197 protein-coding genes and 3 tRNA genes (2 of these 200 cut by a window edge) are annotated in these 230,686 nt (G+C 40.1%); 98 read left to right on the top strand and 102 right to left on the bottom strand.

All coding sequences use genetic code 11. The features are described from left to right. Positions 1 to 387, top strand: the 3' end of a protein-coding gene (locus HPC41_RS12180; RefSeq protein WP_172394283.1) for an OmpA family protein. Its footprint begins 996 nt before the window's first position; only the last 387 of its 1,383 coding nucleotides appear in the window; its start codon lies beyond the left edge, outside the window; the stop codon is at positions 385 to 387. A 169-nt stretch (positions 388 to 556) separates the two neighbouring features. On the opposite strand, the gene HPC41_RS12175 is transcribed toward HPC41_RS12180, so the two are convergent. Next, positions 557 to 1,609, bottom strand: coding sequence for an outer membrane beta-barrel protein (locus tag HPC41_RS12175; protein ID WP_172394282.1), 1,053 nt, complete (start codon positions 1,607 to 1,609; stop codon positions 557 to 559). Between the two features lie 257 nt (positions 1,610 to 1,866). Between HPC41_RS12175 and HPC41_RS12170 the strand changes: the two genes are divergently transcribed. Then, entirely contained in the window at positions 1,867 to 3,171 is a 1,305-nt protein-coding gene (locus tag HPC41_RS12170; protein WP_172394281.1) for an ammonium transporter, read from the top strand. A 117-nt stretch (positions 3,172 to 3,288) separates the two neighbouring features. Then, positions 3,289 to 3,594 (top strand): hypothetical protein, encoded by a 306-nt coding sequence (locus HPC41_RS12165; RefSeq protein WP_172394280.1) that lies wholly within the window; start codon positions 3,289 to 3,291, stop codon positions 3,592 to 3,594. Here the strand turns inward: HPC41_RS12165 and HPC41_RS12160 are convergent. Beyond that, a complete protein-coding gene (locus HPC41_RS12160; protein WP_216660741.1) occupies positions 3,591 to 4,127 on the bottom strand; it encodes a lipocalin family protein in 537 nt (178 codons plus the stop codon). The two genes, HPC41_RS12165 and HPC41_RS12160, sit on opposite strands and share 4 nt — an antisense overlap. A 100-nt stretch (positions 4,128 to 4,227) precedes the next feature. On the opposite strand from HPC41_RS12160, the gene HPC41_RS12155 reads away from it, so the two are divergent. The 3 genes from HPC41_RS12155 to HPC41_RS12145 all read left to right on the top strand — a co-directional run bounded on the left by HPC41_RS12155 (position 4,228) and on the right by HPC41_RS12145 (position 7,457). Then, positions 4,228 to 4,689, top strand: coding sequence for a DUF4268 domain-containing protein (locus HPC41_RS12155; RefSeq protein ID WP_172394279.1), 462 nt, complete (start codon positions 4,228 to 4,230; stop codon positions 4,687 to 4,689). A 22-nt stretch (positions 4,690 to 4,711) separates the two neighbouring features. Beyond that, the gene (locus HPC41_RS12150; RefSeq protein WP_172394278.1) at positions 4,712 to 5,506 is read left to right on the top strand and encodes a S1/P1 nuclease; all 795 of its coding nucleotides are present in this window, start codon (positions 4,712 to 4,714) and stop codon (positions 5,504 to 5,506) included. 115 nt (positions 5,507 to 5,621) lie between these two features. After that, on the top strand, positions 5,622 to 7,457 hold the full coding sequence (locus tag HPC41_RS12145; RefSeq protein WP_246250610.1) for an ABC transporter ATP-binding protein: 1,836 nt from the start codon (positions 5,622 to 5,624) through the stop codon (positions 7,455 to 7,457). A gap of 17 nt (positions 7,458 to 7,474) precedes the next feature. Here HPC41_RS12145 and HPC41_RS12140 read toward each other — a convergent pair whose 3' ends face one another. Beyond that, on the bottom strand, positions 7,475 to 8,413 hold the full coding sequence (locus HPC41_RS12140) for a DMT family transporter (protein WP_172394277.1): 939 nt from the start codon (positions 8,411 to 8,413) through the stop codon (positions 7,475 to 7,477). Positions 8,414 to 8,574: 161 nt separating this feature from the next. Between HPC41_RS12140 and fabV the strand changes: the two genes are divergently transcribed. Then, positions 8,575 to 9,777, top strand: coding sequence for an enoyl-ACP reductase FabV (gene fabV / locus HPC41_RS12135; RefSeq protein ID WP_172394276.1), 1,203 nt, complete (start codon positions 8,575 to 8,577; stop codon positions 9,775 to 9,777). Between the two features lie 152 nt (positions 9,778 to 9,929). Here the strand turns inward: fabV and HPC41_RS12130 are convergent, their stop codons facing one another. Together HPC41_RS12130 and HPC41_RS12125 are read right to left on the bottom strand one after the other, a co-directional pair. Then, positions 9,930 to 11,114 (bottom strand): MFS transporter, encoded by a 1,185-nt coding sequence (locus HPC41_RS12130; RefSeq protein WP_172394275.1) that lies wholly within the window; start codon positions 11,112 to 11,114, stop codon positions 9,930 to 9,932. Positions 11,115 to 11,166: 52 nt separating this feature from the next. Beyond that, the gene (locus tag HPC41_RS12125; RefSeq protein WP_172394274.1) at positions 11,167 to 11,418 is read right to left on the bottom strand and encodes a hypothetical protein; all 252 of its coding nucleotides are present in this window, start codon (positions 11,416 to 11,418) and stop codon (positions 11,167 to 11,169) included. Between the two features lie 200 nt (positions 11,419 to 11,618). Between HPC41_RS12125 and HPC41_RS12120 the strand changes: the two genes are divergently transcribed. Further along, positions 11,619 to 12,029: an OsmC family protein gene (locus HPC41_RS12120; protein WP_172394273.1), complete on the top strand. Its 411-nt coding sequence runs from the start codon at positions 11,619 to 11,621 to the stop codon at positions 12,027 to 12,029. A 202-nt stretch (positions 12,030 to 12,231) separates the two neighbouring features. Then, on the top strand, positions 12,232 to 12,666 hold the full coding sequence (locus tag HPC41_RS12115) for an FKBP-type peptidyl-prolyl cis-trans isomerase (protein WP_172394272.1): 435 nt from the start codon (positions 12,232 to 12,234) through the stop codon (positions 12,664 to 12,666). Between the two features lie 207 nt (positions 12,667 to 12,873). On the opposite strand, the gene HPC41_RS12110 is transcribed toward HPC41_RS12115, so the two are convergent. The 4 genes from HPC41_RS12110 to HPC41_RS12095 all read right to left on the bottom strand — a co-directional run bounded on the left by HPC41_RS12110 (position 12,874) and on the right by HPC41_RS12095 (position 19,987). Continuing rightward, positions 12,874 to 14,046, bottom strand: a complete 1,173-nt coding sequence (locus HPC41_RS12110; RefSeq protein WP_172394271.1) for a tetratricopeptide repeat protein — start codon at positions 14,044 to 14,046, stop codon at positions 12,874 to 12,876. Between the two features lie 2 nt (positions 14,047 to 14,048). Next, positions 14,049 to 15,149, bottom strand: a complete 1,101-nt coding sequence (locus tag HPC41_RS12105) for a tetratricopeptide repeat protein (protein WP_172394270.1) — start codon at positions 15,147 to 15,149, stop codon at positions 14,049 to 14,051. Between the two features lie 5 nt (positions 15,150 to 15,154). After that, a complete protein-coding gene (gene gyrA, locus HPC41_RS12100) occupies positions 15,155 to 17,725 on the bottom strand; it encodes a DNA gyrase subunit A (RefSeq protein ID WP_172394269.1) in 2,571 nt (856 codons plus the stop codon). 162 nt (positions 17,726 to 17,887) lie between these two features. Continuing rightward, a complete protein-coding gene (locus HPC41_RS12095) occupies positions 17,888 to 19,987 on the bottom strand; it encodes a heavy metal translocating P-type ATPase (protein ID WP_172394268.1) in 2,100 nt (699 codons plus the stop codon). Positions 19,988 to 20,163: 176 nt separating this feature from the next. Here HPC41_RS12095 and HPC41_RS12090 point away from each other — a divergent pair, with 176 nt between their 5' ends. Beyond that, complete coding sequence (locus tag HPC41_RS12090) at positions 20,164 to 21,012, top strand: mechanosensitive ion channel family protein (protein ID WP_172394267.1); 849 nt, start codon at positions 20,164 to 20,166, stop codon at positions 21,010 to 21,012. Here the strand turns inward: HPC41_RS12090 and coaA are convergent. The 6 genes from coaA to lysS all read right to left on the bottom strand — a co-directional run bounded on the left by coaA (position 21,009) and on the right by lysS (position 27,608). Continuing rightward, complete coding sequence (gene coaA / locus HPC41_RS12085; protein WP_172394266.1) at positions 21,009 to 21,968, bottom strand: type I pantothenate kinase; 960 nt, start codon at positions 21,966 to 21,968, stop codon at positions 21,009 to 21,011. The two genes, HPC41_RS12090 and coaA, sit on opposite strands and share 4 nt — an antisense overlap. A gap of 192 nt (positions 21,969 to 22,160) precedes the next feature. After that, a complete protein-coding gene (locus HPC41_RS12080) occupies positions 22,161 to 22,562 on the bottom strand; it encodes an OsmC family protein (protein WP_172394265.1) in 402 nt (133 codons plus the stop codon). A 24-nt stretch (positions 22,563 to 22,586) separates the two neighbouring features. Continuing rightward, positions 22,587 to 22,967 (bottom strand): methylglyoxal synthase, encoded by a 381-nt coding sequence (locus HPC41_RS12075; protein ID WP_172394264.1) that lies wholly within the window; start codon positions 22,965 to 22,967, stop codon positions 22,587 to 22,589. Positions 22,968 to 23,125: 158 nt separating this feature from the next. Continuing rightward, on the bottom strand, positions 23,126 to 24,358 hold the full coding sequence (locus HPC41_RS12070) for a nucleoside recognition domain-containing protein (RefSeq protein WP_172394263.1): 1,233 nt from the start codon (positions 24,356 to 24,358) through the stop codon (positions 23,126 to 23,128). Between the two features lie 31 nt (positions 24,359 to 24,389). Further along, positions 24,390 to 25,445: a patatin-like phospholipase family protein gene (locus HPC41_RS12065; RefSeq protein ID WP_172394262.1), complete on the bottom strand. Its 1,056-nt coding sequence runs from the start codon at positions 25,443 to 25,445 to the stop codon at positions 24,390 to 24,392. Positions 25,446 to 25,889: 444 nt separating this feature from the next. After that, entirely contained in the window at positions 25,890 to 27,608 is a 1,719-nt protein-coding gene (gene lysS, locus HPC41_RS12060; RefSeq protein ID WP_172394261.1) for a lysine--tRNA ligase, read from the bottom strand. A 226-nt stretch (positions 27,609 to 27,834) separates the two neighbouring features. Here lysS and HPC41_RS12055 point away from each other — a divergent pair, with 226 nt between their 5' ends. Continuing rightward, complete coding sequence (locus tag HPC41_RS12055) at positions 27,835 to 28,440, top strand: sigma-70 family RNA polymerase sigma factor (protein WP_172394260.1); 606 nt, start codon at positions 27,835 to 27,837, stop codon at positions 28,438 to 28,440. 14 nt (positions 28,441 to 28,454) lie between these two features. Then, on the top strand, positions 28,455 to 29,837 hold the full coding sequence (locus HPC41_RS12050) for a hypothetical protein (RefSeq protein ID WP_172394259.1): 1,383 nt from the start codon (positions 28,455 to 28,457) through the stop codon (positions 29,835 to 29,837). 137 nt (positions 29,838 to 29,974) lie between these two features. Here the strand turns inward: HPC41_RS12050 and HPC41_RS12045 are convergent, their stop codons facing one another. The 9 genes from HPC41_RS12045 to HPC41_RS12005 form a co-directional block, all read right to left on the bottom strand. Then, positions 29,975 to 30,586: an HAD family hydrolase gene (locus HPC41_RS12045; protein WP_172394258.1), complete on the bottom strand. Its 612-nt coding sequence runs from the start codon at positions 30,584 to 30,586 to the stop codon at positions 29,975 to 29,977. A gap of 139 nt (positions 30,587 to 30,725) precedes the next feature. Beyond that, a complete protein-coding gene (locus HPC41_RS12040; RefSeq protein ID WP_172394257.1) occupies positions 30,726 to 33,896 on the bottom strand; it encodes an efflux RND transporter permease subunit in 3,171 nt (1,056 codons plus the stop codon). 38 nt (positions 33,897 to 33,934) lie between these two features. Further along, on the bottom strand, positions 33,935 to 35,092 hold the full coding sequence (locus HPC41_RS12035) for an efflux RND transporter periplasmic adaptor subunit (protein WP_172394256.1): 1,158 nt from the start codon (positions 35,090 to 35,092) through the stop codon (positions 33,935 to 33,937). Between the two features lie 28 nt (positions 35,093 to 35,120). After that, the gene (locus HPC41_RS12030) at positions 35,121 to 36,446 is read right to left on the bottom strand and encodes a TolC family protein (protein WP_172394255.1); all 1,326 of its coding nucleotides are present in this window, start codon (positions 36,444 to 36,446) and stop codon (positions 35,121 to 35,123) included. 8 nt (positions 36,447 to 36,454) lie between these two features. Beyond that, positions 36,455 to 37,042: a TetR/AcrR family transcriptional regulator gene (locus HPC41_RS12025; protein WP_172394254.1), complete on the bottom strand. Its 588-nt coding sequence runs from the start codon at positions 37,040 to 37,042 to the stop codon at positions 36,455 to 36,457. Between the two features lie 221 nt (positions 37,043 to 37,263). Beyond that, positions 37,264 to 37,683: a c-type cytochrome gene (locus HPC41_RS12020; RefSeq protein WP_172394253.1), complete on the bottom strand. Its 420-nt coding sequence runs from the start codon at positions 37,681 to 37,683 to the stop codon at positions 37,264 to 37,266. A 1-nt stretch (position 37,684) separates the two neighbouring features. Continuing rightward, positions 37,685 to 38,332, bottom strand: a complete 648-nt coding sequence (locus tag HPC41_RS12015; RefSeq protein WP_172394252.1) for an SCO family protein — start codon at positions 38,330 to 38,332, stop codon at positions 37,685 to 37,687. 81 nt (positions 38,333 to 38,413) lie between these two features. Further along, on the bottom strand, positions 38,414 to 38,830 hold the full coding sequence (locus HPC41_RS12010; protein ID WP_172394251.1) for a transposase: 417 nt from the start codon (positions 38,828 to 38,830) through the stop codon (positions 38,414 to 38,416). A 40-nt stretch (positions 38,831 to 38,870) separates the two neighbouring features. Then, on the bottom strand, positions 38,871 to 39,368 hold the full coding sequence (locus HPC41_RS12005; protein WP_172394250.1) for a PaaI family thioesterase: 498 nt from the start codon (positions 39,366 to 39,368) through the stop codon (positions 38,871 to 38,873). A gap of 92 nt (positions 39,369 to 39,460) precedes the next feature. Between HPC41_RS12005 and HPC41_RS12000 the strand changes: the two genes are divergently transcribed. Further along, the gene (locus HPC41_RS12000) at positions 39,461 to 40,696 is read left to right on the top strand and encodes an MFS transporter (protein ID WP_172394249.1); all 1,236 of its coding nucleotides are present in this window, start codon (positions 39,461 to 39,463) and stop codon (positions 40,694 to 40,696) included. Between the two features lie 252 nt (positions 40,697 to 40,948). Here the strand turns inward: HPC41_RS12000 and purN are convergent, their stop codons facing one another. Further along, the gene (gene purN / locus HPC41_RS11995; protein ID WP_172394248.1) at positions 40,949 to 41,521 is read right to left on the bottom strand and encodes a phosphoribosylglycinamide formyltransferase; all 573 of its coding nucleotides are present in this window, start codon (positions 41,519 to 41,521) and stop codon (positions 40,949 to 40,951) included. A gap of 157 nt (positions 41,522 to 41,678) precedes the next feature. On the opposite strand from purN, the gene HPC41_RS11990 reads away from it, so the two are divergent. Then, a complete protein-coding gene (locus HPC41_RS11990) occupies positions 41,679 to 42,173 on the top strand; it encodes a TlpA family protein disulfide reductase (protein WP_172394247.1) in 495 nt (164 codons plus the stop codon). Between the two features lie 70 nt (positions 42,174 to 42,243). Here HPC41_RS11990 and clpB read toward each other — a convergent pair whose 3' ends face one another. Then, on the bottom strand, positions 42,244 to 44,844 hold the full coding sequence (gene clpB, locus HPC41_RS11985) for an ATP-dependent chaperone ClpB (RefSeq protein ID WP_172394246.1): 2,601 nt from the start codon (positions 44,842 to 44,844) through the stop codon (positions 42,244 to 42,246). A 269-nt stretch (positions 44,845 to 45,113) separates the two neighbouring features. On the opposite strand from clpB, the gene HPC41_RS11980 reads away from it, so the two are divergent. Continuing rightward, a tRNA-Thr gene (locus HPC41_RS11980) sits at positions 45,114 to 45,186 on the top strand. 33 nt (positions 45,187 to 45,219) lie between these two features. Continuing rightward, positions 45,220 to 45,292, top strand: a tRNA-Thr gene (locus HPC41_RS11975). Positions 45,293 to 45,331: 39 nt separating this feature from the next. On the opposite strand, the gene HPC41_RS11970 is transcribed toward HPC41_RS11975, so the two are convergent. The 3 genes from HPC41_RS11970 to HPC41_RS11960 form a co-directional block, all read right to left on the bottom strand. Beyond that, positions 45,332 to 46,744 carry an alkaline phosphatase gene (locus HPC41_RS11970; protein ID WP_172394245.1) on the bottom strand — a complete coding sequence of 471 codons (1,413 nt, stop codon included), beginning with the start codon at positions 46,742 to 46,744 and terminating at the stop codon, positions 45,332 to 45,334. A gap of 104 nt (positions 46,745 to 46,848) precedes the next feature. After that, the gene (locus HPC41_RS11965) at positions 46,849 to 47,508 is read right to left on the bottom strand and encodes an NAD(P)H-binding protein (RefSeq protein WP_172394244.1); all 660 of its coding nucleotides are present in this window, start codon (positions 47,506 to 47,508) and stop codon (positions 46,849 to 46,851) included. 100 nt (positions 47,509 to 47,608) lie between these two features. Further along, positions 47,609 to 47,851 (bottom strand): hypothetical protein, encoded by a 243-nt coding sequence (locus HPC41_RS11960; protein WP_104382080.1) that lies wholly within the window; start codon positions 47,849 to 47,851, stop codon positions 47,609 to 47,611. Between the two features lie 205 nt (positions 47,852 to 48,056). Here HPC41_RS11960 and HPC41_RS11955 point away from each other — a divergent pair, with 205 nt between their 5' ends. Continuing rightward, complete coding sequence (locus tag HPC41_RS11955; protein ID WP_046673540.1) at positions 48,057 to 48,242, top strand: hypothetical protein; 186 nt, start codon at positions 48,057 to 48,059, stop codon at positions 48,240 to 48,242. A 64-nt stretch (positions 48,243 to 48,306) separates the two neighbouring features. Here HPC41_RS11955 and HPC41_RS11950 read toward each other — a convergent pair whose 3' ends face one another. After that, a complete protein-coding gene (locus HPC41_RS11950) occupies positions 48,307 to 48,759 on the bottom strand; it encodes an Lrp/AsnC family transcriptional regulator (protein ID WP_172394243.1) in 453 nt (150 codons plus the stop codon). 124 nt (positions 48,760 to 48,883) lie between these two features. On the opposite strand from HPC41_RS11950, the gene rocD reads away from it, so the two are divergent. The 7 genes from rocD (at position 48,884) to HPC41_RS11915 (ending at position 59,873) form a co-directional block, all read left to right on the top strand. Further along, positions 48,884 to 50,149, top strand: a complete 1,266-nt coding sequence (gene rocD, locus HPC41_RS11945) for an ornithine--oxo-acid transaminase (RefSeq protein ID WP_172394242.1) — start codon at positions 48,884 to 48,886, stop codon at positions 50,147 to 50,149. After that, positions 50,146 to 51,111, top strand: a complete 966-nt coding sequence (gene rocF, locus HPC41_RS11940; RefSeq protein ID WP_172394241.1) for an arginase — start codon at positions 50,146 to 50,148, stop codon at positions 51,109 to 51,111. The genes rocD and rocF overlap by 4 nt, the downstream gene beginning before the upstream one ends. A 618-nt stretch (positions 51,112 to 51,729) precedes the next feature. Then, positions 51,730 to 53,352, top strand: coding sequence for a tetratricopeptide repeat protein (locus HPC41_RS11935; RefSeq protein WP_172394240.1), 1,623 nt, complete (start codon positions 51,730 to 51,732; stop codon positions 53,350 to 53,352). A 206-nt stretch (positions 53,353 to 53,558) separates the two neighbouring features. Continuing rightward, entirely contained in the window at positions 53,559 to 56,342 is a 2,784-nt protein-coding gene (locus tag HPC41_RS11930; RefSeq protein ID WP_172394239.1) for a TonB-dependent receptor, read from the top strand. An 89-nt stretch (positions 56,343 to 56,431) separates the two neighbouring features. Beyond that, positions 56,432 to 57,694 (top strand): right-handed parallel beta-helix repeat-containing protein, encoded by a 1,263-nt coding sequence (locus HPC41_RS11925; protein WP_172394238.1) that lies wholly within the window; start codon positions 56,432 to 56,434, stop codon positions 57,692 to 57,694. Between the two features lie 13 nt (positions 57,695 to 57,707). Next, positions 57,708 to 58,784: a phytase gene (locus tag HPC41_RS11920; RefSeq protein WP_172394237.1), complete on the top strand. Its 1,077-nt coding sequence runs from the start codon at positions 57,708 to 57,710 to the stop codon at positions 58,782 to 58,784. A gap of 423 nt (positions 58,785 to 59,207) precedes the next feature. Next, positions 59,208 to 59,873, top strand: a complete 666-nt coding sequence (locus tag HPC41_RS11915; RefSeq protein ID WP_246250607.1) for a response regulator transcription factor — start codon at positions 59,208 to 59,210, stop codon at positions 59,871 to 59,873. Between the two features lie 27 nt (positions 59,874 to 59,900). Here HPC41_RS11915 and lgt read toward each other — a convergent pair whose 3' ends face one another. Further along, positions 59,901 to 60,710 carry a prolipoprotein diacylglyceryl transferase gene (gene lgt, locus HPC41_RS11910; protein WP_172394236.1) on the bottom strand — a complete coding sequence of 270 codons (810 nt, stop codon included), beginning with the start codon at positions 60,708 to 60,710 and terminating at the stop codon, positions 59,901 to 59,903. 213 nt (positions 60,711 to 60,923) lie between these two features. Here lgt and HPC41_RS11905 point away from each other — a divergent pair, with 213 nt between their 5' ends. The 8 genes from HPC41_RS11905 (at position 60,924) to HPC41_RS11870 (ending at position 73,852) form a co-directional block, all read left to right on the top strand. Next, positions 60,924 to 63,125, top strand: a complete 2,202-nt coding sequence (locus tag HPC41_RS11905) for a peptidase domain-containing ABC transporter (RefSeq protein ID WP_172394235.1) — start codon at positions 60,924 to 60,926, stop codon at positions 63,123 to 63,125. Further along, complete coding sequence (locus HPC41_RS11900; RefSeq protein WP_172394234.1) at positions 63,115 to 64,425, top strand: HlyD family secretion protein; 1,311 nt, start codon at positions 63,115 to 63,117, stop codon at positions 64,423 to 64,425. Before HPC41_RS11905 ends, HPC41_RS11900 begins: the two co-directional genes overlap by 11 nt. Before the next feature lie 196 nt (positions 64,426 to 64,621). Further along, on the top strand, positions 64,622 to 66,550 hold the full coding sequence (locus HPC41_RS11895) for a tetratricopeptide repeat-containing sensor histidine kinase (protein ID WP_172394233.1): 1,929 nt from the start codon (positions 64,622 to 64,624) through the stop codon (positions 66,548 to 66,550). Between the two features lie 12 nt (positions 66,551 to 66,562). Further along, positions 66,563 to 67,297, top strand: a complete 735-nt coding sequence (locus HPC41_RS11890; protein WP_172394232.1) for a LytR/AlgR family response regulator transcription factor — start codon at positions 66,563 to 66,565, stop codon at positions 67,295 to 67,297. 137 nt (positions 67,298 to 67,434) lie between these two features. After that, entirely contained in the window at positions 67,435 to 68,181 is a 747-nt protein-coding gene (locus tag HPC41_RS11885) for an ImuA family protein (protein WP_172394231.1), read from the top strand. Continuing rightward, positions 68,178 to 69,680, top strand: coding sequence for a Y-family DNA polymerase (locus tag HPC41_RS11880; RefSeq protein WP_172394230.1), 1,503 nt, complete (start codon positions 68,178 to 68,180; stop codon positions 69,678 to 69,680). The genes HPC41_RS11885 and HPC41_RS11880 overlap by 4 nt, the downstream gene beginning before the upstream one ends. 2 nt (positions 69,681 to 69,682) lie before the next feature. Continuing rightward, a complete protein-coding gene (locus HPC41_RS11875; protein WP_172394229.1) occupies positions 69,683 to 72,820 on the top strand; it encodes an error-prone DNA polymerase in 3,138 nt (1,045 codons plus the stop codon). An 81-nt stretch (positions 72,821 to 72,901) separates the two neighbouring features. Beyond that, positions 72,902 to 73,852, top strand: a complete 951-nt coding sequence (locus HPC41_RS11870) for a hypothetical protein (protein WP_172394228.1) — start codon at positions 72,902 to 72,904, stop codon at positions 73,850 to 73,852. A gap of 31 nt (positions 73,853 to 73,883) precedes the next feature. Here HPC41_RS11870 and HPC41_RS11865 read toward each other — a convergent pair whose 3' ends face one another. Beyond that, positions 73,884 to 75,332, bottom strand: coding sequence for an MFS transporter (locus tag HPC41_RS11865; RefSeq protein ID WP_172394227.1), 1,449 nt, complete (start codon positions 75,330 to 75,332; stop codon positions 73,884 to 73,886). Between the two features lie 120 nt (positions 75,333 to 75,452). On the opposite strand from HPC41_RS11865, the gene HPC41_RS11860 reads away from it, so the two are divergent. Beyond that, on the top strand, positions 75,453 to 75,785 hold the full coding sequence (locus HPC41_RS11860) for a winged helix-turn-helix transcriptional regulator (protein WP_172394226.1): 333 nt from the start codon (positions 75,453 to 75,455) through the stop codon (positions 75,783 to 75,785). 112 nt (positions 75,786 to 75,897) lie between these two features. Here HPC41_RS11860 and HPC41_RS11855 read toward each other — a convergent pair whose 3' ends face one another. Continuing rightward, complete coding sequence (locus HPC41_RS11855) at positions 75,898 to 76,890, bottom strand: 2-hydroxyacid dehydrogenase (protein ID WP_172394225.1); 993 nt, start codon at positions 76,888 to 76,890, stop codon at positions 75,898 to 75,900. Between the two features lie 166 nt (positions 76,891 to 77,056). Here HPC41_RS11855 and HPC41_RS11850 point away from each other — a divergent pair, with 166 nt between their 5' ends. Continuing rightward, positions 77,057 to 78,124 carry an NAD(P)H-dependent flavin oxidoreductase gene (locus HPC41_RS11850; protein ID WP_172394224.1) on the top strand — a complete coding sequence of 356 codons (1,068 nt, stop codon included), beginning with the start codon at positions 77,057 to 77,059 and terminating at the stop codon, positions 78,122 to 78,124. Between the two features lie 155 nt (positions 78,125 to 78,279). Continuing rightward, on the top strand, positions 78,280 to 78,996 hold the full coding sequence (locus HPC41_RS11845; protein ID WP_172394223.1) for an MIP family channel protein: 717 nt from the start codon (positions 78,280 to 78,282) through the stop codon (positions 78,994 to 78,996). A 99-nt stretch (positions 78,997 to 79,095) separates the two neighbouring features. On the opposite strand, the gene HPC41_RS11840 is transcribed toward HPC41_RS11845, so the two are convergent. From HPC41_RS11840 to HPC41_RS11825, 4 genes are all read right to left on the bottom strand, one after another. Then, positions 79,096 to 80,121, bottom strand: a complete 1,026-nt coding sequence (locus HPC41_RS11840) for a threonine aldolase family protein (protein ID WP_172394222.1) — start codon at positions 80,119 to 80,121, stop codon at positions 79,096 to 79,098. Positions 80,122 to 80,406: 285 nt separating this feature from the next. After that, positions 80,407 to 82,458: a glycoside hydrolase family 16 protein gene (locus HPC41_RS11835; protein ID WP_172394221.1), complete on the bottom strand. Its 2,052-nt coding sequence runs from the start codon at positions 82,456 to 82,458 to the stop codon at positions 80,407 to 80,409. Then, on the bottom strand, positions 82,459 to 84,009 hold the full coding sequence (locus tag HPC41_RS11830) for a RagB/SusD family nutrient uptake outer membrane protein (protein WP_172394220.1): 1,551 nt from the start codon (positions 84,007 to 84,009) through the stop codon (positions 82,459 to 82,461). A gap of 25 nt (positions 84,010 to 84,034) precedes the next feature. Next, a complete protein-coding gene (locus HPC41_RS11825) occupies positions 84,035 to 87,088 on the bottom strand; it encodes a SusC/RagA family TonB-linked outer membrane protein (protein WP_172394219.1) in 3,054 nt (1,017 codons plus the stop codon). A gap of 205 nt (positions 87,089 to 87,293) precedes the next feature. Between HPC41_RS11825 and HPC41_RS11820 the strand changes: the two genes are divergently transcribed. Beyond that, positions 87,294 to 90,164 (top strand): ligand-binding sensor domain-containing protein, encoded by a 2,871-nt coding sequence (locus HPC41_RS11820; RefSeq protein WP_216660740.1) that lies wholly within the window; start codon positions 87,294 to 87,296, stop codon positions 90,162 to 90,164. Here HPC41_RS11820 and HPC41_RS25805 read toward each other — a convergent pair. Next, the gene (locus HPC41_RS25805; protein WP_420240157.1) at positions 90,161 to 90,502 is read right to left on the bottom strand and encodes a ribosomal maturation YjgA family protein; all 342 of its coding nucleotides are present in this window, start codon (positions 90,500 to 90,502) and stop codon (positions 90,161 to 90,163) included. The genes HPC41_RS11820 and HPC41_RS25805 overlap by 4 nt on opposite strands. Before the next feature lie 399 nt (positions 90,503 to 90,901). Between HPC41_RS25805 and HPC41_RS11810 the strand changes: the two genes are divergently transcribed. After that, the gene (locus tag HPC41_RS11810; RefSeq protein ID WP_172394216.1) at positions 90,902 to 92,002 is read left to right on the top strand and encodes a peptidase associated/transthyretin-like domain-containing protein; all 1,101 of its coding nucleotides are present in this window, start codon (positions 90,902 to 90,904) and stop codon (positions 92,000 to 92,002) included. Positions 92,003 to 92,063: 61 nt separating this feature from the next. Here HPC41_RS11810 and HPC41_RS11805 read toward each other — a convergent pair whose 3' ends face one another. Further along, positions 92,064 to 92,582: a hypothetical protein gene (locus HPC41_RS11805; protein WP_172394215.1), complete on the bottom strand. Its 519-nt coding sequence runs from the start codon at positions 92,580 to 92,582 to the stop codon at positions 92,064 to 92,066. Between the two features lie 391 nt (positions 92,583 to 92,973). Here HPC41_RS11805 and HPC41_RS11800 point away from each other — a divergent pair, with 391 nt between their 5' ends. Continuing rightward, positions 92,974 to 93,534: a hypothetical protein gene (locus HPC41_RS11800; protein WP_172394214.1), complete on the top strand. Its 561-nt coding sequence runs from the start codon at positions 92,974 to 92,976 to the stop codon at positions 93,532 to 93,534. A gap of 3 nt (positions 93,535 to 93,537) precedes the next feature. Here HPC41_RS11800 and HPC41_RS11795 read toward each other — a convergent pair whose 3' ends face one another. Then, complete coding sequence (locus HPC41_RS11795; RefSeq protein WP_172394213.1) at positions 93,538 to 94,872, bottom strand: GH1 family beta-glucosidase; 1,335 nt, start codon at positions 94,870 to 94,872, stop codon at positions 93,538 to 93,540. Between the two features lie 446 nt (positions 94,873 to 95,318). Here HPC41_RS11795 and HPC41_RS11790 point away from each other — a divergent pair, with 446 nt between their 5' ends. Continuing rightward, positions 95,319 to 101,171 (top strand): alpha-2-macroglobulin family protein, encoded by a 5,853-nt coding sequence (locus HPC41_RS11790; RefSeq protein WP_172394212.1) that lies wholly within the window; start codon positions 95,319 to 95,321, stop codon positions 101,169 to 101,171. Between the two features lie 126 nt (positions 101,172 to 101,297). Here HPC41_RS11790 and HPC41_RS11785 read toward each other — a convergent pair whose 3' ends face one another. Both HPC41_RS11785 and HPC41_RS11780 read right to left on the bottom strand, forming a co-directional pair. Beyond that, positions 101,298 to 102,020 (bottom strand): SIMPL domain-containing protein, encoded by a 723-nt coding sequence (locus HPC41_RS11785; RefSeq protein WP_172394211.1) that lies wholly within the window; start codon positions 102,018 to 102,020, stop codon positions 101,298 to 101,300. A gap of 154 nt (positions 102,021 to 102,174) precedes the next feature. Beyond that, on the bottom strand, positions 102,175 to 102,681 hold the full coding sequence (locus tag HPC41_RS11780; RefSeq protein WP_172394210.1) for an RNA polymerase sigma factor: 507 nt from the start codon (positions 102,679 to 102,681) through the stop codon (positions 102,175 to 102,177). Positions 102,682 to 103,051: 370 nt separating this feature from the next. On the opposite strand from HPC41_RS11780, the gene HPC41_RS11775 reads away from it, so the two are divergent. Both HPC41_RS11775 and HPC41_RS11770 read left to right on the top strand, forming a co-directional pair. After that, a complete protein-coding gene (locus tag HPC41_RS11775) occupies positions 103,052 to 103,750 on the top strand; it encodes a hypothetical protein (protein ID WP_172394209.1) in 699 nt (232 codons plus the stop codon). Between the two features lie 9 nt (positions 103,751 to 103,759). Next, positions 103,760 to 104,422, top strand: coding sequence for a response regulator transcription factor (locus tag HPC41_RS11770; RefSeq protein ID WP_172394208.1), 663 nt, complete (start codon positions 103,760 to 103,762; stop codon positions 104,420 to 104,422). A gap of 45 nt (positions 104,423 to 104,467) precedes the next feature. Here the strand turns inward: HPC41_RS11770 and HPC41_RS25860 are convergent, their stop codons facing one another. Next, complete coding sequence (locus HPC41_RS25860) at positions 104,468 to 104,797, bottom strand: four-helix bundle copper-binding protein (RefSeq protein ID WP_474753616.1); 330 nt, start codon at positions 104,795 to 104,797, stop codon at positions 104,468 to 104,470. Between the two features lie 230 nt (positions 104,798 to 105,027). Here HPC41_RS25860 and HPC41_RS11765 point away from each other — a divergent pair, with 230 nt between their 5' ends. Together HPC41_RS11765 and HPC41_RS25120 are read left to right on the top strand one after the other, a co-directional pair. Next, on the top strand, positions 105,028 to 105,201 hold the full coding sequence (locus HPC41_RS11765; protein WP_172394207.1) for a hypothetical protein: 174 nt from the start codon (positions 105,028 to 105,030) through the stop codon (positions 105,199 to 105,201). A gap of 84 nt (positions 105,202 to 105,285) precedes the next feature. Next, positions 105,286 to 107,304, top strand: a complete 2,019-nt coding sequence (locus HPC41_RS25120) for a glycoside hydrolase family 43 protein (protein ID WP_216660739.1) — start codon at positions 105,286 to 105,288, stop codon at positions 107,302 to 107,304. Positions 107,305 to 107,313: 9 nt separating this feature from the next. Here the strand turns inward: HPC41_RS25120 and HPC41_RS11755 are convergent, their stop codons facing one another. The 4 genes from HPC41_RS11755 to ku form a co-directional block, all read right to left on the bottom strand. Then, positions 107,314 to 107,577, bottom strand: coding sequence for a hypothetical protein (locus tag HPC41_RS11755; protein ID WP_172394206.1), 264 nt, complete (start codon positions 107,575 to 107,577; stop codon positions 107,314 to 107,316). A 371-nt stretch (positions 107,578 to 107,948) separates the two neighbouring features. Beyond that, positions 107,949 to 110,123, bottom strand: coding sequence for an ATP-binding protein (locus HPC41_RS11750; protein WP_172394205.1), 2,175 nt, complete (start codon positions 110,121 to 110,123; stop codon positions 107,949 to 107,951). Positions 110,124 to 110,238: 115 nt separating this feature from the next. Then, on the bottom strand, positions 110,239 to 110,850 hold the full coding sequence (locus HPC41_RS11745) for a hypothetical protein (protein WP_172394204.1): 612 nt from the start codon (positions 110,848 to 110,850) through the stop codon (positions 110,239 to 110,241). Between the two features lie 155 nt (positions 110,851 to 111,005). Continuing rightward, positions 111,006 to 111,761 carry a non-homologous end joining protein Ku gene (gene ku / locus HPC41_RS11740; protein WP_172394203.1) on the bottom strand — a complete coding sequence of 252 codons (756 nt, stop codon included), beginning with the start codon at positions 111,759 to 111,761 and terminating at the stop codon, positions 111,006 to 111,008. Positions 111,762 to 111,949: 188 nt separating this feature from the next. On the opposite strand from ku, the gene HPC41_RS11735 reads away from it, so the two are divergent. Beyond that, positions 111,950 to 113,152 carry an NAD(P)/FAD-dependent oxidoreductase gene (locus HPC41_RS11735; RefSeq protein ID WP_172394202.1) on the top strand — a complete coding sequence of 401 codons (1,203 nt, stop codon included), beginning with the start codon at positions 111,950 to 111,952 and terminating at the stop codon, positions 113,150 to 113,152. 3 nt (positions 113,153 to 113,155) lie between these two features. Here the strand turns inward: HPC41_RS11735 and HPC41_RS11730 are convergent, their stop codons facing one another. The 4 genes from HPC41_RS11730 to HPC41_RS11715 form a co-directional block, all read right to left on the bottom strand. Further along, a complete protein-coding gene (locus tag HPC41_RS11730; protein WP_172394201.1) occupies positions 113,156 to 114,121 on the bottom strand; it encodes a DNA topoisomerase IB in 966 nt (321 codons plus the stop codon). Between the two features lie 112 nt (positions 114,122 to 114,233). Beyond that, positions 114,234 to 114,695 carry a ferritin-like domain-containing protein gene (locus HPC41_RS11725; RefSeq protein ID WP_172394200.1) on the bottom strand — a complete coding sequence of 154 codons (462 nt, stop codon included), beginning with the start codon at positions 114,693 to 114,695 and terminating at the stop codon, positions 114,234 to 114,236. 276 nt (positions 114,696 to 114,971) lie between these two features. Beyond that, on the bottom strand, positions 114,972 to 115,163 hold the full coding sequence (locus tag HPC41_RS11720) for a hypothetical protein (protein WP_172394199.1): 192 nt from the start codon (positions 115,161 to 115,163) through the stop codon (positions 114,972 to 114,974). Positions 115,164 to 115,237: 74 nt separating this feature from the next. Next, on the bottom strand, positions 115,238 to 115,738 hold the full coding sequence (locus HPC41_RS11715; RefSeq protein ID WP_172394198.1) for an RNA polymerase sigma factor: 501 nt from the start codon (positions 115,736 to 115,738) through the stop codon (positions 115,238 to 115,240). A 403-nt stretch (positions 115,739 to 116,141) separates the two neighbouring features. Here HPC41_RS11715 and HPC41_RS11710 point away from each other — a divergent pair, with 403 nt between their 5' ends. Continuing rightward, complete coding sequence (locus HPC41_RS11710) at positions 116,142 to 116,372, top strand: hypothetical protein (RefSeq protein ID WP_172394197.1); 231 nt, start codon at positions 116,142 to 116,144, stop codon at positions 116,370 to 116,372. 79 nt (positions 116,373 to 116,451) lie between these two features. Here HPC41_RS11710 and HPC41_RS11705 read toward each other — a convergent pair whose 3' ends face one another. Continuing rightward, the gene (locus tag HPC41_RS11705; RefSeq protein ID WP_172394196.1) at positions 116,452 to 116,697 is read right to left on the bottom strand and encodes a DUF7218 family protein; all 246 of its coding nucleotides are present in this window, start codon (positions 116,695 to 116,697) and stop codon (positions 116,452 to 116,454) included. Positions 116,698 to 116,731: 34 nt separating this feature from the next. Continuing rightward, positions 116,732 to 117,073: a hypothetical protein gene (locus tag HPC41_RS11700; protein ID WP_172394195.1), complete on the bottom strand. Its 342-nt coding sequence runs from the start codon at positions 117,071 to 117,073 to the stop codon at positions 116,732 to 116,734. 176 nt (positions 117,074 to 117,249) lie between these two features. On the opposite strand from HPC41_RS11700, the gene HPC41_RS11695 reads away from it, so the two are divergent. The 3 genes from HPC41_RS11695 to HPC41_RS11685 all read left to right on the top strand — a co-directional run bounded on the left by HPC41_RS11695 (position 117,250) and on the right by HPC41_RS11685 (position 118,551). Continuing rightward, positions 117,250 to 117,825 (top strand): hypothetical protein, encoded by a 576-nt coding sequence (locus tag HPC41_RS11695; RefSeq protein ID WP_172394194.1) that lies wholly within the window; start codon positions 117,250 to 117,252, stop codon positions 117,823 to 117,825. A 229-nt stretch (positions 117,826 to 118,054) separates the two neighbouring features. After that, positions 118,055 to 118,321, top strand: coding sequence for a hypothetical protein (locus HPC41_RS11690; protein ID WP_172394193.1), 267 nt, complete (start codon positions 118,055 to 118,057; stop codon positions 118,319 to 118,321). A 44-nt stretch (positions 118,322 to 118,365) separates the two neighbouring features. Further along, positions 118,366 to 118,551 carry a CsbD family protein gene (locus HPC41_RS11685; protein WP_172394192.1) on the top strand — a complete coding sequence of 62 codons (186 nt, stop codon included), beginning with the start codon at positions 118,366 to 118,368 and terminating at the stop codon, positions 118,549 to 118,551. A 72-nt stretch (positions 118,552 to 118,623) separates the two neighbouring features. Here the strand turns inward: HPC41_RS11685 and HPC41_RS11680 are convergent, their stop codons facing one another. From HPC41_RS11680 to HPC41_RS11655, 6 genes are all read right to left on the bottom strand, one after another. Then, positions 118,624 to 120,438 (bottom strand): glycoside hydrolase family 15 protein, encoded by a 1,815-nt coding sequence (locus HPC41_RS11680; protein ID WP_172394191.1) that lies wholly within the window; start codon positions 120,436 to 120,438, stop codon positions 118,624 to 118,626. Continuing rightward, positions 120,438 to 122,621 (bottom strand): bifunctional alpha,alpha-trehalose-phosphate synthase (UDP-forming)/trehalose-phosphatase, encoded by a 2,184-nt coding sequence (locus HPC41_RS11675; protein ID WP_172394190.1) that lies wholly within the window; start codon positions 122,619 to 122,621, stop codon positions 120,438 to 120,440. Before HPC41_RS11675 ends, HPC41_RS11680 begins: the two co-directional genes overlap by 1 nt. A 254-nt stretch (positions 122,622 to 122,875) precedes the next feature. Continuing rightward, positions 122,876 to 123,520 carry a 5'-methylthioadenosine/S-adenosylhomocysteine nucleosidase family protein gene (locus tag HPC41_RS11670; protein WP_172394189.1) on the bottom strand — a complete coding sequence of 215 codons (645 nt, stop codon included), beginning with the start codon at positions 123,518 to 123,520 and terminating at the stop codon, positions 122,876 to 122,878. Next, positions 123,521 to 124,027: an S-ribosylhomocysteine lyase gene (locus HPC41_RS11665; protein ID WP_172394188.1), complete on the bottom strand. Its 507-nt coding sequence runs from the start codon at positions 124,025 to 124,027 to the stop codon at positions 123,521 to 123,523. A 108-nt stretch (positions 124,028 to 124,135) separates the two neighbouring features. Continuing rightward, positions 124,136 to 124,426, bottom strand: a complete 291-nt coding sequence (locus HPC41_RS11660; protein ID WP_172394187.1) for an antibiotic biosynthesis monooxygenase family protein — start codon at positions 124,424 to 124,426, stop codon at positions 124,136 to 124,138. 59 nt (positions 124,427 to 124,485) lie between these two features. Next, positions 124,486 to 125,400 carry a LysR family transcriptional regulator gene (locus tag HPC41_RS11655; protein ID WP_172394186.1) on the bottom strand — a complete coding sequence of 305 codons (915 nt, stop codon included), beginning with the start codon at positions 125,398 to 125,400 and terminating at the stop codon, positions 124,486 to 124,488. Positions 125,401 to 125,476: 76 nt separating this feature from the next. On the opposite strand from HPC41_RS11655, the gene hutH reads away from it, so the two are divergent. From hutH to hutG, 4 genes are read left to right on the top strand one after another with little or no spacing between them, the layout of a single operon-like run. Further along, positions 125,477 to 127,039 carry a histidine ammonia-lyase gene (hutH, locus tag HPC41_RS11650; protein ID WP_172394185.1) on the top strand — a complete coding sequence of 521 codons (1,563 nt, stop codon included), beginning with the start codon at positions 125,477 to 125,479 and terminating at the stop codon, positions 127,037 to 127,039. Between the two features lie 12 nt (positions 127,040 to 127,051). Beyond that, on the top strand, positions 127,052 to 128,305 hold the full coding sequence (gene hutI / locus HPC41_RS11645; protein ID WP_246250604.1) for an imidazolonepropionase: 1,254 nt from the start codon (positions 127,052 to 127,054) through the stop codon (positions 128,303 to 128,305). After that, entirely contained in the window at positions 128,302 to 130,320 is a 2,019-nt protein-coding gene (locus HPC41_RS11640) for a urocanate hydratase (protein WP_172394183.1), read from the top strand. Before hutI ends, HPC41_RS11640 begins: the two co-directional genes overlap by 4 nt. After that, positions 130,320 to 131,309 (top strand): formimidoylglutamase, encoded by a 990-nt coding sequence (gene hutG / locus HPC41_RS11635; protein ID WP_172394182.1) that lies wholly within the window; start codon positions 130,320 to 130,322, stop codon positions 131,307 to 131,309. The genes HPC41_RS11640 and hutG overlap by 1 nt, the downstream gene beginning before the upstream one ends. Positions 131,310 to 131,419: 110 nt before the next feature. Here hutG and HPC41_RS11630 read toward each other — a convergent pair whose 3' ends face one another. Continuing rightward, a complete protein-coding gene (locus HPC41_RS11630) occupies positions 131,420 to 131,701 on the bottom strand; it encodes a GNAT family N-acetyltransferase (protein WP_172394181.1) in 282 nt (93 codons plus the stop codon). 227 nt (positions 131,702 to 131,928) lie between these two features. Here HPC41_RS11630 and HPC41_RS11625 point away from each other — a divergent pair, with 227 nt between their 5' ends. After that, positions 131,929 to 133,374, top strand: coding sequence for an exonuclease domain-containing protein (locus HPC41_RS11625; protein ID WP_172394180.1), 1,446 nt, complete (start codon positions 131,929 to 131,931; stop codon positions 133,372 to 133,374). A gap of 916 nt (positions 133,375 to 134,290) precedes the next feature. Here the strand turns inward: HPC41_RS11625 and HPC41_RS11620 are convergent. After that, positions 134,291 to 134,995: an LOG family protein gene (locus HPC41_RS11620; protein ID WP_172394939.1), complete on the bottom strand. Its 705-nt coding sequence runs from the start codon at positions 134,993 to 134,995 to the stop codon at positions 134,291 to 134,293. Positions 134,996 to 135,112: 117 nt separating this feature from the next. On the opposite strand from HPC41_RS11620, the gene recR reads away from it, so the two are divergent. Continuing rightward, positions 135,113 to 135,727, top strand: a complete 615-nt coding sequence (recR, locus tag HPC41_RS11615; RefSeq protein ID WP_172394179.1) for a recombination mediator RecR — start codon at positions 135,113 to 135,115, stop codon at positions 135,725 to 135,727. Here the strand turns inward: recR and HPC41_RS11610 are convergent. Genes HPC41_RS11610 through HPC41_RS11600 form a run of 3 tightly spaced genes read right to left on the bottom strand, consistent with a single transcriptional unit; the run spans position 135,724 to position 137,946 of the window. Then, positions 135,724 to 136,899, bottom strand: a complete 1,176-nt coding sequence (locus HPC41_RS11610) for an oxygenase MpaB family protein (protein WP_172394178.1) — start codon at positions 136,897 to 136,899, stop codon at positions 135,724 to 135,726. The two genes, recR and HPC41_RS11610, sit on opposite strands and share 4 nt — an antisense overlap. A 60-nt stretch (positions 136,900 to 136,959) precedes the next feature. Beyond that, positions 136,960 to 137,322 carry a hypothetical protein gene (locus HPC41_RS11605; protein WP_172394177.1) on the bottom strand — a complete coding sequence of 121 codons (363 nt, stop codon included), beginning with the start codon at positions 137,320 to 137,322 and terminating at the stop codon, positions 136,960 to 136,962. A 3-nt stretch (positions 137,323 to 137,325) separates the two neighbouring features. Next, a complete protein-coding gene (locus HPC41_RS11600; RefSeq protein WP_172394176.1) occupies positions 137,326 to 137,946 on the bottom strand; it encodes a hypothetical protein in 621 nt (206 codons plus the stop codon). Between the two features lie 224 nt (positions 137,947 to 138,170). On the opposite strand from HPC41_RS11600, the gene HPC41_RS11595 reads away from it, so the two are divergent. Then, positions 138,171 to 138,464, top strand: coding sequence for a helix-turn-helix domain-containing protein (locus HPC41_RS11595; protein ID WP_172394175.1), 294 nt, complete (start codon positions 138,171 to 138,173; stop codon positions 138,462 to 138,464). A gap of 75 nt (positions 138,465 to 138,539) precedes the next feature. Continuing rightward, a complete protein-coding gene (locus HPC41_RS11590; protein WP_172394174.1) occupies positions 138,540 to 139,802 on the top strand; it encodes an amidohydrolase in 1,263 nt (420 codons plus the stop codon). Between the two features lie 87 nt (positions 139,803 to 139,889). Here the strand turns inward: HPC41_RS11590 and HPC41_RS11585 are convergent, their stop codons facing one another. Further along, entirely contained in the window at positions 139,890 to 140,486 is a 597-nt protein-coding gene (locus HPC41_RS11585; RefSeq protein ID WP_172394173.1) for a hypothetical protein, read from the bottom strand. A 611-nt stretch (positions 140,487 to 141,097) separates the two neighbouring features. Here HPC41_RS11585 and HPC41_RS11580 point away from each other — a divergent pair. After that, a complete protein-coding gene (locus HPC41_RS11580) occupies positions 141,098 to 142,519 on the top strand; it encodes an RtcB family protein (protein WP_172394172.1) in 1,422 nt (473 codons plus the stop codon). 159 nt (positions 142,520 to 142,678) lie between these two features. Here the strand turns inward: HPC41_RS11580 and HPC41_RS11575 are convergent, their stop codons facing one another. The 4 genes from HPC41_RS11575 to HPC41_RS11560 all read right to left on the bottom strand — a co-directional run bounded on the left by HPC41_RS11575 (position 142,679) and on the right by HPC41_RS11560 (position 146,174). Continuing rightward, positions 142,679 to 143,965: a chloride channel protein gene (locus tag HPC41_RS11575; RefSeq protein WP_246250601.1), complete on the bottom strand. Its 1,287-nt coding sequence runs from the start codon at positions 143,963 to 143,965 to the stop codon at positions 142,679 to 142,681. A 171-nt stretch (positions 143,966 to 144,136) separates the two neighbouring features. Further along, positions 144,137 to 144,595, bottom strand: a complete 459-nt coding sequence (locus tag HPC41_RS11570) for a GyrI-like domain-containing protein (RefSeq protein ID WP_172394171.1) — start codon at positions 144,593 to 144,595, stop codon at positions 144,137 to 144,139. A 117-nt stretch (positions 144,596 to 144,712) separates the two neighbouring features. Beyond that, positions 144,713 to 145,573 (bottom strand): DUF6265 family protein, encoded by an 861-nt coding sequence (locus tag HPC41_RS11565; RefSeq protein ID WP_246250598.1) that lies wholly within the window; start codon positions 145,571 to 145,573, stop codon positions 144,713 to 144,715. A 43-nt stretch (positions 145,574 to 145,616) separates the two neighbouring features. Further along, a complete protein-coding gene (locus tag HPC41_RS11560; RefSeq protein WP_172394170.1) occupies positions 145,617 to 146,174 on the bottom strand; it encodes a DUF4256 domain-containing protein in 558 nt (185 codons plus the stop codon). 133 nt (positions 146,175 to 146,307) lie between these two features. Here HPC41_RS11560 and HPC41_RS11555 point away from each other — a divergent pair, with 133 nt between their 5' ends. Then, positions 146,308 to 147,192, top strand: a complete 885-nt coding sequence (locus HPC41_RS11555) for a DUF808 domain-containing protein (RefSeq protein ID WP_172394169.1) — start codon at positions 146,308 to 146,310, stop codon at positions 147,190 to 147,192. A gap of 65 nt (positions 147,193 to 147,257) precedes the next feature. On the opposite strand, the gene HPC41_RS11550 is transcribed toward HPC41_RS11555, so the two are convergent. The 3 genes from HPC41_RS11550 to acnA all read right to left on the bottom strand — a co-directional run bounded on the left by HPC41_RS11550 (position 147,258) and on the right by acnA (position 152,406). Continuing rightward, positions 147,258 to 148,643 carry a WG repeat-containing protein gene (locus tag HPC41_RS11550; RefSeq protein WP_172394168.1) on the bottom strand — a complete coding sequence of 462 codons (1,386 nt, stop codon included), beginning with the start codon at positions 148,641 to 148,643 and terminating at the stop codon, positions 147,258 to 147,260. Between the two features lie 123 nt (positions 148,644 to 148,766). Further along, positions 148,767 to 149,333 (bottom strand): pentapeptide repeat-containing protein, encoded by a 567-nt coding sequence (locus HPC41_RS11545; protein ID WP_172394167.1) that lies wholly within the window; start codon positions 149,331 to 149,333, stop codon positions 148,767 to 148,769. A gap of 304 nt (positions 149,334 to 149,637) precedes the next feature. Then, entirely contained in the window at positions 149,638 to 152,406 is a 2,769-nt protein-coding gene (gene acnA / locus HPC41_RS11540; RefSeq protein WP_172394166.1) for an aconitate hydratase AcnA, read from the bottom strand. Positions 152,407 to 152,789: 383 nt separating this feature from the next. Between acnA and HPC41_RS11535 the strand changes: the two genes are divergently transcribed. The 4 genes from HPC41_RS11535 to HPC41_RS11520 all read left to right on the top strand — a co-directional run bounded on the left by HPC41_RS11535 (position 152,790) and on the right by HPC41_RS11520 (position 156,773). Next, the gene (locus HPC41_RS11535) at positions 152,790 to 153,326 is read left to right on the top strand and encodes a TlpA family protein disulfide reductase (protein ID WP_172394165.1); all 537 of its coding nucleotides are present in this window, start codon (positions 152,790 to 152,792) and stop codon (positions 153,324 to 153,326) included. A gap of 115 nt (positions 153,327 to 153,441) precedes the next feature. After that, a complete protein-coding gene (gene metA, locus HPC41_RS11530; protein ID WP_172394164.1) occupies positions 153,442 to 154,386 on the top strand; it encodes a homoserine O-acetyltransferase MetA in 945 nt (314 codons plus the stop codon). Between the two features lie 67 nt (positions 154,387 to 154,453). After that, positions 154,454 to 154,663: a hypothetical protein gene (locus HPC41_RS11525; protein ID WP_172394163.1), complete on the top strand. Its 210-nt coding sequence runs from the start codon at positions 154,454 to 154,456 to the stop codon at positions 154,661 to 154,663. 106 nt (positions 154,664 to 154,769) lie between these two features. After that, complete coding sequence (locus HPC41_RS11520) at positions 154,770 to 156,773, top strand: M13 family metallopeptidase (protein WP_172394162.1); 2,004 nt, start codon at positions 154,770 to 154,772, stop codon at positions 156,771 to 156,773. A gap of 65 nt (positions 156,774 to 156,838) precedes the next feature. On the opposite strand, the gene HPC41_RS11515 is transcribed toward HPC41_RS11520, so the two are convergent. The 6 genes from HPC41_RS11515 to HPC41_RS11490 all read right to left on the bottom strand — a co-directional run bounded on the left by HPC41_RS11515 (position 156,839) and on the right by HPC41_RS11490 (position 162,247). Then, on the bottom strand, positions 156,839 to 158,053 hold the full coding sequence (locus HPC41_RS11515; protein ID WP_172394161.1) for an MFS transporter: 1,215 nt from the start codon (positions 158,051 to 158,053) through the stop codon (positions 156,839 to 156,841). A 160-nt stretch (positions 158,054 to 158,213) separates the two neighbouring features. Next, positions 158,214 to 159,173, bottom strand: coding sequence for a bifunctional metallophosphatase/5'-nucleotidase (locus HPC41_RS11510; RefSeq protein ID WP_172394160.1), 960 nt, complete (start codon positions 159,171 to 159,173; stop codon positions 158,214 to 158,216). Further along, complete coding sequence (locus HPC41_RS11505) at positions 159,151 to 159,912, bottom strand: 5'-nucleotidase C-terminal domain-containing protein (protein WP_246250595.1); 762 nt, start codon at positions 159,910 to 159,912, stop codon at positions 159,151 to 159,153. The genes HPC41_RS11510 and HPC41_RS11505 overlap by 23 nt, the downstream gene beginning before the upstream one ends. 153 nt (positions 159,913 to 160,065) lie before the next feature. Next, positions 160,066 to 161,133, bottom strand: coding sequence for an EamA family transporter (locus HPC41_RS11500; protein WP_172394159.1), 1,068 nt, complete (start codon positions 161,131 to 161,133; stop codon positions 160,066 to 160,068). A gap of 18 nt (positions 161,134 to 161,151) precedes the next feature. Beyond that, on the bottom strand, positions 161,152 to 161,625 hold the full coding sequence (locus HPC41_RS11495) for an Lrp/AsnC family transcriptional regulator (protein WP_172394158.1): 474 nt from the start codon (positions 161,623 to 161,625) through the stop codon (positions 161,152 to 161,154). A gap of 181 nt (positions 161,626 to 161,806) precedes the next feature. Beyond that, positions 161,807 to 162,247, bottom strand: a complete 441-nt coding sequence (locus HPC41_RS11490) for an FUSC family protein (protein WP_281358810.1) — start codon at positions 162,245 to 162,247, stop codon at positions 161,807 to 161,809. A 273-nt stretch (positions 162,248 to 162,520) separates the two neighbouring features. On the opposite strand from HPC41_RS11490, the gene HPC41_RS11485 reads away from it, so the two are divergent. The 8 genes from HPC41_RS11485 to HPC41_RS11450 all read left to right on the top strand — a co-directional run bounded on the left by HPC41_RS11485 (position 162,521) and on the right by HPC41_RS11450 (position 174,840). Beyond that, positions 162,521 to 165,439: an FAD-binding and (Fe-S)-binding domain-containing protein gene (locus HPC41_RS11485; protein WP_288808516.1), complete on the top strand. Its 2,919-nt coding sequence runs from the start codon at positions 162,521 to 162,523 to the stop codon at positions 165,437 to 165,439. A 94-nt stretch (positions 165,440 to 165,533) separates the two neighbouring features. After that, positions 165,534 to 166,184 carry a hypothetical protein gene (locus HPC41_RS11480; RefSeq protein WP_172394156.1) on the top strand — a complete coding sequence of 217 codons (651 nt, stop codon included), beginning with the start codon at positions 165,534 to 165,536 and terminating at the stop codon, positions 166,182 to 166,184. Between the two features lie 264 nt (positions 166,185 to 166,448). Next, positions 166,449 to 167,663, top strand: coding sequence for a DUF763 domain-containing protein (locus HPC41_RS11475; RefSeq protein ID WP_172394155.1), 1,215 nt, complete (start codon positions 166,449 to 166,451; stop codon positions 167,661 to 167,663). An 84-nt stretch (positions 167,664 to 167,747) separates the two neighbouring features. After that, positions 167,748 to 168,149 (top strand): hypothetical protein, encoded by a 402-nt coding sequence (locus tag HPC41_RS11470; RefSeq protein WP_172394154.1) that lies wholly within the window; start codon positions 167,748 to 167,750, stop codon positions 168,147 to 168,149. Positions 168,150 to 168,325: 176 nt separating this feature from the next. Beyond that, positions 168,326 to 169,408, top strand: a complete 1,083-nt coding sequence (locus HPC41_RS11465; protein ID WP_172394153.1) for an efflux RND transporter periplasmic adaptor subunit — start codon at positions 168,326 to 168,328, stop codon at positions 169,406 to 169,408. A gap of 22 nt (positions 169,409 to 169,430) precedes the next feature. Continuing rightward, complete coding sequence (locus HPC41_RS11460; protein WP_172394152.1) at positions 169,431 to 172,595, top strand: efflux RND transporter permease subunit; 3,165 nt, start codon at positions 169,431 to 169,433, stop codon at positions 172,593 to 172,595. Then, positions 172,588 to 174,027, top strand: a complete 1,440-nt coding sequence (locus HPC41_RS11455; protein ID WP_172394151.1) for a TolC family protein — start codon at positions 172,588 to 172,590, stop codon at positions 174,025 to 174,027. The genes HPC41_RS11460 and HPC41_RS11455 overlap by 8 nt, the downstream gene beginning before the upstream one ends. 126 nt (positions 174,028 to 174,153) lie before the next feature. Beyond that, positions 174,154 to 174,840 carry a Bax inhibitor-1/YccA family protein gene (locus HPC41_RS11450; protein ID WP_172394150.1) on the top strand — a complete coding sequence of 229 codons (687 nt, stop codon included), beginning with the start codon at positions 174,154 to 174,156 and terminating at the stop codon, positions 174,838 to 174,840. An 88-nt stretch (positions 174,841 to 174,928) separates the two neighbouring features. Here HPC41_RS11450 and HPC41_RS11445 read toward each other — a convergent pair whose 3' ends face one another. The 5 genes from HPC41_RS11445 to HPC41_RS11425 form a co-directional block, all read right to left on the bottom strand. Next, the gene (locus HPC41_RS11445) at positions 174,929 to 175,441 is read right to left on the bottom strand and encodes an SRPBCC family protein (protein ID WP_172394149.1); all 513 of its coding nucleotides are present in this window, start codon (positions 175,439 to 175,441) and stop codon (positions 174,929 to 174,931) included. A 209-nt stretch (positions 175,442 to 175,650) separates the two neighbouring features. Continuing rightward, positions 175,651 to 176,091: a carboxymuconolactone decarboxylase family protein gene (locus HPC41_RS11440; protein ID WP_172394148.1), complete on the bottom strand. Its 441-nt coding sequence runs from the start codon at positions 176,089 to 176,091 to the stop codon at positions 175,651 to 175,653. A gap of 127 nt (positions 176,092 to 176,218) precedes the next feature. Next, on the bottom strand, positions 176,219 to 176,584 hold the full coding sequence (locus HPC41_RS11435) for a VOC family protein (RefSeq protein WP_172394147.1): 366 nt from the start codon (positions 176,582 to 176,584) through the stop codon (positions 176,219 to 176,221). Positions 176,585 to 176,703: 119 nt separating this feature from the next. Further along, entirely contained in the window at positions 176,704 to 177,735 is a 1,032-nt protein-coding gene (glsA, locus tag HPC41_RS11430) for a glutaminase A (RefSeq protein WP_172394146.1), read from the bottom strand. 47 nt (positions 177,736 to 177,782) lie between these two features. Then, complete coding sequence (locus tag HPC41_RS11425; protein ID WP_216660737.1) at positions 177,783 to 179,171, bottom strand: glycoside hydrolase family protein; 1,389 nt, start codon at positions 179,169 to 179,171, stop codon at positions 177,783 to 177,785. Positions 179,172 to 179,483: 312 nt separating this feature from the next. On the opposite strand from HPC41_RS11425, the gene HPC41_RS11420 reads away from it, so the two are divergent. The 6 genes from HPC41_RS11420 to HPC41_RS11395 all read left to right on the top strand — a co-directional run bounded on the left by HPC41_RS11420 (position 179,484) and on the right by HPC41_RS11395 (position 186,598). Next, the gene (locus HPC41_RS11420) at positions 179,484 to 180,650 is read left to right on the top strand and encodes a porin (protein ID WP_172394145.1); all 1,167 of its coding nucleotides are present in this window, start codon (positions 179,484 to 179,486) and stop codon (positions 180,648 to 180,650) included. A gap of 20 nt (positions 180,651 to 180,670) precedes the next feature. Then, complete coding sequence (locus tag HPC41_RS11415) at positions 180,671 to 182,101, top strand: anion permease (RefSeq protein WP_172394144.1); 1,431 nt, start codon at positions 180,671 to 180,673, stop codon at positions 182,099 to 182,101. A 12-nt stretch (positions 182,102 to 182,113) separates the two neighbouring features. After that, positions 182,114 to 182,770, top strand: a complete 657-nt coding sequence (locus HPC41_RS11410; RefSeq protein ID WP_172394143.1) for a succinate dehydrogenase cytochrome b subunit — start codon at positions 182,114 to 182,116, stop codon at positions 182,768 to 182,770. A gap of 10 nt (positions 182,771 to 182,780) precedes the next feature. Next, positions 182,781 to 184,697, top strand: a complete 1,917-nt coding sequence (locus HPC41_RS11405) for a fumarate reductase/succinate dehydrogenase flavoprotein subunit (protein ID WP_172394142.1) — start codon at positions 182,781 to 182,783, stop codon at positions 184,695 to 184,697. Positions 184,698 to 184,708: 11 nt separating this feature from the next. After that, on the top strand, positions 184,709 to 185,458 hold the full coding sequence (locus HPC41_RS11400) for a succinate dehydrogenase/fumarate reductase iron-sulfur subunit (protein ID WP_172394141.1): 750 nt from the start codon (positions 184,709 to 184,711) through the stop codon (positions 185,456 to 185,458). Between the two features lie 192 nt (positions 185,459 to 185,650). Continuing rightward, on the top strand, positions 185,651 to 186,598 hold the full coding sequence (locus HPC41_RS11395) for a polysaccharide deacetylase family protein (RefSeq protein WP_246250593.1): 948 nt from the start codon (positions 185,651 to 185,653) through the stop codon (positions 186,596 to 186,598). Between the two features lie 45 nt (positions 186,599 to 186,643). On the opposite strand, the gene HPC41_RS11390 is transcribed toward HPC41_RS11395, so the two are convergent. Further along, on the bottom strand, positions 186,644 to 187,183 hold the full coding sequence (locus HPC41_RS11390) for a GNAT family N-acetyltransferase (protein ID WP_172394140.1): 540 nt from the start codon (positions 187,181 to 187,183) through the stop codon (positions 186,644 to 186,646). A 495-nt stretch (positions 187,184 to 187,678) separates the two neighbouring features. Between HPC41_RS11390 and HPC41_RS11385 the strand changes: the two genes are divergently transcribed. Both HPC41_RS11385 and HPC41_RS11380 read left to right on the top strand, forming a co-directional pair. Further along, complete coding sequence (locus tag HPC41_RS11385; RefSeq protein WP_172394139.1) at positions 187,679 to 190,894, top strand: SusC/RagA family TonB-linked outer membrane protein; 3,216 nt, start codon at positions 187,679 to 187,681, stop codon at positions 190,892 to 190,894. Positions 190,895 to 190,907: 13 nt separating this feature from the next. Beyond that, on the top strand, positions 190,908 to 192,887 hold the full coding sequence (locus HPC41_RS11380; protein ID WP_246250591.1) for a RagB/SusD family nutrient uptake outer membrane protein: 1,980 nt from the start codon (positions 190,908 to 190,910) through the stop codon (positions 192,885 to 192,887). Between the two features lie 48 nt (positions 192,888 to 192,935). Here HPC41_RS11380 and HPC41_RS11375 read toward each other — a convergent pair whose 3' ends face one another. Then, entirely contained in the window at positions 192,936 to 194,156 is a 1,221-nt protein-coding gene (locus HPC41_RS11375) for an MFS transporter (RefSeq protein ID WP_172394138.1), read from the bottom strand. An 85-nt stretch (positions 194,157 to 194,241) separates the two neighbouring features. Continuing rightward, positions 194,242 to 194,901, bottom strand: a complete 660-nt coding sequence (locus tag HPC41_RS11370; RefSeq protein WP_172394137.1) for a FadR/GntR family transcriptional regulator — start codon at positions 194,899 to 194,901, stop codon at positions 194,242 to 194,244. Between the two features lie 222 nt (positions 194,902 to 195,123). Between HPC41_RS11370 and HPC41_RS11365 the strand changes: the two genes are divergently transcribed. The 3 genes from HPC41_RS11365 to HPC41_RS11355 all read left to right on the top strand — a co-directional run bounded on the left by HPC41_RS11365 (position 195,124) and on the right by HPC41_RS11355 (position 199,714). Then, on the top strand, positions 195,124 to 196,488 hold the full coding sequence (locus HPC41_RS11365; protein ID WP_172394136.1) for a Gfo/Idh/MocA family protein: 1,365 nt from the start codon (positions 195,124 to 195,126) through the stop codon (positions 196,486 to 196,488). Positions 196,489 to 196,516: 28 nt separating this feature from the next. Then, entirely contained in the window at positions 196,517 to 197,572 is a 1,056-nt protein-coding gene (locus HPC41_RS11360) for a DUF6807 domain-containing protein (protein WP_172394135.1), read from the top strand. 423 nt (positions 197,573 to 197,995) lie between these two features. After that, entirely contained in the window at positions 197,996 to 199,714 is a 1,719-nt protein-coding gene (locus HPC41_RS11355; RefSeq protein ID WP_172394134.1) for a M14 family zinc carboxypeptidase, read from the top strand. Between the two features lie 589 nt (positions 199,715 to 200,303). Here HPC41_RS11355 and HPC41_RS11350 read toward each other — a convergent pair. Beyond that, on the bottom strand, positions 200,304 to 201,491 hold the full coding sequence (locus HPC41_RS11350) for an MFS transporter (RefSeq protein ID WP_172394133.1): 1,188 nt from the start codon (positions 201,489 to 201,491) through the stop codon (positions 200,304 to 200,306). A gap of 88 nt (positions 201,492 to 201,579) precedes the next feature. Between HPC41_RS11350 and HPC41_RS11345 the strand changes: the two genes are divergently transcribed. Continuing rightward, complete coding sequence (locus HPC41_RS11345) at positions 201,580 to 202,428, top strand: AraC family transcriptional regulator (RefSeq protein WP_172394132.1); 849 nt, start codon at positions 201,580 to 201,582, stop codon at positions 202,426 to 202,428. Between the two features lie 52 nt (positions 202,429 to 202,480). Then, on the top strand, positions 202,481 to 202,834 hold the full coding sequence (locus HPC41_RS11340; RefSeq protein WP_246250589.1) for a ferredoxin: 354 nt from the start codon (positions 202,481 to 202,483) through the stop codon (positions 202,832 to 202,834). A 133-nt stretch (positions 202,835 to 202,967) separates the two neighbouring features. Here HPC41_RS11340 and HPC41_RS11335 read toward each other — a convergent pair whose 3' ends face one another. Both HPC41_RS11335 and HPC41_RS11330 read right to left on the bottom strand, forming a co-directional pair. Beyond that, on the bottom strand, positions 202,968 to 203,558 hold the full coding sequence (locus tag HPC41_RS11335) for an NAD(P)H-dependent oxidoreductase (RefSeq protein ID WP_172394131.1): 591 nt from the start codon (positions 203,556 to 203,558) through the stop codon (positions 202,968 to 202,970). A gap of 80 nt (positions 203,559 to 203,638) precedes the next feature. Next, on the bottom strand, positions 203,639 to 204,463 hold the full coding sequence (locus tag HPC41_RS11330; protein ID WP_172394130.1) for a helix-turn-helix domain-containing protein: 825 nt from the start codon (positions 204,461 to 204,463) through the stop codon (positions 203,639 to 203,641). A gap of 208 nt (positions 204,464 to 204,671) precedes the next feature. Between HPC41_RS11330 and HPC41_RS11325 the strand changes: the two genes are divergently transcribed. Continuing rightward, on the top strand, positions 204,672 to 205,697 hold the full coding sequence (locus tag HPC41_RS11325; RefSeq protein ID WP_172394129.1) for an LLM class flavin-dependent oxidoreductase: 1,026 nt from the start codon (positions 204,672 to 204,674) through the stop codon (positions 205,695 to 205,697). A gap of 240 nt (positions 205,698 to 205,937) precedes the next feature. On the opposite strand, the gene HPC41_RS11320 is transcribed toward HPC41_RS11325, so the two are convergent. Beyond that, positions 205,938 to 206,267, bottom strand: a complete 330-nt coding sequence (locus HPC41_RS11320) for a YegP family protein (RefSeq protein WP_172394128.1) — start codon at positions 206,265 to 206,267, stop codon at positions 205,938 to 205,940. 870 nt (positions 206,268 to 207,137) lie between these two features. After that, a tRNA-Ser gene (locus tag HPC41_RS11315) sits at positions 207,138 to 207,225 on the bottom strand. 143 nt (positions 207,226 to 207,368) lie between these two features. Here HPC41_RS11315 and HPC41_RS11310 point away from each other — a divergent pair. Both HPC41_RS11310 and HPC41_RS11305 read left to right on the top strand, forming a co-directional pair. Then, positions 207,369 to 207,839 carry a GreA/GreB family elongation factor gene (locus HPC41_RS11310; RefSeq protein ID WP_172394127.1) on the top strand — a complete coding sequence of 157 codons (471 nt, stop codon included), beginning with the start codon at positions 207,369 to 207,371 and terminating at the stop codon, positions 207,837 to 207,839. 74 nt (positions 207,840 to 207,913) lie between these two features. Beyond that, positions 207,914 to 208,426 (top strand): BON domain-containing protein, encoded by a 513-nt coding sequence (locus HPC41_RS11305; protein WP_172394126.1) that lies wholly within the window; start codon positions 207,914 to 207,916, stop codon positions 208,424 to 208,426. Between the two features lie 87 nt (positions 208,427 to 208,513). Here HPC41_RS11305 and HPC41_RS11300 read toward each other — a convergent pair whose 3' ends face one another. The 6 genes from HPC41_RS11300 to HPC41_RS11275 form a co-directional block, all read right to left on the bottom strand. Beyond that, on the bottom strand, positions 208,514 to 209,239 hold the full coding sequence (locus HPC41_RS11300) for a tRNA threonylcarbamoyladenosine dehydratase (RefSeq protein WP_104381936.1): 726 nt from the start codon (positions 209,237 to 209,239) through the stop codon (positions 208,514 to 208,516). Then, the gene (locus tag HPC41_RS11295; RefSeq protein ID WP_172394125.1) at positions 209,236 to 209,853 is read right to left on the bottom strand and encodes a TatD family hydrolase; all 618 of its coding nucleotides are present in this window, start codon (positions 209,851 to 209,853) and stop codon (positions 209,236 to 209,238) included. Before HPC41_RS11295 ends, HPC41_RS11300 begins: the two co-directional genes overlap by 4 nt. Before the next feature lie 108 nt (positions 209,854 to 209,961). After that, positions 209,962 to 211,251: an anthranilate synthase component I family protein gene (locus HPC41_RS11290; RefSeq protein ID WP_172394124.1), complete on the bottom strand. Its 1,290-nt coding sequence runs from the start codon at positions 211,249 to 211,251 to the stop codon at positions 209,962 to 209,964. Between the two features lie 3 nt (positions 211,252 to 211,254). Beyond that, positions 211,255 to 212,532, bottom strand: a complete 1,278-nt coding sequence (locus HPC41_RS11285) for an adenylosuccinate synthase (RefSeq protein ID WP_172394123.1) — start codon at positions 212,530 to 212,532, stop codon at positions 211,255 to 211,257. 130 nt (positions 212,533 to 212,662) lie between these two features. Next, positions 212,663 to 213,154 (bottom strand): Fur family transcriptional regulator, encoded by a 492-nt coding sequence (locus HPC41_RS11280; protein ID WP_172394122.1) that lies wholly within the window; start codon positions 213,152 to 213,154, stop codon positions 212,663 to 212,665. A gap of 77 nt (positions 213,155 to 213,231) precedes the next feature. Further along, complete coding sequence (locus tag HPC41_RS11275) at positions 213,232 to 215,451, bottom strand: RelA/SpoT family protein (protein ID WP_172394121.1); 2,220 nt, start codon at positions 215,449 to 215,451, stop codon at positions 213,232 to 213,234. A gap of 150 nt (positions 215,452 to 215,601) precedes the next feature. Here HPC41_RS11275 and HPC41_RS11270 point away from each other — a divergent pair, with 150 nt between their 5' ends. From HPC41_RS11270 to bshB1, 3 genes are all read left to right on the top strand, one after another. Then, positions 215,602 to 216,234: a DUF4294 domain-containing protein gene (locus HPC41_RS11270; RefSeq protein ID WP_172394120.1), complete on the top strand. Its 633-nt coding sequence runs from the start codon at positions 215,602 to 215,604 to the stop codon at positions 216,232 to 216,234. An 86-nt stretch (positions 216,235 to 216,320) separates the two neighbouring features. Beyond that, positions 216,321 to 216,812 (top strand): glutathione peroxidase, encoded by a 492-nt coding sequence (locus HPC41_RS11265; protein WP_172394119.1) that lies wholly within the window; start codon positions 216,321 to 216,323, stop codon positions 216,810 to 216,812. Positions 216,813 to 216,973: 161 nt separating this feature from the next. After that, positions 216,974 to 217,705 (top strand): bacillithiol biosynthesis deacetylase BshB1, encoded by a 732-nt coding sequence (bshB1, locus tag HPC41_RS11260; protein WP_172394118.1) that lies wholly within the window; start codon positions 216,974 to 216,976, stop codon positions 217,703 to 217,705. 90 nt (positions 217,706 to 217,795) lie between these two features. Here the strand turns inward: bshB1 and HPC41_RS11255 are convergent, their stop codons facing one another. The 4 genes from HPC41_RS11255 to HPC41_RS11240 are packed head-to-tail and all read right to left on the bottom strand — an operon-like array spanning position 217,796 to position 221,285. Beyond that, positions 217,796 to 218,605, bottom strand: coding sequence for a phosphate ABC transporter ATP-binding protein (locus tag HPC41_RS11255; protein ID WP_172394117.1), 810 nt, complete (start codon positions 218,603 to 218,605; stop codon positions 217,796 to 217,798). Beyond that, positions 218,563 to 219,414 (bottom strand): PstA family ABC transporter permease, encoded by an 852-nt coding sequence (locus tag HPC41_RS11250; protein ID WP_172394116.1) that lies wholly within the window; start codon positions 219,412 to 219,414, stop codon positions 218,563 to 218,565. Before HPC41_RS11250 ends, HPC41_RS11255 begins: the two co-directional genes overlap by 43 nt. Then, positions 219,407 to 220,303, bottom strand: coding sequence for a phosphate ABC transporter permease subunit PstC (pstC, locus tag HPC41_RS11245; protein WP_172394115.1), 897 nt, complete (start codon positions 220,301 to 220,303; stop codon positions 219,407 to 219,409). Before pstC ends, HPC41_RS11250 begins: the two co-directional genes overlap by 8 nt. 1 nt (position 220,304) lies before the next feature. Then, complete coding sequence (locus tag HPC41_RS11240) at positions 220,305 to 221,285, bottom strand: PstS family phosphate ABC transporter substrate-binding protein (protein WP_172394114.1); 981 nt, start codon at positions 221,283 to 221,285, stop codon at positions 220,305 to 220,307. 135 nt (positions 221,286 to 221,420) lie between these two features. Here HPC41_RS11240 and HPC41_RS11235 point away from each other — a divergent pair, with 135 nt between their 5' ends. The 9 genes from HPC41_RS11235 to HPC41_RS11195 all read left to right on the top strand — a co-directional run bounded on the left by HPC41_RS11235 (position 221,421) and on the right by HPC41_RS11195 (position 230,294). Continuing rightward, positions 221,421 to 223,526, top strand: coding sequence for a HEPN domain-containing protein (locus HPC41_RS11235; protein ID WP_172394113.1), 2,106 nt, complete (start codon positions 221,421 to 221,423; stop codon positions 223,524 to 223,526). A 12-nt stretch (positions 223,527 to 223,538) separates the two neighbouring features. Further along, positions 223,539 to 224,297 (top strand): uroporphyrinogen-III C-methyltransferase, encoded by a 759-nt coding sequence (gene cobA, locus HPC41_RS11230; RefSeq protein ID WP_172394112.1) that lies wholly within the window; start codon positions 223,539 to 223,541, stop codon positions 224,295 to 224,297. Positions 224,298 to 224,299: 2 nt separating this feature from the next. Further along, positions 224,300 to 224,878, top strand: coding sequence for a precorrin-2 dehydrogenase/sirohydrochlorin ferrochelatase family protein (locus HPC41_RS11225; RefSeq protein WP_172394111.1), 579 nt, complete (start codon positions 224,300 to 224,302; stop codon positions 224,876 to 224,878). Further along, entirely contained in the window at positions 224,868 to 225,569 is a 702-nt protein-coding gene (locus HPC41_RS11220) for a phosphoadenylyl-sulfate reductase (RefSeq protein WP_172394110.1), read from the top strand. Before HPC41_RS11225 ends, HPC41_RS11220 begins: the two co-directional genes overlap by 11 nt. 53 nt (positions 225,570 to 225,622) lie before the next feature. Continuing rightward, positions 225,623 to 226,513, top strand: coding sequence for a sulfate adenylyltransferase subunit CysD (gene cysD / locus HPC41_RS11215; protein WP_172394109.1), 891 nt, complete (start codon positions 225,623 to 225,625; stop codon positions 226,511 to 226,513). A 32-nt stretch (positions 226,514 to 226,545) separates the two neighbouring features. Beyond that, positions 226,546 to 227,790, top strand: coding sequence for a sulfate adenylyltransferase subunit 1 (locus HPC41_RS11210; RefSeq protein ID WP_172394108.1), 1,245 nt, complete (start codon positions 226,546 to 226,548; stop codon positions 227,788 to 227,790). Between the two features lie 475 nt (positions 227,791 to 228,265). Then, a complete protein-coding gene (gene gdhA / locus HPC41_RS11205) occupies positions 228,266 to 229,597 on the top strand; it encodes an NADP-specific glutamate dehydrogenase (protein WP_172394107.1) in 1,332 nt (443 codons plus the stop codon). Between the two features lie 103 nt (positions 229,598 to 229,700). Further along, on the top strand, positions 229,701 to 229,946 hold the full coding sequence (locus tag HPC41_RS11200) for a hypothetical protein (RefSeq protein ID WP_172394106.1): 246 nt from the start codon (positions 229,701 to 229,703) through the stop codon (positions 229,944 to 229,946). A gap of 9 nt (positions 229,947 to 229,955) precedes the next feature. Beyond that, positions 229,956 to 230,294, top strand: a complete 339-nt coding sequence (locus HPC41_RS11195) for a hypothetical protein (RefSeq protein WP_172394105.1) — start codon at positions 229,956 to 229,958, stop codon at positions 230,292 to 230,294. Positions 230,295 to 230,324: 30 nt separating this feature from the next. Here HPC41_RS11195 and HPC41_RS11190 read toward each other — a convergent pair whose 3' ends face one another. Beyond that, on the bottom strand, positions 230,325 to 230,686 hold the 3' portion of the coding sequence (locus HPC41_RS11190) for an MgtC/SapB family protein (RefSeq protein ID WP_172394104.1). It continues 295 nt past the right edge of the window; the window shows 362 of its 657 coding nt (coding positions 296-657); the start codon falls outside the window, past its right edge — the gene reads right to left on this strand; it ends in the stop codon at positions 230,325 to 230,327.

Here is a 230,686-nt window from a genome sequence, read left to right as displayed (position 1 = left end):
TTTTTAAGATCTGATTACAAGTCTTTAGGAGAAGATTCATTGAAAAATAAATGGTTTGATTTTGATAACCTGAATTTTGAAACCGGTACTGCAAAGGTCTTACCTGAAAGCCAGGTCCAACTTAGTAATTTGGCAGAAATACTCAAAGCCTTTCCAACGGCTAATGTGAAAATTGGAGGTTATACGGATAAAACTGGAAATGAAGAATTCAATAAAAAATTATCATTGGATCGCGCAAATGCTGTGAAGGAGTATCTGGATAATGCAGGACTGTCTAAGCAGGTCATCGGAGCTGAAGGATATGGTTCGCAATTTGCCAAGTACGCGGCCGATGCGCCAGAAACTGATCGGATTTTAGATCGACATGTTGCCGTTAGCGTTAGGTAATGTGCGGCGGAAATGTGAAGTTTGAAATGTTTGATAATATAAAAGCGGATCCAAAAGAATCCGCTTTTTCTATTTTTAGTAGTTTTTTTAGGGGATTACGTAATGATTTCGCGATGAGTGGAAATAATCATCCATATTTTGGCGTTTTAAAATGTTATGGCAAAGTTTGTTAGAAGCTATAAACACAGGCTAGTAGAAACTGACCGGCTGATTTTGTCGGAGAAAGGTCATTCTTGACGAATTTCTCAGAATTGCTTTTGTCAATTCTTACTTCGGGTATAAATTTGAAGCCGTGGTAGTTGTACTCAGCTGTCAACGTGGTAGCTAGCATATTGGAACTAGGAATTCCATTGGTTTCTTCTTTGTGAGTTTGGAAGAACTCTTCACGTAATCCTATTCCGAAATTTTCTGAGAGATGAACTCTTGGATAGAGAGCTACTCCAGTGTATCCGCCTTCGGCTTTTCGTTTATAATGCGTGGCGTTTACACCAAGATAGAATTTTGGTGTGAAATCGTAATTTCCTACAAAATCCACAAGCGTGCCTGAACTATAGTTTTCCTTACCCCCAACAGAAGATCCTGTAAGAAAATTTAAGTAAAAACTGCCTTTGTCGTTGGGTCGGTAAGCTAATTGCGAGCCAACGTGTGAGACACCATTTAGATCTTGGTACACATTCCAGTCATTAAATATACCTACCATCAATGCAAATTTATCAGAAAAGCTATAAGTTGCTTTTAGTCCCGCATCTTGAAAGGGGCCGGCACCGAATAAGTAGGAGGTAGAGTAATGGAAATTATAAGTAGGTGAGATGACTTCAAACCCGACAAATGTTCCCATGAAGCCAGCAGTAAGGTTAAGTTTGTCGGTAAGATCGTAGCCAACATATAAATTTTGGATGTGGAAGCTATTCTTGTCATCACCAGGTTGACCGTCTCCATTAATAATAGACCGATATTGACCGCGGGGGCCAAAGGAAAGTTCCCCTACAAAAGAAGCTTTCTTAAACTGCTTTTTTAAAGCCAGATCAACCATTCCTATAGACACAGAATTATTATCCTCGGTAAAGTAAGTGTTGATGTTCGGTTTATTTTGGAAGTCATATTTCCAATAGGTGTCTACCGATCCTGATATTTCAACAGGTTTTTCTTTTGTTTCCTCTTGTGACTTTGATTTTTGAATGAAAATTATTGAAAAAATGATGATTGTTAAGATTTTTTTCATGTTGATAAGGTTTTAAGTTTGATCTGTTTTAATTTTTGTTGATTTTTCTTTGTTTTTTTATAGGTTTTTGTGGTTTTGTATTTGTTTTCTGTGAAATTATGTAAAAAATATCATAAAAAATAATATTTGATAGTAATTTTTCAATAAAAAGAGTTTATATTTGTCAAAACAATAAGTAAGAAAGGGTTTTTGTTTTGTTTTTGTATTTTATTTAAAATTTATTGACGTATTAATAAACACTAATCAGTTTAAAAAAAATGAAAAAAATTATTCCACTCTTTGTTCTAGTACTTTTGGGCGTATTAGGACTTGTATTTCCCTCAATAGATTTATCTGCGTTGAATAAAGCAGAATTTGACACAGGGGATACAGCCTGGTTATTGACTTCTTCTGCGTTGGTGTTGATTATGACACCTGGTCTGGCTTTTTTTTATGGGGGAATGGTCAGTAAAAAAAATGTGATCTCGACGATGATGCAAAGTTTTATCTGTATGTGTTTGATGACGATCCTATGGGTCATTGTTGGATTTAGCCTGGCCTTTGGTGAAGATATCGGCGGAATTATAGGTGATCCTCGAACATTCTTTATGATGAAAGGTACATTGGGGAATATTGCCTGGGGCGCCCTACCAACCATTCCATTGGTTTTATTTGCGATGTTTCAATTGAAATTTGCGATTATTACGCCTGCACTTATTACTGGTGCATTTGCTGAGCGTATACGATTTAACTCCTATATGTTGTTTATTATCTTGTTTGGTATCTTTATTTATATGCCCTTGGCGCATGCTACCTGGCATCCAGAAGGAATTTTGGCAAAATTTGGTGTACTTGATTTTGCCGGCGGCACTGTTGTGCACATGTCAGCAGGCTGGGCGGCATTGGCTGCTGCGATTTATTTAAAAGGCCGTAAATCACAGACGCACAATCCAGCACGTATAAGTTATGTGATCTTAGGAACTGCTTTGTTGTGGTTCGGTTGGTTCGGATTTAATGCAGGTTCGGCCGGAGGTGCCAACTCGTTAGCAGCCTACGCCTTTGCGACCACAACTACAGCATCGGCAATGGCGGCAATGGCTTGGATATTTGTGGATATCATCCGCGGTAAAAAACCATCAGCAATGGGGGCATGTATCGGTGCAGTTGTGGGACTGGTAGCAATTACGCCAGCAGCAGGATTTGTTAGCATTCCACATGCCATGGTTATTGGACTAGTCGCTGCATTGATTAGTAATCTAGTTGTCTATTTAAGGAGCAAAACCAGCATCGATGATACATTGGACGTGTTTCCTTGTCATGGTGTAGGTGGTATGGTAGGAATGGTGCTAACTGGTGTATTTGCACATCATAATGTAAATCCATTGGTTGTTGACAATGGCTTGTTTTTTGGAGAAACTAAGTTATTCTTTGTGCATACGGTAGCTTTATTTGCCGTATCTTTCTTTGCTTTCGTAGGCTCTTTGGTACTGTTAAAAGTAACGGATCTAATTTCTCCTTTACGTGTAGAAGAAACAGATGAGGAGCTTGGTCTGGATGTTTCTCAACATGCTGAAGCACTTTAATTGCTAAGATCAAAATCGTTTAATCATCCCAAACAATGCTTTCACGCGGCATTGTTTGGGATTTTTTTTGCACCTTTGCCCAACAGAGCGAATATGCTGCACTATTTTAGTTTCCTTATGAAAGATACAACAAAAGAAATATTGCGTTCGGATTTTGAGAAAATGATGCGCCATGCATTACAAAAAAACGGTGATTTTGGTTTCCATATATTTGGTGACTACGCTGCATCTGTTCTCAATTTCTATGTTGGAAGCGCTATCTTGGCGTTAGTTGAAAAGCGTGAAGCCGCGCTATTTCTTGCGAGTCTGTATAATGCAGGAATAAAAAATGCGATCAATCAGCAAGATCTTCAAGAGATCGCTGATGTTTTAGCCCAGGATCCAACGCTCAATTACCAGGTACTCGCGCCAATTTTTGATTAATGCTTTGTCCAAACCAGCTTGCCGGTTTCATAGCCACATTGTAACGCATAGGTGAGAAACTCATTTCTGATCTTGTCCGGAATCTCGGTATTTCTGCCCAGAATCCACATGTAATCAAGGTTGTCTCCAAACACAAGGGCGTAGCTGTAATCGGGAGTTATTTTTACAATATGATAACCACTGTAAAATGGGCCAAAGAATGATACTTTCAATGCACCTTCGTGTGAGCTGTTGACAAACTTAGCTTTTCCGATGGACTGTTTCCAGCGTTCTTTTTCCTCCGAGTAACCTTGATTGTTGACCCGGATTGTTCCATCCTTATTCTTGGTATACTCTGCCGAAACTTGACTGAGCCCTCTTTCCCAGCGAAAGTCAAGCCGTGCAATTTCAAACCATTTCCCGAGGTATTTATCTAAATCAAAAGGTTCTACTACATCCGGACGGGAGATAACGGGCTTTAACGCATTGTATGCCACCGTTCCCAACGCCACAGCGGTCAGTAGTAAGAGCGATTTTTTCTTGTCTATATTCATCTTTTGGATTTGTTTGTTGATAAAACAACAATTTTAATACCAATATGGTTTAGGCATACCGCGCTATTTTCTTAATTTTGTTGACTTAAAAATTGTATTTGTGTATTCAAGAGAAGAAGTAAAGCAATTGAAACAGCTGTTCTGGACCAAATTTGGGCAATTCATGTCCCTGCACTCCGCTGCAGACGGCGAAAAAGTCAATTGGATTAACTATAAGACCGGCGTCAGGCATTTGTATTTTAAGATGGATGCGGATCAAAATACTGCGAAAATTGCGATTATCTGGTCACATGCGGATGCCGGAATCCGCACATTAATGGCGGAGCAGTTCCTGCAGTATAAAGGGCTGCTTCATGCTATCCTTGGGGAAGATTGGGAATGGGATATGGATAGTTATGACGCATATGGCAAGCCCTACTGCCAGATCTATAAAACCTTAACCGGCCATAGCATTTTTAAGGAAACGGAATGGGGAGAACTGATCGCTTTCTTTAAACCACGCATGATCGCGATAGATGAGTTCTGGTCTTCGGCAAAATACGCATTCGAGATCTTTAAATAATTACAATAAAATAAATATAACAATGAAAAAAGTGATTAAGGGTCTGTTGACTGTAGCTTTGTGTTTTCAGCTTTCATCGGTATTTGCCTGGGGGACCATTGGGCACCGCGTCGTCGCCGAAATAGCGGAGCGTCATTTGAGCAAAAAAGCAAAAAAGAATATCGGAAAAATCATTGGACAGCAAAAGCTGGCATACTGGGCAAATTGGGGGGACTTTATCAAGTCGGATCCGAATCCTGAATTTAAGAAATTAGGCAATGCGCATTTCATAAACTTAAATTCAAATTTACCCTGGGCAACGTTTCAGCAAGGACTTGAAAATTCGGCTGATGAGAATTTATACAAAATGGCAATACGTATCGAACAGTCTTTTGCTGATAAAAATATTTCGCTGGACGAGCAGAAACAAAATCTCTATTTCTTGATCCATATCCTGGGAGATGCTCATCAGCCCATGCATGTCAGCCGTGCAGAAGATCAGGGCGGTAACAAGATCGAGGTAAGCTGGTTTGGGAAAAAATCCAATATTCACCGTGTCTGGGACAGTGATCTCGTGGATAATGAGAAGTATAGTTATACCGAATATGCAACGGTATTGGATGTCAACGGAAAAAAGGAGAATGAACAATTGGCCGCGGGTGAACTGTCTAATTGGCTGTACGAATCCAATCAGCTTGCTGAGAAGATTTATGCCGATGTTGCCAATAATGCAAATTTGTCTTATTCGTATGTTTATCAAAATAAAGATACGATGGAACAGTGTCTGTTAAAAGGTGGTTTGCGTCTGGCTAAGGTATTGAACCGCATTTTTGGGTAATCCAAAGTTAATGTGCTATGAATAAAAGTCGTATCATGCTTATGATGCGATTTTTTTGTGTCAGTATTTCGGTCTCGGAAGGTAGGGTTACATTTTTTCTGTTTATTTTTAAACAATGCATAGTGCTTATTTGTTACTTGCACATCGTAAATCTTTCTTTATGACCATTCCACAGCTGTTTAAAAAAATTATTCCCTTTGCACGTCCTTACCGTAAATTGATTGTTTATACCTTGCTTTTGACCGTTGTCGGATCATTTGCTGCACAGATCAATGCTTTTATTTTGCGGTATACGGTAGATACCATCAACGCCTTGATGGTGGCTAAAGAACCCTTGTCAAAGGGGATGTACATTGTCGGGATCATCAGCGCGGTACTATTGCTCAAGGAAATTGTCTATGCATTGGTGCAGTTTGGACAGAAATTTTACGGGGAAAAGCTCCGTATTTATATTGCACGTGATTTTTCGCAATCCATTGTCAGTCGTATTTTGACCTATAAGCTCGCTTTTTATACATCAGCAGATAATGAAAGTGGCAAGCTGGCGACACGTATCGACTCAGGGATCAGCTCACTGACACGTTTAGTACAAAACTTCTTTATTGATATTCTCCCCTTATTTGCCAACGCCATCATTGCTCTGGTCTGTATGTTCTACGCCAATGTATACGTTGGCTTGGTAGGGCTTGCTGTCATTCCTTTATATCTTTATATCGGTCAGACACAGGCTTCTAAACTAACGGGTTTTAGGCGGCAGATGCGCAAATACCGCGAATCGAAAAATAATCGGATTATCGCTTTGATCGATTCAATTCTTGTCATCAAATCTTTTGTGCGGGAGCCCGAAGAGGCGAAGCGACACGAAAAGATTCAATATGAAATGACCGAAAACCAGATGCAGACCCGAAAAACAAGTTTCTTCTATGATAGTATCAAAAATTTTGTGGAGCAGATTGCTGTCGTTGGCATTATCGTGCTGACGGCCTATTTGGTACTATCCGGACAAATTACGATTGGAGCGATTATGTTTCATATCATGCTATTTAACAATGTTTCGGCACCCATCCGCCAGCTGCACCGTATTTACGATGAAGTAAATGATGCCCTGATCTATTCAGAATCCTTTTTTGAGATTTTGGAATCCGATGATCAGATCGAATCAAAAGGGACTTATCGGCCGGCACAAATTCGCGGACATTTGGCGCTGAACCATGTCTTCTTTGAATATCCTAACGGGACGCAGGCTTTAAAAGATGTCAATTTTGAAATTAAACCCAATGAAATTACAGCATTAGTTGGATTAAGTGGCGCAGGGAAAAGTACAATTATCAATTTGCTGGACAAATTCTACGAGCCTACACGAGGACGGATCTTGCTGGACGGCGTTGATCTAGCGGATTATGATACGGCGTTTCTACGGCAACATATCGGAATGGTGCTGCAGCGTAACCATATTTTTAAAGGAACAATATTTGAAAATATTGAGTATGGCAAGATGGGAAGCTCACGGGAGGAAATTATGGAAGCGGCGAAGAAAGCATATATCCATCAGCAGATTATGGAACTTCCAAAAGGATATGAATCGGATGCGCAATTACTTTCAGGTGGACAACAGCAGCGCATTGCGATCGCAAGGCTGTTCCTAAAAAATCCGCCTATTATTTTTCTGGATGAACCCACGGCAAATCTGGATGCCATTGCTACGGAGCAGATTAAAAATAGCTTGGACGCGATCAAGAAAGATCGAACGGTGATTATTGTATCGCATAGCATCTCCCAGATTATCGATTCAAATGCCATTGTGGTTATGGAGAAGGGGCATGTCGTGGAGCAGGGGCAGCATGAAGATCTCTATATGCAGAAGGGTGCCTATTACGAGATCTTTTCTGCTATGGCCAACAGCCTTAATTTAAGTAAAATCAGTAAGACCTTAAATGGAGATGAAAATTGATGTAATCTTTTTTGATGCTAATGCGAACGGCTATGCAATAGCATTCCAATGACAACCAGACCAATTCCTGCACAGGAGTAACTATTTGGAAGCGCGGCCTGTAATAAAATGATTTCACCCAACAAGGTAAAGATCACCTCCATGGCCTGTGTAGCTTCTATTGCGGCGAGTGCTTTAGGGTCGGTGCGGACGATATCTGTCGCTGTAAAGAATAGGAGTGTGGCAATCACACCCGAAAAGATGGCTACCATCAGAGTTTGCAGCAGCTGACTCTCCGTAGGCCCTCCTTTATCCAGATAACCGAAGATGCTGAGCATTAGCCAAAAAGGCATGCTGCATAAAGTCATGCCCAGGGTGCGTTGGAAGGCATCCAGTTTGGTTCCTGCAATTTGCATCATTTTACGGTTTCCCAGCGGGTAAGCGATTGCTCCGATCAATACTGGGATAGTACCCAAAAGCATGGATTTTACGGAGGTTGCCCGTGCCTCGGAAATCTGCATTAGCACAATGCCGAGGAAAATAATAACCGAAAACAGCAGCGAAGCTTTGGATATCCCTTTTCGATGCCCTTTTTTCTCCATTAATAGCCCAATAAACATTCCTGCGATAATGGTAAATTCAAAGGTGCTGGCCACCAGCCAGGAAGGACCGAAGCTTGCGCCAAATGTCAGCGTAGCATAAAACAGACCAAAACCTATCGTGCTCCATAGCAGCCACTGCAAGGGGGAGGATTTGATAGCATAAAAGAGTGGTCCTAAATTGCCCCTTATTAATACAATGACAAACAAGATGGGAAGCATCCACAGAAAGCGCAAGGATGCTGTCCACTGCCAGCTTCCTCCCGAAACGGACATGATACGGTTTAGGACAAAGGTACTTGCGAAAAATAACGCGGCCAATATTCCTAAAAAAAGTGCCGTCTTTTTATTGTTTTTTATTGTAAATTGGGTTGGCATAAATAAAATGAATGCGGTGTATATTTCCTGCTGTGAAAGTACGCAAATGCCCGTTTAATTGGAAATGAAACAAAAAGTAATTAATTTTTATGGCGATTTTCTCATTTAAAATTCCTTATTTTGCCTAATCAATAAAACAAGTAGTAAGAAAATTAATCAAGATGATTATACAACCAAGAACTAGAGGTTTTATTTGTTTAACCTCGCATCCACAAGGGGCTGCGCAAAACATTAAAAATCAAATTGAATACGTGAAATCAAAGGGTGAGATCGCGAATGGTCCAAAGAAAGTACTTGTAATCGGTGCTTCTACAGGATTTGGTATTGCATCTCGGATTTCTGCAGCATTTGGTTCTGGAGCTGCTACAATCGGTGTATTTTTTGAAAAACCTGCGGCAGAAGGTAAACCAGGGACCGCTGGTTGGTACAATTCCGCAGCTTTTGAAAAAGAAGCTCATGAAGCCGGATTATACGCCAAAAGCATCAATGGTGACGCATTTTCAGATGATATAAAAAAACAGACCATTGACCTGATCAAAAAAGATTTAGGACAGGTGGATTTAGTGGTGTACAGTCTAGCTTCTCCACGCCGCACGCATCCCAAAACAGGTGTTGCGCACGCATCTGTTCTGAAACCTATACAAGAGCCTTTTACCAATAAAACGGTAGACTTCCATACAGGCGTTGTTTCGGATATTACGATCCAGCCCATAGAAAATGATGAAGACATCGTGAATACGGTTGCAGTAATGGGAGGGGAAGACTGGAAATTCTGGATCGAAGATCTGAAAGCTGCCGGCGTTTTGGCTGATGGAGCGAAGACAGTAGCTTACTCTTATATTGGACCTGAGCTGACTTATCCGATCTACCGTAACGGAACGATTGGACGTGCGAAAGACGATTTAGAAGGTACTGTACCTGCCATCAATGCGATCTTAAGTGATCTTCATGGTGTCGCATATGTCTCTGTTAACAAAGCTTTGGTTACGCAATCCAGTTCAGCAATTCCTGTAGTACCTTTGTATATCTCTCTATTGTATAAGGTGATGAAAGAGAAAGGAATCCACGAAGGTACGATCGAGCAAATGCAGCGCTTGTTTGCAGAACGTCTTTATACAGCGGATGGCAAGGTGTTGCTTGATGATAAAGGCAGAATTCGCGTTGATGATCTTGAAATGCGTGAAGATGTTCAGGCAGAAGTAGCGGCATTATGGGAGAAAGCAACTACAGAAAATTTAGCTGAAATCTCCGATATTGAAGGTTATCGTAATGAGTTTTTCAATCTATTTGGTTTTAATTTTGATGGCATAGATTACAACGCTGACACGAATGAAGTCGTTGCGGTGCCAAGCATTGAAAACTAACCTAAAATATACGTTATAAAAAAGGCGATCCACAATTGGATGGCCTTTTTTTAATTCGATTTTGCATATACCCATTCTATCATTTCAGTTATCCAATGGGCACAGGTGGGGATTTTATTTTTTTACAGCTTTTCACTGCCGGCCTTGCCGGGTTAGGCAAGCTTTGTCCGTTGATTATAGCATAAATTTCCCACTACTGCCAAACCGATGGACACCATAATGGCGCTGAAGGGGTAGATACCACTCATACCGACATTATTGGCTACAAAACCGATCAGCGGCCCTGTAATTCCCAAGGAGATATCGATAAATAATCCGTAAGCGGCTAATGCCGACCCCTGCTGGCTCTGGTCGACCCTTTTTATTGCTTCCACACCAAGAGCAGGGAAAACAAGTGAAAAGCCCAGGCCTGTCAGTGCGGCTCCGACAAGTGTCCATAGGGGATGGACAGCCAAAGCAATGACCAGGAGACCCAATGTTTCGACAAAAAGACTGACTAAGGCAACTTTTAAACCGCCATATTGATCAATCACCTTATTGAATACAAGTCTCGTCAGAATAAAGAAAATACCAAAGGCTGTCAAACATGCCGCCCCATTCTGCCAATTGAAATGCTCATAATACAGCGTCATAAAGGTTGAGATACTTCCAAAACCAAGACCACCTAAGGCTAGACATATTCCAAATGGAGCGACAGTCAGAAGCACCCGCTTGAAGCTTATGGAAGCTGTCTTCTTGCGGTCCACTTGATAAGGTTTTTTTGACTTACTATAAAAATACCCCAGGATTCCTATAACAATGGCGAGTAGTGCTAACGATTCGTAATTGATATGATCCACCATAAATACACCCAGCGGAGCGCCGATGGCAAGCGCACCATAGCTGGCGATGCCGTTAAATGATATCGCCTTGGCAGCATGCCCATCACCAAGCTCCATTAAAGCCCAGTTGATGGGGCTAGCACCCACCAAACCCTCGCCAATACCGGTAAATAGCCGTGTAATAAGCAATAAACCCAGGCTAATAAAAGGCTGTGATTTGAATAAAAAGACCAGCAACAGTAAAATGCCCGAAAGTGCAAAAAAGAGCATGCTACGCAGGACAGATACTTTGGGGCCTTTGGTATCCACGATCTTTCCGGCATAACCCCGGAGTAAAAAGGTCGCAATATATTGTACACTGATGACCAGTCCGGCGATAATTGTATTAAATCCTAGAATTTGATGGATAAAAATAGGTAAGGTCGCAAGTGATAAGCCAATTGTGAAATAACCAAGGAAAGTTAAAGAAACATAGCCTAAAATCTTTTTACTGACCTCGGGAAGAGAAACTGTCATTTTAAAAATTTTAGGCAAAAGTACTTGTTTACACTTGTTTTTGGAAATAAAACTAATAAACAACTGTCTCTTTAATCTCACAATTTTTATTCAGCCATTCCTGATCAAACTGTTTGGGAGACAGTTTTTTGCCCTGATAAATATAATAGGTTCTTTCGGATTCTCCTTTTACCGGAGGACCGGGAATTTTATTGACAATTTTTTCTTCGGGACAGTCCTGAATGAGCGCTTGCTGGCTATTCTGACGGGCTTTGCAGGAGACGAATGTTGCTGTTAAGATGAGGAGATATGTTAATTTATTCATGAGTTTAGTTTTATTGTATTGAATAACGACACTTGTGGCCGAAGTGCGACACGATTTTACGGAATAATACACAACTTTTTAAACGATCGTTTGTTCTATAAGAGGCTTTCGTCAGGTGGATGAAGAAGAGAATTTATCACGAAGCTTGGAAAGGTCAGGGCAAATTATTCAATAATAATTATATACAATAAAAGAAAATCATGAGAAGAAAAGCAACAGCCTTATGGAACGGGAATCTAAAAGAAGGTAAAGGAAATTTGACAACAGACAGCACAGTATTGGACCATACCCAATATTCATTTTCAACACGATTTGAGGATGGCGTGGGTACCAATCCGGAGGAGTTATTAGCTGCTGCCCATGCTGGCTGTTTTACAATGCAACTGAGCGCATTCTTAACCGAAGCCGGTTTCCCCCCCGATGAGCTCAAAACTGTGTCGACCATAGTATTTGAAAATGGTGCAATTGTCCGTTCTGAACTAGAACTGACCGCTAAAATCCCCGCCATTGATGAACCTGAATTTCAGTCACTTGCTAAAAAGGCAAAGGAGAATTGTCCTGTTAGCAAGGCATTTAATTTTGAGAAAACATTGCAGGCTACTTTGCTATAAGGTCATTTTTTAGAAGAGTAATATCAGTATAGAAATGCAGTTAATTTGTCGAAATATTACAAATTAGCTGCATTTTTTCGTTAAACTAATAAAAAGCTGTTACTTTGGTTCTGACTGGTTTATTATAGTGCGACAATCGACCAAACGTCCCAAGTGTAATAAGTCCAGCTGTTAGGATTAGGGAAAGTTAAACGAAATTATTTTGGTACAGAAAAAGAAGAACAAGCTAAATGCCACTGCACTATTAGAAAAGAACAGGGGGGAAGGAATCGTGTTTTTACAGGAGAATGCAACGAAAGCGGAGGTAACTGTCTGCCAGTCGGGGTTACAGTATAAAATATTGACAGAAGGGGCGGGCAAAACTCCGACAAAGACTTCCAAAGTCATCTGTCATTACAAAGGTGAACTATTGGACGGAACAGTATTTGACAGTTCTTACAAACGCAAACGTCCAGAAACATTCCATATCAACGAACTTATTCAAGGCTGGCAAGAGGCGATGTGCATGATGTCTGTGGGATCGATCTGGCAAGTTTATCTTCCACCACATTTAGCTTATGGAAAGGAAGAATTGCTGCCTCGAAAAGGGGGGGAATGCACCTTGGTGTTTCAGATTGAACTGATCGCGATTCTATGATGGTTCTTGAAATCGATCGCTTGCTAAACAAAGGAAGGGAGTAACCGGTATTTAAGAAAGTAAATTTTTCCCTTAGGAATAAATGCATAATTTTTTTTATGTGAAACCTGATTCCCTTATGAAAAGGTGGCTCCCTCAAAACAAATAAAAAGTCCCCGATTTTGCCGGGGACTTTTTATATCTATTTTAGAAAAACTTATAGTATAATTATTCTAATTCTTTGATTTTATTATTTATTTCAGTGGTTTTAGCTTCGTCCTGCATGAAAACATAATAGTTTTTTAGATTAGTAAGCGCATCTGCATTTTTTGGTTGTAAAGCAACTGCTTTTTCTAAATAAGGTAATACCGGTTTTAGTTCAGCTTTAATCTTATCTACTTCAGTATTGTATTGCGCCTGAGTCAATTTTCTATTATTATTAACAGCATTTAGTTTTTCACGTGTTTTATTCATCAACGTGATTGCTAAGTTTGTATTGGCTTCAAAAAAGTTAGGATCGATTTCCAATGCTTTTTTATAAGCAGCAATTGCCGCTTCGTCATTTTTTGCAGATGACTGTGCGATACCTAAATAATAGTTCAGACTTTTGTTTGATGGATCTTTCGCCAATTGTGCAGTAATGGCATCGATAGTCTCTTTTTCGTGACCTGTAATCAAGTTCAATTCGATGTTTTGGGTCATTGCTGCATTGTCGTCCGGATAAGCTTCAGCAGCTTTTTTGGCGTACTCAAGAGCGGAAGTTGTGTCCTGCAGCGATAAATACAATTTAGGTAGATCGACCATAATTGTTTTATGTGAAGAAAAGTCTTTTCTAGGGATTAACTCTTTGTAACGTTCAATTGCATTTTTATAATCCTTATTGGACAATGCGGCGACGCCACTGTAGTAAGTTACCAACGTATCTCCAGGAAGGTAAGTCAATGCTTTCGTGAACGAATTATAAGAATCGGCATATTTTTGTGCCTGGTATTCTTCTGCACCAATATTGAAGTTGTATTGTCCAAGAATTTGCTCTGCAACAGTGATGTTCGCTTTGTTAGCTCCATCGGTATCCAATTGTTTTGCTTTGGCAATACCATCTTCTGCTAATTTTGCTAATTCGCTGGATTTATCTATAGTAGATAGGTTTGCGTTGACCAAAGCATATACTGTCCAAGCTTCTGCATTATCTTTTGTTTTTTCGTTGATAACAGCAGCGTCGATAGCTTCTTTCGCCGATTTTAGATTAGGTAGGCCTAATTGTGCGGTACCCGCTTCTTTTAATTCCTGAAATTTTGCAAGACCAGTTTTTGCTTTTTTTACGTTACCCGTTTGGGCGAAAGAAACTGATGTCGAAACAGTACCTATTGCCGCTAATAATAATAGAGATTTTAAATTCATATCTATTTAACTGTTAATTGATTCAATAATAAATTTACCCTGTCTAATTGTGATGCATCCTCAATAAGCGTATAATATTTTGCCAATGCTTTTAAGGCATTAACATCATAAGGTCTGATCTCGTTTGCTTTTAATAGATATTCGACCGTCAAATCTTGAATATCTTGATTTGTCGGATCTTTTAATAGCGTTTCGAGATTAATCAAACCTAAGGCCAAATTAGATTCATAGTTGTTTGGATCTAACCTTAATACATTGTTATAATATTCTTTTGCTTTTTTCAGATCATTTGCATTTTCGTAAGAATAACCGGCAATGTAATTTAATTCAACATTCTCAGGCTCTAAACGGATTGCATCAGCGATAACGTTCAATATAGCATCATACGAGCTATTAGCCGAATACACATCGATCAATCTAAAAAGTATTTGCTTATTCTCCGGGAATACAGCATGACCTTTTTCTAAAACGTTTAAGACATCCTGTTTAGTACCACCTAAACTATAAATTTGCGCTAATTCTAAAAAATAGTTTGGTTTGGGACTTTCCCCTTTAATGAGTTCATCATAGTATTTGATTGAATTCATATAGTCTTTGTTTTTCCCGGCGAGTACAGCAAGATTATATTTCAGATCACTATTTTTAAAACCAAGTGAATCTATACGAAGGTAAGCTTTATACGCTTTATCAAACTTTTCTTCTTTTAAAGCAACACCACCTTGATAGGAGATCGCGCCAGCAAGATTTTGACGGATATAATCCATTTCGGCAGGAAAATTCCGGCGTGCTTTTTTTGCATCTAATAATCTTAATGACTTAATGGATATATCTATAGGGTCTAGTTTATACTGTTGTTTTCTAGTTGAATCCGCAACTGCCAGCGAACTGTATACCAAGGCCCTCAAAAGATTGTTGTTGACAGACGCCGAATCTTTTTTGGATTGGAATGCTGCATCGGCAAACTTACGGGCATTTTCAAGATTTTTAAAATCGCCAGTTTTGGTATATAAAGCAAAACTGTTGCTGCCCTCTTTCAAATTTGATTGGGCAACAACAGTTAAACTACTTGCAGATATGAACAATGATATCAGTAAGTTTTTCATTCAGTTTATTCTTCGTTTGAATCTATATTTTCCTCAGAAGTTAATCCTTCGTTATCTCCTTCTGTTGAATTTTCGGTCTCCTCAGACTCTTCCTCAGATTCTTCTTCACGATCAACTTTTGTGATGGAAGCAATCTCGTCATTGTCTTTCAGATTAATGAGTCTTACCCCTTGTGTTGCACGACCCATGACACGTAATCCTTCGACAGCAATCCGGATGACAATACCTGATTTATTGATGATCATAAGGTCTTCTGCATCTGTAACACCTTTAATCGCTACCAACTCACCTGTTTTGTCAGTTACATTGATTGTTTTGACACCCTTACCTCCACGGTTTGTGACACGGTAATCTTCGATATCAGTACGTTTTCCATAACCTTTTTCTGAAACTACCAATACAGTTGTCTCTGAATCATTGACACTAATCATGCCAATCACCTCATCACTTTCGGAAGACAGGGTGATACCTCTAACTCCCGTCGCTGTCCGGCCCATTGGACGTACTGTAGATTCGTTAAAGCGAATTGCTCTACCAGAACGCAGTGCCATCACAATTTCGCTGCTTCCTGTAGTCAAACAAGCTTCGATCAATTGATCACCTTCGTTGATGTTGATTGCATTGATACCATTTGCTCTTGGGCGGGAATAGGCTTCCAAAGAAGTTTTCTTGATGGTACCTTTTTTAGTACACATGATAATGAAGTTGTTTTCCAGGTATTCCTGGTCTTTCAGGTTCTTCACTAAGATAAAGGCCTTGATTTTCTCTTCCTTCGGTACGTTGATGATGTTTTGAAGTGCACGACCACGTGAAGTACGGCTTCCTTCAGGGATCTCGAACGCACGTAGCCAGAAACAGCGACCTGCTTCGGTAAATAGAAGCATATAGTTGTGCGCCGAGGCTGTAATGATATGTTCCGTGAAATCCTCTTCGCGCGTGTTTGTTCCGATTGATCCACGGCCACCACGACCTTGACGTTTATATTCGGTTAATGGCGTACGTTTTACATAGCTGTTATGGGAGATTGTGATCACGATTTCTTCGTCATCAATAAAGTCTTCCATACGCATGTCTTCGGCAGAATGAACGATCTGCGACCTACGTTCGTCACCATATTTTTCTTTGATCTCAATCAACTCATCTTTGATGATCTTCATGCGGAGCTCTTCGTCTGCTAATATCGATTTCAAATAGTCAATTGTTTTCATCAATTCAGCATATTCTTCTTTGATCTTATCACGTTCCAGTCCAGTCAAACGACGCAAGGTCATGTCCAGAATAGCACGGGCTTGAAGATCGGATAGACCGAATTGCTCCATCAATCCAACACGTGCATCTTCGGGTGTATCGGAGTTACGGATTAATTTGATGACTTCATCCAAATGATCCAGGGCGATCAAGTATCCTTCCAAGATATGCGCCCGTTTCTCAGCTTCCGCCAATTCGTAACGTGTACGTCTGACGATAACATCGTGCCTATGTTCAACAAACTCACGAATCATATCTTTTAGATTCATCAGTACAGGTCTTCCTTTAACTAAGGCGATATTATTGACTGAAAAAGAGGTTTGTAGCGCTGTATATTTGAATAAATTGTTTAGAACAACATTGGCATTTGCATCACGTTTAATGTCATAAACGACACGCATACCGGTACGGTCAGACTCATCGCGGATAGCCGAAATACCTTCCAGTTTCTTTTCGTTGACCAATTCAGCCGTACGTTCGATCATATTGGCCTTATTCACTTGATAAGGGATTTCGGTCACTATAATTTGCTCTTTTCCGGATTTGGTCGTTTCGATTTCTGCCTTTGCGCGCATAACGATACGGCCACGGCCCGTATTGCAAGCGTCCTGAACACCCGCGTAACCATAGATTAATGCTCCTGTAGGGAAATCAGGCCCCTTGATATGTTGCATTAATTCGGGTACTTCAATATCACGGTTGTCGATGAAGGCAATGGTGCCGTCAATCACCTCAGAAAGGTTGTGCGGGGCCATATTCGTTGCCATACCTACAGCGATACCTGAAGCTCCATTAACCAAGAGGTTAGGGATACGCGTAGGTAATACAGTAGGTTCCTGTAGGGAATCATCAAAGTTATTCTGAAAATCAACAGTATCTTTATTGATATCGGATAGCATTTCTTCGGCAATCTTTTTTAATCTCGCCTCCGTATAACGCATCGCCGCAGGAGGATCACCGTCAATCGAACCGTAGTTACCCTGACCATCTACCAACGGATAGCGCAAACTCCAATCTTGAGCCATACGAACCATGGTATCGTAAACGGATGAATCACCATGTGGGTGATATTTACCTAATACGTCACCAACGATACGGGCAGACTTTTTATAAGGCTTACCACTGGTAACCCCTAAGTCCAACATACCATAAAGAACACGTCTGTGTACGGGCTTCATACCATCACGTGCATCAGGGAGTGCCCGCGATACAATGACAGACATGGAGTAGTCAATGTAAGCAGACTTCATCTGATCCTCGATATTGATTGGGATAATCCGGTCGTTTGCCGGAACAAGATTGTTGTCGTTTTCTGTTTCTTCAGCCATATGAATTTGGTTTCAATAAAACTAGTAAGCAAGCCTTTTAATTGGCTTGCTACGCATGCGAAGTTACAAAAATTTAACCTCAAAAGCGAATGAATTCAACCCTAATATACACAAAAAAGACAATCTTTTATGGATTGTCTTGGTACTTATGCCGTATTGTTTTTATTTCAATTTTTTAAAGCGCAGACGGATGGAGTTACCGATGACAATGAGGTCGGAGAAGGCCATACTTAAAGCTGCGAGCATGGGGCCTAAGAACCCCGCAGCGGCTAATGGGATCGCGATAATATTATAAGCAAATGCCCAAAAGAGATTTTGCTTGATAGTCAATAGGGTATGATGACCTATTTGTAGGAGCTTCTCGATGGATTTCAAATCGTTGTTCAATAAAATGACTTTTGCAGATTGGATAGCGATGTGCGTGGCGTCACCAAGTGAAATGCCAACGTCGGCTGCAGTAAGGGCAGGAGCATCATTGATACCATCACCAATCATCGCTGTAAGTGCTGTCTTTTTTAGGTCGGATAGAACCGTTAATTTTTCGCTGGGTGATTTCTCCCAGTAAACATCGGCTATGCCAAGTTTTTGCGCTGTCCGTTCACATTTGCTTTGTCTGTCACCACTCAATAGAATGGGTCTGATACCCTTGTCCTTTAAATGTTGTATAAGTTCTTTTGCGTGGGGTTTGATCTGATCTTCAAGAACGATACCTGCGATGACCACGTCATTGATGGTCAACGTCAGATCGTACCTATTGGAATAATCTTTCTTGCCAATTTTCGCATTACAAATCGAGTAGCTGTTTCCATTGGTATCCGTGGCAAATATTCCTTGTCCTTTTATTTCGTTGACTTCTTTGAAAATAATGCGGTATGACTTTATTTCCTTGAGCTGTTTGCGGATAGATTGTGCGATTGGATGACTGGAATAACTTTCTAGTTGAGCAATGATGGATTCAACCTGGGATTGCTCAATGCCAAAGGTCTGAATGGCTTTGATATTAAAATCCCCTGTTGTCAAGGTTCCTGTCTTGTCAAAGACCATCTGCTTGATTTCAGACAATTCTTCAATCGTGCTCCCGCCTTTAATGAGTATACCTTGTTTGGCTGCTCGACCAAGGCCGACCATCACTGCTGTCGGTGTAGCCAGACCCATCGCACAGGGGCAGGAGACGACCAGCGTCGCAATAGCGTTCATCAACGCATGTTGTAAAGGTAATTGGGCTATAAAATAAGCAATAAAGAAGGTGAAAAACGAGACCGTGACAACAATAGGTACAAAATAGGCTGCTACTTTATCTCCAAATTTTTGAATAGGTGGTTTTTTGCTCTGCGCGTCTTTAATTAATTGAATAATCTGATATAAAACACTTTTAGAACCCACTTTGGTGGCGGAGATTCTGATGTTACCGGCTGTTAGCAGTGTACCGCCAATTACGGCATCATATTTTGTTTTTTCGATTGGGAGACTCTCGCCTGTAATCATGGATTCATCAATCCACGCATATCCATCTAGGATATCCCCATCTGCTGGAATCAGGCCTCCAGTATTCACTTTCAGGATATCTCCAGATTTAATCTCCCTGGCGGAAATTTCAATTTCGCTATTATTCTCAATTTTAATTGCCTTAATGTCTTGATATTTAACCAGATCTTTGATGACAGATGTAGTCTTTGTAACAGCGCGTTTTTCAAGAACGTTACCCATAAAGACCAACGTAATAATCGTTGCACAAGTTTCGTAAAATTGATAATCGTGTCCCAAGTGATAATATGTGCCAATAGCGCTATAGACAAAGGCCGCAGTGGAGCCGACAAAGATCAGTACATCCATGTTGGGCATTTTATTCCAGAGCGAATGCAGGGCGCTATTGCCAAAGTATAGGCAACCAATAAGGTAGACCGGAGTACAAAAAGCCAGCTGTATATAGGGGTCATGCAGCAAGGGAATGTTGATAAACATGTGGCTCCATAGTGGAATAGTGAAGAATAGGCAAATGATAAAATTGAATTCGACTGATTTCCAAAAACTCACTTTGCCATCCTTATCCTTGATGACTTTATAGCCCAATGATTCTATGCCTTTGACAAGTTGCGGGACCTGATCCTGGGGAATATTGGAGAACTTTACTTCATCTGAAGTGAAATCAACGTAAATCTCCTTAGCGCCCATGTCTTCCAGGTATTTATGAATTGAAATAGCACAATTCGTACAGTGCATTCCGGTTACGTTGAGTTCAGTTTGCACGTTGGATTCCTTCATTTAATAGTCTGTAATGCTTTAGGCAAAGATAGGTATTTCCTGATAATGCTTTTTAGGTAAAGTAAAATTGTTTAGCCCTATAACAGGTTTAGCGCTTCTGTATACGAAAAAAATCTTTGGTCACCGTGGAGAAAACGATAAATTTGTTTTTATTTGCAAATCATCAACATTTAAAAATGACGAAAGCTATTTCTATTTCCTTTATCGTACGGATTATTCTACTTATTGCGCTGACCGCTTCATTTGTACAATTTGAGGCCTTTTATAAGCAACGGGAGGTCATTCGGAATATTGCATACGGACTGAATACTTTTTTGACAGCCAGTGTGCTGATTTCGATCGGTCATTTTATTCTCGTTAAACTTTACAATAGCAGAAATGAACATCAGGTTGTGCGTGGTAATTTTGTGTTGGGCATTACACGTGTAGCAACTGTGGGAAATGTATTTTTCATTATTGTTAGTGTAATGATTGCTGTCGGGATCAACCCGAAGGACTTTATAACCAGCATGACTATTGTAGCGATGGCTATCGCGGTTATCTTTAGGGAATATATTACCAATATGATATCGGGATTGATTATTATGTTCTCGGATCAGTTTTCCGTTGGCGATCGTATAAAAATAGGAGAGTATCAGGGTAAAATTGTCGATATTACTTTGGCTAACCTCGTTGTCAGAGATGAAGATGATGATGCCGTGATGATTCCCAATAATTTGGTGTTTACAGCGACGTTAGTCAACAAGACTTCGCAGAAATCCAATAAAATTGTCGTAAAATTTGAATTGCCGGTAGATCGCGCTGTTGCCGTGGAGGTGCTCGATAGCTATTTTAAGCCATTGTTCCAAAATAACTCCAATTTAGATCATAGTCAGGGTTTTACAGTGAAAATAGCGGACCTGGCCAAAGACTATGTGAAATATAAAGTTGAAGTCAGTACGATATCTTCAAGTAATCGGATTCACCAGCAAGTACAGAGCAAGATCCTGAATCAGGTCCTTCAATTTAAAGGGATGGTCAATTAGATCTTTCTGACTTTCACATTCTTGACAAAGTGGTGGCTGCCTTTTTCTAAGATAAGATCCGCCCGATAGCGAGTCGGTAAGATATTCTTGATCAAGTTAGGCTTATTGATCTCATTCCAGATATTGACGGCCATGATATTACTTTCTTCGGGTGACATATCTGCATATTTATGGAAAAAGGAAGCCGGATTCTGAAAGGCAGTCGCCCGTAAGGATTCAAACCTATTGGTATACCACTCGATGAGGTTTTTCTCACTGGCATGTACGTAGATCGAATAATCGAAAAAATCGGAAACGAAGACACTATGTCCTTTACGGGGGCGTTGTGAGTTGACCTGTAATACGTTAATACCTTCGACGATTAAGATATCCGGCTGTTCAATGATCTGTTGTTGGTCATCTGGCAATACGTCGTAAACGAGGTGACTATAGACCGGAACAGTTATTTTAGGCGCTCCGGACTTAACCGCAGAAAGAAAATGGATTAATCGTTTGGCATCATAGCTTTCCGGAAATCCTTTACGGTTTAGGATACCTCTCTCGATCAATTGTTGATTGGGGTAAAGAAAACCATCCGTGGTCACCAAATCCACTTTGGGTTTGGAGGGCAACATACTCAGCACCCGTTGCAATACCCTTGCTGTTGTACTTTTTCCAACAGCTACAGATCCGGCGATCCCGATAATATAAGGTAATTTGCTTTCTTCTTTACCGAAAAAACGGTTTGTTCGCTGATGCAGGCCTTGGAAACGATCGATGTGAATTTCCAGCAGATGACTTAGTGGAACATAAACTTCTTCGATCTCCTGGTTTGTCAATGGCTCGTTGAGCGCATGCAGGTTTTCGAGATCTTCGGAGCTGAAGTTATGCAATATCTTTCCATTTAGATTTTTCCAGTCTTCCCGTTTAATTGATCTAAAAGGAGAGTCTATTGCTATTTGTGGATCCAATTGCATCTATTTGCTGTTTTATTGAACGTATATGTATTATTGATTCCTTCTTATTTTGCTGTTACAGTGCACTTTTTACCTATTCAGCGACAAATAAGAACCTTCATTACCCTTTTACTGCAATTGTCAGGTATTGTTGTACGAAGATTTTTTGTGCGGACAAATATAATTAGTGTTGTCCGTTATCCCAAGAAACAACTACAAATGATTTGAAGTTATTACAATAGGATTAGTTAAGATTTTATGTACCGGGCATTTTTCGGCAATCTTAAATAGTCTTTTCTTTTGCTCTTCGTCCAGATCCCCCTTAAAACTAATATGACATTGTATATAAGTAGTCTGTTGCTTTTCACTGGTTTGTATCTCGTGTGAAAGCCGTATAATAACCTCTTCTAAACGCCAATTTTTTCGTTCAGCATACATTTTAACCGTGATTGCCTTGCATGTACCTAAAGAAGAGAGCAAAAGCGGTGTAGGGTTTATCCCCTCATCCTGACCGCCTAAGTCTTTTGGCTCATCAGCAATAATTTGGTGTTTACCATATTGTACAGTCGTGATATAGGGAGTTTCACCTATAGTAACAATAACTTCATTTTCCATTATCTTAAATAATATAGCTTTACGTTAGTCGATTAAATCTTCCAATAAGCCTTCAATAATCAAACTTCCGGTAGCAGGGTTTGTTGCTAATGGAACATTGTAGAGATCGCATACACGCATCAACATTTGAATATCTGGCTCGTGGGCATGCTTGCCAAGTGGATCACGAAAGAAGATGATACCATCCACTTTACCCTCTGCGGCTAATGCGGCGATCTGTGCATCACCTCCCATAGGGCCACTTAGTTTTAATTCTACAGGCAGTCCAGTTTGTCGTACATAAGAACCAGTCGTCCCTGTTGCGATGATATTTGCATGTTCCAACAAATCTTGGTGGTCTTTCACAAAAGCAACCATTTCTGGCTTCTTGCCATCATGTGCGATCAGTGCGATTGTTTTTTTCATCCTTGTTTCATTATTTAATCATTTGTATTTGTTCTAACAGCCGCTTTAATAGATGATGCATCTGTAGGCAGTTATAAATTTACTATTCAGGGCAGGTCAGTTTAAATAGTTTGTTTTAATTGCCCATTATTTCAAAACTTAAGGTAATTTGTAGGATACTATTTGAAGAAAATATAGGAAATAATAATAGCTGCTATTACACCCGCCAACTCAGCTAATAAGGCACAAGGCAAGGCATGTCTGGTCCGTTTTATGCCGACTGCACCAAAATAGACTGCCAATACGTAAAATGTTGTTTCAGTAGATCCCTGGATAACACAGGCAACACGCGCCGCAAAGTCCATGGGCCCTTTGGCATTCATTAAGTCAACCATTAGTCCGCGGGCACCTGACCCGCTGAGCGGTTTCATAAATGCGACCGGCAGGGCATCAACAAAAGAAGTATCTAAACCACATAAGGCAATACCGTTAGATATACCCGCAACCATATAGTCCATTGTACCTGAGGCCCTAAAAACAGCGATACCAACCAACATAGCTACCAAATAAGGGATAATTTTAACAGAAACTTCGAATCCTTCTTTAGCCCCCTCTATAAACGAGTCATATACATTGACTTTGCGGAAAAGCGCCAGACCTATAAAAGAAGTGAAGAGGCTAAACAGGATCACATTGCCGAATACTTTGCTGAAAATCTCTATTTCGGCTTGCTGTAGTCCCGAAAAATAATATAATAATCCCCCGATAAATAAACCCATGGCACCTAAATAACCTAAAACAACACGGTTGAATAGGTTTATTTTCTGATAAATGGCAACAAGGATCAAGGCCACTAAGGTCGAAAAGAAGGTTGCGATCAAAATCGGAAGGAAAACATCCGAAGGATCCGGCGCACCCGCTTCTTTGCGGTAAGCCATAATGGAAATCGGTAATAGGGTCAAGCTGGAGGCATTGAGTACAATAAACATAATCTGTGCATTGGTTGCCGTTTCCTTATTGGGATTCAGTTCCTGGAGTTCCTTCATCGCTTTAAGACCCAAAGGTGTTGCCGCATTATCCAGACCAAGCGCATTAGCGGAGAAATTCATCAGGATAGATCCGAGCGCAGGGTGGTTTTTAGGGATTTCGGGAAATAATTTATGGAAAAAAGGGCCTACAATTTTTGCGAAGATATTGATCATACCACCTTTTTCACCAATTTTCATGATTCCCAGGGCGAAACTCATCATCCCGATTAGCCCCAAGGAAATTTCAGCTCCGTTTTTAGCGCTGTCAAAAATGGAATTGACAATTTGTTGAAAGATTTCGGTATCTCCGAAAAAGATAAGTTTTACCAGGGCTACGGCAAATGTGATTAAAAAAAATGCAACCCATACGTAGTTTAATGCCATAATAGATTTAAATATGCGTAAAAGTAACCTTTTAGAATTTATCCATCAACTGGCTCCATGGATTTTTCTTCTTATTCTGATTCTTTTCTTTGATGAGGTGTTCGATGATATAATCCAGTGTATCCTCATGTTCACTGATGAGCTTATCGGATAAGGAGATGAGCTTTTGGATATTGTTTGGCGAGGCTGCATCCAAAGAGGCGTTTATACTAGAAAGGTTAGCAGGTTCCAGCCGAACGTAATTCTGTTGTTTTCCGTTGCTTCTGAATAGTTGCTTGATAAAGAATTCGGTACTTTCAGAAGAGGCACTTGTCATGATATCGACTAAGGCTGGTCCAATCTGAATAGCGAGCTTTTTCTTAAAGTGTTCGTAATTATAGGCTGTCTTTGATACCCCAGTACCCAAGGATACCATAAACATGTCGTTGATCTGTGTGCTGTTAAAGGCTTTTAATACTTCAAGCAAACCACAAATGGAGGGATTTTGAGCGAATACCCCACCGTCTATAAGTGGATACCTAGTATTGGATATCGAGTATATTTCGGCGACAGGAAAGAAGGTTGGAGCTGCTGAAGTCGCTTTGCAGACATCCTTTAAATAAAAATCCCGCGCTTCGCCATGTGTGATTGCCTTTTGTTGCCTAAAAAAATGATTTTTACGTAGCTCAATGTTATAGGCCGTGATAATGCAGGGCTTGATGAGATGACTTAATCTTGCGTTTTGAAAATATTTGTCTAATACATTCGATAAGGGAGCAGATGAGTACAATTCACTAACTAAACCGAATCCACCCAAGAAGCGACGCCATTTGGAGGTATTGAAGATCTCCGTTCCATGATTTACGAATAAATTTAGGGCATCACGTGCGGAAAACTTCGGACGGGTAGGGTCACCCTCCGCTGGATATAATAAGATACTTGTCAGAATTCCACCACTGCTTGTGCCGGCAATAAAGTCAAAATAAGAGGCAATTCGTGCATTGGGATCCATTGTGTGTTTTTGTAGTTTCTCTTCTAGAGCCACCAGTACCATCGCAGGAATGATTCCTCGAATACCGCCACCATCCAGCGCAAGAATATTCTTCATATGCAAAGATTAATTAATTCACGATATGTAAATATAAAAAATGTTTACAATTGGCAGCGTTCTTTTACTGACAAGATCGCTGTCATAATACGCTTTAATATCATTGCTTCTATTTAATGTATGATCGCTAGTGGCCTACTTAACACTATTTTCATACCAAATCCTGAATTAATAAGGATCTAGCAGAACCTTATCGAGGTATTAATAGGGGTATAGCAGGGATATTACCCCTGTTATACCCCTGTTAACCCCCTGTAATATCCCTGTTATTATGCTGTTAATATAAGAGTTGATATGAAGTTGGTACAAACTTAAAGGCTACATAAAGCATCCGTACGATTTGTGGATTTGACGGGCAGCTGCAAACATTTTACAAATCCATTTTAAACAAAAAAGCTGCCTCAATTTTACTAAGACAGCTTTTTTGTTTAAAATGGATAAAACTTAATTGAACCAGGCAAATACTTCGTCTTTACTTGGCATTGCTATTTCTAGTTTTAATTTTTTACGCATGCCACCGAGATCATTAAAAACCTTATTAGGGTTAGCTTCTTTTAGGGCTTCGATTGTTGTAAAACCCATTTTTTGTAATGCGGGTACCCATGCTGCAGGAATGCCTTGTTCTTCATAGTCTTTCACATCAGCAACTTTTGCTACCTTTTCAGGACGCATTTGCGGGAAGAATAATACTTCTTGGATAGAAGCATTATTTGTAAGAAACATAATCAGGCGGTCCATACCTATACCAAGTCCTGAAGTAGGAGGCATGCCGTACTCTAAGGCGCGTAAGAAATCTTGATCGATAAACATCGCTTCATCGTCACCTTTTTCTGAAAGACGTAATTGATCTTCAAAGCGTTCGCGTTGATCGATCGGGTCATTCAGTTCCGAATAGGCGTTAGCAATTTCTTTTCCGCACACCATTAATTCAAAACGTTCTGTTAAGTCTGGATTGTCTCTATGTTTCTTAGTCAATGGGGACATTTCTTTCGGATAGTCCGTGATGAATGTTGGCTGGATATAATTTCCTTCACATTTGGCACCAAAGATTTCGTCGATCAGCTTGCCTTTACCCATTGTTTCGTTGACCTCGATACCCATAGCCTTTGCAGCTACACGGATTTCTTCTTCGGTTTTGCCGGTGATATCGAATCCAGTGAATTCCTTGATGGAATCGGTCATGGAGATACGTTTGAATGGCGCCCTAAAATCTATTTTGTGTTCACCAAAAGTAGCCTCAGTAGTACCATTTACTGCTAACGCGCAATGTTCCAACAGGCGTTCTGTAAAATCCATCATCCAATTGTAGTCCTTATAGGCAACATAAATTTCCATTACGGTGAACTCTGGGTTGTGGGTACGGTCCATCCCCTCGTTGCGGAAGTTTTTGGAGAATTCGTATACACCATCAAAACCACCTACAATCAGTCTTTTTAAATAAAGTTCGTTGGCAATACGAAGGTATAATGGGATATCCAACGCATTGTGGTGCGTGATAAATGGACGTGCTGCGGCGCCTCCGGGGATAGATTGTAAAACGGGTGTTTCTACTTCCATATAACCGGCGTCGTTAAAGAATTGACGCATGGCATTAAAAAGTTTTGTACGTTTGACAAATCGCTCTTTGATGGTTGGATTGACAATCAAGTCAACGTAACGCATTCTGTAACGCTGCTCCGGATCTGTAAAGGCATCGAATGTTTTGCCTTCAGCAGATTTAACCACTGGAAGGGGACGCAAGGACTTGGATAATACGGTAAGTTCCTCCACGTGTACTGCAATAGCTTCAGTTTGTGTCGTGAAAACATATCCTTTGACACCTACAATATCGCCAATATCCAATAGTTTTTTGAAAACAACATTGTAGAGATCTTTATTCTCATCAGGGCATACGTCATCACGCTTGATATAAGCTTGAATACGACCGGTAGAATCTTGAATTTCAAAAAATGAAGCACTTCCCATCACGCGACGGCTCATGATGCGTCCGGCAATGGTAATGTTCTTATAATTCAATTTATCTCTATCGTAGTTTTCTAAAATATCGGCAGCATGTGCATTGACGACAAATTCATTTGCTGGAAAAGGCTCGATTCCCATATCCAACAACGATTGCATCGCCTGTCTTCTAAGTTGTTCCTGTTCGGATAATACAGTACTCATTCGGTCTGAATAATATTTAAAATGTGAAAATCATGCAAAAATAGCCATTTTTTTCAATTCTTTTTATTGATTTTTTTTCGAAAGTATTGTAGCGAAATGGAAACAGGGATCGTTAGGAGGATAAAAATAGTTAAATAGTGATATTAAGCGGGGACATTCGACTATTTGATTTTAAGTTTTATAATTTTATTTTCGTTATTTGAAGCTTAATATTTAAATAGTTTAAGTGGGAATTATTCAGTCATATTTTTATAATAAGAAGCTATCATCTTTACATGATGCCTTGGAGCGTTGTTTGCGAAATCGCGAGGACGGTAAGGCTTTCGTCTATAAAAAATATTATGGCTATCTCATGGCGATTATCATCCGTTATGTCAAGCAGGATGTCGATGCAGAGGAGCTTGTGAATGAGAGCTTTGTTCGCATTTTTCGGAAATTGGAGTCCTTCAATAAGGATATTGACGATGAGAACCTCGAGAAATCGTTTCGGGCGTGGATCGGTCGAATCGCTGCAAATATCTCGATTGACTTTTTGCGGAGTAAGAAGCAGCTGTATTCCGTTGAAGATATGGCGGAAGGGGATATGTATACGCCATCGGTACAATTGGATAGCCGGCTGGAGGTAAACGAAATTTTGAGCCTATTGGAGCAGCTCCCCGAAATTCAGAAAACTATTTTTAATCTCTATGAAATAGAAGGGTATTCGCATGATGAAATTGCCCAAATGCTAAATATACCGGATAGTACTTCGCGTACGTACTTGACAAGGGCAAAGCAAAAACTGAGAAAATTATACTTGGACTATACTGGTGTAGTGCAAGAAATAAGATAAATAGTGTTGTTACAATGGAAGGCAATAAGAAAAAAGAATTGATAGAAGAAATCATTGGGCAATTAAAAGACCATGAACTACCTTATCGGGAAGGTTCCTGGGAAAAATTTGCATCAAAGTATGAGGTAACAACAGCACCTTCTTCCGCTTGGAAATATTGGAGTGCGGCTGCCGCTGTACTTTTATGTTTTGGTGTGGGCTATTGGGGTTTGAAAAATAATTCTACCATAGTTCCGTCTTCACCTGTTTTAACGCAGCATAAAGAAAATGACGAAGTTCCCGTCGATCATAATGATTTAAAAGAATCTCTTCAACGTTCGTTGTCTGAAGTAATTGGAGAACAGAGCCTGAATACACAGGAGCTCCTGCGGGATAGGCCGTTTACTTATTCGAAAGTGGAGAGGCTCCCTGCAGATGACAGTCAAAAAGAACGGGTTGACTTATTTGGCGGAAAAGCAGTTAGGGGAAATAATATTCGTATATCAAATAATCTTACCACTTTAGGGGCAGTGCAGACCATGCAATCGCGAAATAGTACACTATCAGCACAGATCGATCTGGAGGATCCTACAGTTACTGCTTCGTCCGCTATTATGGCAGGAACGAAGTCTGGTGCGTCATCCAATTCAAATGTGGCATCAACGAAGTCAAATACCCCATCTTATACACAAACGCAGCGTGAAGCCGCACGTCTTTCTGCCCTCTATGCGGAGCAACAAGGAAACCGGAAGAACAGTATCGTTTTAAAAGACGGGGATAATCTTGACAGCAAATGGGAGTTGGGAGCATTTGTTTCACCGGCTTCTACCTCGGAGAGTATTACGCTTGGGGGAGGAGTTGCCTTAGCTTATAATGTTTCGAGTAAGATTAGTATTCGATCGGGAGCTGCTATCCAGCATTATGGTGCTGTCTCAGGAAACACGCCTATCACACCGGCCATGGGATCCAACTCTTTTGTCGCCAATTCACCAAATTACCTTTCGCAACCTAACAGCTTGAGTAATCCTTTTGTAATGCGTACTGCTGATGCAAAAGAAGCTAAAAGTAACGAGCGGGTTTCCGGTAAAATCTTAACTGTGGATATTCCTGTGGATGTTCGTTATGCGATCAGTAAAAATTTCTATACCTCAGTAGGGGTTTCCTATGTCGGTGTATTGGATCAGGAACGTGCTACGATTTATGAAACCAACAATACAGAATATAAGCAAAAATCCACAGACAAGAATGTGGACGATAAGAAGGTAAACGGTTTTGTTAATTTTTCAGTCGGACGAAAACAGAAAGTTGGCAAACTTTCCATCTCTGTAGAACCTTATTATAAATTGCCAGTCGGAGGCTTGCGGTCCTCTGATCTAAATTATAGCAATGGAGGGGTCAAAATTATCACAAGCTTCTAGTAAAACAAAGCGTTATAAAAAATAAATACAAACCCTTCGGAATGGAATGGTTCGCAAAGAAACCGAGGGAATCAAGAATAAAGGAGGCCCCCGAATTTACTATTCGAGGGCTTTTTTGTATCGTTACTTAGATTTGCCTATAGCTCATCGATGCGTATCCAGCCCATTCCAGCGGCTTTAGCACCTTCAACACCTGGAATCCCATCTTCGTAGACTAAACATTTTTCGGGAGCGATGTTCAACTGTGAAGCTGCAAGGAGGAACGGTTGTGGGGACGGTTTACCCTCTGGAGTATCTCCAGCACACACTAACGTTTCAAGATCTTCCCATACACCGATAGTATTCAGCGTCATGGACAAGGTTGTCCTTGTTCCGCCAGAGACGGCTGCAATATGTTTTTTACCTTTTTGGTACTTCAAATGTTCAACAACATAATCGACCGGTTTTGTTTTAAAAACATATTCATCTCTAAATATCGTAGACTTAAGTGTGGAGAATTCCTCGTGGTCAAAGTCGACACCATAGCGTTTGCTGATTTCCGCAGCAACGGCTACCGTAGGCCAGCCGGCAGTTTCATCAATGAGATTGACATCAAGCTCAACGCCATACTGTTTGGCGGCAGCTTTATAGGCCTGTTTATGGGCATCCATGTTGTCTGCCAATGTGCCATCGACATCAAATAATAAGGCGTCATAGGATTCGGCAAGAAGATTTAGTAGTTCAAATTTGCGTTGTGATTCAGGTGACATATGCTTTTAGATCGTATGTGGTAAAATTAAAAATTATAATTGGAAGCACAAAAAGCAAGCGGCCTTTCTTTCGTCGGAAAGAAAGGCCGCTTATGCGTACTACTGTAATTAGTGCCGCATACTGCAAACCGTTGTTTGCTTAGTGTGCACTTAAGTTTTTCGCTTTTTCTTCATCGAAATTAGCTTCTAATTCAGCTAATTTTTTCTTACCATATGCCATACGTGTAATCACGACGAATAACACTGGAACGATAAAGATAGCAAGAAGTGTTGCTGCAGTCATACCACCAAATACTGTCCAACCGATGGTTTGGCGAGAAATTGCACCAGCTCCATGCGATAACATCAATGGAATAATACCTAAGATAAAGGCGAAAGATGTCATGATGATCGGACGTAAACGTAATTTTACGGCATCCAATGTCGCCTCATAGAGATTCATCCCGATATCAACCCGTTCTTTCGCAAATTCTACGATTAGGATCGCATTCTTGGCCGCAAGACCGATAATGGTTACCAAACCGATCTGCGCATAAATATTATTATCTAAAGATGGTATTAACGTTAGGGTCAAAATCGCTCCAAATACCCCTAAAGGAACCGATAGAAGGATAGAGAATGGTACTGACCAACTTTCGTACAGGGCCGCCAACAGCAAGAATACAAACAGAATACATAAAGCGAAGATCTGAATGGTTTTTGATCCTGACTGCATTTCCTGTAGTGAAAGTCCGGAGAATTGATAATCAAATCCTTCTGGTAAAGTCTGTGCGGCTACTTCCTGCAGCGCTTTCAATGCATCACCTGAGGAATAACCGGGTGCCGAGCTACCATTTATTTCGATACTTCTAAAGATGTTGTAGTGGTTGATGATAGAAGGCATCGTCGTCAATTCATATTTCACCAAGGTACCCACTGGTACAGGGTTTCCAGAAATATTATTGACATATAATTTGTTGATGTCTTCAATATTCATACGATATGGTATATCAGCTTGAGTAACGACACGGTAACTACGACCGTACTTTGTAAAGTCGTTTACATAACTACTTCCCAGATAGGCAGATATTGTCGAATAAATACTTGAAATTGGTACACCCATACGTTTAGCCTGTTCACGATTTACTTCCAATTTATAGTTTGGAGAATTCGTGTTAAACATCGTATAAGCCATTCCAATTTCAGGACGTTGATTGGCTGCCATTAAGAATTTGCCCACTGTAGCTTCGAAGTCTTTGATATTGACAGTTTGCAAATCCTGAACTTGCATAGAAAAACCGCCTGAAGTACCCAGACCTGGAATTGCAGGAGGTGTTACCGCAAGTACTCTTGCTTTTGTATACCCCATGTATTTACCCATGATCATACCTGCAATGTCGTTTGCTGTACGCGTACGCGTTTCCCAAGGTTTTAGCGACACGAACACTGTTGCACCGTTGGATTTGAACGCACGGTTCAGGATATTGATACCAGAGATCGCGGTAACATACTTGATTTCAGGAAAAGTCTTATGTAGATCGGCTTCAATCTCTTTAAGGACTTCATTTGTACGTGCAGAGGAAGAACCCTCTGGCAGCGTAATACCTGCGAAAAATGCGCCACCATCCTCGGAAGGGATGAATCCTGTTGGCTTGGTTGTAAACATCCAGCCTGTTCCGATAAAAATACATAACAGGAGAATCAATACAAGTGGTGCCTTTTTAATAGCCTGTTTTACACCTCTGGAATATCTGATGGTTACTTTTTCAAACCATACGTTAAATTTGTAGAAGAACTTGTTCAATCCTTTTGCTCCCTCGTGTACAGCGGTGGGTTTCAATAAAATGGAACATAAAGCAGGTGTTAAAGAAAGGGCAATAAATGCTGACAACATAACAGAGACAGCGATCGTGATGGCAAATTGTTGGTACAACTTACCAACCATCCCAGGGATAAAACCTACAGGAACGAATACTGCGGCCAAAATTAATGCAATTGCAATAACCGGAGCCGTGATATCGCCCATGGCGCGACGTGTCGCTTCTTTTGCATCCAGCTTATAATGGTCGATATAGTGTTGTACGGCTTCGACCACAACGATGGCGTCATCCACCACAATACCAATGGCGAGTACAAAAGCAAGCATGGTTAAGTTGTTGACCGAAAAACCAAACATCAGGAAGAAGATGAAGGTACCGATGATGGAAACCGGAATTGCCAGTACGGGGATTAATGTTGCTCTCCAGCTTTGAAGGAAGAAAAATACCACTACCGTTACTAAAATCAATGCTTCAACCAAGGTATGAATTACCGAAGATATCGACGCATTTACCACAGATACTGTTTCGTAACTGATGGTATAATCGACGTCGGTTGGGAAGGACTGTTTCAATTTTTCCAAAGCAGTGACAATACCTTCTGCAGACTCAACGGCATTTCCTCCTGGGGTCTGGTTAATCATCATCGCAGATGAGGTCATGCCATTGACGGTAGATGATGTACCATAATTGAATTGACCTAATTCAACACGTGCAACATCCTTTAAAAGTACGATAGATCCATCTTTGTTGGTCTTAACAACGATATTTTCAAAGTCCTCTGGGTTTGAGAGGTCACTATCCGTAATAACTGGATATTCAAACACCGTTGACGACTCTTGTGGGCGCCCTCCAACACTACCCCCTGGTATACGGGAGTTTTGTTCGGCAATCGCTGTAGATACATCAGCAGGTGTCATACTTAGGTTAGCTAATTTGTTGGCATCTAACCATACCCGCATGGAGAATGGCTGTCCAAATGCTGTTACATCACCGACACCTTTGACACGCAATAATGCATCTTTAACGTATAAGTTGTTGTAATTGGCCAAGAAATTTTCGTCCCTGGTTCCTTTTGGTGAGGTCAGGGCAACCAACATCAGGATATCGTTATTGGCTTTACGGGTTGTAATCCCTAAACGACGTACAGCTTCTGGTAGGGCTGGTTCAGCAATTCCCACACGGTTTTGCACGTCCAGGGTTGCTATATCAATGTCAGTACCTACTTCAAATGTAACAGTAATTGTTGCTTGACCATTTGAAGTACTATTGGATGACATATAAATCATGCCAGGTGTACCGTTGATCTGACTCTCAATGAGTGTAGTCACAGTTTGTTCAACCGTCTGTGCATCTGCACCAGTATAATTGGCTGTAACCGTTACTGTTGGAGGTGCAATAGAAGGATACTGGCTAATTGGCAGCGTGGATACCGCAATAATTCCGATGATTGAAATCAATATCGAAATAACGATTGCGGTAACTGGCCTCTTAATAAATACTTCTGAAATCATTCTATATCTTTTAGATTCTCTTTAAAAAATTAATGCTGTTATTTTCCTTGAGGTGCGCCTTTTGCTGCTTGTTGGGCAGCAGTGGCAGCGTCGACAACTTTAACACCATTTTGGACGTTCATGGCACCATCAACAATGATTTTTTCACCATCTTTGACACCTTCTTTGATAACAATTTTATCTCCGGCTTTTATCCCTAATTTTACCTGACGGATTTCAGCTTTGCTGCTATCATTAACAGCATATAGATTGAATACACCCAGCTGTTCAAAGATCGCTTTGTAAGGCACTACCACTTCTTCCGTTGCCGAAGTTGAAGAAACATTCATGGTGATATTCATACCAGCTCTAAGTGCATTGGAATTGTTTGGAAATGTTGCTCTCACTTTAATCGTCCCTGTTGCCGGGTCTACTGCACGGTCGATTGTTGTAATCGTTCCTTTCCCTTCATAAGTACTTCCATCTGGCAAAAGCAAAGAAAGGTCTGAAGAGGAATGACTGCTCTGTAATTTGGTAAATTTAGCGATGTCCTTTTCGTTTACCTGAAATTCAACAGCAATTGGGCTTGTTGAAGATAAAGTATTCAATAGGGTAGTTCCTGGATTGACCAAAGCACCTAAACGTACTTGCGATATACCTACAGTTCCGGCAAATGGTGCGCGTATCGTAGAGCGTGATAAGTTAGTATTGGCCGTAACCAATGCTGCACGAGCAGATTCTACCTGTGCTTGTGAAGAAGCTACTGCAGACACTGCATTATCAAAAACTTGTTTAGCGATGGCATCCTTATCTGCCAACGTTTGGTACCGCGCCAAATCTCTTTTTTGGCGGTCAAGGTCAGTTTGTGCGATCCGTAAGCTCGCTTTAGCTTGTTGCACAGCCGCACTATAACGCGTGCCGTCAATTTCATATAATGCTTGTCCTTTAGATACCACAGCACCGTCTGAAACATATATTTTAGTGATATAACCGCTTACTTCTGCAAATAAGTCTGCTTCGTTCAACGGTTTGACTGTTGCGGGGTAACTTATTGTTCCCGTAACAATCTCATGCGATGCTGTGCCAAAGGTTACAGGAACAACTTTTTCAGCCTGAGCCTGTGCTGCGCCTTGCTTTTTTGCATCTTTATTTCCACAAGAGGTCCATACTAAAGCCGTCCCAAGGAAGAAAGCGAATAATAATTGTCTTTTATTCATGATTTGTATTAGTTTCCGTTTGAATTGATTAATTAGTTTGGATCGCCCCAACCGCTTTTTGAACATCCAATTTACTTGCCAATAAAGCATAGAGCGCATTCAAATAATTGAATTGCGTAATTTTAAGGTCGTTCTCTGCCGTCATTAAATCCAGGTATGTTTTAATTCCCTCATCATACTGTAGTTTGATGGTCTCATAAACCTCTTTTGACAATTCCACATTTTCCTGTGCTGTTTTCCAGTCACTTAGATTGGCGTTATACGTTGCCTTTGCCAAGGAATATTCGGTATTGACCGTATTCTCCAAATTCTTGATATCCCAATCAATACGTTCTTCCTGCAACTTTGATTTATTAATTTGGTGCTTACGTTTGAAGCCTTGGAAAATTGGTAATGATAAGTTCAAACCTGCAACCGAACTTGGAATATTATCGTTGTACAATTTACCAAAGCTGTTGTTTCTATAGTTAAAAGCATAATTATAGAAAATGCTTACATTAGGTAAGTAAGTCCATTTGTAATATTGCGTATTTAGTTCCTGAATCTTTTTGGAAGTCTGTAATTGTTGGAATTCAATTCGATTCGTAATATTCATTCCAGCAGTGGTATCTAACAGCACTTGACCTTCCATATTCATGTTGTTGAATGAAAGCGTCAAGTTCTGAGTTTTATCTAATGCAAGTAATTGCTTCATGTACTCATACTTATACTTCCGCAATTCGACTGTTCGTTTTTCGTCAGCATTGGAATTTGCTAACGCAATTTGCGCTCTTTTGTAGTCTGTCTTATCAACTAAACCTACATCATATTGTGATTTTGCATCTTTTAATTGTTTCTGTAGCCGAGCGATATTTTCACGGACAATTTTAATTTGTTCTTCTGAAGTTAAGATATCGTAATACGCTTTACTGACTTCAACGACAGCATTTATTTTCTGGCTTTCGGTGTTTTGTTTATTGCTCAGACGAACTAATTCAGCGCCTTTTTTCGCTTGCATCAACGCTGGATTTAAGATTTGCTGATCAGCTTGCAATGTCAATGCGCTACTATTTTTAGTCCCCATTGGAATATTAGCACCGTTGAAAAACATGGTTGGTAATTTCACATTGTGATTGAAATTGCCCGTCAAACCAAGTTGAGGATACCAACCAGAGAGCGAAATATCGATATCTTTTTCACCTATGGACTCATCGAGTTCTGCTTGTTTGATCGAAATCTGATTTCGCAAAGCATAATCTATCAGCTGCTGAAGCGTCGCATTTGGCGGCAAGTTTTCAGATTGCTGTTGTGCAAATCCTGTATTACTCAAAAGCGACAGAGTCGCTAAGGAATAAACGATTTTATTAAACTTCATATATCTAATTAATTATTTTTATTTCTATTAACGGCACCATCCCAAATGATCTCCATCAGCTCTTCCATATTCTTTTCGGTAAATTTAAGATCTTTGAATTTGATGCTATGAACCGTTGCCAGGGCAACGCCGATATAACTTGCCACCAAAAGGTGAACATCGACCTGCTTTAAAATCTTTTGATCAATGCCCTCCTGTAAAAAGTCTAGGACCTTATTCTGTCCGCCGATAGGCTCCTGTATCTCAGCTTTATTCTTTTCATGATATGGTGAAGAAAAAAACTGGTCAAAAAAACTGAAGACTGTTTCGTTTTCTAAATAAAACTTGACAAAGTTGCGCCACACATGAAAAAAAGACGCTTTGTAGTCAAAGTCCTCTTTGATGCCGTCAAAAATGTAATCGTTCAGTAGCGAGCGACAATGTTTGAAGAGTGCAAAAATCAAATCATCCTTAGAAGGGAAATAGTGATAGATTGTCCCTATTGCTACGTCAGATTCCTGGGCAATTTTGCTCATCGGCGTCCCGTGGAAACCGTTTGTGTGTATCAGTTTAAGTGTGGCAGCAAAGACAGCTGCAATTTTTTCATTAAAATTCATCAATCGAACGTTCATTCGGTTGCAAAATTAGTGATTAATTTGGAAGCAAACTGTCAAATTATTGTTATAAATCAATAAATGCTAAAACAATTTGGACCAATAATACAATAAGGAAAAAAGATTTAAATTGTTTTGGTTTTGGGTAATTATTTTTTAGCAACTGAACGTAAGGAAGCTGGGGCGAGCATGCCAATAAAAAAGGGACTTTTAAAGTCCCTTTTTTATTGGCAGTTTTTCAACTGTTTTTCTACATCAGCTAACGAAAATATCTCTTTCCTCTTATTAATCTTTGTATTGATATAGGTCAGAACGTAGGCGATATCAATAGCCGAAAGATTTGAGGCCGGCATGGTATTATTGAATTTCTTTCCTGCGACTTCCAGTTCTCCTGTGGACCCATATTTGATCATGCAGGCCAGCTTTTGGTGATTTTTATCCAAAAAGTTGGTATCCGTAAGCGGGGGATATAGATTTCCTAATCCTTCGCCCTTTTCGCCATGACAATTCTGGCAATGTGCGATATATACTTTTTGCCCATTTACGCTATATTGTGCCGTCTTGATATCAATTTCATTTTGACAGCCGATCAGAGCCAGCAACAAGCAGCCAATCGTAAAACAGGCCTTGAGGATCGTACGCATATTAATTTTTAGCTTCGTTCAGTAGCTTCGGCAGGTCATTCATTAGCTTTTTAACCTGCTCATCATTCGTCCCATCATAAGCGCCACGGATGCGTTTATCCTGATCAATCAAGACAAGATAGCCTTGGTGGTCGTAGCCTCCGGGGGCATTTTTATCCTCCGCTGTATAGACAAGGTATTGGTTAGCTATGCCATATATGTCGGCTTTTGTACCAGACACAAATTGCCAGTGATCATTGCTCACGCCCAGTTTGTTTGCGTAATCTTTCAACACATAGGGTTGGTCATATTTGAAATCTATGCTGTGGGACAAAAAACGGACGGCATCGTTGTCTTTATATTGCGTGTAGATTTTCAATAGATTACGGTTCATTGTTGGGCAGATGCTCGGACAATGGGTGAAAAAGAAGTTGGCAATATAAACTTTGCCCTCAAAATCTTTGTCTGTGATCATCACACTATCCTGATTTAAAAATTTAAACGCGGGAATAGTATGATAGACAGTATCTACGACTTGTTTTCCATCAATGTTTTTTTCGACGGCCTCTCGTTCGCCATAAATCGGCAAACTCGATTGACTTGTGTTTTTACAAGAAAATAAACCAAGCAATATGCCTGTTGCACAACAAAGTTTAATTATAGATTTCATCTGTTTTTATTCTTTCGTTATTAATTCCCCCGCGGGGGTATTTAAACCTGCTACAAGCTACAGATTTCCAAAACTGTTTTTTTAGAAATTTTTTAATTTCTCTTGGCTCTCTTTAGAAACTGTGTCAAATATTTTCTTCATATCTGATACCTTTTGCAGTTCAACTTCGAAATATTTAACATCGGTGCTATCTGGGGTATATGCTTTCATCCAGTCCATCATATGGTCCGTTGCACTTTCCAAATTTGCTTTTAATATACCAAGTTCTTTTCTTGTAGCTGTGGTATCTAGGTCTGTCTTGGCTGCTTTAATTGTTTTTAGGTTATTGAGAATAGAGTCGATTTTGACTGCATCGCGGTCAAAATGGGCGATCTGAGGCATGATTTCATCATGAATTTTAATTGTTGAATCCTGTAAAGCCTTTACATTGTTTGTGCCGGTGGTTCCACATGCCGCTATTGCCAAGGATGCGATAGCCATGAAAGCGATTTTGTTCATGTTTCTATTTTTTTGGTAATTGGACAAAGATATCAATTTCTTATTGCTCGAGCTTTTGATTTCTATTCGGGAATGTAAAATTCAAGTCACGAATGTATGTTTCACAATGCACTACAGCGCATAGTTCATCATTTTTATCCTTGATTTCCAAACTCAGGTTTTTTACGATTTTACCTTTTGTGCGTATAGTCTGCGTACATTCTGCCAGCAGTTCATCCGAAAGCTGCACCGAATAGCCTACGCTGGTCTTGCCCGGTTTTTTGAAATCTATTTTTGATGATTTGAGCCAGGCAATGGTTTTTTTAAAGCCAGTTTTTTGAAGGTACTGATCAATCAGGATCGGAAATATAGGATCCGCCGCGGCAAAGATGGTTCCGCCAAACAAGGTTCTATTGGTATTGATATTGAATGGGGTCTTATAAATTTTTACCTCGGCTCCTTTGAAGCCGGGACTGATCTTTTTTACCCAGATTCCCTGGAATAAAAAAGGCGGGTAAAAGCGCAAGAGCCATGTTAATGCACGCGGACTGTATCTCATATTGCAAAAATAAAACAATGTAGCGGATTATTTTCTGAAATCTTGGTTTTCTTCGTTCACTATGGTATTTTTACAGCATCAAAAAACCTAAAATGTCAACATTAAAAGATAAACAGGCTGACAGCAAGAACGTGTGGTTATTGGTTACAATAGCTTCGTTGGGATATTTTGTCGATATCTACGATCTCATTATTTTCTCCATTGTCCGCATTCAATCCTTTACGGATATCGGTGTGCCGGTAACGGAAATGCGGGTAAAAGGCGAATTTGTACTTAATATGCAAATGGGCGGTTTGCTCTTGGGCGGAGTTATCTGGGGGATTATCGGGGATAAATTCGGGCGTTTAAAGGTCTTGTTCGGTTCTATTCTCCTGTATTCATTAGCGAATATTGCCAATGGTTTTGTACACGATGTTATGCAATATGGCATTATCCGGTTTATAGCGGGCATTGGCCTGGCTGGCGAACTGGGTGCGGGGATCACCTTGGTTTCAGAAAGTATGCATAAGTCAAAACGTGGTTATGGAACAATGCTGGTGGCCAGTGTCGGGGTATTGGGTGCTATTCTTGCCTATTTTGTTTCCGAGGAATTCAATTGGCGCACGGCCTATTTTGTCGGTGGTGGAATGGGCTTATTATTATTGCTCTTGCGTGTTGGTTCTTTTGAATCCGGATTATTCAAGGAACAAGATAAAAAGAATGTTCCCAAAGGCGACTTTAGGATGCTTTTTACGGATAAAGCACGGTTGAAACGCTATCTCAATTGCCTCTGTATCGGCCTGCCAATTTGGTTTGTGGTCGGGGTATTGGTCACGCAGGCACCAGAGATTGGAAAGGCATTAGGAGCATCTCAAACATTGAGTGCAGGTAAAGGGGTAATGTTTACGTATATAGGTATTTCTATAGGGGATGTTTTGGCAGGAATATTTGCGCAGATTTTAAAATCACGTAAAAAAGTGGTTTTTATCTGTCAATTGTTAATTATCGCCAGTTCATTATGGTATCTTTTGAGTACTGGAATTACAGCCAATAAGTTTTTGATTTTAGCATTTATTATGGGACTTGGGGTAGGGTACTGGGCTACCTTTGTGACGATCTCTGCGGAGCAATTTGGTACAAACTTGCGGGCCACTGTAGCAACGACAGCTCCTAATTTCGTTCGGGGAGCTCTGATTCCATCAACGATGTTGTATGGCCTTTTAGTAGATTTTTTCGGTATTGTGCCTGCAGCAATTACGATGGTATTACTGCTTTCTGGTATTGCTATATATTCCCTCATGCAACTTGAAGAGAGCTTTGATAAAGACCTCAACTATCTCGAGGAATAAAGTGCCGGGCTGAACAGGCTATTTTTTTCGGCCGGGACATTTTTTGCAACGTTTTCCTTCTTTGTATTTTTTGCAGCATTTTTTGAAACAGACGCAGGAAAAATCAGAAAAAGGATTCATTGCGGCACTTCTAAATTGAAATGGGCTTGCTTTGCCCTCGCTCTCACACAGCTCCACAAAGGATTCAATAACTTCGTTCATGGTACAAAGTTACTATTTGTTTAAAATAGTTCTAAATAAAAAATAATGTTTTTACATTTTTTTGATTAGGTTCTCAATCACTTTTGGAAAATGTTGATGCTCTAATTGCTGACCTTTAAACTTAATGACATCCAGGGTGTCATTGGGATCAACCTTAAACTTGGCTTGATAAATAATTTCGCCTTCATCAAAATGCTCATTAGCAAAATGAATCGTGATGCCATGCTCTTCTTCCTTATTGGCTAAGACAGCTTTATGTACATGGTCTCCGTACATGCCTTTACCGCCATATTTAGGTAAGAGAGCAGGGTGGATATTGATGATCTGATTTGGATAAGCTCTTAAAAGATTGTTTGGCACGAGCCAAAGGAAGCCGGCCAAAACGATCAAATCAATATTTAAATTTTTGAGAATATTAACAATATTATCTGTGTTGTAAAATTCATTGCGATCGAATATATGTGCTGGAATTTCAAAGTTATCAGCGCGTTGAATAACGTAGGCATCAGGATTGTTGGACAGGATCAAAGCAACCTCAGCTTCGTCTGAGTATTTGAAATGTTCCATTATTTTTTGAGCATTGGATCCTGAACCTGAAGCAAAGATGGCAATTCGTTTTTTCACGATTAATGAGTGTTAATAGATTTGATCGATTTAAAAATTAGTCCAAACTTACACATTTTTTGTAAAAAAACTAAAATTTTGACGAATAGAAGCCTATTTTTAAGTATTATTGATTGAAATTAATCGAATATTCATAGTCGGTTTAAAATTCTTTAACATGAAATTACTCTGCTCTCTTTTTTTTGCGTGCACGTTTTTTGTTTTTAATCCCTTGTTTGCTCAGGCGCCAAAAACAATGCCGGCATTTACATTTGATGAGGTCTATCGGCAAGGCAAGTTCAGTTCGGATCAATTGCCTAAAACAGGCTATATCGTGCTGGATTTTTATGATCCAGGCTGTGGGCATTGCCAAAAGATGGGGGCAGGTATCGCACAGAATTTACAGAAGCTCAAAAATGTTAGTTTTTATTTTATCTCGATGAACGATAAGGTCTATGTGGATGGATTTATTAATATGCATGCCAAAGCACTGAAAGGGGTGGCCAATGTGAAGTTTTTGTTTGATGGCGGGACACAGTTTATTGAAAAATTTGGCCCCAGTAATTATCCATCCCTTTATATTTATGATGCAAAAACCAAAACCTTGCTGCAACATCTTGATGGAGAAGATGAGGTAAAGGAATTACTTAAAGCCGTAGGAGTTTCGAATTAAACAAGACCTTACCCATAAAACAAAAGCCCCGCTTGATTCGCAGGGCTTTTGTTTTATGGGCAATCGGGCATTATTGTTCCTGTTTATTGATAAAGACGAATTGTCCATCGAAGACATCCAGCTGTATAATCGAATCGCGGCTTATTTTGCCGGATAAGATTTCTTTGGAAAGTTCATTCAGAATACGTTTCTGAATGACACGTTTCAATGGTCTGGCTCCATAGATCGGATCATAGCCGAGCTGTGCCAGCCAGTCCAATGCATCGTCTGAGGCTGTAATATAAATATTTTGTTCAGCCAATTGTTTTTGGACATGCGCAAATTGGAGTCTGACAATATCAGCGATTTCATCTCTGCTCAATGGTGTAAACATAATCACCTCGTCGATTCGGTTCAAGAATTCTGGTCGGATCGACTGTTTAAGTAATTCAAAGACCTCAGTGCGTGTTTTTGCAATGATCTCCTCTTTGTTGTCATCATCCAAATGACTAAAATTCTCTTGGATAATATGTGAACCCGTATTGGAGGTCATGATTATGATTGTATTCTTAAAATTAACCGTACGACCTTTGTTGTCCGTAAGGTGGCCATCATCTAATACCTGTAGCAAGATGTTAAATACATCTGGATGTGCTTTTTCTATTTCGTCGAGTAATACAACCGAATAAGGGTGTCTACGTACAGCTTCTGTGAGCTGACCGCCTTCATCGTAACCGACATATCCCGGGGGCGCACCGATCAAACGGGAGACAGCATGTCTCTCCTGATATTCCGACATGTCGATACGCACCATGGATTGCTCATCATCGAAGAGGAATTCGGCCAGCGCTTTTGCGAGCTCCGTTTTCCCGACCCCTGTTGTGCCGAGAAAAATGAATGAACCTATAGGGCGCTTCGCATCGTTCAGTCCAGCTCTAGAGCGACGGATCGCATCTGAAATGGCTTCAATGGCCTCGTTTTGACCCGCTACCCGTTTGTGAAGCTCTTCTTCCAGATTCAGGAGTTTTTCACGTTCAGACTGAATCATTTTGCTGACGGGGATACCTGTCCATTTGGCAACAACATCGGCGATATCTTCTGAGGTCACCTCTTCTTTGAGCATCCGCTTGCTTTCCTGTTTTTCGGCCAGCTCAGCTTTGAGTTTCTCCACTTTTTCCTGCGCTTCTTTGATTCGTCCATAACGTAGTTCAGCTACCTTGCCGTAATCACCGGAACGTTCAGCCTGTTCGGCCTCAAGTTTGTAGTTCTCAATGTTTTCAATTTCTTGGTTTACATTGTCGACCAAACTTTTCTCTTCCTGCCAAGAAGCACGCAGTGTATCGCGTTCGGCAGATAGGTTGGCAATGCTTTCCGACAATTCCTGCACCTTCTTATCGTCATTTTCACGTTTTAATGCCTCCCGTTCGATCTCCAGCTGCATGATACGACGTTCCAATTCATCGACGGCCTCCGGCACGGAATCCATCTCCAGGCGCAATTTAGATGCTGCTTCGTCGATTAGGTCGATTGCTTTGTCCGGTAAAAAGCGGTCTGAAATATAACGTTGTGACAGTTCCACTGCGGCGATGATCGACTCATCGAGGATCCGCACTTTATGGTGTGTTTCATAACGTTCTTTTAATCCCCGAAGAATGGAAATGGCGTCCTGAGTGTCCGGCTCTTCCACCATGACTTTTTGGAATCTACGTTCCAAAGCTTTATCTTTTTCAAAGTATTTTTGATATTCATTGAGTGTAGTGGCCCCAATAGCACGCAGTTCACCTCTGGCCAAGGCCGGTTTCAAAATGTTTGCAGCATCCATTGCGCCCTCACCGCCACCGGCACCGACCAAGGTATGGATTTCATCTATGAATAGGATGATCTCGCCATTAGAATCAGTTACTTCTTTGACAACAGCCTTTAAACGTTCCTCAAATTCACCTTTGTATTTGGCTCCGGCGACTAGGGCACCCATATCCAAAGAAAAAACAATTTTGGATTTGAGGTTTTCCGGTGCATCGCCTTTAATGATTCGATAGGCAATTCCTTCAGCAATAGCTGTTTTACCAACCCCAGGTTCACCAACAAGTATGGGGTTGTTTTTGGTACGTCGCGAAAGGATCTGCATGACCCGTCTGATTTCCTCATCCCGGCCGATGACCGGGTCGAGTTTGCCGGATTCAGCATACTCGTTTAGATTACGGGCGTATTTGCCTAATGCGTTATAAGTGGCTTCTGCATTTTGGTCGGTCACCCGGCTATTGCCACGCAATTCTTTAATGGCTGTCTTTAGGTCTTTTTCGGTAACCCCTTGCGATTTCAATAGGGAGGATGTCTGGTCCGAAGTGGCCAGTATGCCCAATAGCAAATGCTCAACGGATACAAACTCGTCGTTGAATTCTTTGAGATAGCCCTGCGCTTTTTGTAGTGCGTTGTTGGCACCACTGCTGAGATAGATATTGCTTCCGCTTATCTTTGGGAAACGCTCGATTTGCTTGTCAAGCTCAGTGCCAAGGTAAGTAATGTTGACGTTCAATTTCTTTAATAAATGGCTGACAACATTTTCATCTACAGTAAGTAATGCTTTTAGTATATGTGCCGTTTCAATTGCCTGTTGCTGATTTCCAGCAGCAATCTCCGAAGCTTTTTGTATAGCTTCCTGGGCTTTGATTGTGTAATTGTTAAAGTTCATGCTCTACTAATTAAAGTTCTGTTGATATGCATCAGATATAACAATTGAAATGCCATTCAGGTTTTACGGGATATTTCGGAAAAAATGGCATTAATATTTATTGAATCGTGACAAATTTTCAGGGTACAAAAATAATGATGTTGATTTATAATTATTTGGGCTGTCATGGGCAAAAATTATTTCAGTAGACTTGTATTTTTGATTTAGGCTTTCGATATTTGCAGCATCTTAAAACGGAAAGCCGTTTTAACGATTGAAAAGAAGTTAACGCCTCTTTAGCTCAGCTGGTAGAGCAACTGACTTGTAATCAGTAGGTCATTGGTTCGATCCCGATAAGAGGCTCTTCGAGTGTTACTCATCAAACTTCTTTAAAAAGCCTCTTTAGCTCAGCTGGTAGAGCAACTGACTTGTAATCAGTAGGTCATTGGTTCGATCCCGATAAGAGGCTCAAAAAATCCCCAGGAATTATCCTGGGGATTTTTTGTTTTTAATCCAGACTTAGCTTGGCAGCTATTGCTATTTTTTTCGGTATATCGGTATTGTCCATTTTCTGATTGAACTGTTCAGCGCCCACGCCTATGGCGTAGACAGGGGCATAGGCAGCCGAATGGTTGTTGGAAGCCCAGGCTACTGAGCCCATGCGGTTCAATATGGCGATACTTAAAGCAGCGATTTTGTCATCACTTGCATACAGACTTTTTGCGGTTTCATTTTGATGATCGACAAAGCTTCGCTGAAAGGCCTCTTTTAGCATTTTGTCGTCATCTGTATTCACTTTTATTTGATTATACAACCCTGTGTGTATCGAAAGTAAGTTTTTCAGATCATCCCAGGAAGCATTTGCTTTACTTTTGCGCAGATTACCGATCTCATTTGACAGTTTGGCATGCGATAATTTTTGGTTGGTCAGCAATTTAGTTTTTAATGTCGAGCTACCGTTGCCGATACCCAATCCACCTGTTTCGTGGTCTGCTGTCACGACAATAAGCGTTTCATTGGGATGTTGCTTATAGAATTCAAAGACCAGTTCCGCAGCGGAATTAAAGTCCAGGACTTCCTGGATGGTGGTAGCAGCATCATTTGCATGGCATGCCCAGTCTATTTTTCCACCTTCGACCATTAAAAAGAAACCATTTTTGTTATTCAGTTCCAGCGATTGGATAGCTGCTGCAGTAATATCGGCTAGCTTTAGGTCTGCGGGCTTTTGATCTATGGCATATTTTAAAGCATCAGTTGCCGTTCCCTCGGTGTTCATGAGGATAATTTTATCAGATTTGCGCGGGTATTGCGTATAGGCATCTTTTCCCTTCAAAACCTGGTATCCTGCTTTTTTGAATAGTGGAAAAAGGGAAGGTACCGTCCTTTTGTCAAAGCTAGTCTCAGGTTTTAAGAAATTGGATCCGCCGAAGAAGTCAAAATTGGAGCTGATAATTTCTTTTCCGATTTCGTAGTACATACCCCGGTCGGGTTGATGGGCATAAAACGAAGCTGGCGTGGCATGGTCAATGCTCACACTTGTGATGATGCCGACTTTCTTTCCTTTTTCTTTGGCTGCATAAGCAATACTTTTGTACGCAACTGTTCCGGTGCTGTCCATGCCAATAACACCATTCTTTGTCTTTTTGCCAACGGCAAGTGCGGTACCGCCAGCTCCGGAATCGGTAACGCCGTTGGATTGTGAATGTGTCGAAGCAAAACCAACATGGGGAAACTGCGTAAACACAAGCGGTATGGGGTTATTTTTTTGCTGGCTTTCGGCACGGTGTATTTCAGTCAGGTTGACTTGATTGAGGCCCATTCCATCACCGATCAGGTAAAAGATATATTTTGCCTCTTGGCTAAAAGCTGGAAATACCTGGATAAAAGCAAAGAGAAAGAGGAATAAAAAGTGTTTTTTCATTAGTGTGATAAATAATAATAAATGTCCGCAAATTAACAAGCTAGCATTAGCTAATTGTTAATTCATTATTATGAATGTTCTTTATACACCCACTGGTATTGCGGTTACCGCTGATCTGCTTTTTCTGCTAATTGTTTGATGTCTTTTACAGAGATGATGTTGATGGATCCTTTACAGCTACGAATGGCCTGGAACATAGCCAGGGCTACAATTGCAACAGGAAGTGCTTCGTAAGCCTTGAAAAGGCCAATGCGGTTAAAGGCTTTTAATGCACTTATGCCAATCTTTTCACCTACACGGTCTGTGTTTGGACGGATTAAACCGCCGGGTTGTACAATAATAAGCTTGCGGAAATCAAGTGCCTTAATATGTTGTTCTAAGCTTCCTTTCATTCGATTATAGAAAATTTTCGAACCAGCGTCAGCATTGACTGCCGACAGCAATACAAAACAAGGGATTTCATTTTTCTTGGCCAAAGCTGCAAATTGTAGATTGAGATCATGGTCCACTCTCCACTGGGCGTCTTTGCTGCCCGCATCTTTGGCTGTGGTGCCAAGGCAGGAGATCGCGACATCGCCCCGAATATACTGTTCAAATTCCTGTAGCTTGTTGAAATCCACAATAACCTGCTGTAATTTGGGCTGTTCGTCAAATGTCTTGCGACGCAGGAGGACGACAACTTCGGTAAATTCCGTTGACTTCAATAAATCTTGCACAAGTATTCTTCCGGTTGCGCCAGATCCGCCAATTAAGACTGCTCTCATGTTGTTTATTTTTTTCGTTCCATACCAAATGATGCGCAGGTAATCCTGTTCATTATCGTGATATTGTTACTGTTACTAAGCCTAGATTTATACCGGAAACTTAATCTTTATAGTTTGGTTTCCCGGGAGTGAAGCGTACTATGGATTGATCCAGTCGCAAGGTATCGGCCACAGTGATCAGATCTTCCTCAACAATAAAGTTTTGATCAATGGATGTTTTTATTGTTGTAAAATCTTCTTGATCGGCGTCTTGAAAATAGAGGAGGGATTGGATGGTTGATACCGCTACGAGTTCGAGCAATTCGTCTTCACCTTCATAGCCAACATAGAAAAAATCTGCCATAATTATGCAATTTGGTTTCATACGAATATACCTTATTTAATCTTAAATCAGTTATTTTAGCCAGAAAAACTTAATAAAGAAGTCTATGTTTTAATCAAATGCTGGATTTTAATTTTCTTGTTGAGCAGCTTTATTTCCCTGATAAAAATGCCTTATATTTGAGGTGATCATTTAATGTAAATATTAACAATAAGATTATATAAATATGGATAAAGAGCAGATACAAAATTGGTTGGACAATGGATACGATATACTGCATCATGGTAGGCCGGTTAAAGTTGAGGGTGATTTGTGGGATTATATAGATGGATTGGGAAGTTATGAAAACGTGTATGTATTGCGGGAATTAATTTATTGGACAGAAGAAGAGCTGGCAAATATCGGCAAGTAACAATAAGGTCCTGAATCCATTGTTGTTGCTGTAGATTCAAGACCAGTTGCACGAGCAGTTGTTGCTAAAGGATAATATTGCGTTTAAAAGCGCAACCCAATTCGATGAGCGAATCTGTTTTAGCGATGCCAGGAATATTGTCAATTTTTTCATAAAGCAACTGGCGCATATGCTCATGGTTTTTGGCAATAATCTTAATGTACAAGGTATAATTTCCAGTGATGTAATAACATTCCGTTACTTCAGGTATTTTTTTCAATTCCGCAATAATACGGCCTGAGTCATGATCTTTTTCAAGGCTCAAACCCGTAAAAGCTGCCCAGTCATAACCTAATCTTTTTTCATCCAATACAGGTTTTATACCGGTCAGTATGCCTTGTTCCATTAAGCGATTGATCCGTTGATGGATCATGGTGTTGGATACACCCAATGCAGTAGCAATTGCGGAATAGGCCATTCGGCCATCTGCATCCAAGTATTTTAAAATCTGAAGGTCAAATTCATCAATGCCGTTCATTGTTATGTAGGTATGAAAGTTAATTTTAATATTTTAACGCTAATTTAGTGTTAAATTACTTTGTTTTATCTTAAAAATAGTAAAAATTGTATATTTGTTATTATTTGAAAATAAAATCCAAATTATGAGTATAGTATCTAAACAAGGAAATAGCGCAGTATTCGTGGCCAAGGAAGAAAAATATGGAGCACATAACTATCATCCTTTACCAGTTGTGTTGGAACGGGCAGCTGGTGTTATGGTCTGGGATGTTGACGGTAAGTCTTATTTTGATTTTCTATCCGCCTATTCAGCAGTCAATCAAGGACATTGTCATCCGCGGATTATTGCTGCATTGACGGACCAAGCCCAAAAGTTAACCTTGACCTCACGCGCTTTCTATAACAATAAATTAGGCGATTTTGAAGAAATGATCTGCAAACTATTCGGATTCGATAAAGCGCTGGTCATGAACTCTGGTGTAGAGGCTGTTGAGACGGCGATGAAACTCTGTCGTAAGTGGGCGTACCAAGTGAAGGGTATAGCACAGAATCAAGCTAAAATAGTTTTTGCCAAAGATAATTTTCATGGACGTACCATTTCGGTGATATCTGCTTCAAACGATACGACTGCGACCAATGATTTCGGTCCATTTGTGGAAGGGATTGCCTTGGTGCCCTACAATGATATCGAAGCACTGGAAGTACTGTTCAAACAGGATAAAAATATTGCCGGATTTATTGTGGAGCCTATTCAGGGCGAAGCGGGTATTGTGGTTCCAGATGCGGATTATCTAAAATGTGTGCGCCAGTTGTGTAGCACTTATAATGTGCTCTTTATTGCGGATGAAATTCAGACGGGTATCGCGCGAACCGGAAGTATGCTGGCATCTTATGCCATTGACGATGTAAACAGTGCAAGTAAGCCAGATGTATTGATATTGGGTAAGGCCCTATCCGGAGGTGTATTGCCGGTGTCTGCGGTGTTGGCAGATGATGCGATTATGTTATGTATCAAACCCGGTGAGCATGGCTCTACCTATGGTGGTAATCCTTTGGCTTGCGCAGTCGCTATGGAGGCATTGCAGGTCGTGCTGGATGAAGATCTGGTCAAGAATGCACGCCAAATGGGCGATCTATTTCTGCAAGGATTACGGAAGATTGCCACTAAATTGGATATCATTACCGAGGTTAGGGGTAAAGGACTATTGACAGCCATTGTGATCAATGCCAGTGAAGAAAGTGACCTGGCATGGAATATTTGTCTGGAGTTTAAGGAGAATGGTTTGCTGGCAAAACCTACCCATGGCAACAAAATTCGTTTGGCTCCGCCTTTAGTTATTACCGAAAGCCAGATCAACAGCTGTCTGGAAATAATCGAGCGATCGTTGACTAATGTGACTGCACGATGAAGAAAATGATTGAATTGATCAAAAACAGATCAGATATTGGTGCGGGTACCAGGGGTTCTGATTTAGGAATTGATGCTATTGAAATTGCGGCAATCAACAAAGGGAGTCAGTACTTTATCAATTATCCCTTTGTGGATGTGCCTACCCGAAATAGTTCCATTTATCAAAATGATAATCATCCTTTTGGTAAACATATTCAGCAGATTTACGAGCAATGTAAGCAAGTGGCTTCCACTGTGGAGGACAGTCTGTCGGCTGGTAATTTCCCGCTGGTATTTTCGGGCGACCATTCTTCGGCAATGGGCACAATCAGTGGGATTAAGTCGGCTTACCCAGATAAAAAATTGGGGGTGATTTGGGTTGATGCCCACGCGGATATTCATTCGCCCTATACAACGCCTTCCGGCAATATGCATGGGATGCCTTTGGCAGCCATGTTGAATGAAGATAATCTGTCTTGTAAGATTAATGAAATTGATCAATCAACAGAGGAATTCTGGAATAAGCTGAAACGTATTGCTGGTCCGGCCGAGAAGATTCAGCCTACGAATTTAATCTATTTTGGCGTTCGGGATACCGAAGAGCCTGAGGATATGCTGATTGAGCGTTTGGGTGTGAAAAATTACCGTGTCGAAGAAATTCGTCAACGGAGCATCGAAGACTGTGTTGCCGAGGCATTGGCCAATTTGAAGGACTGCGATATGATTTATATCTCTTTTGATGTGGATAGCATGGATAGTGAATTGATTTCGGACGGTACGGGGACACCGGTCCCCAAAGGCTTTATGCCGAAGGAAATCGTTCTGATATTGGAAGAAATCATCCGTTCGGGAAAAGTAACCTGTTTCGAGATTGTCGAAGTAAATCCGTTGCTGGACAATAAAGGAAATAAGATGGCCGAGGTCGCTTTTGATATTTTAGAACGGATAACACCTTTGATTGAGCTTAAATCTGGGTATTGATCTGTAGCACGACTTTGTTGCGATCGATCGCTTAAGCTAGCCGTTACGTCAGCTGTATGTTAACTGCAACTAAGTAAAAGATTCTGTATTGCGCCAGCTTTAATATTTAACAAATCAATAGCTGCTAAGGGGTGTTCGATGCTAAGATCGGACACCCCTTATTTTTTCTGTTTTCACGGTGGCCTCCTGATTGGAGCCAGGGCAAAGTTCCATCTCAACCAGTTCGTCCCTACTTTTATTAGACCCTTTTTCGTTTATGGTAGAGTCTTCGTTGCTAGCAAGGTATGTCCAACATGAACCATTGAAGGCTGTTTCTTTGGTATTATACCAAAGAATAAGCAAAGAAACAGCAAACCAAGTCCCTAGAAGGTCCGAAGGAGGTACGAAGAAATGGCCTAAAAACGGTAAAGAATAGGCAAAGAAACAACAAAGAATAGGTAAAGAAACAACAAAGAATAGGTAAAGAATAAGCAGAAGAATACCAAAGAAAAAGTATGCTTTGTCTTATCCTGAGGTCGCGATGTAGCTTGTTCTTTGCACCATATTAAGTTTAATCGGATTTAATATTTTCTTAACATGTTTCCACTTAAATTTGCTGGGCAATTATTTACTGCAAAAATGAGAATTTTTAATAAAATCATATTTTCGGTCGTCCTTCTGGGGCAACTGTTTTTGTCACAGTTGGCGACGGCGCAAGTGGATTCATTTAAGGAAATCCGAATATTGAGTCAAAATTATCCAGATTCAGCAATTACCTTAGTGAAAAAACAATATGCAAAAGCCGTTAATGACCGTGATTTAATGCTTCAGGGAAATTGTTTACAGGCGATCGGCTGGTTGTGTGTCAATCAGGGGCATTACGCTCAGGCACAGGATTATTATTTCCAGGCGGACCGTATCTACACGCAGATCAATGCAAAGCAATCACTGGCATCCAACTGGACAGATATTGGCGAACTCAATATTTTCAATAAACAACATCATGTCGCGAAAGAATATTTTAACAAAGCCTTGCACACATTCAAAGGTGAAAATGACCGAAATGGTGAAGCTTCAGTCTTAGGGAATATCGGGCATCTTTTTGAAAAAGAGGGACATTACGATTCGGCCTTTGTTTATCAAAAGCAGGCTTTGGCGATCTATCGTGAACAGACGAACCGCAACGGTGAAGCCAAGATTCATGAAAACCTGGGCAGTATCTATGAGGATCTGGGCAAATATGACAGCGCTTATGCACATTTTGAAAAGGCGAGAAATTTGTATGAGCAAACGCAGGACAATTATGGAAAGATTGTGATCATCAATAACATGGGGGATATCTTTCGAAAAACAAATAAATATCCTGAAAGTATTCAATTGACCCAACTTGCTTTTCGCTTAGCTGAAAACCTTGGCGATGTCTATCAGATGGCATCAACGACAAAAGACCTCAGTAAAACATACGCTTTAAGCGGACAGATGGATAGTGCTTATTTCTACGCAGAACGGAGCCGAAAACTGGTACTGGAACTATACAGTGTGGATGGCGCCCGCCATACGGCTTTTTTTCAGGCACTGTATGATATGAACCAAAAGGCGGAGGAAATAGAGAAATTGCAGACCAACAAACGGATGAATTCCATCTTGCTATTGGGTACGATACTCGTATTGATTCTATTAAGCATACTTTCCTACGTACTCTATAGCCGGCAAAAAATAAAGATCAAAACCCAGATTGCCGAATCACGGAAGCAGGAAGCCGAGCGCGAATTGGCTGAAATAGCGCTCAAAAACCAATTGTTGGAAGACAAACAACTCAAACAGGAGCTGACCCTGAAGGAAAAAGAACTGACATCACATACGCTTAACCTCATCCGTAGCAACCAATTTCTGGAGGGACTGCGGGACGAGTTGAAGGCTCTAGTCAAAGATGATCGAAGGGATCAGAAGAAACCTATGCAACGCATGGTTCAACAAATCAGTGAGCACATTACACAGGGCATTCATTGGAAAGAATTTATGGGCACATTTGAGCGCGTACATCATAGTTTCTTTGAAAAATTGATCAAGCTGTTTCCCGATCTGACGGCCGCCGATATGCGTCTGATCGCATTGCTGAAAATCAATCTCAACAATACCGATATCGCAATCCTTCTGGGGATCTCCCAGGATAGCCTTCGGGTGGCCAGACACCGCTTAAGGAAAAAACTAAAATTGGAACAGAGCGAGGATCTCGCTGGGTATCTGTTCCGTATTTCATAATTTCTTAACATAAGGGTAATTGAACTTTAATGGCGTTTATTTTTTTAGTAAGTATCTTTATTTCAGCTGTTTGCTATCTGTTGTTTCCCTCTCGTCTAGCCTAGGTTTTGGCGTGTTTCTTTCTTGTAACGCCAAAGATTTTGTGAATCTGTTGTAGGCTTTCATATTTGTGGCAACAATCAAAGATTCATAATAATCTATTAAAAATGAAAAATGTTTTAACGGTATTGCTTGCCTCCAGCATTTCGATCAGCGCCGCTTATGCGACCAAGATCAAGGGGAAAGTCCTGGATGGACAAACAGGGGAAGCTATTGTCGGTGCTACCGTGTTCCTCGAACAAAGTGGTCTGTCAACCAAGACGCAGCTAGATGGTTCATTTGAATTCAAAGGATTATCAGCAGGCATGGATAAAGTACATATCCGACATATGGCCTATGCGGAACTCGTCAGGGAGATTGAGATAAAAAAAGAAAATACCCCTCATTTTACGTTTCAGCTTACTTCGAGCGAGCAGACCTTAATGGAGGTAACGATCAAGGGACAGCGCAACGGTGGTGATGACGATCCAAGCGCCCGCCGACTGGAAAAGAATGCTTCACAGGTCATGAATGTGGTATCGGCCAGGGCAATTGAGATCTCTCCGGATATTACGGTGGCAAATGTTGTGCAACGTGTTTCGGGCGTCTCAATCGAACGCAATTCAAATGGCGAGGGACAGTATGCAATTTTAAGGGGAATGGACAAACGCTATAATACGACTTTGGTCAATGGCGTGAAAGTACCCAGTCCGGACAATAAATACCGCTACGTACCTCTGGATCTATTCCCTTCCGATATGTTGGAACGATTGGAAGTCTACAAATCGCTGACACCAAATATGGAGGCAGATGCCATCGGTGGTGTCGTGAATATGGTGATGAAATCCGCACCGCGTAAACTATTCTTTCAGGCCAATCTGGCCACAGGTTACAGCCAGCGGTATTTTAACCGCGATTTTGGCAGCTTCTCCAGCGGAGCTGTTTCGTCAAAGTCGCCCTATGAACTGCATGGAAAAAATTACAATGCCACCGACGCTGATTTTGATAAAGGTACATTAGACTATACGTATAAGAAACCGATGCCGGATCTTGTTGGTAATGTGACGTTTGGGAATCGTTACCTAAATGATAAGTTGGGGGTGATATTAGGGCTCAGCTACCAAAATCTTTACCGTGGCAGTCATTCCATTTTTTACAAATCTTCGGTCAATAATACTAATCCGAATGCGATCATCACCGAAAAGAGTGACCGGCAATATGATGAGCAGCAGCAGCGTCTGGGTGTACACAACAAGATAGACTACCGATTCAATGCCAATCATCGGCTGAGTTTTTACCAGATGTACGTGAACTTGAATAATCTGCAATTGCGCGATGCGGTCAATACAATTTATAATGGACAGTATGATCCAAGTATCGGCAAGTCTGAACTGACTTATGTGACCCGGACCAGAAAGACCGAGCAGCAGATCTACAATGGTAATCTACAGGGAGATCATCATTTTTTGGATAACCGCCTGAATTTCCGCTGGTCCGGCGTGCTGTCATCTGCTCGTAATGAACTGCCGCAGAATACGACAATTAGTTTGGATGGTATCGAAGAGAATTTTCAACGCAGACGGACTTCGTTGGTCAATAGGTCTCCGGTGACCTATCGCTGGGAGCGGAATACGGACGATGACCGTGCCGGATATTGGGATCTTGCGTATAAGGTGCCGTTGGCGAAGAACAAACTGGAACTGTCGACCGGTGGCTTATATCGCGACAAACAACGGAGCAGTTTCTATAACAATTACAATCTGTCTCCAATCGCCAGTGAAGCGAAGTACCAATATGGGGTGGATTATCAGGACTATACCGATTTGAATCTCACAGTTAGCAATCCGACGGGTGCCGTACGGAACCCGCTGACCTACGATGCGAGCGAGAAAACCACCGCTGCCTACGGGATGTTCAACTACGAGAATGATATAATTCAAATGATCGGTGGTATACGGATGGAGCGCACTAATCAGGGTTATAAATTGTTGTTTCCAGATGGTGAAGAAAGACCGGAGGGCTCCCGGACCTATACCGAATGGTTGCCCAGTTTGACCATGAAATATCACCTGGATAGTAAGCAGCAGCTTCATGGGGCATATTATCGTGCATTAAATCGCCCGGGGTTCTATGAAGTGGTGCCATCGCGGGTATTAAATGAAGAATTCTGGGAACGCGGAAATGCGGATTTGAAACATGCACTAGCGGATAATTTTGACCTACGTTATGAGCTATTTCCGGAGCCTTCATCGCAATTTCTTGCCGGATTATTCTATAAGAGGATTAAAAATCCGATCGAATATACCTTTCAGCCCGATGAAATTCGCGGACAGGATGTGTACTATATGCCGGGTAATTTTGGAACGGCAAATAATTTTGGTGTAGAGCTGGATTTTATCAAATATATCCAAAAATTCGGTGTTAAAGCCAATTATACGTATACCCATTCACGGATCACCACACCGAAAAAATCACGGGTGATCAATGAGGTCACACAGGATCTGGATCCCATTCTGATGGATCAGACACGGCCTCTTCATGGACAGGCAGCACATATTGCCAATCTGTCTTTGCTTTATAAGGATGCAAACAAGGGTTGGGAGGGACAGTTGGCTGGATCTTATACAGGTTCGCGGATCAATTCGGTATCGGAATTTTTAAATGCCGATTTATGGCAGAAAGGATTTATCCAGCTGGATGCTTCCATAGAGAAGAAGTTCAAAGCGGGCTGGGCGGTTTTTGCCAAAGCGAATAACCTGTTGAACACGCCCATGGAACTTTATATAAAGGGGACAAATCCAGAAAATGATAAGATCGCTGAGAAAATAGTGAAAGGTGGCAACACGCTTATCCGTAAGGATCTATATGGTCAGAACTACATTCTTGGTTTACGTTATTCTTTTAAGAAATAAGCGTCAGCGCGGACTGTTTACGAGAAATAATCCCATTGAATTTAAACAAAGAACGCTCATCAGAACGATGACGGAAAAAATATTTACAGATGAAAAATAACTTTATTATACTGCTCATTTCCCTTGCGATGGTAGGGTTGACGGCTTGTGAGAAAGCAAATAGCGATGTGGACACTTCCGATGCCAATGGTAGTGCGATAGGTGAGGTAGCGGGCATATGGAGCAAAGGTACGGTGCAGCGTATCACGGGGGATATCATTATTCCCGAAGGAAAGTCGCTGACCATTGAGGAGGGTGTAACGGTGCTGATGGACCCGGACAATAAGCCTGAGATAGTTGTCTTGGGCAACCTGTATGTGCTGGGTACAGCCGAGAGCCCAGTGAAATTTACGGTGGAGGATTCTTATAAAACCAAAGAAAACGAATTTGGAAAACTTTGGGGCGGTATTTTGGCAGCGCCAAGCTGTAAGGAACTGGTTTTGGATAATGCGTATTTAGAATATGGTGGCGCGGTTACGTCGGATGCATCGACTTCGGTGAAAATGAGGCTATACAAACAGAAAGCGGGGGAAGCGCTGCCTGCTTTGTGGTTTTCCAATGTGGAAGGAAAATTGATTGTTCAAAATAGTACGATCAGTCATTTTTATGAAGACTGTACTTATATTGAAGGGGGCAAAATTATCTTCGCCAACAACCGATTCTTTTCGAATGGGGTAACCGGGGGCGAGGCGATGAACTTTAAATCGGGCTCTCTGGCGGATGTGGCTTTCAATTTGGTCTACAGTGTCAATACCAATGCGCTGAAACTGTCCAACTCTGGCGATAGGACGCCACAAGCACATATCTTCGTTTATAACAACACCATGCTTAATACGGGTTGGCGTAGGCCGACAGCTAAAGGAGGATCCATCTGGCTGGAAGCTTCCGTAAAAGCAGAGATCCATAACAATATTTTTGCCAATACGCGGTTTGGCGTTAAACGTGATGCCAAAAATCCGGAAGATAACCGTTCGGTTTCGAGCAACAATTGGTATTATGGCTATGATCAATTGACAGTGGATCAATTTCAGGTCGGAAAGAATGATATCGTAGACGGTACCAATGATGTCAGAGGTAAAATCGCTGGCGAGAACAATCCTAAATTTACAGCCTACCCCTTAGAGACTTCGGTCAATAATTATGTGTTTGATGCAGCCTGGGATTTCCATCTACAAGGCAATTCGCCGGCATTAAAGGCCGGTACATCTGCTTTTAAGCCACATTTTGTGGATGGCTTACTGCTGTCCAATGGTTTATCATATACCTCGCCAAAGCCCGCAACTTATGTCGGTGCTTTTGGTACCAAATTTTAATTAACGCAATAGCATGACAACTTTAAAAACAACACTATTTTTTTGTCTGGCAGCCTCAACATTCCTGCCGGTCGCCTGTAATAACCCTCAGTCCGGTACTTCCGCAACGGAAACGGTCAAACCGGCCATTGTTACTGATGCAGTACGATATGATTCCGATGATCCTGCGATCTGGATCAATAAGACCGATCCCCGCGAGAGTCTGGTCATTGCTACGGACAAGGATGCGGATGGCGCCTTATTTGTGTACGATTTACAGGGCAAAATTGTCAAGGATAAAGTAGTTTCTAACCTTAAGCGTCCCAATAATGTGGATATCGCTTATGGATTGCTTTTGGGCGGCAAATCTGTAGATATCGCTGTTACGACCGAACGTATGACGCATAAATTGCGTATATTCTCACTGCCGGATATGAAACCAATCGACGGGGGAGGATTGGATATGTTTGTAGGCGAGACCGAACCGGAATTCAGGGATCTGATGGGTATTGCGCTTTACACATCGCCGAAAGGTGAAATCTATGCAATTGTGGGACGCAAAAATGGTCCTAAAGAGGGCTATTTAGCTCAGTATTTATTGGAAGATAACGGTGCTGGCGCCGTGAAAGCGACCTTAGTCCGTAAGTTTGGCTCATTTAGTGGAAAGAAAGAAATTGAAGCCATCGCTGTGGATAATGAACTTGGCTATATCTACTATTCAGACGAGCAGGTGGGGGTGAAGCAATATTATGCGGATCCGGCGAAGGGAAATCAGCAGTTGGCGCTTTTTGCGACCGAAGGTTTTAAAGAAGATCATGAAGGTATTTCTATTTATAAGCTGACGGATAGCACCGGCTATATATTGGTCTCTGATCAAGGGGCCAACCGCTTTCAGATTTTTAGCCGTGAGGGAACAAAGGCGAACCCATTTGAACATAGCCATTTGAAGACAGTACCTGTTATGGCCACGCAAAGTGATGGTTCGGAGGTCGTGTCTTCCCGTCTGAATGATACCTTTCAACATGGCTTATTTGTGGCCATGAGCGATGATAAAACTTTTCATTATTACCGTTGGGAGGATATAGCTGGACAACAACTGAAAAGTAAATAACCCTCAGAGAAGACTGGCGGTTTATGAAGTAACAACGGTATAATTGATGTACCGCTGTTACTTTTTTATGAATAATACACCACGACTGTAATTTTCTTAACGAGCAGCACTCGAATGCACCTGATTAAAGGTTGCGTTGAAACAGCTGTTCGCTTAATATTGCTTTCATTTATGCTTTCCTTGAGTTTTAATCTGAATGTAGTTCTCTTTTGTCATGAGTTCCGTTAGAATATCGTGTAAAATCCTTTAAATGGATAGAATTTTGTATCTTTATTCGGTTTGTACCCGTTTGGAAAGAAGGCAAGAGGGTAATTGGAGGTACAAGTTGTTTCCTGATCTTTCCAAGGTAAAAATGCAACTGAACTCCAAAGTTGCATACAATTCGGATAAATAATAAAGATAAATTTTTATTAAATACTGTAAATGATGAGTAAGGTTAAGATACTGTTGGTTGAGGATCACATGGTCGTACGTAATGGTATTAAATTATTATTGGAGTCTCAGGAAGGTTTTGATGTCGTCGGAGAGGCTTCGAATGGCAATGAAGCCCTGCAACTGTTAGACAATCAATTGCTGCCCGATATTATCTTAACGGATATCAATATGGATCATATGGACGGGATGGAGCTATTGCGCCTGATCAAGTCGACGTATCCCTCCATTAAGGTTGTCATTCTTTCGATGTTGAACCAGATCCATTATGTTATTGAGGGATTTACGCTTGGTCTTTCCGGATATCTGCTCAAAAATGTAGATTATAACGAACTTCTTTTTGGCCTTAATCATGTGGCTAATGGGGGTAAATATGTAAGTGAAGAGATTAGCATGGCGTTGCTTGACCAAGTCATATCGGGAGAAAATTATCTAGGTTTATCAAACCGTTCGCTACCAGACTTTGATATCAGTGAGCGTGAGCTTGAGGTATTGAAATTAATCGCTGACGGCTTCACGAATGTAGAAATTGCAGACAAGATCTTTTTGAGCAAGCGTACAATCGAAGGACACCGACAAAGTTTGATCGAAAAAATGAAGGTGAAAAATACAGCTGAGCTGGTCAAAGTTGCATTCCAGTCCGGTATTTTAAAATAATGCTGTCAATTTCTGCACGGCTAGTTTTTATTTTGCAATAGGTAATCTGTTTTTTTTCTTGCTATTGATGACCAGGAGGGCCGACCCCAGTAGAATAAAGGGGATACTTAACAGCTGGCCCATATTTATGAACAGGGAGTTTTCAAAATCTTCCTGATTGATTTTTAGGAATTCGTCCAAAAAGCGGAAGGAAAATAAAAGGATTAACAGCATTGCAAAACAGTTGCCGATGTTATTTTTAAGAATCGCTTTTGTCCAGAGGTGATTCATTAACAGAAACAGCAGCACACAAAACATTGCTTCATACAGTTGTGCGGGATGGCGAGGTATTTGGTCAATAGAAGTGAAGACAAAAGCCCAGGGGAGATCTGTGGGTGTGCCTATCATTTCCGAGTTCATCAGGTTTCCCAGGCGGATACAGGCGCCAGCGATGGGGACAACCAGTGCAATTCGATCGGCTACCCAAAGAAAGGGAAGCTTCTGTTTCCTTGCGAATAGAAAAATAGCAACTAGGATACCAATTCCCCCGCCATGACTAGCCAGGCCTCCTTCCCATATCGCAAAGATCTTTAAGGGATTGCTGAGATAATACGATGGGTCATAAAACAAAATATGGCCCAGGCGCGCCCCTATAATTGTACCCGCTACAATATAAATACTTAGCTGATCCAGAAATTCGGCTGGACGACCCTCATTTTTTAACCTGGACCATAGTATTTTGTAGCATAAAACTATTCCCAGCAACCAGAATAATCCATACCAACGGATGGGATGATTGATGATCGGTATATTGAAGATATCACTGCTGACATCCCAGGTGATGAAAGTTAATAGCATACTGTTTGTCATCAGGGCTAATGTGTTGAGTTTTTGTAATTAGTATATGGTGGCAGCCATTTGTTACAGAAATCGTTAAAATAAATCCAGTCGCAGCATTATTCATTCAGAAAACAGATCGTTCAAGACGAATATTGATAGGATAGATGCGATTATTAATTCGTCTATTTTATCTTTTTGCGATCCAGTATGTTTGTTTGTAAATAAGACAGCATGACAAAATTCCCTTTTTATAAACAACCGGATTCAAAAGATTGTGGCCCTACCTGTTTAAGGATAATCAGCAAGTATTATGGTAAAATATTACCACTACCGATGCTCCGGGATCTCTGCGGTACCACAAGAGAAGGTTCCAGTTTGCTGGGGTTGAGCCGGGCAGCTGAAACAATTGGGTTTAAGACCCTTGCTGTAAAAATAGATTTTGAAACGCTCGTGAATGAAGTGCCGTTGCCCTGTGTGGTATTTTGGATGGAACAACATTATGTGGTGCTTTATAAAATTGAGAAAAAGCACAATGATTATAAGCTCTATGCTTCGGATCCTGCTTTCGGGTTAATCACTTATTCAAAATCGGAATTCTTAACGTACTGGATCGGGGAGAAAGCCGAGGAACGTACTGAAGAAGGTATTGTATTGGTACTAGAGACGACAGCCCGCTTTGTGGATCATGAAGAAAAGGAAGAAAAGGGACATTCGATTTCAAAATTTTTAAAACATTATCTCCGTAAATATAGCGCCTTCATGGTACAATTGGCTTTCGGTTTGATTGCGGGGAGCCTGCTGGCGCTGGTTTTTCCATTTCTTACCCAAAGTATCGTGGATGTTGGAATTCAAAATCAGGATATTAACTTTATCTACCTGGTTTTATTTGCTCAGATTATGCTTTATTTAGGCCAAATGGGTATTGAAGCGATCCGAGGCTGGATATTACTTCATTTATCATCGAGGATCAATATATCAATTGTATCTGACTTTTTTATCAAGTTAATGCGCTTGCCCATGAGTTTCTTTGACTCCCGCGTCACAGCTGATATCATGCAACGTATTTCGGATCATAATCGTATCGAACAGCTGTTGACAAACAATTCATTACAGACCTTATTTTCTCTGATCAATTTTATAATTTTTGGTGTTGTCTTATTAATCTATAATTATAAGCTATTCCTACTATTTTCCATTGGTGCGACCCTATACTTATGTTGGATTTCTTTTTTCCTGAAAAAAAGAAGGGAAATAGACTATAAGCAGTTTTCACAGCTGGCGGAGGAGCAGGGGCAAGTTCTGGAATTGATCAACGGCATGCAAGAGATCAAAATGAACAATGCTGAAACCAACAAACGCTGGCAATGGGAAGGTGTGCAGATCAAAGTGTTCCGCCTTAAGGTCAAAGCACTAAAATTGGAACAGATACAGACCATTGGTGGGAATGTGATCAACCAGTTAAAGGATATCTTAATTAGTTTTGCGGCCGCAAAATTAGTAGTGGATGGCCAGTTGACCTTGGGTATGATGCTTTCAGTACAGTATATTATTGGGCAATTAAACAGCCCCTTGATTCAGCTGATGAATTTTATGCGTCAGTTTCAAGACGCCAAGATGGCCGTGGAACGGCTCAATGAAGTCCATGATAAAGAGGATGAAGAAAATGTAGATTGCCATTATCAAAAAGATATTCCCGAGGAAAATATCTCTATTGAAAATCTCACATTTAGCTACAAAGGAACAGACAAAGCTATTTTTGAACAACTAAACCTGATTATTCCTTATAAAAAGACTACCGCTATAGTAGGTGCCAGTGGCAGTGGGAAAAGCACCTTGATGAAATTGTTGCTAAAATCCTATTCACCCGATTTTGGCAGTATTAAAATTGGTAAAGTGGATATGCAACATATATCACCCCGCATCTGGCGGGACAATTGTGGTGTAGTTATGCAAGACGGTTATATTTTTAATGATAGCATCGCAGCCAATATCGCTTTAGGATCAGATGAAATTAATAAAGAGCGTCTGCGCGATGCGGTTCAAATCGCAAATATCAAAGACTTTATTGAGGCTTTGCCCACCAGTTACAATACAAAGATTGGCTATGAAGGTTTGGGCATGAGTGGTGGACAGCGTCAGCGTATGCTTATAGCACGCGCAATTTATAAAGCTCCGCAATACCTTTTTTTTGATGAAGCAACAAGTTCATTAGATGCCAATACCGAACGGATTATCACTGACCATCTGGATCAGTTTTTAAAGGGGCGTACCGCGGTCGTTATTGCTCACCGCCTGTCCACGGTCAAAAATGCCGATAACATTGTTGTGTTGGATAAAGGAAAGGTGGTCGAACAGGGGAATCATGAAGAATTAGTTGCCTTAAAAGGCGAATATTATAGACTTGTTAAAAATCAATTGGAACTTGGAAACTAAGAAATACATACTGGACGATATTCGGTTGCGTTCCGAACAGGTCAATGAGATCCTGGAAAATCCACCGCATTGGTTGATCCGCTGGGGGAGCTTACTGATTTTAGTTATTATTGCCTTCTTTTTTTTGCTGGCCAGTATCATTAAATATCCTGACTTTATTGAATCACCCATAATTATTACATCCGAGAACCCACCAGAAAGAATGGAAGTGACCATGGATTCCCGGATCGAAAAGATCCTATTTCAGGATCATCAGCAAGTACGAAAAGGAGATCTTGTTTTGATCTTGGAATCAACGGCCAATTATAAGGATGTGCTTGCACTTGAACGTTTGGCGGATTCATTTTCTACTTCTGGGCTATTGAATGGTTTTCCGTTGAAAGAAACGGCGCTATTCCGGTTAGGAGAAATACAGGAAGATTTCAATGCCTTTGCAAAAGCTGTACAGGATGAATCGCTTTTTAACACTTTAGAACCTTACGCCGCGGAAGGATTGATGGCTGATAAGAATATCAGGGATTATGAATCCCGTATCGTGAATCTTAAACAGCAATTTGAACTTGAAAAAGCAAAGGTTCAATTGACAGAAAAGAACTATAGTAGATGTGAGCTGCTGCAGCAACGCGGGGTAATTTCGCCACAGGAATTGGAAAATGAAAAGCTTAAACTGCTAGAGGCTCAGCGAAGTCTGAAAAACACGCAAATCACCATAGCACAGCTGGATGAATCCATTGTTAACTTCCGAAAAACTAAGGCCGGGGTCAATATCAATACAGTCAAAGATAAGGCAACATTTTCAACAGCTGCTGTTCAACTTTTTGAAAAATTACGAAAGTCTATCCGACAATGGAAACGGACATATTTATTGTATTCTTCTACAGATGGTACCTTGAGTTTTCTGAAATTTCTGAGCGAGAAACAGTTTGTCAAGAACGGTACAAATCTGTTCAGTATTTTGCCGGACAGCAGACGGGTGATCATTGGTCAAATGCTGATCGGCCCACAGAATCAGGGGAAATTAAAACCCGGACAAAAAGTGCTGATCAAATTGGATAATTTCAAATATCAGGAATACGGTATTATCAAGGGACTTGTCAAATCAATTTCCCTTACACCGGATAAAGACAATAAATACTATGTAGAGGCTAGGCTGCCCCATGGATTAAAAAGTTCTTACAATAAAAATATTCCATTTGATAAAGAGCTAAGTGGCAATGCATCTATTGTAACGGAAGAATTGACAATTGCCCAACGTATCTTTAACCAGCTAAGAGCCATACTTAAATATCAGGAAAGTTAAATATTTTTGAATTTAGGTATAGTGTTTTGTTGGAATATTCCGATATTCGATTACTTGTTGAAGAAGCTATCATGCGCACGATATTTTAAACATTAAAGCGAAGTTTTCATGAATATGCTGTCTATGATCTAAAACCAGTCGCGGGGCCTATGCGTGCCTTTTGGAAAGAACAAAAGTAAAATTAATAAAGATGTTGATGAAGAACTATAGAACTGGAGCATTTTACTGTCTTATGGCAATTTTACTGCTCGTCCAACTCTTTTCTTGTCATCAAAATAAAATCCATGATTCAGATAAGCCTACAGTAACAACCTCCGATTCACTTGAACTGCGTTATGAAAATGTCCTATTGACGTATCTTTCGACACAGGATTTCAAAAGCGCTGCTGTGGTAAAAAACAAAAGAAATGAATTACTTAAAGATAAGTATTTTAAACATTCTCCTTATAGTTCAATTCTGCTGGCCTACGAATATCTGTTGGATGATAATATTGATTCCATCGAGATTGCCTTAAAAAATCTGGTAGGACAAAAATTATCACCAGACTTAGTTGTTTTAAAAGACTACTTGAGAATCCGTGCCAATTTCAGCTTTCATGATGTGACGAGCGGAACAATGGTGGCACAGATTATTGATGCAAAGGAGTATGCTTTGGCACATGAAAGTGTGTTTACTTTTTTGTTCTATAATCTATTGGCCAATGCAGAATATCGACAAGGTAAATACCGACAGGCATTAAAGGACGTTGAATCTTGGTATCATCACCATCCCAATAAGACTAACCCACACGTCGCTCAGGCTTACCAGGAAATGAAATTTATGCAATATACAGCATTGCATGATTTTGAGAAACTAAAAGGAACGTTGGACAGTTGTAAATATTATGCAAATGCAACGAAAGACCCGGACATCATTATGCGCATGTACGACTTACAGTCGCAATATTATTTTAGTATCAATAACAACCTAAAAGCAGTAGAAGCATCCAGAAAGTATTTCAATTATTTACAAGCCTCAAATACACTCAATCCGTATGTATATGCAAATTTAGGTAAGAATTTTCTGAACAATAATCAGGTGGATTCAGCCATATTTTATTTTAATGCGGGGCTTGAATTTATCAAAAAACATAAGGTGAAGCATAATAAATTGTTTTATTATAAAAATCTACAATTAGCTTATGCATTAAAAGGAGATTATGAACGGGCGTATTTTGCATTGGATTCAACATTTCAGGAGTATAAACAGAGTACACAACGGATCGAAGCCGAGAAAATCAATGAGATCAATACAAAATACCAAACGGAAAAAAAAGATCAAGCGATTACGTTGCTGCGAACAACCAATGCCTTTAACCATAAGATCTTGTTACAGCAACGCTGGATATTTGTTATTTTATTGGCTCTGATATTCAGCATTGCATTTTTTATCTATTTCAGAAACAAACAGAAATTATTGCAAAATATCAACCAACGTATTCTTGCTGAAAATAGACAGCTTATTTTAGAGCAAAAAACCAGACAGAACCAGCTTAATCCGCATTTTATATACAATGCCATTGCTAATCTACAGGGATTGATCAGCAGCGAGCAAAAAGCAAAGGCCAATCAGTATCTGCTTTTACTATCACGTCAGATCCGCGATATCCTTGAATTAAACAGGGAAGAATATATTTCGTTGGATCAAGAAATTAAATCGTTGAACAATTACATACTTTTACAGCAGATGCGTTATCAAGATGTATTTAATTATGGGATCGATACAGGTGACCTGGACTTGGATGATGTTATGATTCCACCCATGATCATTCAACCATTTGTGGAAAATGCCATTGAACATGCATTTAAAAATTTACCCTATATGGGGCAATTGGAGATCTCTTTTCGCGCAGGTGAAAATCAATTGCATGTCAGCATCTGTGATAATGGCTGGGGGATGCAGATAAATAAAGAACAAGCTGCCCATAAAACGTCTTTATCGCAACTCATTACAAAAGAACGTCTGGAGCTGTTGTTTGCTGACGTTGAACCAAAAGCTAGAATTGAAATAACACCAAATTATACCGAGGATCAACGTGGTTATAAAGTCGAAATTTATATTCCACTTGTATTATATTTTAATTAAATAATTCATATTATGAAAGTTTATATTCTTGAAGATGAGTATAATATATACTTGTATATAAAGTCACTTTTGGATAGCATTCCTTATGTTCAAATCGTTGGCTATAGTCCTTCCATTGCACAGGCTGAGCGGGAATTACTGACGTCTAATCCCGATTTGATTTTAGCAGATATTCAATTAAAAGATGGCTCAAGCTTATCCTTTCTATCCGAGCTAAAATTGGATATCAACACGATTTTTATTACAGCGTTCAATCAATATGCCATTGAAGCGCTTAATATCGGTGCTATTGCTTATTTATTAAAACCTTTAGTACCCGAGCAATTTATAGAAGCGATTGAAAAATGTTATAGGAAGAATACGGAATATAAATTCAATAGCATGCAGTTGAATATGGCCGATAGTTATTTGAAGGCGCCGAATAAGCCCAAAAGAATCGCTTTGCGTACCTTTGAATATACCCAGATTGTGAATATCGAGGATATTTTATATTGCCATGGCGACAAAGGGTATACGACATTTTATATGAAGGACAACAAACCTATGATGGTATCTAAAGTGCTGAAACATTTTGAAACCATGTTGCCTGAAACAGACTTTATTCGCTGTCATCAATCTTATCTGATCAACGCAAACTATATTAAAAAATATTTTAAGGATGGCCAGTTGGAAATGGCAGATGGCAAAATGATTCCTGTAGCGACTAGAAAGAAGGATGTTATCCAGCAATTTCTGAATGATTTCTAATAAAAAAAACATTGTTTTTAAATAGAAAGTAAGCTTTATTTTTCTCATAGTGATTAAAAACTAAAAATTATAGTAACTTCGCTTTAATACTAAAATTATTAGTATTAAATTTGCTTAAACTTAAGACGGAGGAGGCTATGCTAATAACAGAAAAACAAAGTTTAATTGGCCAATTAAAAAAAGACTTGTTGCTATGGCAGGGAGTAGGGCAAAAATCAACTGATACGCTTCCAATGGGGCTTGGGCCATTGGAAGAGGCTTTCCCAAATGGGATTTTCCCTAGGGGGGCGATTCATGAATTTGTTAGTTTTGATCGGATAGGAGGAGCCGTTTCTTGTGGTTTTATAGCTGGCTTATTAGGCAAGCTGATGCGAAATGGTGGCATCTGCATTTGGATAAGTTGTTTTCACACCCTGTTTCCCACAGCCGTTAAATCCTTTGGTGTTGAGCCTGAAAATATCATATTTGTCCGTATGGTACGAGAAAAGGATGTATTATGGGCAATGGAAGAGGCTTTGAAATGTGGCGGAGTGGCAGCTGTATTGGCAGAGACGCACCAGTTGGACTTCGTGCAGTCTCGGCGTTTGCAGTTGGCTGTTGAAAAAAGTGGGGTGACGGGATTTATCCTGCAGCACAATCCGAAATTATTGGGGGCAACAGCTTGTGCTGCACGATGGAAAATTAGCTCAATGCCCAGTCAACTGGAAGATGGGTTGCCGGGAATTGGCTATCCAAGCTGGGATGTCGAGCTCCTTAAAGTACGGAATGGGAATCCGGGCCGATGGCAGATGACATGGGCTGCGGGTGATTTTGAACCTGTTGCTAAAGTCAGATCGGTTGCCGAAGAATGGCGTAAATCTTATGCTAATCAGGGAATGGCATGAAAAAAAGATTTGCATCCTTATGGTTCCGCCATCTAAAAACAGATTGGATGGCCGTGGGGCACCCTCTGCTTAAGGAAGTTCCCTTTGTGCTGGCAATTTCTAGCCGTGGAAAGTTGGTCGTAAATGCCAGTAATGTTTGGGCTGAAAAGGAAGGTGTATACCCTGGTTTAGCCATTGCTGATGCAAAAGCATTTTTACCCTCCTTAAAAGTGATCAATGAACGTCCCGGATTAACCGAAAAGTTGCTTCATAATATTGCACATTGGTGTATCCGGTATACACCGTTTGTCGCGATAGATCTGCCCGAAGGAATTATTTTGGATATCAGTGGCTGTGCACATTTGTGGGGTGGAGAAGCATTTTATTTACAGCATATCGTCTCGCGGTTTAAAGATCATGGTTATGACGTGCGCATGAGTATTGCGGACACGATCGGTGCGGCTTGGGCAATGGCCCATTTTGGAAAGGAAAATCCTATTGTTGAGCCACAAATGCAGTTTGATGCTTTATGGGCTTTACCCGCAGAGGCACTTCGGCTGGAAGTAGCTGTGCTGCAAAGGCTACAAAGTCTTGGATTAAAAACAATCGGAAGCTTTGCAACCATGCCGCGAACTGCGCTACGCAGACGTTTTGGTACAGATTTATTACGCCGTCTGGATCAGGCTACTGGGCTTGAGGATGAATTTATTGCGCCCATAAAACCTATTGTTCCTTACGAAGAACGTTTGCCCTGTCTAGAGCCTATTCGGACAGCCAATGGAATTGAACTTGCCCTGCAACAGCTTATATATACTATCTGCAAACGCCTGGCAGGGGAAGGTAAAGGCGTACGGGAAGCGATATTACAATGCCATCGTGTGGATGGAAAAATAGAGCAGATCAGTATCGGGACCAATCGCGCGACAGCACATGAGCATCACCTATTTCAGTTATTTGCCCTGAAAATCGCACAGATAGAACCCGCTTTGGGTATAGAATTGTTTGTCTTGGAGATTCCGAAAGTTGAAGCGGCAGACCCTGCTCAGGAGAATTTATGGGGCAATCGTATTGGACTGGATAATCCCATGGTGACCGAATTATTGGATCGTTTGAAAAGTAGGGATCCTGGTTGCGAAATTTCTCGCTATTTGCCTGCCGCGCATTATTGGCCTGAACGGTCCATGAGAATAGCCAGTTCAGTGCAGGAAGCATCCGCTGTTGATTGGCAGGTGGACAGACCTCGTCCCACCCGCTTGCTTAGTATCCCCGAACCTATTATAGTCACCGCACCTATTCCAGATTATCCGCCATTGTTATTTCGGTACAAAGGGCAAGTATATACGGTAAAGAAAGCGGATGGCCCGGAGCGAATTGAGCGGGAGTGGTGGATCGATACAGGCGAGCATCGGGATTATTATGCTGTAGAGGATGAGAAGGGCCGACGATTTTGGCTCTATCGTTCGGGGCATTACGATGATAGGTCGCCGAATCAATGGTTTTTACATGGTTTTTTTGCGTAATAATGGGATATTGTGAATTACAGGTGACGAGCAATTTTAGCTTTCTGGAAGGAGCATCCCACCCGGAGGAATTGATGGAACGTGCGGCAGCATTGGGGTATCGGAAAATTGCAGTGACAGACCGGAATAGTTTTGCAGGTATTGTTCGCGCGCATACTGCCGCCAAAAAACAGGGCATTACCCTTATTCCAGCTTGCCGTTTGGACCTTCAGGATGGACCAAGTTTATTGGCTTATCCAACTGATAAAGAAGCTTATGGGCGGCTGTCTTCTCTGTTGACTGTAGGTAATCTGCGTGCCGAGAAGGGAAAATGCACGCTCTATAGATCCGATGTTTATCAGTATAAGGAAGGAATCAAATTTATCATTTGTCCCCCCAATAGATTAACGGTTAAATTTGAACTTGAAGCGGAGTTTACTGCATTTGTAGCGGAATATAAACAGCGCTTGGATACGGCACTGTATTTAGGGGTCAAACGGCTCTATCGTGGTGACGATGCAAAGCTTTTGTTTCGCCTACAACAATTAGGAGAAAGCTTAAGCCTTCCTCTTGTTGCTTTGGGTGATGTATATTATCATATACCTGAACGACGTGATTTACAGGATGTTTTAACCTGTATTCGAGAGAAATGTACGATCCAGACGGCCGGATTTAAATTGTATCCAAACGCAGAACGTTACCTGAAACCTATAGCGGAGATGGAACGTCTGTTTAGGCCATATCCAGAGGCCATCGCAAAAACAATGGAAATAGCAGCAGCATGCAACTTCTCCCTGGATGATTTAAAATATGTCTATCCGGATGAACTGTCGTCCGATGGACGTACTGCGCAGGAAGAATTAGTTTATTTGACATGGAAGGGTGCAAAAGATAGATTTGGTGACCAGATTCCTGATACCATCCGTGATACCATCCAGATGGAACTTGATTTTATTGGACGGAAAAACTATGCATCTTATTTTTTGACCGTTTACGATTACGTACGTTTTGCCAAGGAAAGGGGCATTTTATGCCAAGGTCGTGGTTCGGCCGCCAATTCTACCATCTGTTATTGTCTTGGCATTACTTCGGTCAATCCCATCGAATTCAGGCTGCTCTTTGCTCGGTTTATGTCCGATGCCCGGGATGAACCACCCGATATAGATGTTGATTTTGAACATGAACGCCGAGAAGAGGTGATCCAGTACATTTACGAGAAATATGGCCGCAATCGTGCAGCTATTGTGGCTACAGTAACACAGGTCCGTGCTAAGGGAGCTGTACGGGATGTGGGGAAAGCAATGGGGCTATCCATGGATACCGTTAGCCGTTTGGCTGGTGTTGTGAGCAGCCATTGGGATGAGGATATTGACCTGGGACGTTTAATGGAACAGGGTTTTAAGCCGGACGATCCGCACTTACGCAAAGTGCTCGAACTGACGCACCAGTATATCGGGTTTCCAAGGCAACTGGGGCAACATACTGGAGGTTTTGTCATTACACAGGGTAATCTCCATGAACTCTGTCCATTGGTGAATGCCCGCATGGATAACCGGACCAACCTGGAGTGGAACAAAGATGATCTGGAAGCGCTGGGATTCCTGAAAGTGGATGTATTGGCATTAGGGATGCTGACCTGTATCCGGAAGGCTTTTGATCTTGCCCAAAGACATTATGGACTGGATCTGACTTTGGCAGGAATTGGTGCTCAACATGACCCGGAAGTGTATGATATGATCTGTCATGCCGATACGCTGGGGGTATTTCAGATTGAGAGCCGGGCACAGATGTCCATGCTGCCGCGGCTAAAGCCAGAGACGTTTTATGATCTGGTTATCGAGGTGGCCATCGTACGTCCGGGACCGATACAGGGGAATATGGTGCATCCTTACCTGCGCCGGCGTAACAAAGAAGAGGACGTGGACTATCCTAAAGAAGAAATTAAGGCGATTCTGGAAAAAACCTTGGGTGTCCCACTTTTTCAGGAACAGGCCATGGAGATTGCAATTGTTGCGGCCGGATTCACCCCCGCTGAAGCAGACGAACTGCGCCGTAGCATGGCGACTTTTAAGGCAAAAGGGCAGGTGTCGGTCTTCAGGCAGAAGATGATCGACGGTATGATGAAGAAAGGTTATACAGAAGAGTTTGCCGTGCGGGTCTTTCGGCAGCTGGAAGGATTCGGAAGCTATGGCTTTCCGGAAAGTCATGCGGCCTCTTTTGCGCTGCTGGTATATGTATCTTCTTGGATTAAATACCATTATCCTGATATTTTTGCAGCTTCTCTGCTCAATAGTCAACCCATGGGATTCTATCAGCCTGCCCAGATCGTTATTGATGCCGAACGGCATGGTGTGAAAGTGCTCCCCATTGATATCAACCACTCCTTTTGGGATAATACCCTGGAGGGTGAGGTGGGCAAACAGCATGCATTACGTTTAGGACTACGCCAGATTAAAGGGTTTTCGGAAGAAGAGGCTTTGTTATTGACCAAAGGGCGTATAAATGAGTATTCGACGGTCACAGCGGTGATGGAAGCCGGATTATCCCTGCCAGGATTGGAGCGTTTAGCCGAGGCGGATGCTTTTCGTTCGCTGGGCATTGACCGTAGACGGGCACTATGGGAAATTACAGCTTTAGGAGATCGCCCCATTGGAATATTTGAGGGGAAAGCATCATCAAATGCTGAAGGGCAGATTGAGCTGCCTTTGTTAAGTTCCAGCCAACATGTGGTGGCGGATTATGCAAGGACAGGGCTGTCTATCAAAGCACATCCAGTGAGTTTCCTGCGTGACAAATTGGACCTTCTCCACGTTGTTCCAACCGAAAAACTAGGCTTGGTAAAAAATAATATGCCTGTTAAAGTATGTGGATTGGTTACGGTACGACAGCGTCCGGGGACTTCCAAAGGCGTGTTATTTGTTACCATTGAGGATGATACTGGTTTTGCAAATGTGGTCATCTGGAGTAAGGTATTTGAGAAATACCGAAAAGAGATCCTTGGGGCGAAATTGTTTATGGTTGCTGGAAAAGTACAGGTCGAAGGAGAAGTAATCCATATCATTGCCGAACGTTGTTTTGATATGTCAGGTTTATTAAAAAATCTGGCAGAAGAGGATGAGCAGGTAACGCATGTATTTTATAAAGGACGAAATTTTCATTGACCTTTCATTTATTAATCTCATTTTTGGAAACCGTACAGCAGGTACAATAACTGGAACCAACTGAAAAGAACATAAAATTAGATGGACAACAACATTCTCGTTAATAAAATTGAAATCGAAAAAAAAATCATCATCGATTTGATCAAACAGAATAATCGCGACGGAGCCATTGTCCTGATCGCCAACCGTGCAAATGTAAAATTTAAAACGGCCCGAGATATTGTTCAAATGTTTGACGAAGACGATATAGATCTTTTCGATGGTAAAGACCTGTTTTTAGTTGATTACGAAGAAGTGTCTCACAGTGATTCTTCAGTTTATCAAGAGCCAGCTCCATCTTCTTTTTTGGAAGTAGAAAAAGACAGAAGCAAACGTGGGAGAAGTAAAAAGGGTTTACTAATAGGCTTATCTCTACTTGCTTTAGGTTTTATTTTTCTACGTTATGTTATTGGCTTTAATCATATCGGACATCATCTGTCGGAACTGGCTCAAGTGTTTGATAAAAATGATGGGGGAGCAGCGGCTTTGGATGCTGATACCGCAGACCGAAAAGTCTCTTTGGAACCCGGTGTCACCCGGGTAGCTGATGCAGAGGACTTCCGGCCTGTAGACACCAATCTACTTTCTCCAGAATTCAAAGCCTCAGAAATGGCGAAGATTAAAAACGCTCAATTTGATAAATTAATACCCGCAAAGAAATCTCCTACAGATGAAGAGGCGCAATTGGCTTTAATTTACCTTACAAATAAGCGGTTGACAGAAGTGATCATTCAGCAAAAGTTGAATATCAAAATTGGCCAATGTTATGAAATCCCCCTTAGGGAGGGAAACCAACGCTGTGTCAGCTGCATGATATTACTCTATAATCGGGAAAAGAAACATTGGCAGGAAGCTCCTGATGGGGAGAATTTCCTGGACAATGCCTATGATTTTTATCTTCCTGAGGGAGATGATACATGGCGCGCCAAGTCTTTAAGTATGCACATCCCTTATGACTATGCCTTGTTCAAAAAGCACGAACGAAAAGATTAAGTTTGTTTACTCCAATATTTCATTGGCATTATTATACTTCACAGTCATACTTTTGCTGAGCGGTAATACAGTTACCCTTCTTCTTCCCACTTGCCGGTAAGCAGACAATACAACAGGCCACCAATAGCAATAATAAGATGGATACTGAAGTAGCAGATCCGTAAGCTGCAGTAATGTTGTTCAGCCGGAAAAATGGATTCCCATTTTTGTGTAGGAACAGGCCAACAACAAAAGCAATACCAAGACAGATGGACAGTTGCTGTACGGTAAGGTAGATCGCGGATCCCACGCCGATCAATTCCTTGCTGACATCTTTTAAGGCTAACGTCATCAGAGATGGTAGAACACTACCACAGCCAAGCCCATAAAAGAAAAAGAGCAGATGAAGTTGATCGCTTGCGACACTTATTTTATTGAGGACAAGTAAATGAAGAAATAGGCCCATAACCATTATTCCCAATCCGGTGAGTACAACGGCTTTGCCATGACGTTGAATAAACCTGCTGACTATCAGGCTGGCAACAACGTACCCTATCCCCTGAAAGACGAAAGCGATGCCTGTCATTGTTGCTGTATAACTTTTGTCATGCTGTAGATAATTGGAGTTAATAATGAAATAAGCATCCTGGACCATGTAATAGGCCAATGCCGCAATCAGTCCCAGATTGAAAACCCTGTCGCGGAAAAGGACGAAGTTAAAAAGCGACTGCTGTCCCGCTTTATATAGTTTCTTCTGCTTTTTTAGAAATAACAGCGTAAAGGTAAGCGCAGTTACCAGCAATAATATAGACCAGATCGGCCAATGCAACTCAGGACCCATGACCAAGGGAGATATTAGGCCCAGCAAGAGTATAAATAAACTCAGCATTGGTATAAATGAAATCGTGGATGTAGGATTTGGCTGGTCCCGGGGGACATAGCAGTAAGCGGCAATACAGGCGAGGATACCTATTGGAATATTAATTAAGAAAATAAGGCGCCAGCTTTCATGGATCCAGGACTGATCAGGAAGTAAACCCCCGAGCAGTTGTCCGATCACGGAGGCAATACCTGCGATGCTACCATATACTCCCAGGGCCATAGCTCGCTTAGAGGCGTCTTCAAAGAGCACTGTGATTAGGGCTATACCCTGTGGTACCATCATGCCTGAACTAATCCCCTGCAGTAATCTGCCCAGTAACAGAAGGTAGATATTAGTTGACAGCCCACATAAAACAGACGCAAAAGTAAAACCGGCCATACCTATGATGTATAATTTCTTTTTACCAAAATAGTCTCCGGCACTGCCCGCATTGATCAGCAGGCTGGCGTAGCCAATAATATATAAGATAATGATCCACTGGATTGCACTATTGCTCAGATCCAGGGCCTGTTGTATGGTCGGTAGGGAAACATTGATAATGAATAAATCGATGACAAACAAAAAGATGCCAATGGATAGAATACAAATGTGAAGCAAATCTTTAATTCGGAAGCGCATATAGCCAAAGTTTTTGATAATTTTATGGTCAAAAGTAGTTTGGATATTTTTTATAGTCAAGTAGTTATAAATGATGTACTTAGTATGGTTTTATGAACTAATGGTCAGTATGAGGTGATTATGGATGAAAAAAAAAGTGAATTTTTTGGAAGTTGCTGTGATGTCAATGGTATTTTTAAGATCATTGGCGGAAAATGGAAGGTTTTACTTATCAAAGCCATCGCAAAAGAATGTCCTAAACGGTTCGGGGAATTGCGAAGGGAGATGGATGATATCGCACAGACCACATTAACCGTCCAATTGCGCGAACTGGAGCGTGATGGTATCCTTTGCCGACAGATTTACGCAGAATCGCCACCGCGAGTCGAGTATAAGCTGAGCGAAGTGGGCAAGACCCTATTACCGATTATTGAGCAGCTGGATGACTGGTGGCTGCACTATAAAAAGAGATAACTTAGACAGGGGATATAAGAATCAAAGGCGAATGGGGTATTAAGCCATAATACCGCCAGCAATGCCGCAGATAGGGTTCAGCGGAACGTTAATAATCTTTTCGGATACAGTGCTATAATATTACTTCATTGTCTGTCGTTCCGGTGGACAGGATGTCAGCAATACTCTTTAATGTCCGTTGAGAAATTTGGGTGAGTGCTTCCGTTGTGAAAAATGCCTGATGTGCTGTTACCAAGACATTTGGAAAACTCATCAATAACTGAATGGTATCATCTTCGATAATAGCAGTGGAGAGATCTTTGAAAAACAGTTTCTCTTCCTGCTCATAAACATCAATACCTAATAATGCTATCTTACGCGTTTTCAATGCACTAATGGCATCGCTCGTGTGAATAAGATTGCCACGGCTTGTATTGATAATAGTTACCCCGTCCTTCATTTTCGCCAGTGATTCCTTATTGATGAGGTAATGATTGTCTGGCGTAAGTGGACAATGCAATGAGATAATATCGGAGTCCTTAAATAACTGATCAAGACTTGTGTATTGAACACCAGCTATAATCAGATCCTGATCGGGATACAAATCATAAGCGATGACCTTTGCACCGAATCCCAATGCAATCCGGATAAATGCTTTACCAATTTTACCTGTTCCAATAACTCCAATTTTCTTTTGATGGATATTGAAACCTAATAAACCGTTTAAGGCAAAATTTTGCTCACGGACACGATTATAGGCTTTGTGGGTTTTTCGGTTGAGCGTTAGTAGCATGGCCATCGTATGTTCGGCAACAGCTTCAGGAGAATAAGCTGGGACACGGCAGACCTGGATACCAAATTCTTTTGCTGCCTCCAAATCGACATTATTGAAACCTGCACATCGTAAAGCAATCAACTTTATACCTTTGTGAGCAAGGATTTCGATCACCTGCCGGTTCAATTTGTCATTGACAAAAACGCAAACAACATCTTCGTCTTCAATTGCATTGACAATATGAGGGCCAAGATGGGTTTCATAAAAATTGAATTGGAAACCGTAAATTTCGTTTTCCCGTTCGAAAAAGACTTTATCGTAAGGCTTGGTTGAAAAGAAAGCTATTTTCATAAAATTGTATATCCTATGTAAATATACAGTATTAATTTTTTACCTGATTTAAATTTAGGTGAATAAAGGGAGTAATTCTTGAAGAATCCATGATAAAAGCGGTAAATTAGTTTGAAAGTACAATAAAATTATTCGATTTAACTTTTGAACATAAAATCATTTCATCATGACTTGGTCAACTCAAATTACACAGTTATTAGACATAAAATATCCGATTATACAGGCACCGATGTTTGGGGTTACTACACCGCAGATGGTTGCTGGAGCATCGGAAACCGGCGCGCTGGGTACATTGGCATTGGGAGATTTATCATACGAAAAATGTATGGATGCTATTGAGGCTACCAGAAGATTAACAACGCAGCCTTTTGCAGTCAATATCTTTGTGAATAGCATACCTGAGGTATCCGAAAATCTAAGATCTCAGTATAGTAAGGTTAGTTCATTTATAGCGACACTGGCTCATCAGCACGGGTTGGAGGTCGTATTACCGAGGTTAGAGGAAATTCATTTGACGGATTATAAGGATCAAATCGCAGCCATTATTGCCAGCAAATGCAAAATCGTCAGTTTTACTTTTGGTAATTTAGACAGCCAGAGCATAGCTTTGTTAAAAGAAAATGGGACTGTCTTAATTGGTACCTGCACATCCCTTGCGGAAGCGCTGTTGTTGGAGGCATCAGGTATTGATATTATTTGTGTACAGGGGCTGGAAGCTGGAGGGCACCGTGGAAGTTTCCAAGCTACTGTCATCCCTCAGATCGGTGGACTTTCCTTATTGTCGCAAGTATATGATCATGTTAACAAACCATTGATTTATGCCGGTGGGATATATAATGCCCGAACGTTGCTTGCCGCACAGCAATTGGGGGCGGCAGGTTTTCAGGTTGGCAGTTTATTACTTAAATCCAGGGAAAGTGCGTTACTTGATTTTGAGAAACAACATTTAAGTCAGGTGAAAGAATCAGATATTGTATTGACCCGGAGTTTTTCTGGAAGGTTTACTAGGGCAATAACAAACACTTTCATTAAAACTGTGGATGGAACGGACTATATTTTACCTTATCCCTATCAAAATAAATTAACCAATGCCTTAAGAAGGGCGGCAAAGGCAAAAGGAAACACAGATTTCGTCGGTATTTGGGTTGGGCAATCCATTCATTCCTATCGGGATGGTTCGACCGGAGATATCCTTCAGGAGCTAATTCGGGAAGTTGAAGAGGCGACAGGCTAAATAATGCGATAAACCAATATGCTATGTAACTAAAAATACAAAGCTGCCGCAGTTTCCTAGGGATGTAGATATTGTTCTACAATAATTTATTCCTTATTCTTTTTTTATATAGAAAATGATTAAATTAGAGTTAACTAAGTTATAAACAGATTCATATGGAAATTAAAACATCTTCAAAATTTGTAGCCGAACTAATTGGAACATTTGGTTTGGTACTATTTGGTTGTGGCGCAGCCGCTATTGCTGGAGCCAATACCCTGGGAGGACTTTCGGGGTTAGGCCTCTTGGGTATTGCAGTGGCATTTGGTCTATCGGTCGTGGTCTTTGCTTATGCCATTGGCGGAATTTCAGGCTGTCACATTAATCCGGCTGTGACAGTGGGGGTATTGTTGGCTGGAAGAATGTCTGCTAAGGACGCAATTGTGTATATCATTGCACAATTTATCGGTGCACTTTTGGGTGCATTTGTATTACAGCAAATTCTAAGTGGTCAATTAGCGGGTTTTACAGCTGGAGAATGGGCTTACGGATCCAATGGATGGGGAAAAGGTTATCAAAACGAATATGGTACAGCTTCGGCTTTTCTTATTGAGGCTGTTTTAACTTTCCTCTTTCTTTTTGTCATTTTGGCTACAACATCAAAAGTTGGAAACGGAACAATGGCGGGTTTAGCAATTGGATTTACATTGCTATTAATACATCTTGTAGCCATACCGGTGACAGGTACTTCGGTTAACCCTGCTCGTTCATTCGGTCCTGCGATTCTTGCAGGAGGTAACGCGTTATCGCAATTGTGGTTATTTATAGTTGCACCATTAGTGGGTGCTGCGGTTGCTGCAGGCGTGTGGAGAGCTTTGGAACCTAAAGATTAAACGTTATAACAACAAATTACAGCGCGTAAGGAACCTATCCTTACGCGCTGTTTTGTGTGTACTAATTCGTATCCCAATACGAATTTTAGTCCTGTGTTTTTATGCCTCCTGTAAATCCTTGATAAAGGCCGTGACTTTTTCCTCATCGGTCGCCCAGGAGGTGATGAGTCGAATGGCAGCGTAATCTGCATCGATATTTTTCCAAATATAAAATTGATAATTGAGACTCAAGCGTTCAATAACTTTTTTGGGTAGAATTGGGAACAGTTGATTTGTGGTGGATTCGGTTAGGAAGGTATAGCCTTTGCCTCGGACTGCTGCTGCGATACGCATGGCCATTACGTTTGCTTTTCGTGCCAGATCGAAATACAGATCATCTTTAAAGAGTTCTAAAAACTGAATGGAAAGAATTCGCCCTTTGGCCAACATGGCACCTTTTTGCTTGATCGCATAATCAAAATCCGTAGCCAATTCGGGTTTATTAAAGATAATGGCTTCACCTAAAAGCGCACCATTTTTAGTGCCGCCAATATAGAATACATCGGTATACTGACTGATTGTTGCAAGCGTTAAGTCGTTATTTTCCGCTGTAAGTGCATGCCCCAATCGTGCCCCGTCCATATAAAGTAACAACTGGTGGGATTGACAAAACTTATACAGAGCTTTGATTTCTTCATTGGTATAAAATGTGCCAATTTCTGTTGAATTAGAAATATAGACGATGCGTGGCTTGACCACATGGGGAGCAAGTGCATATGCAGCTAAAACTTCAGCGACATCCTCGGGCCTTAATTTCCCATCTATTGTTTCAGTCGTAATCACTTTGTGCCCCGTGGCCTCGATGGCACCCGTTTCATTTGCCGCAATATGTCCTGTTTTTGCACTTATCACAGCCTCATGCACACGCAGTAAGAATGATATAATCAGTAAATTCGTTTGGGTACCTCCTGACACAAAATGGATGGCTGCAGCTGGATTATTCAATCTTTCTCTTAAAATTGCTTTTGCCTCATGTGCGTATTGGTCTTCGCCATATCCAAGTTGTTGTACCAGATTAGTTTCAATAAGTTTATCCAAAATACGGGGGTGTGCTCCCTCCGAATAGTCGTTTTTAAAGTTGTACATAATAAGTGTTTTAGTTCAGGTATCTTCTAATTCACCAACGGCTACGGTAGTCTTCCTGATCCTTATATTAGAAACCAGAGAACAGAAAAGGCCATGGCTGTTTGTGGATTCAAAAGTATAAATAGGTTCTTACTTTTTGGTGTTTTTAACAAAAAAAATAATGGACAGATTAATTACCTTTACCTGTCAGCGATTCAGGCAGAGCGCTAGTCACAAACACCAAACTGCCCGTCAAGGTGATTTGACAAGCAGTTTGGTTTTATACGAGAACGACGGAATGAAATCTTACTTTAATAAATCATAGACACGAACGTAGTCAATTTCAAATGTTATCGGGAATATCGTATCGTCGATACCTTCTTTGCCTCCCCAATTGCCACCAACAGCCAAATTGATTAACCAATGGAATTTTTGGTCAAAGGGCCATTCGTTAAAACCCTTGTTTTCATTTTCAACGTTGAAAATCTCCCACTCATCAACAAAACCTTTGATGTAGCTTGGTGTCCAGTCTATACGATAGGTGTGAAAGTCATCAGAAACACCAGACACCTTTTTTTTGCTGGTTTTTTGTGTATTTATACCATGGTTATACGATTTGGTATGGGTAGAAATATGAACGATATCCTGATCGTATCCGACATGTTCAAGGATATCTATTTCCCCAGAATTAGGCCAGTCTCCATATTTTCGATCGGTAGGAAGCATCCAGATCGCAGGCCAGGAACCGCGACCTAGTGGCAGTTTTGCCCGGGCCTCAAATCTACCGTAAGTGAAATCCCCTTTATTCTTGCTGGTCAGCCGTGCGGAGGTATAGGATTTACCGCCTTTATTTTCTTTTTTCGCTGTAATCTTCAGGACGCCATCCTGTACTAGGGAATTTGATCGTGAAGCTTCCATATAATATTGTAATTCATTGTTTCCCCAGCCGTCATAGAGAGAACCGATATCGTAGGACCATTTGCTTTTATCCGGTAAACCCGAGTAATTAAATTCATCGGACCATACCGGTACCGGCGAAAAGTGATAGGCTCTGCCGCCGGTCTTATTTAGAGTTGATTTCACATAAAAGGGGATATTTGCCGTCGCAACGTTGTTATTTCCATCGCTTGCATATACAAATAGCCGATAGGCACCTTCTTTGGAAGGAGCAGTTAATGTACCCTTGTCGTCTGTTCTATTTTTGATAAATCCGGCTAGTGCCTGTGGCCGTTCTTCACGGTCACCACCTTCTTTAAGGTCGGTGCTCTCATGGAGAAGTTCCCAGCGTATCCTTAATTTATCCCCATCGGGATCCCGTACAAAGACTTCCATGGGATAGGTTTCACCCGATTCAAGATAGATAAAATCTTTTGCCTGCCTGTTGTCCAATAAAAAAGAGTCCAGCTGCGGAGCCCGATTGTCTGGCCATTTTCCTGACCAGAGGTAATGCATCACATCGACAACCTCATTTTCTTCGCCAGCTTCGGTAAACAACCCATACCAGGTCGGTGTCCGTTCTTGCTTCTGTCCCCACAGAAAGACATAAGAACCTAGACAGTTTTTGTCCTGACCGATAGCGGCTTCGTATCGACTTTTGTAAACGGCTGCTTTCTCGTGGCTGGTCTCTTCAATCGATGCGCCCCAAGGTGTTTGGAGGCTTTCCCAGTGACCAGTAGGGCCCCATTCTGTCACGATATAGGGTTTGTTCCAGCCTGTTTTTTGCAATTGTTCAGGAACGGAGGCAAGTCCGCCGTACACTTGTACGGCAATGAGGTCCAATGCTGGACATTTGGTTTTGATATAATCAATTTCCTTTTGATTTATACCGGCGAGCATCGTGGTGACTAAGTGATTGGGATCTAATTCATGGATCATCTCAGCAATAGCATTGACGGCATCCCAGACCTTGGGATTACTGTAATGCAAGTTGAGTTCATTGCCGATTCCCCAGGCCAATAGGGCCGGATGATCTTTGTATTTCAGGATCACTGTGCGCAGGTATTCTTTTTGTTTTGCAACAGCCGCTGGGTCGTTGTAATCGAAGCCATGCCGTTCTGTTTTCACGTCTAGACCCAGAGTTACCGTAAGTCCCAGCTGTTGTGCTTTATTTAGGATTTCATCTGCTTGGTAAGGGCTCCATGTGCGTATGGAGTTACCTCCATACGCTTTTAATTGTTCCATATTGCTTGTTCCGCCCGCCCCTTTGATGAAGTAGGGCCGCCCGTTGCGCATGATTGTAAAGCCACCGCCGACCTTAGTAATTGTTGTTTTAACGGGTTTCCCTTGCTGTCCCCATCCGATGGGAAGGAAGAGAAGGTTGAGCAATAGAAAAGCGAGTAGTCTTCCTGCTGTCATCATTTATCGAAAGTTAGGATTTGCATCTATTTGAGTTTGTGGTATAGGGAGGAACTCACTTACACCGGGAGTGAATTTTGCACCGAATACTTCTTTTGCCCGTCCTGTACGGACCAGGTCATTGAACCGCTCGCCCCACCATTCACAGGCAAATTCGGCGCGGCGTTCGTCCAAAATCTGGTTTAAAGTGACATTTGTAATTGCTGTTAGTTTGGCACGTTCACGTATCAGACGAAAAGGCTCATCACCATTTTGTCCCTTTCTGACTTTGGCCTCTGCATTTAATAAAAGTACATCCGCGTAACGTAATATACGCACATTATTGTTCGCTCCATATTCCATTCGACCTGCCGTCATCTGTGATTTTGGAAGATAGGCTTTGCCGTTGAAATATTTGACGCCGAATGGATTCCCATAGACAACATCGCCGCTTGGTGTTGTTGCCGTAGTTGCTGGGTTGCCGTTGATGCCACAATATAAGATTGTCGTTTTTAGCCGTTCGGTTTCGCCTCTATTGGTTAAGAAATCAACAATATTCTGTGAAGGTGGGACCCAGCCGGCACCAGAAATAGGACTCCCTTTTTGATCACCTGAAGGACCTTGCCACTTGAAAAACGTTCCCCAATCAACACCGGGACGAACAATATCCCCGGTTCCTAATCCAAAATCGGAATATTGCAGTTCAAAGATAGATTCATTGGATAGTTTTCCCGGAATTTTAAAAAGCTCATAATAGTTGGGGTATAAGGAAAATTTGCCACTCGCAATAATTTTGTTTGTGGCATCAAGGACATCGTTCCAATAGGTACTTCCGTTATCATTTCCCGCCAAATCTGCTGCGGCTTTCGCTTTTAAAAGAAGCGCGGAATATCGTGTTACCGCACCAACGTGCTTGGACTGATTAGGACGTGCGTCTTCAAGATCCTCCAAACAGGCATTCATTTCATCAAGGATAAATTGGCGAACCTCTGCGGCTGTACTTTTATTGATTGTGGCCAGGCGACCGATATTATCGCTGTCAATTAAAATAGGTACATTTCCAAACAGACGTGATGCCATGAGATGGGCATATGCCCTTAGAAATCTGACTTCGGCTTTGTATTGTTTATTGAGTTTTATGTCAGCTGTATTTGATGCGGGGATTTTTGCAGCGAAGTTATCCAGTTCGATCAATGCATTGTTTGCTGCAATAACAAGGCTGTAATAACTGATCCAAGATTGATTTAATCCCCAATACGATTGAATCGTGACATCATTTTGAAAATTTTTGATACCCATTAATTCGGGGTTGTCATTTGGATTTGGTGCAGCCTGTTGGTAGTCGTCATCGCGCATACAACGAATGGAAAGGTCAATCCAGTGCACCAGATTATCATCTGAAGCCGAACGATATACACCGGAGACAGGGCCATACATCAAAGCGGTATTGCTGTAATCGATCTCCTCAGAACGCTGTTGGTTTTCTAAGGGTTTGTCCAAAAATTTACTACAGCTCGATAGGCCAAAAGAAATGCCTAAACAGCTTGCAATCAGGATATATTTAAAAGTTTTCATGCAGTTTAAATTAAAGGGTTAATAGTTAGAACGATACTTTGACACCTAAACTATACGTAGAGGCGATCGGATACACATTGGCATCGAATCCCATTCCGGATATTTCTGGCGTAAATCCATTGTATTTGGTGAAAATGAAAGGCCGGTCAGCTGTGGCGAATATACGCACCGGTATTTTGTTCAGATCAAAATTATAGCCCAATTGTATATTCTGTATCCGTAGGTAAGCTCCGCTTTCAACAAAAAAAGAACTTGCTTGAAGATTCCATGGTGCAACGGAACCTTTTGCGGAGGGATGTGTATTACTGCTTCCTTCTTCGGTCCAGAGATTTTCGATGAATGCGGCATCTGCGTTCATCTGATTGTATTTCCGACGCATTGCACGATTAAGGTTATGGATCTTGTTGCCGGCTACTCCTTGAATTGCAACACTTAAATCAAATTTTTTGTAATCAAATGCTAGGTTAAATCCATAGGCAACAGTGGGAAGGTAATTACCGAGGTTTACGCGGTCTTTTTCGTCAAGTTCACCATTGTTGTTCTGATCCTTGTACTGAAGATATCCTGGTAAAATCGGTGTATTTGGATTTTGTTGATTGTATTTTTTTGCGATAGGATCCGAATCAATCTGATTCTGGTTTTGGTAGACCCCTGCGACTTCATAGCCATAATAGAAGTTGATTGGCTGATTAAGTTCTATCCGTGCCGGGAATTCTGCTGACCATTCCGGATAACCATTCATGATATTTTCCAGTCCGCCAAGATTCTTTACCCGATTTTTTAGCGTGGTCAGGTTTCCGCCTATTGCATACCCAAAGTCACCGACCTTGTCTTTCCATTGCAAACCAATTTCCCAGCCACTGTTTGTCACACTGCCCCAGTTTCCATAGACACGATCCCAGGAAAAGGGGATAGGCCGGCTAAAAGCAAGATCATTTGTCGTGCGGTGGTAATAATCTACTGACCCTGTCAAACGGTTGTTCAATAGAGCAAAGTCTAGACCGCCATCCCATTCTTCAACAACTTCCCAGCGAACTTGGGTGAAAAAACGTCCGACGCGGTATCCTGGTACTCGGATACCATTTGTTAATCCCTCGCTGCCAAATATACCCGAGTAGTTGTTGCCAGAGTAGATCGTCGCATAACCTGCATTGGGTTGGATACCATCGTTCCCCAATTTACCCCAACTTCCACGGATCTTTAACTGATTGAAGAGCTTTTGGTTTTCCATGAACTTTTCCCGTGTCAATACCCAGCCCAGACCTACCGATGGGAAATAGCCCCATTTCGTTTGGTATTTAGAACTTCCGTCCGCGCGGAATGTCGCAGTCAGTAAATACTTGCTGTCATAGTCATAAGTACCTCTGGTGAAGTACGATATTCCTGCATTTCGAGATCCTTTCTCTCCATAACCTGTGGCTGAACCTGTGCCTTGTGCATCGACACCTACATACCAGAACTCCTCAGATGCCGGTACATCATTGGCCTGAACCCAAGTTTCACGCCAGCGTTCCTCACGTGAAGACTGGCCTAATAGCAGGGACCAATGATGCTTACCTGCCTGATCTTTATACGTTAAGAGGTTATCTAGAATATAATTGGTATTGCGTGCTTGTGCTGAACGTAAAAAGGAGCGATCGTTGCGCTGATCATTATCAATGTAATAGACCGGATTATAGTTTATATTGTGTGTGGACTGATACCGTTGGCTGAGCTGCGAACGAAAAGTGATCTTGTCCTTCCACAATGTTGCTTCCAGATAGACGGTGGGCAGGATCTGGAAACCCTTTGTTTGGTTTGTATTGTAAAAGGCCGTTGCAATGGGATTGTTGTACCAAAAGCCAGATTGCATGCCGATCGCTGTACTCGAGCCAAATTTCTCTGGTTTGGCAAGTTCCAAGGAAGGATCATAGACCGGATAGAGTGGAGAGGCGAAATAAGCTTGTCTAAAGGCGGCATTATTCGGCGAGTAGGTTTTAAAGTTATTGAAATGCGCACTAAAACCCGCCTTTAACCAGTCTGTTACTTTGGCATCCGCCTGCATGCGGATATTGTATTTTTGGTTCTTATTGCTTGCATCCATAATTCCATCCTGTTTGACGTAATTAAGTCCCATGGAATAGGTGATTTTATCGGATCCGCCCATGATGTCGAGGTTATGGTTGGTGATCAGGGCTTTGGAGCGCAGGAGTTCGTTGAACCAGTCGGTGTCCATGGCTGGGTTGCTTTCGGTTCCACCATACTTTTCTACGGAACTTTTTACAAATGCCTCATTGCCAATTGCAGTTGCGTAAGCAGCATATTGTCGTGCATTGGCCATCTTCAAAACATTTGTTGCTGTCTGAAAACCGGCGAAACCATTATAGGTAATTTTTGATTTCATGTTTAAGCTTCCTTTTTTTGTGGTGACTAAAATAACACCATTTGCGGCACGTACTCCATAAATTGCAGCACCCGAAGCGTCCTTTAAAACAGAGATGTCAGCAATATCATTTGAATTCAGGAAGTCAATATTATCCATGAACATTCCGTCCACAACATATAGGGGGCTTTCGTTATTAAAGGACCCCACCCCACGGACACGAACGGATGGTGATGAGCCTGGTGCCCCCGAACTTACGATTTGCACACCTGCAACAGTACCTTGTAGCGCTTCCATTGGATTGGAAACGGTACGTTTGACCATTTCTTCCATATTTACTGTGCCAATTGGGGCGGTTAGGTCGCCTTTGCGTTGGGTACCATAACCCACGACAACGACTTCATCGAGATTGAAATCTCCTTTTTGTTTGAGTTGAATAGTTAAGGTAGTTCCGTTTAAGGGTACTGTTTTCGTTTCATATCCCAGTGATGAGATGATCACATAATTTAAGTTGGAGGGAATGGTGAGTGTAAAGTCCCCATTTTCGTTGCTACTTGTGCCTATTTTAGAGTTTCCCTGTACAATAATGCTGGCGATGAGAGGATTACCCTGCTCGTTTATAATCCGCCCACTGATTGTTCTGCTCTGTGCACTTACCATATTCGTTAGGCAAGAGAACAGCACAGTACTGGCAATAATACTGATATTATTTTTCATGTGTAATGAATTGAAATTTAGGAATTGTTTATAATTATCAAGAATCAAAATTAGCCTTACAGATATGATTGACGAATTTTAAAGGTACTACAACACTACTTCATATTGGCTTTTTCGGCTATAATTCAATATATTTGAGGTACGTCAAGTTTACGTCAGCCAATTGAAGGGAATTATTATGAAGTGTTTTGCCATCCTTTTTTTTATGCTATTTTCTGCTTTTTCGAATGCGCTTGCACAGGATTTGCTTGGCTTGCCTTTGGTCTACAATTATAGTAAATCCATATACCAAGGCGGGAGCCGCACCTGGGATATCAAACAGGATAGTCATGGCATCATGTACTTTGGTAACAGCGAAGGGCTGCTGACCTTTGACGGACGATATTGGAAAACATTTTCCCTGCCCAATCACACCAATATCCGTTCGATCTGGATTGATGCCGACGATCGAATTTATGTTGGCGGGCAAGGTGATTTCGGATATTTTGAGCGCTCACCGCAATCGGGTTTAGTCTATCGGTCATTGCAGGATTTGGTTCCCGAAAAATACAGGAACTTTGCAGATATCTGGAATACCGTTGGCGTAGGCCAATCGGTTTTTTTTCGCGGGACCAACGTGATATTTGAACTAAAGGGACAAAAGATTCAAGCACATCCTGCCGCTGTAGAATGGTATTATATGGGACAATCTGCGGGGACGCTCTATGCACAGGATAAGAAGAATGGGTTGTTGGAGTTTCGCGACAATAAATGGACTCCTTATCTAAAAGACCTGCCCTTTAAGAATGTGAAAATAGCTTCATTGATGCCTTTTGGCAAAGATCGTATGTTGGTGTCAACCTTAAATAATGAAACCTATGCCTTGCAGAATAGGAAATTGATGCGATTGAATGTACAACATAGCGACGGCAGTTATACACCATCCCTGGCGAAAATTGATGATTCAACCTTTGTTGTTGGCAATGCAAAAGAAGGTTGCCACATACGTGACCTCGCGGGGAAGACCATACAACAGATTGGTGTCAGAGAAGGTTTGCAAAATAAGAATGTCACCGCAGTCTTCGTGGACCGGCAAAAGAATATATGGATCGGTACGGATAATGTGATTTCTGTGATAAGCTATGGAAGCGCTATTCGGTATCTCAGACCAAATATGGAAAATGATGTAACTGGATATTCCGTCCTAATCTTTAATAATGTACTTTATCTTTCGTCTTCCAACGGCGTATATTATGCAGATATAAAAAGCAAGTTAGCAGATCAAAGCCGATCGCCATCCGTCTTTTCCCTTCTTCAGGGCAGCGATGGTGGAGAAGCCTGGCGCCTTGAACAGCTCAATGGTCAGTTATTGCTTGGCCACAATAAAGGCTTATTTCAGATCTTAGGGCATTCTATCAAACCACTAAGCCAGGGCATCGGGACTTGGAAGTTGCTTCCCCTCAATATGGTATATCCGATCAAAGAAAGTTTAATTGGAACTTATCAAGGGCTAGAGTTATTGGATTTTCAGCAAGGGACTTTCTCGACCAAAGGCCCACTGGATGGACTGTCAGATTCCTTTCGCTTCCTTGAGCAGGATGAAAATGGCACGATATGGGCTTCGCATCCGTATCGTGGGATCTATCGTATCACGCTTTCGAAGGATACAAGATCCTACCGGGCAGAACTCTACACACAAAAAAATGGTTTGCCGGCAGATTACCAGAATTATGTATTTAAAATAAAAAATCAAGTCGTGTTTGCGACAGAAAAAGGACTCTACCAGTATGATTATACAAAAAAGATGTTTATGCCCTCGAAGCAGTTCGCTGCATTTAAAGATTTAACGATACGCTATTTAAAAGATGATCAAGATGGAAATGTCTGGTTTTGCACAAAGAAAACGGTTGGTGTGGGACGTTTTGATTCTGGGCGTGAAACATATCATTTGATTAATTTTCCGGAAATAGCGGGGATGAATACGACTGGCTTCGAGCATATTTATAGTTTTGATCGAAATAATATCTATGTGGGTGCAGAAAAAGGAGCGATACACATCAATTATGATAAATACCTAAAGCAAAGCATTAAACCTATCGCTATGTTATCTCAAATTGTCGCTACAGGGAAAGAAGACAGCCTGATTTTTGCAGGTTTTTTTTCGAATACTTTGAGAGTAAAGCAGTCCGGAAAGTCCCTCAAAGATAGCCTGCTACAGCTACCTGCTGTTTTCAACTCTTTCCGATTTAGCTTTTCTTCACCAAGCTACGGTATGCATCAACACCTTGAATTTAGCTATAAATTGTCGGGTTATGATGAGCATTGGTCTTCCTGGACCCCGCAGTCCGAAAAGTCCTACACGAATTTGTCGGATGGACAGTATACGTTTTTAGTGAAAGTACGGAACAATCTAAACCAAGAATCCGATGTGGCCGAATATAGTTTTATCGTGTTACCGCCCTGGTATAAAACACTATGGGCTAAAATCGCCTATTTCCTATTGGCAATGCTGGGGGTGTTGGGATTGGTTCGTGTGCGGAAAATAGAGCGGCGCAAACAGCAGCTGAAACATGAGCAGCAATTGGCGCAATTGCGTTATATCCATCAGTTGGAAATTGAGAAAAATGAGAAAGAAATTGTGAAGCTGAACAATGAAAAACTGGCTCATGAAGTCATGGCCAAGACAAAAGAATTGGCAAGCACAAGTATGCAGCTACTTGAAAATTCAGGGGCATTAATTAAAGTAAGAGATGAGCTGGCCAAGCTCGATACCGGGGAAGATGAAACTTCAAATCTAAAACGGATCAACACATTATTGAAAGACATTGAAAAGAACAGCGCCAATTGGAATCAGTTTGCCAGTCATTTTGACGAGCTCAATGATGGCTTTTTAAACAAGTTAAAGGAAAGACACCCAGGGTTATCCCGTAATGACTTAAAAGTATGTGCGTATTTGAAACTTCATTTTACCTCTAAACAGATTGCGCAATTACAGAATATTACCGTTAGGGGTGTTGAAATCCATCGGTATAGATTACGGAAGAAATTGCAGGTTGAAACGGAGCTATCGTTAAATGAGTATTTGAATACAATTTAATTTTTCTTGTATGAATGAATAGATCGATCTAATAGAAAAGCAAAAAAAGCACCGGCAATATATGCGATCAGATCAGACCAGAGAAAACCCTGACCAAATAATAACCGCAGGAGTTGATGACTGCGGACACTGATCAATAATGGATGTTGTACCAGCTGTAAAAACTCGATTGCGAAACACAATACAAGGGTACTCACAAAACAAAAGTTGAACGATCGGTGAAAAAAAATAAACCTGCATAACCAGTAGACCATAAAGGCATACAGACTATCGCCAACAAAAAGGGGGATAAACGCTACTTTTCGCGATAACAATCCTAAGACTATTGTTATGCACATTAAAATCAGGTAGTGAGCTCTTTTGAGTTTCATCGACACAATTTATACTTTTAGCCTGTTGTTTGTAACTTCATCTTTGTGAATAAACTTCGTTAACACTCTGTTTACTGCGATCATGTGCTCTAGCTAGTTATTGCACCATCAATAATTGAGCAAATAGTCTAAAAATACGTTTTCCCCGAATTCCCTGGTTGAAATACCTTTGTGCATATTAATACTAGATTAACGGCTAAATATAAAAAGAAATTTATTGTACGGAATAAAAAAACGTATTTCAAAAATGCGGTGAGATCGGACCGCGTGGATTTGATCGAAAGGATCAGTACAAGATTACATTTTAACGATTTTTGGCATTTTATTGTAATGACTATTTTATATTTTAGGGTAATCATTTGACATATGCCAAAAATATTATTTCTGTTAAGTTTTTTTTTTAGTTGCAATGTACTATTTGCTCAAATTCGGATCATTGATAGTCTGAGTGGTGACCCCGTACCCTTAGTGAATATTTATGCAGAAGATGGTACATTATTGGGTGTCGCAAATACGGCGGGGGAGTTTGTCTTGGATTCGCTCACGCAAAATGTAAATTCAATGCTCATATTGCAGCATATATCCTATACTAATTACCAGGCATCAATTGCATCGTTTCACAACGAGAAGTTAGTTAAATTGGTCCCACGAAGTATAAAAATAGAGGAAATCGCTATCGAAGACAAAAGCAGATATGATTATCTGGTTTTGAAAGGCTATTTTAGAAATACGACTTTTTTCAACAAACGGACACGTTATTTTTACGATGGTATTATTGCGTATTATATTCCATTGAAAGATAAAAAAGGAAAAGTCTATCATCGGGTTTTAGATTATCGAATTTTGGAAGACTCCATCGCGACCAAGAATTTTAAAGAAGTAATGGGCAATTTTTGGAGCTGGAATCCACATGTTATGCAGATGAAAGCACAGTCTGTTGCTAATGATCTTCCGCCAAAATTTGTGCTGGTTCAGGACAAAGAACGGAAATTAATCAGAATGGGTAATCTGAATACAGGATATATACAAAAGACAACACGTGGCGATGTCCAGGTTTATTTTGATATCATTCCACCCAATAGCCAAAAAGAAGTTAGTTTTTTTAAACTCAAAGGGCAGCAATACACGGGCGTGACGATGGAGAATTATACAGAAACCAATCTTGATCAGCCCGAGCCAAGTAAATTGGTCAGTAAGGTGATGATGAACGTAGGGGCTATTAAAAGAGGGCGTAAATCTGACTTTGTTCCTTTTGACTTTTTGAGTGAATTTTATACACAGGAACGGAAATTCATCACCAAAGAGGAATTCAAAGCGGTAAAGAAAGAGCTGACTTCAGGCGTTTGGCTGGAATTGAAAAGCAGGTATACCAATAAATTTTGGCTGGACAACCCTAAATTTGGCATCCCACAGTTGAATCCGTTTATTGAGAAAAAGTTTGGTAAGGAGCTGGCGGAGCTAAAATGAAATCTATTCAAAACCTTCGTGTGATTTCGAATCAAGTCGGGAATGGCAACCTGTTTCAGATTCAAAGCTTCCTTGTGTAAGACATGGTCTCAATTGGATTGCCGAAAATCTTCTTGTGTCCTTTTTGCTGTAAAAAGATTTCATGCTGCGCGATTTCGGCAGCGATACTATAAATGACCTGCGTATCGTGTTGCGGGTGGATCGTTGCAAGCAGCTGTGCCTGCTGGTCATAAATCTGAAGCTGGTTTACCAAAGAATGATTTATTTTCATTTCATAAATATTCTTTAAAAGGACATTCAGATCTTTTTTTTTCTGCTGTGTAATAACCAGCTGTTGGTGGTCAATACGTACTTTTATTTTTGGGTTGATTACCTGCAAGAGCGCAACAAATGGTCCTATCACAATGATGGCAACCAAAAATCCAAGTCCTTTGGCGGACCCGAAGTTATTGACCGCATCGGCAATACCATTAAATCCGCCATAGATGATGCTGAAAATGATAAAGACAATGATCAGATAGGCAAATCCGAAGATTAAGCCTTTCTTAATGTTGTGGGATTTAAACAGGAAAGTCTTCATAAGTCGAATTTAGACAAGCAATCTTTATTATTCAATATTTATTAATTGGATAAAGATATTTATATTTATCCAATTAATAATATATATAGCGACAAGAAAGCACGCTTTTTTGTTAAGGCACCGAAACTTGAAAAATAGTATCCAAATTGAACGGAAAAATTTAGGTAAAAAGGGAAATTATGCCTCGGCGATTATGTTCGGCCTTATTTGCCTATTGGGGATCTTTTCAATTTTTTTGGATTGGAAATCGAGTATACCTCCGTTGATTTGTATGGTGCTAACCTATTTTGTAAATCGTAAGATATTGATATTTAGCCACTTAAAGTGGTTTTTCATTGGTTTGATTTTTTTAGCATTGCTTTTATCATGGTTATTACAGCTGTCCTTCTGGATGTTCGTCTTACAGTTTCTTGCATTAACCTGTATCTTGGGTGTGATAAGTGCTGTAAACACTATCCGGGATGATCGTCGCGATATTATTTTTTCACTGAATGCGGATAACTTTTCCTGTCTTTGTCCAGGGACTAATGATTACAAAGGCTATGCACTCAACCCCATGGGGTATAAAAAATATTTTAAAACAGGGGATATTGAGATCATTCAGCAAGACAAGAGCGGGTTGTTGATCGTTGTAAAAGGAGAAATTTTGCGGCCACGGGAATTAACGGCATCCGAAATAGCGCAAATTTTAGCCTATTTCAAGACCAATGACATCGAATTAGAAGAAGCTATTGCTTCCCCGGATATTTACCATGAAGAACGGGCGCTAGTATGGGTTAAGATTTTGGTTTTTGGCATGCCATGTTCGTTATGTGGCCTTTCAATTTACTTCCTGGGCGATAATGGACGAAATACAATCGTCAGCGCAATCAGTATTCTGCTGGCCATCTTATTGGTACCTTTGCTATTGAAACTTATTAATATATGGAATGTTAGCCAAAAAAATAAGTAATGTTTATTTTAAGAAATTAGCATACCAATGCCCTGATGATTTTATGATACGTTGTTGGTTTTGAAAATCGACATAGACCAATCCGAATCGTGGACGATATCCTTCGGCCCATTCAAAATTGTCTAAAAAGGTCCAGACAAAGTAGCCCCGTACATTTACACCTTCTCTCTTTGCCTGATAGACATGTTGTATGGCTTGTTGTAGATAATTCATTCTTTTGGGATCATGTACCTTTCCGTGCTCAACTTTATCTTGGAATGCGGCACCATTTTCGGTGACAATGAGCGGCGGTATATTGGGGTAGCTGCTGAATTTCTTCAGCATATGATAAATGGAGCTAGGATATACTTCCCAGTTCATTTCGGTCATTTCAACTTTACGCTCCTTGGCCGTCACGATCTTAGCCTGCAGATAGGGGACAAACATTGCATAACGGATCATCTCACGGGTATAATTTTGAATACCTATAAAGTCCATGTCAAATTGTAATTCTTTCTCATCGCCCTCTTTCATGTATTTTTCAATTCGATTGAGTATTTTGATTTCCTTTGTGGGATAGCCCATGCCCAGCAGTGGCTCGATGAACAGTCTATTGAGTAGCACATCGGCTTTTTTGGCAGCAATAATGTCTTTTTCTCTAGAAGTGAATGGCTCGATGTGGGAGCAGGAAAAGGTAGTTCCCACCTGGCTGTCCGGTTGTAATGATTTTATGATCCTAGCACCATGAGCCTGTGCTAATGCGGCATGATGGGCAGCAGCAAGAAAGTTGCCCAAGCCTTTTCTTTCCGGAGCGTGCACACCAAAGAAATAACCTGCTGCCGTAAATACGGTGGGCTCATTGAGTACCATCCAGTTTTTGACGCGATCTCCATAACGTGCAACACAGGTGCCAACAAATTCGCCGAACCATTCCTTGACATCACGGTTTACCCAACCTCCTTTTTTTTCAAGGGCATGTGGGAGATCCCAGTGATATAAAGTAACCCAAGGCTTGATACCCAATTCCAATGAAAGATCGATCAGTCGATCATAGAAATCCATGCCTGATGGGTTGGACCGCCCGATGCCATCCGGTAAGATACGGCTCCAGGATAAGGAAAATCGATAATTTGGAATATGCATTTCCTGCATTAAAGGAAGGTCCTGTATGTAGCGATTGTAGAAATCACAGGCTTGATCGCCATGTTGATTCTGAAATATACGGTTTTTCTTTTTTACAAAGATATCCCAGATGGATGGACCTTTGCCCTGATGATCATGTGCCCCTTCGATTTGATAGGCAGCGGTAGACACGCCCCATATAAAATCTTTGCCAAAGGCATCTTTGGTTAACTGCATTTATTGAAATATAGTTGCCAGTAATATCGACTGACCTGAATATGAATTAATTTTTATGGAATCTTAGTGGTGAATAGAATGAACTGAACCGACCTAAAAAGATTCGAAATATAATCCTTTGGAAAAAATAGTTGATCGTTTTCATAACTGATACATTAAAGTGTTGACTCCATTAATTATCCTATTATAAAGGAACGAAACTGATATTAACTGGATATGAATTATTTATTAAATATATAAAAAAATGTTGATTAAACTATTTAGTGATACCTAGCAATCAAACTGTACAGTACCAACCTAAAAAAATAAAAGAAATAAAATATGCCTCAGCATGTGTGTCCTCGGGGGTGAAGTGTTTTTTTTAAAACAGTTATGGAATATGCTAATTTATCGCATCCTTTCGAAAAAAAAAAAGGATATTTAGTAAATATTTAGCGTCATATTTTATGAAAAAATACATTTGGTTATTGTTGATATGTATCCCGGTCTTGGGATTTTCGCAGCAGCTTGGTTCAGACAAGCAGTTGGCAAAGTGGAAGGAAGTCGAAAGGCTTATTTCCATAAAAAACTATGAGCAGACCCTACCTTTATTAGCCGATATCAAAGCTGAAGCCCGACGCTCCAAAGACCCTGCTGAATGGATGCGGGCATTTTTGGCGGAAGGTAAAGTGTTGGAAGTAAACCAATCTGAGGATTCTTCCTTTCTGCGTATTCAGAATCATTTTGAAAACAATATCCGGACAGCTGAAAAGGTAGAAAAATCGATTCTTCAAAATTTTTATGCAAGCTATCTATTTTCCAATATCAACCAGTATGCAAGTAAAAGCCAGCACAAATTTGTGGCAAAAGATGCAAAGGGTAAAATACAGATGATTGATTCTATTTTTCGCCTGTCAATTTCGGAAGCAAACGGGTTAAGTGCCGACCCCATAACACGTTGGAAAGGTCTGTTTGTCGAAACCCGGAACCTCAGTCTAAATCCCACACTGTACCATTTTCTAAGCTACCAGTACCTGGATTTTTTGAATACATTAAAGGATGTCAACATAGCTAATAAGGATAAACTTAAAGAGAGATTGCTAACTATCAGTACCGAAAATAATTATCTGGATGCGCGTAGCTATATTATGTCCAATGATTGGAAATGGAATCATATCGAAGAAAGAGTGGACGAGTACCTGAAAAATATAGCAAGCAATAAAAGTGACTATAACGCTTTTTTATTGTATCAGATAGCGACGGCTTTCAATGATATCGGGAAGAAGCCTACCGCAGTTACCTATCTTGAAAAAGCCCTAAAAGAATACCCAAAATCGCCATGGATTTCGAATGCAGGTAATTTAATGAAGGAAATCAAGAAGGCTTCCATTACCTTAAATTACAAGAAAACGGCACCGACTGACGAATACGTGCCGGTCCGGATCTACCACACAAATGTAGACAGCCTTTATATCCGGGTGTATAATACGAGCCTGATGCCGACGCATTTAAAGGACTATACGATAAAATATGATTCCGTAAGTTATCGGACGACCATAGATGCGGCGCTGGTCTATGAGGAACAAGTGCCCTTGAAAGTGTTTGGTGATTATACGACACACAATACAATTTATAAAATTAACCCCCTTAAAGCGGGTACTTATACCATTTTGGTCGGGAATAATAAGTTTTTTCAAGATAATGGGCAGGAGCAGGATGTCGCTGTATCTCAGCTTATCATTTCAGATGTATTTGTACCGGGAAATATAGCTGTAAAATCTACCGATGAGTTTATATACTCGGGCTTGTTATTGCACAGAAAAACCGGAGCACCCTATGCCAATCAAAGCGCAACGTTGTACCAACTTGTAGACAATGCTCTTCCTAAATTGATCGCGCAATTGAAGACCAATGCTGTTGGCGAATTCAGCTTTAAGTCGACCTACTCACCCAAAAATGGAGGTTACCTACGCAATCATGCATTGTTGTTATCCGGGGAAAAAACATTAATTCCTTTGGATAACGAAAATCAAGTCTATTACCAAAACAACCTAAGCCAATCAGCCGAAAGCAATAATAAGCGGAATATGCGTGCACTCAGCTTATTAGATAGAGCAATCTACCGACCGGGGCAAATCGTTTATTTTAAGACAATTCTTTACGATGATCATGTACAGCAGGGCAAGGTCTTAGAAAAGCAAAATGTTAAAATCTATCTGATGGATGCCAATCGTCAGAAGATCGATTCGATCAACTTGACAACGAATCTGTTTGGGTCTGCCAACGCGAGTTTCCAGCTACCGTCAAAGGCATTGAATGGAAACTACAATCTCTTGGTATTTTACAACTCAAAACAGCTTGATCAACACTATTTCCGGGTCGAAGAATATAAGCGACCGACATTTGAAGTAATTTTTGAGCCGAATAAATTGACTTATACAGCAAAAGATACTGCGGTATTTGTTGGCAAAGCAGAGAGTTTGGCTGGCGTATCACTAGTCGGTGCCACCGTCAAGTATAAAGTATCATTCTATCATCCGAAGGAAGGGAAGAATATTGTTTATAGCGATTCGACAACAACAGTTGATGAAAAAGGAAATTTTACCATTCGGGTACCCTTAATGGATCGCCAGCTCGCCGGACTTAAAGACTATGTATTGACATACCAGGCTGAGGTCGTTAATCAGACGGGGGAGATGCAAGCGGCTTCCGCTAGTTATGTTTATTCGTCCCGTCCATGGCAGCTGCAAATTCAGGTTCCTACTCTTATGGAAGAAAAGAAATGGCGCGATATTACGATCTTAAAACAAAATCAAAATGGTTTTCCGATGAAATTCGACGGAAAGGTCACGATTTATAAGTTGGAAGATGCCAACATTCCTTTGACAGCGGAATACCAGGAAAGTTTTGGAAGGGTAGAATATCACCTGCTTTCAAAAGAGCTTTATAGTAAGTATTTCCCCCTATATTTTGATCCGGTCTCGCTCCAAAAAGAAGAGAAAAAGACCAAGATAGCCAGTTATGATCTTAATAACGCCGATACGAGTAAGATCATACTTGACTCATTAAAATTCAACTGGGGAAGATACGAGATCGAAGCCATTAGTATACGGGATGGGGATACCGTACGGGCGGTCGGCTATACGAATTTATACCGGTCGAAAGATAAGAAATTAAAAGAGCAAGAGTTTTTCACTTACCGGTTGGATAAAGACAGATATAAGATCGGTGATCGGGTCACCATCATGCTGCAGACTGATGTGAAAAATGCAAGGAAACTGTTGTTAATGCGCGAGAGAAATTCGCAAAAATTAGATACAAAAATCCTGAATTGGAAAAATGGTCGTATTGACTATCAATTTGTATTGGATGAAAAAGATGTCATCGGTCAATTACAGCTGAATGCACTTTTTGTTGTCAATAATCAATTGACACTATCACCAATTATAATTCCTGTTTTTCAACGGAATAAGGAGTTAACGATTCAAACCAAGACATTTCGGGATAAAATAATGCCCGGTCAAAAAGAAAAATGGAGCTTTATGGTAAAACAGGCGGATAAAACAATAGCGACAGAAATGTTGGCAACAATGTATGACGCATCCTTGGACGCATTTGCCAGTAATGCATTCGGTTCTTTTCAGCTGCGTTATCCTTATTATCCAAGGACCAATTATTACTACATCAACAATGCTTTTAGACAGCAGATCAGTTCGAGAGACATGTTTATCTCTTATTACTACGGGCCTAATGCCGATAATCAACGGGATCAGATTTATGACTATGGTTTGTTATCAAACCGCGGGGGCTATTGGGGAAGCGTTCTGGAGCGGGACGACTCCTTATATGAAGTAATAGATAACCAAGCGTACATGTCAACCGTGAGTATGTACGAGGAGTTGCGGGATCCCGGACTGCGGGCTGAAGTTGGCGCAATACGCATCCGTGGTGCTGCCCGTGCAACGAAGCAGTCACGACCTTTAGCCGCCTCAGCGGTGCTGTATGAACCGGCAGCCGTAGGGAATACAGTAAATGAGAAGCTTGCCGAATTTATTGAAATGGATGGCAGTGGTGTTGATGCCACTGCAGACAATCAATTCAAGCAGATTAAGGCCCGGACCAATCTTCAGGAAACCGCTTTCTTCTATCCCAATTTATATACCGATGAAGCGGGTAATATCAGCTTCGAATTTGACAGTCCCGAAGCATTGACAAAATGGAAATTGTTACTTTTTGCGCATACTCAGGAACTAGCATCCGCTAGAGGTACCTATTTTACGCAAACGCAAAAACAGCTGATGGTGCGCCCGAATATTCCACGCTATTTTAGAACCAATGACCAGATAACGATCAAGGCACAAATTCAAAATTTGACTAAGGAGCGCATTCAGGGAAATACCAAAATAGAGCTTATTGATCCACGAAATAATCAGGTCGTTTCGGCAGCTTTCCGGGTTGATTCCGTGCTAAAAAACTTTAGTGTGGAAGCATCCAATAATACAACCGTGGAATGGGCTTTGAAAATACCGGCTGAATATCCAACAATACAGATTCGCATCCTTGCGGCTGGCAATGAGTTTTCTGACGGTGAAATTATTGAAATTCCGGTGTTACCAAATAAAATTCTGGTGGCTGATTCGGAGAAAATTATTCTAAAAGCAGGAGAATCCAAAACATATACATTAAAAGGAAATACTAAAGATAACCTCATGGGAAGAGTACAAGTGCAAAGCAATCCTATACTGGAAATACTCTCTGCACTGGACTATTTGAAAAGCTATCCCTACGAATGTAATGAACAATTGAGCAGCAAGTGGTTTGGTCTCAAGATGGCGCAATACATAAAGCTACATTATCCTGCAGTGACAGCGTATTTCAAAAAATTGGATGCCGGATCAAAAAAAGGGCGATTAGAAGAGAATAGCAGTTTAGATGAATTCAAAATGGAAGAAATGCCCTGGCTACGCGATATACAGGGAGATAAGGAACGGTTGAAAGCAATTGCAGCGTTTTTTAACGCTGATATACAATCGGAAATCATTACCGTTGAACAGAAGATAAAAAATAGTCAATCCAAAGATGGTTCGTTTGCCTGGTTTGACGGGGGGCAAGCAAATACTGAAATTAGCATCCGTATGCTGGAAATTATCGGGAAAGTACTCTATTTGGACAAAACCTTAATCAACAGTGATATGCGTGATCTTGCTTTAAAGCTTACACAATACCTTGATCGCGATCCGATCATATTTTCATCCAAAGCCAGTGCCGATATTGGAATAGACTATTTATTTGCGCGACGGTATTGGATAGAGTTCAATCCTTTCCCGCAAGATTCACTCCGATCTGTGCAGCGCAAATTGCTTAATTCCCCCTTAAGCAGTGCCGGTCAAAATGCGGGACTGGCGGCTAAAGCATGGATTGTTAACCAGCTTTTTGGACAAGGTAAACAAAGTATGGAAATCAAAAATAGACTTGATCAAGAGGCTATTGTCGATGCACAAAAAGGAATGTACTGGAAAAGTAATTTGAATCAATACAATAAAATTAGCTTACAATCTTATCTCGTCGAAGCTTACAAACTAAATAACCCGGCGAAGCTGAATCAAGTCACCCAATGGATCTATTATAACAAACAGGTCAATCATTGGTATAGTACCTGGATGACAGTTGATGCCGTATATGCGCTATTATTAGCGGACAATCCGAAGGATTTTGCTACCGGAAACACTGTGCGTGTTTTGATCAATAGGGCAGAGGTTGACCTGAGTAACAATGTTTTGGGAGAAGTCAGTAAGCAATTTGATCAAGTAGAACTGCAAACCGATAAGACTATTCAAATACAAAACAACAATGATAGAGTTATTTCTGGAAGTATTGTCCATCAGTATTTTGCAGATCTTAATCAGGTGAAATCCGGTACAAATGCGCTTTCAGTTCAGAAAGTATATCTGGTAGAGCGAAAAGGCGAGTGGGTAGAATCTAAGGAGGCTAAATTGGGCGAACGGATCAAAGTTAGAATTACAGTAATCAATGATGATCCCATTCAATATGTTCATCTGAAAGATAGTCGCCCAGCTGGTGTTGAGCCTGTGTATAGGCCTTCTGGATACCAATGGCGTAAGGGGTATTACTTTAGTTTGAAAGATGCTTCGACAAATTACTTTATGGATCGCCTGTTAAAGGGGAAATCAATTTATGAGTATGAGGTTAAAGCCAACAATCCGGGCATATTTAATTCGGGAATCACCACGATAGGATGTATGTACGATCCCGCCATTAATGCACGCAGTGCAAATGCCATATTGACCATTATTCCTTAATTGCAATTGAACTAAAAGCTCTACTTCCGAATTATTCGGAAGTAGAGCTTTTTACGCAATCGTTGCTCACTGATTTTAAAAGACATGCCCTGTGTTCGATCGTATTTTGCGGCGGGTATGGATATGCTATTTTATTTCAAATTCGGTATATATCGTCCTTTTAAATTCAAGTACCTCCGGAGCTATCTTAAAACCCTCGCCACCATAAGCTTTATTAAATGTTTCCAAAGCCATCCCTGTTCTATACCCAGTAGATTCATTCGACCCACTACCATCATTTGATAAAAATAGCAGTTTTCCAATCTTTACATCAGCTCGTGAAGCCAACTTTTGGGCTGATTTTAGTGCATCGTCATACGCGATGAGGTCGGCTTCCCGAAGAATACTATCGGCTTTTGAATGGTCAAATGAGATTGAACCAATTCCACTGATTTTAGTTTCGAGTAATTTACCCGTCAATTCCGTGAATTTGGATAGATCGTGTAAAACAAAATCGATGGTCTGTTGCGCCTGATAACCGACAAATTTATTCGTATTTCCGATAAATTGATAATCTTTGTTTGCTGAGACACTACTTGTCTTTATGTCCTCCTTTTTATTGCCATATTTTCCGAGAATGGCAATAACACTATCGACAGTATTTTGTGTTTCCCGTACAGCATCTACCATCCGAGGTTTGGTGAATGCCGTATTTATTGTGAGAGTGACCTGGTCAGGCATAATTCTGATTTTTCCTTCACCGCTGACCCGTATCCGGTTTTCATTGTCATCAGAAACAGATTGGCAGGATATCATCAATAAAAAACCACTAGTAACAACCAGTGATAATAATTTTAATTTGTGTCTCATATCGTAACGTTAATAAACTAGATTTTATTAGAAATAACCTAATATACTAAATATACGGGATAGCACACTTAGCCTTTACGAATTAAACGTCAAAAAAGATAAACCAAAAGCAGGCACTTGATGCGCGCCTGCTTTGTACAAAGGGTTGCTGTTGTTAATAAATACTTTTAGAATATGTTTTCAGTTGCTTTTGCAAAGACTTGCGCGCCATATGGATGCGTGTTTTTACAGTTCCTTCGGGAATCTGCAAGTGCTCCGCAATTTCATAGTATTTAAAACCTTCCAAAAATAGTGCAAAAGCGTTGTAATATTCTTTTGGTAAATTATTTAGGGCTTGCTGAATATCCGATGCTACAAAATTATTCTCGCCACGATTAGTTGTGATTTCATTTGCATAACCGGTGCTTATATATTCATTGCGATAGTTTTCCAACCGTTTATTCCGAGTATATTGATTAATATATGTATTCTTCATTATAATATATAACCAGGACATGAGCTTTGGATGTTTTAAAAACTTTTCTATGGAAGATAGAGATCTAACCATAGTTTCCTGCACTAAATCTTCTCTCTCATCTGGATCGCTCGTAAATTGCGCAGCCAAATATTTTAATGTAGGTCTTTTTTCCTTAAACAGTTGATCGATTGTTGTATTTCCCATATTACCAATTTTTAAGTGTTTATTAGTTCCTAGGCTACTACAATTAGGGTGCTAGAAAAAATAGATAAAATACAGCTTTTTTAAATTTAAATTCTGTTTACGTAATTTTGTTTCATTTTTAACTATTTATTTTTCAGTTATTTAGGTGTTTTAATTAATGCTAACAAGCGCGTTGTTAAAAAAAATATTAAGGTGTTTTTTACTTTAACAACAAGTGTTTTCCTTACTCAAATCCATTCTTTATCCCGAAGTACTACGTATTTATACGTAGTACTATAAACAGTACAGCTCCGTTTTACGTGGTTGTCAATTATTAAAAACTGTTCAAGCGTGATAATGGTTATTAGTCATAGTATAAAAGCACCATACCATGGGGAACGATGACAAAAACTTATATATAGATCAAGCACAGGAAAATGACGGAGGACAACCTCTTAAACAAATTTGGGGTGGAAGTCAGGAAGACTTTTACAAATCCATAATCCGGAATCAGCAGGAAGACATAGCACGTATTGGTCGATATTTTAGAGACGATCTTGCACAGGAATTGTATGGGATGCGTATTTCATTACAGAATTTTACCAATAGATATGGCAATTCTGAAGAATTACGTTGCTTAAGTGATTCATTGACTTCTTTGATCATAGAATTACGCAATAAAGCGATAGTCCTTTATAATCCGATATTAAATGATTTGGGAATTTTTCATGCCATTGATGACGTTGTGGTTTCGTATAAACAGAAACTGGGTTTCAATATCGACATTATACTTGACCCGGATTTAAAAGAGCTTCATCATCATATTCAAGTGCACCTGTTTAAATTACTTATCGCACTATTTGAATACTTAAACGATGAGATAACCATTCAGGCAGTTTCCATATCCGTGCAGCTCATTGATTTCGCTATCTTTATCAAAGTACTACCTTATCTTAAAGCCGATAATGTATTGCAAAAAACGAATTGCAAAGATGACCCCATGCGATTAAGAAAAGTGGTAGAGCTTTATAGCGCTACAATTATTAACGATACTCTGGAGACGGGTATGGTGCTTAAATTAACTATTTAAAAAGATGATATGACAAAAATCCTGTTGGTAGAGGACCATATGGTGGTACGAAATGGTATTAAATTGCTTTTGGAATCCCATGATAATTTTGAAGTTGTTGGGGAAGCTTCCAATGGGAGAGAAGCGCTCGATTATCTGGAATCAAATCCGGATTCGAAGCCCGATATTGTATTGACAGATATTAATATGGCGGAAATGGATGGAATAGCACTTTTACAGGTTTTATATCAACGTGACAAGAATATAAAAGTGGTTATACTCTCGATGCTGAATCAAATTAATTATGTTATTGAGTCCTTTGAATATGGTCTTAAAGGATATTTATTAAAAAATGTTGGTTATAACGAATTACTTTTTGCACTTAATCATATTGCCAATGGAGGCAGATATATAAGCGAGGAAATCTCTATGTTACTTCTAGATCAGATACGTTCTGGTCAACGATACGCGCAGCATATGATAGGAACGCGAACTGATTTTGAGATTTCTGAACGTGAACTTGAAGTATTGGAGCTAATAGCTGAGGGATATACTAATATCGAAATTGCAGATAAGATTTTTTTGAGCAAACGTACGGTGGAGGGACACCGTCAAAATCTAATAGATAAAGCTGGCGTAAAAAATACCGCACATTTAGTCAAGTTTGCCTTTGAGAATGGAATATTAAATTAGTATTCCATCTTTTTCTTTTCCACTAGATACGCTATCGCGACCTTTTTAAACAAATATTGCATTGCAGGCAATAGCGCAATGTTCACAAGCCTTCGCGCAGGACTGGCAATGTTTGTATTTATATTTGAAACATTCCTCAGCACAGTTAGAACAAATTTCTGCACAAATCTTAACAAGTTCTTTTGCATAAAAACTATCTATTGCGAGCAATTGAGCTGTGGTAGAGCCTAATATTGCACATTCTATATTTAAAGCAATACATTTAGCCATCATCCCAATATCATTCTCGTTGGTACAAGCTAGGGCACATGACTGACAGGCTGTAACACAGGTCCAACAGGCGCTGATGCAGTTTTGGAATTTCTGTTTATCCATTATTGTTTACTCCTTTCTAAATACTTATTTCGCTCAATTGGCTGACTTTGCTATAGCATTGCAGTCCGTTGAAAACATAATTCTCTTTTTTTCATCGTGTTTAATGTAAAATTATTCGCTATTTTCATTAGTAGAACAGATGTAAAAAATAAATAGTTTATTTAATATGAATTCAACAAAAGGTCGGTGATAAAGGTTCTATAGACAAGATGGTTTCATTAAAATTAAAGATGATGAATATGCAAAGCAGGAATAAATCGACCAAGAATGTGAAAGGAAATACGGTCTTGAACAAAAATAATCTCGATAGCAGAGAATCAACAGAAAATGAAATTAAAGGTGAAGATATCACACATAATAAAAAAACAACAAAGAGTGAAAATAAGAAAAAAGATACAAATTGATCTTTCATTGATACAATATCACATGTACTATTGAAATTATTTCTTCAATTTTAGTGTATACTTAAATTGTATTCAGTAAAAAAGATGAAATTTTATACATTCCTTTTTATTTTTTACGGCATCCTGCCGCTGGGCTACGCCATGCATAGGGCTAGTATTGTCACCCCTTTAAACGATTCCAATGAATGGCTGTCGGTATCCGAAAATGGAATTTTTCAAGCTGATCCAACAATATTCTACCACGATGGTTATTACTATTTGTATGGTACTAATGGTGATAGTGACCAGCAATTGGGTTTTAAAGTGTACAAGTCTCGGGATCTGAAGCACTGGCAGGGACCGATAGGTGCTAAAGCAGGATTTGCATTGGTCAAAGAAGATGTATTTGGAAGCAAGGGTTTTTGGGCTCCGCAAGTATGGTTTGAGCAGGGGAAATTTTACATGGCATATACTGCCGATGAAAAAATTGCGATCGCAGTCAGTGATTCCCCTATCGGTCCTTTTAAACAGGATATTCCTAGCACACTTATAGCAGGAGGAAAGGAGATTGATCCTTATGTATTTAGGGATAAGGATGGTAAAAAGTATTTGTTTCACGTCAGGCTCAAGGAAGGGAATCGTATCTTTGTCGCTGAATTAAAAAGGGACTACTCTGGGATTAAGGAAGAGACATTAAGAGAATGTCTGCATGCTGGACTTCCTTGGGAGAATACTGCTGGTTCAGGATGGCCGGTTAGCGAAGGCCCCACTGTTTTGCGTCATGGGAGTCATTATTATATGTTTTATTCTGCCAATGATTTTAGGAATAAGGATTATGCTGTAGGTGTAGCGGTTTCCGACAATGTGTATGGCCCCTGGGAGAAAATGGGAACAAGCCCGTTATTGAGCCAAAATAACAGCGGTTTTGCCGGAACTGGACATGGCGATTTATTCCAGAAAGGAAAACAGTGGTATTATGTCTGCCATACACATTTTTCCGATCAGCAAGTAGCTCCGCGACGTACGGCTATAGTACCCGTAGATTTTTCCTCCGCTAGGGATACAGGTATTGTAATTCCCAAATTTGATAGTGCTAAATTCAGATTAATAGATACTTTGGATCAATCAGCAGGTTCCATTGGTGTTGCTTTTGGGGATCCTTTCATCCTCTACGATAAAGCCAGTGATCAATATTACCTGTACGGAACGGGAGGTACAGAAAATGGATTTATAGCATATAGCTCTAAAGATCTCGTACATTGGAAAGAATCAGGAAAGGTGTATGATGGAAAGCAGCCTAAAGCATGGGGCACGAAAGACTTTTGGGCGCCGGAAGTATATGCAGTCAATGATAAATATTATATGTATTACAGCGCACACTGGAAGGAAAATCCCAATAATGAATTGGAGAACTATCGCATAGGTATTGCTGTCGCCGATAATCCATTGGGCCCCTTTATAGACCTAACGGGCAAGCCGCTGTTTGACCCTGGTTATCCCATTATTGATGCCAATGTTTTTCGGGATACCAACAACAAAAATTATTTGTTTTATTCCCGTTGTTGTTATGAACATCCAATTGCTTCTGAAATTGCTTATTGGGCCAAATCCAAATGGGGGTATAAAGATGTTGAAGAAAGTTGGGTCTACGGTGTCGAATTGGACAGCAGTATGCAACAAATCATTGGGCAACCAGTATTACTAATACGGCCACCTGAATCTATGAATGATGCACAGTCTGAATGGGAAAGCCGTTCGGTATTTTCGGGCGAAATCAATAGAAGATGGACGGAGGGGTCGTTTTTATTAAAAGCAAAAGGACAATATTATATGATGTATTCCACTAATTATTTTGGAGGGGCAAACTATGCCGTTGGCTATGCGACTTCTGCATCCCCTTTGGGAAATTACAGCAAATCTAGCACCAATCCGATCATACAAAAAAACACCGATAGTGGTGGAGTCATTTCGGGTACGGGACACAACAGCATATTTAAGGACCGCAATGGAAAACTGCGTTGCGTTTATCACGGTCGGACAACGAAAACCGGAGATCAGAGAATGGTATTTATTCGTGATATCCGGTTTGATAAAAATCGTCAACTACAAATTCAGACAGATTGACATTAATGGTCAATCTGTTTTCTTGGGAATAGCTGGATTCTTTACATCCTCATCCCAGTCGGATTTTTCTTTATGTTCCGGCCACTTATTACTGGATCTTTTATGTTTATGAGGCTCCTTAATATCTGTTTCTGAACGCTTAACAGGATCGGTATTATTTGAGGCCGGGATACTACTCTCATTAAACAGACACTTACGATACCATCTATTACTAAAATAATAGGCAATAATTAAACCTTGTTTTACTATTGAATGTTGAAATATCTTTTCCATTGTTGTAATTTTTGAATAACATAGGTGTACACTTAGTACTTTATTTAAGAACAATCAAAAAGTAAATTCGTTTAAACTAATCCGATTCAAACTACTTCTGGATGAGGAGTGTTATATATATTGAACCAATCGATAAATTGTTATGAATATATTAACTGTCTTAATTATCGTATTAAGTTTCTTGATATTGCAAGCATCGAAGGAGATGGAAGCGTTAAATACTGGAAATTCGAATGAATGGTATACAGAACCGGGGATCTGGCTTTTTATTTTTATCTTTATTTTTGTTATAACGCTTGTTATTTATAGAAAATTAACGAAGAAAAATTTGCCCTAGATTTTCCTGTTTATGTATTAAATGTTTGTTTGGCTCAATCAGGGAGCATATGATCTGGGAAAGATCCCACTATAGGGAAATATAGGTGTACGGTTGTTCCAACACCAGGTTTTGATTCAATTTCTATACTGCCTCCAAGACGTTCCATGACACGTTTGACAAGTGACAATCCAATCCCCGTTCCCGGAATTTCACCTACATTGTCAGCCCGGGTAAACATTTCATAGATATGTGGTAGGTGATTCCCAGGGATTCCTATGCCGTTGTCTTTTATGCAGTAATAAGTCATGCCTTCTTGATTAGTACTTTCAATCTGGATAATGGGCTTTTCGGATTGAGCAGAATATTTAATGGCGTTGACAATAAGGTTAGTGAAGATTTGATAAACAGCACTCTTTTCACCCCAGATTGGTAGCAATTGCCCAAAATAAGACTGGCAGTTAGGTGTACCATACAACGTTTTACTTTCCTGAAAGATCCGCTGTAATGTGTATGCCATGGGAAGGGGTTCCTTGTCCAGAATACTTGCACGATGTTGGCTTAATTGAACCATATTATTGATGATATCTTCGATATTGGAAACACTTCTACTAAAATTTTGATACCATTTATTGGTTTTTGAAAGGTCTATATCATTGGAGTGCTGTTGCAAAAATTGAATGCCCATTTTCAAAATTGATAAGGGGTTTTTCAAATCATGGGATAAGGTGTAAGTAAACATTTCCAATTCATTGTTCAGGCTCAATAGCTCTTCGTTGAGTAATTGTCTTTCTTTGAGTTTTTTAAATATAGATTCTTTGATAATGTGATTCAGACGCAAGACAAAATTGACTTCAGCATCATTCCAGGGTTTGGCTACGTCATAACGAACGTCCTCCCAGAATCTTAAGTCATCAGCTGTCCGAAGTTCGTTTTGATTCTGTCCGATTTGCATCACACGACTTTGGCTTGCTTTTCTAAACCATACAAGGTAATAGTCATTTTCTAAGCCAACTTTGAGATACATTAATCCTGCAAAATTTAATTTTTCATTGAAATGTTGTTGGTGATTTAATCTAAAGTTGTAATCCTTAAATAATTCTTTATCAGTATGTAGCTGTAGAAATTGAATGATTTCATAAAACAGGGATTTATTTGGTGTATGCCCGTGATTGAATACATCGCCTTGGTTAAAGATAGATAAGCCATCTGCATTGACCAATTGGGTAAGAGTTTCTATGTGCTGCACGAGCGCACAATTCACCATTTTATTTTCAGAAAGACTTTTTTTAAGTTCTTCTTCGGCAGTATTCAGGAGTTCTGTTCTTTCGAGTAAGTTCTGTTTAATTTGGCTTTCGTATTTATTGGTTGCCGCCTGAATGGCAAAAGTACAAAGTTTCCGTTGTTGTAAATCCACTTCTTTCTCATGTTCATGTTGAGCGACAACGAGGCCCCAAAACTGGTCATCTATACAAATACGAAAAAACAATGTGCTCCGAACATTGGTCTTTTCCATAAAAAGGTGATGAAGGTGGGGAAGAGGGCGTAATAAACTCGAAAGTGTATCGATGCTATCTTTTACATAAACAAAACACTGGTCATCTTTCTTGATATTTGGAATATAACGATACGAATAGCTACTATAATATTCCAGTGCCTCTTTGGGCATGAAATCTCTTGAAAATTCTTTTCCTCTAAAATAAGGTTTACCGTTGGAGGTGTGTTCAGCAATTACCTCGCTATATCCGGTTTCCTGGATTTGGAGAACAAAAACGCGATCGTACTTTAATAATCTATTGATTGCTAAACAGACCCGATCCCAATTATTAGGTTGGATCGTATCGAGCAAAAAGTTGAATTCGTTTATTTTTTTTGCGGAGATATATTTTTTATGCTGTAGCTCCCATTCGATATAAAAATAACCCTGATATAATCTAAATTTGAAATAGACACGTTCTTGGAACACTTTTATGGGCAAGATATGACGTGATTGCCCATTTTCGCGTAACTCATTCAAGACATTTGCTATCTTTTGAATAACATCACCAAAGGCTTTAGCAAAGCTTTCGAAAAAGTTGCTGCGTAATAGTGCAGCAGTAGATAGATTGGCTTTAGCTGCTGCAAATTCGCTTAGAGCTACAATGGTATATTGTTCATCCAAAACTACAAGACTACCAAAATGCTGAAGTTTGATCGTATTTTGATTGTTAGATTGAAAATCAGTGTTCATAGTAACCCAAAAACTCCTTATGATTTATTCATAAATATACGAAAAATATTAACATAATCGGTTTGTCTGTTGGGGCTACTAACTCTTACAATTCATTACACTGTTCGATCGTTATTTATTTATCGCGTATTCGGTCTGCAAGGCCTTTGACGAGCAATTTCCATTGCGGATAAGAGGCGCCAATTTTTGCAGCCAATCCAATGATTAGGTTCCTAATATTATCTGCTAAACTATGATTTTCTACATTGATAATTTCATTCCGTCCAGCATACTGAATTAAGATACTATTGCGTCTTTGTTCCACTAAAAAGGTTGAGGAAGAGACCCCCTCAAAAAAATGAGCGGTATCTTTGTTTTCGGGATGTTGTGGATCTGGGCAAGGTTTTAGGGTCAATGCATAGAGTTTATAATCAGGCGTTACATCGTGAATAACATTAACGACATTTACCCAATCGTACCCTTCGCTACTGGGGAGTCCGGGACCGGGAATATCGAGCCTAATGTAGTCATGTATCGCTAAAGGTCGATCAATGGAAACACCGCTGTGATCAGTAAGTTGGAATGTAGTGGCTGGAATCTCTGCAAGTTCATACCAATGATTGACTCGAGAAAGATCGTAGCAAACAGTGTCAAAGGCGGAGTCGGCCAGCGCAGTACTCTCGAAATCAACAGTTTCGAAGCAATCAAGTTGCTTTCCTTCTTTTTGTTCAGGAATAATATTTTTCATGCCTTTTTGAGAAAGAACATTATTCAATCTAGTTTAGTTTGGGAGAAGATGAGCCGACGAACGGCAGACAACGTGAGAAAGCAAAGTAGACCGTTAATGGTATCATTCCGAATTCCTGGTATATCAAATTCGACGCGACTGACAGCGTTTATCTATTAACCCAGACTTGCTCTGAGTTTGGCAAGCAAATCATCCGCTTTTGTGTTTTCTACTTTTATCTTTCTTATGGTTGGGCGCTTACCTTTGTCTTTTTGTTTGATGATTTTTAATAGATCCTCACTATATTCATTTTTATAACTGCTAAGGTCAAATTCCCGACTATGCTGTTTAATTAGTTGCGTAGCCATATCCATTTCTGCCTTTTGAATTTTAACCTCTGTAGGCAACTTCAATTCATCGAGATCTCTAATTTCTTGTTGATAACGAATTTTGTTTAACACCAAAACATTTTGATAAGGTTTTATGATTGCAAGGTGTTCTACATTGCGCATGACAAAAGCCCCAAGTCCAGCTGTTTTTGTTTTATCAAGCGCTTTAAGCAACAGCTGGTAAGCTTTTTCACCGCCTTTTTGGGGTTCCAGATAATAGGGGGTGTCAAAATAAATGCTGTCAATATCAGCCAATTTAACAAAGGCATGTAGATTGACTAGTTTTGACTTTTCTGGACTGGCATCTTCAAAATCAGCATCTTCCAAAACCACATAATGATCTTTCATAAAATATCCCTTGACGATGTTGTCCCATTTCACTTCTTTACCTGTTTGCTCATTAACGCGTTTAAATTTAATATTGGCTAAATCTTTACGATCCAGCATATCAAGATCAAGGGTACTGCTTTCTGTGGCACTATATAATTTTATCGGGATGTTAACCAAACCAAATCCGATTGCTCCTGTCCAAATGGCTCGCATAGCGTTCTATTTTTTTAAACTGTATTTATTAGACAGATGTTACCTCATTGTCTATATGAGGTAACCACTTTTAAGGTAAAATAGTTTGGGGTAGCTGAAAATTGTATTGTATTTTTCGAAGAAACTGGATGGTAATCCAAACCTTTCTCTCGTGAATTGGTTATATGGACATGAGCTTGTCATATAGTATGGATCTAAAATCAAACGAACCTTTTTGGTTAATAAAGAATGGACTTTTGACAACTTACCCCTCTTTGCGCCAGGACAAATCTTGCGATATTTTAATTGTCGGTGGCGGAATATCTGGTGCATTGATTGCCCATGAATGTATATCAATGGGCAAAAGATGCATACTTATCGATAAACGAGAGATCGTTAATGGAAGCTCCGCGGCGACAACTTCAATGTTACAATATGAAATAGATATACCGCTTTATCGCTTAAAGGAATTAATTGGCGAAGAAGGTGCAATAGCTAGCTATAAAGCTTGTTGTAATGCTATAGACAAGATCGGGTTACTGTCAAAAAAAATCGGTTCTAAAGCCGGTTTTCGCAAAAAAAAATCATTATATTATGCTTCTCGCAAAAAAGACGTTTCTTGGCTGAAAAAAGAATTTTGTACACGAGATGCTGCCGGTTTTAAAGTCAAATGGCTGTCTGAGGATGAAATTAAAAAAAAATATAATATAGAGGGGGCTTATGGAGGTATCTGCTCTGAGCAGGGCGCAAGTATTGATGCTTTTTGCTTTGCTCATGAGCTATTGGCTTATAATGTCAAAAAGGGTTTGGAGGTGTTTGATAAAACAGCACTTACTGCTGTGAAAAGTAGTGAGCGGAGCCATAAAATAACAGTATCTAGTGGTGCCATGATCCATGCAAAGAAAATTATATATTGTATTGGTTATGAGTCTGTGGAGCTGATTCCGGAGAAGTTTGTAGACTTGTTAAGTACGTTCGCTATTGTCTCTGAACCAAATATTTCTCTTTATCAACAGTATAAAGACCTATTGATCTGGAATACTTCTGATCCTTATCTTTATATGCGAACAACTGATGATTGTCGATTTTTGATCGGAGGGAAGGATGAAGAATTTCACGATCCGCAAAAGCGCGATGCCATGATTGCTATAAAATCGGATAAATTAGAAAAGTCTTTCCTTAAGATCTTCGATAGACCTTTTGTTACGGACTTCAACTGGGCTGGAACCTTTGGAGTGACGAAGGACGGCCTGCCTTATATTGGTAAACATAAACAGTTTAAAAATACCTTTTTTGTTTGTGGCTTTGGCGGAAATGGTATTACATTTTCGGTAACTGCTATGGAAATGGTGGCCTATTGGCTAAAAAATAAAACACACCCCTTATCCAAATGGTTTAATTTCGGACGATAGTGCCTAGCTATATTTTAATAAAAAACGGAATAATTTATATTCTAACTTGTTAAGTGTCAAACTTTCCTTGATAAACGGAAATTTTCCTTCCAAATATATCTTCTGTATCACAGGATGGATATAATAATTTTGTGAAACAGTTTTGGTATTGCCCAATTGTTTGGCAACTACTTTTATAACTTCATTTAACTGTCTTTTTCGTGTGTTTAAATCGTCTCCTTGTTTTGCTTGAGCTAATAGGTGAAATGCTTCCCTGCTTGCTCCCCAAATTCGGATATCCTTACAACTGATTTTGCCTGGACAATGATTGCGTAGATAATTGTTGAATGTACGTCCACAAAATACACCATTACATATAGTTTTGTTAAGATGGAAAATACTTTTTCCCTTCATCTGTAGCAGTTCTAGTAGTAATTTTGCCTGTTGTTTATCTTGCCAAGTTTTTTCCTGAAAGACTCCCTTTTTTCCCTTATAGGCGAATGTAATCGTATTATTTGTTATGCTGACATGCCGTTTTTCAAGAGTACTGAGTCCATAAGATTTGTTTTCCAGCGTATAGCGTTTGTTTCCGATTCTTATAAGAGTGCTGTCCATTATTTTAAAGGCGACTGCACATAATTTTTCCATGTCCCAATCTCGATGTTTCAAATGACGGGATGCTATTTCCCGAAGATCTTGAAGATATTGTCCCATGTAAAGAATATGCCTAAATTTCTCATTTTGTCTTCGGACGACAAATTTTGAATGATAGATATATTGTTTGCGCCCTTTCTGGTCAAATCCATACGCTTGTAAATCACTTTGTGCATTTTTTGCAATCCAAACATCTTTCCAATTTGGCGGAATGACCAACTCATTTATTCTATTTAATATCTTTGGCTCTGTAACCTCTTTGTCCGAGCTATCAAAATATTTAAAATTTTGCTTAATCTTCCGTCTTGTGTATCCTCTTCTATTCTTAATCTTCATATAAGTAATTTATGTTGCATAACATACCCGCGGTTTATTTTGTTGTGTGATTGAAATTCTCTTTTTTACTTATAAATAAGAGTTTTAGCCCAAGTAGAGGGGGAGCTTGGATTTATTTAATATTATCTCGTAATGTTTTGATGTATTCGTGCGCTTCGAGCTGTATGGAGAGCTGTTTTTCAATCAGTAGGAGAAGGTCGTGTGTGATTTCCCAATCTTGATTATCTACGACGTCTTTATAAGTCTTTGTAAAAGCGTCTTCACCTTGTTCACAACTTGCAAGCAGACTTTTCTCATCGTTTCCTGAAACGGCGGATTTAAAATCCATCCATAATCGAAAGAGTTTACCACTAATCATTGTACCATCGCTTGCTGGCCTAGTTTGTGGTTGCAAGTAGGGTTTAAGCTCTTGAATAAATTGCTCGGATTGATGCATGTATTCAAAAAAAATATTATTTAATGTATTAATATGAAGGCGTTTTGCGATTTCAAGCGCTTTTTTATATCCAGCAATACGGTCATTGTTGATTTGTATTAAATCATTAATCAGTGTGCTATCATTTATTGTGTCCATTTATTTAGTTTTTAAGTTCTTCGATTTTAATCGTAGAACTTGTTCGAAAGCTGTTCTGTTTAGTCAAATCGCAGGATACGTATTTCTACTCTTTCTACAAATGACGCAAGTGACTCGTTCTACAAGTGACTCATCCTATTTCAAACCGAACAGTACACGTGATTATAAAGTTTGGGTGCGTATATCAGCATAACCGTTGTTCTTTCATAACACGCCCACACAAAACGAGACCCCTTTTTCAAATAAAGTGGTCTCGTTTTGTTTAAAAAGCGCATGTTATTTTGTTTTACTTAAGTAAGACGGTTTCTTTTCCTCTTCAACATTGCTTTTAGTCTGTTTTTTGTTTATTGCGTTGTCCGTGTTTGACTGAACAATTGTTTTGTTATTCCCTTTTTGAATGGGACCACCACAAATAATCAGCAACACTGGCAAATAGTGGTGATTAAGTGTTATACTTTTAGTATTCATATATCTGTTTTTTTAGTGTGTTATTAAATTATTGCGAAAACTGTCTTGGGTAAACATTCGAAAGAAGATTTGGTTTATAGAATTCGATATACTTTTAATTGCTTTTGTAACTTCTTGCGCGTCATATGTATTCTCGTTTTTACCGTTCCTTCAGGCATTCCAAAATAGGAGGCAATTTCATGGTACTTGTAACCTTCCAGGAATAACCGAAAGATTTGATAATTTTCCTCTGAAAGGCTACACATCGCCTTTTCAATATCGTCTGATACGAATTTATTTTCGCTCTTATTTGCTTCTATTGTATTGTAGGATTCTAGATCGATATAAGTTTCATGAATGTCGCTGGTCCGTTTGGCTTTGCGGTATTGATTAATATAGACATTCTTCATAATCACATACAACCAAGACATTAATTTAGGATGCTTAATAAAATCATCGATCGACTTCAAAGCACGAATAAGTGTCTCTTGAATCAAATCCTCCTTTTCGTCGGGATCGGTGGTAAATTTTCCTGCGAAATGTTTCAATAAGCTTCTTTTTTCTTCAACTAGTACGTTTAAATTGGAATTGTTCATGATATATCTCGTTTCGTTTATTAAATTGATTGATTTCTGAATAAGTAAGTACAATTAGAGTGCTAAATTTTGCTGGAATTGGCCTAATAACCGCTGTTCAAACAGCTAAATGTGGAAAATACGTGCTGCCGATATTTTATACATTGTAGCTGAAATACGACATGCAGTGATGGTTGATCAAAAAAAACAAATTTAGTGGCATCGATATACCTTCTATATTTGTTGTTTCGATCGGGTATTTATTCCCTAAAGAAATGTTTAAATTACGGTATTGATGATTTCTTATACACTATAATGACTGTATAGCTTTGAAGGCAACCTAAAACAGATTTTCACTTTTATTGAACTAAAGTTTCTTGAAATAAGTTCCTTAGTAGAGATTGGAACATAAAATAAGTTAAATATGAAAGAGATAAAAAAAATGATAGCTATAATCAGTATTGGGTTACTGTGCAGCACAACATTATTTTCGTGTAAAAATTCTTCGAATAGTAAAGAAGGAAGCGGACAATCAGATAATATAGCTCCGAGTGATGCGGATGAGACAAGGTATAATTTAAGTGAGCAACAAAAGATGAGTATGCAAAAAGATACAACCTTAGCCGACACAACGCAACAGGATTCAACACCTTAAAACTATTGTATTGACTGTATACTAACTTCAACCAGAAATATTTACTTAAAACTCCCTATAATAAAGGGAGTTTTGAGTATTAGGACCGAATCGCTTTGATTAGTCTCTCTTTAGTCATTTTATGGCGACCTTTTATTCCAATTTTTTTTGCTTCTGCAAGTAATTCAGTTTTACTTCTTTCATCCAAATCTGAGCTTTTTCCGCCTTTTTTTCCTGAGTTGGGTGTATTCGCTATACGCGCTGATTTTTCTTTACTGTAGCCTTCGTGACGCAAAGCTTCATATTTTGCATCATCTTTGATTTGTTTGCCATGATTTTTAGTCATATGGTTTTTTTTTAGTATATTTTTTACGAATGATTTATAAGCCTTTCTCCTCCACATCCTCCTCCTGATCTGAAGCAGGGTTATAAATGTCCTCTTCTTCATGATCCGGACGCTCTGGATTTTTATCGTTGCCTGGATCCTCATTGGGGATATTATCTCTATCCCGTTGTTCTTCCTCAGTTGGATCGGGGCCTTCTGCACTTTCAGGATAATATTTATCTGGTGTCACTTCTTCTAAGTCAGGAACTCTTGGAGCTCTCCGTATAGGTGCACCGTCATCTGTGCCCGGATTAGTTGGATCTATTTCGTTTAAAAGAATAAGCGCATCCTCGAATGTCATTGGAATCCCGCTACGAAGTTGAATTGTTGTTCTCATGATTCTTTTTAGAGAAGAACAATTGAAAAATTATAATGGTTGTCTTTTTATGAATATGTCAGAGATGATATTGATTCGAATAAGCATATTACTGCATTAATGCAATCGAATAATAAATCAAACGATTGAATGAATCATGTTGTTATTGAATTAACATAATTTATTTAAAAGGAACTATGAGAAAATTTACACTATGTTTATTAGTAGGCGGAATTAGTCTACAAGCAAATGCACAGAAGATTGAAACTACGCCGCAAATGACGTCTGATGTTGGGATAGAACCAATTCGTCAAGGAAATTGGTTAGTAGGTGGGTCAATCGGCAGTCTCGGATATAGTTTTGAGGGAAAATCATTTAATGCTGCATTGCAGCCCCGGGCGGGTTACTTTGTCTCCGACGGATTAGCAATAGGTGCTCAAGCTAATCTTGGGTTGCGTACAGAAAAGGATGCGGACAACGAGTGGACGTATGGGATAGCACCCTTTGTGCGTTACTATTTTCCCAATGCTGGATCATCAACAGGTCGGTTTTTTGGACAAGGTGATATCGGTATTTCCGGTAGCTCCGTTGGAAAAAACGCCGCCTTGGCGCTAGGAGCGAATATTGGCTATGCTCATTTTATTACGAAAACAGTGGCTTTAGAAGCAACTTTTGGTTATAACTATAGTAAGGCGAGTATCAACACTGGCAGCGGCGCCAGTGGTCTGGGGATTGGAGTTGGCTTCCAGATCTATCTGCCTGGAAGGAAATAAGATCTACAACAGCTAACGTTTACAAAGAAGTTTTCAGCCAAAGTGGTGAAAATTTCTTTGTTTATTAAAGGTACTTTATCTGAGGGAATAGTTATATCAAGCTGATTTTGCTTCGCAACGTATAAATACCTGCCCTAAAGATTAAACACTTGTTTTACTGTTAGGGCTTAGATTTTGTAAACATTTATTCTTTAGCAACTGTTCTAAAGTTGAAAAGGACTATAAGACAATGAGAACAAAAGATATAGGGTTGATTCTTAAAGATCGGATGGGTAGATGGTCTTCTTACACTATTCCATTGCTGAAGGAGTGTCATTTAAAAGATAAAATTGTCAGGAGTAATGAACTCGAAGGTATATTCGTCATTGGGAACATTGCTACAGGCCTGTATATTTTTTCCCTCTATAAAAACCGCTTTATTGATTTAATGGGTAAGAATATTGGGATGGAAGAAATTTGTGATCATTTTGATGAATATAAAGAAACTTTAATATAATAATATAATACATCAATTCATTTTTAACTAAAGGAAGGAATATTATGGCTAATTTAACATGGAAAGGACGTTGGAACGAATTAAAAGGTAAAGTCAAGCAACAATATGCTGATTTAACCGATGATGATTTGTTATATGCCGAGGGGAAGGAAGACGAGTTGTTGGGTAAATTGCAACAAAAAACTGGAAAGACGAAGGAAGAAGTGGAAGATTGGTTAGATAAAATGTAGAAGTTAAATTAAATTTTAAACTTACATATGAGAAGGAATGCTGTCAATATTTTATTGACAGCATTTTTTATTTTATAGGGAGAATATTGGTTTATCTAGTTTTATAGCGAGTCGATAAACGGCATTCATTAATCCTACATGGCTATAGGCCTGAGGAAAATTACCCCATTGGCTTCCGTTATCTTCAGTGACATCTTCACTAAATAAACCTAGATGGTTACTATAGGTAAGTAACCTTTCCAATATTTCTTTTGCCTCTTCAACTCTTCCTACACAGGCCAAGGCTTCTACATACCAGAATGCACAGACTAAAAAAGTTGCTTTTGGTTTTCCGAAATCATCTTGATGTTTGTAGCGATAAAAAAGCCCATTTTCACCTTTCAATTCTTTTTCCAACACCTCCAAATGTTGCCGAGCGCGGTCTGATTTGGGGTCCAAATAATCCATCACGATCAATTGTAAGGTGCTAGCATCTAAATTTTGGCTTTCCAATGCATTTTGATATACTTTTCTTTCGTTGTCATAACAGGCTTCAATATACGCAGCTGCCTTTTCAAGTAAAACAGTTGCTCGTTGTTCCATATCTTGATAACCGTTTTGACGGGCAATAAGTAAAGCAGCTTTGCAACCGACCCATTGAAAGAGATTGGAATAACAATGATGATTGGCAAAATTTCGGAACTCCCAAATACCAGCATCTTTCTCATCTATTGTTGCTTCAATTTTTTCGAGTATAAAATTTACCCAACCCAATACATTTTTGTTCTCGTGAATTTTGAAACGCTGGTCTGTGAACAATGGGAGCAAGGCAATCATCGCCTGACCATATACGTCATTTTGGATGTGTTCAAAAGCTTGATTTCCAATACGGACAGGGCCGCTATCCTGATAGCCTTTTAAATCGGGAAGAATGTGTTCGGTGAGCTCAGAATTTCCGAGTATCCCGTATAGCGGCTGTAGTCTTCCAGGATTGTGGTGTGTGATGCCAGCAATATAATTAGCAAAGCTCTCCATTTCTTCGAATTGACCAATATGTGCCAATGCTGTCAATACATAATAGCTGTCGCGTACCCAGCAATAGCGGTAATCCCAATTTCGTCCGGAACCAGGAAATTCGGGAAGGCTCGTTGTCGATGCGGCAATAATAGCCCCGGTATCTTCATATTGATGTAATTTGAGCACCAACGCTGAACGAATCACTTCTTTTTGATAAATATTTGGGATACTACACCTTTTTATCCAACGTTGCCAGTAGCTTAGTGTTTTTTGTAAAAAATCTTCACAGGTGCTAGCGATGGCAGATTCGAATGCGGCTTCATAAGTCAGTATAAGATATTTGTTATCGCTAATAATTGTCCAGCTATCATCTTGAAAAAAATGCGAGATTGGCACATCGGTAGTCAATCGGATACGTTCACCAATTTCAGCACTGCTATACAGAATATGGTTACTTCCGCGCGTAGCCTTTAAGGTGCTACGACCATAATTTCCAGTTGGCTGACATTGGATATTAACGCTCGGTGCTCCTCGGAGCGGTTCTATTTTCCGGATCAACATCAGCGGTTTAAAATACCGGCCAAATTGTTCAAACCGTGGAGCAAAATCTGTAATACGGTAAGCAAAAGATTCAGTGTGAATTTCGGTACAAAGTATATTGGAATTTTTAATATAATATTGCTTGGTCTCAACAATCTCTTCTTCCGGTTTTACGACGAAACATCCACCCTGAGTTTTATCGATTAGGCCGCCAAATACAAAACTATCTTCAAAGGATGGCCAACATAGCCAAGAAATGTTGGTATCAATGCCTACATGGGCAATGTAAGAACAGTTACCGATTATACCGGCTTCATAAATATGTCTGTTTGCTATTGTATTTTCCTTCATTATTTTAGAATAAGTTGATTTAAAAATTGAAGAACATCTTCCTGCTGATCCAAATAGTATTTTGCAGCTGATTTATTACTCCCCACTTTGATACTGATTGTGGAAGGTGGCAGATATTTAAAGAGATCTTCATCCGTAATGTCATCTCCAATGGCTAATAGAAAATCGGCTTTAATATGGCCCGCAATTTCTAACGCAGATTTTCCTTTGTTGACTTCGGTGTTTTTAACTTCAATAACGGCATTGCCGTCAAGAAGTTGCAGTCCATAGTCATTTAACATTGGATTTAAGATTTCCTTCAATTCGGCTGCTTTGAGCTCTCCCAGTCCGAGCTCCACTTTACGATAGTGCCAAGCCAGGGAGTAGGGTTTGGCTTCTATGTAGGCGCCGGGAGTTTGATCAGCAAGTTTTTCCATTATTTTTTTTACTTCGGGCATCCAATGTAAGGCCAAACCTTTTTTATAAGCCCAATTGAAGTTTGGGAAATTGGACCAGATCCCATGCTCGGCAACCAAATAGTAGGAACGTCCGTCAAACCAAGTGGAGAGGCTTTCCTGCGCCCGACCGCTAATGATGACCAAAGTGTTAAGCGGATCTGCGATAATGCTATCCAGGAGATTATACAATAAAACTGTTGGGCTAGCCTTTTGTGCATGATTTTGAAATTTGACAAGTGTGCCGTCATAATCTAAAAAAAATAGCCTATTGTGGCTTTTTCGATAACGTTCGGCGATACTGTTAAACACCTTATCAGAAATTCTTCTCGCCCATTCGTCACGTTGTATTGCCTTAGTCTCGGCCAAACGATTTATAAACAAACGAACCCAGTGCTGCACGTTAAACTTCTGTATAATTTGACGATTTGCTTCGGTACGTTCGTTAATCTCTTCAGGTGCCATTTTAAGTGCATGGTAAATACTGTCTGCAGTCTCAGCTCTATTATATGGGTTGACAATGAGTGCGTCAACAAGTTCCTTTGAGGCACCTGCAAATTCGCTTAGGATCAATACACCATCGGTGTGAGTCTTGCTGGCGATGTATTCCTTACTGACGAGATTCATACCATCGCGGGTCGAAGTAATCATACAGATATCGGACGCGACGTATAGACCTATTAACTCTTCAAATGGTAGAGATTTATAAAAGTAGAGAACAGGCGTCCAACTTAGATTGCCATAGATCGAATTGATCTCGCTTACTTTTCTGTTAATTTCATCTTTTAGTTTCTTATACTGAGATACTTTATCTCTAGAGGGCACAATAAGCATATATAACACTACTTTTGAATGCCATTCCGGATATTTTTCCAAGAAAGTGAGATAGGCCCTAAGTCTTTCCAAAATTCCCTTGCTGTAATCCAGTCGATCTACTGATATAATTATTTTTTGATCTGGGAAATGACTACGAAATTGAGTAGCGATGGTAGTTACTTCCGGGAGCGAACTGGTATGAACAAACTTGTCATAGTCAATCCCCATTGGAAATGATTCGATAAATATATGTCTATCTTTGTATTTAAGTTGATTATGACCACAGGGTACATTTAGTATTTTCTTACATGCGTTAAGAAAGTTTTGACTATCAGCGAATGTATGAAAGCCAATAAGATCAGCCCCAAGCAGACCTTCAATGAGTTCCTTTCGTTGTGGAATATTCATAAAAAGTTCCTCTGAAGGGAATGGGATATGGTGAAAATAACCGATATTGAGTTCATTGCTTTCTTGCCGTAACATTTGTGGGAGCAACATGAGCTGGTAATCCTGCACCCAGATGAAATCTGTGGATTGCTGTACCGCCAATGCGGCCTCACAAAATTTTTTATTAACTGTCACGTAGGTAGACCAGTATTCCCGGTCAAAATGGATGTAACTGGGCTGGTAATGACAGATTGGCCAGAGAACTTCATTGGAATAACCCTCATAGAAATTGCGGATTTCTTCTTTCGACAGGAAGACTGGTAGCAGATTCATCGGCTTGAGTAACTCCGTAATTTTCTCTCTTTCATTATCATCCTTAGGAACTATTCCTGGCCATCCTACCCAAAGAATCTCTGTGGAATCAAAGGCTGAGTTTAAGCCGGTGGCTAAACCACCTGCACTTGGTTTGATGATAAGTTTATCTTTTTTTCGTTCTATTTGTATCGGCAGCCTATTTGAAATTATTATTTTTTTTTTGTTCTTCATATAAATATTAGATCGATTTAATTGCAGTGTAGAAGAATTATACTGAATATAACGATGGGTGCATAATCTATCTAATTAAACAACTCTCAGCTGGAAATAGTTTAGATTAATTTAAATGATAGTGATTCTTGATGTTTATTGACCTGAATAAAAAGTCTAGGGGTGGGGCTCCTGCTATTTCGATACTTTAGTAGTAGGGAATTAAAAAAAGACCTAGAGTTTTTGCTTTAGGTCTTTTTATTCTGTATTCAATCTTAAGAAATACTTGATATGCTTATTGTTTCTTTGTGGAGTCGGTTATTCACAAATTCATCTAATATTTTTCCCAATCTGCCGGAAATTTCACCAAGGATGCTCTCCCAATCTTTTACAGTGCCATCGCAGTTGTCAGAAACAATTTTGACACTATGAAAAGACAGATTTTTGAGAAAGCAAAAATTTGCAAGTGCGTAACCCTCCATATCAAAAGCTAAAGGATTCAGGTGCTTGATATCTTGATAGAATGCTGTATTTACATTGATAAAACGATCTGATGTCAATAGGGCGTCTTCATAATTAAACTCCGTTTGGGAAACAGATTCGATTGAACCTTGCCCCTTTAGGAAAAGCGTGTTCTCCAAAAAGAATCCATCGGTATAAGCGTCACCTTGCGCATAGTAATTGGGGTACAATACATGACCGATTGGGTATCGTGTACATCCAACCGTGCCTACATTGAGTAGCACTGGGGCGATGCCCAACGCCCTGATCTCCTCATATAGTGTTGCTATGGATAAAAGTGCGTTCACTTTCCCAACACCTATTTCATAGATGATGGTCGATTTATTGTCGGTAGTAAAAGATAATTCATTTTTATTTGCTACCAGGATGATTGTTTCAATCTCTTTGTTAAGGATCATTTAGTTTTCTTCAATATAAGGGTATTCGAAAGCGAGTTCTCCAGCATTGATCAAATGTAAGAAATTGACACAGGCTTGTTTTGAGGAATCGAAATCCATAAACGTGTAGTTTCCGCAACTGATCGGATTTTGAAAAGGTACCTCATAACCTTCGGTCAAAATCGTTTCGAGCACTTCTTTCATCAATTCGGCAACAGCTTGAGGGCTTCTGTCTGTGCCTGCTAAGACTACATAAAATCCCGTGCAACAGCCCATTGGCCCAACATAGATCACTTCGTCACCCAAGATTGTCCTAATTTCCGTAGCAAAACAGTGCTCCAACGTGTGCATCACTTCCGGAGATAACATGCGCTCTGGAGAATTCGGTCTGATCATGCGGATATCGTATGTCGTGTAGCTTTCAATGGCGCTTTTATTGGTATTGGAAGCCTTCGCATATATCCCTTGTTTCAATTTGGTGTGGTCTACCGTGAAACTATTTACTTTTGCTTTTTCTTTTGTATACATCTTATTCTGTGTATTACCGTAAAGCCTTAGGCTTTACAGGGGTTAAAAGTTGAATTTAAAATTTCTACAAAGGTAGTAGATATTATTGGAAAAGGTGGATAAAAAAAGCTATTTTAACACTTCATAATGTTCTACGGTAGGGAACGGATCATAATAGTGATGTAATAGTTTTTCCCATTCTTTAAATAAGCTAGACTCTCTGAAGCCAACAGTGTGGTCTTCTAATGTTTCCCATTCGACCAATAGAATATATTGGTTATCCTTTTCAATGCATTTGCGGAGCGAATGTGTGATATACCCTTTACTTGCGCTTATATACTGGCAGGCAGTTTTATAATCACGTTCGAAATTAGACTGTTGTCCCTCGATAATTTGTAATACGGCTACTTCTAAAATCATAATTTTTTTTTAAATATATAGTCGAGTAAATATATCAAATATTTCTATGATAAAAAAGGCTAGTCTTCGGTAATAAGGGCTTTCAGGCTTTGGGAAGTGATAATATCCAAAACGAATGGTATCCCAGGGTTACGATTTTCGGTATTCCAAACCAAGGAAAGGGTCGTTCGTTGGGGCAAGCCGTCCAGTTCTAGAAAACAGACATCAACCTGATAACCATTCTTTAAAGAGGCGGGAACAATGGCGACACCCAGTCCCTGAGCCACCATATTAAATATTGTTAACGCGTTTACGGTACGTAACGTAACTTTCGGCGTAAACTGATGATCTCGGAAAATACTCATGACCAGATCGTAATAAGAATGGCTGTAATTTTTAGAAAATAAGATAAATGATTCATTCTTTAATTCGTACAGATTTGGTTTTTTCTGCTTTAATAATGGATGGTTTTTTGGCAATACCAGGCTGAAATGTTCCGTATAAATAGGAAGGCTATGTAGTCCTATGGGCGTATCGGAAAGACGGACGAAGCCAAAATCAAGTTCCTTCTTTTGAATCAGGTCCAATTGCGTTTCATTGGCAAGTTCATGCAGCGACAGCTCAATATCTGGTTGTTTTTGTTTGAGGTCGATCAGTAATTGTGGTAATATTGTCTGTACTGCCGAGCCGATAAACCCCAGTTTTAGTGTACTGATCCTGCCATTAGCCAAGCTCTGGAGCTGAGTTTCAATCTGATCTAAATGCCTAAACAATTCTTTCACTTCATCAAAGAGATAATTGCCTGCCTCGGTCAGTGATACATGTCGTTTGTTCCGTTCCAATAGCGTTACACGGTAGTTCTCCTCCAGCTGCTTGATCTGCCGGCTCAGCCCTGGCTGGGCGATAAATAGCCTTTCAGCAGCTTTTCTGAAATGCAGCTCTTCGGCTAACACTTTGAAGTAAAGAAGATGTCTAAGTTCTATCTGATAATTCATGGTTATCAATTGATGATAAAAATGGTATTTCTAATTATTAAATATAGCGGCTAAATTTGATAAAAGCTTTATAACGATGGAAAAATTCTTATACGGCAGTGGACATTTGACTTGCTCCATTGCGTTAGCAATAGCAAAAGGGGATATTAAGGGGGAAATCTCGGCACAAGTAAAAGCAAATATCGATAGGAGCGCGGCCTATGTGAGGCAGATTGTCGAACGCGGGCAGGTTGTGTATGGTATCAATACCGGTTTTGGCCCGCTCTGCACGACTTTAATTGACGCGGATCAAACACAGTTATTGCAAGAAAATATTCTGAAGAGTCATGCTGTGGGAATGGGTGAACCTATCGCTAATGATCTGGCTAAAGTGATGCTTATATTAAAAGTGCAGGCATTGGCGAAGGGCTTTTCGGGGGTTCAGTACAGTACCATAGAACGTATTATCTGGCATATTGAACAGGATGTCGTTCCTGTTGTTCCCAAGCAGGGTTCAGTTGGCGCCTCGGGTGATCTGGCACCTTTGTCCCATCTTTTTTTGCCATTGATTGGTCTGGGGAAAGTCAGCGTCAATGGTGAGATTTATGCAACGGAGACAATTTTGGCGAAGCATGGCCTCAAGCCGGTTCATTTGGGAGCTAAAGAAGGGCTGGCATTGATTAATGGAACACAATTTATGGCCGCTCATGGTGTAAAAGCTGTCAGTGAATTTAACCGGGTGCTTCAAAATGCGGATATTATCGCAGCATTGATGATTGAGGGGCTTAACGGCTCCATTAAACCTTTTTTTTCAGAACTACATGAACTGCGGCCACATGCAGGTAACCGGTATGTTGCTTCAAATATCCATTCTTTACTTTATGGGTCTGCTATTTTAGAAAGTCATAAAGATTGTTCGCGCGTTCAGGATCCATATTCTTTACGTTGTATCCCACAGGTGCATGGCGCTTCACGTAATGCCTGGCTTCATCTTAAGGAGACGATCGAATTAGAAATCAATTCGGTAACGGACAACCCCGTTATTATAAACGATGAATTGACGATAAGTGGCGGTAGTTTCCATGGGCAGTCCATAGCCTTACCTTTGGATTATGCCACGCTGGCAGTTTCTGAAATAGGCAATATATCAGACCGTCGGGTTTATTTATCCTTAGAGGGGCAAACCAATGGGGTTCCTAAATTGTTAATGAAATCGACAGGACTCAATTCGGGTTTTATGATTCTTCAGTACAGTACGGCCGCTATTGCAAGTGAAAATAAGGGCCTGTGTTTCCCCGCTAGTGCAGACAGTATACCGACGTCGCTGGGGCAGGAAGATCATGTGAGCATGGGCTCTATCTCCGGTAGAAAGCTGCTTCAAGTCATAGATAACGTGGATAAAATCCTGAGCATTGAACTATTGTGTGCAGCACAGGCGAAGGATTATCATCATCCGCTGCAGTCCACTCCGGCATTAGAGGCGGTTCATGAACGCGTACGACAATTTATTCCACATATTGAATCCGATCAGCCTATGGAAACTTTGCTGAGTAATGCATTGGTGTTGGTCAAATCGGGCGAGCTGATTAGCTTACGTCGTCGAAGCAATCCGCAGGAAGCCATAACGATGGAACTGGTAGAACGTTTTGATACATTTTAACCTCACATGAAAATGGAAAAGGATTTAAAACTGATAGGCCCGTTCAGTCAATTGTTGACAATGGACAATATTCCGTTGAAGGGTGCCGTAAGGGATGCGAAACTGCAGGTTATCGAACAGGCGGGAATTTTGATCGAAGGTGAGTTTGTTCAAGAGGTTGGTGACTTTGATTTTCTATACCAAAAATGGCAAGATAAAGCAGTTCTTGTTCGTCTTGAAGGTGATCAGGTTGCTCTACCCGGTTTTGTCGACTGTCATACCCATATCTGTTATGCGGGGCAGCGGGCAAATGATTTCGCACTTCGAAATGCCGGTTCTTCGTATCTTGAAATTGCGGAAGCTGGTGGTGGAATTTGGAGCACTGTCACCGATACAAGGGCTTGCACGGAGGAGGATTTGATGCAGCTTACTGTCGATCGTGCGGCATTTTTATTGGCGCAAGGGGTTACAACAATCGAAGTTAAAAGTGGTTATGGCCTTGAGGTTAAAGAAGAACTTAAGATTCTACGTGCGATAAAAAAAGCAAATGAACTTACTGCGGCGGACTTGGTTCCAACCTGTCTGGCAGCCCATATGCTGCCAAGGGACTATAAAGGATCTGCAAAGGATTACCTTGATTTGATGGAAACAGCGCTCTTCCCGGAGTTGAAAGCACAGCAATTGTCCAATCGAGTGGATGCTTTTATTGAAAAGACAGCATTCGATGCGGGAACGATCAGGCCATATTTGCAACGGGCCAAAGAAATGGGCTTTGATTTGACGGTTCACGCGGATCAGTTCAGTACTTCAGGAAGTCAGATCGCCGTGGAATTAGGGGCACGATCGGCCGATCACATGGAGGCGTCCACAGCAGTTGAAATCGAGCTTTTAGCGCAGTCTGATACTGTTGCTGTAGCATTGCCTGCCGCATCAATTGGCATTGGTTGTGCTTTCACTCCGGCACGAAAACTGCTGGATGCTGGCGCGTGCCTGGCCATTGCGAGCGACTGGAACCCGGGCTCTGCACCAATGGGCCAATTGCTGACCAGCGCCTGCATATTGGCTACGATGGAGAAACTAAGCAATGCGGAGGTTTTAGCAGCATTGACTTTTCGCGCCGCACAGGCCTTGAATCTGCGAGATCGTGGTAAGTTACGTAAGGGAATGCGTGCGGATTTTGTTTTATTCCAGACTGATAATTATCAAGATATCACTTATTACCAAGGAAGGATGCAGCCTTCAGCTGTATGGAAAAATGGCAAAGAAGTATTTTCAAAGGAACGATGATAGAGAATATATTTAGTCGTGTAGTTGCAGAGGGTATTCCCTCCCAGCTACCACCCAAAATAGAACGTGACGCTACAGTAAGCCATGCTCCACGACGCAAGGACATTCTTTCGAAAAAGGAAGAAAAATTGGCCTTGAGGAATGCCCTTCGTTACTTTCCGAAATCATGGCATGCTGAACTGGCGCCAGAGTTTTTGGCGGAATTAAAGGAGTACGGCAGGATCTATATGTATCGTTTTAGACCCGACTATGCGATGCATGCGCGGCCAATAGATGCGTATCCTGCAAAAAGTAAACAGGCGGCGGCCATTATGCTGATGATCCAGAACAATTTGGACCCTGCTGTTGCTCAACATCCCCATGAACTGATTACCTATGGCGGCAATGGCGCTGTTTTTCAGAACTGGGCACAATATCGGCTTACAATGCATTATCTGTCCCAAATGACCGATGAGCAGACCCTCCACATGTACAGTGGGCATCCTATGGGACTGTTCCCATCGTCAGAACATGCTCCGCGTGTCGTTGTCAGTAATGGGATGATGATACCCAATTACTCCAAACCGGATGACTGGGAACGTTATAATGCGCTGGGTGTCACGCAGTATGGGCAGATGACAGCTGGTTCGTACATGTATATTGGTCCACAGGGAATCGTTCACGGGACCACTATTACTGTAATGAATGCCTTTCGTCGGCAGCTAACTTCCGGCGAATCAATTCAAGGAAAGGTATTTTTAACCTCAGGCTTGGGTGGAATGAGTGGCGCGCAACCTAAAGCAGGTAATATTGCCGGTTGTATAACTGTATGTGCGGAGGTTAATCCTGCAGCTGCTAAAAAACGATACGAGCAAGGTTGGGTAGATGTGTTGATTGAAGATATTGCCGATTTGGTGGAACAGGTTCGGACAGCAATGCTTCAAAAGCAGGCTGTATCTTTTGCCTATATAGGTAATATCGTTGAGGTATGGGAAGTATTTGACCGCGAGAATATTTATGTAACAGTTGGATCGGATCAGACTTCGCTCCATAATCCTTGGTCCGGCGGATATTATCCGATGGGATTATCCTTTGCCGAATCCAATGCGTTGATGGCCGCTGATCCGGATACATTTAAATATTATGTGCAAGCAACCTTAGTTCGTCATGTAGATGCGATTAATAAACATGTGGCTAAAGGGACATATTTCTTTGACTACGGAAATGCATTCTTGTTGGAAAGTAGTCGCGCCGGAGCGGCAATACTGAACAGAGAGGGGGACGGATTTCGCTATCCTTCTTATGTTCAGGATATTTTGGGACCAATGTGTTTTGATTATGGTTTTGGACCATTCCGTTGGGTCTGTACCTCCGGAGAGGCCAATGATCTGGAAAAGACAGATCAGCTTGCGATGGATGTATTGACATCCCTTCAGGTCATTGCTCCAAAGGAGATCCAGCAACAAATGTTGGATAATATCCAATGGATCAAGGAGGCGGGTAAGAATAAATTGGTTGTCGGGTCACAGGCACGTATTCTGTATGCGGATTCCAACGGACGCATCGCAATTGCCAAAGCATTTAACGAAGCTGTCCGAAAAGGACACCTAGCGGGCCCAGTCGTTTTGGGGCGTGACCATCACGACGTCAGTGGGACGGATTCTCCTTATCGGGAGACAAGCAATATCTACGACGGTAGCCAGTTTACAGCTGATATGGCTATCCATAATGTAATAGGTGATAGTTTTCGAGGTGCAACTTGGGTGTCTATCCATAATGGCGGCGGTGTTGGATGGGGTGAAGTCATTAACGGTGGGTTTGGGATGCTGCTTGATGGTTCGGCTGTTGCTGAAGTTAAATTGGAGAAAATGTTGTATTTTGATGTAAATAATGGCATTGCAAGGCGTGCATGGGCTCGTAATAAGGAGGCTAATCAAGCCTTGGATAATGCAATGGCGAGCAACAGCACGCTGTTGGTCACCCGCGCGCAACTGGTAGACGATGATATTATCGATGAATTGTTTAATGAAGACTGATGAATCCTTTACTTAATTACAAAGACTTATATGCCCGTGGAGACAAGACCGTATGGAAGGGGCGGGTTGATGGCGAAGAAAGAGACTGGATGCGTTGGCATCAGTTGATGGACTGTATAGACTTGTCCGCTGACTCCAATTTTAGTCAATCGTTGGTTTTTTTGGGTTTTTGTAGTGATGAAGGTGTTGGTAGGAACCAGGGACGGGTAGGTTCGAAGGATGGACCAGGCGCAATAAGGAATGTACTTGCAAATTTACCGGCTCATTTCTCATCTGAACTTAAACTTAAGGATGCTGGTGATATTCTGTTATTAGATAACGATTTGGAGTCTTCGCAATTTGCTCTTGGAAATGCGGTGTCGTCCATTCTTAAAGGTGGGGGATTTCCCATTGTTTTGGGCGGAGGGCATGAGGTCACCTATGGTCATTATCTTGGGGTCAAAGGCTTTTTGAGCGATAGGAAATATCAGATCGGGATTATTAACATCGATGCACATCTGGATATGCGCGAGATTTCTACAGGACAGGGAAATTCAGGTACTGGATTTTTTCAGATCGAAAAAGACCTCAGCAACTTAGGGCAATCATTTCACTATTTGGCCATTGGTATACAGGAAATAAGCAATACGAAAGGTCTTATTGCTTATGCAAAATCCAAGCATACGCAGATTATTGAACGGAAGGATTTAGTCGCGGACAGGCTTGCTGCGCTTCGGAGACAGATACGCGACTTTGCCAATCAGGTGAACTATGTATACCTGACCATTGATCTGGATGCATTTGCAGCGCCTTATGCGCCGGGTGTAAGTGCACTAGCCTTCAATGGTATAGTTCCTGATGAATTATTTTTCGATTTGTACAGTACTATCATTGAACTGCCCAATTTGAGGTCGATGGACATTGCTGAGTTAAACCCTTATTTTGATATTGATTCCCGCACTGCTAAATTCGCAGCAGATCTTATTTTTAAGTTTTTAGAAAGGTTTTAATCTATTGTATCCACGGATAGGTCTTAGTGAAATGGAGCTTGTCTAAATAATAAAAGCAGGTTATCTCTTTCAATGATAGATTAACCTGCTTTTTATGTTTTCTCTTTGGGCTAAAAAAGCACATCGGCTAATTCCGCCTCTTTGTTAAAAACAGATTTTGCATAAGGACATAGGGGAAGAATTTTGAGATGTTCTTTTCGGGCAAAAGCAACTGCAGCCATTAACATTTGCCTACCTAAACCTTTACCTGTATAGTTTTCACTAACTTCAGTATGGTCAATGATAAACTTTGTCGGGCCAGCCCAGGTATATGTCATTTGTGCGACTGACTTTTCTTGATCCATTACTTCAAAACTGCCATGTTTTTCGTTGGTTTTATGTATTACTTCCATTGATGATAATTTGATGTGTTATATAAAAGTAGATACAAAATAGACAAAATCTAGCCAATAGCTTTCCTGTACTGTTGATCCTGTCGAATATTGTTAAAAATTGACTGAACAAGGGACTACTAAGTTAACCACGGACTCTTTGACTCCAAATTACTTCCTTTTTTGGATAAAAATATAAAAAGTACAAATATACTAAAAATGTTAGTATATTTGTGTTAGGAATGATTATGAATCGAAGCAAAAAACAAGAGTTTGCCATTGTGGATATTGAGACCACGGGTGGGAATGCGAAATCCAGTCGCATCACCGAAATTGCAATTGTTATACATGATGGCAATCGGGTGCTGCATCGTTGGGAGACTTTAGTAAATCCAGGTATGGAAATTCCAAATTCTATTTTTGCGCTGACTGGTATTGATAATGACATGGTAAAAGATGCGCCAATGTTTGAGGATGTTGCCTCAGACATTCACGCTTTATTGAAAGATCGGGTTTTTGTTGCACACAATGTCAATTTTGATTATTCCTTTATTCGTTTTCAACTTCAAGAAGTCGGAATAGAATGGTCTTCAATTAAATTGTGTACAGTGCGTTATGCCCGTAAGATTAAGCCCGGGCTATTATCTTATAGTTTGGGCCGTTTGTGTGATTATCTGGATATACCCATTGAAAATCGGCATCGTGCAGGCGGTGACGCGGATGCGACAGCCATCCTTTTTGCGTACCTTCGTGCACTGGATACAACTCAGGTCTTTCAGGAAATGATCAAACATAAAGCTATTGAACAGCGCTTTCCACCGCATTTAAATCTTAAAGAATTTGAGCAGCTCCCGGACACTCCTGGAGTGTACTATTTTCACGATAGAAATGGAAAAGTAATCTATGTTGGAAAAGCAGTCAATATCAAGAAAAGGGTATCGTCGCATTTTACAGGCAATAATATTCAAGCACAACGGCAAAACTTTTTAAAAGAGGTCTATCATGTTAGTTACGAATGCTGTGGAACCGAGCTGATGTCCTTGCTGTTGGAATGCGCCGAAATTAAACGGCTTTGGCCTAAATACAATCGGGCGCTCAAACGTTACGAACCAAAATTTGGTTTATTTTGTTATGAGGATCAAAATGGTTATTTCCACTTGGCAATAGGGAAAATGAATCATATTCAAGATTGTATTCAGTTATTTCAACGGGAATATGATGCTATTCAGTTGTTGCAATCCTTTATGAGAGAAGGTGAAATTAATGCCCAGTTTTGTCATTTTGGCACTGCCAGTTTGGCAATTAAATCTACAGGTTGGGGTGAGTTGCCTGATCGTGAACTGCATAATACTAGGGTCGAACGTTGTATTGATGAGTGGTCAAAACAAAGATCCTCTTATGTATTTATAGATAAGGGTAGAAGTGTGGAAGAAAAGAGTTGTATTGTCATTGAAAATGGTCGATTTTATGGCATGGGATATATTGATCAATATAGTCAATATACAAGTTTTGACGATATCAGAACACAGGTTAAAGCATATCCAAGCAATTATTATATGTTAGAACTCGTGAGACAGATGGCTGAAAAACATCCAAATAAGGTGCATTTTATGAATGATTTCAAAGGGCTCATTGCTGCAGAGCAGCCTGAAAGCTACTATGACAAAATTACTTCTGACAGACTCTTTTATTAACGTAAAGAGAAGTTATATTTACGAGACTGGCTTCTAGCGATCGGCTCCGTCATATTAATCTCAGTTATTTGTTAAAAAAATGTGAAATAAGAGCTGACGCTTTTTTTTGGTCTAATAGTTGAAATATTCCGCTTGTAGAATAATAAAAAGACTTTTCATAATTTAGGTTAATAATTGGTTAGTTAAGACCTGGGGCTCCCAACCTCAGGTCTTCTTTTTGGATGGAGTTCTGATCTATTATAGCTTTGGTAGAAAGATAGCTCTTAGTTAAGACTGAGCCGATAAGATCTATAAAAAAGTATTTTTACTGAATAGTAGTAATTATTTGTATGTTAGATCGTTATGATTTGTCCCCCTTTTGTCCCCCCTGGTTTTTTTCTCTATAGGGTTAATTTACCTTATTTTAGATCATGCATACTGTAATAGCGGAATTAGTCAACAAAGATGGGGCGTTTTCTAAAAGTAGCTACGGTATATCTTATCCATATCTTTATATATTAAAAGGGCTTAGGCCCTTTTTTTAGAGCGTATTTACAACGATAGATGAGAAAATGTTTACTATTCGTTTTGAAAACCTTCGCTTTAAATCTTCGTCCAAAGGACTCTCAAAAATCTTTCCTTGTTGTACTATCTATTTATCAAAATGCTATTACTAATTCCATATATATCCCCTTTTAAAATTAAAATTAGACATATAGAATTATCGGATTTACTTTGAGCCTTCTTCCGGTTAGAGTCTGGCCAAGATCCGGCTATGCTCTGAATTTGCCGCGAAGTAGCAGATAAAGTGTGTGGGTATAGTTGCAAGAATCTGGATTAATGTCTGATTTGAACAAACAGGGACTTTTACTTTACAAAAAAAGGAGCGCCCAATTTCGGGGACACTCCTTTTTGCATGGATGTCGTATGCTAATTATTAGAAGTTTGGTTTCAACAAATATTTATCATAGAAACGGAAAATATGGTCTGCTGCCTCTTCAGCGGTATCGACGATACGGTAAAGCTTCAGATCTTCTTCACTGATATACTTATTGGACAGCATTGTGTTTTGTATCCAATCCATTAAGCCCTTCCAATACTCTGTCCCGACTAATACAATAGGGAAGCGGGCAATTTTGCCTGTTTGGATTAAGGTAATTGCTTCAAAGAGCTCGTCCATTGTTCCGAATCCGCCAGGCATAACGATATAACCTTGTGAATATTTCATGAACATTACCTTTCGCACAAAAAAGTATTTGAACTCAAGCAATTTATCCCGATCTATATATTTGTTGTGGAATTGTTCAAATGGCAATTCAATATTCAAGCCTACGGATTTTCCGCCGGATTCGTAGGCACCTTTATTTGCTGCTTCCATAACTCCAGGGCCACCTCCAGATATGATACCATAGCCACGTTCAGTTAAGAGTGCGGCGATATCCACAGCCATTTGGTAATATTTGTGTTCCCGTGGAGTACGTGCCGAACCAAATATGGATACACAAGGGCCAATTTTAGCCAATTTTTCAAATCCATCCACAAATTCTGACATAACTTTAAAAATCTGCCATGAATCTTTAACCTTAATTTCCTGCCATGTTTTGTTCTCAAAAGCGCGGATAATTTTATCTTCTTTTGTAATGTCCATATATAACGTTATACATTTAATTTCTAAAACCCATTTTTTTTCAAAAAGGAATACAATATAGCTATTTTTTTAATACTAGCTACTTTTTGCGATTATTCTTACATTTGCATTATGAATTTTTCTTCTAAACTTCTTGAGAACGCGGTTGCGGAATTTGGTAAATTACCGGGTGTGGGACAAAAGACAGCGCTAAGGCTTGTCTTGCATTTATTGAAGCAATCAGATCCTGAAGTGGCCCGTTTTACGGCCTCTATTGACCGATTGAAGGAAGATATTCAGTATTGCCAGGAGTGCTTTAATATTTCGGACCATACGACCTGTGAAATATGCAGTTCTTTCAAGCGCGACAAAAGCTTAATTTGTGTCGTGGAGGATACACGTGATGTCATGGCCATTGAAAATACAAATTCTTATCAGGGTGTTTATCATGTGCTGGGCGGATTGATTTCGCCCATGGATGGTATCGGTCCGGCGGATCTTAAAATTGAAGCTTTACTCAATCGTATTCAACGTGGTGGTGTAGAGGAAGTTATTCTTGCGTTGTCAGCAACAATGGAGGGGGATACAACGATCTTTTATCTGTACCGGAAGTTGCGTGAATTTGATATTAAGATTACGACAATCGCACGTGGTATTGCATTTGGAGGTGAGCTGGAATATGTCGATGAGCTAACATTAGGCAGATCAATTGCCACGAGAGTACCCTACGAACGAAATGTAGGTTAGTTGTACGTCAAATAGATCTGTTTGACTCCCTCATGAACTTTTCGGCCTTTTCGTATCTGTTGCTGCCTTATTTTATCGTTTAGGATTTGGCTGTTTGCCTTTTTGTTTTTGAGGATGTTGAAGTAGGCAATTTTGCCGATAGTCGTTTTTTCCAGCCCCAATAGCGCACAGGAATATGCTCCTAAAAGATAGTTGTTATAATACAGATGAACTTCGCGCATGAGTTTTCTGCCAAACTTGTTTCTTGGATATGCTGCGTTTATCGGTTCTTCCATTAGAGCCTGAGCGAGTGCGACGCTATCCTTATCGCCTTCTTTTTGGGTCATTGTCCAATAGTACAGCGATTTTATGGCCTCCTCCTCCGAATTCGGAAGGAGAGCCAGTGGTATGCCTAATAAAGTCCCCACATATCTCCAAAGATGAAATACGCCGTCAATTTCAGTTTTTAACAAATTGAATTTCATTTGTTTGAGACCAATTAAATAAACTAATGAAAAACCTATGTTTGTTGCCAGCATATCCCAGGTGTTTAAAGGAATGCCCCATTTATCAGAATTCCAATCACCATGTTTCAATATATTCGATCGGGCAAATGAATGGATGCATCTAGTCAATAGAATGGCCTCCATACCGGCACCGCCTTTTTTCAATGCATCATTAGCTGTAATATCAACCCAAAATGTGACGGTTTCCGTTAAACGTTTTACTGCACCTTTTTTCAGCGCTCCCGTAAAAATTAGCGGTTTATTGATCGCACTGGATTCGTAGCCGCCCATGAGACAGTAATCCCGTAATACAATAAGTCCGGTTAGTCCAGAACGTTGACTAAGTTCGATTCCCTGTTGTATTTTTTGCCAATCGAGCCACTCTGGCTCCAAGATTAGTGTATCCATAAATTCCGAAATCAACCCACAGTAAGGAGCTTCAACCCCTCTACCACGTAGATAATCCCGGATCAATTGTTGTCCCTTTGCGAAACCAATTTTCAGATGTAAATGCTTCACCAACTGATCACAGGCCTGATCATACTGGTATAGCAGCGGTAGAAATTGCGCTGCATGAGTCAAGTCTGGAGCGGTCGGCAATTTAGCCAGTAAGCTAGCACCAATACCCTTTGTCCAATAAAAGTGAAAAGAGGTTGTGTTAATTTTATAGCGCTCAGGGATTTTCATTTTGATAGAATAAGCATGAATGAATTCAGCTGAGTTTATAAAGATGGTGAGATGAGTTTCTTATTGGATTATCCATAAAATATAAGATCCTGTTATGTTGATTGTTTTCCCTTCTTTTGTGAATCTGAAATCGATGTAATCCGTCTGACAGGAAGCAATGTCACTACAACAGAATTGTCGGGAAATTTTGAAATGAACACGAAATGAGCCTTTCGAGACAGTTGGATCAAATATAATGTTACTGACGCTAAAATCGATCAAGGTTGGAGCCCCATCTTTATCTTCAAGCTGACTAACGACATGATCGTCGATCAGATGCCATTGTTCAGGGCTTAATAGTTTCGAAAACTGAACGGGATCATCAGTCACTGAGTCGAAATTGCTGTCTACTGCGACTGTTAATTGTATTGCGATTTCTGCCATGTTTTAGTATACATTAAGCTCCCTCCAATTAGGGATGTACAAGTTATAAATAGCTTCGGATTCTTTCTTGTTTTTTTTGGAAAATTTACAAAATGCTGCTAAAACAATTAGATTCAACTGTTCTTTATCAAGATCAATCAATCGGGAAGAAAAACTGATCTCATCGCCTTCGATTTTATAATCCGCACTTAACCGTTTGCTTAGGCGGATAGCCGTGATCCTATAGTTATCCAGTTGCTCTTCCCAATAGGATACTATTTTGATCAATTCATTGTATAAAAGATCCATACTCCATTCTTTGAGTAGCTTTAATGAGTCTACATTCTTTCGTTGATAAATGCAGATGCTACTTGATTTAAGTTCAATGGTAGCAGGGGATACCGTCGAAAAAATCTTAACAAGGTAAGGAGTTCTGAACAGGTAATAAGGAGTTTCAAGATAAGAATAGGACTGATCTTCTTCCTGATTTACTGGTGGATTGAGCTTGATATATTGTTTTAAAGAGGCAATATTGTAATAGGGCGGAGCATAGATACGATAGGGAGATCTTGTTCCTTGGATCTGGATATAATCTCTGTTCCAGCTGACGATTTCATAAAAATTATGATCAATTTCGATCTGCATATAAAAGAAAATTTTAAAAAATGTTTGAAAATCAATATGTTGAATTTTGTGTTAAGCTGTCTTTCTTAGCTTGGTATAACCTTGATTTTCTGTAAGCCGAAATCAAAATAACTATATTTTTGCATTAAACACATTAATTAGGAGAAAATTCATTCAAGCCGATGATGAAATGTGCCTTTTTTGTTTTCCAGGAGTATTAGGATAACCCGATCATTGCGAAATTTGTGCAATTGATTTATAGTGGGTATAAGACTGAACGATCTGTGGCTTTTTATGCGGATAAATTGAATATTTCTACCAATTATATGAATGTGCTGACCAACAGAATTTTTCAGATATCGGCTCCGTCTTTGATTCAGGAGCGGATATTGCTGGAGGCCAAGAGATTGCTGAAAATATCGAATAAATCCGTTAAGGATATTGTTTTTGACCAGGGTTTTTATGATAATGTTAGTTTTAGTAAGTTTTTTAGAAGCCATACGGATATGACGCCTAGTCAGTTTAAGTCACAGCCATAATATTTACAAATGATGTGATAATATCTACAAAGCAGAAAGTTGCAAATAGTCTAGCTTTGAAAAAATGATAATGTCATGAACGAACTATTTCAGCGCAGCGAGCAATATACTCTGGAAAATGTACGGTTGGAAACAGGTTTTCTTTATAGAGAGGGACAAATTATTGGAACGGATACAGCGTTTTTTTCCATAACGATAGCCGATGGAAAAATAAAGGAAATTAGGCCGGATCAAACCGGCGATGGAACAGGTCCATTCAATGCCAAGGGAAAGCTGGCTTTACCAAGTTTTAAGGATATGCATATCCACCTGGATAAAACACTATATGGTCTTCCTTGGAAGGCTGTATTTCCTAAAAACAGGACGGTGAAAGATATGATCGCTCGTGAGCAGCAAATCATAACTGAACTGCTCAAAACGTCAGTGGAAAGAGCGGAGAAATTAATTATGCTGTTGCAGGGTTATGGAACTCATTTTGCGAGGACACATTTTAATGTCGACCCAACCTCTGGAACTAAATCATTGGAACATCTGCTAAGGGCACTGGAACATGTGAAAGCGTCTTTTGGTGCAGAATTAGTTGCCTTCCCCCAACATGGATTGCATTACACCGATTCAACTGGACTGATGCGTGAAGTTGCCGCTTGGGACAAGGTTGATTTTATAGGCGGTTTAGATCCTTATAGTATAGACGGAAGTATCGAAAAACCGATGGACTTTACTGTTCAGTTAGCCTTGGATAACAAAAAAGGTATTGATATTCACTTGCATGAGGGTGGAGAGTCAGGTGCTAAAACCATTCATTATTTAATAGACAAAGCGCTTGAGAATCCAGAGTTACAGGGGCGTACATTTATCAGTCATGCCTTTGCATTAGGCTATATGTTACCGAAGGATCTGCAATACACCGCCGAACGCTTGGCTGCAGCCAAAATTGGCATTGCCAGTTCGGTTCCTTTTCGGAATATGCTCATGCCATTACCGCAATTGCGCAAGGCAGGAGTGGAGGTGCTTACAGGAAATGATAATGTACAGGATCATTGGGGCACTTTCGGCAGTGGAAATATGCTGCAAAAAGCGAATCTTGCTTCACAGTTATATGGCTTTGAAACGGAATTTGACCTATCCCGTTGTCTGCGTTATGCTACAAATGGGAAATTACCCTTAGATGATAAAGGCAATAGAACATGGCCCAATGTAGGTGATGAGGCTAGTTTCGTACTGGTGGCTGCGAGCTGCTCCGCTGAAGCAGTATCAAGAATCTCCAGGGTAGACGGACTATTGCATAAGGGCAATATCGTAAAATGGCATAATTCGCCACCCATTCAACCCGCTTAAACAACCCCATTTTATAGTACTGTAGCCACTTTATATCGTCAAAAATAGAAAGTGGCTTTTTAAGTCAAATCAACTGTTTTAATGCTATTATTGTACAAAAGTTGTCTTGCAATAATCAATTTTATAGTTATTCTTTTCGACAACCAGCTGTACTTCGTTTTGCGTCTTAATATCATCACCATAATCTATAAATACGCTGTATTTATTTGTGCCTAACTTTTCGATAAGGAGGGTATTGATTCTTAAGGCATCATCATTGCCTCGGCCAAATAACCACATTTCTTGTGTATAAAGGGGATAAATCTTTTCCCATTTGGTTTTGTATCGTGCTTCTGTTATGGGTAATTCAGCATCTGTCAGGTTAGAAGGACCATAGATTTCATTGGCATCGTGTAGGAATTCCATAAAACGTGCCGTACAGATGGTCTCTTCCTTATCTAAATAATAGCAATACTTCCCGGGTTTTCCGCCTTCGCAGTGAAAAATGGTTTCCAGCAACTCTTTGGCCGGATCTGAAGCTGCTTTTGACGCGACCTGATCATTGTTTTTTGTGCTGTCCGATAGCAGTACCGTGGTTTCGTTTTTACGCATTTCCCTCGTCGGATTATTTGTCTTGTCCGAACTCATACAGCCTGTGTTGACGAGCGATATAGCCAATATAACCGAAAATATTTTTACACTCATTTAGGATGAATTTATATTGTTTATGCCGATGTAAAATTAGTATATATATCAGAAGTTGTTATCATGGATTTCAGTGATATTTATCGTTATTGAAAACCGTCATGCTCAAATTACGCTTTGGTTTCTTCTTGTCTACGCATTCTAATTGCGCATTACAACTTGTTTTTCTCTTATGTAGTCTTGTTTTAAAATTTTTATAACTCATTATCATTCGATTGTGGTTTTGTTTATTGTTTTTTCGTAGTTTAATAATACTGCGCAGATCTCTTGCGCTTTAGTAATGCGATCTTTGTCATGTCAGCGATGAAGGTTCGAATCCTTCCCCCGAAAGGGGTAGCTCAAGGGTAGAGCATGGCATTTGTTTGTATCGTGTGGGTTCGAGGCCCACTTCCATTTTCGGACGGAATAGCATAAGGGTATTGCACAGAATTTAGGTTCTGGATTCAAAAGTTAACCTTCTTTAAAAGGTCAGTTAAAGCGATTGTTTGTCAAATAACGAGCATGGAAAGTAAATAAAATTAGGAAAAAGAGGTGCAGGTGGCAATTGTAAAGAGGTTATTGCCACCTGCTTGGAATCCGATTGATTCCCCTCAATAACAAAAAAATAAAAAATGGAAAATAAAAGAATCAACGGTAATGACCTGATTGCATTGGGATATAAAGAAAATCATACGTTGGGTGCTGCGTTGAAGATCAACAGCAAGCGACATGGTTTGACAAAGACAGAAATGTTGGACAAATTTAAGACTGTGCTGGAAAATCCATCTGCATATGTGGAAGATACGGTGTTCGGTACATTGGCCCATGCCATATTAGGTCAGGACGTTATTGATGCCTCCCTGATTGCTCTAAATGAGAATCCTTTGAAGTACACTATCTATGGAGAGTCTGAAATTGAAGCGGGAGCCAAAGAACAGATGAAAGTGGCGATGAAGCTTCCTGTTACCATTGCTGGTGCATTAATGCCGGACGCCCATCAAGGTTATGGCCTACCGATCGGCGGTGTATTGGCCACCAATAATGCGGTGATTCCGTATGGTGTAGGGGTTGATATTGGTTGTCGAATGGCTTTGTCCATATTTGATTTGCCGGCATCCCTTTTGGGCACTCATACCGATACATTAAAGCAAATTATCCTGAAACATACGCGATTTGGCGCCGGTAATGGGTATCTGAAGCACGAACGCGTGGAGCATGCAGTGTTGGAAAACACCTTGTTTTCGGAGAATAACCTGCTTGCATCGTTAAAAGATAAAGCATGGACGCAGTTAGGTTCTTCAGGAGGGGGTAACCACTTTGTGGAATTTGGAATGGTGGAATTTAATCAAAAGGATGAAGTATTGGATATTGAGAAAGGAGTCTACCTGGGTTTACTGACACATTCTGGATCCCGAGGATTGGGAGCCACCGTGGCTGCGCACTATACCAAATTGGCCAAGTCTTTATGTAAGCTGCCTTATCAAGCCCAGCATCTAGCTTATCTGGACTTAAATACAGCGGAAGGCCAGGAGTATTGGTTGGCGATGAATCTGGCCGGTGATTATGCTTCTGCCTGTCACGAAGTTATCCATGAAAAGATAAAAACTGCATTGGGTGCTGAACTGCTGGCGAAAATTGAAAACCACCATAATTTTGCTTGGAAAGAACGCTGGAATGACCAAGAGGTTGTGGTACATCGAAAAGGCGCTACTCCCGCGGCAAAGGGTGTCATGGGAATTATTCCCGGTTCCATGGCGACTCCGGGGTTTTTGGTTCGCGGAAAGGGTGAGATGGCGGCGATCCAATCTGCTTCCCATGGCGCGGGGCGTTTGATGAGCCGTACGCAGGCGATCAAAACGCTTTCGTCCGTTGACCTGAAAAATATGCTGACTGATCAGGGGATTACCTTATTGGGAGCGGGAATGGATGAAGCGCCGATGGCATACAAAGACATCCATACTGTCATGGCATCCCAAGAGGAATTGGTCAATATTGTAGCGAAGTTCTCGCCTAAGATTGTTCGAATGGCGGATGATGGTAGCCGTGAAGACTGACATGGATTTACTAAAAAGCAGTTTCATTAATGAATGGAACTGCTTTTTATGGTTTGTGTACATTGTGCGACCCCGTGCATTTACCAATACATTTTGGTCTGTTAAATTGAGCTTATGAATCGCCCTGTTTTGATGCTCCGTAGAGAAGCAATTAAGCTATTAACTATGGGCAACCTCTTTATACGTATATACATTATAAGGGTAGATCTTTTTGGCAAGCAGTTTAGCGACAAGGCTGGCTATCAACAATGGAGCAAACAGTATATAGCCTGAAGGAACGATACTTGCAACAATAAAAATCGCTGTAAACGGAGCATGGATAGCCGCCGAAAGCATGGCTGCTGCGCCGAATAAGGCGAAGTTGATGACAATAAGATGTGTACCGAGATAATGATTGCAAAATTGAGCAAACAATACTCCAAGGAGTGCTCCTGTAACGATACTTGGAGCGAAAACGCCACCATCGCCGCCTGCCCCCAAGGTTAGCGCTGCTGCCAATGGTTTTAACAGCACTAATAAAAGCAATGGAAGAAAGTATAGCAAATTCATCGATCCATGTAAACTGTTTTCCAGGATTTCCCCAAGACCATGATAACTGTCACCATAGAGCACAGGTAAGAAAAAAATTAGAGCACCCACGGAGATGGCTCCCAAATTGACTCGAATAAAGTTATTCTTTATTCCAGCAAATAACGACTTGGCATAGATCACAATTTTAGTGAAATAAAGCGCCAACAAACCGGCTGTTAACGATAGAATGATAATAAAAGGGACTGCTTGCCATTGCCATTGCTTTGCTGTGTAGTTAAACAATGGGGCTGCATCTGTATAATGAACGAACAATGAAGCGACAAGCATCGAACTGATACCGCTTATCGCCAATGTTTTGTTATATTTTCTAGCGATAACTTCAAAGGCGAATAATAGGCCGCCCAATGCGCTGCCAAACAATAAGGTTACTCCAGCGATAACGCCCGCGCAGATCAATTCTGTCTTGTAAGCCCAAGCAGGGTGAAGGTGTTTATAAGCTTGATTGCCGACAGTAGCTGTTGCTACCACAGTGGAGACTTCAATTCCTGTTGAACCCCCAAAAATAACAGTCAAAAAACCATTAATATAATGGGATGGTATTTTAAAAAAAGGTAAATGATCTTTCCGTGTCTCGAGTGTCGTGTAAATCTCTTTGATCCCTTTGTTTTTTCTGTTGCGAAAAGCATATTTCCGGAGGAAGTATATCGCGGTGATACCAAGGCTTGGTAATATGATAAATAATTTCGGATCCCATTCCAAAACGCTTTCGGCTATTTTTTCCTGGATATATCCCGTGATGTGTTTGAGACTATAAGCCAACAGACAGCAGATGAAGCTGACAAAAACTGAACTTGCAATTAATTTAAGGTAGCTATATCGAACAATTTTCTTTCGATGTGTCATGGTGCCCGGCATATTATTTTGTTTTAAATCGGCACAAAGGTAAAAGATATTTTGGCTAAAATAAAAGCAAGTCTAATCCGACATACCTATTGTTACATTAACTGGCGGAGCCGGTATATGTTGCCAGGGGTATAGCAGACTTAGCTGTTATTCCCCTGACAGATATTATTAGCGTATCTATGCTTATTGGAGAGCGATGAAAATATCAACTTTAGCCTGCTCGGGGTTTTGCGCTTTTTCTCCGTAAACTTCAAAATCTGCTGAAAATGCGCGCGGGAGATCCGATTCCCAGATGTTCAGCCAAGTGTCGTAAACGATCCCCGCTGCCAGATTTCCCTCGGCTTCAATATGATGATAGACATTTTCTTCGATACGTATACCGTCCATGTCTTCCGGTACATCATCGAGATGGGCGACTTTACAGCCTAATAACGTGGTGTACGGTTGCGTATGATCCTCTTCATACTCAGTATAAACACAATAAAGCTCATTGGAAACTTTATTTGGAATACGGTTCATAATATCATTTTCGAAAAATCGTCTCCAAAGAGCTGGAATATCTTTGGCCGCCTGACTTTTCTGATTGCTTGTGCGTATTGCAATTCCAATGATATTAAAAGAAGGGATAGATCTATTTTTCATATGTTTTATATTTTCTCCAAAAATAGAATCGCCAACTGACAACTGTCTGTCATGAGGAATGACTGAAATAGAAAAATACGATTCCTGCCACAGTAAACATTTATTCGCTGTATAACATCAATGTGCTTTTTTCCATATTTTTTCCGAAAAAGGGAGGTACTCAGCCAGTGCTGCCGATCCATACCAAGTATAGTACATTGGTTCCAGAAGTCCATTTTTGATCGTGGGATCTGTTTGTAGAAGCTCCTTTGCCTGTTCAATTGTAGCGATATTATTCAGAATAAATAGCCCCCGAAGACTGCTGTCATTTTTGCCAAATGGACCTGCCACGATCAACTGGCCGTTCTTTACCAAACGGCCGATATTTTCCATATGCCCTTTAAAACTTTCGTTAATAAGTTGTTTATCCTTAGTATTATTCTGGCCGGTTTTTAATAAAACGAAGATATAGCTTTTCATGCCATAGTCGTCTGCGCCAAGTTTGTTTGCTAAGCTCCCGTCATAATTTGGGTTTTCGCCAGGTAACTCATTTATTACTTTATGGACATCAAAAGTGTGTCCTTCTCCGGATTTTCCTTCAACTGAAATGTGCAGACGATCGCCTTCAAGTCTGGTATAGCGTATGTGCTTGGGGAAATCGTGGGCAACATTACTAAACGAATATGTGCTGTCCTTATAGCTTAATTCGAAATCTATTTCTTTTCCGTTGTTTTGACCGATCACTAGTGCCGAATAGATGACTTTATTGCCCAGTTTTCTAATTTTCAAGTACTCACTGATTATTTTCTGACCATTTTTTATCGCATAGGACATGCCCTTTAATTCGCTGTCACTGACCCGGTTCCAGTGTTCGTAACTGTCTTTATTCACTACTTTCCAAGTGCCTTGGAGAAAGGTGGGGAAGGGGCTTTGTGCGGATACTGACCTGGACAAAAAGATACAGAAAAGACTAAGGCATACGATTATTGATTTTTTCATTTCTAGCGTAAATTATGTTAAACAGGTTGTACATTAGTGTTATTTAAAGGTGTAGTACAGCTCTAAATCCACGTGCGGCATAATAGGAGATCGCGCCATTGTGGTAGGTGAAAACATGATTATAGCGACGGTCACAAAATAAGGCACCTCCAAGCTGACGGATGTTAGCAGGTGTCTGTATCCAACTTGATGTTTTCAGATCAAATTCACCCAAAGTTTGCAGCTGTCGATATTGTGCTTCCGTCAGTAGTTCGACACCCATTTGTTTGGCCATCTCTACTGCGCTGTCTGCAGGTTTATTTTCTTTTCGGGAATCGAGCGCGGCTTGATCAAAGCATAAAGCCCTTCTTCCTTTTGGGCTTTCAGCAGCGCAATCGACAAACAAATAAGCCCCGCTGGCTGGATCAAGACCGATCACATCGGGTTCGCCTGCACTCTGCTCCATTCGCTGTAAACTCCAGGCCTTGGCCGGGTTTTCTTCGATTTTTTGCTGTATCGGCTCCCAAACGAGCTCTCGGTGCCTTTTCATATTAGTCTCAAATCTGGCCTTAAGCACTTTTAATAATGCTGTTTGCTCCGTCGCTGAAAGTGATTTTATCATATTTGGTATAATTTGTATCTAAAAATACACAATTAAAATAGATCTGTTTATAGAAGATTAAGGCAATCCCGTTAAATTACTTAGTTGCGAATTGAATTAAATTTATATTTTTACGTTCAAATTTTAAATAAATATGGCTTCAGGAATATTTGCAATCTTAGACGATATTGCAGCTTTAATGGATGATGTTGCGGTTGCTAGCAAGATAGCGACAAAAAAAACAGCGGGAATCTTGGGGGATGATCTGGCCGTGAATGCGGAAAAGGCGACCGGCTTTTTGGCATCTAGAGAATTACCTGTCCTCTGGGCGATTACCAAAGGTTCACTCATTAATAAACTGATTATCGTACCCATAGCTTTGTTGTTGAATGTCTTTTTTCCGATCGCTATCAAATACATTTTGATTTTGGGCGGATTCTATCTGGCCTTTGAAGGGGTTGAAAAGATTATTGAATACTTATTTCATCGGAAGCATCATGAAGGCGAAACAAAGACCGAAGAAGTTATCGAGGAGAATGATATGGAAGCTGAAAAATCCAAAATCAAGGCGGCGATCACAACAGATTTTATCCTTTCTGTGGAGATTGTTATCATCGCCTTGGGAACAGTTTTGGATAAAAGTCTGACTTTGCAGATTATTACCGTTTGTGTCGTTGCACTTCTTGCTACCGTGGGTGTGTATGGTATCGTTGCATTAATTGTTCGAATGGATGATGCGGGATATAAGTTGATCAAAAGCGCGAATGAAAAAGGACCATTGGCCAGCTTAGGCAAATTACTGGTGCTAGCCCTTCCCTTTATTATCAAATTGTTGGCGGTTGTGGGCACCATCGCCTTAATTTTGGTTTCGGGAGGTATTTTTACCCATTATATCGATTTCCTTCATCATGCCCTGCCTGATTTTCCGGGGATAGTCAAAGAACTTTTGTTTGGACTTGGGGGCGGCATTATTGCAGTGCTACTTTTCACGGTTGGTAAGAAAATTTTTGGCAAAAAGAAGATTGCAAGCACGACATAATTACCAAAAAAATAAGGGCTAGGATTCATATACTAGCCCTTATTTTTCGCAAAAATGTTTGCGAATTAGATTTCTTCCGCGACGGCTTCCACTGCAGCATCCAATTCGACCTGTTCGCCTTTTGTATTGATTAAGATCACATCATCTGATCCTTCTTTTGTGACCGAAGCCAAACCATCGCTAAAAGATGTTGCCCCACTATAGATAAATGGAATGGCAATTTTTCCCAGACCGTTTAAATAGCCGTATTTGCCATCTTTGCTCGAAAGGAAAAGATTCGGCTCTTCGGTTATTGATATAAAATCATAGGCTAGAGTTATGCTTTTGTTTGTTTTTATATCGACCAGAAAGTATTTATCATTTTCGACAGAAATGAAGTGTGTACCATTATTCTCGGAGATGAAACTATAGCTTGCTGGTACAACGATCTTTCCGGCCTGATTTAAGATGCCATATTTTTCATCTTCCTGAAAAACAGCATAACCACCATTGATAAATGAAATCATATCATAATTGGCAGGAATAAGTACCTTACCTGTTTTGTCCAATATGCCATATTTTTCATTTGTTCCAAAAAGAAATTGCTCCGAATGATCGTCATAGCTTAAATAATCGTATTGAAAAGGGATCATCGTTTTACCCGTGAGATTGATCGCACCATATTTTTCGTTTTTATACTGGACAACACTTATTTCACCGACAAACGGTGTAATGTAGTGATATTGGGCTGGAACGACAATTTGTTGTGCATCATCCTGCAGTCCCATAAGACCGGAAATGCTATCTTCAAATAAGTATAGATTTTCCGCCATTTGATTATTTTCTTCGCCTTCCTGTTCTTCGTCGTAGATAGATTCTACCTGATCATAGTCCTCAGGAACAATAAAATCATTATCATTTAATTGACTGTCCGCAACGTTTTGCGCTACAATATCCACCCCAAGAGGTGTAGTTACCTGCAGAACACCGCCCGGAATCTTTTTGAAAATATCAAAGCCTTCCCAATAGATAACAGGAAGCTTTTCGCTATACCAGATGGATAGGGTAGTATTACCTTCGATATCTTCCATATTGGGAAGCTCGATCTGTGCCAGCTTGCAAAGGTAACCGGCAATATTCTTAGTTTGACCGGGAACCGATTTGATAGAAAAGGATGTTGCCTCCTCATCATGTACTGTATATTTTGATAGCGATGGATAGAGGATTGTTGATTTATCTTCATTCTTTTTGGCAAGAAAAATAGATTCCTGTCCATCAGCTGTGGATACCACTTTTATCTTGTCATTATTGACATAGGCTTCATATAAAGAGACCGGAGCTTCCTGCGCTGTATTGCTGTCGATGTTCGTAAATACAATGGCGTAATTGATTTTAAATGCTTTATTGATCTGTGCGAAAGATACCGTGCTGGCAGTCATCAGAACTGCGAATGATAAGAATGTTTTTTTCATCTATCTATTATAATTTGATAGGCAAATATGCTGATTTATCAGAGGTGCTTTTATCCCTGAAATCCGTTATTTAGCAGATTATAGTTTAAAACCTTCTTCAGTCTGCGATATCGTACATTCATATCAGTCGATCAGCAATTGATATTTGGCTAACAGGCCCGGTAGTTGCTCTGGTTCGAATTTACTCTTTTTCATCCGATTGGCTTCGGGATCCATTTGGATATGAACCGAAGTCCGAAAGTCACAGCCTTCCAGATTGCATTGTTCAAACCGTGCGTTCAGGAAGTTACAATCTTTGAAGATGGCCTGTTGGAGGTTGGCTTTTTCAAAATCAACATGTTGCAGTGAACACTTTTCAAATTTGAATTTCTTCATATTACGTTCAAAAAAAGAAGCATAATCCAGTGCAGTATTCTTCATTTCGATATGAAAGGAGAATGAACTACATTCGTTGAACTGGATACCTAACATCTTGCAGTCCTGAAAAATGATATGATCCAATTGTGTTCCTTTTAATTTTATATTGGATAAATTACAGGATTTAAATTCACAATTTGTAAATATCAGATCAACCATTGCGGCGTTTTGGAAATCGCAATACTCAAATGTACATTTATAAAATTCTGTAATTTGCTGTAATTCTTTGTTGAAGCTTACATTCGAAATAGTCTGCTCTACCAGTTCATCCATGATTTGTCTGTCTACGTAAATATCGGGATTGATTGCAGACGAAAATACATTTTTATCATTGATAATGGAAGGATAGCTGATTTAATCCCTTACTTTGCCCTACAACCAAAAATGGCTGACTTCAGGGAGAAAAATCTCTTTTTATCGTATGTAACTTTGGCAAGTCTCCAAAAGTCCTTGTGTATTGGCCGGAAATATTGTCTAAATAGAACTCTGGTAGGTTTTTATATAGGTTGTGAAAGGGGCGCGATATATCGTGCCCCCTTTTATTTGCAAATTTGGTGTTGATTAATAAGGCATTAAATTAATTGTTTTTTAAATATTGCCTTAATACATACTGTAAAATACCGTCATTTTTAAAGTATTCGATTTCGATAGCCGAATCCAGTCTTGCTCTGACCTGAAACATGATTGTTTTCCCATTTTCGTGGATAGCTTTTACATCTAAAAGTTTATGCGGTGTTAGCTCATTCGCCAAGACAGTGATGGAATAGGTTTCAGTGCCGTCAAGTCCCAGCTTTTCGGCATTCTCTCCATTGATAAAGACAAGCGGTGCGACTCCCATACCCACGAGATTGCTTCGATGTATACGTTCAAAGCTTTCGGCAATCACCGCCCGTACACCAAGGAGAAAAGTGCCTTTGGCTGCCCAATCCCGGGAAGATCCTGAACCGTATTCTTTTCCAGCCAAAACGATCAGCGACGTATTGGTTTTTCGATATTCCATTGCTGTATCATAGACTGTTTTTACTTCATTTGTTGGGAAATACCGGCTGAAACCGCCTTCCTGATCGGTAATTTTGTTTTTAATGCGCACGTTGGCAAAGGTTCCACGCATCATCACTTCATGATTACCACGTCTAGAACCATAAGAGTTGAAATCTTCTCTATTTACCTGATGGGCTTTTAGGTATTTTCCGGCTGCGGTATCTTCCTTAAAAGAACCTGCCGGCGATATATGGTCGGTTGTAACAGAGTCCCCTAAATACAGCAATACTCGGGCATTTTGGATGTCCTCGATGGGTTGTGGAACTGCCTGTAAGTTTTCAAAAAATGGGGATTCTTTGATATAGGTTGAGTTATTGTCCCATTGATAATTCTGGTCAAGGTTGACTTCCAGATCTTGCCAGTCTGTAGATCCGTCGAAAATAACGTCATATACTTCCTGAAAATCAGATTGTTTGACGCATTCGTTAACTGTTTTGGTGATTTCTTCGCGACTTGGCCAAATATCTTTTAAAAAAACCGGCTGGCCATTTGGATCATAGTCCAACGGTTCTTCCATAAGATTGATATCCACTCGACCTACCAGAGCATAGGCAACAACCAGCATTGGGGACATCAAAAAGTTCATTTTTACCTGCGGATGGACACGTGCTTCAAAGTTTCTATTTCCTGACAGTACCGAGGCAACAATCAATTCTCCTTTCTCGACTGCTTCGGCAATTTGGGGCGGGAGTGGTCCAGAGTTTCCAATACAGGAAGTGCAACCATAACCTACGGTGTGAAATCTTAGTGCATCAAGGTCAGCATTCAGACCTGATCTTTCCAGGTATTGTGTTACTACTTTTGAACCCGGAGCTAGTGAGGTCTTCACCCAGGATTTTGTGCGCAAACCGCGTTCGATCGCATTTCTGGCCAATAGACCCGCACCGATCATCACAGTCGGATTAGAGGTGTTGGTACAACTGGTTATCGCAGCAATAGCAATACTGCCGTCGCTGAGGATATATTCCTTGTGATTGTGTTTGATGCGTACCGCATGTATAGACGCTGAAATAACTTCATGAGGAGAAGCATGTTCAACCGGAACTTTCCCAAAAGTAAATTCGGTACCCGACCCTCCGTCTGCCAGCCAAGCTGATTCTGAACGCTGTGGTATTGGGATATATTGCCTATGGTGTTCACTATCTAAAAGCTGTGAAAACTTATTGTTTAGATCCTTGACCAAAATTTTGTCTTGTGGGCGCTTGGGGCCTGAGACCGTTGGTTCTAGTGTGTTTAGGTCAAATTCCACTACCGAAGAGTAAGAGATCTGTTCCTTTCCCGTGCGCCAGAGCAAATTGCGCTTACAGTATTGTTCAACAATTTTAATTTCCTGTTCAGTTCGATTGGTACTGTGCATATATTCCAGTGTACGGTCATCTATTGGGAAATAGGTGACTGTACAGCCAAATTCGGGTGACATATTGGATATGGTGGCGCGGTCTGTCACTGATAGTGTATCCAATCCTTCTCCAAAGACCTCGACAAATTTTCCGACAACACCTTTATCGCGTAAGATTTTTGTAATCGAAAGAACCATATCAGTTGCGGTGCAGATATCGGGAATTTTGCCTGTAAGTTTGAGCCCGATTACTTCCGGACAGGTGAAGAAGATGGGTTGTCCCAGCATGGCGGCTTCAGCTTCAATGCCACCAACGCCCCAGCCTAAAACGCCGATACCATTCACCATCGGCGTATGCGAATCGGTACCCACCAAGGTGTCCGGAAAAAGCCAATTATCACGGGCGATAACTCCCTTGGCAAGATATTCTAAGTTTACCTGATGGCAGATTCCCATTCCCGGCGGTACGACAGTGAAATTTTTTAAACCTTTTTGCGCCCATTTTAAAAGCTCATAACGCTCCCGGTTGCGCTCGTATTCCAATGCGACATTTTTGTCGTAGGAATATTCTGTTCCGAAATAATCCACCTGCACAGAATGGTCAATCACCAGATCAACCGGAATTGCCGGATTGATTTTCTGTCCATCCTTACCATGTCGAATAAATTCAGCCCTTAAGGAAGCCATGTCCACAACAGCAGGAACTCCAGTAAAATCCTGCATCAGAATGCGTGCTGGCTTAAATGGAATATCTTTATCAACGGGTTGGGGCGACCAGCCGATCAATGTGCTGACGTGTTCATCCGTTATACTAAATCCATCATGATTACGTAATACATTTTCCAGAAGAATTCGGATACTGAAGGGGAGGTGCTCAATATTGCCATCTGGTAGATCCCTTAGGGAGCTATACTGATACGTTCTTCCGTCGATTTCGATTTCCTGAATTGATTTTTCCTTGCTCATATTGATTTACTTATTATATACTATATAATAAGTAAATCGTAAATTTGTTTGTAATAACTTTTAGACCAATCATTTCTTTCAGTTGTTGAACTTTGCAAAAGCAACCGTTCGGATCAGGAATAAATTGCATCTACGTTTTATTTCGATTAAGTTTCTGTTTATTAGCTTGTTATGTTTGATGGTTTCAAGGTTTAATTCTTTTAATCAGTTGGTTTTAAACTGGTTGATATCCGTAGAACGATAAAATTGGTGGGAGATCAACTGGAGAGGGTGTTGGATTAATGTGTTGGAGAACGTTGATTTTAGTTTGTTTTGTACGGAAAGGTACAATCATTTGCTAGATTAGACGTTTAAGTTAATGTTCTTTTATTGGAGAAAACAAGATGGAAATAAAAAATACATTCAGATTGATTGCCGCTAGCTTACTGCTTTCTATACTATTTGTCCATAAATCATTCAGTTATGCAGATCCCGGAGAACAGAAGGAAAAGATAGTCGTGTTAAACAAGAATGACGAGGTTAGCTTTAAAGACAGCAAAGGAAATGTTGTTTCGTTAAATCAGCTCAAAGGTAAGGTTGTCCTGATCAATCTTTGGGCGACATGGTGTTCACCCTGTCTGGCGGAAATGCCTTCTCTGGACAAGCTGTATAAGGATTTTCAGGGAAATAGCCAGATTGTTTTTCTGTCCGTGGACGTTGATGGGAAACTGAAATCTTCAGCGAAGTTTCTAAAAAAGCGTAAGTATAGTCTTCCGGTCTATCGACTGAATTCAGCATTGCCAAAAGAATGGAGTACGACAAGTATACCGACCACCATTATCCTGGATAAAGCGGGCAAATTGGTCAATAAGCATGTTGGTGGAATGAACTTCGAATCAGTGAAGTTTAAAAAGGCCTTAAAACAATTAAGTGAAGAATAAACTGGAAGGTAATTGAATCTGCTCATTCGTTGCAAACTTAAATTTGCGGATTCATTTAATATTCTGCCATTTTCTTGCTAATTTTGCATGCTAATTGTATAAGGAGAAATTATATATGCCAGTCAAACTTCCTAATAACCTTCCTGCGATAGAACTTTTAAAAAAGGAGAATATCTTTGTCATGAGTGATTTGAGGGCGAACGAACAGGATATTAGACCATTACGTGTATTGGTTCTTAATCTGATGCCGCTTAAAATTACTACAGAGACCGATTTTATTCGCTTACTTTCCAATAATCCTTTACAGGTTGAGATGGAGTTTCTTCGATTGGAAACCCATGTGTCTAAAAACACCCCTGAGGAACACCTAGAGATGTTTTATAAAAGCCTCAGTGAAGTGAAGGAAAACTTTTACGACGGTATGATCATCACGGGAGCGCCTGTGGAGATGGTTCGATTTGAGGAGGTTACCTATTGGAATGAAATTCAAACAATCTTTGACTGGGCAAGAACACACGTAACGTCGAGCTTATATATCTGTTGGGCTTCACAGGCTGCGTTATACCATTTCTATGAGGTTGAGAAAAAACCTTTGGAAGAAAAGCTTTTTGGCGTATTCAAACATACGGCGCTCGACAAAAGACATCCATTATTCCGTGGATTTGACGATGAATTTTTTATTCCGCATAGCCGGCATACCACTATTGAGAAAGAAGATTTGCTTGCTAAAAACGGTGTAGAAATTCTTTCTGAATCTCCAGAAGCTGGCATTGCAATTGCATCTTCCCGTGGCGGACGTGAGTTTTATCTGACCGGTCATTCCGAGTACGCACCTTTTACATTGGATGAAGAATATAAAAGAGATTTAGAAAAAGGCCTGACCATACGTATGCCAGCGAACTATTATCGTGATGACAATCCTGACAATCAACCTTTGGTACGATGGACGAGTCATGCGAACCTATTATTCAATAATTGGCTTAACTATTTTGTCTACCAAGAGACCCCTTTTGATTTAAAAGACGTCGTTCACCTGGGAGAAATCAGGCAGAAGGACTGAACACAAATTTTATCCTAAGCAAACAAAAAAGGTCGACGGAGCATTCTATCTATATAAAGTAGGTCGTATGAAAAGAATGTCTGTACTATTTTGTCTGCTCTCTTTCTTTGTTGCGTTATATGCGGACGTGCCAATTGAGGAAAATCAAAAGCTCAGAGAGGCAAACGGCACCTTATGGTATGCCAATCCATGGATCTGGCTGGGCGGTGTGGCGCTGTTTCTGATTATCTTCTTTCTTCTTCTCCGTAAATCAACGGGAAGCAAGACGCAGACATAATGTAATAGATATTATTTTAGTTGTCCGCAAAACTATGTTCTGTGTTACGAACAATAGCAAAACTTTTCTTAAGTTTGTGTGGATAGATAACAAACTAAAATATCATATGAAGAGAAATATACTGTTAGCAGCTTTACTGGCATGCGGTTCTTTGGCCGGTTATGCCCAAAATAATGCGATCAATGTAGACTACATGGATAAAACCGTTCGTCCGCAGGATGATTTCTACAATTTTGTAAATGGTCAGTGGATGAAGACCGTTAAGATACCATCCGATAAAGCGCGCTGGGGATCTTTTGATGAATTACGTGAGAATACAGATGTTGCCACGCTGAAAGTTTTGCAGGAATCATTGTCGGGGCAGTTTGCAAAAGGCACAGATAACCAGAAGATCGGGGATCTGTACAGGTCTTTTGTAGACATGAAGACACGCGATAAACTTGGTTTGGAACCTGTTCAGCCATATCTGACTAAAATCAATGCAATAAGGAATTTTGATGACCTTTATAAATATCTGGTAGAAGTTGCACCCATAGGAGGTAATCCATTTTTTGGCGGATATGTCTATGCTCACCTCAAAAATTCTACTGTCAATACCGTTTATTTGGGTGGTGGAAGTCTAGGTTTAGGCCGTTCCTATTACCAGGTAAAGGATCAAAAAAATGAGGAAACATTAAAAGATTATTCAAATTATATTTCGGCACTTTATGCCAAGTCAGGTCAACGCACGAGAGATTTTAAAGGACCTAAAATTGTCGCTTTTGAAAAAGAGCTGGCCGCTAATCTAAAAACTGTTGAGCAGTCACGTGATGCTAATGGCCGTTACAATCCTATAGCGGTTGCCGATCTGAAAAAGATGGTAAAAAATGTCGATATTGCTAAATATCTAAGCGATGTTGGATTTAAAGCGGATACTGTTATTGTTCCAGAGCTAAAATATTATGAAAATTTAGATAAAATCTTCAATCCAGAAAACCTTCCTGTTATTAAGGATATTTTGACATTTCATGTGTTAAATACAGCAGCGTCTTATACAACACAGGAATTAAATGATTTATCTTTTGATTTTTGGGGCCGTAAGCTGAAAGGGCAGAAAGAGCAACGTGCATTGGATAAACGGGGAGTCGAGTTTGTGAATTCCATTGCAGGAGAACTCTTAGGAAAGCTCTATGTAAAGGAGAATTTTCCACCGCAAGCGAAAGCTGATGCGGAAGAGTTAGTCAGTTATCTTGTAAAAGCATTTGGGCAACATATCAATGGTTTAACATGGATGTCCGCAGACACAAAAGTTAAGGCGCTTGAAAAGCTGTCGAAGTTTAAAGTGAAGATCGGTTATCCGGATAAATGGAAAGATTATAGCAAACTTGATGTTAGTACTTCGCTTTACGACAATGTCTTATCATCCAGCAAGTGGTCTTTTTATGAAAACTTAGCAAAGCAAGGCAAACCGGTCGACAAATCCGAATGGGGAATGACGCCGCAGACTGTCAATGCCTATTACAGCCCTTTGTTTAATGAAATCGTATTTCCATCGGCTATCCTTCAACCTCCATTCTATGATTACAAAGCGGATGCAGCTGTAAATTTTGGCGGTATTGGTGCCGTTATAGGACATGAGCTATCGCATGGTTTCGACGACCAAGGAGCCAAGTACGACGGAAATGGAAACTTGAATAACTGGTGGACCGATGGTGACAAGGCTAAATTTGAAGCTGCAGCAGACGCCCTGGTGAAACAATTTGAAGCTTATGAACCAGTTCCTGGAGTTTTTGTGAATGGCCGTTTTACTTTAGGCGAAAATATTGGTGATTTGGGTGGTTCTTCTGTTGCCTTTGATGCTTTGCAGCTTTATTTAAAAGATAAAGGAAATCCTGGTTTGATCGATGGATATACCCAAAACCAACGTTTTTTCCTTTCTTGGGCAACTATTTGGAGAACGAAAACAACGGATGAGTTTGTAGTAAATCAGGTGAAAACAGATCCACATTCTCCCGCGCAGTATCGTGCTTTCGCGCCGATTATCAATTTAGATGCGTTCCATGATGCCTGGGAAACGAAAAATGGCGATAATATGTTTGTTCCTATGGACAAACGTATTAAAATCTGGTAGAAAATATATTGATTTTTATTGAATACAGAAGGGGACATTTCATTTTGAAATGTCCCCTTTGCTATTTATCGCATCCACTTCAGCACAAGGTAAAAACCAAGTCCCGTGAAGGATAATGTTAGTGCTGTTGCCCACCAAAGTGTGGTGAAACCGAAGGAGTCAACAATGGAAGTCCCAAGCAGTGGCGAAAAAATATTTGCTGCGGAGAATGCCAGGGAATTGAAACCCATATATGCACCTTGTGTTTTTGGGGTAGAGCGGTTAACGGATACAGTAGCCATAAATGGCAATGTCAGCATCTCACCGAGGCCAAAAATAAAGAAGGTGAAATATAACCAGCCAAGTCCGCCCATATAATTCAGCATGGCATATGAACTGGCACACAGAAATGTACCAAATACCAAGGTGCTGATCAGTGAAAACCTCTTTTCGGCGACATGAACAACAAACATCTCCAGTAAAACAATCACAAAACCACTCCAGCCCAATAGGAATCCGATCTGATGGTCATCCAAGTGATGTACTTCGCGATAGAATATTGGCAAGGTTGTAATTAACTGGAAAAAGCAAAATGAAAAAATACAGCAGAAGATATTAAATAACACAAAGGGAACATCTGTGTAGGGGTTGCGGCTTAGGTTTGCCATCTCGCTGTGCAGCAATACGTCTTTTTTTGCTTTAACATCCGTTCTTTTTTGTCTTTTGTTAAAAAAGATGAAGAAAATTACTGCTGCACATAGCACGGCAAAGGAGTTTCCATAGAAAATCCAGTTAAACGAAATTGTGGCGAGAAAACCGGCAACGGCAGGGCCAATTGAAAAGCCCAGGTTGATAGCGAGTCTGTTTAGTGAAAAGGCACGGGTTATATTTTCAGGCTTCGCATAGCTGGCCACTGAAACGGAATTCGCTGGTCTAAATGCGTCAAAAATTAGACTTAGCGTAAAGATCATGATGGACAGCGATTGAACTTCTTTAAAATAGGGGATTAATAGAAATAAGGGGGAAGCCAATACCAGGCTCCCGAATTGCACCTTAAAACTGCCGATCCGATCTGTTAGCCATCCGCCGATATAGGAGCCGCATACAGAGCCTATACCGTAGCTCATCAGGACAATTCCGACTTGCTTAATATCGAAATGAAGTACCTGTGTCATATAAAGTCCCAGGAAGGGGATGACCATACTACCCATTCTATTGATCAACATAACAATGGCCAAAAGCCAGGCTGCCTGCGAAAGGCCTTTAAAAGAATCTAGGTATATGGATATAATTTTTTTCATGCAAATAATTTGCTTTTTAGACGGTGTTGATTTTTATAAGCTTTTTGTTGTCATTCCGATAAAAGGGGCAGCCCGTGCTTATAAAAGCTATAACTCATTTTGATAAAAAAATGCCAAATTGATATTGGTCAATTTGGCATCTATTATAAATTGATAACGTTTATGCCAACAGTGACTCTTCGATTGACGGGTTAACCTGATAGGTACTTGATATCAGCTGTTTTTTACCTGAACCGGGTTCCATAATGAAATCAATTCGACCGAGGTTAATACCTGCAAAGCCTACTTGGTTAATCACTGTCTGCGCTCCTTTTAAATTTGTGACCAAGGTCGGCTCGTTTAAAAAAGTATGTGTGTGACCACCGATGATCAAATCAATATCTGATGTTTTGGATGCAAGTGCCAGATCTGAAACCTTATCATTCTCATATTGATATCCAAGGTGTGAAAGACAGATAATAAGATCGCACTTATGTTTTTCCTTTAGGATTTTAACAATTTTATTCGCGATTTCGATTGGATCCAGATAGCTCATACCCTTATAATTATTGGGATCTACCAGACCTTCGATATCAACACCAAGTCCAAATACACCTATTTTAATACCGCCTTTATGGAAAATGGTATAATCTTGTGTCCTTCCTTCGAGCACTGTGCCTTTAAAATCGTAGTTGGCGGTCAGAAAAGGGAATTTGGCGTGATCCAGATATTTTACGAGCCCGTCCAGACCATTGTCAAACTCGTGATTACCAAAAGTCCCGGCATCATATCCCAATTTCGTCATGAGGTCCAATTCCAATTTACCTCCAAAAAGGTTAAAATATGGTGTTCCCTGGAACATATCGCCGGCATCCAGCAACAGAAGGTTCTTTTCTTCCTTGCGGATTTTATTGATCAATGTGCTGCGGCGAGCCACGCCTCCCAGTCCCTGGTACTTACCACCGTCCATTGGAAAGGGTTCAATGCGGCTATGCACGTCGTTCGTATGTAAAATGGTCAATTTGATCTTTTTACTTTCTGCCGCCGCCTGAAAAGGTAATGAACCCAAAGCAAGTGCAGCGGAAAATCCACCGGCTTGCTTGATAAAGGTTCTCCGATTAATTGATTTTAATTCTTCCATCTAATTCCGCATTTACTTGTTTACCTGCTTTTGTTAATTCACTGACATATTCTATCAAACCTTCGCGCATCCGTTGGGGGTAGTTGGTTCTGGAGACCGATTGCGTTAATAACACGAGGTTATCACCGCCATTGGCCAGATAATCATAGGTGACGAGTTTGTATAATTTATTGTCATCTATTGCCTGTCCTTTGATTTTAATATCCTGTATCTTATTGTCTGTTATCGTTAAGCTCATACCTGCAATAGGCTGGCCATGGGTGGTTGCGATATAAACAGCAAGCTGACGTATTTGACTGCCTTTTAGTTCAAGAATCGTTAATGTATTTTCAAATGGCATTACTTCAAAGATATGGCCTACAGTGATATTTCCAGCTTTGAGATCGTTACGGATTCCCCCTTTGGTCGCAAAGGCCAGGTCTGCAGGATTATGGGCATAATGTTCACTCATCCATAATAAGGCTTCACAAAAGAAGTTTCCCATTAATGTTTCAGGAGTTTTCTCTTTTATGAGGGCCTTGTCGGCGTGTCCGATAACGCGGTTCATTTCAGCTTCCATCTTTTGCTTGAACGGCTCATAAATGGAAACGACAGTAGGGTCTGCTTGTACATCTTTATTAATGTGATATTGCTGAAAATCCTTCTGTGTAGGGTGGAGTTGCTTTGAGCAACCAGTGACCATCAAAAGCGAAGCGACTCCAAGACTACCAATAAAGGCAATTTGCTTTGATATATTCATTATAGTTAGTTTAACCAAATATTGGGGCAAAGTTAGCCAATAAAATACAAAGAAATCTTATCCTTATACGCTAATTTTGCCAAAAACATAAAACAATAAAAGCTTAACATAAATCTACGTTAAGCTTTATCATATAATTAGAAAAATAACAACCTAGTGAACCAATTCTGCCTCAGGAAGATCATCTATGGGAGTTTGACGGTCATTATTTTTCGTCAATGTATCCAATGTGTTTCCTTGAAGGACCTTTTTGTTTTTATTTTTAGCTGATAGTTTGGTGCGGTAAGCTTTCCAATTCATCAGTAAAACAGAAAACAAAATAACTGCCAAACCTACAATCTGCAAGGGCGTCACGGCATGTGAAGTGAAAAAATGACTTAATATTAACGCAATGATCGGATTTACATAGGCATAAGTACTTACTTCCATCGCTGGGCGTACCTGTAAAAGCCAAATGTAGGAGCTAAATGCGAGGATAGAACCAAATGTGATCAAATAGCCTAAATTGAACCAGTCGACAGGAGCAACGCTGCGTAACTCAAATGATGCGTACTCGCCCGTTAAAAGTGCCGTAATATTAAAAAGAAGACCAGCGGTGACCATCTGCCAAGCCGTTTTGACCATAACATGTAAGTCTTCTTTTTCTTGTGCTTCTGATTTTTTGAAATATTTAGATGCTAAAGAACCTACTGTCCAGGCAATTGAGCCCAATACCAAAATACATAAAGCAATGATCTTCAAATTTCCATTTACATTGTCGTTGGATGCCATAATCTGTTCGGCAAATAGCATAACGACTCCAACGAATCCAAGCATAACACCGGCTACCGTTGTAATGCTGCTAAAATTCTCCTTCCATTTGGGTTTGTCGAGCAAAATAAACCAAATTGCTGCTGCGGCGGCGATTATCGCAGCTACTCCACCGGATACATATTGTTCCGCCCAGATGACACCGGCCATATCGACGAACAAGAGGAGAAATCCGACAAAGGCAGCTTCTAATATGGAACGTTTATTAAATAATTTATAACCTTTTATTGCACAATAGCTCATCAGGATTGCACTTGCGGTAACAAACCGAAACGATCCTAATATAAATGGTGGAAAACTATGCAACGCTTTTTCTATAAAAAAGAAGGTTGACCCCCATACCACGTAAATAATAAAATAAGCAACTACAACCATCAGTGGGCTTGCAGCTTTTTTGTGTCCTTGCAACATAATTAATCCTCCTTTCTATTATTCAGGTATAACAACCTGTTGATCTTCTTTTACCGTCTGAAGAACGATTGTGGTACGTGTGGAAATTATTCCTTCTACCTTACTTAAAGTATTACGCATTAAGTCCACTAATCCTGTCGAATCAGATGTTCTCACCTTGATAAGATAACCATCATCTCCGGCAATGTCGTGTACTTCCTGCACTTCGGGGATTTCAGCGAGAGCAAGACCTACACGCTGTTCGCCGATAATGTCATTTGCTTTGATGAAAATAAATGATAAAAGTTTTTGATCAACAGCAGCTGGGTTGATTTTGGCGCTATATTTTAAGATTACATCTTTTTGTTCAAGCTTTTTAACCCGTTCCAGTATTGCTGAAGGAGCCATACCTAACTCTCTGGCAATATCAGCATTGTTGATACGACCGTTATCCTGCATCAAACGAAGGATTTTGTAATCCACCTGATCTAAATTATATTCTACTTTTGTCATTTCGACTGCAAAGGTAAATAAAAAAGTATAATATTCAAAATGTATATATTAATTATGAATATTATTCTGTTCACTGCGCTTTATTCGTAATATTATTCGATTAAGCAGGGTGATTGTGCCTGGGTTTAGCTCTAATTTATTGGGTATTAACAAGTTGTGAAAGTGTTTTGGCCTATGATAATCAACAGTTATACCGATCTCTTAATTCAAGTATAATATTTCGAGTAGATAAGATGACGCCCAATCCAATCAAACACCCAACGCAAACACAGCCAAAACGGTCCAGGGCCGCAAAATAGGAACGACTTTCTTGCTCATGTAAATAAACTATAATTAGTGCGACCATAGAAGTGCGCGCCACAGCCATAATATTCAGTACCTTGCAAATGCAGAGCGAAGCAAGCATACCTATAATCATCGCATAAAGCTGCGGGATCGGGACGAAGTATAAACTAAGTCCGATAGCTGATCCAATAAAGTTTGATTTTGCGCGATCAATAGCAATTTTTTTTGACTCATTTTCTTGAGGTGATATGACCAAAATAATTGAAATAAGAGTCCAGGACACAGAATATTCCGGAAAGGATACAAATAGCATATAGCCGAGTAAAAATCCCAACATTACCCGAATCGTATATATAATAAAATCTGAATGTAATGTGTATCGAAGGATGAGATTACGCATATAACAAAGATGAAGTTAATTCATTAAATCGTGTTGCTATTGCAAAAATACAAGCAAATGATGAAGGCACGAAATAAAATTCGGGTTTGATTCATTTTGTATTTGCGTTTTTGTGCGTGTTGTTGAAAAGAATTGTATATTTCTTGCAATTATTGCTTTTTCCGAAGGGAAATTTAATTAAATTTGTTTTCTATATTTAAAGCAAACTCAGTGAAAGATCAGAATCAATTAGCCTTATTGGCAGCTCAACTGAAAGGTGAGTTGTACTATACAGAGGAAGCATTACATCAAACCATGTTGCTTGCCTATTCGACGGATGCCTCGGTGTACCAGGAGAAGCCGTTGGCCGTGGCTATTCCATCTGATATAGATGATATAAAGAACCTGATTGATTTTGCCCGTGCAAACCAAACAACATTAGTTCCGCGTGCCGCTGGTACATCGTTGGCGGGACAAGTTGTTGGAAATGGTATTATCATGGATATATCCTGTCATTTTAACCGTATCCTCGAATTGAATGTGCAGGAGAAATGGGTTCGTGTGGAACCAGGTGTCATTCGTGATGATTTAAACAGCTACCTTAAACCTTTTGGCTTGATGTTTGGTCCCGAAACTTCTACCGCTAGCCGGGCCATGATCGGGGGGATGATCGGCAATAATTCTTCTGGTCTTCATTCGATTGTTTGGGGTGATACGCGGAACAACGTCATTGCGGCAAATGTACTTCTAGATGATAAATCCGAAGTAAGCTTTACTTCGCTTGACGAGGAAAGTTATTTTAAAAAACTTTTACAGACAGATCGTGAGGGGGATATTTATCGCCAAATGAATGACTTGCTAACAGATCCTCAAAATCTGGCAGATATTGATGCGGGTTATCCTAAGCGTTCGATTACCAGACGAAACACAGGTTATGCGCTGGACATTCTGAGTGATCGACATCAACCTTTTAATATGTGTAATCTTTTGGCGGGTTCGGAGGGTACTTTGGCGATTGTCACTGACGCAAAGCTACGCTTGATGGATTTACCACCGAAAGAATTGGGCTTATTATGCGTTCATTTTTCCGATATGGTCGAATGTATGCGTGGTAATGTGATCGCATTGAACCATAAGCCGGAGGCTTCGGAGCTGGTGGATAAATATATTATGGATTTTACGGTTGGTCACCCTACTTATCAATATAATCGTTTTTTTATAGAAGGAGATCCACAGGCATTATTAATCGTCGAGTTTAGAGGTGATACTTTAGCCGCGACCGAAGCTAAAGCCATGGCTTTAAAGGCTGAATTGATCGAAAGAGGCTTAGGCTATGCTTATCCATTTATAACTGGAACCGAACAAACGAATTTAGTCTGGGATGTTAGAAAAGCGGGACTTGGCCTTATCCGTAATCTCCCGGGTGATAGTCAGCCTGTAAACTTAATCGAAGACTGTGCGGTTTCTCCGGAAGACCTGCCGGAATATGTCAGCGATATTCAGAAGCTATTGATCGAAGAAGGCGTACATGCCTCTTATTACGCGCATGCTGGAGCCGGTGAACTGCATATTGAACCTTTTGTCAATCTGAAAACAGAAGAAGGTAAACGCACTTTCCGCTCCATACTGGAAAAAACAAGTGACCTGGTTTTAAAGTATAATGGATCATTAAGCGGAGAACACGGTGATGGGCGTTTAAGAGGCGAGTTTATTGGTAAGGTACTTGGCGAAAAGGTCTATAAGCTTTTGGAAGAAGTAAAACTAATCTTTGATCCACTGGGGGTTTTTAATGCCAATAAAATTGTTAACACACCGCCAATGGATGCTCATTTGCGCTATGACAATGACAAGAATAGAACGTCGATAAATACATATTTCGATTTTTCGGAAGATGAATCTATCTTGCGTTTAGCGGAAAAATGCTCAGGTTCAGGTGATTGTCGAAAAACAGAAATTACTGGCGGTACCATGTGCCCTTCTTTTATGGCGACTCGAGATGAGAAGGATACAACACGTGCGAGAGCAAATATGCTACGGCAGTTTTTGACCAATTCCACAAAGAAAAATCGCTTTGATCATGAGGAAATCAAGGAAGTCATGGATTTATGTTTGAGCTGCAAAGGTTGTAAAACGGAATGCCCTTCAAGTGTGGATGTCGCCAAAATGAAAGCAGAATTTTTACAACATTATTACGATGAACACGGCGCTGGTTTTAGGACTAAGTTGATTGCCAACTTTACCGACTCTCAAAAACTGGGTTCGCTAGTCGCTCCACTTTACAATTTTGTTGTGAAGAACGATTTCCTGTCCGGTTTGATTAAGAAAACGGTCGGTTTTGCGCCGAAGCGTTCGCTTCCCACGGTTAATGGAACAACATTGAGCCAATGGGTCAAGAAACAAAAGATAGCACCACAAAAGCGCCGGGTCTACCTATTCTCTGATGAGTTTACGGAATATAATGATGCTGAGATCGGTATTACAGCTTATAAACTCCTAACGGCGTTGGGCTATGAGGTGATTATTCCAAAACACGTGCAAAGTGGCCGGACTTTTCTTTCCAAAGGATTTGTCAAAGAAGCCAAGAAAATTGCCAACCAAAACATCAATTCTCTAAAAGATCTAATCACGGACGATACGCCGTTGTTAGGTATTGAGCCATCTGGGATCATTACTTTTAGGGATGAATACTTAAGTCTGGTCGATGAAAATCTCCGTGCTGATGCCCATCGGATTGCTAAAAATGCGCTTATGATTGACGAGTTTCTATTAGCGGAAATTGAGGCTGGCCGTATTCTTCAGGAACAGTTTACTTCCGTTGACAGAAAAATCAAGCTGCATGGACATTGCTACCAAAAGGCTTTTCATTTGGTGGGGGTGACCCAGCAGGTATTGTCCTTTCCGTCAAATTACTCTGTTGAAGTTATTCCCTCAGGTTGCTGTGGCATGGCGGGCTCCTTTGGGTATGAGACCGAGCACTATGATGTTTCAATGAAAGTGGCTGAACTAGTTTTATTGCCAGCTGTACGCGAAACGAATACAGCAACTTTAATCGCTGCAGCAGGTACTTCGTGCCGGCATCAGATCAAGGATGGTGCTGGAAGAAAATCCTTTCATCCTGTTGAAATTTTATACGAAGCTTTATTGAAATAAAATAAAAACTTTGCCAATGGTTGTTTGTTATCAGTAATAATAGTAATATTATAAGAACAATATTTGAATGATTACTGATAATAAACAAATCACCATGTACAAAATTCAATCTATAGCCATCCTTGCCACAGCTACGCTGATGTTGGCTGCTTGTGGAAATTCTAATCAGAAGAAAACTGATGGAAGTGATACTGCAACGGCAAATACAATCGAACGAGTGCGCATCGAAAAATTGACAAATGGCACTCCCGGGCCCGAAAAGAAGAACTTTTTTTTGCGTATTACCGATGAAGTAAAAACAGATTCGAGCCGTATTTATACAACGAAATCGCTTTACAATCAGGATACTGTCGGGGCGAAATTTGAAATTATTGATTTTATACCAGCAGGTATTATTGATGGTCAGCCAAGTGACGATGTAGGATTTACTAAAGGGAAAATTAAAATCACTAGTCTAGGAACGCAATCCAATAATCTAGTCAAAGCTTTGGGGGAATTGTTTCAAATGCCAACCAGCGATGGCTTTACAAAAGACGTAGTACTGCCCAATGTCTTCTCATCCAATAAAATGAATGTTGATTTATCAAAGAAAACTGCATATAGTTTTAAACTCTTTTTAGAGAATAAAAAAGCAGCACCAGCGGAGTTGTTTTTTAATTTAGATACGTATAAGCATGGTATTGAATTTTCCGAAAAAGATCCATCCTTCCGCGCGGGATTGCTATCGGCATTAACTGGAAAGTAAATCGCCAACGAAAGATTTTGAGTAACTGCCCTGTGTGGGAACTCATTCAATATTGAAATACAAAAAGGCTGGATTAATTCGCTAATTATCCAGCCTTTTTTTATTCATCCTGTGCGTTGTGAGCTTCTTTAGGTATATTTCCAATTTTATAAATAAAAGCGTATAACACAGGTCTCTCGTATCAGGTCGTCTATTTAAAATTTCGAAAATCTTGTTTGGTCAATAAAAAGAATTACATTTGTGCTAATAAATTTAGTTTTATTTATGAAGTATTCGGGAATAGCGGATTTGCCATTGCACTATGGAAAGGTGCCGGCTTGGCTTTATGAGCGGATGAGTTTATTGGGCAAATCCATTGTTGAGGTGATCCTGATGGACTATGGGCAAGATGAGGTGCTCAGGCGCTTGGCAGATCCATTTTGGTTTCAAAGCTTTGGCGCCGTGCTCGGTATGGACTGGCATTCATCGGGTATTACAACATCTGTTATGGGAGCGCTAAAACGCGCTATTAACCCCTGTGCGGATGCATTCGGTCTCTATATATGCGGTGGTAAGGGTAAATTTTCTAAAGGTACACCTCAGGAACTACTTTACATCGCGGACAAAACTGGTTTGGATGGTAATAGGTTGGTTCGAACAAGCAAGTTGGTAGCAAAAGTAGATAATACGGCGATACAAGATGGTTATCAGTTATATCTTCATAATTTTATTGTGGCTAAAAACGGTCATTGGGCTGTCGTACAACAGGGCATGCACGATTACGATGGAACTGCTCGTCGCTATCATTGGCATTCGGACAAAGTCCGTTCTTTCATTGAAGAACCCCATGCTGGCATCAACGGTTGTCCTCAGGGAATTATTTTAAATTTGACGGCTTCTGGTGCGGCTCCGAACAGAGCTGGTATCATGACTATCGTAAACGAGGATTCTTCTCAAGCATTATTGGACTTTAAAAGGTTAGTGATGCCTTCCCATCATGATGTCCGATCTACAGACGTTGATCTGAAAAGGCTAGGGGCGATGTTGTATGTCGCACGGGAAAATCAACCGCAGAATTTTGAGGAGCTTCTACTGTTAAAAGGAATGGGACCCCGTACATTACAATCGTTGGCACTTGTCAGCGAGGTGATCCATGGTGCTCCTGCACGATTTAAAGATCCCGCACGCTTTTCTTTTGCACATGGCGGAAAGGACGGACATCCTTTTCCCGTTCCTCTGGATATCTATGATCAAAGTATTCAGATCCTACGAAAAGGCATTGAAAAATCAAAGCTGGGCAATAGCGATAAGTTGAAATCCGTAAATAAACTTCATCAGATTATCTTGGATGCTGAGCATAATTTTACGCCACAGTTTGATATTCAGCAAGTAATAGAGGATGAACGTAGGAATTCCTGGAGATATAATGGACGAACGGTATTCGGCCAAGCCAAAGCACCAAAAGATGATAAAACAGGAAAACAGCTTTCATTATTTTGATTACTATCGGCAGAATGTAATCATTTTGTTAAATTGTGTTAAAGCTTATTAAAATTATTTCTACGCCAGTATATTTGCCCACAAATGAAAGCGGTTATTACAATTCTATGTTTTATAGTCTTCCTATTAATTAGGAGCGGTAATAGCCATGCTGTGCTCAATGAATCAGATCGTCCTGTAGTCAGTTTCATGTACCAGCATAATGAAGCTAATCTAAAGGAAAAAATTGCTTCGCTCACCTCTCACATCGACCCACTCATTGCAGGAAATGTTCACGATGAAAACCCCGTCTTTGAAGAATTTAACAGCGAGAATTTTCAATTAACCAAGGATCTCCATGCAGCTGCAGATTTTGTAGCTTTATTGTTCTGTGCGGTCGTACTTTTCATTTTGGTATTCCGATTTGCAAAGAAGATTCCCTTTTGCAATTTTAGCGCTTATTTACACCCACAAAGATATATTCTTCAACAAAACTGGAGAATTTAGTAGCCAATTCCCCAAAATAGCTTAGCCTTATTCTTTTTAATTTCCGTATCAACAGGGTTTTCATTTATCTATCAATGATTCACCGTTTTTGTATTCTATAACAAGTTAAGGATTAAGTTATTTCAATTCGAATAGCAAACAAACAATCAAACTTATTTTTAATTAGACGTTTACAAATGAAAAGAGTACTTATGCTCGTTAATTTGGCTATGGTATTATGCCAAATTGGGTGTACTTCCAAAAAGGAAGAGAAAGAAGAGAAAGAAAAATTCAATGTGACCTCTCCGGTACAAATGGATACAACCATCCATAAAGATTTTGTATCCCAGATTAAGTCTTTCCGTAATATCGAATTACGTGCGCAGGAGAAAGGATATCTGGAGCAAATTTTTGTGGACGAAGGACAATTTGTACACAAAGGGCAATTGCTGTTTCGTATTATGCCAAAAATGTATGAAGCAGAGTTTAGAAAGTCAATGGCCGAGGTTAATGTAGCTGAGATCGAAGTACAGAACACAAAGAGTTTAGCGGATAAAAATGTAGTGTCACCGAATGAGCTTGCCATGGCGAAAGCTAAATTGGAACAGGCCAAAGCAGCTTCCGCTATTGCCAAACTGCACCTTTCCTTTACAGAAATAAGAGCGCCATTTGATGGTACAATAGACCGAATTCCCTTAAAATTGGGAAGTCTGGTAGACGAAGGGGAATTATTGACGAGTCTTTCTGACAATAGCCAGATGCTCGTATATTTTAATGTTTCAGAGCCTGAGTATCTTAATTATCAGACCAATATCAATAAACGGGGAGATACCCATGTAGGATTATTGTTAGCCAATAATGAATTATTTCCAGAACGTGGTGTGGTGGAGACCATAGAGAGTGAATTTGACAGTGAAACAGGTAATATTGCGTTTAGAGCCAGGTTTCCAAATCCCAATCGATTACTAAAGCATGGTGAGAGCGGTAAAGTTGTCATGAATTTTCCATTAAAGCAGGCATTAATTATTCCACAAAAAGCAACCTATGAATTGCAGGATCGTAAATATGTTTATGTGGTGGATAAAAATGGAAAATTAAAAGCCCGTTACATTACGATAGGTAATTCCCTTCCAGATCTGTATGTGGTTGCCAATGGACTTCAAAAAGACGATAGATTCCTATTGGATGGCATACAAAAAGTGAAAGAGGATGAAAAAATTAGCTATAGTTTTGTGCAGCCAAAAGAAGCCATTTCTAATTTGAAGTTAAAAACAGAATAAATCCCCATACTCTTAAATAATTATGTTTAGTCGTTTTATAAATAGACCTGTACTTTCAATTGTCATATCACTGATCATTGTGTTTCTTGGGGTTCTTTCGATGGTACAACTTCCAGTAACTCAGTTTCCATCCATATCACCACCTAAAGTAAATATTACAGCAGAATACCCGGGTGCAAATGGTGAATTGATGATAAAATCAGTGATCATTCCACTTGAACGCGCCATAAATGGCGTCCCCGGAATGAAATATATGGCTTCAGACGCCGGTAACGACGGGGAAGCTAGTATCCAGGTGGTGTTTAATCTGGGTACGGATCCAAACCAAGCTTCATTGAATGTACAGAACCGTGTGGCTTCGGTCGTCAACAAGCTTCCGCCTATTGTCGTACGGGAGGGAGTTAAGATTACAAGGGAAGAATCTAATATGTTGATGTATATCAACCTTTACAGTAAGGACAAAGACCTTGATGGAAATTTTATGTACAACTACGCGGATATGAACATTGTTTCGGAGCTGCGGCGTGTCGATGGCGTTGGTGTGGCAAATATTCTTGGAACACGGGAATTGGCCATGCGGATCTGGTTGAAACCAGATCGCATGACGGCGTATAAAATTTCAGCGGAAGAGGTAATGAAAGCCCTTTCAGAACAAAGTTTGGAGGCATCTCCGGGTAAGGCCGGAGAATCATCCGGTATTACTTCACAGTCCTTTGAATATGTGCTGAAATATCCCGGACGTTTTACCACGACAGAAGGCTATGGCAATATCGTACTGCGTACAAATGCCAACGGTGAAATGTTACGTCTGAGGGACGTTGCGGACATCAAATTCGGTTCGGCAATGTATGATATCTATTCGACCTTAAATGGGAAACCGTCTGCTGCAATCGTACTGAAACAATCCTATGGTAGTAATGCTTCTCAAGTTATCCAGGATGTTAAAGATAAAATGAAAGAACTGAAAAGCTCATTTCCCAAAGGACTGGATTATGAGATCAGTTATGACGTCTCTAAATTTTTGGACGCCTCCATGGAAAAGGTTATCCATACCTTAGTTGAAGCCTTTATTTTGGTAGCGATCGTTGTCTTCCTATTTTTGGGGGATTGGCGCTCGACATTGATTCCGACCATTGCGGTGCCGGTTTCCTTAGTAGGATCGTTTCTTTTTATGCAATTTTTTGGTATCACGATCAACCTGATTACCTTGTTTGCTCTTGTATTGGCTATTGGTGTTGTGGTTGATGATGCCATTGTCGTCATCGAGGCGGTGCACGCTAAGATGGAAGAGCTGCATATCTCTGCGTATAAGGCGACAAAGAAAGCGATGCATGAAATCAGCGGAGCCATCATCGCGATAACGTTTCTGATGGCATCGGTATTTATACCTGTAGCCTTTATGTCCGGACCTGTCGGGATATTTTACCGCCAGTTTTCCATTACGATGGCGACGTCAATTATTTTATCGGGGCTGGTGGCATTGACATTGACGCCTGCATTGTGTGCGATCATGCTAAAGAATAACCACGGAAAGCCGCGCAAAAAATCTATTGTTGACAAGTTTTTGGATGCCTTCAATCGCTTGTTTGACAAAATGTCAAACAAATATGTTTTCCTACTAAAAGGTATTGTTGACAAACGTCTTCTTACGTTTGTGGTGTTGATCGGATTCTGTATCGGCGCTTATTTTTTGAATAATTCTGTACCGGCAGGTTTTATTCCAAATGAAGATCAGGGGATGATTTACGCCATTATCCAAACCCCGCCGGGATCAACTTTAGAACGGACAAATTTGGCTGCTCAAACCCTGCAGAAGGAAGCGGAGGATATCGATGGGGTACAATCTGTCTCTTCGTTGGCGGGTTATGAAATATTGACCGAAGGAACAGGGGCCAATACAGGAACGTGTCTGATCAATTTAAAAAGTTGGGAGGAGCGTAAAGAATCGTCGCAGGAAATTATTGAACAGCTGGAAAACGCCGCGAAAAATATTCCCGGTGCTTCCATCGAATTTTTCCAGCCGCCTGCGGTGCCAGGCTATGGTGCTGCTGGGGGATTTGAATTGCGGCTTTTGGATAAAGCGGGCTCAGGTGACTACAAGAAAATGGAAACTGTGAGTAAGGATTTTGTTCGTGAATTGAATAAACGGTCTGAGCTATCCTCTGTTTTCACGTTTTATAGCGCGAGTTTTCCTCAGTATATGCTGCATATCGACAATGATATGGCCCAGTTAAAAGGCGTCACGATTGATAATGCCCTGAATACACTCTCTACATTGGTCGGGAGTAACTATGAGACCAATTTTATTAAGTATGACCGGCAATATAAGGTCATGGTACAAGCATTACCACAGTATAGAGCTCTTCCGGAGGATATCCTGAAACTATACGTGAAAAATGACAGGGATGAGATGGTACCTTTCTCAGCGTTTATGCATATGGAAAAGGTCTACGGACTATCAGAGATCACTCGGCATAATATGTACATGGCTTCCGAAATTTCCGGTTCCGCCGCCCCTGGGTACAGTAGTGGTGAGGCCATTCAGGTGATTAATGAAGTTGCGGCCAAAACCTTGCCGCATGGCTATGGTATAGATTGGGCGGGTATCTCCAAAGACCAAGTCGGGCGTGGTAACCAGGCCATCTATATATTTCTGATCTGTCTAGGCTTTGTTTACCTTATTTTATCGGCACAGTATGAGAGTTTTATCATGCCGTTTGCAGTGTTACTTTCTTTGCCAATTGGTATTTTCGGTGCATTTTTCTTGTTGAAAGTCCTGGGGTTGGAAAATAATATTTACGCTCAGGTAGCCTTGGTTATGCTAATTGGATTACTGGGTAAGAATGCGGTTTTAATCGTTGAGTTTGCCACACAACGACATGCACAAGGGTTAAGTATTATCGAAGCGGCACTGGACGGTGCTAAAGTGCGGTTTAGACCTATCTTAATGACATCTTTTGCATTTATTGCGGGTTTGATTCCATTAGTAATGGCCTCCGGACCAGGAGCGATCGGTAACCGGACTATTGGTACAGCAGCAGCAGGAGGTATGTTATTTGGAACTGTATTTGGTATCCTTGTCATACCGGGGCTGTACTTTATTTTTGGAACAATTGCTTCCAAACGCAAGCTCATTAAACACGAAGATGAGAATCCATTAACTGAAGAAATCGATAACAATGGCTAATCAAATAAATAAACACTGGATAATAGGACTTCTGTTGTCAACGGCAGTGACCGGCTGCAAAGTTCCTAAAACAACGCTGGTTCAAGAAAATAAGCAGGTGCCACAGGAATTTGCCGAAGCTGTAACACAAGATACAACGAGTTCGGCGAGTGTGAAGTGGCGTGATTTTTTTAGCGACCCCAATTTAGTTGCGTTAATAGACACCGCATTAAAAAATAACCAAGAGTTAAATGTGACCTTACAGGAATTGGCAATAGCCAAAAACGACATCTTATTGCGAAAAGGCGCGTTGAAACCAAGTGTAGGTTTACGCGCTGGTGCTGGTATGGAAAAAGTCGGCCGCTATACCAGCCAAGGAGCAGGTGACGCCAGCACAGAAATAGCGCCAGGTAAGGAGATGCCTGATCCACTTGGTGATTTAACGATAGGGGCTTATGCAAGCTGGGAAATTGACGTCTGGAAGAAACTTAAAGATTCCGAACAGGCGGCGTTAAACCGTTATCTCGCTACAGTCGAAGGCAAAAACTTTGTCCTGAGCAGTCTTATTGCAGAGGTTGCTCGCTCTTATTATGAACTATTAGCCTTAGATAATCAACTGGCGATTATCAAACAAAATATCGAATTACAGGACAATGCGCTAGAAGTAATCAAATTACAGAAGCAAGCGGCACGTGTGACGGAACTTGCTGTTCAGAAATTTCAGGCCGAGGTGTTGAAAACGAAGGGCATGGAATTCGAAACGCGACAACAGATTAAAGAAACGGAAAACCGTATCAATTTTCTTTTAGGACGTTTCCCACAGGAGATAAAACGCGATAAAAGCAATTTTGTGGATATGATACCTGCGAAAGTACAAACAGGTATCCCTAGTCAATTATTGAGTAATAGGCCTGATATTCGTGAGGCGGAATATGAACTGGCGGCTGCTAAATTGGATGTACAGATTGCAAGAAAAGAATTTTATCCGTCTTTAGAGATATCTGCGGCTCTTGGTCTGCAAGCTTTTAAGCCGTCTTATCTATTTAAAATGCCAGAATCTATGCTGTATAATATAATAGGTGAGCTGGCAGCGCCTCTGTTGAACAAAAATGGACTAAAAGCAGAGTTCAATACGGCAAACGCCAAACAAATACAGGCCGTCTATAATTACGAGAAGACGATTCTAAATGCCTATCTCGAAGTATCCACACAGCTCTCTAATATCGAAAATCTTGGAAAGAGCTATGATTTTAAAACCAAAGAAGTTGAGGTGCTTAATAATTCAGTGATCGTATCAGGTGATTTATTCAAGTCGGCACGTGCCGATTACATGGAAGTGTTAATGACACAACGCGATGTACTGGATTCGAAACTTGAATTAATAGAAACTAAGAAGCAACAGCTAAATGCTGTTGTCAATATCTACAAAGAACTGGGAGGAGGCTGGAAATAAGTTGTTTGTTTGAATGGACCCCGCTAGGCGGGGTTCTTTTTTACCCTCACCACTGAAATTATTTCTTGCGAAAATAGAATTAATGCTTATTTTTAATTTGTATTAATATATCTTATTATCTGTTTTATGGAATCACAAGAATATTTACTTATTAATGATGAGGCTGAAAGGGGAGTTTTCTTTAAGAAAACATATCTTCATGTTGCCCTTTCGATTTTGGCATTTATTGTTTTAGAAAGTCTGTTGATAAAATTAGTGCCTTATGATTTTATCGTCTGGATGGTCAGTGGAAAATTTATCTGGTTATTTCTTCTTGGTTGCTTCTGGTTAGGAGCGTCACTTTCTTCGAGATGGACCTTAGCCCAAAGCCGTCAGACGCAGTATATGGGACTGGCATTCTACATCGTGTTGGAGGCTATTATTTTCTTACCAATGATTTACATCGCTGCGGCGATGACAGATGGGGCAAGTATGTTGTATCAGGCAAGCATTATGACTGTTGCCCTGTTTACAGCGCTGACAGCCGTTGCCTTTATGTCAAATAAGGATTTTTCTTTTCTGAAAAATATCCTGGTTATTGGCGGTTTCTTGGCATTGGGCGCAATTGTCGCTGGAGCAATATTTGGATTTCAATTGGGACTTTGGTTTTCGGTAATCATGGTTTTGATCGCTTCGGCTAGCATTTTGTACCAAACACAGAAGCTAAAATACGAATACGGCAATGAGCAATATGTAGGAGCGGCTTTACAGCTATTTTCTTCTATTATGCTATTGTTTTGGTATATTTTACGTATCCTAATGAGCCGTCGTTAATTCGGTTTGTTTTCGAGAAAAATAAAAAGTATTTAGAGCAGATTCAACTGTGCTTTAAATACTTTTTTTTGTGCCAATGTTTTCTAAGCTATTTTAAGATATTTTTCAGGTTTTTTAGCCCCTGATCAAAATCTTTATTCATATTCATAAATAGGTTCATTAAATTCCATGGATAAGGTGATTTGCCTGTAATACCCCATGTTACGGCCGTTTGATCTAGGGATATTTCCTTCAGGATAAAATACCCTTTGGATGGTTCACCGAATCCAAAATCCAGCGATGTTTCGATGGTCTCGCCTTCAACAATTCGCGTAATGGTCTGCGAACCTTTTCCAACTTTTTCACCGTCCCAGCTGTACTTAAATCCAACCTGGCCATCGGTACCCACTTCGGATTTTTTCATCTGAGGGTCGGAAAGTTGCCAAACGCCGAAGTGATCCTGATTACGCATGAATTTTACGTAATTGAAAACTTCCTGCTTTGGCTTGTCAATCGTAATCTCACTTTGAGCCGCAAACTTCTTGGGAACAAAAAGTGCCACAATCAATGGAATAGCTATGAGAATAGCCAATACAATTAAAAATTTTTTAACGACTTTCATTTTTCTACGTTTAATTGGTTAGTAAACTGTTTTCAGCTTAAAGATAGTCGATAAATATGAATTTGGAAAGAGGAAGTAAAGGGGCTGACCAACTTGGATCAGTCCCTTTGTTTGAGATGGTACCTTCTCGTTATACGATATGCCTGGACAATTTGCGAGCTGCCTATATTTATACAGGACGACGTATGTTTACACACAGGTAGTATTCGCTATTTCAATAATTCCAAATGTGTGCTTATACCGATTCTGTTCCAGGCATTGATCGTAATAATAGCGATGATGATCTGTGCAATTTGTTTTTCATCAAAGAGATTCTTTGCTTTCTGATAGGTTTGCTCCGTTAAGCCCTTTTGGTGAATTAATGTAATTTCCTCTGTCATCTCCAATAAGACCTGTTCTTCGGCATTAAACAAATCGGTTTCGCGCCAAGCGTTCAGTAAAAATATCCTTTGTGGAGTTTCACCATACTTTAACGCGTCCTTTGTATGCATATCCAGGCAAAAAGCACATCCATTAATTTGGGATGCCCTTATCTTAATGAGTTCTTTTTGGATAGGAGTTAAAAAAGTCTCAGCAAGATAGGTTTCTAAACCCATCATTGCTTTGTACGCTGTTGCGTCTACTTTTGCAATATTTAATCGTGCTGTCATTGTTTTCTATTTTGATACTACAAAGTTGGAGGAAAGATTGAATAATAAACTTAAACTGGTTTAAGAAAGCTAATCAAAGCAACATTTAGTACCCTGGTCTATGGGAATTATTCACGGACGAATCCTCTTATTCAGATATCATCAGGTAATAGTTGTCCGGATCCCGAAGAATAAATTGATTTTTTAGGGAGTTTTCATTGTAATGAATTTCTTTTTCGAAAGTTGCATCGAGTTTAGTGGCATTTTCAAATACTTCTTGGAGATTGCCTACCCGAAAGAATAAGATAAGACCATTTCCGGCATTTTTGGGTTGGAGTAGTGTAGGGTGTGCGTGTTCACCCCATTTGTGAAGGCATAAAATGACATGGTTATCGACTGTTAGTATCTCAAAAGTCTCTCCACCATGCGCGCTGTCGCAGCCCAGTAGTTTCTGATAAAATGATGAACTTGCTGGAACACTTTCTACAGCGATTATTGTTTCTGTTCTGACCATTGGTTTAATTTTTGGTAGTTAATAATTCCTTAGCCTTCATATAGCTATGTCGGCCAAGGAATAAACAAGTGAAATTGGAATTCGGTTTTATAAAGGGTTAATTAACAGGAGTTAATCTGCTAATTAAAAATACTGAGTTGTCTGGCTTTTACCAGATCAAAGATCATGCGGTAACCCGCAAGTGAATTGCCATGCTGGTCTAAAGCAGGACTGAAAGCAGCTATCCCCATTTTACCGGGGACACTGACCGTGATTCCCCCACCGACACCGGATTTACTAGGCAAGCCAACCGTACGTGCATATTCACCACTGAATTCGTACATACCGGCGATTAACATCTGCGACTGAATCAGCTGCGACAGGCCGGGGTCTAGATATTCTTTGTTACCGTCATAACGGACGCAATGATGGGCAAAAAAATAACCTATTTTAGCTAGATCTTCGACCGTGATTTCGATCGAACATTGTTTAAAATAGTTATTGAGTTTTTCTTCTCCTTCGCCATCAATTAAGCCATTGTTTCGCATGATATAGAACATGCCTCGATTTCGATGCCCCGTTTCCCTTTCTGAGTTATACACCGCATGGTTATACTCAATATGTTCATTGTTTGTGATGAAACGGATCATCTTAAGGATTTTAACAAATGGTTCTTCACCTTTTCCTTTAATAAGTGCTGTGGTCAGTATGGCACCCGCATTCATCATTGGATTAAGCGGTTTTCCCATCGTCTCCAGATTGCCAAAATGATTGAAAGGCTTATCTGTGCCAAAATACCCCATTTTCTCAAAAATAGTTGCTTCTCCATTTTCCTTGACCGCAATCATCAGTGCAATGATCTTCGATATACTCTGGATGGTAAATTTCTGCTGGATATCCCCGGCGCTGACGACAGTACCATTACTATTGACAACAGAAAGTGCAATGGATTGCGCGTTAGCTTTGCCCAGTTCGGGTATGTAATCTGCTACTTTTCCTTGTTTATAACATTGACGGTTCTTTTCAAGAATGGTATTTAAAGTTGCTTGATCTATGGCTGTGGTATCCCTTATTGTCGATTTGGTCGCATCCTGCTGCGCATGGCATACATTTATTGCTTCCATACAGCTAAGTATAAACAATGCCATTATCAAGCCAAAAGTTTTATTCATGTGTTCAATTTTTTATAAAATCCCAAAGATAGCAAAGTATATCTATTCTAGCTATTTGCAGGTGCAGGATCAACATTCCAGCCTGAAAGAATGTCGCCATAGAAGAAGAAAGTAACATAGAAATTCTTTTGGCTGACTGTATCCTTTACGAGATATTTTTTGGTCACATCATAACTGTCAATTTGCTTATATTTTGACAATGCTACAGGACTGGCAGCCGGATTTTCAGCCTTTACCATGTCTTGAATTTTTTGGGTGATCAATTTCATGATACCGACTTTTTTGAAAGGATCGTTTTCAACTTTATGACCCGAAATTCGAGATAAAATTCCATTGTTTTTTTCTTTTTTTAATTTTGCAGCGGCTGTATAGGCTCTGAAACGTTCCTTAATTTTTGGATCCTGAAGACTATGTATGGTGAAGATAGAAATACCCTGGGCACCATTGTTCAATGCTTCATCCATATCAACAAACATTTCATCATTGTTTTTAGCCATTAAACCACAATAAAGGGTGGTATGGCTTGCTTTATCTCTCACATTTTCCAAAGTACAGTCTTTTATAAAGCTCGGGTCTTCTGTGTAAAAGCTGCTATAGACCATTGGAAATACAAGATCTAAGTTCCATTTACCCCAGTCTTGACGAACCATTCTCGAAGCCATTTTAGGCGTGGGAAAAGGAGACGCAGCCATTGTCTTTCCGTGAGCGTGTACAACATCTGCAATCATATTGGCTATTTCAGTGATCTGGTCACAACGAAACTGTCTCCATTTTAAATCTTTTGAAGGATCTTTTTGTGCTCTAGGGTCATAACCGTATTGTTTTTTGAATTTTGCTATTGCAATTGGATGGTATCCATAATCCCATGCAGGGTATTCACGGTCTTGGACGATATTATACTTTGGCCACAATGTAGTCGGTAATACAACATCAACATAACGATTATAGTCTATCGAGATTCCGGCGAGCCCATCAACTTCGCAATAGGACTGGATCTTTTGTTTAAGGTAATCTTTCACTTCTGGCACGACAGGTGATAGGAATTTGTAATACCCAACATATGCTGTGGTATCAGCCAAACTTTTTCCATTTCTATTGACACTAAACCAGTCTGGATGTTCCCTGAGAACTTTATCCCGATCATGTTCCAGGTTCATGGTCCACAACCAAGCAACTACCTGTATGCCATATTTTTTTGCTATAGGAATCGCAATACGATATTCATCAGGACTTGCCGCATTTAACATAACCCCATCTATACCCAAATAATTCATCTCACGGCAGATGGAGTCAAAATTTGTAGCCGGATTGTAGTCAAGCCATGTCCAGAACATAGCCGTTTTCTCTCGCTTCGCAGCGTTGGAAACGGGGATGTAAAGTCCATAGATAATTAGTACTAGGCAGAGACAGCATTTTCTGATTAATTGTTCTTTCATACGATTGATTGGTTCTAAAATTTATCTGTAATGTATCCTACAGGATGTAACAGTTTATGAAGATCTTAAAGGTTATAATAATTGCAGTTTAGCGTTAGCATTCATTTTACATCCAGCCGTGAAAATACATAAAAACAAGGAATTTACTCAACTTCATGTGTATTTGGTTAATATTTTCCTTCAGTTATAAATTTTATAAAAAAAATTAAAACCATTCATCCGTCTATATGTTAGTAGGGAAAGAATAAATGATAACATTATTGACATTGAAAAGTGCGCTGGGCTACTAGCGGATAGATAATAATTTTAGATATGAGGAAACTTTCCGTTCTAATTTCTGTTTTATACATATTGCTATGCCCAACTGTCAAGGGGCAGGAGCCTGGTCCAGTTGAGTTAGATAAAAGAGATTCGGTACAGCAGACCAAGGGAGATGTAACCTACCCTAAATTACAGATAAAAGGACTTTTTCAAGCAAGGTACCTCATCAGTGCAACGAAAGACGTGGATGTCAACGGGCTCCATCACAGTGATGGCTCAGGAACAGACAATAACTTTATGGTGAAGTATATGCGGGTGCAGATGCGTGCGCAGATCAGTAAACGGACCGAAGTGGCTGTGCTTGCCAACCTGGCTGATTTTAAAAGTGACCCAAAAACAAAGGTGCTTGAGAATGCTTATTTAAAATATACTTTTAGCCCTAAATTGGCCATTACAGTTGGTCAGTTCCGACCTTGGTTTGGCATTGAGGAAACTTACCCAATAGATATTATTAAATCGTTGGACTGGTCAAATCAATACCTTGAATTTGGTAAGTTGGGCTGGGCGAGTTTCCAGATAGGAATGGCCGCAACAGGGGAAGTTAACTTAGGAGATATGCCATTCAGTTATTCCTTTTCGGTGGTTAATGGAAATGGTAAAAACCAAGTCGTGGATAATGACAACGGAAAACAATATTCAACGCGCTTAGTATTTGGGCTTTCAAAGAAATATGGAGTCAATCTAGGATTAAACGGTGGGATAGGTGAGGTCGTGAAAAAACAAGTACATGCACTGGGAGTAGATCTGAGCGGAAATGTGGATTTTGGAAAGCGATGGAACCTAGATATGCAACTGGAAGCGAAACAGGCTATAAATCATAACTTATATTATGCGCTGGATGAGGAGGCGCGGACTTCAAAGCTAAGTGATTATCTCGTTCGAGGTATCTATTTCCTTCCGAATTTAAGGTATGAAGTTAACTATTACAATCTCAGTGCATTTGAGCTTTCTTGTCGTTACGAGTATATCGATCCAAATTATAAGTTAAATGCAAATGCAAGGCAAACGTTTACGCCCATGTTTGGTCTGGAGTTTTTAAAGAATTATGGTGCCCGTATACAGCTCGGTCTTCAACTCGACCGTTATAAGAAACAAACTCAGGATACCAATGAATACAATAAGAATTTATTTATCGTTCAAGTACAAAGTAGATTTTAATCTTTTAAACGCCATTTAATATGAAAGAAATTAGCATCAAAAATGTTGCCATCACCTTTATTGTTGCGCTCATTTTGTGGTTTATTCCTGTACCTCAAGGTGTCAGCCCCGAAGCGTGGCATTTGTTTGCCATATTTGCCGCTACCATTCTCGGTATCATTCTTAAGGCCGCACCAATGGGAACCATGTGTATGATGGCGATCGCGTTCACCGCACTGACACAGGTGCTCGCTCCAGGAGATGCTGGTAAATCGATTACTAAAGCACTGACTGGTTTTGGAGACAAAGTTATCTGGTTGATTGGAATCTCCTTTTTCATTGCAAGAGGTTTTATCAAAACAGGCTTAGGTAATCGCATCGCATTTCTTTTTATACGTGTATTTGGAAAGAGTTCATTAGGGCTAGCGTATGGCTTAGGTTTAGCGGATGTATGTTTAGCACCTGCAATTCCGAGTAATACCGCCAGAGGCGGTGGTATTATTTATCCGATTATGAAGTCAATGGCCATCAGTTTTGATTCTGTTCCCGACAGGCCTGAGACACATCGAAAATTGGGTTCCTATCTGACATTGAATAGCTACTACATGAATTTGATTGCATCCTCCATGTTTTTAACTGGAACGGCGAGTAACCCAATGTGTCAAAAGTTTGCCGCCAATCTTGGAATTGATATTACTTGGATGTCCTGGGCTGTTGCTGGATTTATTCCCGGAATTGTAGCCTTTTTTGTTGTTCCACTCGTACTGTATAAACTTTATCCACCGGAACTAAAAAAGACAGGCGATGCACCTAAAATGGCCGCAGAAAAATTAAAGGAGATGGGACCAATATCCAGAAACGAATGGTTGATGTTATTGGCCTTTTTTATTCTTCTGGCACTTTGGATTTTCGGGGGATCACTATCCATTGATGCGACCACAACCGCGTTTATCGGCCTGACCTTACTTTTGCTGACTTCGGTGTTGACCTGGGAGGATGTAAAGGCAGAGAAGGGGGCCTGGGACACAATTGTCTGGTTTGCCGTTTTAGTGATGATGGCCAGCTCGCTGAATGAACTTGGATTTATCGGCTGGTTTAGTGATTTGATCAAGGTACAGATTGGAGGGCTGAGTTGGCAAATTGCTTTCCCGGTAATTATTCTGGTGTACTTCTTTAGCCATTACATCTTTGCGAGTGCTACAGCCCACGTTGCTGCAATGTATGCAGCATTATTAGGAGTTGGGGTATCATTAGGTATTCCGCCTATGTTATTGGCCATGATGCTTGGGTTCCTCGGGTCCATATACGGCGTATTAACACATTATGGTCATGGGCCGGCACCTGTATTTTTTGGTAGCGGTTATGTTGATCTCAAATCCTGGTGGTTGCGTGGTTTGGAAATCGGGATCGTCCTACTTGTTATCTATATGGGTTTAGGAGGATTATGGATGAAAGTCATTGGTTATTATTAAAGAAAAAAGCTTATGCTATCGACCTTATCAAAGAAGATGCTCATGTGTTTAACAGGGTTATTTCTCGCTTTCTTTTTGCTGATCCATTTTCTGGGAAACTTACAGTTATTTTTACCTGAGGAGCAGGCACATTCGCAATTTAATGCTTATTCCCATTTCTTATCAGGAAATATCCTGATTAAGATAGTCTCTTATGTACTTTATCTGAGCATTATACTGCACGCCATAGATGGCTTAATTATCACGATAAAGAATAAGAAAGCAGGCGGAGACTATCAATCGGATCATCGTGGACGCGCAAGTAAGTGGTATTCGCGAAATATGGGAATTTTGGGTACGCTTATCTTAATTTTTTTAGTGATCCATTTACAGAACTTCTGGTATGTCTATAAGTTTGGCGCACCGCCGCTAGATGTCAAAGGAAACAAGGACCTCTATGTATTGGTTATTGCCGTATTCCAACAGTGGTGGTATGTGTTAATCTATGTTTTGTCAATGTTGGCTTTATGTTATCATCTTATCCATGGAATTCATAGTGCAGTGCGGACCCTAGGTCTGTATCATCCAAAATTTGTTCGTTGGTTTAAAGCAATTGGTGTTACCTATTCCATTATTATCAGTATTGGTTTTGCATTGATGCCAATTTATATATTTTTTACTGTTAACTAAAGGCGAAGACATGATTTTAAACGCAAAAATACCAACGGGACCTTTGGAGCAAAAATGGGAACGTTATAAAAAAACGGCCAAGCTTGTGAACCCAGCCAATCGGAAAAAGTTGGATGTCATTGTTGTGGGAACGGGATTAGCGGGAAGTTCGATCGCTGCATCGCTTGGCGAAATGGGCCACCGGGTCAAGTCCTTCTGCTTTCAGGACAGTCCCCGAAGAGCCCATTCTGTGGCAGCTCAAGGAGGAGTCAATGCAGCAAAAAATTATAAGAATGATGGTGATAGTGTATATCGCATGTTTGTGGATACCTTAAAGGGTGGGGATTTTCGTGCTCGTGAAGCTAATGTTTATCGGATGGCTGAATGCTCCTTGAATCTCATAGATCAAGCAGTCGCGCAGGGTGTTCCCTTTGGACGTGAATATGGAGGGTATCTAAACAACCGCTCTTTTGGTGGGGTTCAAGTGAGTCGGACATTCTACGCTAGGGGCCAGACAGGACAGCAACTGCTATTGGGAGCCTATCAAGCATTGATGCGTCAGGTTGGCAAAAAGGCTGTTCAGTTGTTTTCCCGTCATGAAATGCTGGATGTTGTTGTCATTGATGGAAAAGCACGTGGTATTATTGTTCGTAATTTGGATACCGGAGTGATCGAACGACATGCTGCCCATGCGGTTATACTCGCCACAGGGGGATATGGTAAAATCTATTATTTATCTACACTGGCGATGGGCTGTAATGGATCTGCGATTTGGAGGGCACATAAAAAAGGAGCATTGATGGCATCTCCGAGCTGGATCCAGGTTCACCCAACATCATTGCCGCAATCGGGCGATTATCAATCCAAGCTGACTTTGATGTCAGAATCTTTGCGTAACGATGGACGCATTTGGGTTCCTTTAAAACAAGAGGAACAAAGAGCGCCCAATGCTATTCCTGAAGAAGATCGGGATTACTATTTGGAACGGCGATATCCAGCATTTGGCAATCTTGCTCCGCGAGATATATCATCGAGGGCCGCCAAGGAACGAATTGATGCCGGGTTTGGTATAGGGCCTTTAAAAAATGCGGTTTACCTTGACTTTGCTAAAGCAATCAAAGAGCAAGGGAAGCAAAAGATTGAGGAGAAATACGGTAATCTCTTCGATATGTACCATAAGATTACGGGCTATGATGCATATTCCGAACCGATGATGATTTCGCCTTCGGCCCATTTTTCAATGGGAGGGCTTTGGGTAGATTATGAACTAATGACAACTTTGCCGGGTCTCTTTGCGCTTGGTGAAGCTAATTTTGCCGACCATGGTGCTAATCGCTTAGGGGCAAATTCGCTACTTCAGGCTTCTGTGGATGGCTATTTTATAGCGCCTTATACCATTGCCAATTATTTATCGAATGAAATTCACACTGGAAAAATTTCTACGGATCACCCAGAATTTGAAAAGGCAGAATCAGCAGTTAGAAAACAGATTGGCGAATTATTGCAAATCAAGGGCAAAAAGACCGTCGATCATTTTCACAAAACATTAGGCAAGTTGCTTTATGATTATTGCGGTCTAGCAAGGAATGAACAAGGACTTAACTATGCCATAAGCGAAATCAAAAAACTTAAACAGGAATTTTATAATAATGTGATGGTTAGCGGGCAACCAAATTCATTAAATACGGAATTGGAGAAAGCTGGACGTGTTGCAGATTATTTTGAAATAGGTGAATTGATGTGTTATGACGCATTGACGCGTAAAGAATCCTGTGGCGCCCATTTTAGAGAGGAATACCAAACAGCAGACGGAGAAGCCTTGAGAAATGATGCTGAATTTCAATTTATTTCTGCCTGGGCATGGAAAGAAAATGGGGAGCAACCAGAATTAATCAAAGAACAATTGACTTTTGAAGAAATACAACCTACAGTAAGAAGCTACAAATAAAATGAATAATTATGGATCTACATCTTAAAATTTGGAGACAAAAAGATAGTCAATCAACAGGAAAACTAGTTGCCTATGATCTGCAAGGGCTTAACCCGCACATGTCTTTTCTTGAAATGTTAGATACCTTGAACGAAAAGCTTATTGTCAATGGGGAAGAACCTGTCGAGTTTGATCATGATTGTAGGGAAGGTATTTGCGGCCAATGTGGCGTAATGATTAATGGTATAGCACATGGCCCGCTGAAACATACGACAACCTGTCAATTGCACCTGCGTTCCTTTAGCGATAATGATACTATAGTGATTGAACCCTTTCGATCATCCGCATTTCCAGTGAAAAAAGATCTTAAAGTAGATCGGGCTGCTTTTGACCGAATTATCTCTTTGGGAGGTTTCGTATCTATCAATACTGGTCAGGCCCCCGACGCGTCCGCTATTCCAATTTCGCATCGGTTAGCTGAAGAAGCCTTTGATTCTGCTGCATGTATTGGTTGTGGTGCGTGTGTCGCAACGTGCAAAAATGGGAGCGCAGCGTTATTTATTTCGGCCAAAATTACGCATATGGCTCTGTTACCACAGGGAAAGGAAGAAAGAAACCAACGTGTACTCAACATGGTCAAGCAAATGGATAAAGAATCTTTTGGGCATTGTTCCAATACAGAAGCCTGCGAGGTTGAATGTCCACAAGGAATATCCGTACTTAACATTGCTCGGATGAATTTTGAATATAATCGTGCTTTAATCTTTAAAAAGAAATAAGGTATTAATTTTTTTAAATTTTCGAATCATTTCTATGTGATGGTAGCGTCATTAACTCCGCTTGACATCTAACTAGTCATATATGTAGCTGATTATCCCGGAAAATAGGGATTTATGAAAAATTATACTTTTAGCGTTGGTTTTTATAGTATTTTTGAATGTTAAAAAATCGCTTAAGTTATTAGGATAGATATGAAGTGTAGAAGGTTGTTGCTTGCATTGTTCACGGGTTGTGTGATCTTAAGTTGCATGTCATGTAAAGATTTCTCAAATAAGGTATTGGGTAGTGATAAAGAGGGCCGCAGGGATACATTAAATGAAAAGTTGATTCAAAAGCAAAAAGTACCTGTTCTTTTAAATAAATGGGATTCTCTTCAAAGAAATCAAATTCATTTTACAATTGATAGCTTGCACCCTGTCCCTGTCAAGCAACAAAAACGTAACCTAAAGGATTCTTTGCGAAGAGCCTTTGATACGCATCCCAAGCATATCTATCTGACATTTGATGATGGGCCTTTGATCGGAAGTGCCGCAATTGATTCCTTGGCAAGGGAGAAAAATATAAAAGTTAGTGTGTTTTTAATTGGTAAACATGCCAATATGAGTAAAGGTAGAAAGCGGGATCTTCAAAAATATGAAAATAATCCCTTGATTGCCTGTTATAACCACAGCTATACTCATGCAAATAACCAATATTCGCGATTCTATAATAATGCCGAAAAGGCTTTTGCGGATTTTGAGAAAAATGAAAAGGATCTTAATCTTAAGCATAAAATTGTTAGGCTTCCGGGAAGAAATATCTGGATGTATGATGATATTCGGAAAATAGATTTGAAAAATGGCTCTACTACAGCTGATATGCTTCATAAAAATGGTTACCGTATTTTTGGTTGGGATGTAGAATGGCGTTTGAATAGTGTTACGGGCAATCCTACGCAAAGTCAGGCTGCGACATTATCCCATATTCATAACTTTATGAACAACAAAAGTTCGATGGTTCCCAATAATGTGGTCTTTTTAATGCATGATGATATGTTCCAGACAAAAAAGGGACAACAGGAGTTATCTACATTGATAGATGCACTAAAAAGAGATGGGTATCAATTTGAATTTATGCAAGATTATCCCATTAAATATTAATAAAAAATGGGCAGCTGTATCCAAATAGCAGAAGTCTACAATTTTTTAAATTATTCCGAATTCTTCTGGATAGACTACTGTTCCTTGCAGACCAGCTAATGCTTTTTCGCGGAGTTCAATCAACATACAGTTTTCATCTGGGACGTCAAATGGCATGTTAATACCATATTCAGCCATTGTAACATAGCCAAACCTTGGATAGTAACTGGCATGGCCCAATAAAATTATTGATCCAAAGTCAAGTTGAGCAGCAATTTTATGCGCTTCTTCAATTAATCTACCACCAACTCCCTTTCCTTGAAACTCAGGTAATACAGCTATTGGTGCCAAAGCAAGTGAAGGATAGTCCTCTTTTTTTTCTTCGTTGTGAATTTTGATTTTTGTAAGTAAGATGTAGCCAATTGGCTTATTGTTAACTTCTGCTATTAAGGAAAGCTTAGGAATAAATTCGGGTGACTGACGTAATTTTTCAACAAGAAATTGTTCCTGATGAGTACTGTGTTCCTCATATTTAAATGCTTGCTCAATCAGGTCAAAAACTGCCTGATAATCATTTACGCTTTCCTGTCTGATGTAAATATTCATTATATGTTTTTTTGGGAAACTATATTTTATATTATTCTTGCTATTAAAATTAAGAAATAAAGCTATTTGTCACAAAAGTGCTGTATCCGTATAATTATATACCATTGGAATTAATATGTACGATCTAATCTTTCTAAACTATAACAGTTGTATCTTAAGGAAAGGATGTATGTATTAAAACGATATTTATTAAGATCTTAAAATGTGACTATTTACAACATATATTATATTAATGTGGATACAGTAGTATAGCGTGTATGTACACAAAATAGTGACACTGATTGTTGGGTTAATTGTAACTTTCTTGTAATAAATGTTTTATGTATATATGTGCAAATAGTGTGAAAATAACACTTGTATTATTTGTTTATTTTTGTAATTTCATATAATCAAAAATTCAATTATAAACCGCCTTTGATAAGATCCTAAACCTAGGATCTTGCAGAAGCAAATAATAACTAATAAACATACAATTTAAACCATTAAACAGTTTTTATGATTAATTGCCATTATTTCTCAAATCAATGGAAGAGAGCATTTTGGACTGGATCGCTGTGCTCTTTGGTAGCGCTGAGTCCTCAGTCTGTAGATGCCGCGACCTTCGCGAATTACGGAAATCTCTTTCAACAAGAATTAAGTGTTACTGGTGTCGTACGAGATGAGGCGGGAATGCCGATTTCGGGCGTTACTGTATCGGTCAATGGGACGAATTTAGTCACCAAAACAGACAATGAAGGCCGTTACAAATTGGATAAGGTTCCTGCTAACGGGACAGTCAATTTTAGGATGGTTGGTAAACAGACAGTGGATGAAGCAGTCAAAGGGCGAAAAGCTATAGATGTGACGATCTTAAACTCTCAATCCAGTCTTGACGAAGTCGTTGTTGTAGGTTACGGGAAACAGCGGAAAGAAACAGTAACGGGCGCGGTAGCTACAGTTAAAGGAAGTGATCTTGCGCAGTCCCCAGCATTGAATGTCTCCAATGCGATGACTGGAAGAATCCCCGGTGTAATCGCTACCAATGGTAGTGCGGAGCCTGGATATGACGGATCGACAATCAAGATCCGGGGTACAAATACGTTGGGAAATAGCAGCCCACTCGTCGTTATTGATGGTGTTCCAGCTCGTGAAGGCGGAATTGAGCGACTTAATCCTCGGGATATTGAGAACATCTCTGTCTTAAAAGATGCTTCGGCCGCAATCTACGGTGCAAGAGCTGCAAATGGCGTTATTCTTGTAACAACACGCCGTGGAAAGACAGGCAAGCCACAGTTTTCTTATACCTTTAATCAAGGATATTCCCAACCAACAGTAATTCCCAAATTGACCGATGCGACACAGTTTGCTGAAATTCGCAACGAACTTGAAATTTACAATCTTCCGGTGGATGAATGGTCATCAGCATTAACAGACCTAAACGGGAAGGGATCTTATACCAAGAAGGATGGTACTGTCTTGGGAGCACCTTTTAAACCTGAGGATATCCAAAAGTTTAAAGATGGTTCTGATCCTTGGGGGCACCCCAATACTGACTGGTACAAGTCCACATTGAAAGATTGGTCACCTCAACAACGTCATAATCTTCAAATTAATGGGGGTACTGAAGACGTAAAATACCTTTTGTCATTAGGGTACCAAAATCAAGATGCTTATTACAAAAATTCTGCAACCGGTTACAAGCAGTATGATCTAAGAATTAATCTGGATGCGAATATAAGTCAGTATATTAAAACACAATTTGGTGTATTGGGTAGGCAGGAAAACCGCAATTTCCCAACCAAAAGTGCAGGTACGATCTTTCGGATGCTGATGCGTGGAAATCCGACGCAACCCGCCATTTGGCCTAATGGAAAACCTGGACCAGATATCGAGAATGGCGAAAATCCGGTGGTTATTACGACAAATTCTACTGGATATGACCGGGATAAACGTTATTATTTCCAAACAAATGGACAAGTAGATATTACGAATCCATGGATTGAAGGCCTGAAATTAACATTAAATGCTTCTGTAGACAAATATGTGAAAAACCAAAAAACTTGGGTGACACCTTGGACGTTGTATTCTTGGCCGGGAGGTTACGAAGCTGATGGCAAAACACCCCTGTTGCAAGCTGGTCGGCGTGGCCCAGCAGACCCAAATCTCAATCAAAGCAACGAGGATCAACTCAACATTTTGTTAGGGGGTATTTTAAGTTTTGACCGAAAATTTGGCGATCATCAAGTAAATGCCATCGCTGGTGTAAACCGAGAAACCATTGACAACGACAAGTTTAGTGCCTATCGACGTTATTTTCTGTCGAACAGTATCGATTACCTTTTCGCGGGGGGAGAGCAAGAAAAAAATAATGATGGAGCAGCTTGGAAGCGGGCAAGGTTGAATTATTTTGGTCGTTTTGGCTATAATTACAAAAGTAAATATATTGCAGAGTTTCTCTGGCGTTATGACGGCTCTTATATGTTCCCAGAGAGTGAACGTTTTGGCTTTTTCCCGGGGGCAATGGCCGGTTGGGTTGTATCTGAAGAGAACTTCTGGAAAGAAAATATTCCCGTAATCAACTATTTCAAAATCCGTGCGTCCTATGGTCAAATGGGTAATGATAATATTTATTGGGAAGATAAATTACAAGAATACCAATACTTTTCAACCTATTCATTTGGAACCTATATTGTGGACGACAAGTTGGCCAAAACACTGTTTGAAAGTAGGGTGCCAAACGAAATGGTCACCTGGGAGGTCGCCAATAACTATAACTTAGGTTTCGACTTTCAATTTCTACAGGGTAAGTTGAATTTTGAGTTTGATATCTTCAAAAATCGTAGAAACTCTATTCTATGGCGGAAAAATGCTTCTGTTCCACAAAGTACTGGTATGACACTACCAGCTGAGAACATTGGTAAAGTAGATAATAAAGGCTGGGAATTTAATCTGGGGTATAAAGGTAAGGCGGGCGAGCTTGGGTACACTGTAAGCGTTAATGGTGGCTATGCGAAGAATAAAATTATTTTCTGGGATGAGGCACCTGGAGCTCCAGCATGGCAACAAAGCACTGGCAAACCAATCAAAACAGATATCTACTACATCTATGATGGTGTATTTCGAGATATGGAGGATATCGCCGCGAATAAACTTGATTACAGTGCTATTACAAAGACTTTACGTCCAGGTGATATGAAATATCAAGACTATGATGGTGATGGGAAAATTACGCCAGATGATAAAGTAAGAAGAGATAAAAATAGTGATCCAACATTTCAGGGTGGATTCAATTTTAGCTTGAACTATAAGGATTTTGATTTGTCCGTTTTATTCCAAGGCGCCACAGGTGGAGAGATTCGTGTTGGTACCGACGAATCGGGCTCTATTGGTAATTTTTTAGAAGAATTCTACGATAAACGATGGAGTATAACCAATCCAAGCAGTGAATACCCCCGACTAACGGATCGCAGTAACCAATATTACTCGTACAATAATACCTATTGGATGCGAAGCACCGATTATCTACGGCTAAAAAATGTGGAATTAGGTTACAATCTTCCGTCGACAATCTGCGATAAAATTGGCATCGGCTCATTGCGGGTGTATGCAAATGGCATGAATTTAATAACCTGGAGCAAGATCAAGATGTATGACCCGGAAGCAGTAAATGCATTGGGACAATATTATCCGCAGGCGAGATTAATTAATGCGGGCGTATTGTTATCCTTTTAATTGCTAAAGAATTATGAAAATAAACAAAGGACTACAGGGGAGTACCGGTGAGTATACAGGTTCTCAAAATAATGAAAAGCCTATGAAAACTTATTCTCAGAAATATAAATCAGATAAGAAAATGAAAAAAATTGCAAATATATCCCTGCTTTTGCTTGTATTATCGGCTGGTTTCCAGTCCTGTAATGATGATTTTGTTAATACAAAACCACTCAGTGAGGTTCCCAATGAATTGGTATGGTCCGACGCAGGACTGTCTGAAGCTTTCGTAGTCGAAATATACAATGGCTTTGGTGTCGGTGGTTTTTACGAACAAGAAATGGCTTCCATGACAGACGAGGCATTATTCACGCATCCAAATCGCGGCATTAATACCGTAACTGAAGCACGTTCCAATCCGGCAGACCAAGGTTACATCATGGATACCTATGAATATGGACGTATGTATGTGCGTATTCGAGCAACCAATATTGCGATCGCTAATTTGAAGGAGGCCAAGTTTGATCAAGTAAAAGCGAATAAATTGTTAGGTGAGGCTTATTTTTTGCGTGGATATTATTATCAACAGCTTTTGCGTTTTTATGGTGCTGTACCGATAGATAATAAGATCTATACCTTGACTGATAAAGATTATATGGTACCAAGAAATAGCTATGCCGAGTGTGTTGATGCCATCGTCAATGATCTTGACAGCGCAAGCCTGCTTTTAAAAGATTCAAAGGCTGCTAAAGGACGCGCGAGTGAAACAGCTGCATTGGCATTAAAATCGCGCGTGCTATTATATGCCGCGAGTGATCTCCACGACGCCAATAAGGCAGGTGCCAAATCTCCGCTTCTGAAAGCTTACGCAAAACCAGAATACATAATGTATACCAGTGGTAGTCAAACTGAGCGATGGACTAAGGCAAAGGAAGCAGCAAAAGCTGTTTTGAACCGCGCTGAATTTGCCTATAAACTTGATTTGACAGCTGCGGTGTCTGCAGAAGAAGGAACTGCAAATTATATGGCTTTGTCCCTAGGTGGTGGAAGTAAAATGGCAGACGCTGGAGCAGCGAGGGATATGATCTTAGGTCGTTATTTTGTTGACGAAAAAGACGAACGCGGTGGCTGGGTAGGACGTGACAACGGACCCAATGGATACCATAATTGGGCGGGTAATACCCCAATACAATTGTTGGTAGATGATTACGAGACGAATGACGGGCAAAAGTTTGATTGGTCAAACGCTGCCATGGCTTCGGCCCCCTATCAAAATCGTGACCCGAGACTGAAAGCCACAATTTTATATGATGGCGCAGATTGGAAACCAAGAACAGCAGATGTGACCAAAAGAGATCCTAGCAATCAGATCCAGACTGGTCAATATGAAATTATCAATGCTGGAGGCCAAAAGAACACGCATTTTGGATTGGATACCAGAAAAAGTGCTGTTGAAGATTGGAATGGTTCAAGGACGGGGTATTATATGCGTAAATTTGTAGATCCTGATCCTGCACAAGAAGATCAAAATACGAGACAGCGTATTCCTTGGCCGATGTTACGCTATACCGAAGCTGTATTAAACTATGTGGAAGCCTGTATTGAACTGGGTGAGGAAGCAGAAGCAAAAACTTGGTTAAACAAAATTCGGTTTCGAGTTGGAATGCCAGCAATCACCGAGACAGGTATGGCACTTAAAAACCGCTATAGAAATGAACGTAGAATAGAATTGGCTTATGAAGAACATCGTTTTTTTGATGCAAGACGTTGGATGATCGCCGCCGAAACGATAGGACGGAAAGCAAATATAATTAATATCACAGGGACATTGAAAGATGGCAAAAAAGTAACCATATATAAATACGACCCTACTAACTACAGCTACAAATACGTTGTAAGTAACATTGATCCCGGAATCGAGAATAGAAATTGGGATGACAAGATGTATTTTACGTCCTTACATCGTGACGAGATAAATCGGAATACCAAACTCATCCAGAATCCTGGATACTAAGACGCTAAACCAAACATCTCTCCGAAAATTTTCGGAGAGATGTTTTTATTATGCCTTTTTATGACGTTCAATGTTGGGTAATAATCCGGTCACAATACCGATTAAGGGTAGATAAGCACAGATATTGAACACATGTTCAATGGAGGTCTTATCGGCCAGCCATCCCAAAATCGCAGAACCGATCCCACCCATTCCAAAGGCAAGACCAAAAAATAAACCTGCAATTAAACCTACTTTTCCTGGAATCAATTCCGTGGCGTAAACTAATATTGCTGAGAAAGCAGAGGATATGATCAATCCGATCAGAATGGACAATACCACAGTCAATATTAAGCCCGCATGTGGCAAAAGCAATGTAAAAGGCGCTGCGCCAAGTATGGAAATCCAAATAATAAGCTTGCGTCCGTAGCGATCACCTAATGGGCCACCAAGTATTGTTCCCACTGCTACTGATGCCAGGAAAACAAAGAGATAAATTTGTGATTCTTGTACGCTAATGCCAAACTTATCGATTAGGTAAAACGTAAAGTAGCTGGTCATGGATGCCATATAGAAATATTTTGAAAATATGAGAATCAACAAAATAACTAAGGCAAAGATAATTTTAGATTTTGAAAAGTTTGATTTTGACTGTGTGGTGCTAAGTGTTGCGACGGTGGATTTCGGCTTAAGGTGCAATTGATACCAATTTCCAACATAGGTAAGGATTAAGATAGCTAAAATTGCCAACACACCAAAAACACCGATATATTGTTGACCAAATGGGATAACGATCAGCGCGGCAAGGAGTGGACCTATCGCGCCACCTGCATTTCCCCCCACCTGAAAAATTGATTGCGCCAATCCTTTTTTGCCGCCAGAGGCCAAATGGGCAACACGGGAAGCCTCGGGGTGAAAAATTGAGGACCCCATCCCGATCAGGCTCACTGAAAGTAGGATATAAATAAAACTAGAGGCGAAAGCAATACAAAGTAAACCAGCTAGCGAAAACAACATGCCAATTGCCAGAGACCTCGGCGTGGGATTTTTGTCGGTATAAAGTCCAACAAAAGGCTGCAGGATAGAGGCCGTCAGCTGAAATACTAAGGTAATAATACCGATTTGGGTAAAACTAAGGGCATAATTAGATTTTAATAAGGGATAAACAGCTGGAATAACCGACTGAATGAGATCATTCAACAAATGAGAAATGCTAATTGCAAATAAAATAGGGTAGACTGTCTGGGAACTGTTCCAAGAACCATCAGCTTTTAAAGATTCTGTTTTCATAAATTAATACATCAGGTCATCTGATGTTTTTAATGTGATTTATATGTTTGATTGTCGGGATTATACACTACAAGAAGTTAGAAAATTATTTATGTTGGATAATTTGAGTTGCTAGTGCAACAGCCTGTTGGATATTTTTATTTTTAATTGCTTCCATCAGATCCTCATGTCGTTTTTGTGAGATCAGAAAAGGACTGGTGTCCTTATAAATTTCCGTGAAAAATTTATTAACGTGAACCGATAAGGTATTGTATAATGCTTTTAAGATACTATTTCCACAAGATTCGGCAATAGCGCTATGAAAAGCGATGTCTGCTTCTACACAAAGAGTAAAATTCCCACTGTTGGCATATTTGGCTCTATTTTTAAGGGCAATAGCCATATCTCTCAGACCTTTTGTCGTTCGATTCACTGCAGCCTTTTCAATAATTTTCAGTTCCAAAACCTGTCTGACCTCAAAAATATCGTTGAAATTACCCTTTTCAATTTCCGCGTCAAGCGCGTGATGTCCAGTCACTCTTTTAACAAATGTTCCTAAACCTTGTTGAACATGCAGATAACCAGATTGACTTAAATATTTAATGGCCTCGCGAATTGTTGATCTTCCTACAGCAAACTGCTTCATGAGTTCCGGCTCAGCAGGGAGTTTCGAATCTATAGGGAAATTACCCAATTTGATTTTTTCTTCAATTGCGGAAGCAACCTCCTCAGCTAAAGATCTCCGTACGATGTGTTCAGTTTTCATATAGTCATATCATCTGATGATTGCAAAGGTATGATAATTTTAAGCTGGAACGCAAATAAATTTTTAAATTAATATCCAGTGCATGATGAAAGCTCTTTTTGACTTAATTATTGCCGGGGAGCGTTGGTAGTGAAGTGCAGTGTTTGATGAATCTATAAGATGTATTCAAAATAAAACAAAATGCCAGAAATTTTCTTTTAGTAGATAACTAAACTAAAAAAAATGAGTAATTCACGTAGAGATTTTATAAAAAAAGCAGGGCTGCTTGGGGCTAGTATGTATACAGGAACACACGCATTTAGCGTTTCAAGTTATCGACGGATTATTGGAGCCAATGATCGAATCAATATCGGGGTGGTTGGATTTTCAGATCGGCATAAAGGGGCACATGCGCCCTCATTTCTTGCGGCTTATAAAGATTTGAATTTCGATATTATCGCTGTAAGCGATATTTGGAAGTTGCGTCGCGAAGAAGGTGTGGAATTCTGGAAACAAAAATTGGGACATTCAATTAAGCCATGCTTGAATAATGAGTCCCTGTATGATATCAAAGATATCGATGCAGTCTTTGTTTCAACATCAGATTTTCAGCATGCATTACACGCGATAGAGGCTGTAAATGCAGGTAAGGATGCGTACGTGGAGAAACCACTCGCCGAAACAATGGAAGACGCGCGTGCGGTATTAAAAGCGGTTAAAGATAGCAAGAAGATTGTGCAGATTGGTTCGCAACGTCGGAGCGGCGTGAATTACTTTGCAGCAAATGATTTTATCAAAAGTGGGAAATTCGGAAATATCGTCATGGTGGAACTTACGTGGAACGTAAACCAGCCAGGGCGATGGCGCAGACCTGATCTAGTTGCCAAACTAAAAGAAGAAGACACCGACTGGAAACGCTTTTTGCTCAATCGTCCTGATGTACCTTTCAATGCCAGACATTATCTTGAGTACCGTTTATTCTGGCCCTATTCATCTGGTATTCCTGGACAATGGTTATGCCACCAGATTGATACAGTGCATTGGTTTACAGGTCTTCCGAACCCACGAAGTGTTGTCGTGAATGGAGGGAACTATCTTTGGAAAGACGGTAGGGAAAATGCGGATACGTTTACTGCCGTATTTGACTATGGTCCGTTAGAAGATTTGACTCAAGGATTTCAGGTATTGTTTAAATCCAGACAGACAAATTCCGGCGTAATGAAAGGTGAGGAGGTAAAGGAAATTTATTATAGCAATGGCGGAACACTCAACTTAGATAGCAATAAAATATCTGCCACAGGTGGCCTGACCGAGGAGTATGCCAGTGCAATGGGTATGAAAGCGAATCTATTGCCTGATATTAGTTTGAATAATATTCGGGTAAGTACTGCAGCTAATACTGGAGGGGATGTTGTCACCTTGGCGCATATACGTAATTGGATGGAATGCGTGCGCAGTCGTAAAGAACCCAATGCGCCAATTGAAGTCGGTTACAACCATTCGATTGCTGTTATTATGGCAAATGCAGCCTATAGGACAGGAGAAAAAGTCACTTTCGACAATAAACAACAAGAAGTGATAGCAGGCGGTAGGGCATTCAAATATTAACCAAGTTAAACTTAGATCAATCCAACAAATGAAAAAAATATTCCTATTTTCACTTCTTCTGATTGTCATGATGCCAATGGTGTCCGCTCAGAAAAAACAATTTATAGCCGTTCGAGAAGATAAAGCACGTAAAGAAGTTATTATCACGGCGAATGATCGACCTTTTACAGCTTTTATCTACCCAGATAATTTGGAAAAACCTACATTGTACCCAATTTTTTCGGCGAAGGGGGATATTATTACCAGAGGCTTTCCGTTAGACCCACGGCCGAATGAACCGACAGATCATCCACATCATATTGGCTTGTGGATGAACTATGAAAGTGTGAATGGTCTTGATTTTTGGAACAATTCGTCTGCTATACCTGAAGCCAAGAAACCGAACTATGGATGGATCACAACGACATCCATCTCCGAAACCCAAAGTGGTGCGGCGGGTATACTAAAATACACGGCAGACTGGCGCGACATGAAAAGACATGTCTTATTGAAAGAACATACGGCTTTCACTTTTACGGCAACTGCGAACCTTCGAATTATCGACCGGACGACAACGCTTACTGCTATGGACTCTGTTTCTTTTATAGATGTTAAAGATGGCTTACTTGGCCTTCGTGTTGCGCACGAGCTGGAATTACCTTCCAAAGAAGAACGAAAGTTTACTGATATACACGGTTCCGTAACTAAAGTTAAAAGTAATCTTGCAAGCAATGTTACGGGCCACTATCTGACGAGTGAAAATAAGGTGGATGATGCTGCTTGGGGTACCCGTGGAAAATGGTGTATGCTTTATGGACAAAAAGGAAATGATACCATTAGCGTTGTCATTATGGACAATCCAGATAATGTCGGCTATCCAACCTATTGGCACGCGCGGGGATATGGTTTATTTGCTGCAAATCCGCTTGGGCAAAAAGTTTTTAGCAAGGGAAATGAAGTATTGAATTTAAGACTTGAAAAAGGCAATTCAGTTACATTTCGCTATCGTATCGTCATCGCATCAGACAAGGAAAGATTGTCAAATAATGCCATAGAAAAGTTATGGGAAGAATTTGCTTTTGCCGATAAGAAGGTCAAAAAGTAGTCGCGATTTGTCCTTAACCAATGCAGTATACGTGGCTTGGCAACTATGGGTTGATAATTGGAACTAAAAGTAGTGGAACAACAACTAGAAGTAGTTGTTATTTTATCCTTCTACCTTAACAAACAGGTATTATAAAACACTCCAAACAATTCGTTTCGATGGGGCAATGATGGACAAGCTAACATTTGCTTCGCTCAAGGGTTTAGGCCTAGATCTTTCTCTTGCTAAAACCCTATAAGTGGACAGTTCTTGGCAAAATGAGCACTGTTTTCATCTACCCTCGAAAGCTCCAATACAATTTTCGAGGGTAGTAATATGGATTTCCCCATTCGGGAGTGCGTCATATATAGTTTTGGTACTGGCATGTTTGAAAGAAACTGACTTTAGTAAGTTTTTTTTAACTTAGGACATTAAATTGATTTTATGAAAAAACTTCCAATTTTATTTTTTTTATTGATTTCAAGTGTGGGCTATTCTCAAAACCTTTCACCGTACGAGAAAGGCAATGGTAATCAGTCGACTACGTTTGAGGAAATGCGCAAATTCTATCAGGGATTGGCGAATCAATTTCCCGCAATCAGTTATGAAACAAAGGGAGAAGATGATAACCGGGCCCCGATCGATGTTGTTATATTCAATCCATCGCAACAAACCTTGGAAGAGGCAAGAGAAAATAAATCGGTACTGTTTATTAACAATGGTATTCACCCCGGGGAGCCCGACGGAATTGATGCAACTATGATGCTTATGAGAGATCTGGCAACGGGCAGGATAAAAACACCTAAGCATGTTATTATAGCTGCGATAGCGAGCTATAACGTCAGCGGAATGCTAAATCGCAACGGGTTTTCCAGAGCGAATCAAAATGGCCCCGAAGAGTATGGCTTTCGTGGAAACGCAAGAAATTATGATCTCAATAGGGATTTTATCAAAACAGATACTAAAAATTCGCGAAGTTTTCAGCGGGTTTTTCAATGGATAAAGCCAGATGTTTTTATTGACAACCATGTCAGCAATGGCGCAGACTATCAATATACGTTTACTTATATTTCAACGAATAAAGAGCGATTGGGAAGGGCATTGGGTGATTATTTTAGTGGTCATATGCAAAAAAAAATTCTCATAGATTTAGAGAATGGGGGATTTATTTCTGTTCCTTATGTCAATATTCACCATGATATTCCCGATGGTGGCTTTCCAGTTTTTATGGATTCACCGAGGTATGCAACTGGCTATACCAGTCTTTTCAATGTCATCGGTACTGTCGTCGAAACACATATGCTGAAGCCGTATCGCGAACGGGTAAAAGCAACGTATGATTATATGCTATATACACTCAATTTTATGGACAAGAACCATCAGGTTATTCGACAAAAAAGAACAGATAATCTGAGTCAGTACGGTATAGGGAACAATTATCCTATAGCCTGGAAACTTGATTCTACGAAATATGAAAATATTAATTTTAAAGGTTTTGAAGCGAAATATAAGCCCAGCGATGTTTCCTCAGAAAATAGATTGTGGTATGACCGAAATTCAAAATTTTCAAAGCAAGTCAAATTGTACAACACTTATTTTCCAACAAAGGAAGTTGTAATTCCGAAGTATTATGTAATCCCCCAATCCGAATGGAAAGTTATTGACTTATTGAAGCTCAATCAGATTAAAATGAATCCCATACTACGAGATACTATCATAACTGTGGAACAGTATAGGATCAAAGATTTTAAAACAACTTCAGTACCTTACGAAGGGCATTATCTCCATTATGATACCGATGTGTTCAGGGAAATGAAGGAAGTGAGGTTCAGGGCAGGAGACTTTTTGGTTCCGCTGGATCAGGATGGCATAAAATATCTTATGGAGACACTGGAACCCGAAGCAATGGACTCCTATTTCAACTGGAATTTCTTTGATGCGATCCTTGGACAAAAAGAATATTACTCTGCCTATGTTTTTGAAGATACGGCAGCCAAACTTTTAAAAGAAAATAAGGATTTAAAATCTGCGTTTGATAAAGAAAAAGCAAGTAGTCCAAAATTTGCAGCTGACGGAAAAGCCCAATTGGATTGGGTATATAAGCATTCGAACTATTATGAAAAATCACATCTACTGTATCCGATTTTTAGAATAGTGCCTTAACGCGGTATATCTTGTTTCCTAACATCAAAACCCGAACCGACAAGAACTACCGACGTTTTGATCTGTCGGCGGAATATTCCAGTATTGTCGTAATAGAAATTCCTTTTCTAAGTGCGTTACTTGTCGGAACCCATTTTTTACATAAAACCCAATTGCCCAGGTGGTGTCAGCCCAGGTTCCGATCAAGATTGGTTTAGCGGTAAGACTTGACTCCGCGATTTGCTCCCGCGGTCAGGGATTTCGAGCCAAATGATTCGTTATACGGAACATTATGCGTTAGAAAATCAATATAAATCAATACGTTTTGATGCTTTCTCGTTGAATAATCAGACTAATACCGTGTGTCTTAAAAAGGGATATAAATTTGTCGGAATGGTCTCTTTCCGAAAAGGATTATTTAATTGTTATGAAAAGGAGATTTATCCTGTATAGGATCTAAAATCACTTTTTGCCGGTCGTACAGAATAACTTTGAAGTGATACATCAAGAAGCTAGTGAATAAGGTCAAAAACGCCAATACACCCAAATAAAAGTATCCCTTTTTAACAAAAGAGATACTTTTATTTAAGCTATTTTGCGAGCTGATTTCTTAAGCTTGTTTACAGACCGATGGAGCAAGCTTTGTCGCTATACTTTCCTCATCCTCTGTTTGCGTTTTTGGGAAGGTGACAAAACTCATCGCAAATGTTACCGCTAATAGCAAGACACTTACCCATAAAACATAATGTACACCATAGTAGGCGCTTATTATTCCTCCGAGAAAAGCACCCAAGGAAATTCCGATATTGAAGGATGAAGTAAGTAAGCTATTCACAAATTCAAGGGCGTGATGGGGAATCGACTGAGTTGTCCGAATATTTGAAACCAGAAATCCACCCGTATGAATCATTCCCCAGATGGAGACTATAATGACCATTGGTGCAAATATTCCGCCTAAGTAGTAAGCGAGCACCTGTACTGCGATTAAAGAAGCCAAAAAGAATCTTGCTGTTAATAGCACGTTTCTGTTTAAGGCCAGGCCCATCAGCCAATTTCCTAACGTTCCCATGCCACCGAAGAGCAGTAACATAACGCTGATCTGTGCACCATCCATCTTAGTAATTTGTTCAAGATAGGCGGTAAGATAGGTATAACTGGAAAACATCGCCGCTAGTGTACAAATGGTTGAAATCAGGTTGAGCCACAAAAGAGGACTTTTCATTACGGCGATCTGATTTTGAGTGGATTTTGTATTGTCCGCAGGAATAGAAGGTATAAAAACCAACAGACCTATAAAAGCAATTAGACTGATGGCGCTGCTTAGGAAAAATGAAGCCTGCCAATTATTAAATAGATCTACCGCATAGGTTGTTAACGGGATTCCAAGGACAGTTGCTAAGCTAAGACCCAACATGACCGTGGAAACCCCCTTTGCTCCGCTATTTTTAAAAGCAATAGCGATAGAGATATTCCAAAATAGCGGATGTAATATTGCTGGCAGGATGCGGGCCACCATCAGCATAGTGAAATTTGAAGAAAATGCGGAAATTAAGTTTGAGAGGACAAATATGCTCATAACCAGACATAAAAGAAGTTTTCGATTTATTTTGGTTGTGAAGGAAGTGATAAAAGGTGACGAAACCGCCACCGTTATCGCAAATGCGCTGAGTAGCCATCCGGCAGTATCTAATGATATGCCGAACTCTCGGCTAATTGTCGGAAGGATTCCAACTATTCCAAATTCAGTTGTAATTATGCCAAATGCACCGAGTGCGAGGACGTAGATTGATTTTTTCATTGCTATCTAAAGTTTTGATGTAGCAAATTTGAACAGAAATATTGTGAAAAATCAGTACTTTTTAATGATAAATAGGTATTTTTGCGTTATGGGAAGAGAGAACATAGATCAATTGGTCAAAGTGGAATACCATCAGGTGGTAAACTGTCCTTTAAAAGATAACCAGTTTTCCTTTTTTCAAATCATATATGTCATCTGTGGAGAAGGATTTCTTAAGATTAACAACAATACCGCTTCATACAGCAAAGGTAGTCTCATACTCCTTACACCAAATGATCAGCATAATTTGGAAGTAATCGAACATACGGAACTTTTGCTCGTTAAGTTCAGCGAACGGTATGTAAAAGACTACAAGTGGAATAGCATAAATTCGATGGAATGTCTATTATATGGAGCTTCCTACTTATCCGGGTGCATTTTACAGAATAAACCCGATGTTATTCTGGTTGATTCGATTGTTTCCTCGCTTCTTCATGGCATCAATCATCCGGACCTCTTTCAAGAGGAGCTGACCCTACATTATGTGAATGCATTGATTGTCATTGCGGCGAGGAACATTTCAAAGATGAGAGTAGCACATGTGGCATCCAATACAGATAAGCGGGTGTTAGACATTATTAATTATATTCAGGGAAATATCCATGATCCGGCATTGTTAAAAGTATCTTCAATCGCTCATAAATTTGGCTTCTCTGAAAGTTATCTTGGTAGCTACTTTAAAAAGCAATGTGGTGAAACAATCCAGCATTATATATTGAATTATAAAATGAGATTGATCGAGCATAGGCTTCTTTTTAGTGATATGCGGGTCAATGAAATTGTGTCCGAATTTGGTTTTTCAGATGAGAGCCATCTAAATAAATTCTTTAAAAAGACACACGTAATGAGCCTGACAGAATTCAGAAAGGCGAAAGGACGTATAGCAATGCAAGCTTAGGAATCAGGAAAATAAAATTTATCATGGAGAATATTGAAATATCCGAATGGTTTTGGACCATAATAAAAATGCAGAACATAGTAGGGAAAGGCTCAAAGAGATCCTTTTTTCTGTTACTAAGGAAGAAATTATCCGATTTCAGGAGGAGTTTGTGGAAGCTTCTGTCGAATTTCAATCCGAACCATACATTGATTTTATGGAAGAATCTGAAGATGGAATAGCCGATATCGCAAATTGGATTGTGAGCAATGGTAAAGATTTTTGCTTCAAATTAATGGAGACCCCAGAAGAAATACCCCATAGTGTTGCGGATTTAACAGATCAAATCCTTTATGGGGTTGCAGATGAAGTGTGTCTAGAAAATTTGAGGAGTCAACAGGTGTCTATTGAAATGAAAAGTTTTTGAATCACGATGGGAAAATCCGTCGAATTAATGCATTGAAATCCAGGTTATTGATTTGGAATTTCGGGAAATCCGGGAAACGAAACTTTTTCCCGGAATTTTGGTTGCTTGCTAAGCAGCACAGTAGTTTTTTATTTTATACAGTTAGTTCATTTTCTAAATAGACCTGTCTGAGCTGTGATCCCCATGATTCGACAGTATGACTGTCTGCACGGTCAGCCTGATCAAAGAAGAAGTGTCGCTTGATTTCAAGACCACAATAACTATATATACCGTTATCAGAGGTCAATTGTAAGGCTTTGTCCATTCCGGTTTTTTGGTATTCCATAGTTGATTTACCGTGAGAATTGATGATGTATGCCGATTTTCCGGTCAGCAGGCCTTTTTGAACACCGGCATCATATCTGTAGGCAAATCCATAACTGAATACACGGTCTATATATCCTTTCATAATAGCAGGCATACCTGTCCACCAGATGGGGTATATAAAAGTAATGGCATCGGCCCAGATAATATAGTCCTGCTCTCTTTTTACGTCCTGATCAATGATCCCCCCACGTTGGCCATTGATATCATCGCGAGACAATACCGGGTTAAAATTTAATTGATAGAGATCTCTTACGATGACTTCCTGTCCATTTCGTAGCAAGGTATCTTTTACGATCTGCTGAAAGTGATTATTTAAACTGCCGTCAATTGGGTGTGCATAAATGATGAGATGTTTCATTTTTTTTATTTTTAATTGATTGAATGGAACAAATCTATCGGGAATGCAATCGGGAAAATTGTAAGAAAACGAAAAAAGGTTTATCCATCAGATGCCCTGCAGACATCACGCCGAAATTTTAAAAATTTTTTAGGTGAAGTATTGGTAAAATGTTTGAAGTCATGAATCAATTGACTTTGATCATAATAGCCGCATTCCTCGATTATTTCAAACCAGTTTACCTTTCCTGTTGAAGAAGGTAGCTGTTGGATGAATCCAATCGCCTTGATAAAACGCCCATATCGACTCAATTCTTTGGCGCTGAATCCAAAATGTCTTTTATGGATGAGCTGAATATTTCTTTCACTGTGTCCGGTTTGCTCGGCAACAGATTTAACAGGATTTAGTAGTCCGGATTGAAAATTGAAAAGTAAAGCAGAAACATCATCCTGCGATCTCAAGTAAGGCTTACAAAAATTTAAGATAAACTTTACTTTCTCTGCCACATCATCGATTTCGTTTAGCTGCTGCCATAAATAGTGAAAGCAGTTGTCCAATAAGAGCTCGTCAGGATCTATGGTCTGATCCCCGGAAAGTTGTGGTCTACCAAAAAAACGATAAAAAGCATCAGCTTTGAAATTGGCGATCAATAGCTGCGTCCCGGGGAGTAAAGTGTAAGAAAAGGCTTGTTTAACTGGGCCGAGTACAATGCAGTTACCAATACTGATTTTTGCCTTTTCTTTGGAGATAAATAAGGCCGGTGTCCCGAAATTAAACACCATCATTGTCTGAAAGGATGGTAGCAATGTTTTTGTGATATTGTTTTTTGATGTATTCGCTGCAAAGTAAAAATGGGAAAACACCGTTTCAAATTCCTCCGGAACGGCTATCCTAAAGCTTTGATATGTTTCTTGGTCCGTGCTCATCAGTTTTCTAAGGCTAATTTAATAAAAAATATACGCTAAAATTAGACATCCGATAATCATTTAGATAAATTGCCTTAATTTAAAACACTTGACGTAAGGTAACGGTTAATAAATAACATTTTGTCGACGTAGATCATCGTATTGAATAATAAAAAAACAGAAATTTGAACATCTCTTAGATAAAGGGTTACAGATAAAATAAGTAAACATGGAAATAGGTATAGATAGTTTTATTGCTACAGGTGCATATGAAGGTGCGTTAAGTCCTGCTAAAAATGTGGAGGCCATAGAAGCGTTGCTGACAAAAATAGAATTCGCGGATCAGATGGGACTACATGTTTTTGGATTAGGGGAGCACCATCGCAAGGAATTTTTGGATGAATCACCTGCGGTGATACTAGCCGCCGCGGCAGCGAGAACAAAAAACATCCGACTGACGAGTGCAGTCACTGTATTAAGTGCAGCGGACCCTGTCCGAGTATTTCAAGAATATGCAACATTGGACCTTATTTCTAAAGGAAGAGCAGAGATAGTGGCTGGTAGAGGCTCCTTTATTGATGCATTTCCTTTGTTTGGATTCGATACGCAGGATTATGATGTATTATTTGATGAGAAAATTAGACTGCTCCTTGAAATTCGGAACAACGAAAAAGTGAGCTGGAAGGGCAATTTTCGGCCTGAATTAAAACAACAGGCAATATATCCGCGGCCATTACAGGAGCAGCTACCTGTATGGATCGGAGTAGGCGGCACACCACAGTCTTTCGTGCGGGCCGGACTATTGGGGTTTCCATTGATGGTAGCTGTTATTGGAGGCGAAACACATCGGTTCCGTCCATTGATTGATTTATATTATGAGGCTGGAGAGAGAGCAGGGCATCCTCGGGAGAATCTTAAGGTAGGGTTACACTCCCTTGGTTTTGTTTCAGACACTGGAACCAGAGCAAAAGACATATATTTTCCGGGTTACCAGGAAATGATGGGTAAAATAGGTAAGGAGAGAGGTTGGTCGACACCAACTCGTGATATGTTTGAAGCACAGGCAGGTAAGACAGGAGCTTATGTGATTGGCAGCCCTGAAGAAGTTGCTGAAAAGATACTGCGCCATAGCGAAGCCCTGGGAGGTATATCAAGATTTACTTTTCAGATGGATAATCCCGGGCTGAGTAAAGAAGATATATTCAGGTCCATTGAACTCATTGGAACACGAGTGATACCATTAATAAATCAATGAGACAGATTATCTTCTTACTGAACGTGCCCGAATGCGGCTTAGTGTTTCTTTGGTAATACAGAAATAGAAATAGGGCAATCATGTGTTGAGGAATTCGATAAAAACGGCTTGATAAAAAAACGTTATTCCAGTATCAATTATTTAGAAATAGAAGAATGATATCAATATGTATAACCAAAAAGCCCGGGCGTAAATCGGGCTTTTTATTATTATTTGCTTACGCAAAACAAGTTTTACAACTTAATCAAGATCTTCGATGGTAGCATCGGGTGCATTTGATTTTACGGATTCAATTCCGTTTTCCATTCCACTTGCACTTTCGTACATTTCACTTGTTCCGATAACTTGACCATTGGTCGCTTTTAGACTGAAGTAATGTTTACCATTTGTCGAAGTCTTTCTGTCAAATTTATCATTGTCCTGAGCATTTCTTTTTACCGATTCAACGCCGTTTAAGCAATTTGCCTTGGTTTTATAGCCCTCACTACTCAGAATTACCTGTCCATTTCCTGCTTTTAAATTAAACTGAAACTCACCATCTTTTCTTGTTTTCACTACAAATTTTCCCATTTTTTCTATTATAAATTTTATGTGATAAATGCGATTCTTTATTATACTATTAAAAATAACGTATAAAATTATTTTTATTGTGAAACAATGATTAAATAATCGGCTTAAAGTTATTAACATATCGAAATGGTAGACAAATGTTTACATCATCTGATCAATTCACTTAATTACTTATTAGCGAGGATAAACTCTTCTTCAGTTACAGGCTTAAGCCAGGTAACCTGAGTATTTTCTTTAAAATTTGTCATGGCAACATGCACTATCTGACTGTCAACTGGATACCTCTCTGTCCATATTCGTCAATGTGCGATTATAGACAGCCCTTAAGAAAAAATTAATAATCTATACATTTAACGTTTGTGTATTTTTTTAAAATAATTGTGTTATAATTTGACGCAGGCCATCTGATCTATTACATAGGGTCGGAAATCGGTATTAACGGCACACAGATTCTTCCGATATCCGGGCACGCGGCCCTCGCCAGTTGAATACGGTTCGTTCACATTTTACATACTGCTACGCTACTGGTTGTTGTAGCTCTTTGGTAGCTTTTTAGTAGCTCTCCAGTACCTTTTTGGTAGGGTATTAGTGCCTTTTCAGTACACTCCCGGTACACTAACCGTACTTAAATGCTACTTCACGATAGACTGATAGTGCCATATTATGCCATTCCGAGCCTAATGCTGTCCATTTAAGCCATGTTGGCCATATGCGGTCATTTTAGACAGGGATCAGTTTGGGGTTCGACATCTTTGTGTTGTCATTAAAAACTCAATATCATGTCAAAACAAGAAAGTTTAATCAAGCTTGCGGGTATAACACTTAAAACAGAAAAACCGTTTTTAACAGCGTTAAAAACGGTTTGTTTTGCGGAAAGGGAGGGATTCGAACCCTCGATACAGTCATCCCGTATACAGTCTTTCCAGGACTGCTCATTCGACCACTCTGACACCTTTCCGTGTTTCAGTGCACAAATGTAGTAATTTTTTGCTTTATTGCAATACCATACACTTTTTTTAAGAACGATTTTTCCTATGCTATTGATCATAAGCGCATTGTTTTTATATTTTTTTGAATAAAACATATTTCTTATTTTTCAGAATGACAAATACTTATTTAGACATAAAAAAGAATATTTTGGAAGTTGCCCTCGGGCGAACAAATGATCGGATCGCGATGATCGAATCGGCATTGGAAACAGCAAGGGATTCGAGTAATGATGATACGAAAAGTAGTGCTGGAGATAAGTACGAAACCTCTCGGGAGATGATCCAGCAAGATATCAACCGCTATCAGGGCCAACTTCTTGAAGCAAATAAAGATTTAATGCAGCTTACCAATATTTTCTCGGCGATAGGAGTGGAGACCGACTTTGTTAAATTGGGGAGCCTTGTAAAAACAAATTTGGGACTTTATTTTATTGCAACGAGTATTGGCGCTTTAAAAATAAATGATAAGAATGTTTTTGTCGTTTCAGCAGGATCGCCCATTGGTCAGTTGCTTCTAGGTAAGAAATGCGGGGATAGCTTCCTATTTAACAGATTAAATCAAACCATATCTGAGCTCTATTAATTGTTTAAATCGAAGAAAGTTAAACAATATGCCAAAATAACTGTTTTCATTATGAACGAAAATAAAACCAGACGATGAAACTAAACAAGTTACTTTTGATACTTTCATTCAGTGTTTTACCTTTTGTTCACTCTTGCCGGTCACCAGAATCCGATAATAAGCTAAAGTCTAAAATCGAAAGTGCTTTAGCAGATAACCAGGGCATAGCAGTGGATGTAGAAGAGGGTAATGTCACACTGAACGGACAGCTAGGATCGGATTCATTAAAACAAGTTGTTGAGGAGAAAACGAAAATGGCTGGGGGTGAGCAGATCAAATCCATTCATAACAATATTGTAGTCAATCTTCCCGAGCCCGAAGGCGCGCGTGAAAAATATCATGAACTAGTCGGAGGGGCGGTCGACTCTACCCTAACTAGAGATGTCAATCGAGTCCTGGAGGATTTTCCAACAATTACAGCTCAAGTGAAGGAAGGAATCATTACTGCAACAGGCAATATTGAGAAGACGAAAATGGATTCCCTAAAGAAGAGATTGGAACATATTAAACCTAAAGGTATTGATATGAAAGGAGTGACCAGTCGATAGTTTTCTTATTTCCACTGAAATATAAAAGCTACACATCAACAGATGGGTAGCTTTTACTGTTTATGCATATGTTTATTTACACCTAATTTAAACATTTTCCATTAAATCCCGAATAGCAACCGAGGCAATTGCTCCTCCGAACGCTGCGGGTAGATAGGACATTGTTCCATAAGCTGATTTCTTGAAATTACTTCCATCGGTATATAGTAAGGAGCTTTTATCCGGAAGCTCAGTTGAAAAAGCAACTTTAACGCCATCTCGTATCCCATGTTTACGTAATTTTTTACGAATATGTTGGGCCAGCTTGCAGTTATACGATTTACTAATATCAGCGATCTCAATTTTTGTCGGGTCAACTTTACCACCTGCACCCATTGAACTTACAAATGGCATTTTTGCATCCAATGCCAGTCTGATGAAAAATAACTTCGGTGTAATACTATCGATGGCTTCCACACAATAGTCGGGGGCCATTTCCAATAAAGCCGGTATTTTTTCAGGGATAATAAAGTCCTGGATCACGGTCAATTCCAATTCTGGATTAATAGCTAAAAGACGCTGTCTCATGATTTCAGCTTTTGCTTCACCATGGTTCGTTGCTAGAGCCGGCAGCTGCCTATTTCTGTTGGAGGGGTCTACGGTATCACCATCTATTATGGTCATTTTACCAACCCCCGCACGGCAGATAAATTCAGCCGCAAAGGAACCCACACCGCCTAGGCCCAGAACCATCACGTGTGAATTCGCTAATTTTTCCAAAGCTGTCCTACCGACCAGTGCCTCGGTGCGTGACAACCAACTTAAATCTTTCATTTTTTTAATACAATCTTATAATTATGATATAATGCCTGCTTTAGCATCTCTACTGGAATAGATCGGACTTGGGCGACATATTGATATAGGGTAGCAACTTCTGTTGCTGTATAGGTATCTGTTTCCAAAAATAAATGTGTAAGGGGAATATTTCTTACGACTTCGTCCTGGCTGCCATTCAAGCAATGGATACCAATCGAAAGGTAATACCCCTTGGCTATGAGCTGTTTGGCCAAAGCCCAATTCTTGCGATAGCCATGGAAGATAACCGGTAAATGAAACTTAGCTTTTACCAAAGAGGCCAAAACTTCTTGAAAAGCACGAACGCAGTGAATAATCAATGGTTTCTGAAAGGCAATAGCCAATAATACCTGCTGATCGAAAACTTGTTGCTGCACCACGAAAGAGACAGCGCTATTTTTGTCTAGACCGCATTCGCCTAATGCCACAACATTCCCTTTTTGAATCATTTCCTGCATCAATTCCAAGGTTTTTTCCGTATTGTTGTCGATATACCAGGGATGCAAACCGATAGAACAGTCTCCCTCAATGATAGTTTCATTATGGTTCAATGCGATATTTATAACAGACCGGTTGAAACCGTTCTGTATCATATCAAGCCGATGTGTATGTATGTCGATATAGGGAACCAGCATTGTTAAAGGACAAAGGTCGAAAAAATAGTTGAAGCAAAAAATATTCTCTACAAATTTAGTATAGTTTTATTGCTCCAACTTACTGTTGAGTGCCTGCAAGATTGCCGAAGCCTTTAAAAGACATTCCTGATATTCTTGCTCCGCTAGTGCTTGGTTGGTAAGGGCTCCACCGGTATGAAAGGATAGGTATTTTTCGCGTTGATTGTACAGGACTGAACGGATTACGACATTAAAATCAAATTCATCACGAATAGTATCAAAATAGCCTACCGAACCTGCATAAATCCCTCTTTTGGAGCTTTCAATCTGATCACAAATACGCATGGCAGCAATCTTGGGCGCACCTGTCATGGAGCCGGCAGGAAATGTATATCTAAAGACATCCATATTGGAAACGTTGGGGTCCTGTATGCAGCTGATGGTTGATATCATCTGATGTACTTGTTTAAAAGACTGGATTTCAAATAGACGTGTGGCTTCAACTGTCCCAGGAAGCGCGCTCCGCGTTAAATCATTACGAACAAGATCTACGATCATTACATTTTCGGCGATCTCCTTCTGCGACTTGAGCATACGATTGATGATATCCCGATCTTCGCGTTCCGTGACACCCCTTTTAGCTGTGCCCTTAATTGGCTGAGATATTAACCTACCTTTTCTTTTTGCCAAAAAACGCTCTGGAGAGGCGCTCATGATAAAATGATGTCTAACTTTAAAAAAATTGCTGAATGGGGTAGGTGAAACAGCATTCAGTTTTAGATAGACTTCAATCGGAGAAATATCTGCATTTTCTGCGAAGAACTCCTGACAGAGATTTACCTCGTATATGTCACCACGTTGGATATGCTGTTGCACTTTATCAAAGGCATCAAAGTATTCTTCTTTTGTCCACTGTGAGCGTAACTTTAGATCTAGGTCGGCATCTTCCTGTTCGAGTGTTGTATTACAGATGGACTGATAGACCGCAGCAGGGTCATCGCCTTCGATGATTACTTGCTTTCCCACCACTTTGATTGTAATCGCGGGAACAAAAAAATAAGCAGCTGGAAATCCAAGTTTGTCAATTGCACTGGTTTGTAGTTCTTCAATCTCATTCTTGAGATCGTAAGACAGAAACCCTGGAATAAACTCGCATTGATATTCGATTAGGAATTGTTGTAATTGATCCAACACATCCTCATCTGCACAAAATGAATGCAGAGCCTTTACTGCTAATACACTCTCAAATTTTCCCCATTGGTCAGGTAACCCATTGGTATTAAAGAAAGAAATTTCATCAAATTGCCCTGACCAATGCAGGGCTTTTTGATGAAATTTATCTTTAGAATCGAGAAGATCAAAACTTTCGACCCGCATATTTTACTTTGATAAAGCCAATGTTTGCTTACGATCTGGGCCTACTGACAAAATTGTGATAGGGACTTCGAGAGCCTTCTCTAAATAAGAAATATAGTTATTTAATGCTTCAGGAATCTCTCCTTCAGATGTGATGCCCGTCAAATCTTGTTTCCATCCTTGAATTTCTTCCAAAATTGGCTCTGCCTGATGTGTAATAATCTCATATGGCATATAGTCAATCACTTCACCATTATATTTATAATGTGTGCAAGCATAGATCTTATCGAAAGTATCCAATACATCGGCCTTCATCATGATGAGATCTGTAACGCCATTCAGCATAATTGCATATTTCAACGCAGGGATATCAATCCAGCCTGTACGACGCGCACGTCCTGTTGTAGCTCCGAACTCATGTCCCAATTGACGTAGTTTTTCTCCTGTTTCATCATGAAGTTCAGTCGGGAAGGGACCTCCACCTACACGGGTTGCATAGGCTTTAAAAATTCCATATACCTTACCAATTTTGTTCGGTGCAATACCTAGACCTGTACAAGCTCCAGCGGTGGTCGTGTTGGATGAAGTCACAAATGGGTAAGAACCGAAATCAACATCCAAAAGGGTACCTTGGGCACCTTCAGCCAATACACGTTTGCCTTCTTTCAGATACTGATTGACCAAGTGTTCTGAATCAACATGAGGAATGGTTTTAATAAATTCAACGGCAGCCAAGAATGCTTGTTCTTTTTCGCTAAAATCAGGAATATCACCATAATGTGAAAGAATATTCAAGTGTTTTTCTTTCAGTTTTTGGTAACGTTCTTGAAAGTCTGGAAGCGTTGTATCACCTACACGTAAGCCATTTCTACCAGTTTTGTCCATATAGGTCGGACCGATACCTTTCAATGTAGATCCAATTTTGCCTGCGCCCATTTTTGATTCTGAAGCAGCGTCCAATAATTGGTGTGTTGGCAAAATAAGGTGTGCTTTGCGTGCTAATACCAAATTGCCTTTACCCACCGGATCAAAACCAGCTGTCTTAAGGTTGTCTAATTCTCTTTTTAGGATAATCGGATCGATAACGACACCATTACCAATAAGATTTAGTGTACCTTCATTGAAGATACCAGATGGAATTGTGTTGAGCACGAATTTTTTGTTATCAAATTCCAACGTGTGTCCGGCGTTAGGGCCGCCTTGGAAACGAGCGATTAAATCGTATTTTGGACAAAATACGTCTACGATTTTACCCTTACCCTCGTCGCCCCATTGTAAGCCCAAAAGCACATCAACTTGCATAGCTTTTAAAGTATAGTAATTAAAATGTTATTAATAAAAATAGACTCATTAAAAAAATAAAAATGTTCAGGAATTTTTCTCCTGAACATTCCTGAACAAATGTACTATTATATTTAACAAAAATATAAGATTAATTTGAAATAGCCTCCTGGGCCACGATTTCTTCTTTTTTATTTTTTTCTTGGCAATCTTGACAAACACCATATAAATTTAAAGAGTGGTGTTTAATATCAAATTTCAACAAATCTCCCATAAGGCTTTGGATCTGATTGATACGGGGGTCACAAAATTCGACAACCTTATTACACTCGATGCAAATCACGTGGTCGTGTTGTTTGAAGCCATAAGATTTTTCGAACTGAGCCATATTACGGCCAAACTGGTGTTTTGTTACCAAGTCACAAGATACCAATAATTCGAGGGTATTATAAACTGTTGCACGGCTGACACGATATTTTTTGTTCTTCATATGGATATACAAAGATTCTACATCAAAATGATCAGTACGTGAATAAATCTCTTCCAAGATAGCATAACGCTCTGGAGTTTTTCTTAGATTTTTATTTTCTAAGTAGGCCTCAAAGATTTTTTTTACAGTTGCAAAATTTTCAGCTTGATTCATAGTAAAAGTATTCTTGTACAAATTTACCAATTTAGATTGACATTTGATAGTATTTCTAGATTGTGAGATTCATTTGATTAATTTTCAGATTCATAACGGTTTACTCCTGTTATTCCTCTTACTTGTTTAAGGTTTTTCATCAAGCTCTCCAATTGCTGCGTGTCATTGACATACACCATAATATTCCCGTCGAAAATACCGTCGTTACTCGATATGGATAAGGAACGTATATTGACGGCAAATTCTTGAGAAATGACAGTAGTGAGTTTATTGACTAATCCGACATCGTCGATCCCTACGATATGCAAGCCTGTCAGGAATGCAGAGTCTTTAGTCGACGCCCAACGAGCCTTTAAGATACGGTACCCATAATTTGCCATTAATTTGGATGCATTTGGACAACTGGTACGGTGAATCTTGATACCATCATTGACTGTCAGAAAACCAAAGATATCGTCTCCCGGAATTGGATTGCAACAAGGGGCTAACGTATAATCAACTTTTTGCATATCATCACCTATAAGAATGGTGTCGAATTCTTTTTTATTGATTTTCTCTACTAAACCACCAATATGACTGTTAAACTGATTCCCCGAAGAAGATCCTACATTGATTTCGACTGCTTTTTCGTGGGCTACATATTCACGCAATTGTTTGATATCAACAATACCCTTCGCTACGTTGTAAAACAGGTCCTGAGAACTTGGATACTTTAGATAATTAGCAATTTTATTAATATTATCTGTATTGTACGTTACCTTCAAAGACTTCAATTTGCGTTCCAAGATCTCTTTACCATCTTCGGCAACTCTTCGTTTTTCTTCTTTAAGGGAGGATCTAATTTTTGATTTTGCTTTTGCCGTAACTACAAAATTCAGCCAGTCTTCTTTCGGAGATTGCTTGCTTGATGTGATAATTTCTACTTGATCACCATTTTGCAAAACATGGCTGAGTGGAACAAGTTTATGGTTTACTTTCGCACCTATACAACTTGCACCAATATCAGAATGGATCTCAAAAGCAAAATCTAAAGCGGTGGCATTATTCGGCAATTGAATTAAGGTACCTTTGGGTGTGAAGATAAAAATTTCATCCGAGAACAGGTTCATCTTGAAATCATCCACAAAATCCATGGCATTCTGATCAGGGCTGCTGAGTACATCACGTACCTTTTTGATCCATTGATCCAAGCCTGAATCGGAATTGGACTCTTTGTATTTCCAGTGTGCCGCAAACCCTTTTTCCGCAATCTCGTTCATCCGCCTGGTCCGAATCTGTACTTCCACCCATTGCCCCTTGGGGCCCATTACCGTGGTATGCAGGGATTCGTAGCCATTTCCTTTGGGTGAAGAGATCCAATCGCGCAAACGGTCCGGGTTAGGACGATATAAATCCGTTACGATGGAATATACTTTCCAACATTCGGTTTTTTCCTTCTCATCCACCGCGTCAATAACGATACGAATCGCAAATAGGTCATATACTTCTTCAAATGGAATTGACTTTTTGCGCATCTTGTTCCAGATCGAATGAATCGATTTGGGTCTTCCAAATACGGCGGCTTTAACTCCTTGTTCTTCTAAAATTTCTGTAATAGGACCGATAAAATCACCTATGAATTTCTCCCGTTCGGCTTTCTTTTCGTTCAGTTTTCGCGCAATAAATTTATAGGTATCTGGATCAGTAAATTTCATGGACAAGTCTTCCAATTCGGATTTGATCGCATACAAACCCAAACGATGCGCCAAGGGAGCATAAAGATAACTGGTCTCCGAGGCAATCTTCAACTGTTTATCTCTTGCCATAAATTCCATCGTCCGCATATTGTGCAGCCTATCCGCCAATTTGATAAGGATAACGCGTACATCATCAGCGAGCGTGAGCAACATTTTACGAAAGTTCTCGGCCTGCATTGAACTATTTGGGTCAAATATTCCGGAAATTTTTGTCAATCCGTCAATAATACGACGAACTTTTTTTCCAAACATTTCCTCAATTTCGTCCAAGGTTACATTGGTGTCCTCAACAACATCATGGAGCAAAGCGCATACAATGGAGGTCGTCCCTAAACCAATTTCCTCGGCGGCAATCTGCGCTACCGCAATCGGATGATAAATATAGGGTTCTCCTGATTTGCGGCGCATCTCCTTGTGGCTATCCAGGGCCAAATCAAAAGCTTTACGAATCTCTTGTTTGTCCCCGCGCTGCAAAGTAGGCTTACAGGCACGCAATAATGCACGGTAACGTTTTCTTATCTCTTTGTTTTCTGCTTCAATATCAATCACATAATCTTTCATAAACGTTGCAGGTAAATGATGTTTTTTTGAGTATTTTTGTTTAATTTAGTTAATGTATTTTGAATACAATTATCAAGCTAACTTATTTTGTAATAAATTTACCAAAATATAATAGCATTGACAAATCAAAAGAGTTATATAGTCGTTCAGATGAAGACAACAGTATGCGTTTTGTTTTTTCTTCTTGGGACTTTGTCAGGCGTGGCACAGGCTCAGTCTCTGGCTCTTCCTTTATATGGTGAAGGAGCCCAGGAGACAGTGACGGATTATATGACAACAACGCTGCCCTCAGGTGAGATATTGCCTTGGTTTCCTATTCCTGAGGTTGTTATTGTTAGAAAACGAGTTTGGTCAAGTGAGGAAGCTCGGCGGGAATATCTACGTTTTAGAAGAAATGTACTGAAAGTGCTTCCTTATGCGATATATGCTCAAAAAAGATACGACCAACTGGATCGGGATCTGGCTATGACATCCGATAAAAAAGAACATGAAGCTCTGGTGGAAAGATGTGAAAACGATGTGAAACAAATGTTTAATAGGGAAATTAAAAATATGACCATTTCCCAGGGTAAAATCCTAATAAAGCTGATCGATCGCTATACCGGACATACGAGCTATGAAATGGTGAAGGAAATGAAAGGCGGGATCTCCGCATTTTTTTATCAGGGAGTTGCCAAAATTTTTGGGCATAATTTGAAATCAGCATACGATCCAAAAGAGGACTTCGAAATCGAAAATATCATCCGTGAATTTGAACGGTCGAGACCCAAACCGGTGATGTAGGCCCCCATATATACCCGTATATAATAAGTCACGAAGATACTTTGATTAGGATCGAGGCCGTTATGTAATACCTAAATTAAGACAATATGAAAACGATATATGACTTTGATGCTTTGCAATTCAATGGAACCATGAAATCTCTTGGAGATTTTGAAGGGAAGGTTTTGTTGGTCGTCAATACAGCGAGTCAGTGTCTGTTCACAAGACAGTTTAAATCGCTCGAAAAACTCTATCAAAAGTATAAAGAAAGGGGATTTGAGGTACTGGCATTTCCGTCCAATAACTTTCGGAATCAAGAACCCCTGACTGGCAGTACATTGGAGACATTCTGTAGAATAAACCAGCAGGTCAGTTTTCCGGTTTTTAAACGTAGCCATGTCATTGGCACCTACACGACGGCATTGTATAGTTTCCTGTCAAATAAGGCAGAAAACGGGCATATAAATAGCAAGCCCTCCTGGAACTTTCATAAATACTTGATCAACAGGCAGGGGGAAGTCGTGGATTTCTATTATCCTACGACTTCGCCATTGTCAGGTAAAATTTGTAGTAATATCGAACGACTTTTGGAGGAGTAACCTACAAACTTCCTACCTTTGGCCTGGGTTTCATACCAGTAACACCTGTATGTGCCGGCTGTCTTCAACACAAGCCCGCAATACGGAGTGCTGAATTGTATCACACTGATTTTTGCCGATTTTGCTGGTATTGGAAGCCATAAACAAAAAAAGATATAAATATGCTAAAACTAGATTTACTTGTCATTGCCGTGCATCCCGATGACGCAGAATTGGGTGCAGGCGGAGTAATGGCAAAATATGTTGCCGAAGGAAAAAAAGTAGGAATTGTAGACCTAACTCAAGGTGAACTGGGGACACGAGGTACTGCGGAGACCAGAGCACAAGAGGCAAAAGATGCAGCAGCTATTCTCGGACTGGCAGCGCGTGAAAATCTCGGTTTGAGAGACGGTTTTTTTGAAAATGCTATCGAAGAAAAAATGGCTATTATAAGTGCCATACGGAAATACCAGCCTGAAATCGTTATCACCAACGCGATTACTGACCGTCATCCGGATCATGGCAGAGCAGGGCAGCTTGTGAATGAAGCCTGTTTCCTTTCGGGGTTAAGAAAGGTGGAGACCAGAGATCAAAATAATCAAATCCAAGAAGCCTTTCGTCCACGTCTAGTATTGCAATTTGTGCAGGATTATTACATCAAACCCGATGTAGTCATCGATATTACGGACTACTATGCCATAAAGGAGAAATCAATCTTGGCCTATAAAACGCAATTCTATACAGGCGAAAATATCAATCCTGACGAGCCACAAACGTATATCTCCAACCCGGATTTTATGGAATCTACCGCTGCCAGAGCACGTGAATTTGGTCGGTACATCCAGACAAAGTATGCTGAAGGATTTACATCTAAAAAGATATTAGGCGTTGATGATCTATTCGATCTAAGATAGCGAAGTTGCAATAAAGGATAAAGAAGTGAAAAGCCGAGGATTTTATGATACATAGAATCTTCGGCTTTTTTATAAACGGCAGACAATCTATCAGGATATAAAACCTTTTACATATTGTTTTGTGATTTCATGCTGTGGATTTAACAGCACTTGCTCAGTGGGACCAAATTCAAGGATTTCTCCACCATAAACAAAAATGATATAATCAGACACTCTTCGGGCTTGTCGTAAAATGTGTGTCACCAGAACAATGGTATAATCCTGCTTTAGTTCGATGAGTAGTTCTTCAATTTTTGCTGTGGATAGCGGGTCCAATGCAGAAGTTGATTCATCGCCAAGTATAATTTCGGGTTCTACAGCAAGGCCCCTCGCTAAGCAGAGCCGTTGTTGCTGTCCAATCGAAAGGCCGCTTGCGGAATGCCCCAAACGGTCCTTGACCTCATCCCATAGGGCTACATTTCGCAATTGTGTCTCGACAATCTTATCCAGTTCTTTTTTATTTTTAGTGCCATGTATGCGCGGGCCATAAGCTACGTTGTCGTAGATGGACATCGGTAATGGATAAGGTTTTTGGGATAAAAGTCCCATTTTTTTACGGATATGTGTTACTTCGGTATTTTTGCCATAAATATCCTCACCGTTTACAAGCACAGATCCCGTTATTTCAACACCTTTTGTGTCGTCGACCAAGCGATTCAGAGTTTTCAGCAGTGTGGTCTTGCCGCAGCCTGAAGGTCCGATAATGGAGGTTACGCTATTATTCGGTAAGGCAAGATTTATATTCTTTAAAATATGTCTCCCATCAATATATACATTGAGATCCTTGATCTGAATGTGAGGATCAGTCAAAGGACTGTTTAACGACGATTCTTTTGTTTCGATTGAAGGATATGCGTGCATACTACGATAATTAAAATGATGATAGTTAAAACCAGGGCCGAAGCATATGCTCGTCCCTGTACCTCAGGAATTGGACTGCTTAACTGAAAAAATATAGCCAAGGGAAGTGTTGCTGCTGGTTCGTCTATATATTTAGGCAAATTGTCACTGAACCCTGTCGTCAATAATACACCCGCGACATCACCTATTGCCCTTCCGAACGCTAATAGAATAGCTGTCAATAATCCGGCACGGATACTACGCAACATAACTTTCGCAAGCTCCCAGCGTGTGGTACCCAAGGAAAGGGTGACATTTTTAAGGTCTTCAGGAATCGTTTTGATCAGCTCGTCTACTGTACGTACCACAATAGGGATCGTCAATAGCGTGACTGTTATGATACCGCCCAATAGTGATGCTCTAATGCCAAAATAGACCATAATACCAAAGCCGACAGCACCATACACAATAGATGGTACTCCATAAAGCACATCAAACAACAATTTCGAAAACTGTGTTACTTTGGATTTTGTACCCAAATAAATATTCAGATAAAGTGATATTGGAATACCAATAAAAGCCGATAGGGCAGTCGCTACACCTGCTAGATAGAGTGAACCTATTATGGCGTTTAAGATTCCACCTTCTTTGCCGATGTAAAACCCGCCTTTGGGTAACTGACTGACCATTTCCCAATTGAGGTAGGGAAGTCCCTTATAGAGAATTGTACCTACAATAAAAAACAGGGAAGCGGTTACTGTAATTCCGGATAGATGCATGAAACCCTTCGCGATCTTTTCGCTTATTAATCTTCTTTTGGTGTTATCCATCTAAACCTCCTTCAAGTCGTCTTAATATCAGACGTGATATTAAATTGAAAATAAATATGATGACAAATAGCAATAGCGCTGAAAACATCAAAGCAGACTCATAAAGGGGGATGGACATCATCTCACCAAAATTGTTTGCTATTAAAGCGGGGATGGGATAACCGGCATCAAATATGGATGTGGGTACCCTGGGTACATTCCCGCAAACCATTAGTACTGCAATCGTTTCTCCAAATGCCCGCGAGGTCGATAAGACAATGGCGGCGATGATACCAGGTTTTGCCTTTTTGAGAATAACATGTTTTATGGTATCCCATTTTGTTGCTCCCAAAGACAAAGATGCGGCTTTTAATTCATACGGAATCGTTTGAAGCACCTCCACCATAATGGAAATCATGATCGGAAAAATCATGACCGCCAGTACGATACCACCGGCTAATACCGAATAACCGGATGTCACCACACCAAAAATCGGAGCAATATAAAGCTGGATCAAAGGGACGATAAATAATACCCCCCAAACACCATATAATACCGGGGGTATGGCCGCTAAGATATTGACAAGCGGAAGCATCATGTTTTTTAGCGCATCAGAAGCGTATTCAGTCAGATAAACTGCCGTCAATATACACAGTGGTATTGCGATGGCAAGCGATATCAATGTGACAGCGAGTGTACCGGCGATAAAAGGCAGAAACCCGAACGAGCCCTTCATAGGTGCCCATACTTTATCTGTCAATAGCTGAAATATGTTACTGTATTCAAATAGCGGAATGGATTTTACAGTTAAACCGACCGCAATAATAACGACAACTGATAGCGAAATCAGCAGTAACAAAAATGTGGACCGTTTTACTAAGGTATCTTTAACTAGACGTGTATTTAGCATGCTATAACTTATTTAGTTCGTCATTGATCAGTGTTTCACTCAATGGTACATAACCATTTTCAAGCAACTGTGACTGCGCCTGTTTCTGCAGCACAAAAGAGATAAATTCCTTCAAAAGCAGGGACTCTGTTTTATTGCGTGTGACAAATGTCAGATCGCGGGAGGGGGGCGCGGGATATTTGCCTGCTGCAACAGCTCCGATCAAGTCTGATAGCGATCCATAGAATTGCTCGTCTGCTTCAATCTGGCCATTTTTATTTAAATCCAATGGCAGTACATCAATATGGTCAAACACTTTGTTTGTTTTTAGATTATATACGTAATTAATATTGTTGAAGCCAATGCCAAACTTATCATCTTTAATAGCTTGGGCAATACCGGGATCGCCAAAGATTCCAACACCTTGCAGGTCTTCCTGTTTACGTCCAAAAAATTTGGCCCAGGTTTCTGCTGCTCCGGCGGCATCCGAACGTACATAAACATTAATCTGATCTGCAGTAAATTGCGGATCAATTTGATTCCATGTCTTAAATTTTCGACTGACAAAAATATCTGCAAGCTCATCCTCCGTTAAGCCGCGTTTCAGTAGTGCTTTATAATTCGGGTTAGCAGGATTCAATGTACATATCACAGCATCTTTGGCTACAATAATAGGAACTGCACCTTTTTTGACTTCTTGTGGATGCAAATCCCGTGATACCAGACCAATGTCTACCATGCCTGTTAACACATCTGCAATTCCTTTTCCTGCACCGCCTGCCGAGATATTAAAACGGACATGCGGGTGAATTTTTTTGAAGTCTTCACTCCATATTACAGCTAAAGGGTAGAGTGCGAAGGCTCCAGAAAGTGAAATATTACCTTCAAATCCATGCTCTTTACTATATCCATTCTTTACTTTTGGTGCGCAGGATGTGATCTTAAGTACGGTTATAAAGCTAAAAATCAGAATTATAAAATATCTCTTTATCGTTACACCCATTAGTCTACAGGTTTAGTATATTAAATTTTATACGGCAAATATATATTAATTTGGTAGATATTATAGAATATTAAAAAAATATTTTTACATTTGACTCGAGAAAAGAATACTAAATCAATAGATTTTATTTGTTTTATGCAAAGCTTCCGTACAGAATTAGAAAATCCAGTCGTGGAAAAGGAGATTATTGAACTTGAAAAAAAGATTCGATTATTTCACGAAGGTAAGATCGCTGATGAAAAATTTAGATCATTGCGTCTAGCCAGGGGAGTATATGGACAGAGACAACCAGGGGTTCAAATGGTTCGTATCAAACTTCCATTTGGAAAAGTTACTTTTAAACAGTTAATCAAAATAGCGGCAATATCTGATGAATATGCAAGTCGCAACCTGCACCTGACTACACGCCAGGATATTCAGATCCATTACGTTAGTCTGGATCGTACGCCAGAACTTTGGTCAAAATTGGCAGAGGATGATATTACCTTAAGGGAGGCCTGTGGTAATACCGTTCGTAATGTAACGGCTTCGCCAACTTCGGGTATTGATCCGAAAGAACCTTTTGATGTCTCGTCGTATGCACAGGCAACATTTGAATATTTTCTACGTAATCCAGTCTGTGCGGAGATGGGCAGAAAATTCAAGATGTCTTTTTCAGCAAGTGAAGAGGACACCGCTTTTTCCTATATTCATGATTTGGGTTTTATTCCAAAATTGAAGTATGTGGACGGTGCGGAAGTACGTGGTTTCAAAGTGCTGCTAGGCGGTGGACTGGGGTCGCAGCCATTTTTAGCATCGCTAACAAATGAATTTCTTCCGGAAGATGAGCTTATTCCTTACATAGAGGCTACCTTAAGAGTATTCGACCGATATGGCGAACGTAACAACCGAAATAAAGCCCGTTTTAAATACCTTATTCAAAAACTAGGCCTGGAAGAGGTATTAAATCTGATCGAAGCGGAAAAGATTGCTACAAAAGTAAAGACTTTTCCTATTGATCAAACCAAAATTGAGCAACCGCTGCCACCAGATGACAGCCAAATTACCGTACTTGATCTGGATACCGACTTAAACTATCAGGTATGGAAGAATACGAATACATTTGAACAAAAGCAAGCTGGTTATTACGGTGTCTATGTACGTGTTTCTACCGGGGATATTGGTACCGATAAAGCGCGGACTCTAGTTGCTGGCTTAAAAGATCTCGTTGCGGATGATATCCGGATAACACAAAACCAAAGTTTGTTGTTGAAGTATGCAACCGAAAGAACGCTACCTCATATTTATCAATTACTCAAATCACTGGATCTTGCACAGGTAGGCTTTGACAGTACTGCAGATGTGACCACATGTCCCGGAACGGACACTTGTAATCTTGGTATTTCAAACAGTACCGAAATGGCGCGGGTCATCGAATCGTATATAGCCGAATTCCACCAAGATTTTGTTTTCAACAGAGACCTGAAAATCAAGATATCCGGTTGTATGAATTCCTGCGGTCAACATGGACTAGCGCATATTGGCTTCCATGGCAGCTCGGTTAAAGCAGAGGGTAAGGTAGTTCCCGCTGCTCAGGTTATGCTTGGTGGTGGTACGATCGGCGATGGTGAAGGCCGGGTAGCCGAACGGATTATTAAAGTACCGACCAAAAGGGTCTTGCATGTGGTTGAATTCGTATTGAACGATTATAAAAAGAATGCTGAAGAAACCGAGAATTTCCATGCGTATTATGACAGACAGGGTAAAAATTATTTTTACAATCTATTAAAACCACTGTCGGATCTGGCGACGCTTGCGGAAGATGAATTTGTGGATTGGGGACATGAAGGTACTTTCCAAACAGCGATAGGCGTGGGTGAGTGTGCCGGGGTGGTGATTGATTTGGTGGCAACATTAATTTATGAGGCGGAGGAAAAACTACAATGGGCAAATGAGACATTTGGGGAAGCTAAATTCGCAGACGCTATCTATCATGCTTACAACGCCTTTGTTCAGGCAGCGAAAGCCTTGCTATTAGATAAAGGTATCAGTGCAAGCACACAAAATACAGTGATCAACGAATTCCAGACACATTTTGTGGAGTCTGGGGAATATAACTTTGATCAGTCATTTCCGGAGCTTGTCTTACAAATCAGTAAAAATGAACCTACTAAGGGCTTTGCAACAGGCTATATACAAGCGGCTACAAAGTTTATCAATGAGGTTTATCAACGTAAAAATTTAACGCCTGTATTGGCTTAGAAGGGGGATGGAATGTCGATAGAAGCAAAAGTAACTTTAGTAGGCGCTGGGCCGGGAGACCCAGAATTGATTAGCCTCAAAGGGATCAAAGCGATCCAGAAAGCGGATGTAATTTTGTATGACGCACTTGTCAATGAAGAACTATTGGATTATGCGAAAACAGATTGTATAAAAATTTACGTCGGAAAACGTGCCGAACAGCTTTCAACCTCTCAAGATGAAATTAATCGCCTATTGGTTGACTATGCTTTGAATTATGGGCATGTTGTGCGCTTGAAAGGAGGGGATCCATTTGTCTTTGGACGCGGTGGCGAGGAGATCGATCATGTGGCACAATATGGTATTGAAACCGCAGTCATACCGGGTATTTCCTCCGCAATTGGTCTGACAGGATTACAGCAGATTCCTCTGACTTATAGGGGGATCAGCGAAAGTTTTTGGGTGATAACCGGGTCAAAATCCGATGGCAGCCTGTCCAATGACCTATATTTGGCTGCCGAGTCCAAGGCGACTGTCGTTGTCTTAATGGGATATGGAAAACTGGATGAGATCGTAGCTATTTACCGGGATAAGAATCTTCATGGTTTACCAATCGCATTGATTCAGAACGGCTCACTACCTAATGAAAAGATTGTATTGGGTACAATGGAAAATATATTGGATGAATCTACCGAAAAAAGACTTGGCGTACCGGCTATTATAATTATTGGTGAAGTCGTGGCAAAACACAGGGCGTTTCAACAGATTAAAGAAAAAGCTTTAGCTTTGTAGCTATGAACCAACTATTTCCCATATTCATCAAACTCAATCAAATTCATACCCTATTAGTAGGAGGAGGGAATGTTGCGATGGAAAAATTTCAAGCACTTGTATCAAATGATAACGCTTTGAATTTAAACATAGTAGCGAAAGAAATTGTCCCAGAATTTGAAATGCTGATAAAGCAATATCCTCAAATTAAACTCAATATACGCCCTTTTGAGATAAATGATCTCGAAAATATGCAGCTTGTAATAGCTGCAACGAATAATCGAGAATTAAATGAACAATTGCGCGAATTGACTACATTTAATAATATCCTTTTCAATGCGGCAGACAAACCAGAATTATGTGATTTTTACCTGGGATCTATTGTGAAAAAAGGTGATCTAAAAGTAGCAATTTCAACCAATGGTAAGTCACCCACAATCGCAAAACGAATCAAAGAGCTCTTGAATGAAATGTTGCCGGAAGAGATTGACGAGACATTATCGTTGATGAGTGCGTATCGAGAACAACTGAAAGGTGATTTTGAATATAAGGTAAAGAAGCTGAACGAACATACCAAAAATATATTACGTCATGAGCGTTAAGGAAATTAAAGAAATTATCGGTGATAAAAAGGGGGCGGAGATGCTGCAGACAATCGCAGCACTATATCCTTCAGAAGTTGTTTTTTCGACTTCTTTTGGGATAGAAGATCAGATTATCACCGAATGGATCGGCAAAAATAATATCGGTATCGAGGTTTTTACGTTGGATACTGGACGATTGTTCAAAGAAACGTATTCCTTGTGGAGCCGTACATTGGAACGTTATCAGTTGAGTATCAAGACATACACACCAGATGCAACATTGCTAGAAGATTTTATCAGTAAAAAGGGACCTAATTCTTTCTATGAATCTGTTGAAAATCGTAAAGAATGTTGTCGGATCAGAAAGATTGAACCATTGCAGCGTGCTATCAAAGGAAAAAAAATTTGGATTACCGGCATTAGGTCTGAACAATCGGTCAACAGACATGATATGGATTTTGTAGAGTATGATGAAGTAAATAATATCATAAAAATCCATCCGCTGTTTGACTGGACTTTCGAGCAGGTAAAAGTGTATTGCAAGGAACAGTATATTCCCTATAATGTATTACATGATAAAGGATTTCCGAGCATTGGCTGCCAACCTTGTACAAGGGCTATTCAGGAAGGAGAAGATTTTCGGGCCGGAAGATGGTGGTGGGAAGATCAGAGTAAAAAAGAATGTGGTTTACATGCTGTTAAATCTTAATCTTAAAAAAGCGTAAACCCGAATTCATTAAATCAAATTTATTATTTCAAAGAATGGACTATTTAGATCATTTAGAAGCAGAAGCAATATATATATTAAGAGAAGTCGCCGGACAGTTTGAAAAACCGGCATTGTTATTCTCGGGCGGAAAAGATTCCATCACATTGGTTCATCTGGCAAAAAAAGCTTTTAGGCCGGGTAAATTTCCCTTTCCTCTGGTTCATATTGATACCGGGCACAATTTCCCGGAAACTATTGCTTTCCGTGACAGCCTTATTGAAGAGATCGGAGAAAAACTGATTGTGGGCTATGTACAAGATAGTATAGATCAGGGCAAAGTCGTTGAGCAAAAAGGAAAAAATGCAAGTCGTAATGCACTTCAGACTGTCACCTTACTCGAGACAATCTCGAAACACGGTTTCGATGCATGTATCGGAGGGGCACGCAGAGATGAGGAGAAGGCGCGGGCAAAAGAACGTATTTTCTCAGTGCGTGATGAGTTTGGACAATGGGACCCAAAAAGACAAAGACCTGAGCTGTGGAGTATTTTCAACGGTAAGATAAACAAAGGCGAGAACGTACGGGTATTTCCGATTTCAAATTGGACTGAGCTCGATGTCTGGAATTATATCAAACGCGAACAAATCGCATTGCCATCCATTTATTTTAGCCATGAACGTGAGGTAATTACCCGTAACGGACAATTAATGGCAGCTGCACCATTTTTAAATATCGATGCGGATGATGTTATCGAAACTAAATCTGTTCGTTTCAGGACCGTGGGTGACATGACCTGCACAGCAGCAGTAGATTCTACAGCAATTGCTTTGGATGATATCATCGCGGAAATCAAAGCATCAACAGTCAGTGAACGTGGGGCTCGCATGGATGACAAAGTATCCGAGGCAGCAATGGAAGAACGCAAAAAACAGGGGTATTTTTAATTCCTCAAATCTAATACTTGATATTGACAATAATGAATATATTGAAATTTATAACAGCTGGTTCGGTAGACGATGGTAAGAGTACGCTAATAGGTCGATTGCTATATGATACCAATTCTATTTTGGACGATCAATTGGAAGCTATACAACGTGCCAACCGAAAAAATGATGATGGAACAGTAGATTTAGCGATATTAACGGATGGATTAAAAGCAGAACGCGAACAAGGAATAACCATCGATGTTGCTTATAAATATTTTCAGACCGATCAGCGAAAATACATTATCGCTGATGCTCCCGGCCATATCCAATATACACGAAATATGGTTACTGGCGCGTCTAATTCTGAGCTGATTATTATCTTGGTAGACGCAAGGAAGGGCGTGATTGAACAAACTAAGAGGCACTCATTTATTGCTAAATTGCTGGCGATGAGGCAGGTGTTAGTATGTGTCAATAAAATGGATATGGTAGATTATAGCGCTGCTGTTTTTGAACAAATCAAAAATGACTATCAGCAATTGGCTGCCAATCTAGGACTTCAGGACGTTGATTTTATCCCTGTATCCGCATTGAAGGGTGACAATATTGTTCATAAATCTGAGCGCATGCTCTGGTATTCAGGAGAATCGTTATTGGACTACCTGGAAAATGTTGAAATTCACGAAAATCAGGCAGCGAACTGGAGATTCCCGGTACAATGGGTTGTAAGGCCACAAACGGATGATCTCCATGATTATAGGGGATATGCAGGTCGAGTGTTAGGAGAGGGACTTACGGTAGGTGACCAGGTAATCATCTATCCCTCAGAAACATACAGTACTGTGAAGGCTATAGAATTTAACGGTCTGCAGCTTGACCGGGCAGAAAATGGACAGTCAGTTATTCTTCATTTAACAGACGATGTGGACATTAGTCGAGGCGACACGATTGCAAATGTTGAAAAACAACCAAAATTTGAGCGCAATATACAGGCAAATGTATGTTGGTTTGACAATAAACCTCTGGATACCGAACAGATCTATTTGCTACAGAGCCATAGTAAATTGACAAAAATAAAGATTGTTGATGTGCTTTATAAATTTGACATCAATACACAGGAAAAAGTCTTTAACGAAACGATCAAGCTCAATGATATTGGCCGGATCGCGATCAAATCTGCTGAAAATCTTGTATTCGATTTACAGGCAGAAAATGCCGCGAACTCGCAAGCGATCGTGATCGATCCACGGACTAATCTAACAGTTGGTGCGCTGATGATTCAAGCTGTTGATTGATAATTTTGTCTGTAAATATTCAACCTAAATATTTATTAAGGAATCCGGGCATTGCGCCCGGATTCCTTTTTTTTTAAAAATTCTTTTAAAAGTTGTTGCTTTCATGAATCTATATACAGTTATTATAATTTATATTATGTTAAATAGTGATTTATAAATCCACCCTTCTATACGACAATTTGCACGATTATGATTAATACCTTGAGTATAGAAATTTTGTTTGTATTGACGTTTTGTCTGTTTTGTTGTAAGAACGAAAATGATTCTTCTTTTTATTCAAAATGTCGAATAAAATACATGGATGATTTGATTTAGGCTACATTTTGATATAATCAAGCTAAATTAGCCTGTATAGTATAGAATTCGAAATTTCATTATAATTGCTAAAAATTTGTAAAAAATTAACAAAAATTGGTTTTCTGTTAAAAAATACATAAATTAGTGCCAGCCAAAGGGAAATTTTACTAATTAAAACATGTCAAAAAATTTTAACGAGTTCATTGCGAGCGTTGAGAAACGCAATCCAAATGAACCAGAATTCTTACAAGCAGTAAAAGAAGTTACAGAGGATTTATTTCCTTATATCACCAACAATCATCCTGAATTTTTCGATCAGAAAATTCTTGAACGCCTTACTGAACCTGAACGCATTATCTCTTTTCGTGTAACTTGGTTAGATGATAATCATCAAGTACAGGTAAACCGTGGGTACCGTGTACAAATGAATAGTTCTATAGGTCCATATAAAGGAGGACTCCGCTTCGCTCCTTCTGTGAATCAGAGTATCTTGAAATTTCTAGCTTTTGAACAAGTTTTCAAAAATAGTTTAACCGGCTTGCCGATCGGCGGTGGTAAAGGTGGTTCTGATTTTGACCCTAAAGGTAAATCAGATAATGAAATTATGCGTTTTTGCCAAAGTTTTATGACAGAATTATATCGCCATATCGGGGCAGATACAGATGTTCCTGCTGGGGATATTGGTGTCGGTGGGCGTGAAATTGGCTTTTTATTCGGACAGTTTAAACGCCTTCAGAATAATTTTACGGGGGTTTTGACAGGTAAAGGAGAGCTATGGGGTGGTTCCTATATTCGTCCCGAAGCTACTGGATATGGTCTATTATATTTCGTCGACTGCATATTTAAACATAAAGGACAATCCTTAAAAGGAAAAGTGGCAACAGTTTCGGGTGCTGGTAATGTTGCATTTTACGCGGTTGAAAAAGCAATGCAATTAGGGGCAAAAGTAATTACTGTTTCCAACAGCCTGGGTACACTATACGATCCAGATGGCTTTGACAAGGAAAAAATGGCTTTTGGAGCAACTTTGGGGCGGAATTTGGACCAATATCCTGCTCATTATCCAAATGCACAATTTTTACCGGCGCAAAAACCTTGGCAGTTTAAATGTGATATCGCTTTACCATGTGCGACGCAAAATGAACTGGATGAATCGGATGCAAAAACACTTGTGGCAAATGGTTGTATCTGTGTCGCTGAAGGCGCTAATATGCCTTCCACTGCCGAAGCAATTAAGGTTTTCTTAGATGCTAAAATCAGTTTTGCTCCAGGGAAGGCGGCGAATGCCGGTGGTGTTGCTGTCAGTGGCTTGGAGATGTCCCAAAACTCGATCCGTACACAATGGTGTACCGAAGAAGTCGATAACCGACTGAAAACAATTATGGAAAGCATTCACGAGACTTGTTTGAAATATGGCAAAGAAAGTGATTTTGTAAACTACTTAAAAGGTGCCAATATTGGCGGCTTTATTAAAGTGGCTAACGCCATGAAAGCTCAGGGAGTTGTATAATCTAAGCCTTTTTCTAATCATATCATAATCCTGAACGCTCAAATGTATTTCATTTGGGCGTTTTTTTATACTTTTATGGTAATTTTTAAAACAAGAGATTTACATGAGATTAATAGCGGAACTCCCCCATCCTGATTGCAAGATTTCGATCTTTGGAATGAACCAAAAATTCATCATCAAATTTGAACAAGGAAATCTGGAGCAATCCTATAAAATTGCAGAAATTGACATCATAGGTGGCGTGAATGGTGTTTTTGAATTGCTTGATGAGGAATTTCTCAAAAGTGTGATTGATCAGTTCGCGTTAATGCGTCAATCATTTAACAGTGCATACAGTAGATACGAATAGCGGTAAGTTATGTTAAACTATTTTTATTTTGCAGCTTTTTGGGTTTGCCAGATTGTTTCCTCTATCCTATTTAAACTGGGTGGGATTCACCCGAAGTATAAATGGGTAACCTTGATTGTTGGAAATGTTATTTTGCTTTCGGCAAGTTGGTTTCTTATCCAACTATTTAAAAATGTCTCTCAACCTATTGTGATCGCATTATGTTCAGGAGGAACTTTTCTGACAGTTCAGTTGGCAATGGCGCTCTATTTTAAAAGTCCACTAAGCTGGCAGCAGGTTGTTGGTATGTTTGTTATTATTGTGGGCATGGTAATGATCACTTTTGGTGGTAAAGATCAAGTAGTTTAAAAGCTATTTATCCAATAAAATTGATGGGTTTTATTTGTTATAATAAAACTCATCAATTACAAGCGAGCTAGCAAGTTGTTGATTAAAGCGGTCTAAATCAGTTATTTTTCCAGATATATCGTACATTACTTCCAATTTTCCATTGATTTTCTCAATTACACGACGCGTGGTTTTAATTTTGTAATCTAATGCTAATTGCTCAAACTCATGCAAATGGTAAAATTCATTTGAGCCAAATTTGATATGTAGCGAACGGATGAGATAATAGCGTGCCAAGAAAATTTCAATGCGTTGGAAAAGCGCAAGGATCATAACCATAAAAACCGCAAAAGAAATAGCATAAACTAGTTTCCCTAACCCAGCAAACATACCTATACCAGCTGTTGCCCATA

The sequence above is a fragment of the Sphingobacterium prati genome (assembly GCF_013167215.1).
GTDB lineage: Bacteria > Bacteroidota > Bacteroidia > Sphingobacteriales > Sphingobacteriaceae > Sphingobacterium > Sphingobacterium prati.
The sequence above is the reverse complement of the archived record's forward strand: the minus strand, read 5'-3'. Positions and strand labels throughout refer to the sequence as shown.

Excerpts from the sequence above, each read along its gene's own strand:
- HPC41_RS11990 (WP_172394247.1), top strand. The coding sequence starts at position 41,679 with ATGAAATTACTCTGCTCTCTTTTTTTTGCGTGCACGTTTTTTGTTTTT.
- HPC41_RS11800 (WP_172394214.1), top strand. The coding sequence starts at position 92,974 with ATGTTCGTCTTACAGTTTCTTGCATTAACCTGTATCTTGGGTGTGATA.
- HPC41_RS11860 (WP_172394226.1), top strand. The coding sequence starts at position 75,453 with ATGGATGAAAAAAAAAGTGAATTTTTTGGAAGTTGCTGTGATGTCAAT.
- HPC41_RS11360 (WP_172394135.1), top strand. The coding sequence starts at position 196,517 with ATGAAAAAAATATTCCTATTTTCACTTCTTCTGATTGTCATGATGCCA.
- metA (WP_172394164.1), top strand. The coding sequence starts at position 153,442 with ATGCCAGTCAAACTTCCTAATAACCTTCCTGCGATAGAACTTTTAAAA.
- HPC41_RS11300 (WP_104381936.1), bottom strand. The coding sequence starts at position 209,239 with ATGAAAGATTTAAGTTGGTTGTCACGCACCGAGGCACTGGTCGGTAGG.
- HPC41_RS12095 (WP_172394268.1), bottom strand. The coding sequence starts at position 19,987 with ATGAAGGAATCCAACGTGCAAACTGAACTCAACGTAACCGGAATGCAC.
- HPC41_RS11355 (WP_172394134.1), top strand. The coding sequence starts at position 197,996 with ATGAAAAAACTTCCAATTTTATTTTTTTTATTGATTTCAAGTGTGGGC.
- HPC41_RS11510 (WP_172394160.1), bottom strand. The coding sequence starts at position 159,173 with ATGGAAGAATTAAAATCAATTAATCGGAGAACCTTTATCAAGCAAGCC.
- HPC41_RS11435 (WP_172394147.1), bottom strand. The coding sequence starts at position 176,584 with ATGGTCAGAACAGAAACAATAATCGCTGTAGAAAGTGTTCCAGCAAGT.
- HPC41_RS11400 (WP_172394141.1), top strand. The coding sequence starts at position 184,709 with ATGGATCTACATCTTAAAATTTGGAGACAAAAAGATAGTCAATCAACA.
- HPC41_RS11330 (WP_172394130.1), bottom strand. The coding sequence starts at position 204,463 with ATGAGCACGGACCAAGAAACATATCAAAGCTTTAGGATAGCCGTTCCG.
- HPC41_RS11775 (WP_172394209.1), top strand. The coding sequence starts at position 103,052 with ATGGGGAACGATGACAAAAACTTATATATAGATCAAGCACAGGAAAAT.
- HPC41_RS11865 (WP_172394227.1), bottom strand. The coding sequence starts at position 75,332 with ATGCGCTTCCGAATTAAAGATTTGCTTCACATTTGTATTCTATCCATT.
- bshB1 (WP_172394118.1), top strand. The coding sequence starts at position 216,974 with ATGCTAAAACTAGATTTACTTGTCATTGCCGTGCATCCCGATGACGCA.
- HPC41_RS11270 (WP_172394120.1), top strand. The coding sequence starts at position 215,602 with ATGAAGACAACAGTATGCGTTTTGTTTTTTCTTCTTGGGACTTTGTCA.
- HPC41_RS11240 (WP_172394114.1), bottom strand. The coding sequence starts at position 221,285 with ATGGGTGTAACGATAAAGAGATATTTTATAATTCTGATTTTTAGCTTT.
- gyrA (WP_172394269.1), bottom strand. The coding sequence starts at position 17,725 with ATGGCTGAAGAAACAGAAAACGACAACAATCTTGTTCCGGCAAACGAC.
- HPC41_RS11445 (WP_172394149.1), bottom strand. The coding sequence starts at position 175,441 with ATGAAAGTCGTTAAAAAATTTTTAATTGTATTGGCTATTCTCATAGCT.
- HPC41_RS12090 (WP_172394267.1), top strand. The coding sequence starts at position 20,164 with ATGACGAAAGCTATTTCTATTTCCTTTATCGTACGGATTATTCTACTT.
- rocD (WP_172394242.1), top strand. The coding sequence starts at position 48,884 with ATGAGTATAGTATCTAAACAAGGAAATAGCGCAGTATTCGTGGCCAAG.
- HPC41_RS11705 (WP_172394196.1), bottom strand. The coding sequence starts at position 116,697 with ATGACTAAAAATCATGGCAAACAAATCAAAGATGATGCAAAATATGAA.
- HPC41_RS11580 (WP_172394172.1), top strand. The coding sequence starts at position 141,098 with ATGGAAAATAAAAGAATCAACGGTAATGACCTGATTGCATTGGGATAT.
- HPC41_RS11235 (WP_172394113.1), top strand. The coding sequence starts at position 221,421 with ATGCAAAGCTTCCGTACAGAATTAGAAAATCCAGTCGTGGAAAAGGAG.
- clpB (WP_172394246.1), bottom strand. The coding sequence starts at position 44,844 with ATGAACTTTAACAATTACACAATCAAAGCCCAGGAAGCTATACAAAAA.
- gdhA (WP_172394107.1), top strand. The coding sequence starts at position 228,266 with ATGTCAAAAAATTTTAACGAGTTCATTGCGAGCGTTGAGAAACGCAAT.
- HPC41_RS12175 (WP_172394282.1), bottom strand. The coding sequence starts at position 1,609 with ATGAAAAAAATCTTAACAATCATCATTTTTTCAATAATTTTCATTCAA.
- HPC41_RS11820 (WP_216660740.1), top strand. The coding sequence starts at position 87,294 with ATGCTATTTTCTGCTTTTTCGAATGCGCTTGCACAGGATTTGCTTGGC.
- HPC41_RS25805 (WP_420240157.1), bottom strand. The coding sequence starts at position 90,502 with ATGTGCATAACAATAGTCTTAGGATTGTTATCGCGAAAAGTAGCGTTT.
- HPC41_RS11725 (WP_172394200.1), bottom strand. The coding sequence starts at position 114,695 with ATGGACACAATAAATGATAGCACACTGATTAATGATTTAATACAAATC.
- HPC41_RS11765 (WP_172394207.1), top strand. The coding sequence starts at position 105,028 with ATGATGAATATGCAAAGCAGGAATAAATCGACCAAGAATGTGAAAGGA.
- HPC41_RS11875 (WP_172394229.1), top strand. The coding sequence starts at position 69,683 with ATGGGATATTGTGAATTACAGGTGACGAGCAATTTTAGCTTTCTGGAA.
- HPC41_RS11675 (WP_172394190.1), bottom strand. The coding sequence starts at position 122,621 with ATGAAGAACAAAAAAAAAATAATAATTTCAAATAGGCTGCCGATACAA.
- HPC41_RS11220 (WP_172394110.1), top strand. The coding sequence starts at position 224,868 with ATGAGCGTTAAGGAAATTAAAGAAATTATCGGTGATAAAAAGGGGGCG.
- HPC41_RS12030 (WP_172394255.1), bottom strand. The coding sequence starts at position 36,446 with ATGAAGTTTAATAAAATCGTTTATTCCTTAGCGACTCTGTCGCTTTTG.
- glsA (WP_172394146.1), bottom strand. The coding sequence starts at position 177,735 with ATGAATAAAACTTTTGGCTTGATAATGGCATTGTTTATACTTAGCTGT.
- HPC41_RS11335 (WP_172394131.1), bottom strand. The coding sequence starts at position 203,558 with ATGAAACATCTCATCATTTATGCACACCCAATTGACGGCAGTTTAAAT.
- HPC41_RS11750 (WP_172394205.1), bottom strand. The coding sequence starts at position 110,123 with ATGAACACTGATTTTCAATCTAACAATCAAAATACGATCAAACTTCAG.
- HPC41_RS11440 (WP_172394148.1), bottom strand. The coding sequence starts at position 176,091 with ATGACAGCACGATTAAATATTGCAAAAGTAGACGCAACAGCGTACAAA.
- pstC (WP_172394115.1), bottom strand. The coding sequence starts at position 220,303 with ATGCTAAATACACGTCTAGTTAAAGATACCTTAGTAAAACGGTCCACA.
- HPC41_RS12150 (WP_172394278.1), top strand. The coding sequence starts at position 4,712 with ATGAAAAAAGTGATTAAGGGTCTGTTGACTGTAGCTTTGTGTTTTCAG.
- HPC41_RS11730 (WP_172394201.1), bottom strand. The coding sequence starts at position 114,121 with ATGAAGATTAAGAATAGAAGAGGATACACAAGACGGAAGATTAAGCAA.
- HPC41_RS11700 (WP_172394195.1), bottom strand. The coding sequence starts at position 117,073 with ATGAGAACAACAATTCAACTTCGTAGCGGGATTCCAATGACATTCGAG.
- HPC41_RS12170 (WP_172394281.1), top strand. The coding sequence starts at position 1,867 with ATGAAAAAAATTATTCCACTCTTTGTTCTAGTACTTTTGGGCGTATTA.
- hutI (WP_246250604.1), top strand. The coding sequence starts at position 127,052 with ATGGAAAAGGATTTAAAACTGATAGGCCCGTTCAGTCAATTGTTGACA.
- HPC41_RS11745 (WP_172394204.1), bottom strand. The coding sequence starts at position 110,850 with ATGAAAAATATTATTCCTGAACAAAAAGAAGGAAAGCAACTTGATTGC.
- HPC41_RS11310 (WP_172394127.1), top strand. The coding sequence starts at position 207,369 with ATGACAAATACTTATTTAGACATAAAAAAGAATATTTTGGAAGTTGCC.
- HPC41_RS12045 (WP_172394258.1), bottom strand. The coding sequence starts at position 30,586 with ATGTCACCTGAATCACAACGCAAATTTGAACTACTAAATCTTCTTGCC.
- HPC41_RS11465 (WP_172394153.1), top strand. The coding sequence starts at position 168,326 with ATGAAAAGAGTACTTATGCTCGTTAATTTGGCTATGGTATTATGCCAA.
- HPC41_RS11500 (WP_172394159.1), bottom strand. The coding sequence starts at position 161,133 with ATGTTGCAAGGACACAAAAAAGCTGCAAGCCCACTGATGGTTGTAGTT.
- HPC41_RS11790 (WP_172394212.1), top strand. The coding sequence starts at position 95,319 with ATGAAAAAATACATTTGGTTATTGTTGATATGTATCCCGGTCTTGGGA.
- lgt (WP_172394236.1), bottom strand. The coding sequence starts at position 60,710 with ATGCTATTAACTTTCATCACCTGGGATGTCAGCAGTGATATCTTCAAT.
- HPC41_RS11380 (WP_246250591.1), top strand. The coding sequence starts at position 190,908 with ATGAAAATAAACAAAGGACTACAGGGGAGTACCGGTGAGTATACAGGT.
- HPC41_RS12110 (WP_172394271.1), bottom strand. The coding sequence starts at position 14,046 with ATGAATTTAAAATCTCTATTATTATTAGCGGCAATAGGTACTGTTTCG.
- HPC41_RS11265 (WP_172394119.1), top strand. The coding sequence starts at position 216,321 with ATGAAAACGATATATGACTTTGATGCTTTGCAATTCAATGGAACCATG.
- HPC41_RS11610 (WP_172394178.1), bottom strand. The coding sequence starts at position 136,899 with ATGAAAATCCCTGAGCGCTATAAAATTAACACAACCTCTTTTCACTTT.
- HPC41_RS11885 (WP_172394231.1), top strand. The coding sequence starts at position 67,435 with ATGCTAATAACAGAAAAACAAAGTTTAATTGGCCAATTAAAAAAAGAC.
- HPC41_RS11805 (WP_172394215.1), bottom strand. The coding sequence starts at position 92,582 with ATGAAGACTTTCCTGTTTAAATCCCACAACATTAAGAAAGGCTTAATC.
- rocF (WP_172394241.1), top strand. The coding sequence starts at position 50,146 with ATGAAGAAAATGATTGAATTGATCAAAAACAGATCAGATATTGGTGCG.
- HPC41_RS11840 (WP_172394222.1), bottom strand. The coding sequence starts at position 80,121 with ATGTACAACTTTAAAAACGACTATTCGGAGGGAGCACACCCCCGTATT.
- HPC41_RS12075 (WP_172394264.1), bottom strand. The coding sequence starts at position 22,967 with ATGAAAAAAACAATCGCACTGATCGCACATGATGGCAAGAAGCCAGAA.
- coaA (WP_172394266.1), bottom strand. The coding sequence starts at position 21,968 with ATGCAATTGGATCCACAAATAGCAATAGACTCTCCTTTTAGATCAATT.
- HPC41_RS11925 (WP_172394238.1), top strand. The coding sequence starts at position 56,432 with ATGAAAAATAACTTTATTATACTGCTCATTTCCCTTGCGATGGTAGGG.
- HPC41_RS11365 (WP_172394136.1), top strand. The coding sequence starts at position 195,124 with ATGAGTAATTCACGTAGAGATTTTATAAAAAAAGCAGGGCTGCTTGGG.
- HPC41_RS11450 (WP_172394150.1), top strand. The coding sequence starts at position 174,154 with ATGGAATCACAAGAATATTTACTTATTAATGATGAGGCTGAAAGGGGA.
- HPC41_RS11845 (WP_172394223.1), top strand. The coding sequence starts at position 78,280 with ATGGAAATTAAAACATCTTCAAAATTTGTAGCCGAACTAATTGGAACA.
- HPC41_RS11535 (WP_172394165.1), top strand. The coding sequence starts at position 152,790 with ATGGAAATAAAAAATACATTCAGATTGATTGCCGCTAGCTTACTGCTT.
- HPC41_RS11280 (WP_172394122.1), bottom strand. The coding sequence starts at position 213,154 with ATGAATCAAGCTGAAAATTTTGCAACTGTAAAAAAAATCTTTGAGGCC.
- HPC41_RS11585 (WP_172394173.1), bottom strand. The coding sequence starts at position 140,486 with ATGAGTGTAAAAATATTTTCGGTTATATTGGCTATATCGCTCGTCAAC.
- HPC41_RS11385 (WP_172394139.1), top strand. The coding sequence starts at position 187,679 with ATGATTAATTGCCATTATTTCTCAAATCAATGGAAGAGAGCATTTTGG.
- HPC41_RS11695 (WP_172394194.1), top strand. The coding sequence starts at position 117,250 with ATGAGAAAATTTACACTATGTTTATTAGTAGGCGGAATTAGTCTACAA.
- HPC41_RS11225 (WP_172394111.1), top strand. The coding sequence starts at position 224,300 with ATGAACCAACTATTTCCCATATTCATCAAACTCAATCAAATTCATACC.
- HPC41_RS11715 (WP_172394198.1), bottom strand. The coding sequence starts at position 115,738 with ATGAACAATTCCAATTTAAACGTACTAGTTGAAGAAAAAAGAAGCTTA.
- HPC41_RS11570 (WP_172394171.1), bottom strand. The coding sequence starts at position 144,595 with ATGAAAAATAGATCTATCCCTTCTTTTAATATCATTGGAATTGCAATA.
- HPC41_RS11640 (WP_172394183.1), top strand. The coding sequence starts at position 128,302 with ATGATAGAGAATATATTTAGTCGTGTAGTTGCAGAGGGTATTCCCTCC.
- HPC41_RS11710 (WP_172394197.1), top strand. The coding sequence starts at position 116,142 with ATGAAAGAGATAAAAAAAATGATAGCTATAATCAGTATTGGGTTACTG.
- HPC41_RS11575 (WP_246250601.1), bottom strand. The coding sequence starts at position 143,965 with ATGCCGGGCACCATGACACATCGAAAGAAAATTGTTCGATATAGCTAC.
- HPC41_RS11520 (WP_172394162.1), top strand. The coding sequence starts at position 154,770 with ATGAAGAGAAATATACTGTTAGCAGCTTTACTGGCATGCGGTTCTTTG.
- HPC41_RS11415 (WP_172394144.1), top strand. The coding sequence starts at position 180,671 with ATGAAAGAAATTAGCATCAAAAATGTTGCCATCACCTTTATTGTTGCG.
- HPC41_RS11795 (WP_172394213.1), bottom strand. The coding sequence starts at position 94,872 with ATGCAGTTAACCAAAGATGCCTTTGGCAAAGATTTTATATGGGGCGTG.
- HPC41_RS11200 (WP_172394106.1), top strand. The coding sequence starts at position 229,701 with ATGAGATTAATAGCGGAACTCCCCCATCCTGATTGCAAGATTTCGATC.
- HPC41_RS11490 (WP_281358810.1), bottom strand. The coding sequence starts at position 162,247 with ATGTTGGGATTTTTACTCGGCTATATGCTATTTGTATCCTTTCCGGAA.
- HPC41_RS11905 (WP_172394235.1), top strand. The coding sequence starts at position 60,924 with ATGACAAAATTCCCTTTTTATAAACAACCGGATTCAAAAGATTGTGGC.
- HPC41_RS11950 (WP_172394243.1), bottom strand. The coding sequence starts at position 48,759 with ATGAACGGCATTGATGAATTTGACCTTCAGATTTTAAAATACTTGGAT.
- HPC41_RS11855 (WP_172394225.1), bottom strand. The coding sequence starts at position 76,890 with ATGAAAATAGCTTTCTTTTCAACCAAGCCTTACGATAAAGTCTTTTTC.
- HPC41_RS11305 (WP_172394126.1), top strand. The coding sequence starts at position 207,914 with ATGAAACTAAACAAGTTACTTTTGATACTTTCATTCAGTGTTTTACCT.
- HPC41_RS12015 (WP_172394252.1), bottom strand. The coding sequence starts at position 38,332 with ATGAAATCTATAATTAAACTTTGTTGTGCAACAGGCATATTGCTTGGT.
- HPC41_RS11810 (WP_172394216.1), top strand. The coding sequence starts at position 90,902 with ATGCCAAAAATATTATTTCTGTTAAGTTTTTTTTTTAGTTGCAATGTA.
- HPC41_RS12005 (WP_172394250.1), bottom strand. The coding sequence starts at position 39,368 with ATGAGATACAGTCCGCGTGCATTAACATGGCTCTTGCGCTTTTACCCG.
- HPC41_RS12130 (WP_172394275.1), bottom strand. The coding sequence starts at position 11,114 with ATGACAGTTTCTCTTCCCGAGGTCAGTAAAAAGATTTTAGGCTATGTT.
- HPC41_RS12140 (WP_172394277.1), bottom strand. The coding sequence starts at position 8,413 with ATGCCAACCCAATTTACAATAAAAAACAATAAAAAGACGGCACTTTTT.
- HPC41_RS11565 (WP_246250598.1), bottom strand. The coding sequence starts at position 145,573 with ATGAAAAAATCAATAATCGTATGCCTTAGTCTTTTCTGTATCTTTTTG.
- HPC41_RS11195 (WP_172394105.1), top strand. The coding sequence starts at position 229,956 with ATGTTAAACTATTTTTATTTTGCAGCTTTTTGGGTTTGCCAGATTGTT.
- HPC41_RS12050 (WP_172394259.1), top strand. The coding sequence starts at position 28,455 with ATGGAAGGCAATAAGAAAAAAGAATTGATAGAAGAAATCATTGGGCAA.
- HPC41_RS11390 (WP_172394140.1), bottom strand. The coding sequence starts at position 187,183 with ATGAATATTTACATCAGACAGGAAAGCGTAAATGATTATCAGGCAGTT.
- HPC41_RS11470 (WP_172394154.1), top strand. The coding sequence starts at position 167,748 with ATGAAAGCGGTTATTACAATTCTATGTTTTATAGTCTTCCTATTAATT.
- HPC41_RS11410 (WP_172394143.1), top strand. The coding sequence starts at position 182,114 with ATGCTATCGACCTTATCAAAGAAGATGCTCATGTGTTTAACAGGGTTA.
- HPC41_RS11655 (WP_172394186.1), bottom strand. The coding sequence starts at position 125,400 with ATGAATTATCAGATAGAACTTAGACATCTTCTTTACTTCAAAGTGTTA.
- HPC41_RS11830 (WP_172394220.1), bottom strand. The coding sequence starts at position 84,009 with ATGAAAACTTTTAAATATATCCTGATTGCAAGCTGTTTAGGCATTTCT.
- HPC41_RS11680 (WP_172394191.1), bottom strand. The coding sequence starts at position 120,438 with ATGAAGGAAAATACAATAGCAAACAGACATATTTATGAAGCCGGTATA.
- HPC41_RS11375 (WP_172394138.1), bottom strand. The coding sequence starts at position 194,156 with ATGAAAACAGAATCTTTAAAAGCTGATGGTTCTTGGAACAGTTCCCAG.
- lysS (WP_172394261.1), bottom strand. The coding sequence starts at position 27,608 with ATGAGTACTGTATTATCCGAACAGGAACAACTTAGAAGACAGGCGATG.
- HPC41_RS11505 (WP_246250595.1), bottom strand. The coding sequence starts at position 159,912 with ATGAATATATCAAAGCAAATTGCCTTTATTGGTAGTCTTGGAGTCGCT.
- HPC41_RS11755 (WP_172394206.1), bottom strand. The coding sequence starts at position 107,577 with ATGGAAAAGATATTTCAACATTCAATAGTAAAACAAGGTTTAATTATT.
- HPC41_RS11930 (WP_172394239.1), top strand. The coding sequence starts at position 53,559 with ATGAAAAATGTTTTAACGGTATTGCTTGCCTCCAGCATTTCGATCAGC.
- recR (WP_172394179.1), top strand. The coding sequence starts at position 135,113 with ATGAATTTTTCTTCTAAACTTCTTGAGAACGCGGTTGCGGAATTTGGT.
- HPC41_RS11345 (WP_172394132.1), top strand. The coding sequence starts at position 201,580 with ATGGGAAGAGAGAACATAGATCAATTGGTCAAAGTGGAATACCATCAG.
- HPC41_RS12105 (WP_172394270.1), bottom strand. The coding sequence starts at position 15,149 with ATGAAAAACTTACTGATATCATTGTTCATATCTGCAAGTAGTTTAACT.
- HPC41_RS11420 (WP_172394145.1), top strand. The coding sequence starts at position 179,484 with ATGAGGAAACTTTCCGTTCTAATTTCTGTTTTATACATATTGCTATGC.
- HPC41_RS11550 (WP_172394168.1), bottom strand. The coding sequence starts at position 148,643 with ATGAAAAAAACATTCTTATCATTCGCAGTTCTGATGACTGCCAGCACG.
- HPC41_RS11495 (WP_172394158.1), bottom strand. The coding sequence starts at position 161,625 with ATGACAAAAGTAGAATATAATTTAGATCAGGTGGATTACAAAATCCTT.
- HPC41_RS11370 (WP_172394137.1), bottom strand. The coding sequence starts at position 194,901 with ATGAAAACTGAACACATCGTACGGAGATCTTTAGCTGAGGAGGTTGCT.
- HPC41_RS11685 (WP_172394192.1), top strand. The coding sequence starts at position 118,366 with ATGGCTAATTTAACATGGAAAGGACGTTGGAACGAATTAAAAGGTAAA.
- HPC41_RS11770 (WP_172394208.1), top strand. The coding sequence starts at position 103,760 with ATGACAAAAATCCTGTTGGTAGAGGACCATATGGTGGTACGAAATGGT.
- HPC41_RS11275 (WP_172394121.1), bottom strand. The coding sequence starts at position 215,451 with ATGAAAGATTATGTGATTGATATTGAAGCAGAAAACAAAGAGATAAGA.
- HPC41_RS12035 (WP_172394256.1), bottom strand. The coding sequence starts at position 35,092 with ATGAATAAAAGACAATTATTATTCGCTTTCTTCCTTGGGACGGCTTTA.
- HPC41_RS11915 (WP_246250607.1), top strand. The coding sequence starts at position 59,208 with ATGATGAGTAAGGTTAAGATACTGTTGGTTGAGGATCACATGGTCGTA.
- HPC41_RS11670 (WP_172394189.1), bottom strand. The coding sequence starts at position 123,520 with ATGATCCTTAACAAAGAGATTGAAACAATCATCCTGGTAGCAAATAAA.
- HPC41_RS11625 (WP_172394180.1), top strand. The coding sequence starts at position 131,929 with ATGAATCGAAGCAAAAAACAAGAGTTTGCCATTGTGGATATTGAGACC.
- HPC41_RS11870 (WP_172394228.1), top strand. The coding sequence starts at position 72,902 with ATGGACAACAACATTCTCGTTAATAAAATTGAAATCGAAAAAAAAATC.
- HPC41_RS11665 (WP_172394188.1), bottom strand. The coding sequence starts at position 124,027 with ATGTATACAAAAGAAAAAGCAAAAGTAAATAGTTTCACGGTAGACCAC.
- HPC41_RS11965 (WP_172394244.1), bottom strand. The coding sequence starts at position 47,508 with ATGAGAGCAGTCTTAATTGGCGGATCTGGCGCAACCGGAAGAATACTT.
- HPC41_RS11325 (WP_172394129.1), top strand. The coding sequence starts at position 204,672 with ATGGAAATAGGTATAGATAGTTTTATTGCTACAGGTGCATATGAAGGT.
- HPC41_RS11455 (WP_172394151.1), top strand. The coding sequence starts at position 172,588 with ATGGCTAATCAAATAAATAAACACTGGATAATAGGACTTCTGTTGTCA.
- HPC41_RS11545 (WP_172394167.1), bottom strand. The coding sequence starts at position 149,333 with ATGGATGAACTGGTAGAGCAGACTATTTCGAATGTAAGCTTCAACAAA.
- HPC41_RS11785 (WP_172394211.1), bottom strand. The coding sequence starts at position 102,020 with ATGAGACACAAATTAAAATTATTATCACTGGTTGTTACTAGTGGTTTT.
- HPC41_RS11395 (WP_246250593.1), top strand. The coding sequence starts at position 185,651 with ATGAAGTGTAGAAGGTTGTTGCTTGCATTGTTCACGGGTTGTGTGATC.
- hutH (WP_172394185.1), top strand. The coding sequence starts at position 125,477 with ATGGAAAAATTCTTATACGGCAGTGGACATTTGACTTGCTCCATTGCG.
- HPC41_RS12020 (WP_172394253.1), bottom strand. The coding sequence starts at position 37,683 with ATGCGTACGATCCTCAAGGCCTGTTTTACGATTGGCTGCTTGTTGCTG.
- HPC41_RS11210 (WP_172394108.1), top strand. The coding sequence starts at position 226,546 with ATGAATATATTGAAATTTATAACAGCTGGTTCGGTAGACGATGGTAAG.
- HPC41_RS11955 (WP_046673540.1), top strand. The coding sequence starts at position 48,057 with ATGGATAAAGAGCAGATACAAAATTGGTTGGACAATGGATACGATATA.
- HPC41_RS11630 (WP_172394181.1), bottom strand. The coding sequence starts at position 131,701 with ATGGAAGTAATACATAAAACCAACGAAAAACATGGCAGTTTTGAAGTA.
- HPC41_RS12010 (WP_172394251.1), bottom strand. The coding sequence starts at position 38,830 with ATGAACAAAATCGCTTTCATGGCTATCGCATCCTTGGCAATAGCGGCA.
- HPC41_RS11290 (WP_172394124.1), bottom strand. The coding sequence starts at position 211,251 with ATGCGGGTCGAAAGTTTTGATCTTCTCGATTCTAAAGATAAATTTCAT.
- HPC41_RS11285 (WP_172394123.1), bottom strand. The coding sequence starts at position 212,532 with ATGCAAGTTGATGTGCTTTTGGGCTTACAATGGGGCGACGAGGGTAAG.
- ku (WP_172394203.1), bottom strand. The coding sequence starts at position 111,761 with ATGCGAGCCATTTGGACAGGAGCAATCGGATTTGGTTTGGTTAACATC.
- HPC41_RS11250 (WP_172394116.1), bottom strand. The coding sequence starts at position 219,414 with ATGGATAACACCAAAAGAAGATTAATAAGCGAAAAGATCGCGAAGGGT.
- HPC41_RS11600 (WP_172394176.1), bottom strand. The coding sequence starts at position 137,946 with ATGCAGATCGAAATTGATCATAATTTTTATGAAATCGTCAGCTGGAAC.
- hutG (WP_172394182.1), top strand. The coding sequence starts at position 130,320 with ATGAATCCTTTACTTAATTACAAAGACTTATATGCCCGTGGAGACAAG.
- HPC41_RS12025 (WP_172394254.1), bottom strand. The coding sequence starts at position 37,042 with ATGAATTTTAATGAAAAAATTGCAGCTGTCTTTGCTGCCACACTTAAA.
- HPC41_RS11735 (WP_172394202.1), top strand. The coding sequence starts at position 111,950 with ATGGATCTAAAATCAAACGAACCTTTTTGGTTAATAAAGAATGGACTT.
- HPC41_RS11660 (WP_172394187.1), bottom strand. The coding sequence starts at position 124,426 with ATGATTTTAGAAGTAGCCGTATTACAAATTATCGAGGGACAACAGTCT.
- HPC41_RS11515 (WP_172394161.1), bottom strand. The coding sequence starts at position 158,053 with ATGAAAAAAATTATATCCATATACCTAGATTCTTTTAAAGGCCTTTCG.
- HPC41_RS25860 (WP_474753616.1), bottom strand. The coding sequence starts at position 104,797 with ATGGATAAACAGAAATTCCAAAACTGCATCAGCGCCTGTTGGACCTGT.
- HPC41_RS25120 (WP_216660739.1), top strand. The coding sequence starts at position 105,286 with ATGAAATTTTATACATTCCTTTTTATTTTTTACGGCATCCTGCCGCTG.
- HPC41_RS11460 (WP_172394152.1), top strand. The coding sequence starts at position 169,431 with ATGTTTAGTCGTTTTATAAATAGACCTGTACTTTCAATTGTCATATCA.
- HPC41_RS11895 (WP_172394233.1), top strand. The coding sequence starts at position 64,622 with ATGAAGAACTATAGAACTGGAGCATTTTACTGTCTTATGGCAATTTTA.
- HPC41_RS11850 (WP_172394224.1), top strand. The coding sequence starts at position 77,057 with ATGACTTGGTCAACTCAAATTACACAGTTATTAGACATAAAATATCCG.
- HPC41_RS11320 (WP_172394128.1), bottom strand. The coding sequence starts at position 206,267 with ATGGGAAAATTTGTAGTGAAAACAAGAAAAGATGGTGAGTTTCAGTTT.
- HPC41_RS12160 (WP_216660741.1), bottom strand. The coding sequence starts at position 4,127 with ATGAATATAGACAAGAAAAAATCGCTCTTACTACTGACCGCTGTGGCG.
- HPC41_RS12080 (WP_172394265.1), bottom strand. The coding sequence starts at position 22,562 with ATGGAAAATGAAGTTATTGTTACTATAGGTGAAACTCCCTATATCACG.
- HPC41_RS11480 (WP_172394156.1), top strand. The coding sequence starts at position 165,534 with ATGTACAAAATTCAATCTATAGCCATCCTTGCCACAGCTACGCTGATG.
- HPC41_RS11935 (WP_172394240.1), top strand. The coding sequence starts at position 51,730 with ATGAGAATTTTTAATAAAATCATATTTTCGGTCGTCCTTCTGGGGCAA.
- HPC41_RS11825 (WP_172394219.1), bottom strand. The coding sequence starts at position 87,088 with ATGAAAAATAATATCAGTATTATTGCCAGTACTGTGCTGTTCTCTTGC.
- HPC41_RS11350 (WP_172394133.1), bottom strand. The coding sequence starts at position 201,491 with ATGAAAAAATCAATCTACGTCCTCGCACTCGGTGCATTTGGCATAATT.
- HPC41_RS11890 (WP_172394232.1), top strand. The coding sequence starts at position 66,563 with ATGAAAGTTTATATTCTTGAAGATGAGTATAATATATACTTGTATATA.
- HPC41_RS11590 (WP_172394174.1), top strand. The coding sequence starts at position 138,540 with ATGAACGAACTATTTCAGCGCAGCGAGCAATATACTCTGGAAAATGTA.
- HPC41_RS12165 (WP_172394280.1), top strand. The coding sequence starts at position 3,289 with ATGAAAGATACAACAAAAGAAATATTGCGTTCGGATTTTGAGAAAATG.
- HPC41_RS12120 (WP_172394273.1), top strand. The coding sequence starts at position 11,619 with ATGAGAAGAAAAGCAACAGCCTTATGGAACGGGAATCTAAAAGAAGGT.
- fabV (WP_172394276.1), top strand. The coding sequence starts at position 8,575 with ATGATTATACAACCAAGAACTAGAGGTTTTATTTGTTTAACCTCGCAT.
- HPC41_RS11255 (WP_172394117.1), bottom strand. The coding sequence starts at position 218,605 with ATGCACGCATATCCTTCAATCGAAACAAAAGAATCGTCGTTAAACAGT.
- HPC41_RS11405 (WP_172394142.1), top strand. The coding sequence starts at position 182,781 with ATGATTTTAAACGCAAAAATACCAACGGGACCTTTGGAGCAAAAATGG.
- HPC41_RS11970 (WP_172394245.1), bottom strand. The coding sequence starts at position 46,744 with ATGAAAAAACACTTTTTATTCCTCTTTCTCTTTGCTTTTATCCAGGTA.
- cobA (WP_172394112.1), top strand. The coding sequence starts at position 223,539 with ATGTCGATAGAAGCAAAAGTAACTTTAGTAGGCGCTGGGCCGGGAGAC.
- HPC41_RS11525 (WP_172394163.1), top strand. The coding sequence starts at position 154,454 with ATGAAAAGAATGTCTGTACTATTTTGTCTGCTCTCTTTCTTTGTTGCG.
- HPC41_RS11555 (WP_172394169.1), top strand. The coding sequence starts at position 146,308 with ATGGCTTCAGGAATATTTGCAATCTTAGACGATATTGCAGCTTTAATG.
- HPC41_RS11605 (WP_172394177.1), bottom strand. The coding sequence starts at position 137,322 with ATGGCAGAAATCGCAATACAATTAACAGTCGCAGTAGACAGCAATTTC.
- HPC41_RS11295 (WP_172394125.1), bottom strand. The coding sequence starts at position 209,853 with ATGATACAGAACGGTTTCAACCGGTCTGTTATAAATATCGCATTGAAC.
- HPC41_RS12065 (WP_172394262.1), bottom strand. The coding sequence starts at position 25,445 with ATGAAGAATATTCTTGCGCTGGATGGTGGCGGTATTCGAGGAATCATT.
- HPC41_RS12070 (WP_172394263.1), bottom strand. The coding sequence starts at position 24,358 with ATGGCATTAAACTACGTATGGGTTGCATTTTTTTTAATCACATTTGCC.
- HPC41_RS11920 (WP_172394237.1), top strand. The coding sequence starts at position 57,708 with ATGACAACTTTAAAAACAACACTATTTTTTTGTCTGGCAGCCTCAACA.
- HPC41_RS11425 (WP_216660737.1), bottom strand. The coding sequence starts at position 179,171 with ATGAAAGAACAATTAATCAGAAAATGCTGTCTCTGCCTAGTACTAATT.
- HPC41_RS12040 (WP_172394257.1), bottom strand. The coding sequence starts at position 33,896 with ATGATTTCAGAAGTATTTATTAAGAGGCCAGTTACCGCAATCGTTATT.
- HPC41_RS11880 (WP_172394230.1), top strand. The coding sequence starts at position 68,178 with ATGAAAAAAAGATTTGCATCCTTATGGTTCCGCCATCTAAAAACAGAT.
- acnA (WP_172394166.1), bottom strand. The coding sequence starts at position 152,406 with ATGAGCAAGGAAAAATCAATTCAGGAAATCGAAATCGACGGAAGAACG.
- HPC41_RS12145 (WP_246250610.1), top strand. The coding sequence starts at position 5,622 with ATGCATAGTGCTTATTTGTTACTTGCACATCGTAAATCTTTCTTTATG.
- HPC41_RS11560 (WP_172394170.1), bottom strand. The coding sequence starts at position 146,174 with ATGATAAAATCACTTTCAGCGACGGAGCAAACAGCATTATTAAAAGTG.
- cysD (WP_172394109.1), top strand. The coding sequence starts at position 225,623 with ATGGACTATTTAGATCATTTAGAAGCAGAAGCAATATATATATTAAGA.
- HPC41_RS11835 (WP_172394221.1), bottom strand. The coding sequence starts at position 82,458 with ATGATGACAGCAGGAAGACTACTCGCTTTTCTATTGCTCAACCTTCTC.
- HPC41_RS12000 (WP_172394249.1), top strand. The coding sequence starts at position 39,461 with ATGTCAACATTAAAAGATAAACAGGCTGACAGCAAGAACGTGTGGTTA.
- HPC41_RS11690 (WP_172394193.1), top strand. The coding sequence starts at position 118,055 with ATGAGAACAAAAGATATAGGGTTGATTCTTAAAGATCGGATGGGTAGA.
- HPC41_RS12125 (WP_172394274.1), bottom strand. The coding sequence starts at position 11,418 with ATGAATAAATTAACATATCTCCTCATCTTAACAGCAACATTCGTCTCC.
- HPC41_RS11960 (WP_104382080.1), bottom strand. The coding sequence starts at position 47,851 with ATGGCAGATTTTTTCTATGTTGGCTATGAAGGTGAAGACGAATTGCTC.
- HPC41_RS11475 (WP_172394155.1), top strand. The coding sequence starts at position 166,449 with ATGAAGTATTCGGGAATAGCGGATTTGCCATTGCACTATGGAAAGGTG.
- HPC41_RS11720 (WP_172394199.1), bottom strand. The coding sequence starts at position 115,163 with ATGAATACTAAAAGTATAACACTTAATCACCACTATTTGCCAGTGTTG.
- HPC41_RS11780 (WP_172394210.1), bottom strand. The coding sequence starts at position 102,681 with ATGGGAAATACAACAATCGATCAACTGTTTAAGGAAAAAAGACCTACA.